The sequence below is a fragment of the Haloarchaeobius baliensis genome (assembly GCF_052060055.1).
Classification (GTDB): domain Archaea; phylum Halobacteriota; class Halobacteria; order Halobacteriales; family Natrialbaceae; genus Haloarchaeobius; species Haloarchaeobius baliensis.
Genome location: NZ_JBPPFR010000001.1, coordinates 1,932,800 through 2,128,764 on the forward strand (window position 1 = coordinate 1,932,800; position 195,965 = coordinate 2,128,764).

A 195,965-nucleotide genomic window follows, 5' to 3' on the forward strand; every position below is an offset into this window, starting at 1 on the left:
CCCGATGATTCCGCCGCGCGAAGCCTCCGACGAGCAGGTCCAGACGTTCGTCGAGCGGTTCGCGGCGCTGATGGCCTCGGACTACCGGCAGACGAAGGGCCGCAGAGAACGGTAGGCCACGCGCTGGTCACCAGTACTGTCCGGAGAGCCAGCGACGCGAGCGACCGCCCGCGACGAGCAGGCCGAGCACGACCAGCACGACGACCGCGAGCGTCGCCGCCGCGGGCGCGACGGACACCGATTCCGGCGGGGCAGCCAGACCGTTCCCGAGGAGCACCACCGAGGTGACCGCCGAGAGGACGATGCCGAACGGAACGAGGAACCCGAGCGCCTTCAGCCAGTTCATACCGACACACGCGACCGGCGCCGACTTAATTCCCACCCATCGGGGCGGAACGGCGGCTTGAAGGCCCCGCGGCCGACAGGTTCGGACATGACACTCGTGGTCGTCCTCGCCGAGCCCCCGCGCGAGGGGCTCGCCATGCCTCGACTCGCCGAGACCTCACCGCTGTCGCCCGCCGAGGCCGCCGACTGCTACGCGGCGATGCTCGCAGACGCCGTGTTCGCCGCCGACCAGTCCGGCGGCGACGTCCTCGTGAACTACCGCGACGACGACGATCTCGCCGACGAGTTCGTCGACCCGGACGAGTCCGCCGCGGAGGCCGTCCGGGCCGTCGTCGAGGACGCCGCCGAGGATCCCGACGACGTCCGGTTCGAGGTGCAGGTCGGCTCGACCCGGGACGGGCGCGTCGGCAACACCGTCACCCATCTCCTGCGCGAGGAGGGCGAGAACTCGGTGCTGGTCCTCGATGGCAATGCCCCCCTCGTCGGCCGGAAGGACGTCGACAGCGCAGCGATGAAGCTCCGGACCTCGGACGTGGTCGTCGGCCCCGCCACGGACGGCCGTGTGTGGACCGCAGCCTTCTGCCAGCCCATCGACTTCGACGGTGCGTTCGCGACCCCCGCCGTCGAGACGCTGGTCGACCGCGCCAAGGACGCCGACCTCGACGTCGACTTCCTGCCGAGCTACCGGACCGTCGAGGCCGGCTCCGACCTCGCCGACGTCGTGTCGCTGATCCGCGCCCGGGCGAAGGCCGGCCGCATCGTCCCGAAGTTCACCACCGAGTTCGTGCGCGACCACGGGCTCCACGTGGTCGAGGGCGAGGACGGCCCCGAGCTCGTCCGGGACTGACGCCGGCAACCGACAACTCTTAGGAGCCGAGCGCAGAATCCCAGCACGAGGTGGGGTGGCAGAGCGGCCCATTGCGCCTGCCTTGAAAGCAGGTGGCGTCATGCCTCTTGGGTTCAAATCCCAACCCCACCGCTTCTGCTCCGAACGAACGTGAGGAGCGAAGCGGTTACGTTGGGATTCGAATCAGGGAGGGCGCGCGCAGCGAAGCGAGCACGTCCGACCGTGGTTCGAATCCCAACCCCACCGGTAAGGCATCTGGTTCATCTGTCCGGCTAGCGTACAGTCAGCCATGAACAGACTCACCAAGACAGCGCTCGCCGGCGGCGCGCTCGCACTCGGGGGCTGGATCGCCTGGGGCGCCTACTCGTCGCGGTCGGCCGAGGAGGTGCCCTACAAACTCGTCCGGGAACTCGACGGCGTCGAGATACGGCGCTACCCGCGGACCGTGCTCGTCGAGACGACGGCAGCGGACCAGATGACCGCTTTCCGGCGGCTGTTCCGGTACATCTCGGGTGACAACGAGCGGCAGGACGAGATCGAGATGACGGCGCCGGTCGAGACGCAGGGCGGCGCGTCGGTGTCGATGACCGCACCGGTTCGGTCCGACACCGACGAGGGCGGGACGCGCATGGCGTTCTACCTGCCCGCGGAGTACGGACCGGAGTCGGCGCCGGTACCGACCGACTCGACGGTCCGGCTGGTCGTCGAGCCACCGAAGACCGTGGCGGTGATCCAGTTCTCGTGGTACGCGCCGGACTGGCGGGTCGAGCGCCTGGAGGAGCAGCTGCTGTCGACGCTCGCAGAGGAGGGCCTCGAACTGACGGGCGAGCCGTACCTGCTCCGGTACAACGACCCGTGGACGCCGCCGTTCATGCGCCGGAACGAGGTGGCCGTCGAGATAGCCGAGACGGAGTGACCGGTGCCACCCAATTTCGGACCAGCCGTGAGAACCCCAGCGAAAGAGTTACGCGGGTAACAAGCAATTGTTCTGATATGTCGATGACAGTCGAGGATACCATCGTCCGCCGCGACCTACTCATGTCTCTCGTGTTCGTCGGCGTCGCGTGGAGCCTCTCCACCGTCGCGTGGAGCCACGACTGGCTACGAGTCGGGATGGGAGTAACAGCCGCCTCGTTCCTTCTCGGTGCCGCTGCGGACCGCAGCGAGGCCGGGAAGTGGACGCTCATCGGCGCTGGAACGCTCGCCATCGTCGCGCTGGTTGTGTCGGCTGTGACGAGCTCGGTTCCGGTCGGCATCATCGCCCCGTCGATACTCGGCATGGCCGTCGGGTTCGGGCTGAACAGGCTGCTCTTCGGGGTCGTGAATCCAGTTCCGGAGCCCCGCAAGCAACGAGAGACGGTGGACTGACAGCAGACCGCACCTGACCCGCGAACTTTTGCTCGCTGACATCGATTAGTAGGGCATGGAACCTGAACCGACACACCCGGCGCTCCGGCGGACGAAGCGGGTCGCGTGGCTGCTCGACGAGGCCATCCGCATCCCCGTCGTCGGCTGGCGGTTCGGGCTGGACCCGATACTGGGCCTCCTGCCGTTCGTCGGTAACCTGATACCCGCCGTCCTGTCGATGTACATCGTCGGCGAGGCACTCCTCGCGGGCGTGAAGAAGCGGACCATCGCCCTGATGCTCGTCAACGTCGGGCTGGACGTCGCGATGGGCAGTATCCCCGTCGTCGGGGACCTCTTCGACGCGACGTGGAAGGCGAACGTCAGGAACCGGAAGCTGCTGGAGCGGTCGCTCTCCTGACTACTCCCAGGTCGTATCGACGGTGAGCGCTCGGTCCAGCAGCTCGTCCTCGTACGCCTCGTCGGTCTGGTCGGGGTGACGTTCGTCGATGGTCCGCACCGTCTCGACGGTGTTGACGAAGTTCTTGAACGTCGCCTCGTCGACCATCTGGCCCTCGACGGTGACCGCGCCCGTGCCCGCGGACTTGGCCTCCTGGAACGCCTCTATCTTGCGGACGTCGCGCGCCAGCTCGTCGGTGGTGGGCATGTGGATGCGGTTCGCCTGGATGGTCTGCTTGGGGTAGAGCGACCACGAGCCGTCGAGGCCGACGCGGGCCTCGCGCTCGACGTGGTCGGCGTAGCCGTCGCCGTTGTAGAAGGTGACGCCGGCGCGCTCGGTGAACAGCCGGTCGTACGGGCCGCCGATGGCGACGAGGTCGTTCGCGCTGGCCTCGTTCGAGAGGTCCTCCAGCAGACCGTCCCACCGGGGGCGCTCGCCGTCGAGCTCGCGCCCGCCGAGTTCGGCGGTGTAGTCGACCGGACCGAACACGAGCGCGTCGAGCCGCGAGTTCGCACCGAACAGCGAGATCTCGCGGAGGTCGGACTTCGCGGCCGCGGTCTCCACGATGACCGCCATGCCGATGGCGTCGTCGACGAACCCGAACTCGCGCTCGGCGTCGGCGATGACGCCCGCAGCGTCCTTCACGTCCTCGAGACGACCGACCTTCGGGACGACGACGCCGTCGATGTGCTCGCCGACCTCGTCGACGAGGCGCCTGATCTCCTCGCGGCCCTGCTCTCGTGCACCCTCGTCGTCGTAGGCCCACTGCACGCGGGGCCATATCTCGCCGGGGAAGTCGTCGGCGTGCTCGGGCAGCCGGTCGACCACGTTCTCCAGCGCCTCGGCCTTCATGTCGGGCGCGGTGCCGTCCTCCAGGTCCGGAACGAGCCAGTCCGGGCAGGCGAACCCCTCGCTGCCGAGGGCGCTGTCGAGGTACTTCGCCGTGTTGTCGCGCGGGACGGCGGCCGGTGCGGTCTGGAAGGTGCGTGCGATGTCTGTCATTGCTGGATGAGCGCGCGACGGGTGCCCGAGTAGACGGGTTCGTCGTGCTGGTTGAACGCGATGTGTTCGAAGGTGACGGTGCCGGCGTGGTCGTGGGTCGCCTCGGCGTCGAGGACCCTGGTGAAGCCGTAGACGGTGTCGCCCGGGGTGACGAACGTGTGGAACTGTTCGTCGTCGCTGCCGAGTTCGCGGTAGGTGGCCTCGTCCGAGCGAGCGTGCCCGAGCGCGACCGAGCGGGTGACGTCGCCGTAGGCCACGATGTCGCCCGAGGGCGAGTCCGCCATCACGTCGACGTTGTGGTGCTGCTTCGCCGTGTTGAGCGTCATCAGCGGGAGCGTCGCGACCATGACGTCGTCCATGGTGCGACCGCGCTCGTGGCGGTACGCGACGGCCGCGTCACGGTCCTCGGCCTCGTCGAGCGCGGCGGCGAAGTCGCCGAAGCGGTCGCCGTCGGGCGTGACGAACTCTGACGGCGGTGCGTCGGCTTCCTCGTCGGCGTCGGCGTCACCGCCGTCGCTGGCGGTCGCGGATTCGCCGCCGTCGGTCGCCACGGGCTCCCGCCGCGGGATCATGTTCGTCCGCTCGTAGCTGACCAGCGGCTCGCCCGTCTCGGCGTCGACGCCCTCCGTCTCCCACGTGACGATGCCGTACTCGGGCCGGGAGGATGAGCTGGCGGTCGATCGGACCGTCGAGCTGACCCGGAGCTCGGTGCCCGGCGTCACCGTCTGGTCGTGGTACCTGACGTTCGTCCGGCCGAGGAAGTAGCCGCCCTTCTCGGAGAGGTCCTCCACGGTCGGCCCCATCACGGCCGCGAGCAGGTAGTCCGGATGCACCGGCGGCTCGTCGAAGCCGACCGCGCGGGCGGCGTTGGTCCGCCAGTAGATCGGGTCGTGGTTGAGCGTCTGGCTCGCCCACAGCTCGTTGGCGTAGTTCGAGAGGGTGAGGCCGGGGGCGTGCTCGATGCGGTCGCCCTCCGTGAAGTCCTCGAAGCAGTTGCCCTTCTCCCGGGTCTCGGTCCTGTCCAGTATCGTCGTGAACGTCTCTGTGTCCGTGTAGTCCATGTGTCGTCGGTCGTCGGCAGTCTGGGTCGATGGGTGTCGTGGTCCTCAGTCGTCGGCCGTGGCCTCGGGCGTCGGTCGCATCCGGGCGAGCGCACGTCGCATCTCGTTCGTCACGACCATGAAGCCCTCGTCGAAGCCCATCCCGGGCTTGGCGAGGGTCTGGGCCGCGTCTGTCGCGAGCGCCACGTGGGCGCAGGTCCGCGCGGAGGTGACCGTCTCGTTGCAGGTCCCCCCGAGATAGGCTCGGGTGTCGGTGCCCTCGCAGTAGCGCACGGCCTCGGCGGAGCGCTGGACACCGCCCAGGTCCGGCGTCTTCACCTGCACGAGGTCGGCGGCGCCCGCGTCGACGAACGCCCGGACGTCCTCGAAGGTGTTGCACCACTCGTCGGCGACGATGTCGACGTCGACACCCGCCGATGCGAGCCCGTCGCGGAGCTCGGCCATGTCGTGGATCTGCTCCTCGCGGCCGCCGGCGTCCATCGGCCCCTCGACCTGCACGTCGAAGGGGCCGGCGGCCGCGGCGAGCGTCGCGAAGTAGTCCGTGACGGCGGCGCGGTCGTACGGCGCACCGAGAACGTCGCCGAGGACGCCGTAGACGTCGACGTGGATGGTCGGCTCGTAGCCGTCGGGCCCGAGTTCGGTGGCTCGGGTGGCGAGCCAGTCGACGTAGTCGCGGAGGCCCTCGCCGTCCTCACCGAGCTTCTCGACGCTGTTGAACAGGCCGTGTGGGAGGACGGGGACGCCCTTGATCATCATCTTCTCGGCGTTGCCGTACCGGTCGTCGCCGGACTGGCCGAAGACCGGGACCGGCTCCGAGGCGGGTATCGTCCCCAGCGCGTCGGCCAGCGTCTCCGTCATCGTCCGGCGCTCGGCGAGCGCGGCGGCGTCCAGCAGCGCCTGCGAGACGCCGTAGCGGACCGCGGTGTGGAGCTGACCGGCGCCGTCGCCGTCGGCGGCTCCGGTCGAACCAGGGTCCTCCCTCGGTCGCTCGGCGGGCAGGTCCTCCACGATGGCTGCGTTCTCGGCGAACTCGGCGGCGTCTCGCCCCCGGAGCGCCCCGGAGACGGCGCCCTCGACGACAGGGCGGTACTCCTCGGCGCGGAACAGTGGGTCGCGCCCACCGGCACCCGAGTACTGCACCGCACAGCAGTCGCCCGTCGCGACGCTTCCATCTTCGAGTTCGATTTCGACGGTGAGCGCCTCGCCGGCCTCGCGGATCGCGTCGAAGCCCGGCGTGACCGGCTCGCCGTCGTAGGCGAAGCCGTCCTGCGTTGCGCCGTCCTTGATGGCCCGCTGGTCGTCGAAGAAGAACCCCGAGACAGTCGGGACCGCGCGAACCTGTTCAATCCGCACTTGACTCACCTCCGTCGCGGCGGCCTCGTGTTCCGGATGGTCGACCGATGAGCTTGCCGTCGCTGATGGCGTCGACGTCGTCGGCGACCATCCGGAACGACTGCTTCCGGCCCTCGGTCTCGGCGCGGTCGGCGAGCCGGGCCTGGTGGATCTCCTTGATGTCGTCGTCGATCGCCAGCTCGCCCCACTCGAAGATCCTGACTCTGCCGTCGTCGTCGCGGGCCGGGAGCACCGCGCCCTCGGCCGCGTCGCTCGGGGCGAACGGGACGTCGAGCGCGCCGGAGTCGAACGCCCGGATGGTGCCCTGCGCGACGTCGCCGTCGCCGTGGGCCTCGATGGCGTCCATCAGGCAGCGCGTCTCGCGCTCGATGAGCGCCTGCTCCTCGTCGACGCCGTCGAGGACGATGTCCTGCTCGACGACCATGTCGATGAGCTGGCGCGTGGTGCGGAGGCCGGCCGCGTTGGCCTCCTTCGTCGGGACGCCCTGGAACTCCTGTGGCGACTTCGTGATGACCTTGTCCGGGCGCGCGATGGCGGCGGTCGTCCCGCCGAGGCCGATGACGCCGTTGGCGCGGGCCTCGTCCGGCGGGAAGCCGCCCATCCACTCGTGGAAGACGGTCGTCACGCAGACCTCGTCGGGGAGGTACTCGTTGCCGAGCTTGCGGAGCGCGCGGAGTGCGGCCACGTCCTGCACGACGTTGCCGACCTGCCCGTAGCCCAGCGTGAGGCTGCGGACGCCCTGCGTGGCGGCGAGCTTGCCCTCGACGAGCATGATGGCGATGGCGATGCTCGGCGGGACCAGCGTCCCGGTCAGCGGGCCGAACGGCTCGCGGTTGATGGTGACCCCGCGCTCGGTGTACGCGCCGGCGAGGCGGTCGACGTACTGCCAGTGCTCGATGGTCTGGGCGAGGCTCCCCTCCTTGGTGTAGGGAATGTTGTAGGAGATGGGGCCGCCCTCGAAGCTCTGGAAGCCGCCGGCGAACGTGACGGCGGCGAGCAGTCGGGCGTCGGGTGTCCCGTGTCGGACCTCGATCGGCGCGTCGACGCGCTCGATCAGCTCGCGACAGCCCTCGACGCCGTGGTTGACGGCGGGGAAGCCGTTCAGCGTCGCGTCGCCGGACTCGCGGGCCTTCTCCAGCCCCTCCTGTGCCTTCTCGTACTCGTTGTCACGCGTGTACGAGTCGATGGTCGTCGGGAGCAGGTCCGCCGCGCCCTCGTCGTGGAGGTGTTCGAGCAGGCTGACCTGGTCGTCGAGACGGGGGACACCCGCGCGCGGCTGCAGCAGCGGTCGGTCCGCCGACTCGAGCACGTCCGCGAACTGCTTCTGGGCCGGCAGCGACTCGTGGTAGGCGATGGCCTCCTCGAAGTCGACCGCCGCACCGGTCGGCCAGTCGTCGCGGATGGTTTCGTCGATTCGTTGCAACTCGTCGGCGGTGAGGCGTTCGTCGCGTATCATCAGGCCTGAACCCGATCCGTCTCCGCCTCCCGGGTGGAGATACCCAGGTCCCGTTCGAGGGACCGGATGACCTCCTCCGGTGTCGTCTCGGAGTCGAAGACCTTGTCGAAGCCGAGCTTTCGGAACGTCGTCCGGGTCTGCTCGAAGTCGTCCTGTCCGACCGCGAGGTTGCCACCGATGTAGGTGGTGGCGTCGATGTCCTCGCGCGACAGGAGCTCGTGGAACCCCTGACAGTCCTGCTCGGCGTGCCCGTACAGCGAGGAGACGAGTACAGCGTCGGCGTCGTGCTCGCTCGCGGCTGCCGCGAACTCCTCCTGAGAGGTCTGGACGCCGAGGTTCTCGACATCGAAGCCCGCTGCGGAGAGGGCCTGGTCGAGGATCGTGATTCCGACGACGTGTGCGTCGGAGCCGATGACACCGAGGATGACTGTCGTGGGCATGCGGTACTCGCCAAGTTGCATGAACAATCCTTAAAGTTAATGATTTTCCATGATAATACTCCTTAAGGTCCCTAAACCCCCTCATTGTGAAACAACCACAATGTAATGATTTATCCGGAAGGTTTTAGCGCGGGGGCCGGTTCGTCCAGCCCATGGGAGCGCTCGAAGACGTCACCGTCGTCGACCTCACACAGGTCCTCGCGGGCCCGTACTGTACGATGCTGCTCGCCGACATGGGCGCGGACGTAGTGAAGGTCGAGCGGCCCGGCGGCGACCTCATCAGGCCGAACCCGCCCTTCGCGGGCGACGGCGACGAGGAACCCTACGGCGGCTACTTCCAGTCCGTCAACCGCGGCAAGCGCTCGATAGAGCTCGACCTCGGCGACGACCGCGACCGCGAGGACTTCCTCAGACTCGTCGAGAAAGCGGACGTCGTCGTCGAGAACTACCGTGCGGGCACGATGGAGCGGTTCGACCTCGGCTACGAGACGCTCAGAGAGCACAACACCGAGCTGGTCTACTCCTCCATCCGCGGCTTCGGCGACCCGCGCACCGGCGAGACCCACCGGCAGGGACAGCCGAGCTTCGACCTCATCGCGCAGGCGCTCGGCGGCGTCATGGAGATAACCGGCGAGGAAGACGGCCCGCCGACGAAGGTCGGCCCCGGCATCGGCGACCTCTTCACCGCGGTGCTCAACGCCGTCGGCATCCTCGGCGCGCTCCACCACCGCGACCGGACCGGCGAGGGCCAGTACGTCGACACCGCGATGTACGACGCGATGGTGTCGATGTGCGAACGCACCGTCTACTACTACTCCTACACCGACGAGGTCCTCACGCGACAGGGCAACTCGCACCCGACGCTGTTCCCGTACAACTCCTTCGAGACGAGCGACGGGCACGTCGTGGTCGCCGCCTTCTCCGACGGCCACTGGCGCGCCCTCTGCGAGGCGATGGACCGGCCCGACCTCGTCGCGGACTACCCCGACGCGGGCTCGCGCCTCCGTAACCGCGACGCGCTCCGCGAGGAGATCGCCGACTGGACCCGCGAGCACACCGAGCAGGCCGTCGTCGACGCACTCGAGGGGGAGGTTCCCGTCGCACCCGTGCAGGACACCGCGGACATCTTCGACGACCCGCACGTCCACGAGCGCGGGATGCTGGCCGACGTCGAACAGCCCGGTGCCGACCGCGAGGTCACCGTCGCCGGCTGTCCCATCAAGTTCTCGGAGACGCCGACCGGGCCGCAGGGGCGCGCCCCACTGCTCGACGAGCACCGCGACGAGCTGCTCGGCGACGGCGGCGAGAACGGCGACGGCACCGCCACAGCCAGCGGCGACGACTGATCAGCCGACCAGCACGAGCACCGCCGGCACGAGCAGGAGCAGCGCGACGAAGCCGACGTAGCCCCGTCGGTCCACCCGAACCCGTTCCTCGAGCCGCCCGACGACCGTGAAGAACCAGTCCCCCGAGACCAGCACCGCCAGCGACAGCACCGTCGTGGCGGTCATCGTGAGCACCACGGTCGCGACGCCGACGTCCGAGTCGAGCACCGCCGCCGCGAGCACCGTGTCGCCGAACGTCCCGACGTTCGCGCCGAGCAGGTACGGGACCAGCTCGTCGCGCTCGAAGAAGTCCCGGTTGTACAGCGGGACGAGCACCCCGACGGAGATGGCGACGCTCGTCGTGACGAGCGTGACGACGGTGCCGGCGAGGAACGAGCGGAACCGCCCGTCGACCACCGGAAGGACCCGCGACCGGAACCGGCCCGTCTCCACCGCCGCCAACGTCCGGTCGAACAGCCGGAAGCTCGCGAGCAGCGCCGCGACGGCGACCACGAACCCGACCTGCGGCCCGCCCGCCGACACCACCAGCTCGGCGACGAGCGCGGTCGGGTCCCAGCTGCCGGTCGCGAACGACGGCACGGAGTCGACGAAGCGCAACGAGCCGTCGGCGAGCCGGTACCACGCGACCCCGACCGCCGCCACCGGCACGAACAGCACCAGCGTGACGATGGCCGAGAGCATCCCCAGCGAGGTCGACTCCCGCAGCGAGTACGACGGCTTCTGGACGTACTCGACCACGCCGAGCACGATGACCACCCCGGAGGCACCGAATCGGCTCCCCACGATGGCGGCGAACAGCTCGGAGGTCTCGAGCAGCCCGCTGTGGGCCAGCGACACCGCCACAGCCGCGACGACGGAGCCGTTCAAAAGGCCGTAGGCGGCGAGCCAGCTCGCGCCCAGCGCGGAGGCGTCGCCGCGGATCGTGCGCTCCATGAGCGGCTCCAGCGTCGGCGCGAGCGCCCCCGTCGCGGTCCCGAGAATCCTGATGCCGAGGAGGAACCCCACGACCGCGACGATGATGCCGGCGACCGTTCGGACGGTGCTGGAATGGTTCGTCATCCACAGTCCGACTTTCGGAGTGAGGTAATAAAGACCGGGACCGGCCGATCACACGGTCCGACGGGATAGCGTTCGCGCGAGCGAGGCGAGCGCGATTCACCGGCGGCGAGTGCAGCGAGCCGCCGGCTTTTTTCACCCATGTTTTTCGAGGAGCGGTTCGCGCGAACGCAGTGAGCGCGAACCAGACGAAGAAAAAGATGGTTTCGCAAACCCTTTTGGGGGTACCGTTCTCAGACAGCGTATGAGCAACGAGTGGCCCCACGACCCGGACGGCGAGGAGGGCAGCGAGGGGATGCGCAAGTACGGGATGGCGATCCTCGCGAAGAAGCTCGACGAGGACGAGGGCTTCCCGCTGAAGGCGGCCGACTTCGTCGCGGAGCACGGCGACGAACCGATCCGGCTGAACTCGAAGCGTGTCGTCAGCGTCGCCGACATCTTCGAGCACGTCACCGAGGGCGAGTTCGAGGACATCGTCTCGTTCCACAAGGCCGTCGGCAACGCGATGCGTGCGGGTGGCTTCTGGGAGTTCCACCCGAAGGCCGGCGAGTCGAACGTCAAGCACGCCTGATTCTCGCGGATCTCGTCTGATCGAGGCGTCCTCCAGCGCCAGCTCAGTCCTCGTCGACTGACTCGAGCGAGAGCGGCTGCTCCTGTGCGAGCGGTTCGGCGCCGTCGTCGGTCCGGAACTCGAAGCGCGCGCCGCCCTGGTCGCTCTCGGCCACCGAGACCGTCCAGCCGTGCGCGGTCGCCACCTGTTCGACGATGACGAGGCCGAAGCCGGTCCCCTCCTCGCTCGTGGTGTAGCCGGAATCGAACACCGCCCCACGCGAATCCTCGGGGATGCCGGGGCCGTCGTCCGCGACGTAGAAGCCCGTGCCGTCGCCGAGCGCGCCGATACGGATCGTCGCGTCCGTGCGGCCGTGCTCGACGGCGTTCCGGAACAGGTTCACGAGCAGGTCCGTGAGGCGGCCGCGGTCCGCCCGGACGCGGACGTCGTCGACGACCTGGAGCCGCGCCTCGGGGAGGTGGACGGACGACCATGCCTGGTCGGCTGTGACCGACAGCGAGAGCTCGTCGGGTTCGTCGACGACCGAGCCGGTTCGGGCCAGCGAGAGCAGGTTCTCGATGAGCTCGCGCATCCGGTCGTGGGCCCACGCCACCTCGGCGAGGTCCTCGTCGTCGCCGATGCGTTCGATCGCCAGCTGGAGGTGGCCCTCTGCGATGTTCAGGGGGTTGCGGAGGTCGTGGCTGACGATGCTCGCGAACTCGTCGAGGCGCTCGTTCTGTCGGGCGAGCTCGCGCTTGCGCTCCTTCGTCGGGGTGATGTCGGCGTAGAAGCCGTACACCTCGTCGGGGTCGCCGCCGTCGGCGAGCGTTCGGTCGACGGGGACGACGTGGACCAGGAAGTCGCGCGACCCGCCCGCTGCTGACAGTCGGAGCTGCGTCGGTGCGGCGTCGGCGGCGGCGTCGACGCCGGGGAACACCGTGTCGTCGGCGCCGGTCGGCGGGGCGGCCAGCACCTCGTCGATGGGGGCCCCGACGACGGCCTCCGCATCGCAGTCGAACGTCGCGGCGAACGCCTCGTTGACCGCGCCGATGGTCGGTGAATCGCCCGTGGAGAGCCTGACGACGGGGTCGGGGAAGTTCTCGAACAGCGAGGCGAAGCGGTCGCGCTCCTCGCGGAGGGTCTGCTCGAATCGGGTCCGCTTCACACTCTCGGCGACGTGCTGCATCAGCGTCTCCGCGAGTTCGAGGTCGGCCTGGTCGAACGCGGCCAACTCCTCGGAGATGGCCTGGAACACCCCGATGTCGGAGATGGGGACCGTCAGCCCGGATCGGTACGTCAACTGGGTCGGGTCCGCGTCGAGCACCTGCCGGAGGTCCTCGTTGTACGTCGCCTCGCCGGTCCGGGCCACCCGGGCCGCGACGCTCTCGCCGTCGAGCGGCACCGACTCGACGCCGTCCTTCGGCATCTCCGCGGACGTCTGGATGGGCTTCAGCATCCCGTCCGCCACGATATCGATGTTGGACATGTCGAACTCGAGCACCATCTCGGCCGCCTCGACGGCGACCTGGTAGATCTCCGTCTCGTCCGTGCAGTTCTCGAGGTCCATCGCCACGTCGTGGAGGGTATCGATCTTGGCGGCGGTATCGTCGGTTCCGACCGCCGAGCGGGTCGCGCGTTCGAGCCCGTCCACGACCGCTCTCGCGACCCGGTCGTAGGCCGCGTCCGTCGCCGCCGCGCCGTCCCGGTCGTCCTCTCCCAGCCGCTTGGGGACGTAGGCGTCGACGCCGGCATCGACGGCGTCGCTCGCCAGCGCTTCGGAACCCGCGTCGGTGAACAGGACCCTGGTGAGGCCGGGATAGCCCTGCCCGAGTCGGCAGAGCAGCTCCATGCCCTCACCGTCGGCGAGTGCGTGCTCGCTCACGACACAGTCGACCGTGTCGGTTGCGACGGCCGCCCTGGCCTCCGAGACGGTGGCCACGGTACGGGCGCTCACCGACGGGCCCCTGTCCGACAGGCGCGCGTCGATGGCGGTGACGACCTCGGGGTCCGGATCGACGACCAGCACGGCGTGCGAGGACATGAGTATCTTCGACCTCCTGTTGGCATCGACACAATTAAATCGCGTGGCCGCGGCAGGACAGCATCTCAAATCTGGATGTAGTTCCACTTATACGGATGCAATCGAAAGCTCCGCGCAACAGTGACGAACACGCAGATAACGCTGATCCAGATCGACAACTACGGGCCGTGGACGGTCACGCCGGAGCCGCGCCGCGAGGTCGACCTCCAGACACTGCAGTCCCGCCTGTACGCCGACCTCTCCCAGCTCATCGGGAACCGCGACGGCTACGTCTTCTTCACGCGGTTCGACAACATGGTGGCCGTCACGAACGGGTTCACCATGGACGACCACGCGCTCATCCAGGAGTCGGTTCGCAACCGCTATCCCGTGACCGTGAGCTTCGGCGTGGCGACGGGCACCTCCCCCGTTCAGGCGCTCTCCGACGCGACGAACCTCATCCAGGACGCCGGGAGTGCACAGGACAAGTCCCGCCGCGAGATCCTCGACGGTCGGGTCATCGAGGACGAGTTCCGGACCGACGACGACGTACAGATCGCCCACTTCGACGTGGTCGACGCGACCGGAAAGTACACCGACGAGCTCGACGCCTTCGGGGCCTTCATCGAGATCGAGCAGGCGTACGCCTCGCTGATGCGCTACATGTACCAGGCACACGACTCGCTCTCCTTCTTCGTCGGGGGGGACAACATCATCGCCGTCTGTCCCGACCTCGACGCGGCGGCGTACGACGACGCCATCGAGCACGTCCAGCAGGAGACCGGTATCCCGGTCCGCGTCGGCGTCGGTGAGGGGTCGACACCTCACGACGCAGGATTCGCGGCCAAGCACGCGCTCGAGGTGGGCCGCGCAGAGGAGTCGCTCGTCGAGTTCCACTGACCGCCCGGTCGCGGTTTCCGCAACCTGATAACTTCGACGGGAAGCCGGATAAAGGTGCTGCAGGTAGATTTTATAGCGGTCGTGTAAAACCGTCACCTATGGAACGCGACGTGTCGATTCGTGACGTGACCGCGCGAGAGTTCGTCGGCGTCAGCGAGTCCGATTCGGTGCGCAGCACCGTCCGGCTCATGTACGAGGAGGACGTCGGGAGCGTCCTCGTCATGCGGGGGAGCACCCCGGTCGGCATCATGACCGAACGGGACATCCTGGAGATGGTCGCGGAGGGCGAGGACCCCGAATCCACCGCCGTGAGCGAGCTGATGTCCCAGCCCGTCATCACGATGGCCGCGAGCAGACCGCTCGCGGACGCGGCCGAGACGATGTCGCGCGAGGAGATACGGAACGTCGTCGTCACCGACGACACCGACGGCGAGGAGATCGTCGGCGTACTCACCGAGCGCGACGTCATCGAGGCGGCGAGCACCCTCCAGGCCTCGCGGACACTCGAGACCCAGATGAACCTCGAGGGCGTCGCGACCGCGGCCACGGCCGTCGAGAGCGAGGCCAGTATCCCGGAGGACGAGTACGGGACCCAGGGCGTCTGTGAGCTCTGTGGGGCGTTAGCGGACTCCTTACACGACTCGAACGGGCAGTTAGTCTGTTCTGACTGTCGACAGGTATAACGGTCATCTCCGTCTCTTCTTCGGGTCGACCGTCCAAATCGGGAGGCAAATTTATAACACAGGGGTAAGTATGACGGTACCATGGCACGGAAACTGCAACGGCGCGAAGTGCTGAAGACGACTGGAATCGCTGGAACCGTCGGACTCACGGGTCTAGCGGGCTGCATCGGTGGTGGTGGTAATGGTGGCGGTAGCGGTCCGGACATGCTCACCGTGGTCGGGTACCCCGAAGACGGTATCCAGCTGTTCCGTGACTTCTACGGAAACTACGGCGACGACACCGACATCCTCATCCCGGACGGTCTCCGCGACCCCGACCTCCCGGGACAGGTCGGTGACGACATGAGCAACGTGACCGGGACCGCACCGGCCGCCGGTGGTCCGGCACAGCAGGCGTACAACGACCTCTACCAGGACGAGTACGGGGAGTCGCCGGGTGTCTTCTCCTCGCAGTCCTACGACTCGGTCGCCATCGGTATCCTCGCGAACGCAGCGGCGGGGGAGAACTCTGGGACCGCGGTCAAGGACCAGATGCGCAACGTCGCGAACCCCGACGGGATGGAGGTCACCCCGGAGAACTTCGTCGAAGGCGTCGAAGCGGCCGCCAACGGCGAGAACGTCAACTACCAGGGTGCCTCGAGTGCAGTCAACTTCGACCAGAACGGTGACCCCGCGTCCGCGGCGTACGCGGTCTGGGAGTTCGACGGCGACAGCACGTCCACCGTACGGACCGAGAACTTCGAAGGTGAGAACCCGGAAGGTGCCGGTCCGTCCGCGGACTCCATCCCCGGCGGGATGGGTCGCGAGATCATGGTCGGTATCCTGCTGCCGGAGACCGGCGCGCTCGCATCGACCGGTGAGTCGATGATCAACGCCGCACAGCTCCCGGCCATCCAGGTCAACAACGCCGACGTCGACCTCACCGTGACGACCCAGCTGGAGGACACGGAGACGAACTCCCAGTCCGGTGTCTCCGCGGCGAACACGCTCGTCAACGCCGGCTTCCCGTTCATCTGCGGGTCCGCGTCCTCCGGTGTGAACGTCCCGGTCTGTCAGGAGGTCCTCATCCCGAACGAGATCGTCGGCTGTTCGCCGTCCAGTACCGCGCTGTCGGTGACGAACCTCGACGACAACGACTACATCTTCCGGACGGCGCCGTCCGACCGGCTGCAGGGCCGCGTCATGGCCCAGATCGCGTCCGAGACGCTCGAGGCGGAGAGCTGCTCGACGCTGTACATCAACAACGACTACGGCCAGCAGCTCTCCGAACGGTTCTCGTCGGTGTTCGAGGACCAGTTCGACGGTGAGGTCTGGCGGCAGGTGGCGTTCAACCAGGGCGAGTCCTCGTACTCCTCTGTCGTGAACGAGGCGATGTCGAGCCAGTAGGACGACGACGACGAACCGACGCGGCAACTTCCACTCACTCTCTTTCGAGACAGCCCGGATACCGACAGGTCTCCGCTCCCATCGGGGGACCAACTGGTCTGGACTCCGACCCGTCGTGCCGGTAGGCTCGGGGACGTCGACGGCCCGACGTCGATACGCCGAGATTAGCACCGCGACCGGGCAGCACCGCGCTCCCGAGCTGCATCCCCGACGGACACGGGTAAGGTCGAACGATGTGCGAGGCCCCCGACCTTACTCGCGGTGAGAGCTCGTCGTCCCTCGACCCAGTCTCCCCTCGTTCGAGCGTTCGAGAACGACATCTAGCGTACTAGTACATTACGTCGAACTGCCCGTTGGTGGTTCTGCGCGACCGTATTCATAACAAAGGGCGCTCGTCCCGGCCTTACCGACGGAGAGTCAGGTATGCCATCGAAGAAACTCCTCGCCGTGGTACTCGCCGTCGCGCTCGTCGGCAGCACCGTGGCGTACGCAGCAGCAGTCGACTCGAATCAGGTCACAGACCAGCACCAGGACAGCCAGAGCACCTCGTACCTGCGCGTCGTGCACGCGTCCCCCGACGCACCCGCGGTCGACGTCCGCGTCGAGAACGAGACGGTGCTCTCGAACGTGAGCTTCGGCGCCGTCAGTGACTACCTCGCCCTGCCGGCGGGGACGTACAACGTCTCCATCCTCGCGAACGGGACCGAGACGGCGGTGTTCGACGGCCCGGTCACGGTCGAACCGCGGACCGTGACGACCGTCGCCGCGAGCGGTGAAGTCACCCAGGACGGGGAGAAGCCGTTCGAACCCGTCTTCTTCGAGGACGACGCGTTCACCCCGGACGAGAACCAGAGCGCGTTGAGCGTCGTCCACCTCTCACCTGACGCACCCGCGGTCGACATCACGGCCGGGAATGGGAGCGTCGTGCTCGCCGACAACGTGAGCTTCCAGAACGCGTCGGACTACGTCACGGTGCCTGCAGGCGACTACACCGTCGAGATCCGGCCGGCGACCGCCGGCAACAATGGCAGCGTCGTCACCACCGTCGACGTGTCACTCGAGGGCGGTGAGGCGTACTCGGCGCTCGCACTCGGGTACCTGAACCCGGACGAAGCGCCCGCGGACACGCCGTTCCGGGTCGTCACGACCGAGGACGCATCGTTCACCCTGCAGCTGCCGTCCGAAGACGGGGGGCTGGACGATGGAGCGGACGACGGTGACGATGACGGCGATGACGATGACGACGATGACGATGACGACGACGATGACGAGGCCGTGGTCGCGTAGGGAACGCAGCCACACCGCTCGCGACACCGATTTCTTCGTGCTCCGACGACAGCCGACAGCGAGAAGCGAACCGGGAGTCGACCCACCGGGGTCGAACCGGGAGACACGCACTGGGGCGTGCCGACGACCGTTATCCGCCGAGGAAGTCCTGGCGGACCTGCGGGTCGTTCAGCAGGGTCGTCCCCTCGTCCTCGTAGCGGTTCTTCCCGTCCACGAGCACGTAGCCACGGTCACAGCGCCGGAGCGCCTCCTTGGCGTTCTGCTCGACCATCAGGACCGCCGTCCCGTGGTCGTTGATGGCGTCGATGCGGTCGAACATGTCCGCGACCAGGTCCGGAGCGAGCCCGGCAGAGGGCTCGTCGAGCAGGAGTAGGTCCGGGTCGAGCATGAGGGCACGGCCCATCGCGAGCATCTGCTGCTGGCCACCTGAGAGCGTCCCGGCCTTCTGGGACTGGCGCTCCTCGAGGATGGGGAAGCGCTCGAACACGTCGTTCAGCGCGTCCTGTGGCACCTCGTCGAGGATGTACGCACCCATCTCCAGGTTCTCGCGGACCGACAGCGTGCTGAACACGTTGTCGTTCTGCGGGACGTAGCCGAGTCCGAGGTGGATGATGTCCTCCGGGCGCTTCGCGGTGATGTCGTCGTCGTCGAACGTCACCGTCCCGCCCATGAGGTTCGTCAGGCCGAAGACGGACTTCATGACGGTCGACTTGCCGGCCCCGTTCGGGCCGACGATGGTGACGTACTCCTCGTCGTTGACGTCGAGGTCGACGTCGGTCAGGATCTGGAGGTCGCCGTAGCCGGCGTCCAGGTTCCGGACCGAGAGGAGGCTCTCCTCGTAGAGGGTGACGTCCTGGGCCGCGCTGGTCGTCTGGGAGTCGCTCATACCTCACCACCCAGATAGGCCTCGATGACGTCCTCGTTGTTCCGTACGTCCTCCGGGGTCCCCTCGGTGAGGATACGGCCCTGGTGCATGACGATGACTTTCTCGCAGTTCTGCATGATGAGGTCCATGTCGTGTTCGACGATCAGGAACGTGTAGCCCTGATTGCGCAGTTCGTGGATGTGCTCGAGGAGCCGCTCCTCGAGAGACGGGTTGACGCCGGCGAAGGGCTCGTCGAGCAGGAGCATCTGCGGGTCCGTCAGCAGTGCACGGGCCATCTCCAGCAGCTTCCGCTGGCCGCCGGAGAGGTTCCCCGCGTACTCGTTCGCGAGGTGGTCGATGTCGAAGAACTCGAGCATCTCCCACGCGCGTTCGAGCATCTCTCGCTCCTGCGCCTTCACGTCGTTCCGCGCGTACGGCAACACCGAGCGCCAGAGCGCCTCGCCACGCTGTGCCTTCGGGGCGACCATCATGTTCTCGAGGACGGTCATCTCGCCGAGCTCGCGGGCGATCTGGAACGTCCGGACGAGCCCACGGTTCGCGACCTTGTGCGGCGCGAGTCCGGTGATGTCCTCGCCGTTGAACTCGACGCGGCCACCGTCCGGCGAGTGCGTGCCGGTGATGCAGTTGAACGTCGTCGACTTGCCGGCCCCGTTCGGGCCGATGAGACCGGTCATGCTCCCCTTCTCGATCTCGAAGCTCGCGCCGTCGACGGCGGTGATGCCGCCGAAGCGCTTCTGCAGGTTCTCGACCTTCAGGGGTACCTGCGTGGTCGTGACCTCGCCGTTGACGAGGTCCGAACTCTCCGCCGTGTCGTAGTCGTCCGAGCTGGATGCTTCACTCACTGGTCCTCACCTCCGTCGGTCGCGACGGCGTCGTCGCCGCCGCCCGAGCGCTTCAGCGGCCGGGTCAGCGGGATGCTCGAGGCGGCCTCCTTGCGGTGGCCGAGCATGCCCTCGGGCCGCCGGTGCATCAGGACGATGAGCACGATGCCCATCAGGAACAGCTGGAGCTGCCGGATGCTGTCGAGCGTGAAGAGGAACGACGCGGTGATCCACTCGATGATACCGCCGTTGAGCAGCGGCTCCATCGCCTGGCCGAAGCTCGACGGCGCCTCTGGGTTGCCGAGCACCGTCTCGACGATGTTCTTGAAGTAGCGCGGCCCCTGGAACAGGAACGCCGCGAACACCGCACCGCCCATGACGCTCCCGGTGTTGGAGCCGGAGCCGCCGATGATGAGTGCGATCCAGACGTAGAACGTGATGCGCGGCCGGAACGTGTTCGGCGTCACCGACCCCTGGGTACCGAACCAGAAGATGCCGATGAGGCCCATCAGCGCACAGCCGACGACGAACGACTTGATCTTGAACACGTTCGTGTTCTTGCCGAGGGCGTTCGTCACGTCCTCGTCCTCGCGGATGGCCTTCAGCACGCGACCGAACGGCGAGTTACCCGTCCGGAGGATGAGCGCGTACATGATGCCGAGGAGGACGAGCAACACGGCGGCGTACGCGAAGTTGTCGACGACCGGCTTGGGGTTGTTCGGGATGAAGTTGCCGACGTAGCTGACGACGATCCCGAGGTACACGTCGTTCCAGAGCCAGCCGCTCTCGCCGAGTACGAGGTCGAACGGGAAGCTGAGCGCGCGTATGAACTGCTCGAGCGGGTCACCGTAGTCGAGGATGACACCGTCACCGCCGCCGAGTCCGATCGTGTAGCCACCGATGGTGTGCTTGCTCAGCGAGTCCGAGAGCAGCGAGAACCGGATGATCTCGGAGAGCGCGATGGTGACGATGGCCAGGTAGTCCGCGCGCAGCCGGAGCGCCGGCAGCGCCGCGATGAATCCGATGGCACCCGCGGCGAACATCCCGCCGAGGATACCGATCCAGAGGGGCAGGCCGAGTCCGCCGACCTCCGCCGCACTGGTCCCCGAGCCGAACACCGGCTTCGAGATGATACCGGTCACGTACACACCGGTCGCCATGAACCCGACGATACCGATGTTGAACAGTCCCGTGTAGCCCCAGTGCAGGTTGAGCGCGAGCGCGGCCATCGCGAACACGCCGATCCAGAACGTGAGCTGGCCGATCTGGTTCATCAGCCCACGGAACGGCAGGCCGATCACCAGGCCGCCCAGGAGATAGAGGCCATAGATGGCCACGAGCAGCGCGAGCAGCATGTAGCCGTCGTTGCGGAAGTCGATTCCCATGACGACGGCACGCTGTGACTCCTCGCTCTGACCGTACCCCTTCTCTTCGTCACTCATGCTGTAGACCTCCCTGCGAAGATGCCCTGCGGACGCGCGACCAGGACGAGGATCATCACGAGGAACGCCGCTGCGCGGGCGAACCCGGACGGGATCCAGATGACGGCCGTCGACGCGGTCAGGCCGATGACGAGGCCGCCGACGATGGCGCCGTACACCGAGCCGATGCCGCCGAGGATGACAGCTGCGAAGATGAGCAGCAGCAGCAGCCAGCCGTCGTTCCAGCTGATGGTGCCCTTCCAGAGCACGAACATGAAGCCGGAGATGCCGGTGAGGCCGCCACCGATGAGCCACGTCGCGCGGATGACGCGCTCGGTCGCGATGCCGGTGATGCGTGCCAGCGACTCGTCGTCGGACATGGCGCGCATCGCCTTCCCCAGCTTCGTGAACTGGAGCAGCACGTGGACGCCGAGCATCAGGCCGCCGGCCACGATGACGAGGATGAGGTCGTGGAACGTGAGCGGGACCTGGCCGTCGATGAAGTACGGCCGGATGCCGGGGAGCGTCCCGGTGTTGGTCACGCCCCGGGTGCCCGACCCGAACACGAAGAGGATGCTGTACCGCAGTGCGAACGCGAGCCCGATACTCGTGATGAGCAGCGGAATCCCGCCCGAGTCACGGATCGGCTTGAAGACGAACCGGTCCATCGCGAGTGCGAGGACGATGGTGAACGCCCCCGCGACCAGCAGCCCGACGAGGATCGCGAGCGGCGTGGCGAACGCGTTGATGCCAAGTGCACCACCGAACACGGAGCCGCCGGCACCCACCAGCACCAGCGAACCGATGTTCGCGGCGGACCCGAACCCGCCTGCGATGGTGTACGTCGTCGCCCAACCGGAGAACGCACCGGCGGTGATGTAGTCACCGTGCGCGAAGTTCGCGAAGTTCAGAATACTGTACGTCATCGACAGCCCGATGCCGGCGAGCCCGATTACAAGCCCCCGCATCAGCCCGTCCTTAACAAGGGTCAGGACCCCCGAAATCGTGACGTCCCCGGTGACGAGTCGCCGCACGAGATCCACCAGCAGCACCACTGCGAGGATCACGAGCAAGGCTCTCATCACCATCTCTACGTCGATGTTCCGGGTACGGTCCGATGTGCTTGATTCACCCATGGATGTCCCTTACACACAAAGCGGAACAAGGAGATAGATAAATCTTGCCCGACCGATAATGGGGGTCGACATCCGTGACTGCGTGCGATTGCTACACAACCGCACACTAGTTTTACCGACTTAGTAATCGGCGGGAATCTCAGGTCACCGGTCCCCTAACCGCTCCGATACCCCGACCCCGACGCCGGTGGGACTGTATCACGGCAGTCGAGTCAGGTGTGAATCGGACAAAGAAAACTCTTTCACCGCCCCCGCCACACTCCGACACATGCCGGTAGGGACCCTTGACGACCTCTCAGTCGCCGGGCGTCGAGTCGGGGTGCGCGTCGACATCAACAGCCCGCTCGACGACGGGGACCTCGCCGACGACGCCAGGCTCCGGGCCCACGAGCAGACCCTCTCCGAGCTGCTCGAGAAGGACGCCCGCGTCGCCATCCTCGCCCACCAGGGCCGTCCCGGCGGTGACGATTTCGAGACGCTCGCGACGCACGCCGAGCGCCTCGACGAGCTGCTCGACGCACCCGTCAGCTACGCCGACGCCAACCTCGGCTCGGCAGCCCGCGAGGCCGTCGAGGGCCTCGAACCCGGGACGGCCGTGGTCCTCGAGAACACCCGCTTCTACGCCGAGGAGTACATGGAGTTCGACCCCGAGGTCGCCGGGGAGACCCACCTCGTCGAAGGACTCGTCCCGGTCCTCGACGCGTTCGTCAACGACGCCTTCGCCGCCGCACATCGCTCGCAACCCTCCCTCGTCGGGTTCCCACAGCACCTCCCGAGCTACGCCGGGCGCGTCATGGAGACCGAGCTCGACGTCCTCGGTGACGTCGAGACCACGGACCGACCGCGGGTGTACGTCCTCGGAGGTGCGAAGGTACCCGACTCGATCGACGTGGCCTGGAACGTCCTCGAGTCCGGGCTCGCGGACCAGGTGCTCACCGCGGGCGTCGTCGGCAACGTGTTCCTCCTCGCCGACGGCGTCGACATCGGTGACGCCAGCGCTGACTTCATCTACGACGAGGGATACTGGGACGAGATCGACCGCGCTGGCGACCTGCTGGACGCCCACGGCGACCGCATCCGCTTCCCACAGGACGTGGCCGTCGAACGCGACGGCGAACGCCACGAGATCGGTCTGAACGCCCTGCCGGGTGCCGAGGACGAGGCCGCGATGGACATCGGCTCCGAGACGCTCCGGATGTACAAATCCGTCCTCGCGGACGCCGAGACGGTCATCCTCAACGGCCCGGCGGGCGTGTTCGAGGACCCCATGTTCGAGCTGGGAACGAAGGAGCTGTACCGGGCAGCCGCGGACGTCCCCTACAGTATCGTCGGCGGTGGCGACACCGCAGCGGCCATCCGTCAGCTCGGGATCGGTGGCTTCAGCCACCTCTCGACCGGCGGGGGAGCCTGTCTCAGACTCCTCACCGGGCGCGAGCTCCCCGCGGTCGAGGCCCTCCGCGACGGCTACGATGGCGATTGAACCGGCCTCGCTGGAGGAGCTCGACACGGTGGTCGACCTGTGGGTGGACCTCGCGACGGAACAGCGCCCGCACGGGACCCACGTCCTCGCGGCCGAGAACCGCACCACGATGCGCGAGCGGCTCGCACGTCACGTGGTCGACGGCTCCGTGCTCGTCGACCGCGTCGACGGCGAGGTGGTCGGTTTCGTCTCGTTCGAACGCACCGACCCCGAGATGAGCGTCGACGCCGTCCGGGGGCTCGTGAGCAACCTCTACGTCGTTCCCGGCTACCGCGGCGCGGGCCGGGGGGCTGCACTCCTCGATGCAGCCGAGACGGAACTGCAGGAGCGCGGTGTCGACGTGGTCCAGCTCGAGGTCATGGCTGCCAACGTCCGTGCCCGTTCGTTCTACTCGGAGCACGGGTACTCCGAGCATCGCTCCGTCCTCGAAAAACGCGTCGGAGTCGAAAGCCATACTAAGCCCAACGACCACGACTGAGTTGCGGACCGTGCCAAGGGAGCATGGGCGGTGCATGCACTCGACTTGTAATCGAGACTTCGTGGGTTCAAATCCCACCCTTGGCTCTTCTTCGAGCGAAGCGAGAAGAGAGCCACTGGTGCGGATTTGAACCAGGGAGCGGAACGCAGTGGAGCGACCGTGGTTCGAATCCCACCCGACAATCCTCTCGGGAGTCACGGTCCAACCTAGCGAGCCGAACGCAGTGGAGCGACCGTGGCTCGAATCCCACCTGACAATCCCCTCGGGAGTCACGGTCCAACCCAGCGAACGGAACGCAGTGGAGCGACCGTGGGCCGGCAGCGCCGAGTGATCGCCACCGGGCGAGAATTCGGGGCACGATTCAAGTTTCGTGTCGCCGTAGCTTCGGCTATGGAATCCGACGACCCGCGGGACGCCATCCGAGAGTTCGAGTACGACGGCTCGTCGTTCAAGATGGCGGACCTCACAGTCCTCGAAGAACAGGGGCTCTGCGAGCTCGAGAGCCTCCCGGTCAGCATCCGTGTCCTCCTCGAGTCGGTCCTGCGGAACGTGGACGGCGACACGATCACCGCGGACGACGTGCGGAACGTGGCGTCGTGGCAACCCGACGTGCCCGACGTGGAGCTCCCGTTCACGCCCTCGCGGGTGGTGCTGCAGGACCTCACCGGGGTCCCGGCCGTGGTCGACCTCGCCGCACTCCGCTCCGCGGTCGACCGACAGGGGCGAGAGCCCAGCATCGTCGAGCCTGAGGTGCCCATCGACCTGGTCATCGACCACAGCGTGCAGGTCGACTTCTTCGGCTCCGAGGACGCGTACGACCGCAACGTCGAGCTGGAGTACGAGCGGAACGCTGAGCGCTACCGCGCGCTGAAGTGGGCCCAGCAGGCGTTCGACGACTTCCGTGTCGTGCCGCCGGGGACCGGCATCGTCCACCAGGTGAACCTCGAGTACCTGGGGCAGGTCGTCCACGCACGAGAGCAGGACGGCGAGGAGTGGCTCCTGCCGGACACGCTCGTCGGCACGGACAGCCACACGCCGATGATCGGCGGCATCGGCGTCGTCGGCTGGGGTGTGGGCGGCATCGAGGCCGAGGCGGCGATGCTCGGCCAGCCCATCACGATGAAGCTCCCGGAGGTGGTCGGGGTCCGACTCACCGGCGAACTACCGGAGGGCGCGACTGCGACCGACCTGGTGCTGCACGTCACCGAGCAGCTCCGCGAGGTCGGTGTCGTCGACCGGTTCGTCGAGTTCTTCGGGCCGGGCGTCTCGAACCTCACGGTTCCCGACCGGGCGACCATCGCGAACATGGCTCCCGAGCAGGGCTCGACCATCAGCATGTTCCCCGTCGACGAGGCGACGCTCGACTACCTCGAGCTGACGGGACGGGACGAGGAGCACATCGAGCTGGTCCGCGAGTACCTCGACGCCCAGGGGCTGTTCGGCGAGCAGGACCCCGAGTACACGGAGACGGTGGAGCTCGACCTGTCCTCGATCACGCCCAGCCTCGCCGGGCCGAAGCGGCCCCAGGACCGCGTCGAGATGCCCGAGATGAAGTCGCACTTCCGGGAGCTCGTCCACGGCGAGTTCGCCGACGAGCTGGACGACGTGGACGAGGACGCGCTCTCGCGGTGGCTCGGGGAGGCGAGCGTCGCGGACGACCGCCCCGACCCCGACCTCCCGACGCCGGATGTCGGGCAGCTGAACAAGCGGGTCGAGGTGAACGTCGGTGGCGAGACGACCGAGATCGGCCACGGGAGCGTCGTCGTCAGCGCCATCACGAGCTGTACGAACACGTCGAACCCGTCGGTGATGCTGGCGGCGGGGCTGCTCGCGAGGAACGCCGTCGAACGAGGGCTCGACGTACCGGCGTACGTGAAGACCAGCCTCGCGCCGGGCAGCCGCGTCGTCACCGAGTACCTCGAGGCGTCGGGCCTGCTCCCGTACCTCGAGGAGCTGGGCTACAACGTCGTGGGCTACGGCTGTACGACCTGCATCGGGAACGCCGGGCCGCTCCCGGAGCCCATCGAGCGGGCCATCGACGCCGAGGACCTCTGGACGACGAGCGTCCTCTCGGGCAACCGGAACTTCGAGGCGCGCATCCACCCGAAGGTGCGGGCGAACTACCTCGCCAGCCCGCCGCTGGTGGTCGCCTACGGGCTCGCCGGGCGGATGGACATCGACCTCGAACGGGACCCGCTCGGAACCGACGCCGACGGTGAGCCGGTGTACCTGGCGGACATCTGGCCGGACGCCGACGAGATACACGCGGCCGTCCACGACAGCGTCGACGCCTCGATGTTCGAGGAGAAGTACGCAGAGGTGTTCGAGGGCGACGAGCGCTGGGAGGGCCTCGACGCGCCGTCGGGGGCGGTGTACGAGTGGGACGACTCGTCGACCTACATCCGCGAGCCGCCGTTCTTCACGGAGTTCCCGCTGGAGGAGCCCGGCGTCTCGGACGTCGAGGACGCCCGGACGCTCATGCTGCTGGGCGACACCGTCACGACCGACCACATCAGCCCGGCCGGGCCGTTCAGCCGCGAACAGCCCGCCGGCGAGTGGCTCGTTGAACACGGCGTCGAGCCCGCGGACTTCAACACGTACGGAGCCCGCCGCGGGAACCACGAGGTGATGATGCGCGGCACGTTCGCGAACGTCCGCATCGAGAACGAGATGCTCGACGACGTCGAGGGCGGGTACACCGTCCACCAGCCGACGGGCGAGCAGACGACCGTCTTCGAGGCGAGCGAACGCTACCGCGACGCGGACACCCCGCTCGTCGTGTTCGCGGGCGAGGAGCTCGGCACCGGCTCCAGCCGCGACTGGGCCGCGAAGGGGACCGACCTGCTGGGCGTGCGTGCGACCATCGCCGAGAGCTACGAGCGCATCTTCCGCGACAACCTGGTCGGGATGGGCGTCCTGCCGCTGCAGTTCGCCGAGGGCGACTCCTGGGAGTCGCTCGGCCTCGACGGCTCGGAGAGGGTCGCCATCCACGGTCTGGCGGACGGGCTGGACGTGAACGACGAACTCACCGTCGTCGCGGAACGGGGCGACGGGTCGACCGTCGAGTTCCCGGTCACCGCACAGGTAAGCACCCCGGCCGCGGTCCGGTACGTGGAGAACGGTGGTATCCTCCACCTCGTCCTCCGCCGGCTGCTCACGCAATCGTAGACGGCGACGCGGAGGGGGCAGCGACCCTACGCGATCGTGTCGTACTCCTCGTCGAACAGATCGTCGCGTGGGTCCTCGTCCTGCACCGGTTCGGCCTCCTCGCGGTTGTCGACGTAGAAGGCGATGAGGTAGGTGCGGGTGAACGCGCCGACGATGCCGGCGGTGAGCAGCGTCGTGGCGACGACGATACCGATCTCGGTGGCCGAGAGCTTCGCGTAGATGTTCTGGAAGGTCTCGGCCTCCAGCGCCTCGACGTTCTGGAGGTCGACGCCGATGCTGGCAACCACGAAGTACGCCGTGAGGAGGGAGGTCAGCACGCCCGGAGTCCAGCGGACGACGGTGAACCCGATGGTGCTGAGGAGGTTCCCGCGGACGAAGCGGTAGCTCTCCTTGAGGCTGTCGAGCACGTCGGCGTCGTCGACGACGATGGCGGCCTCGTAGAACTGGAGGAAGACGACAGTCGCGAGGTAGAGGACGAACAACGCGAGACCGACGAGCCCGGGGACGACGAGCGCGGCGGGGCTGACGCCTCCCTCGAGTCCGGCGGCGCCGACAGAGAGCAGGGTGACGAACACCAGAACCACGACTGCGACGAACACCACGACGAACACGACCAGCGCGAAGAAGATGGCCGCGACGAGCAGCGAGACGTAGTTCTCCCGGCCGGCACGCCAGAAGGTGTCGACCGAGGTCGTGCCGTCGAGGCCCTCCTCGGCCATCCCGTAGATGCCGCCGATGAGGAACGGGACGACGACGACCGTGACGAGGTTGAACAGCGAGGCGACGAAGGGGAGGCCCGTCCACTGGAGGAGTATCTGTGGCAGTTGCACGACGGCGAAGACGGTGGCGACGAGGAACAGGATGGGGTTCCGCGCCAGCGTCGAACCGGCGTGTTTCGCCGATGAGATTGCGCCCATATCCGTCCCGGCGCGTCCAGCGCGTATAAATCATGTCATACTGGCGTGATGAAAACGGACCGAAACCATCGTCCCTCCATCGGGCGTCAGTGGGTCCATGCGAGTGAGCGTCATCGGCGGGAGCAGCGTCTCGGACGAGGAGTACGAGCAGGCCGTGGCGGTCGGACGCCGGCTCGCGGAACACGGCCATACCGTCGTCTGCGGCGGGCTGGGTGGCGTGATGCGAGGGGTGTGCGAGGGAGCGAGCGAGGCCGGTGGGCGGACCGTCGGCATCCTCCCCGGCGATGACACGGCCGCGGCGAACGAGTTCGTCGAGGTCCCCATCGCGACGGGGCTGGGCCACGCCCGGAACGCGCTCGTCGTCATGAACGGCGACGGCGTCATCGCCATCGACGGCGGCCCGGGGACGCTCTCCGAGCTCGGCTACGCGAGCGTCTACGACCGGCCGGTCGCCGGACTGGGCACCCTGGACGTTCCAGCAGTGAGACAGGTGGACACACCCACCGCCGCGGTCGCGTACGTCGAAGACCGTGCGTGATGCTACCCAGTGACGAAAGCGACTGTTGTAGTTATAGGTGCGTTTATTGACAGTCGGGGAGTAGGGAGCAGTGTCGGCACTGGACCCGCCCACTCTGACCGAAACCCGACGGAGGTGTTGCCCGACGCCTCCCGACCCCACTGCCGACAGTTTTCAGACGACTACTCCTCGAAGACGCGAGCGTGCAGTCCGTCGGCCACCACGTCCATGAGCGTCTGCAGGTTCCGCGCGTCGTCGCGATTGTACCGGACCAGGGTGTCGAGCGCCTCGTCGCTCCCGCGCTCGTACTCGTGCCAGAGTCGAACGGCGTCACGCCCGGTGATGTCGGGTTCGTCGCGGCCGATGCCGACATCCTGCTCGATGGTCTTGAGCCCCCCGGACAGCCCCAGTCGCTTGCAGGGGTACATGAGGTCCACGTGTGGCACGTCGATGTCGACGTCGAACGAGGTCTCGAGGAACGGCACGTCGAAGCGGGCCCCGTTGAACGTCGCGACGAGCGCGGCGTCGTCGAACTGCTCGTGGAGCGCCCCCGCTGTCAGGTTGTCGCCCCGGACGAGCGTGGTCGTCTCGCCGGCCTGATGGAAGGAGACCGTCGTCACGTCGTCGCGGTCCTGCGAGAGCCCGGTCGTCTCGATGTCGAAGAAGCAGGTGTCCTCGCGGAAGTTCTCGTAGAACCGCCAGCGCTCGCTGCTCGGGAACTGCTCGTCGAAGAAGCGCGTGTCGCCCGCCTCGAGCCGGTCGGTGGCCGTGTCGATGAACGACTCGATGCGGTCTGCCGTCGTCGGCCCGACGATCGAGCCGTCGAACTCGTCCCAGTGGGTGATACCGGCGCGCCAGAGGTCGCGTTCGGTCTGCTCGCCGACGCCCCGGACCGGAATGAAGCTGTTCTCGATTCGCACGGTCGTACCTCGGTCAGGTCCGTAGAAAAGCTGTCGTTCCGGCGGTTCGACCGTCCCGTCGGCGCCGGGTCAGAGATCCTCGAACGCCTCGATGCGCTCGCGCCACTCGTCGGGCACCGGCCTGGACTCGCTGGTCTCGGAATCGTACGCGACCTGGACGGTCTCCGCGGTCGCCGCGACCTCGCCCGAGGCGCGCACCTCGTAGGCGAACGTGATGGTCGAGGTTCCGATGTCGGTCACCCAGATGGCCACCTCGACGTCGTCCTCGAGCGTGATGGGTCGATGGAAGTCGATCTCGAGGTGTGCGAGGACGCTCTCCAGCGACTCGGGCGTCCCCAGCACCTCGGGAAGGTACTCGACGCGGGCGGCCTCGAGGTAGGAGGAGTAGATGGCGTTGTTCACGTGGCCCAGCAGGTCGACGTCGTTGTACCGGACGTCGATGTCGACTGTGAAGGGGTGTTCGCGCATACCCACCGTCGCCGCCGGACACACCTTCGTCTTGTGGTAGCGGCCATGCGTCGGGTGGGTCTGGAGTAGCGGTCAGACGTCGGGTGTATCTCGGGTAGCGATCAGACGCCGCCCGCCCCGAAGAAGAGCCGTCTCCGATGCTACTCCTCGCTGCGGGCGAGGTAGAGCGTCCGGTCGGTGATCTGGATGAGTGCGTCGGCCCAGTCGTCGAGCGAGACGCCGGTCGCACCGGGGATCTCGACCACCACGACGCCGTCGTCCCCGACGGTCAGCTCCGCGTGACCGCTCTCATCCTGGTCGAGGTAGTTCCGGAACTGGTACCGGAGCAGCTGTTCGCTCGCGCCCGAGAGCTCGGTTCCGCCGTCGGGCACCAGCTCCAGCCGCGCGACCTCGTTCTCCGCGCTGGCGGTGAGACCGTACGCCTCGCCCGACAGGGGGAACGTGTACTCGGTGTCGTCGAGCTCGGCAGCGCCCTGCTGCAGCGGCAGGGAGCTCACGTCCGGCGCGATACTCGTCCCACCGACCTCCTGCGTGAGCGTCGTCAGCTCCTGTTCGACGAGGTCTCCGACGCCCATCGGTTCGTCCGCGTTCGTCCCCGGACCGGTGTCGTCCCCGCCGTCGGTGTCGGCACCATCGTCGGTGTCGGCACCATCGTCGGTGGCGGCACCATCGTCGGTGGCGGCACCATCGTCGGTGTCGACACCCGCTTCGGGTTGCTCGGACTTCGATGGCGCATCCCGCAGGACGGCTGCCGCGGCGCTCTCTGCATCCGCGTGCGGGCCGTGCTCGTCGAAGCGCGCGGAATCGCCGTCCCCGTCGTCCGGGAGCGACTCCACGTCCGCGTTCGAACCGTCCTCCACGTCGTCCGCGTTCGGCCCGTCGTCGACGATGTCCGCCCTCATATCGGTCCACGACCCGGTATCGGACCCCTCGTCGGTACTCACGAGGTCGTCCATCCCGACGGGTTCGTCGTCGAACTCCGACAACGGGGGCGCGGTCCCGGCCGCGGACTCCTCGCCGGTCTGGTCCTCGTCGGCTCCTCCCTCGGTGGTCTCCGCGATGGCGCCGGTCGAGCGCGGGTGAGACTCGAAGCGGGTCGCGTACCACGGCTCGTCCGTCGTGGTCGCGAACCGGCCGTCACCCTCGTCGGCATCCGGGTCGGTGAACAGGTCCGGAGAGGGCCCGAGTCCGCTGTTCGTCCGGGCGTCGTGGCCGAAGGTACGGAGCGCCTCGGTCGCGGAGTCGTCCGGCACGATGGCTCCGTCGTCGGGCTCGTCCTCGTCGAACAGCTGGGCCACCGAGCCGTCCAGTTCCTCGTCGTCCCCGCCGTCCACGGTGCCAGCGCCGTCGCCGGAGACGACCGCCCCGGGCGCCCCGTTCTCGGCGTCGGCCTGTGAGTCCTCGGCGGCGTCCACCGCCGCCTGCTCGTCCTCGGTGGACTGTCCGTCGGCCGTCGGTGCATCGCCCTCGGTGGGGCCGGCGTCGCCGTCCTCGTCGGACGTGCCGGAATCCTCGTCAGTCGCTCCTGCCTGCCCGTCGTCACCCTCGACATGGGCGGCGTCGTCGTCCTCGGCCGGCTCCTCGTCGCTCTCCACCGCGTCCGCCGTCTCCTCGCTCTCGTCCACCACGGTCTCGTCCGCCTCGGCCTCGTCCACGTCCGCCTCGCTCTCTGCGGCTTCGTCCTCGGCACCCGTCGCGTCGACGGCGTCTTCCTCCCCGTCTCCGGCCGCTTCAGCGTCCGTGTCACCATCGTCGGCCGCGTCGGCCGCCGTGTCGCTGTCACCCATCGTCGAATCCGCGTCCGTCTCGTCGCCGGACTGGTCGGCCTCCGGGCCGAACTCGTCGACACCGACGCTGTGTGCGTCGACCCCGTCGGTCGTGCCGGCGGCCCCACCGTCGGCCGACCCGGCGCCGGCAGCGACTCCCGTCGATGCCCCCGCGTCGGAGCCGCGCCGTCCACTGCGCCCGTTCGCCAGCTGCACCTGGCCGACGACGCCCTCCGGGGTGGGCTGGGCCGCCTGGAGGCCGCCGACCGTCGACTGGCCGCTCGATGCTGTCGGCGTTCCCACGCCGGGGGAGGCGACGGCGGAGGTCGCTGCCTGTGCCGGGCCGGGCCGCGGCTGCCGGTCTGCCACGGCCCCGCGGCCGTCCGCTGTCGCGCCGCTCCGGGGGCCGGCCCGTCCCTGCCCGTCACCACGCATGCTGTCGTGTATCCGGGTCAGCGTTCCGTTGATGGTGTCGAGATCCGAATCCACGTCGTCCTCGAGCGAATCGATCTTCTCCGCGACGTCACGCAGCGCCAGCGCGACATCCCACATGACGACCACGCCGAGGAAGACGAGCATCAGGAGAACCGTCACTGCGACGCCGGCGAGCATTTCTATGCCTACTTGGACCATGGGTGACTCTCCTGTTCGCGTACGCACGGTCGGGGTATTAGGGTTCGTTCGATATCGAACGGTGAGTCGTGGCCCGATTCGTCCGACGGCGCGGGCATCGATGGCTGACGGGCGCACCGCCGCGCTTGTGCGAAGGCCTCGACAACCCGACGAACGGTTAAACAGTGGCCGCCCGTAACGGGGGTATGAGTGATTCAGCAGAGGCGAACGACGCCGCCGGGACGAGTACGACCGAACCAGTCCACATCGAGAGCGGGGAGCATCTGCAGACGCTCCTGACAGAGGAGGACGTCGTCCTCGTCGACTTCTACGCCGACTGGTGTGGTCCGTGCAAGATGCTCGAACCGGTGGTCGCGGACATCGCTGCGGAGACGGACGCCACCGTCGCGAAGGTCGATATCGACGAACGACAGGCGCTCGCACAGGAGAACGGCATCCGCGGCGTGCCGACGCTCCTGCTGTACGCGAACGGCGAACTCGCAGAGCGGATGGTCGGCGTCCAGGAGAAGTCCTCGCTCGTCGACCGCATCGAACAGCACGGCTGAGCGAGGGTCTCGAGCGGACGTGTACCGGTTCCCGGGATCAGATCTCGACCCAGTCGCTCTCGGCATCGCGGTCGCGGAGATGCCACCGCTGTTCGAGGCGCTCCTCGTCACCGTCCTCCGTCCGCCTGACCTCGACGACGGCGTCGAACAGTGGTTCGAGCAGTCGGACGTAGTCGCTGTCCCGGTCGAGGGGCAGGTGGAAGTGACCCATCCCGTCGGCCTGTCTGGTCCGCGAGGTGACCATGTGGAGCAGCCGGAACACGTTCTGTGACTTGTGCTCCCGGAGGAGCGGCGTCACCGAGTCGAAGCAGAGCCGGAGCTCGCCCGGCTCGAGCTCGTGTTCGGTCTCCATCTCGTCTATCGCGTCGATGATGGCCGTCCCGAGCGTGCTCAACAGCTGGCGGCCGACGACCGTCTCGTCGAGGTCCTCTGTGACCCCCTTCGGCGTGGCCGAGACACCGGCCTCGTCCTCCTGACTGATGATCCGCGTCTCGCCACGGTGGTCGGTCGACGGCCCCTGTCCACAGGTCTCCGTGCCCGTCGTGTAGACGTAGAGGCGGTGCCTGGGCTCGCCGCTGTCGCCGACGAGCCGGCCACAGGCCGCTCGGTGGGCGGTCGCGCTCGTCCGTCCGACCAGAAGGATGCTGCTGCCCTCGCGCTTGAGAGCCGAGAGCGTCTGTGCGAACGTCGTGCTCCCGGGAACCCCCCCACCGTGGTCGGTGCGCATTCTTTCGTCGACTTGGAAACAGGATACAATAAATATTGTGGCTATTGGTTTACTATAATAACGTATTACACCCGGTGAAAGCGAGTTCCTCGCGGGTCGCTGACAGGGACCCACCGTGGGTCCGGCGGCGCATGGTTTTTGTCTGCTACGCGATAACGATAGGACATGACCGATTCCAGGGACGACGACATCGCCGCCGACGCCGGTGAGCTGGCGACGGAGCTGCGAGCCCTCCGGGAGCAGCTGGACGAGCAGCGCCGTCGGCCGCCGACGGGGCCGATGGGACTCCCGCGACCCCCGACCCCGCGCGAGTTCATGGAGTTCGCCGACGAGGTCGCCATCCCCGCCACCATCGCCATCCTCGAGACGAACATCAGGCTGCTCGAGGCGCTCCAGCGCGCGATCCGACTGGCCGAGGGCGGTCGCAGGGCCGGCGAACGAGGGCGCGACGCTGGTGGTCGCGCGCGTTCGACGGCGGAGACCGTCAGCCGAGAGACCCTCTCGCGTGCGTCCGACGCGCTCGCCGACCTCCAGTCCGTCCTCGAGGGGACCGAGCTGCCGGAGAACGAGTCCGCGCGAAGCATCCTGACCGAGGCTCGGGACCTCCGGCGTGAGATACAGGAGCAGCTGACGGCGAGCCGGTCGCGGGACCACACGCTCGACGATTTCGAGGCGGGCACGGACGGTGCAGACGGAGAGGGAACCGACATCGACGTGACCGGCGGCGAGGCCGACGACGAGCAGGAGCCGGACGACGAACCGGTGACCATCGACGTCGACGCGGAGTTGGAGACGCTGAAACAGCAGTACGAGGACGACGGTGACGACGAAGACGGACCGGAGACCAGCTCTGGAGGAGACGCAGGCGGTTCCGGTGCCGACGGCGGACGTGGCGCGAGCGGCACGGACGAGTAGTCCCGGCGGTCGGCATCGGCATCACGACCGCCCGTGGCATCGCGCCCGCTGACGGTATCTCGTTCGCTGACGGTATCTCGTTCGCTGACTATATCGCGTCCGCCGACGGTATCGCGACCACGAGAGAAGCGTTCTTCGGCGACGATCCGACCCGAGTAGGAACGGCCTAGACCGGCTCGAACCGGTAGCCGTCCCACTCCTGGCTCTCGGGCTCTTTGATGCCGGCCTCTGGGTCGCGGAGCTCCTCGACGTACACCGGGCGGACCGTGTCGCCGGTCTCCACGTCGGCGGTCGTCAGCTGCCCGATAGCCCGCACCGACTCGCCGTCGACGTCGAACTCGACGATGGCGAGCGCGTTCGGCTGACGCACGCCCGGCGGGGTCGCCGTGGAGTTCGTCCAGGTGACGACCTCGGCCTCGAACTCGCTGAGGTCGACCGTCTCGACCGGTTCGCTGCCGTCCGGGCCGATGGGGTGGCCCGGGTAGGTGATGCTGCCGTCGTCGTACCGGTATGCTTCCATCGTCATGCTGCTGCCTCCATGATCGTGGTGATGACGCAGTTCCCGAACCCGCCGACGTTGCAGGCGAGACCGACGTCCGCATCGACCTGTCGGTCGCCCGCCTCGCCGACGACCTGTTTGTATATCTCGTAGCCCTGTGCGACGCCGCTCGCGCCGAGCGGGTGGCCCTTCGACTTGAGGCCGCCCGAGGTGTTGATGGGGAGTTCGCCGTCCATCTCGGTCTCGCCGGCCTCGACGCGCTCCCACGCCGTGCCGGGTTCCGCGAAGCCCAGGCCCTCCATCTGGAGGAACTCGAGGATGGTGAACATGTCGTGGAGCTCGGCGACGTCGACGTCGTCGGGTTCGAGCCCGGCCATCTCGAACGCCTGTTCGCCCGACTCGACGACGCCGCCCATCACGGTCGGGTCCTCGCGCTCGTGGACGACGTGGGTGTCGGTCGCGCCCGCGACGCCGGTCACGACGGCGTAGTCGTCGGTGTACTGCTCGGCGACCGACTCCGGGCAGAACATGAGCGCCGCGCTCCCGTCGGTGATGGGACAGAAGTCGTACAGCCGGAGCGGGTCGGCGACGATGGGTGACTCCATCACCGTCTCCAGGTCGACCTCCTTCTGGAACTGGGCGTGCGGGTTGTTGAGCCCATTCCTGTGGTTCTTCACGGCGACCTTCGCGAGCGACTCCCGCGGCGCGTCGTACCGTTCGAGGTAGTGCCGCGCGGTGAGCCCGGCGAAGCTCGGGAGGGTGACGCCGTGTTTGTACTCGACCGGGTGCGTGATGGAGGCGATGACGTCGGTCGCTTCGCCGGTCGTCCGGTGTGTCATCTTCTCGCCACCGACGAGCAGCGTCATGTCCGACGCACCCGAGGCGATGGACTGCCACGCGGCGTACATGCCAGCGCCGCCGGAGGAGGAGGTCTGGTCGACCCGCTGGCTGTACGCCGGCATCACGTCGATGTCGTGCGCCAGCGCGTTCATGATCCCCGTCTGTCCCTCGAACTCCCCGCTGGCCATGTTCGAGACGTACAGGTGCTCGACCTCGTCGGGTGCGACCCCGGCGTCGTCGAGACAGGCCTCCCCCGCCTCGGCGAGCAGGTCCATCACCCACGAGTCCCGCTGTCCGAACTTGGTCATCGAGGCACCGATGACTGCTACGCGGTCCATGGGCGGGTCCACTCGCGGCATCGGTTTAGTTATTCCCGTCACTACCCCTATTTGCTCACGTCTGGGCCGGTTCCTGGCGGAACGGAGACGGGGAACTCGCTGCACCGGGGCGGCACAGGCTGGTGCGGTATCCCCCCACCGTTGCAAGTGAAGCCCGTTCGTGACCCGAGTCGCCCCCACCACCGTTGCGAGTGAACAGCGCTGGCTGCTCCGGGGCGGTCGTACCGAGGGATGGGGGAGAGAGACACCACTGTTGCAAGTGAAGCCGGGGTTCGGTGGGGAGGGTCCTGACACAGAGACACCACCGTTACGAGTGAAGCAACGACTCGACGGATGAGGTAGGCCACCAGATGGGCGCCGATGTTGCCACCACGGTGCCAGAATTATCCCTTCAGAGCCCCTCAATCCGCCATCTTCACTTGCAACGGTGGTGTGGGTGCGCAGCCACTACAGCAGCGACGGCCTCCTCCCACCAGGAGATGTCAACTCTTCACCAGAAACGATGGTGTGTCGTCGTACTAGTCACCACCTCCTCCCCTAGCTTCACTTGCAACAGTGGTGTCTGTGAGGGTGTGCGATGAGTTAGCATTCAGCCCGAGAGTGTCTCCGACCGTGAACGACCGTGACGGTTCACACGAAACACTTGAATCACTTGCAAAGGAGGTTCTTTTATACCCGGAGTCACACCGGAAGGGTATGCGCCGGTTCGAGCGCAAGCGCGCCATCTTCGCAAACAAGGACGCTCTTCGGGAGAGCTACCAGCCCGACAGTATCGAAGAGCGGGACGAGGAGATAGAGGCGTACATGGACGCGCTCCAACCGGTCGTCGACGGCTGGGAGCCGAACAACGTCTTCCTCTACGGGAACACCGGCGTCGGCAAGACCGCCGTCACAGAGTACCTGCTGTCGCTGCTGCAGGACGACGTCGAGGAGTACGACGACGTGGACCTCTCCGTGGTCTCGCTCAACTGCAAGCCGCTTTCGTCCTCGTATCAGGTCGCGGTCGAGCTCGTCAACGAACTGCGCCCCGACGGCGGGGAGATTTCGACGACTGGCTACCCCCAGCAGACCGTCTTCAACAAGCTCTACGAGGAGCTCGACGAGGTCGGCGGCACCATCCTGCTCGTCCTCGACGAGATCGACGCCATCGGCGACCGCGACGAACTCCTGTACGAGCTCCCCCGGGCCCGGTCGAAGGGCGACCTGGAGGACGCGAAGGTCGGCATCATCGGCATCTCGAACGACTTCAAGTTCCGCGACCAGCTCGACCCGCGCGTGCAGGACACGCTCTGCGAGCGCGAGCTCCAGTTCCCGCCGTACAACGCCCAGGAGCTGACGAACATCCTCTCGTCGCGCGCCGAGATCGCGCTGCGCGAGGACACCTACGACGAGGCGGTCGTGCGGCTCTGTGCCGCCCTCGCCGCGAAGGACCGCGGCTCCGCACGACAGGCGCTCGACCTACTCCTGCTCGCCGCCGAGCAGGCCGAGAACGGCGACGACGACGTCGTCTCGGAACGACACGTCGAGGCCGCCCGGCACGAGCTGGAGCGCGAGCGCGTCGAGGAGGGCATCCGCCAGCTCACCCAGCACGGCCACCTCGCCCTGCTCGCGGTGGTCTCCATCGCCGCCGAGGGTGACACTCCGGGCCGGAGCCGCGCCATCTACGACCGCTACCTCGACATCTGCGACGGCTACGGCGTCGACAGCCTCGCCCAGCGGTCGGTCCACAACCACCTCTCGGACCTGCGGATGCTCGGTATCCTCACCGCTCGGGAGAACCGCTCGGGCTCGCGCGGTAACTTCTACTCCTACGAGCTGGACGTGCCCCTCGAGTCCGCACTCACCGCACTGGAGGACGAACTCGACATGCAACAGCGCTTCTCGGACCTGCGGACCGTCGCGACGATGAACGAGGTTCGGTGAACGAGCCCGGAAGCGAAGACGCGCACCCCTTCCAAACACATTTCTCTCCGGAGACAGACCACCGTTTCATGTCGTCCCCACCGGACCGAGGCGGCCAGAACCCCGCCAGGGCCCCCGCGCCGCCTGACGGTGCGGCCTACGAACCCCCCACACGGGCCGGCTACCGCGCCGGGACACCGTTCCGTTACTCGGCGGTGACGCTCACGCTGCTCTCGGTCGTCGTCAGCCCGGTCGCGCTGGTCGCGTTCGCGTGGCTGGCGACCACGACGGCCGGCTTCGAAGCCGCGTTCCCGTTCGTCGTCTTCGAGGAGACGGCCGAGGGGTTCACGGTCGCCGTCGACGGGATCGAGTTCGGCACGGTGTTCGTCGTCTCGCTCGTCGGCACCGTCGTCCTCCACGAACTCGTCCACGGACTCGCCTTCCGCTCGCTCGGGTTCGACGTCTCCTTCGGTGTCGCCCCCAGACTCGGCGCGTTCTACACGGCAATCTTCGAGCAGTTCCAGACACGACGCCAGCTCGCCATCGCCGTGGTCGCACCGCTGGTCGTCCTCACACCCATCGGTGTGCTCCTGCTCCTCGTCCCGGGGCCACACGTCCCGTTCGTCTGGTTCGCCCTCGTCCTGAACACCGGCGGTGCCGTGGGCGACCTGTTCGTCGTCTGGCGGCTTCGGGGGCTGCCACCCGGGACCCTGTTCTACGACGTGGACGCCTACACGTCCTACGTCTACGAGCCGGAGTGACGGCGTCGGAGCCACGCGACAGGGCTCGTCACGCGAGAAGAGGCCCGGACGGTGTCGCCGACCCCCTACAGGTCCATCCCGCCGTTGGCGTCGATGACCTCGCCGGTGATGTACGAGGACTGCTCGCTCGCGAGGAACCGGACGATGGCGGCGATGTCCTCGATCTCGGCGAACCGGCCGAGCGGGATCTGGGAGACGATGCGCTCCTTGACGTCCTCCGGGACGCTCTCGAGCATATCGGTCCGGGTGAAGCCGGGCGCGACGCAGTTCGCGGTCGACCCGCCGGAGGCGAGCTCGATGGCGATGGTCCGCGTGAAGCCGAACATACCCGCCTTCGCGGCGGCGTAGTTCGCCTGCCCGAAGTTGCCCTGTTTGCCGACGATGGAGGAGATGTTGATGAGCCGGCCCTCGTCGGCCTCCCAGATGTCGTCGTAGAACGTCTTGGTGCAGTTGAACATCCCGCCGAGGTTCACGTCCATCACCTTGTCCCAGTCCTCGCGCGACATCTTCACGAACCGGGTGTCCTTCGTGATGCCGGCGTTGTTGACGAGGACGTCGACCGAGCCGAAGGCGTCGTGTGCCTCCTCGCGCATGGCCTCGACCTCGACCATGTCGGTCACGTCCGCCTGCGACGCGATGGCGTCGCCACCCTCGCGCCTGATCACCTCGCAACACGCCTCCGCCGACTCCGAAGACGACCGGTAGTTGACCACCACGTTCGCTCCCTCTCGACCGAGGTGCTCAGCGATGCCGCGTCCGATACCGCGTCCTGCGCCTGTGATGACGCATGTGCGTCCGTCCATGTGCATGATGAGTGTCCAGGGCGCGGACGACTCGGGTGGCGAGAGTCACCTCACTCCGGTCGCCCGTCCATGCAAGTAGTTCACGAAAAACGGACTTAAATATTCCTCAGCGGGACGGTCAGCGAAACGATAGAAACCCAGTCGGGGTCGGTCCCGGTGTGGGGAGCCAGATGGCCACCCACGACCATGGACCGGACCCCACTGCAGAGCTGGCCAGCGACCGGCGCTACTCTGCGTGGTCGGCCGCGGCGGCGATCCAGTCCTCGACGCGCGAGACCGGCAGGTCGGCCGTCTCGGCGAGCTCGACCGCGTCGGCCGCCGCCAGCGCCGCGATGGAGTCGACGCCGGCGTCGCGCAGACGGTCCGCGTAGGCCGGCCCGATGCCGTCGATGTCCTCGAGGTCGGCCTCGGCGGTGCCCTCGACCTCGATCTCGACGCTCGAATCCCCGGCGGCGTCCGTCCCGGCTTCGACGTCGACGGTGGGCGTCGACACGTCGCCCGTGTCGTCGACCATGCGCTCGCCGAACCAGTCGCAGACGTCGGGCCAGAGCTCGGCGTGGCTGCGCGAGGAGACCGACATGCCGATGTGGCCGGTCGGGAACTCCATGATGGTCTTGTCGTCGGTCGGGAGCACGTCGTTGAACGGCTTCGACGCCTCCGGCGGGATGAGGTGGTCGTACTCGGCGACGATCTGGAGCACCGGCATCGTGATGTTGTCGATGTCGACGTGCTCGCCACCCAGGTAGAGCTCGTTCTCCATGAGCTTGTTCTCCTGGTAGACGTCGCGGATGAACTCGTTGTACGTCTCCCCGGCGACGTCGATGCCGTCGCCGAGCCACTCCTCCATCCGGGCGAAGTTCTCCACGAAGTCCTCGTCCTCCATGTTCTCGTAGAACCGGACGTACTTCGTGACGTAGTTCTGGACGGGGTCCATCAGCGCGAAGCCGACGTCCAGGAACTCCGCGGGGACGTTCCCGAACGTGTCGGTGACCTTCTCGGGGTCGTAGTAGTCCTCTGCCCCCCAGAGCTCGAGGACGCCGGAGTCGCCGGCGAAGCAGAGCCCGGCGGCCATCAGGGCGAGGGTGTGGACCTTCTCCGGGTGGAGCGCGGCGTACATGGTCGACATCGTGCCGCCCATGCAGTAGCCGAGGACGTTGATGGCGTCCTGACCGGAGCGCTGGCGGACCTCGTCGACGCAGTTGTCGATGTAGCGGTTGACGTAGTCGTCGAGCGTCAGCGAACGGTCGAGGGTCGACGGCTCGCCCCAGTCGATCATGTACACGTCGTAGCCTTTGTCCAGCAGCGTCCGGATGACCGACCGGTCGGGCTGCAGGTCGAGGATGTACGGCCGGTTGATGAGCGCGTAGACGATGAGGATGGGGATCGGCTCCTGCTCGTCCGTGCGGGACTCGTAGTGGAGCAGACGGAGCTTGTTCTCCTCGTAGACGACCTCGCTGGGCGTCTCGCCGACGTCCACCTCCTGGATGGTCTCCGCGCGGTCGGGCGCGACGCCGGCCTTCTCGAACGCCTCGGCGGCGTTCTCCCAGGCCTGACGCTGCATGTCGAGTGTGGCTGCGAACGGGTTCTGCATCTTACTCCTCCACGTGTTCGAGGACGCGGTCGAGCTTCTTCTCGACCGCGTGCTGGCGCCGTTCGAGCTCGACGAGGCGGTCACCGATCTCCTCGACGTCGCCCTCGGTGGCGAAGCCGAGCGTGTGGAGCGTGTCCTCTGCGGCCTCGTCGGCCTGCTGCTGCATCTCGAGCATCTGGCCGACGCTGGAGCCGGTCCAGGCGGCGAACGCGCTCGTCGACATGACCTCCTTGAACGCCTGGTTCGCCGTGTTGAGCCAGATGTCGCGGAACTCCTCGTACTCGACCTCCTCGCCCTGCATGCCGTCCTCGGTCCGCTCGATCATCTGCTCGGCGGCGTCCATCCAGGCCTCGTAGGCGCGCCTGTAGCCCTCGACGCTCTCGTCGAGGTCGCCCATCTCCTGGCCGGTCCCCTCGACCGTCTCGGACCACTGCTCCACGAACTCCGCCTGTGCCTCCATGTTCTTCTCCATCGCCTCGAAGAACTGCTCGTTCATGCGCGAGACGAAGTCGTTCCACTCGGTCGGTACCGTCGATTGGGGGTATGAGTCTGTCATTGTCTGAAGATGGGTTTCGCTGGTTATAAAAGGACTCGTCGGGGCGCTCAGGCCGAGAGCTCCTCGGCGGCGTCCTCGAACTGCTCGCTGGCCTCCTCGAAGTTGCCCTCGATGCGTTCGTGGGCCTCGAGGAACGAGTCGAAGGAGCTGTCGACGACCTCGGTGTAGCTGTCCGCGTACTGGTCGAAGGCGTCGGCGTTCTCCTCCATGGCCTCGACGGCTGCCTCCATCATGCGGGCCTGGTTCTCGGTGAGCGCGTCGTACTGCTCGTCGAGCAGCTGCTCGAACTCCGAGAGGTCCATGGAGCCCTCGGGCAGCATGGACTCGACGGCGTCGAAGTACGCGTGGAGCGCCTTCTTCGACAGGTCGGCGTTCTGCTCGCTGAGCGACTGGTACTGCTCGACGGACTCGGTCATCTGTGCGACCGCTTCCTTCTGCGCCTCGACGACGTCGTGGGTCGCCTGCTGGCTGCTCTCGAGCATCGTGCGCTGCATCTGGAAGACGGGCTTCATCGGGTTCTGGGTAGTTTCACTCATCGGAATCACCGTTGTTGCGTTTGACTGGGATGACTATCGTCTGGACGATGTCGCCTTCGCCGATGTCGAGCGCCTCGCGCTCGGCGTCGGGGATACTGATGCGACCACTGCTCTGGACGCGGGTCTTGAACATCGCCGCGCCACGGCTCATCGCGGTCAGGTCGGACATCGTGTCCGACCCGCCGGCCCCGCTCTTGAGGAACTGTTCCCACAGCTCCGACTGGGATCCCATCATCTGCTCGCTCGCCTCCTTCATCTGCTCCTGCATCTGCTGGAACATGAACGGGGACCACGGCATCTGCGGCGAATCGTCCGTCATCACACTGTGATACACCGGCCAGTGGCATAAAGATTCCGCTGAAAACCAGAGAGAACCATCGAATGGTATTGAGTGGGTGCGAGCGTTCCGGTCTCCCGGGGAGATAGCAGTTCGGTACCGTACCACACGAGAGTATCTGTCCGTGGATGTACGGAAACGGCCGGTGCGAACCTTGGCGCAGCCAAAGGAGTGATACGCACGCCTGTCTTAGGAGGGCAGCATGGGTGAACGAGAGACCCACGTAGCGTCGCCCTTTGCAGCGATGGCGACGGCGTGGACCAGTTTCGCGGAGAACGCCGTCAAGGGGGCAACAGCGGCGAATCGAGCGGCGTTCGCGGCCTTCGCGCCCGGAGTGGAGGCGACGTCGGTAGCCACGGAGGATACGACGACGAGCGAGGAGGACGAGGTCGTCGAAGCGTCCGTGCCGTCGGTGGTGTACGAGCACGCCGACTGGACGTTCGAACGCACCGTCGAGGAGGCCGAGGACATCACCGTAGGTGACACCGTGGTGTTCTCGAAGAAGCTCGACGAGGAAGACGTTCGCGCGTTCGCGGCCGCGAGCGGCGACACGAACCGGCTCCATCTCGACGACGAGTTCGCGGCGGAGACACGGTTCGGCGGCCGTATCGCACATGGGACGCTCGTCTCGGGGCTCGTGAGCGCGGCGCTCGCCCGACTCCCAGGCCTGACGATCTACCTCTCGCAGGAGCTGACGTTCGAGGCGCCCGTCGGCATCGGCGACCGGGTGACCGCGACGGTCGAGGTGCTGGAGGACCTCGGGAGCGGCCAGTACCGGCTCTCGACGGTCATCGAGGACGACGAGGACGAGCGGGTCGTCATCGACGGCGAGGCGGTCGTCCTCATCGACGCGCTCCCAGAGTAGGTTCCGACGGTCGCGGAGCGGTGACCTGCGGAGCGGTGTCGTACAGACAGGTGACGTGCAAAGAGGTGACGTGGAGTTCGGCTGCCTGCCTCGACAGATTGTGGTCGGCAACCGACGTCACCTGCTGGTGGCAGTGTCGCACCACGCCGGGCGCCCCGTGCAGTATTTTAATCAGGAACAGAGTTAAATTTTATTTTCCTGGCTTCCATCGGGTTTTAAATCTCCTCCCCTGGATGCGATTGGTAATGTCACACGGGCATGACAGCAGGCAACACGGTGCACAGAACCTCAGTCGACGACGCTTCCTCGGCGCAGGAGCCACGGCCGTGGCGGGAACGGGCCTCGCCGTCGGCGCCGCGGGGACCGCGGCGGCAGCTGACACGTACCCGCGGGTGACCACGAGAGGACACTACGACATCACCTGGTACGGCTCGGTCTACCTCACCGACGGGCACACCGAGTGGGACTACGACACCGCCGGCGACATCCCCGGACTCGACTCGGCGGCCCCTGACGAGCTACTGGTGCACGTCCACGGCTGGATGAACGAACCCGACAGCGCCATCGAGGGCTTCCAGACCGCCGAGACCGCCTACCGCAACAACGGCTACGACGGTGCGGTCATCGGCTTCAGCTGGGACTCGGACTCCAGCGTCTTCGGCTGGTGGGACTCCACCGAGATCGCCGAGGAGAACGGCAAGAAGCTCGCCAACTTCGTCAACCAGTACCGGACGGCGAACCCCGATACGACCATCCGGCTCGTCTGTCACTCCCTCGGCGCGCGGGTCACGCTCCGCTGCATCGAGGTGCTGAACGCGAACGGCATCACCGACGCGGTGCAGTCCGTCTCGCTGCTCGGCGGGGCCGCAGACAACGACGCCGTCTCGACGGGCGGCCGCTACGGCCCCGACCTCGCGGGTGCGGTCGGGCAGGTGGACAACTACTGGAAGTCCGACGACGACGTGCTCAACTGGGCGTACACGACCGCCGAGTGGGACTCCGCCGTCGGCGAGGAGGGCTGTGAGGGCACCCAGCCCGGCAACTACCAGGACCACAACGTCGACTACGTCCCCGACCACTACTCGTACTACGAGCCCGGCGAGGGCTGTATCGGCGAAGTCGTCCCCGAGTGGTAGCGACAAACCGACCGACGGCACGGAGTCAAACCGCCATTTTTCGCGGTGTAGTCCGGCCTCGCGGACAGCCTGGCGTCGAACGGGACGGTTTCTTAGGTCGCCCTAAGATAGATAGACTTTTAGGCCGCCCTAAACAGGTTCGTAGTAAGCGATGACAACAGCGGACATCTGCGTCGTCGTCCCGACCATCCGCGAGTACGAGTGCATCCGTTCGTACGTCGCAAATGCGCGGGACCACGGCTTCGAGACGGACAGACTCCACTTCGTCCTCGTCACCGAGGACTTCTGTGACGCCGACGCCATGCGGGAGATGCTCGACGACCTCGACGTCTCCGGCCGCGTGTTCGACGAGTCCGACCGCGAGACGTGGTACGATGAACACGGGATCAGCGAGTACAGTCACCTCGTCCCGGCGGCGAGCCACGCCCAGACCTCGTTCGGCCTGCTGTACCTCTGGCACGACGAGTTCGAGTACGGCTTCTTCATCGACGACGACACGCTGCCCCACGACGACCACGACTTCTTCGGCAAGCACATGGCCAACCTCGCCTACGAGGGCGAGATCGAGCGCGTGGCCTCGGACGAGCAGTGGGTGAACGTGCTCTACGAGAACGCGGACGAACACGGCCTCTACCCGCGTGGGTACCCCTACGCCGCGATGGACGAGACCGTGGAGACGGACACCACGACCGTCGACCACGTCGTCGCCTCGCAGGGCCTCTGGACGAACGTCCCGGACCTCGACGCCGTCCGCATCCTGATGGACGGCGACCTGGAGGGCCAGGCCCAGACCCGGACGACCGCCGCGGACTTCGGCGAGCAGTTCGTCGCCGCCGAGGACAACTACCTCACCGTCTGCTCGATGAACCTCGCCTTCCGCCGCGAGATCGTCCCGGCGTTCTACCAGTGTCCCATGGACGACAACCCGTGGAACGTCGGACGGTTCGACGACATCTGGTCGGGCGTCTTCCTCAAGCGCGCCGCGGACGTGCTCGGTGGCCAGGTCATCAACGGCGACCCGCTGTGCGAGCACAACAAGGCTCCGCGCTCGACGTTCGACGACCTCGCGAACGAGGTCGCCGGGCTGGAGTGCAACGAGCACTTCTGGGAGGTCGTCCACGGCGAGGGCGCGGACGCCGACACCTACGCAGAGGTCATGGCCGCCATGGCCGACGCGCTCGTCGAGGGCGAGTTCGACGACTACCAGAACGGCGAGTTCCTGAACTACGTCGGCGAGTACTGCCTCGACTGGCTCGACTGCCTCGACGAACTGTCGCCGGTCGCGGGCCACGAGCCCGTCGCGGCGACGGCCGACGACTGAGCTGTATCGGCAGGTATAAAACATTTAGGCAGGCCTAAACCAACTATGAACCACAACGACCACGACTCCACCGACTCACGCGTCGACCGTCGCCGCTTCCTCGCGGCGGCGTCGGCGACCGGCATCGCGGCATCTGCTGGCTGTATCAGCTCACTGACCGGCGACGACGACGACAGCGGCGGCGAACTCGGCCTCATCGGCTCCGGGATGGACGGCCGTCCCGCGCCCGGCGGCACACCGATGGCCGACATGCCCGACCTCTCCGGCACGCTCACGCTCTACTCCGGACGTGGCGAACCGCTCGTCAACACGCTGCTCGGCTACATCGAGGACCAGTACGAGGACTTCACGGTCGACACGCGGTACGAGGCCTCGACCACGCTCGCGAACCAGATCGAGACCGCCGGGAACGCCAGCGAGGCAGACGTGTTCTTCTCGGTCAACGCCGGTGCGCTCGGCCTGCTGGCCGACGCGGGCCTGACCGTCACGCTCCCCGACGACATCCAGGAACACGTCCCCTCGCAGTACCGCGCCGACGGCGGCGCCTGGGTCGGGACCTCCGGCCGTGCCCGGACCATCCCGTACAACACCGACGAGCTCTCGGAGTCCGACGTCCCCGACGACATCATGGCCGTCCCGGACGCCGACTTCGCCGGCGACATGGGCTGGGCACCGAGCTACGGCTCGTTCCAGGGCTTCCTCACCGCGATGCGGGTCATGAGCGGCCGCGAGGAGACCAAGCAGTGGCTCGAGGCCATGCTCGACGCCGGCGTCACCCGCTACAGCGACGAGTTCATCGTCTCGCGTGCGGTCGCGAACGGCGAGCTCAGCGCCGGCTTCGCGAACCACTACTACATCCAGCGCGTCCTCGCCAACGACGAGGATGCCCCCCTCGCGACGGCGTTCACCCAGAACGACGCCGGTGCCATCTTCAACGTTGCCGGCGCCTGCGTCGTCAGCAGCACCGACGACGAGGACCTCGCGACGAACTTCGTCCGGCACCTGCTCTCGGCCGAGGCCCAGGAGTACTTCGCAACACGTACATTCGAGTACCCACTCATCCCCGAGGTAGAACCCGTCGGCGACCTCCCACCCGTCGACGAACTCGCGACGCCCGACTTCGACCTTGCACAGCTCTCCGACATCGGGCCGACCATCGATCTGATGCGCGAGGTGGGGATACAGGTCTAGGTGATGGCAGTCGAGCAGCACGACTCAAGCACGGCAGACGAAGGCGGAGAGAGCGGCGAGAGCGGTGCGTACCCGCTCGGCCTCTCGCTGGCGAGCGCCGCCGTCGCCGCCGCCGTCGCCAGTCCGTTCGTCTGGGTGCTGCTCGCCGCCTCGAACGTCCCGTTCGACGTCGCACTGGACATCATCACGCGCGAGACGACCGTCGCGGTGTTCGTCAACAGCACCGTGATGGTCACCGGCGTCACGTTCTTCTCCATCCTGCTCGGGGTCCCGCTCGCGTTCCTGACCGTCCGGACGAATCTCCCCGGCAGACGCATCTGGACCATCCTCGTCACGCTGCCGCTGGTCATCCCGAGCTACATCGGCGCGTTCGTGTTCACGAGCGCGTTCGGTGAGGGCGGCGACGTGAACGAGTTCCTCGCCCCGCTCGGCGTCCCACGGATACCGGACATCACGGGGCTCGAGGGCGCGGTGCTCGTCATCACCCTGTACACGTACCCGTACGTCTACATCACCGCCCGTGCCGGGCTGAAGACCGTCGACACGACGCTCGTCGACGCCGCCCGGACGCTCAAGCACACGCGACTGCAGGCGATCCGCCGGGTCGTCCTCCCGCAGCTCCAGCCCGCCATCGCGGCCGGTGCGCTGCTGACCGCGCTGTACGCCCTCTCCGACTTCGGGACCCCCGCCATCATGGGGTACAACGTGTTCACGACGGTCATCGAGTCGGCGACGCGCCGCGGCGGTGGCCTCGACCGGGCGGCGCTCCTCTCGCTCCAGCTGCTCGCCGTGACGGTGTTCATCCTCGCCGTCGAGAACCGCACGCGGAACAACGAGAAGTTCGCGGGCGGCCGACAGGGGGGACAGGCGTCGCTCGCCAGACTCGGCGCGTGGCGGTGGCCCGCGCTGGCGTTCTGTTCGCTCGTGGTGCTCGTCGCCATCGTGCTCCCGGTGGTCATCCTCGTCGGCTGGCTGCTCGCCGGGCCGGAGCCAGGGTGGCGGGTGCCGTTCCAGCTGTCGAACCTGACCAACTCGCTCAAGCTCTCGCTCGCGGCCGCGCTCGTCGCGACCCTCGCTGGCCTGCCCATCGCGTACCTCTCGGCCAGACACGATACCCGCGTCGGCCAGCTCACCGAACGGCTCAGCTACTTCGGCTACGCCGCGCCCGGCGTCGTCGTCGCGTTCGCGCTCATCTACCTCTCGACGCGCACGTTCCCGAGCCTGAACCAGGCCCTGCCCCTGCTCATCTTCGCCTACGTCGTCCGCTTCCTGCCCCAGTCGGTCGGCTCGACCCGGGCGTCGTTCCTGCAGGTGAACCCGGCGCTGCCGGAGGCAGCCCGCACGCTCGGGCGCACCTCCGTCGGTGCGTTCAGGTCGGTGACGCTCCCGCTGGCCGCCCCCGGCCTGCTCGGTGGCGCGGCGCTCGTCTTCCTGACGACGATGAAGGAGCTGCCGGTGACGCTGCTGCTCCACCCGACGGGGTACGAGACGCTGGTGATGCAGGTCTGGCAGGCCCACCGGAACCAGGCGTTCTACGACGCCGCCGTGCCGGCGCTCATCCTGCTGGGCGTCTCGGCGGTCTCGATCTTCGTCATCCTCTCACAGGAGGGATACGATGTCAAGTGACGCAACGATAACTGCAGACGTGGAGACGGTGTACGAGCGCCCGTCCGTCGAGGACGGCGAGCCGGTGCTGGAACTCGACGACGTGTCGAAGGCCTACGGCTCGGAACTGGTGATCGACGGGCTCTCCCTGTCGGTCCGCGAGGGCGAGATACTGACGATGCTCGGCCCGTCGGGCTGCGGGAAGACGACGACGCTCCGGCTCATCGCCGGCCTCGAACGGCCCGACCGGGGCGCGATCCGTCTCGGTGGCGACCCCGTCTCGGGCGGAGGGAGCTTCGTCGTGCCGGAACAGCGCGGCGTCGGCGTCGTCTTCCAGGAGTTCGCGCTGTTCCCGCACATGACCGCCGCGGAGAACGTCGCGTTCGGGCTGACCGACATGGACGACGAGGAGACGGCCGAACGCGTGGACGAGATGCTCGACCTCGTCGACCTGCAGTCCCACCGCGACGCCCACCCGGACGAGCTCTCCGGCGGCCAGCAGCAGCGCATCGCCCTCGCCCGCTCGCTCGCGCCGGAGCCCGAGATGCTCCTGCTCGACGAGCCGTTCTCGAACCTGGACGTCGACCTCCGCGTGGAGATGCGCGAGGAGGTGCGACGCATCCTGAAGGAGGCCGGCGTCACCGCCGTCTCCGTCACGCACGACCAGGAGGAGGCGATGAGCATCTCCGACCGGGTCGCCGTGATGTCGGAGGGACAGCTCGAACAGGTCGGTCGGCCGGAGCAGGTGTTCCAGCACCCCGAGTCGCGCTTCGTCGCGGGCTTCCTGGGCCACGCCTCGTTCCTCTCGGGCTACGTCCACGGCGACGAGGTCGAGACCGGCGTCGGTCAGGTGGAACGCCGGATGATACACGGCCTCGCCGGCGAGTACGACGGCACCCGCATCGACGTGCTGGTGCGCCCGGACGACATCCAGGCCCGCCCCCTCGCCGACGGGGAGGAGTCGAACGGACGGGTCGTCTACCGGCGATACCTCGGCCCGACCATCCTCTACCGCGTCGAGCTCGACAACGGCGACGTCGTCGAGTGCATGCACAACCACACCGACCAGGTCGACCTCGACGAGTCCGTCCGCGTCGACCTGACCGCGGACCACGACCTCGCCTGGTTCCCCGCCACCGACGAGGACGGCTCGTTCCGCTGAACAGATGGCCGGCCCCCTGCCCGACCGTCTCACGCGACCCCGCGTGCCGACCCTCATCCTCGCTGCGCTCGCGGCGGCCGTCGTCCTGTTCGTCGCCACCGAGCTGTTCCCGTACCACTCCGCGAACCACGACGAGGGCGTCTACCTCCATCAGGCGTCACTGCTGCTCGACGGCCGGCTCCACGCGTACCCGCCCGACGGGCTGACCGAGGCGTTCAGACCGTGGTTCTTCATCACCGAGGGCGACTCGATGTACCCGAAGTACGCGCCCGTCCCGTCGGCGATGTTCGCACTGGGGATGGCGCTGGGGGAGCCCAGGCTCGCGCTCGCAGCGGTCGCTGCGGGCATCGTCGCCCTCACCGTCGCGCTCGCGACGGAGGCGTTCGACCGGCGCGTCGGTGTCCTCGCCGGTATCCTCGTGCTGCTGACGCCGACGTTCCTCCTCACCACGTCGGTGTTCCTGCCCTACGCGCCGACGACGTTGCTGAACCTCCTGTTCGCGCTGTCGTACGTCCGGGCGCACCGCCGCGGCTCGCGCCGGTACGCCGTGGTCGCCGGCGTCGCCGTCGCGCTTGCGTTCTTCGCGCGGCCGTACACCGCCGTGCTGTTCGCGCTCCCGTTCGTCGGCCACGCCTGCTGGACGCTGGCGACGGCGTACCGACGGTCGGATCGCTCGCGGGACGCCCTCCTGGCGAACGGCTTCGTCGCCCGGAACCTCGTCGTCGCGGCGCTCGGGATCGTCGGCGTCGCCACGACGCTGGGTTACAACTGGCTCCTGACCGGCGACCCGGTGGTGTTCCCCTACGCCGCGTTCGCGCCGCTCGACGGCCTCGGCTTCGGACAGCGGCGCATCCTGAACCACGATCTGGTCTACACACCGACGCTGGCGGTCCGGACGAACGTCGTCCTGCTCTGGGAGTCGGCCACCAGGTGGACCGTCGGCGGCTGGGTCGGCACGGCCGCGTTCCTCGCCGGAGCAGCCGTGTGGCTCGGCCGCCGTGCCGATTTCCTCCCCGGAACCGACACCGGCGCGTCGCCGCGGCTCGACCGACCGCACTGCTCGGACGACTGCCTCGCCCTCCTGCTGCTCGCAATCGTCCCCACGGTCTGTGTCGGCAACCTCGCGTTCTGGGGCACCTACAACGTCAGCTCCGGGCCGGACGAGTTGGGCGACGGGCTGCTCTCGCTGTTCGGGCCGCTCTACCACTTCGACCTCGTCGTCCCGCTCGCTGTGTTCGGCGCGTTCGGCGTCGTCGCCGCGGTCGACCGGCTCCGTGCAGTCGTCGCGGACCGTCGCTCGGAAGCCGCCGCGCGGGTCGTCCTCGCCGCCCTGCTGGTCGTCTCGCTCCCGGCCGTCGGCGTCGCGGAGCGGAACGCACTCGACGACCCGGTCACGGAGCACGCCGGGACGACCGAGAAGTACGGCACCATCTACGAGCCCGTTCTGGGGCAGGAGTTCGACGACGCGGTCGTGTTCGTCCCGACGCCGTACGGCGACTGGCTCGCCCACCCGTTCCAGACACTCCGGAACGACGCCGGCTACGACGGCGACGTGGTGTACGCGCTCGACCGCGACCCCGAGAGCGACTTCGCGGTGCTGGCGGCCACGGGGAACCGGACCCCGTACCGGTTCACCTACCACGGCGAGTGGGTGCCGGACGCGACCGACCGGCCGATCGGGAAGCTCGAACGACTCGAGATCCGCTCGGGGGAGCAGCTCTCTGGGACGACCCGCATCGCCGTCCCGTCGGGTGCCAACAGCGCCATCGTCCGGCTCGAGGGTGACGGCGAGGTCCGCGAGTTCGTCGTCGAGGACGGGCTCGGCGAGCGCCTCGCCGCGAACTGGACCGTCGGCCCCGACGGGCTCCGACTCACCGAGGACGGCGTCCGGGCGCTGGGCGAGAACGGGTCGGTGCCGCTGAACGACACGACCGAGTTCGCCGTGGCGGTCGTCCTGACCTACGACGGTGGCGCGACGCTCACCTACCGCCAGGAGTTCGACGCTCGACGGACGGCCGACGGTGTCGCGGTCGTCTGGCCGCCGGAGTCGTCGGTCTGCCGGCTCGTCGTCGACTGCGGACTGGAGGGCACGTACCTGCCCGACCACCCGGACGAACACCTCGGCGGTGTGTGGATGGACGGGACGCTGACGGCGGCGGCCGGCAGCGAAAACGAGAGTGTCGCGTCGCCTCAGAACCGAAGTCGTTCGCCGAGCCCGACCGTCAGGATGGACTTCCCGATGGCGGCGCCACCACCGATCGGATCGAGCTTCGTCTCCCCGCGGCGCTCGTCGTACTCGATGGGCGTCTCGATCACGTCGTAGCCGCGCATCGCCGGCCGGATCAGGAGTTCGGCCGAGAGGCCGGTGTTCTCTGTCCAGGTGATGTCCTGGACGACCTCGCGACGGTACGCACGCATCCCGGTCGTGGTGTCGTGGACGCGCTCGCCCATGAGCACCGATGCCAGCGCCGCGAACGCGTGGTTGCCGAAGCGGTTGAACGCCGGCATCGCCTCCGCACCGTGGTGGAGTCGGTCGCCCGAGACCACGTCGTAGCCCTCGTTGACGAGTTCGAGGAACCGCGGGAGCGCCTCCATCGGGTACGTGTCGTCGCAGTCGGTGGTGACGACGATGGGGCGGTCGGGCGTGAGGACCGCCTCGCGGACGGCGACGCCGTAGCCCTGTGGCTCCTGCTCGATGACGGTCGCACCGTGCTCGCGGGCGACCTCGGCGGTGGCGTCGTCGGAGCCGTCGACGCAGACGACCTCGGCCCGGCCGTCTGTGACCGCGGCGATGTCGGTCAGCACGTGTTCGATGGCCGCTTCCTCGTTGTAGGTGCCCATCACGACCGCCACGTCGTCGAAGGTGAAGGGCGGGTCGTCTGTCCGGTCTGCGCCGTCCTCGCCCTCGTCGGACGGGTCCACCGTAGAGTGCTCGCTCATCGGCTCTGGCTTACCGATGCGCCTACTTTAGGCTTGCCAAAAAGTTCGGCCGTCGCGGGTCAGACCGGCTCCGTCTCGTGCAGGAACGTCTGGAACTCCATCGTCCGGCCGTCGGGGTCCGTCGCGAAGAAGTTGTAGATGTCGAACGCCTCGGTCACCGACGGCTCGTCGCGGGCCCGGTCGGCGAACCGGTCGTAGAACGCGTCGACCCCCTCGCGGTCCTCGGTGACGAACGTGAGCACGCCCTGCGTCTCGGTCTCGTCCGCGTCACAGAAGCCGAAGAGCAGGTTGTCGTACTGCAGGATGGTGCAGGCCGACTGCTCGAGCCACACCTCCGCCCCGACCTCCTCGACGTAGAACGCCGCGGTCTCCTCGTACGATTCGCTCCCGAAGAACACGAGTCCGGACATGCCCGAGGCTGGGGTCGCCGTCGGTAAAACGGTTCGTGCGTGTTGCCCGAGTTCACACAGGTATTTGTCGCTGGGGCGAAAGCTACGGTGCATGACCGACACGCGTCGCATGCTGACCTACTTCGGACTCGTCGCCCCGGCCGTCGCCCTCTCGATGATGCTGCTCGCCACGTTCATCGACCCGCTGTTCAGCTGGCAGTCGCGCTCGCTGTCGAGCATCGGCGAGGCGACGGGACGGTCGCTGTTCGCGCTCGGGACCGCGGACCAGCTCGCGTTCGTCCTGTTCAACGGCGGCCTGCTGTTCGGCGGCATCGTCGGCCTGCCGTACGTCGCCCGCCTCTGGAGCGAGACGATCAACGGCATCGAGAAGGCCGGCGTCGTCGCCTTCACGCTCGCACTGCTGTTCATGACCGGTATCGGCTACGCCTACCTCGACGGCCCGGCGAACGCGCTCCACTTCCCGTTCGCGGCGGGCTTCTTCCTGCTGCTCACGGTCGCGCTGCTCGTGTTCGGCACCGGCTTCGCCCTGGACCGGAACGCGACGGTGGGCGTCGCGACGATGTGGCTCGGCATCGCCCACCTGTTCACCTGGGTCGTCTGGGTGCTGCTGGAGGCGATGGTCTGGACCGGCGACGGCGACACCTGGACCTACTTCGCCGTGCCCGAGGCCATCGGCGCGGTGCTGTTCGGCGGCTGGGTCATCTGGACCGCCCGCACGCTGCTGCGCGACGGCTCGCTGCCCACGTAACCCCGTCTCCCGACCCGTCTCGACTGCCGCGACGTACAACAGTTATCCCCGTAGAGCGTAACGCCCGGACATGGACAAGTGGCAGCGCCGGACCGCCTACTATCTCCTCATGCTGACCGGCGTCATGCTGGTCTACGCGGTCATCTACGACTACGGGATGAGCGTGTACGAGTCCGAGCCCGAGACGTTCCTCCACTCGTTGCAGGTGGTCGTCGAGACGTTCACGACGACCGGCTTCGGCTCCGACGCGCCGTGGCAGACGCCGGAGATGAACCTGCTCGTCATCATCATGGACACGACGGGCGTGTTCCTCATCTTCATGGCGCTGCCCGTGCTCGTCTTCCCGCTCATGGAGGACATCCTCTCGACGACGGTGCCGACGACCGTCGACGACAGCCTCACCGACCACGTGGTGGTCTGTACGTACACCAGCCGTGCGGACGCCCTCATCGCCGAACTCGACGCGTGGGGCGTGGAATCGGTCATCCTCGAACCCGACCGCGCCACGGCCGTCAAGCTCCACGAGGACGGCTACGACGTCATCAACGCGGACCCGGAGAGCACCGAGGGTCTTGAGGACGCAGGCGTCGAGCGCGCCCGGGCACTCGTCGCGGACGTCTCCGACGAGGTGGACGCGAGTATCGTCCTCGCGGCCGGCGAGGTCGGCGGCGAGGACCTCCAGGTCGTCAGCGTCGTCGAGGACCCGGAGAGCGTCTCCTACCACCGGCTGGCCGGCGCGGACGAGGTGCTCTCCCCGCGCCCGCTTCTCGGTCGGGGACTCGCCTCGAAGGTCACGACCGGTATCTCCACGGAGCTCGGCGACGCCATCGAGATCGGCGACGACTTCGACATCGCCGAGCTCCCCATCCATCGGAAGAGCGAGCTCGTCGGCAAGACGCTCTCCGAGAGCGGCATCCGCGAGCAGGCCGGCGTCAACGTCATCGGCGCGTGGTTCGACGGCGAGTTCCGCAGCCCGCCGGACCCCGACGCCGAGCTCGACAACGGCACCGTCCTGCTCGTGACCGGCCGCGAGGACCAGCTCCAGACGCTGAAGGAGCTCACCCTCTCCCGCGTCAGGGAGTTCCGCCGCGGGGAGACCATCGTCGTCGGCTACGGACAGGTCGGCACGACAGTCGCGGAACGGCTCACCGAGGCAGGCGTCTCCTATCGGGTCATCGACCTCGAGCAGAAGTCCGGCGTCGACGTGGTCGGCGACGCCCTCGAACCGGATGTCCTCCACGCGGCCGGGCTCGAGGAGGCCCGGACGGTGGTGCTCACGCTCCCGGACGACACGACGACCGAGTTCGCCACGCTCGTCATCCGCGACGAGAGCCCCGAGACGGAGGTCGTCGCCCGCGTCACCGAGAACGAGAGCGTCCAGAAGATGTACCGTGCCGGCGCGGACTACGTCCTCTCGCTCGCCTCGGTGAGCGGCCGGATGATCGCCTCGACCATCCTCGAGGGCGAGGACGTGCTCTCCATCGACCAGCAGGTCGACGTCGTCAGGACCGAAGCTGTGGGACTCGTCGGCCAGACCCTCGAGGAGGCACAGGTGCGAAAGCGGACCGGCTGTACGGTCGTCGGCGTCGAACGCGGTGGCGAGGTCATCACCGACCTCGGCCCGTCGTTCCGCGTCGAGGCGGGCGACGAGCTCATCGTCGCCGGTACCGATGCCGGAACCAACCGGTTCACCGAACTCTGCTGTTGAGAACACGGCGTCGATTGCCAGCGAACGCGGCGCTGGCTGCTAGTTCGAGTCCACCACCCGCTTGGGTCCGCGTCCGCGGAGCGTCCCGGCCTCGTTCGAGATCTCTGTCCGTCGGAACCGCCAGACGCGCGCGCCGTCCCCACCTTCGACGACGTCGACCTGCTTCAGCCCGGTCTTGATGCAGTTCCACCAGCCAGAGGTCGAGCCGTACCCCGCCGGGTACTCCTCGTACAGCGCGTCGACGAAGTCCGACCGACGGGCTCGGTCGGCGTCCTTGAGGTAGGCGAGTGCCGCGCCGACGGCCTCCTGCCGGGGCTCGACCTTCTCCGGCGAGCGGCCGGGCACGTCGAGGTCGTCGAGGTCCGCGATGTCCTCGCCGGGCGAGACGTCGTCGCTGCTGACGGCGATGCTCGTGTTCGACTGGTAGCTCAGCCCGGTCGTGGGGTCGCGCCCGAGCCGCTTGCGCGTCTGTGCGACGGCCCGGCGGGCGAACTCGTCGAGACGTTCACCCTCGACGCCCGCCAGCACGTCCGCCTCCTCGTTCAACCGCTCGTCGGTGAACCGCTTGACCTGTTCGGGACGGAAGTTGCCGCCGAGGTCGTCGGGCTCGGTGTCCGGCCCCGACTTCGGCACCATCGTCTCGCCGGTGCCGCCGGTCTCGACCGGCTCGCTCGTCGTCTCGCCCCCGTCGGCCGTCGCTGGCCGGGCGTCGTCGGCATCGTCCCCGGTGTCCGCCGGCGACGGGCTCTCCCCCGCCGCTGCCGACGGGTCCGTTGCCGTCGTCGCCTCGGTGTCGGACGGGCTCGCCTGCGGCTCGCCGGTCGTGCTCTCGGCGACCTGCTCCTCGAGTTCCGCGACGCGGGCGGCGTACTCCGACAGCAGCTGGTCCCGTTCGGTCCCCTGCTCGATGGCCGCACGGTTCCCGATTATCCAGTCGAGGTACTCGGGGATGTCCTCGAACCCGAGCAGGTCCGTCTCCATGTCGAGTTTCTCGACGGTCTCCTCGGGAACGTCGAGGCGGATTGTCGGCATTTGTTCCCCGGTACGTCGGTCGGTTATAAAAATTGTGGCCTACGGCACTCGGCGGCGGCTTGCCCCGCTGAGCGCCACAACAATCCTTAAATCGGCCAATACCTTACACCGATTCATGCACAAGGACGAGCTCCTCGAACTCCACGAACAGATGGTCGAGATCATGGAGCACTTCGAAGCAGCGGGCGATGGCAAGGACGAGCTGTTCCAGCAGTACCACGACCTCGACGTCGACCCGTCGGACGTGCACAAGTCCAAGAGCGAGCACAAGCACGCCGTGTTCGTGCTGGGCAACGCACTCGCGAGCGTGATGAGCGAGGACGAGTTCTCCAGCGCCGGCCGCATCCAGAAACGGATGGAGGAGCTCGCGGACGACGCCGAATCGAAGATCTGAGGCCGTTCTTCGGGCGCTGCCCTCCGTGATGGGGGGTCCTACAGCGGTGAATCCCCGGAAACTATTTGTCCCGCATGCGGTTGTAACCGTATATGGATTCGCGCAGGGTAGAGCGCGTCGAAGACTGGGACTCCCGTCCGTTCTCGGGCGGCTTCGAGGAACTCCGCACGCTCGCGGACACGGAGTTCTCCGGCGCCGTGACGACCGGAACGACCTGGCTGTTCATGCTGAACGGTCGGATCATCGGGGTCTTCGACGGGACTATCGACGACTTCGACGGCTCGTCGGGCACGACCTACGAGGCACCCCATCCGTCCGTGCCGCTCCTCTTCGCGATGCAGGAGACGGGCGGCCAGGAACGGGCGAACTACTACACCAACGACACACCGGTCTCGGAGGCCGACTCGACACTCACATCGGGCAACTTCACGGGCTACATCGAGCTCTCCGAGAACGTTCTCAGCGGCGACTACTACGTCGTCTACTACGGCGGTCGGTCGATGAGCTGTGCGTTCATCGGGAACCAGGAGCGCCTGCACACGGGCGACGAGGCGTTCGAGCGGGCCGACGACGAGGTCGGCATCTACACCGTGATGGACGTCGACATCGAGGTGACGGACATCCCGAGTCCCGAACCCGAACCAGAGCCCGAACCCGCGGACGACGCCGGTGACGCTGCGACCGGTGCCGCGGCGGGTACGACCGCAGGTGCCGCTGTGGACGGGACGTCGGACCAGTCCGGCGGTCAGGTGGAGCCCACCGACGACCCGGTGGTCGCGGACCCGGCACCGGACGAGGGGGCCGAACAGGCGGAGCCGGCGCCAGGCGGACAGGCCACCGACGAGCGGCCACCCGCGACGGGCGGACAGACGGCTGCGGTGGACGACGAGACGGTCAGCACGGACGAACAGCACGCCACCACCGACGAGCCGGTCGTCCGGGACGCGGAGCAGTCTGGACGCGACCAGCGCGACCCCGGGAACGGACGGGGCGCGCACCCGTCGAGTGGGGCGGAGCCCGACGACAGCCGGCCAGCGGAGGAGACATCCGCGAACTCGCGTACGGCGCGATCGCGGGAGACGGGAGCCGACCCGACCCAGCCCGTCGGTGAGGCGGGTGCGGCGAGTCCGGCCGCGACCGACGACACCGACTCCGAACCGGTCACGACGACCGTCGAGGACGACCACGACCCCGTCCAGATACCCGACGAGGTACTGGAGGAGGTCGAACGCGAAGCCGCTGCCGAGGAGGGCGAGGACCCGGTGTTCGAGGAGGAGGCCGAGTGGCGCGAGACGCGCTCGATCCCCTCGATCAACCCGGATCACTCCGAGTCACCGGACCGCTCGAAGTCGGCCAGCCCGGAGCCGACGGCGGGCCGACAGAGCCGACGACAGCGACAGGCGCGCGCCGACACGACGCAGTCGAGCAGTGACCCGTCCAACAGCACCAAGACGCCCACCACGAGCGCGAACCAGCCCACGAAGACCGGTCGCCAGGCGAGACGCACCGAACAGCAGTCGACACCCACCACCGACAGCGGGACCAGCGACGAGCCGCTCGAACGGGAGATGCTCCAGCGCGAGGACAAGATCGACCGGCTCCAGCAGCGGCTCTCGAACGTCGAGGAGGAGCGCACCGAGCTCCGCGAGGAGCGCGACCAGCTCGCCGACGAGAACGCGGACCTGCGCGGTGAGGTCGAGGAGCTAGAGGCGGAGATCGCAGAGCTCGAAGCCGAACTGACCGACCTCGAGGCGGAGGTCGCGGCCCAGCGCGGGCCGGCCGCCGACGCCGGCACGCAGCTGACGCCACAGCAGGCGCTCGAGGGGACGAACCTCTTCGTCCGCTACGGCTCGAAGGGGGAGGCGACGCTGGACACCGCACACGACGGCGAGGCGGACGCCGATGCGGTGAACACGAACCTCCGCATCGAGCATCACACGCAGTTCGAGGCGGACGACGCCGCGGTCGACGGCCAGTCGTACGTCGACTTCCTCCACGACAGCATCGAGTTCCGGTTCGTGGAGTGGTTCGTCCGCGACCTGCTGTACGAGATCCGCGACACGGGCAACGCGAGCGCGATGAGCGATCTCTACGACGCCATCCCGGAGGCCGACCGCGCCGAGCTCGACGGTTCGGTGTCGCTCCGGTACGACGAGGACGGCAACGAGCAGCGCGAGCAGACCACGTTCGACGTCGTCGTCCGCGACCGGATGGGCAACCCGCTGGTCGTCGCGAACCTGAACGACTCGCGCGACCCGACGACCGAGGAGATGATGGTCGACCTGCAAGAGCGTGCCTCGCGGGTCAAACGGACCAGCGAGAGCCTCGCCGGCGCGGTCGTCGTCACCGCCTCGTTCTTCGACCCCGGGGCGCTGGAGACTGCCTCCGAGGCGACGAGCGGGAGCTTCCTGAGTCGGGACTCGAAGAAGAGCTTCGTGAAGCTGTCCCGAAAGTCGGGCTACCACCTCTGTCTGGTGGAGTCCCGCGGTGGGGAGTTCCACATCAACGTGCCGGAGCTGTAGGAAGACGGAAACCGTTCAGTTCTCGATCTCGGCTGCGTCGTCTATCTTCATCCCGTTCATCTTCTCGACGATCTCGTCGATCTTGCCGTCGAGCTCCTCGACGAACTCGAGCGTCCGGTCGGTCGTGATGGCGCCCTGGCTCGAGGGCTCGATGAGGTTCTCCTCCTCGAGGACGCGGAGGGAGTAGCGGACCTTGTGGTGCGGGTAACCGGTCTCGTTGGACATCTTCACGATACCGATAGGCTCGTTCTCGATGACCATCTTCAGCACCTGCAGATGCCGTTCCAGCATATCGACTTCCTTCTCAAGTCGGTCTATCATGGCATTTGTTAACTTGTCGTATGGGGTTTTAAACCTTATTGTGCGAACACGGCGAGAAGCGTAGCAAACCGGAGGTAGCAGTGGTTCGTGTATATGTCTTCTGGTCCGTGGGACCACGACACACCAGCGGGCGGCCGGACCCGCCGTATCGAAATCGGTTTACCGACCGCTGGAGAATCGGCGCGTGTAAATGACCGTAACCATTGTCGGGTCGCAGCTCGGCGACGAGGGCAAGGGCGGTGTCGTCGACCTCTACGGCGACGGGGCCGACATCGTCGTCCGCTATCAGGGCGGCGACAACGCGGGCCACACCGTCGTCTACGGTGGCACCGAGTACAAGCTCTCGCTCGTCCCCAGCGGGGTCGTCCGCGGTAAGGTGGGCGTCCTCGGTAACGGCTGCGTCGTGAACCCGGCGACGCTGTTCGACGAGATCGCTGACCTGCGCGACCGGGGGCTCGACCCCGACGTGCGGGTGGCCGAGCGGGCACACGTCATCCTGCCGTACCACCGTGTGCTCGACGGCATCGAAGAGGAGGTAAAGAGCGAATCCGACCAGGAGGTCGGCACCACCGGGCGCGGCATCGGGCCGACCTACGAGGACAAGGCGGGCCGACGCGGCGTCCGCGTGGGCGACCTGCTCGACCCCGCGGTGCTCCGCGAGCGACTGGAGTACGCCGTCCCGCAGAAACGCGCGCTCGTCGAGGAGGTCTACGGCCTCGACATCGACGACCTCGAGAACCCGGCGGCGTTCGACATCGACGCGCTGTTCGAGGAGTACCGCGAGTACGGCGAGCGACTCGCCGAGCAGGGGATGCCAGTCGCCTGCGGCGACTTCCTCGCCGAGGCCATCGACGAGGGGAAACAGGTCATGTTCGAGGGCGCACAGGGCACCCTCATCGACATCGACCACGGCAGCTATCCCTACGTCACGTCGTCGAACCCGACCGCCGGCGGCGCGACCACCGGCACCGGTCTCAGCCCGGGCATCATCGGTGGCGGCGAGGTCATCGGCATCGTCAAGGGCTACCTCTCGCGCGTCGGGAGCGGCCCGATGCCGACGGAGCTCGCCGGCGTCGAGGGCCAGACCGCCGACTACGACGGCGACGCCGGCGAGGAGGAGGAGGCACTCGCCACCTACATCCGCGACGAGGGCGGCGAGTACGGCACCGTCACCGGCCGTCCCCGACGGGTCGGCTGGCTCGACGTGCCGATGCTCCGCCACGCGACCCGCGTCAGCGGCTTCACCGGCCTCGCCGTCAACCACGTCGACGTGCTCGCCGGCATGGACGAGGTGAAGGTCGGCCACAGCTACACGCTCGACGGCGAGGAGCTGCTGACCATGCCCTCGACGACCGAGCAGTGGGCCCGCTGCGAGGCGAACCTCCGCACGTTCGACGGCTGGCCCGAGGTCGACTGGGACGCCGTCGACGACTGGGCGGACATCCCGGAGAACGCGCGCACCTACCTCAGCTACCTCTCGGACGAGCTCGAGACCGACATCTACGCCGTCGGCACCGGCCCGGACCGCGAGGACACCGTCATCCTGCAGGACCCGTACGACACGTAGACGGGACTGCTGGACGGTGATCTTCCTTCGATGAATCAGCCTCCCGACCAGCTGGCAGGCGAGCGTGCCGAGCGTAAGCGAGGCCGCTCGCTGAACTCGTGCGAGGGACGAGAAGCCCGGTTCGAGAGAGCGGAGCTCTCCCGTCATCACCGGAACTCTCCGAGTTCCGGTTAGCAGCCAGCAATCTACGATTTCTGGGGACGCAATCGCCTGGAGAGGCGTGAGGTGCGGGGTGGGACTGAAAGGGGCGAGCGTCTCGACGAACCCCGACGCAACAAGCACCGGAACGGAGTGAGGAGCACAGCAAGTCGTGGGAATCGAGACGCTCCGGGCGATCCGGCTGTTCGTGGTCAAAGCAACTTCCACGATTCCTGAAACGTCTGAGACAGTCGCAGAAACCACATCCTCACACCCACACACGAATCCGACCACGTTCGAACACGGTTCCCGAAGCCTTTTGCTCTCCCTCTCCGACGCAGTGGGTATGAAAGAATCCATGATGGACATCCTCTGCTGTCCGATGGACAAGGCGGACCTCGAACTCGAGGTCGACCGCGAGGACGAGGACGAGATCGTCTCCGGCACGCTCACCTGCACGGAGTGCGGCGAGACGTACCCCATCGAGGAGGGCGTCCCGAACATGCTGCCGCCGGACATGCGCGACGACGTCCCCGCGTAACACGGTCGCTGACTCGAATCGCACGGACAGACCACACACGGACCGTACACCACACCGACCATGCCACCCGAGACCCTCGTCGTCGACGTCAGCCGCGAGGAGCTGCACAGCGTCGAACCAGCAGTGGAGGCGTTCGAGGCACGGGGGTCGTTCGAGGTGGAGATACGGAACCACGGCCGTGCGGTCCACGTCCACTGCAACGTCGACGACGAGCTCTCGCGGGTCGCCAGGCTCACGGAGACGAACCACTTCGTCGAGACGGAGTCGAGCACCCGGTTCCGGGTCGAGATCCGCGACGGCCCGCGCCCGGTGTCGGGTGCGCTCCGCTTCGTGGCGGCCTACGGCGCACAGGAGGCCGCGGTGCCGGTGACGGTCCGTGACCCGGCGAGCGTGCCGATGGGCGAACGTGCGAGCGTGACGCCCGCCGAGACAGGGACCGACACGGCAGGCGCGAACTCGTCGGCCAGCCCGGACCTCTCCGGGCTCGTGCCGGGGCGGGACGATGCGCCCGTGCTCGCGATGGCTGGCGTCGCGCTGCTGATCGCGCTCCTCGCGATGGCGCTCACGAACGGGACGGTCGTCATGCTCGGTGTCGGCGCGGTCCTGATAGGAATCCTCGTCGCCGTCGTCGTCCTGCTGCGCTGACCGGTCTCCACCGAGGAGCTTCACTTACTCGTCGGTCGGCACGCCACAGAGGTTGCCGTCCTCGTCGAACCGCTTCGCCCGAAGGTAGCGCGCCCGGTAGCGGTTCGCGCCCTCGTACACGTCGGCCTCCCGGATCTCGTCGGTGCGGCCGTCGGCGACGGCGTCGACGATCTCCTCGAGCTGCTCCTTCTCGCTCGGCGTGAGGTCGAACTCGTAGGTGTGTTCGGCCTCCTCCTCGAGCTTCGTCCACTTCCGGGCGGCGGCGACGACGAGCGAACAGGGCTCCCGGCAGGGGAACGGGCCGTCGCCGCCGGGCGTGTCGAGGTGGTCGTCGGCGTCGTACTGCCACTCGCGCCGTTTGAGACACTGGGAGTCGACGCAGGCGGCCTCGGTGACCCACTCGACGGCCTCGCGGGGGAGTTCGTCGACGACGTCGTAGATACCGGTCTGGCGCTCGGCGGTCTCGCGCCAGTGGGTCACGTCGAGTGTCCCCTCGTGTTCGCGGTGCCAGTTCTCCACCGTAGCGGGATAGACGAACCCGAGCGCCTCCTTCAGTTCGCCGCTGGTCAGGTCGGGAAGCACCCACCCGTCGACGAGGGAGGGGGCGGTCTTCAGGGGTCGGTAGCGGCCACGGTCGTCGTACTTGGAGAGGTCCCGGAGGTCGCGTGGCTCGGCGTGGACGGTGAGGTCCTCGGAGTCGGCCGCGGCGTCCTCGACGTGCCGGAGCCCGTACCGGCGGTAGCCGACCTCGCCGAGCTCGACGGTCACGAGCAGTTCGCCCCACTCGTGGTGGATGCCGCCGTCGCCCATCGCGTCGTACCGTGCCTGCACGGAGTGCTCTGCGGCAGCCTCCAGCCAGCGCAGGAACTCGCGGCGGGCGGTCCCCTCGCCGCCGACGACGACGTTCCAGAAGTGCCAGTTGGTGACCCATTCGGCGTTGGCTGCGGCGACCCGCTCCAGTTCCTCGACGGAGAGGTGCTCGCGATGGAGGTCCGGTACCTCGAACACGTAGCCGTCGTCCTCGTACTGCACGACGAGCTCGTCGAACTCGACGGGACCCCCGGTGACGCTCTCGACGAGGTCCTCGAACTGGTCGGGCGCGAGGTCGGCTTCTGTGGTGGCCGCCATCGTCAGTCACCAGACGCGGGCACGCCGCCCGTCGCCTCGCGGACCTTCTCGAGCGCGGCGCGGACGTCCGCCCCGGCCTCGGCGGCGCGTTCGAGGATGACGTCGGCCATGAACTCCTCGGTGCCGACGGCGCCGGCGTACCAGATGCGGTGGCCGTCGACCAGGGCGGGCGTCTCCCAGCCCTCGCGGTAGTCGTCGGTGAGGCCCATGTCCTCGGGGATGTCCTCCTGCGTGTGGTAGCCGTCGGCGACGAACAGCGGGACGACGACGACGTCCTCGCTCTCGAAGTAGTCCGTCACGTCGTCGACCTCGGGCTCCTCGTCCATGTAGAGCGCCTTCACCTCGTCGAACCGACCCATGTCGCGGATGCGGTCGGCGTGGTACTCGATGGCCTTCGCGGAGTTCTCGTTGCGCTCGGTGCCGTGGCCGACGACCGCGAGGCCGAACCCTGCCCCCACGTCCGGGTCGCCCGTGACGGTCTCGGCGCGCTTGACGATGACGTCGGACATCGCGTCGTGCGTACCGACGGGACCGCAGTAGTGGATGGTCTTGTCCACGTCGTCGGCGTACAGCGTCGCCTGGGACGCGCTCGTGCCGTCGGAGTCCCACAGCTCTGGCTCCCAGTCGTCGAGGCGGAGCTCGCGGGGGATGACCTCCTCGGTGAAGTAGCCCTCGCTGATGAACAGCGGGACGACGAACACCTCGTCGGACTCGACGGTCCGGAGGGCGTCGCGGAAGCTCGGTTCCTCCTTCCAGAACGCCTCGCGCACCTCGTCGAACGCACCCGACTCCCGGATCGTCTCCGCGTGGGCGTACGTCGGCGCGCTCGACTCCGGGTTGAGGTGCGACCCGTGTGCCACGATGACCAGCGCTTGCATGGCCGAGGCTCGGGGTGGGACGACCTTAGTGACTTCGTCTGCGGAACCGCACGACGGCCGACTCGCGGGGTTCGCACGGACGGAAACGCATAATTGTCATCGGTCGTAACACTCGCGAAAATGTCCTCCAATCCTCGCTCTCTCGTCGCGCTGACGCTCCTGCTCGTGGTCGGTGCGGGCTGTTTCGGCCTCGTCGACGACGGCGGGCCGGCACGCCCCGCGGTCGACGGCGACGCGGCCGTCGAGTCCTACGAGTCCATCGACGGCGTCCACGCGGTCGTCGAGACGACCATCACCCACGGCAACACCACCGAGCACCGTGCGTCGGAGGTGTGGCTCAGACCGGCCACGGGCGCGGTCCGCGAGGAGATCCGCGAGCCGGCCTCCCGTGAGGGGAACGTCGTCGTCGCGAACGGCTCGCAGCTCTGGGTGTACAACGAGAGCCGGGCGGTCGTCAGGACGCAGTCGTACGAGCGCGGGCAGGGCGACGCGGTCCGGATGGACACGTTCCTCCGGCAGGTGTTCGACGCGGTCGCGGCGAGCGACGACGAGACGGTCGCGTCGCCGCCGACCGTCGGCATGGGGCCGGCCCCGTCTGTTCCGGTCGACGGCGAGACCGGTGCGGAGGTCCGGAACGCGACGACGCGGGTCGAGAACTACACCGCGACGTACGAGGGTCGAGAGACGGTCGCGGGCCGCGAGACCCACGTCGTGGCGCTCGCACCCACCGGCGACGTGCCGACGGTCGCGTCCGACCTGCGCATCCGGTACTACCTCGACGCCGAACGCTACTTCCCGGTGAAGGTGGCCCAGTCGATGACGGTCAACGGGGAGGAGTTCCGCATCGTCACCGAGTACTCCGACGTCGAGTTCGACGCGGACGTTCCCGACTCCCGGTTCCGCTTCGACCCGCCCGAGGAGGCGAGCGTCGTCGACCTCGACGAGAGCCAGGAGACGTTCGAGACGCGCGCGGCCGCTGCGGCGAACGTCTCGATGACGATCCCCGACCCGGACGTGCCGGCGGGCTACGAGCTGTATCGGGTGGGGCTGCTCCGTGGCGAGATCACGACCGTGACCGTGTTCTACCGGAACGACGCCGGGAACGTACTCTACGTGAGCAAGCACTCCGAGCCACGCTCGACGGGCTCGGCCGAGGGCGTCACCGTCGACGTCGACGGCACCGAGGGGCGGTACGTGGCGACGGACTCGCTCGGGAGCGTCGTCTGGGCCTGTGCGGGCGACAGGCAGTACGCGGTGGTGTCGGTCGACGGCTCGCTGTCGCGGTCGACGCTCGTCGCAGTCGCCCGGTCGACGGGCTGCCGGTGACCTACGTCGCGTGTTCGAACGCGGGTGCGAAGTCGACCTCGGTGGCGGGGACGAGCAGCAGCACCTCGCCCCGTGCCGTCTCGACGAGCTGGCGGTCGGTGTCGGTCTCCCAGAGGTGGGCCGTCCAGCGCCCCGACTCGACGTTCTCGACGACCTCGCTCGCGGTGTAGTACTCGCCGTCGGAGGCGACGTAGGTGGACATCACTGCACCCCCGTGGATTCGCCGTCTCGGTCGGCCGGTGCGGCCCGCCGTGGATCGGAGTCGTGCTGAATCGGAGCCACACGAGACGAATCAGCGACGAGTCGCTAAAGCGTTCCTACGATTGTGAAACAGTGGCACAATGAGGCTCACGAGTGCTACTCGCGACCGATCGGAAGCGGGGTGGCGTGGCAGGGAAGCGGTGGGCCAGAGAAGCGGTGGGCCAGAGAAGCGGTGGGCCAGGGAAGCGGTGGGCCAGGGAAGCGGTACGGTACGGGGGCGACGGTGGGACAGGCTGCGGTACAGGGTGGCGGGGCCGTGTGGCCGCCGGTCGCACCGCTGCTGACCTGGTGTGGACGTGATAGAAGAGCAGTCAGTCGTCCCGCGGTTCGTCGGGCGATTCGTCCCCTCGCTCCCAGACGTTGGTGACGGACTCCCCGTTCGGTGGCGTGTGGCTGACATCTTTCATGGTGCGCTTGTCGTTCGTCATCGTGGTACCTCGTAGCACGAGACTCGTATAAAAGGGTTTCTGGCGACTCGTTATAAGACTTAGTAGCATATTAATACCTAATATCGCTCTTCTGCCGACGGTTTGCGACACCACAGTACGAAGTGTCAAGGCCTATGCCGGCCCACGCCCAACGCCGTCGCATGGAGTACGAAACGGTCCAGGGTACCTCCGTCCCGAAGATCGGCCTCGGCACCTGGCAGACCGCCGGCCAGGAGACCTACGGCGCGGTCCGGACCGCGCTCGCCGCCGGCTACCGACACATCGACACCGCCCAGGCGTACGGCAACGAGCGCTACGTCGGCAACGCCATCCACGACGCCGACGTCGACCGCGAGGACGTCTTCCTCACCACGAAGGTCCGTCCCGACCGCTTCCGTCCCGGTCGGCTCAAGCGTTCTGTCGCCAACAGCATCCGCAAGCTCGACACCACCTACGTCGACCTGCTGCTGCTGCACTGGCCCAACCCGCTCGCGGACCTCCGCGAGACCATGGAGGCCATGGCCGACCTCGTCGAGCGCGGCGACGTCCGCCACGTCGGCGTCTCGAACTTCTCCAAGAAACGGCTGATGAAGGCCCAGCGCGTCTCCCCCGAGCCCATCTTCACCAACCAGGTGAAGTTCCACCCGTTCAAGCCCCAGCGCGAGCTCCTGCGCTACTGCCAGGACTCGGACGTCCTGCTCACGGCGTACTCGCCACTGGGCACCGGTGGCGTCCTCGACGACGACCTCCTCCGGCGCATCGGTGCGCGCTACGACAAGACCCCCGCACAGGTCGCGCTCCGCTGGGCGACCCAGCATCAGAACGTCGTGGCGATCCCGAAATCGACGAGTCAGGACCACATCGAGCAGAACATCGACATCTTCGACTTCAAGCTCGACCGCGAGGAGCTCGACCGGATCGCCCGTCCCGACCCCGTCAAGAACGGGCTGGCGTTCGCGAAGGGCACCATCGGTATCTGAGTCCCAGTCGAGACCACCCGCGCCCCCCTCGTTATATCCGCTGCCAGCGTACTCTCCCCGATACCGATGCCATACTTCGACCCGGACCGGGGAGCGTCGCTGCGGACCGCCTTCGACGCGCTCGTCGCGGACCTGTCGGACGTGACCGCGACGACGATGTTCGGCTGCCCGTCGTACCGGGCCGACGGCACCCTGTTCGCCGTACTGGTGACCGACGGCGTCGCGCTCACGCGCCTCCCGGACGACCGGCGTGGCGCACTGGCCGAGCAGTTCGAGACGGGTCCGTTCGACGCGAACGGTCGGACGGTGACGAAGTGGGTGCAGGTGGCGGTGGACGACGTCGACGAGCTGGAGCAGTTGCGTCCGTACGTTGTCGCGAGCTACGAGTCGGCGCTCGTGGGGTGACGCGAGGGGACCGGACGGAACACTCATCCACCTCGCCACCCAATCGACGGCCGAACACGCGATGGCCGACCCGGAGGACCCGACCCGACCCGGTGAACGTCTCCCAGGCGTCGCCCCCGAGCAGGACGCTCCCGATCGCATCGTCCTGCACGTCGACATGGACTGCTTCTACGCGGCCTGCGAGCGCCTGCGCGAGCCCGAGCTCCGGGGCGAGCCGGTCGTCGTCGGGATGGGGTACGAGCCGGGGGACGACACGGGTGCGGTGGCGACCGCGAGCTACGAGGCCCGCGAGTTCGGCGTCGAGAGCGCACAGGCCATCACGACCGCGCTGGAGCGGCTGCCGCGCCGGGCCGACGCCGACGACCCCGAGGGAACCGGGCTCTACCGGCCAGTCGACCTGGACTACTACGACTCGGTCGCGAGCGACGTGAAGGACATCCTCCACGACTGCGCCGACACGGTGCGGGAGGTGAGCATCGACGAGGCCTACCTGGACGTGACCGACCGGACGGACTGGGCGGTCGCAGAGGGGTTCGCGAGGCACGTCAAACAGCGCATCGAGCGCGAGGTCGGCGTCATCGCCAGCGTCGGTGTCGCACCGAACATGAGCGCGGCGAAGGTCGCCAGCGACCACGACAAGCCCGACGGGCTCGTGGTCGTGCCGCCGGACGAGCTTCGCGGGTTCCTCGAACCGCTCCCCGTCGAGGAGATCCACGGGGTCGGTCCGGTGACCGCACGCGAGCTCCGCGACGAGTTCGACGTCGAGACCGCGGGCGACCTCGCCGGGGCCGACCGCCGGGCGCTGGCCGAGCGGTTCGGCGAGCGCGGGCCGGAGCTGCGCGACCGGGCCCGGGGCCACGACGACCGGGCGGTGACGCCGCGGGGGCTCCCGAAGAGCTTCTCCCGGGAGTCCGCGTTCGGCGAGCCCGTGACCGACCCGGAGCCGAAGGTCGAACAGGTCCGCACGCTGGCGGCGGCCGTGGCGGATCGGGCAGACCGCGAGGGGGCCCTCTACCGGACCATCGGCATCAAGGCCGTCGAGCCGCCGTTCGACGTGAACACCCGAGAGCGGTCGCTGCCGGGACCGGTCGCCGACGAGGCGCTGGTCGTCGACACGGCGCTGGAGCTCGTCTCGGAGTTCGCCGACGTGCCGGTGCGGAAGGTCGGCGTTCGTGTCTCCAACCTCTCGTTCACCGAGCGCAACCAGGCGAGTCTGGACTCCTGGGAGACAGCCGGGGACCGGACGGGTCGCGAGGTGGTGTCACCTGACCACGCGGACCGTCGTCGCGACGACCGGGGCGACGGTCAGTCCACGCTGACGGATTTCCAGTAGCCGCCGCCGCGGCCAATGGAACTTATATGGCCCGGCACCCGAGATGGTATAGACGTACTCTCATCAGCATGGCTGACGACGATATGGACTTCTACGAACTTCTGGAGATAGACGAGGACGCCTCCCAGGACGAGGTGAAGGAGGCGTTCCGGTCCAAGGTCCGTGAGTACCATCCGGACCTCAACGACGACCCCGACGCCCCTGCCCAGTTCAACGCCCTGAAGAAGGCCTACGAGACCCTCAACGACTCCTCGGAGCGGAACGCCTACGACCGCCTCGGACACAGGGACTACGTCGCAAAGCGCATCGGCGGGTTCCCCTCCGGCGATATCTGGGGGAGTCGGTCCAGCGACAGCGGCGACGACGGCGGCTCGAAGACCCGGACGAGCGGGTCCGCGACCAGCTCACGGACGACGAGTCGCTCCGCCGGCTCGACACGGTCGAGCAGCAGTCGCTCGACCGGGAGCAGTTCGGGGGGCGGTCGCTCCGGCGGGAGCCGGTCCTCGGCGAGCTCGTCCGCCCAGTCCTCGACCTCGAACAGTTCACAGCGGACGAGCCGGTCAGGAAGCAGTTCGACGGGGAGCACGTCCGCGTCCCGAAGTAGCGGCGGGTCGACCACGGGCACCTCGACCAACGGCGGCAACACGACCACCGGGGCGCGGTCCTCCCCCGCCATGGGGACGAGCACCGGCGGCTGGACCGACAACGCGCTGTTCAACTGGTGGAACGACCTGAGCCTCGGCTGGCCGCTCATGCTCTCGGCGGTCCTCCTCTACCTGGGCGGACTCGTCCAGTACGGGCTGGCACACGAGAGCGGGCTCTCGACGCTCGGGGAGCGCCTGCGTGCGGCCGGCACCGACGTGGCCGCACTCCAGGCCGCCCTCACCGAGTCCCGGTACGGACTCGCCCAGCCAGCGGCGTTCATCGTCGAGGACGGCGCGCTGGTCGGCGAGCCACCGCTGCCGACGCAGCAGTGGTACGGCGCGCTCGCCGGGCTGGTCGGTGTCACCGTGCTCGCGTTCGCGCTCAACCGGGCGTTCCGCGCCCGGCGGCCGTACAAGTGGGTGACGATCAACGAGACCGTCGGTGTCTCGCTCGCCGTCGCCATCGCGGCAGGTGCGTACGGGGGCCCGCTGCTCGCCGGCGCACTCGTCATGCCGCTGGTCTACCTGGTCATCGTCCGCCACACCCGGATGGCGTTCCAGTTCAAGCCGACGTACCTCTACGTCGTCGGCGTCTCCGCACCGGTGGTCGGGCTCGTGCTCGACGCAGCCGAGGCCGCGCCGATGCTCGTGGTGGACCTCGCCGTGATGGTCCTGCCGCTGCTCTCGGTCGTGGTCCTGCTGTTGAGCGCGTTCGTCCGGCCGAAGGTCGCCGCTCGCTTCTGAGCACCGTTCGACTCCGTCCTCCGCCGTCTCACCCGACCAGCGTCGCGACGCCCTTCGTCTGCCGGTAGTCCGAGTCGAGGATGGCCTGCAGGCGCTCTCGGAGCGCCGTCGCCTCCTCGTCGTCCCACCGCTCGGGGTCGGCAACGGGCACGACGAGGAAGCCACGCCCTCTGACCTCGGTCGCGTGGACAGCCCGGTCGTCGATCCGGTTCGGGAACCGCCGTCGGAGCGTCGTGTACTCCCGGAGCACCCGGTCGATGGCCGTCGGGCCGACGGGGAGGATGATGTGGGCGTTGATGGCCCGGAACTCCGCGTCGAAGAAGCGCTCCATCAGCTCGTAGTCCTCCTCGGTCGGTGCGCGCCCGTCGGGCAGCCGCGGCATGAACAGGTAGCTCAGGAAGAGGTTCGTCGGCTCGGGGGCGTCGCTGTACGGTTCGGCGAGGAAGCCCACGTCGTGTAGCACGCCCTGAAGACGACGTGCACCCGCCGTCTCGGTGAACGGGACGCCGGTCGTCTCGCCACCGTGCTCGGCCGGCGACGCACCGACGACGTGGAAGTCGGCGTTGGCGTCGCCGTAACCGGGAACAGCCACGGGGCCGTCGTCGAACGGTGGGTACTCCGGGGGCGGGCGCATGTCGAACGGGTTCGACACCCGGTCGGTTACGTTCTCCACGCTATCCGGTAGTCAAGCGGACGGTATCAAGTTCTCGGCTCGTTGGGGCGCCGCCGGCCGTCGTCCGGATGTCCCCTCGTCGACGGTCACTCGACGGTCACGCTGCCCGTCATCCCCGCACCCCTGTGGGGAGCGCAGTAGTACTGGTAGGTGCCCGCCACCTCGAACGTGAACTCGTGGGTGTAGCCGGAGGACTGCGTCGACGGGACGCCCTCCCAGTTCGCCCCGTCGGGCTGGCTGTCGACGGTGACCGTGTGCCCGCCTGACCCCCACTCGAAGGTGACCGCCGTCCCCGTCTCCACGGTCAGGCTGGCGGGGGAGAACGAGAGCGACCCGCCCGGGCCGACGGCGACAGTCGAACCGGTCGAGTCGCCGTCCGTCGTCTGCTCGGCCGTCGTCGGCGCTTCCGTCGTCGGCTCGGCCGTTGGTGTGGGGGTCGCCGTCTCCGTCGCGGTCGACTCGGCCGGCTCCGTCGTCCCGTCACCTTCGCTGCCGCCACCGAGACAGCCGGCGAGGCCGACGACGAGCGGAACGCTCCCGAGCAGCGCACGTCGCGAGTATCGATCCATACCTTGCACGTGGTCCTCCGTGGCAAAAAATAGCGGGGTCCGTGGACGACGATGGTTTGATTGGCCCGGTCGTCGTCGTCGAGCGTATGAGCGACGAGATACCTGCGATGACGCGGTTCCCCGTCCCGGACGTCGACGAGCTCCCCGACGACCTGCGCGAGCGCATCGACGAGGAGGAAGAACGCGCCGGCTTCATCCCGAACGTCTTCCTCGCCTACGGCTACAAGCCCTCGCACTTCCGGGCCTTCTTCGACTACTACGACGCGCTCGTCGAGGACACCGCGCTCGAACGCGAGGAGGTCGAGATGATAGTCGTCGCGGTCAGCGGCGCGAACGACTGCTACTACTGCAACGTCGCCCACGGCGCGCTCGTCCGCATCTACGCCGACGACCCCCACCTCGCGGACCAGCTCGTCTCCAACCACCGCATCGCGGATATCAACGACGCACACCGGGCGATGCTCGACCTCGCGGTGAAGCTCACCGAGGACCCGGCCGAGGTGGACGAGGCCGACTTCGCGACCCTCCGCGAGCACGGCTTCTCCGAGGAGGCCATCTGGGACATCGGGAGCGTCGCCGCGTTCTTCAACCTCTCGAACAGGATGGCACATCTGGCCGACATGCGTCCCAACGCCGAGTTCCACACGCTGGGGAGATAACCACTCGCACACCGACGGTGCCGACGTGGCTACTCGGACGACTGAACCGGAGAGCCGGTCACACACCGGCTTTCCGGGCCGAACGCGGGGCTCCATCCCATTCGGTTAAATTCACTAAGGTGAAATCCTCAAACTATGTCGAAAAGTGTATGGTGCATAATACACCACAGTCTGACATGCGCCAGCTGGACGACACCGACCTGCACATCCTCCGCCTGCTCCTCGAGGACGCGAGCAGGACGTACAGCGACATCGCGGAGATCGTCGACGTGTCCCCGCCGACGGTCTCCGACAGAATCGACCGCCTGCGCGAGATGGGCGTCATCCGCCGGTTCACCATCGACGTGGACAGCTCGAAGCTCAACGACGGCGTCTCCGTCCTCGTCGAGGCCGAGCTCTCGCCGACCGTCGACGACGGCGTCGTCGACCGGTTCGCCGCGCTCGAGGACGTCGAGCACGCGTTCCTCACCGCCGACTCGCGGGTGTTCCTCAACGCGAACGTCCCCAAGGGAGACGTTCGGGAGCTGCTTGCCGGCGGCATCGACCTCGAACTCGTCGAGCGGTTCGACGTGAGCCTGCTCGTCCAGTCCGAGTGGCGACCGAAGATCAAGGATCGCGACGCGGGCGACGAGGCGGACCTCGAACAGACCGTCCGGCAGTGACCGGGCGGTCGTAGACCACCACGAGACCAGGCCGATCGGGAGGGGGATTCGACCAAAACTGTTCTAAGCCCGGGTTACGCAAGGACAGCCATGGCGACGCGCATCCGCGTCAGCGGGATGACCTACGAGACTCACGCAGAAGTCGTCGAGAAGGCGATCCGGATGGCCGACGGCGTCGACTCCGTCGAGACGAACGTCGACGAGTCCGTCGTGACAGTCGACGGAGACGCCACCACCGACGACGTCGTCGAGAAGATAGAGATGGCAGGCTACGACGCGGAACCGCTCTGAGAGGGGCCGCGTTCACGCTCTTTCTCCGGTGTCGAGCGATTGCTCCGTCTGGCACTCCATGTGGTCCGTCCGCCGCGAGGCAGCGTGCTCCGCCGCGATGGTCTCACGAATCGCCGAAACCCGGGCTCGCGAGACGAGCCGTCGTCGCGCAGCCCTCGGTCATTCGGCCTCGCCATCCCCTCCCCACCGCAATCCATCCGCCCGGTAGCCCCCGGCGTCCCCCCGCTCGATCTCCGTCTCCACGGCATGGGTCGTGTCCTCGTCGATACGGACGAGGTGACAGAGCGGGTGCCCCGGCTGGGCGAGCGGGTTCTCCAGGATGCCGACGATGAGCCCGGTGAAGGGCGCGGTGACGACCCGCTCCTCGGTCCGGAAGTGGTCCGAGATGGTGCAGATGGTGTCGCCCTCGTGCACGAGCGGGTAGGGCCCCCACTCCATGTCGACGAGACCGCCGGTGTCGGCGCGGAGCCACGTCTTCTCCTTCGCGGAGTCGATGACCTTCCGCCAGCCCGGCCAGGTGACCGGCTGGCCGGGGCGCACGCCGTACTCGGCGAGCACGCTCTCGACGCCCTCCAGCGCGCGGTCGATGAGCGGGCGCTGGAAGCGGTGTGCCTTCCCCATCTCGACTGTGATGGTCGGCGTGCCGTCTGCGGTGGCGACCGAACGGAGCATCCCCGACTCGGACTCGCCCGAGAGCACGACGTTTGCCCCGAAGGCGTGGGCGAGGCGGGAGACCGGCTCGTTCGCCATGTCGGCGCGGACGTGGTACATGGTCGTCCGGTTGCGCGTCGAGGTATGGAAGTCGACCCCGATGTCGCACTGCGAGACGAACGTCCGGTAGATGGCGCTGGCCATGCGCTCGGCGGTGTTCGAGTGGCTCTTGCCGGGGAACGACCGGTTGAGGTCCTGGTCGTAGATGGGGATGTAGCGCTGCTGAGCGAGGAAGCCGGGGACGTTGAGCACGTGCAGACAGACGAGCGTGCCGTGGACGTCGGCGGGGTCGTACCGGTCTGCGATCTCCTGGACGACCTTCACGCCGTTGAGCTCGTCGCCGTGGATGGCCGCCGAGAAGAACACCCGGGGGCCGTCCCGGGTGCCGTTGATGATGGTGACGGGGATCTCTACCGGGTCGCCGAGGTACGTCTCGCCGACCTCGTGCTTGAAGTGACGTTTCTCCCCGGGCGAGACCTCGGCATCGAACCGGAACGGTCGCGGACCACCGTCGGACATGGCCCCCGGTTCGGCGGGGGGCGGCATGAACGTTCAGGCTGCGGAACCACCCCGGAGCAGAGCAGGATACCAGCCTTTTTCCTCGTCACGTTACAACCCGGAGACGATATGGACTCCAATCGGCTGTCCCGACGGAAACTGCTCGGTATCGGTGCGTCGACCCTCCCGATCGCACTCGCGGGCTGCATGGGCGGTGGCGGCGACGGTGGCGAGGACCGCCCGGAGAACACGATCTGGGTGGGGCCGGACAACCAGCTCGTCTTCGACCCCGACAGTCTCACCGTCTCGACGGGGACGGAGGTCACGTGGGAGTGGAAGAGCGACACCCACAACATCGTCGTCCAGAGCCAGCCCGACGGTGCTGGCTGGGAGGGCACCGAAGGCGGCGAGACCAACACCTTCAACGAGGGCTACGTCTACAGCTACACGTTCGAGACCCCCGGAACCTACGAGTACGACTGTGCACCCCACCGCCAGCAGGGCATGGTCGGCGAGATAGTCGTCGAGGAGTGATCAGCTTCGACCGGGCGACTCACAGCTCGACCCGGTTCAGCCAGACGAGCACGCCGTAGAACAGGATACCGACGGCGAAGACGGTCGCCGGGATGAGGAACGCGCCGAACGTGTCGTAGAGGACGCCGACGATGCTCGCCATGTCGGAACCGACGGACCGAACCTACTTCTACGCTGTCCCTTCCAGGTTCGCTGTTGCGGTCAGTCGTCCTCCCCCTCGACGGTAGCCAGCCCGTCCGCGTCGGCGATGACGCTCCGGTCTGTCTCGGCGAACGAGAGCGTCACGTCGCGCTTCGGGAACGGCATCTCGATGTCGTCGTCGAGCAGCCGCTGGTAGATGGTCCGGTTGAGCCGGTGGCGGGCCTTCTGCTCGCGGCTCGGGCTCGACACCCAGCAGAGCAGCTCGTACTCCAGCCCGCTGTCGCCGAAGCTCCGGAACCGCATCCGGGGCTTCGGGGAGTCCTTCACGAGCGACTCGTCCGCAGTCACCGAGAGGACGACCGCCTCGAACTCGTCGAGGTCGGTGCCGTAGCCGACGGTGAGGGGGATGCGGATGCGCTTCCGGCGCTGCGGCGCGGACTCGTTGATGATGCGCGCGGAGTTCAGCACGGAGTTCGGCACCGTCACCATCACCTCGTCGCGGGTGAGCAGCGTGGTGGAACGGATGCCGACGCGGACGACGGTGCCGGCGTCGCCGGTGTCGAGCACGACGTAGTCGCCGATCTTGTACGTGTCGTCGAAGTAGAGCGCGAGCCCGCCGAAGAAGTTCGCGACGGTGTCCTTGGCGGCGAAACCGATGGCGATGCCGGCGACCCCGGCTGCCCCGAGCAGCGGGGTTATCTCGATGTTCCAGATGGTGAGCAGGAAGAAGGCAGCCCCGACCAGCACGACGAGCGTCCAGACGTTCGAGAACACCGGCGCGAAGTCGAACCGGCCGGTCTGCTGGACGCTCTCGACGACGCGGTTCACGATGTTGTTCAGTGCACGCGCCCAGACGATGACGATGACCGATGCAGACGGCTGCCCGAAGAAGGTCGTGAGCTGGTCCTGGTAGATGACGTCGGCACCCCCGAAGCCCGGCTGGGTGAGCACGAAGACGCCGACGAGCCCCGCCGTCACCACCAGCGGAAGCCGGAGCTCCTCGACGACGATGTTGTCGATCTCGCTCTCGGTCCCTTTGACGAACCGCCGCGCCAGCCGGAGCACCACCACCTCAAGCAGCACCGCCGAGACGAGCGAGATGCTCAGGACGAGAACCGTCCGCTCGACCGGCGGATATCCGGTCAGAAATTCCGAGATACCTTCGAACATGGCGGCCCTACGCGGGCACGGGGCTTTTATATTCCGCCCGAGCCGGCAGCGAAACCTTGGAATACGACGAGGTGCTACCCGCTGGTAGATGTACCGTACCGGACATTACGGCGTCTCGCTGCTGCTCTACGCACCCGTGGGGTTCGCGCTGTTGCTCGCCGGCTTCCCGGCCGTCGCGCTGCTGGGGGGCGCCACGATGCTCACGCTCGCGCCGCTGCCGGACCTCGACCATCGGGTTCCGTTCGTCGAACACCGCGGACCGACGCACACCGTGGCGTTCGCCCTGCTCGTCGGTGCGGCCCTCGGTGTGGGGTGCTACCTGTCGGCGCCCGTGCTCGGACTCGACCCGCAGGTGGCCGGCGTGGTCGGTACCGCTGTCGGCGCCTACGGCATCGTCGCCCACCTCGTCGGGGACGTGTTGACCCCGGCCGGTGTCGCACCGTTCTGGCCGGTCTCCTCGCGGCACTACTCGCTCGAGGTCGCCGCCGCCGACAGCACGGTCGCGAACACCACCCTCCTCGCCCTCGGGAGCGTCGTCACGCTCGTCGCTGCCGTGGTCGGGGGCCGGCTCGGCTGAGGACCGAACTCCGGAGCTGTTGTCCGCCGTTTATTCAGCCCGGTTTTTTGCCATCTCCCGTGCGAACTAGCCGCATGGACCCCATCGATTACGGCCGGTTCGAGGCCGGACGAGACGTGAACTACTTCGACCTCGACCGGACGTTCCGCCGCGAGGTCGCCCGGGTACTCGACGAGGCCGAACACGCCTGGGCGGAGCCCCGTCTCCGGGAGTTCGGCGCGGTCGTGGGACACACCGTCGCGGACAATGCAGACGTCGTCGACGACCACGGTCCCGAACTGCACACGTACGACGCACGGGGCAACGTGCAGAACGAGGTCGAGTACCACCCGAAGCAGTACGAGAACGAGCGCATCGCCTACGGCGCGGGCATCGTCGCCGACGCGTTCGAGGCACCACCGGGCCGCGACGAGCCGATGCCGCTCACGCACCATCTCGCGATGGAGTACCTGCTCTCGTACGCCGACCCCGGCTTCACCTGCCCGGTGTCGATGACAGGTGGCGTCGCGCTCGTGCTCGACAAGTACGGGGAGGGTGACGTCCTCGACTCCTACTACGAACGTCTCGTCGCGCGCGATGGCGACGACAACGTCGAGGGTGCGATGTTCCTCACCGAGGAGCAGGGCGGTAGCGACGTGGGCGCGAACGAGACGGTCGCCGAGCACGTCGCGGGACGGGAGTACGAGCTCACCGGGGAGAAGTGGTTCTGTTCCAACATCGACGCCGAGGGGACGCTCGCGCTCGCTCGCACCCCGGACGCACCCGACGGTACGAAGGGACTCTCGCTGTTCCTCGTCCCGCACACGAAGGGGGACGCGTCCGAGACCGACGAGCTGAACGACCAGCTCTACCGGCGGCTGAAGGACAAGCTGGGAACCATCTCGGTGCCGACGGGCGAGGTCGAACTGCGGGGTGCGACGGGCTACCTCGTCGGCGAGGAGCAGCGCGGGTTCAGGTACATGACCGACATGCTGAACCTCGAACGCCTCTCGAACGCGACGGCCTCCATCGCCATCATGGGTCGCTGCCTGCTGGAGGCGAAGGTGCAGGCCGCGAACCGCGAGGCGTTCGGCTCGCCCATCCAGGAGTACCCCCTGATGAAGCGCGACCTCGTCGACATGGCCGTCGACCACGAGGCCGCGACGGCGTACACGTTCGACGCCGGCCGCGTCCTCGCCGAGCGCGAGGCCGGCGACGACGAGGCCTACCGGCTGATGCGCGCGCTCGTCCCGGTCGCGAAGTACCGGACCGCCCGGATGGCCGTCGACACCGCCTCCTACGCCATGGAGATCCTCGGCGGGAACGGCTACGTGAACGACTTCGTCACCCATCGACTGCTCCGCGACGCGCAGGTGCTCCCAATCTGGGAGGGCACGTCGAACATCCTCTCGCTCGACCTGCTCCGCGCCCTCGAGAGCGAGGACGCCCACGAGCCGCTGCTCGCCGAGATCCAGACGAACCTCGACGCCGTCGAGCACCCAGGGCTCGCGGAGACGAGGACCGCCGTCGAGGCCGCCACCGCGGACCTCGGCGCCGCGATGGCCGCGCTCGCGAGCGAGGACGGCGAGTACGCCCAGCTGCAGGCCAAGGAGCTGGCCGACCTCGTGTTCGACGTCTACACGGCCGCGCTGCTCTGTCGGGAGGCACAGACCGAGATCGACGACGCCGACGACGCACGCACGGCCCTCGTCGCAGACCGGTTCGTGGACCGTCACCTCCGCGAGTCGGGCGGGGACCGCGGCATCGCCGACGGCGATCGCTTCGCCCTGGAGCAGTTCGACGCCGTGGTCAGGCACGCGACGGTCGACCCGGCGTCGCTCGTCGACAGCGCACCCGCCGACGACTGAGACGACCTGAGCGGGCGACAGCGACCCAGCCCGTACTTCTCACGTCGTCGAGAAATCCATAATACAGCCCGAAATTCGGTTTTTCGGACGTTTCGGCCACGGTACTATGTTGTCACGGGGGAGACAACACGGAACCCTTATACGTCCTCCCGGGATGTGTATAGTTGCAATGGCAAACGGCAAGGTTGATTTCTTCAACGACACTGGCGGCTACGGTTTCATCGAGACTGAGGACGCGGACGAGGACGTTTTCTTCCACATGGAGGACGTTGGCGGACCGGACCTCGAGGAGGGACAGGAGATCGAATTCGACATCGAAGACGCGCCGAAGGGCCCCCGGGCCAAGAACGTCGTCCGCTCGTAATTTCGTAAACTCTCGCAGTTGACACTGCGACACTTCTTTCGACGCCACACCCGACAGTCGCGACGCCGTCTCCGCGGACCGGACGCGACGCCGAGCGACGCCGTTGGCACGTCGGTTTAGTCGGTGCGACACCGAGTAGGGCTATGGACCCCGACGCGGTCAGACGCGCCTACGACGCGGTCGGCGAGGCCTACGGCGAGTTCCGGCGGACCGACGGCCCCGAGACCGAGCTCTTCGACGCGCTGGTCGACGGGCTCTCGATGCCGGGACCCATCCTCGACGTGGGCTGTGGCGACGGACGGCGGACGGCCGCCCACATCGTCGACCGCCGGCCTGTCGTCGGGCTCGACATCTCGGCGGCACAGCTTCGTCTGGCGCGCGAGCGCGTCCCCGCCGTCGAGCGCGTCCAGGGCGACATGACCAGGCTCCCCGTCGCCGACGGCAGCGTTGCGGGCGTCGTCGCCTACTACTCGGTGTTCCACGTCGACCGCCGACGCCACGGCGAGGTGTACCGCGAGTTCGCCAGGGCGACGAAACCGGGCGGACGACTGCTCACGAACGTCTCGCAACGGCCGATGGACGGGACGCGGGCGAACTGGCTCCGCGACGGCGTCGACATGTACTGGAGCGCGCCGGGCCGGGAGCGAACACTGGAACTGCTCGACGACGCCGGGTTCGACCTGCTGTGGGAGCGCACTGTCACCGACGGGCTCGGCGAGTCCGTGACGTTCGTGCTGTGCGAGCGTCGGTGACACAGCAAGCGGACGAGCTGGTCTCACCGTGTGCCGGCCAGACCCACGTGAACGTCTGCCAGGGCTGGGAAACTCCCTTTAGGTGTCCGACCCGTCGGACGAACGTGAACGGAGACGACGCAGCCGCCGGGGGGCGCGCCCAGCGCGACCTCGTCCGTCGCGGCTACGACGAACTCGCCGACGCGTACGCCGCCGAGCGCGAAGGCAACGAGAGCGACGCACTGCTGGGCCGGCTCCGACGCGACGCGCCGGAGGGCCCGGTCCTCGATGCAGGTTGTGGCGACGGCAAGCCGGTTCTGGCGACGCTGGCCGACGATCGACCGGTCGCCGGACTCGACATCTCCGGCGAACAGGCCGCCCGGGCGAACGAGGTCGCGCCGGGCCGGGTCGTGCAGGGCGACATGACCGCGCTTCCCTACGAGACGGGCTCGTTCGCCGCCCTCGCGGCGTTCTTCTCCATCATCCACGTCCCCGCCGCCGAGACCCCCGCCGTCTACCGCGAGTTCGCACGGGTCCTCCAGCCCGGCGGCGTCGCCCTGGTCACGACCGGGACGGAGGACTGGGCGGGCCGGAACGACGACTGGCTCGACGGCGGCGCACCGATGGCGTGGGAGATCCTCGGCCCAGAGAAGAGCAGACGACACCTCGAAGCGGCTGGCTTCGACGTGTACGAGACGGTCGGTGTCGTCGACGGCGTCAGCGACGACGCAGACGGTGACGACGGACGACTCGTCGACCCCGACGCCGACGAGGCCGCGAAGCTGTTCCTGTTCGCGCGTCTCGCGGAGTGACTGGCCGACCCCACCTCAGCGCGGCGTCTCCGTGCTCCCTCAGCGCGGCGTCTCCGCGCCCCACTTGTCGAGCGCGGTCGCGAGCTCCGGGTGGCCGTCGGCGGCGTAGTCAGCGAGCGGGACGCCCTGCATGCTGGCCTCGACGGACTGCCGGAGCGCGCGGGCACCGGCCTCGGTGCCGTCTGGGTGACCGTGGATGCCGCCACCGGCCTGGATGGCGATGTCGGTCCCGAGCGCGTCGATGAGTGCGTCGACGACGCCCGGATGCAGCCCGCCGGAGGCGACCGGCAGCACGTCGGTCATCCCGTAGAGGTCCGACTTCAGCCAGGCGTTGATGCCGGGCGTGTCCTCGTTCTCCAGCTTGCCGAGCCCGGCGGTGCCGGTGTGGATGTGGTCGACGCCGCAGAGCCGGGCGACCTGTGCGAGGGTCCGCATCGAGACGCCGTGGTGGTCCATCCGGTCGAAGGCGGCGTGCATCGCGCGGTGGGCGTGGATTGCGAGGTCGTGCTTCTCGGCGACGTCCCGGACCGTCTGGACGGCGGACCAGCCCGCCGTCACCACGTCGACCATGATGAAGCCGCCGCCCTGGTCGGCGACGAACTCGGCGCGGCGGACCATCTCGTCGGTCTCGGCGGTGATGTTCACGAGGTAGTCCTTCTTCTCGCCGGTCTCCTCGGTGAGCTCGCGGGCGACAGACAGCGAGCGTTCGACGCGCTCCTCGAACGGGTTGAAGTACTGGTCGGTGAGGTTCTCGTCGTCCTTCAGGAGGTCGACGCCGCCGCGCCAGGCCTGCCGGGCGATGTCGACGTGGGCGTCCGTCGAGAGCCCGACCTTGGGCTTCGGGACGGTGGCGAGCACCGGTCGGTCGCCGGCGTCCAGCTTCTCGTGTGCCACGGCGGTCCCGAACTGCGGACCCGGGAAGCCCTCGACGAGCGTCTCAGGCCACTTGCAGTCCTCCAGGCGGATGCTGTCGACGGCCTTCATGCCCATGATGTTGCCCGCGATGCAGGAGAGGATCTGGGCCATCGAGCCATCCTCGAACAGGTCGGCCGGGTAGGCGACGGTGACGTTGCCGCCGGGGCCGGCGTTCTCGCGGATGTCGCAGGCGACCGCCGACAGGTCGGTGAGCTCGGCCTCGTCGACGTGGAGCGCTGCCCACGTCCCGTTGGACGATTCGGAGGCGACCCGCGAGGCGGCCGCCTCCATCGACATGCCCTCGGCGGGGGCGATGGTGAACTCGCAGACGAGGTCGGTGTCGGTCGGGGCGTAGTCGAGGTCGAGGAAGTCGTCGTACTCGATTCCGGTCATGGGAATCCGTACTGTTGCCCTGCCAGCTATTTGGAAGTTGCTATGTGCCAAACACTGGCACACGACTGCGGCGCGGTCGGCCGCTCACACAGCCGCTCAGAGCAACTCGGGCACGGCCGCCAGCGAGTCGACGACGTGGTCCGGCTCCACCTCGCTCCGGGCGAGTGCGGCCCGGTCGGTGACGCCGGAGAGCACGAGCACGGTCGTCATCCCGGCGTCGGCACCGAACCGGATGTCCGTATCCGGTCGGTCGCCGACGACCAGACAGCGCTCCGCCGGGACGCCGAGCTGGTCGAGCGCGGCACCGCGGGTGGCCGGGTGTGGCTTCCCGAGCACCGCCTCGGGCTCGCAGTCGGCGACGTCCGCGACCGCGTTGACGATGGCACCCGACCCCGGCACGTCGCGCTCGGCCGCGGGGACGACCCGGTCCGGGTCCGTGCCGACGAGTGGGACGTCGCCGCCCGAGAGCGCCCAGAACGCGTCCCGCAGGTCGTCGTAGTGGAACTCGCGGTCGATCGAGGCGACGACGACGTCGGCCGCGTCGGGGTCGTCGGTCAGCCGGAGCCCGCGCTCCCGTAGCTGCTCGCGGAGGCCGTCCTCGCCGACGACGAACAGCCTGGCGCCGCCGTGTCGCTCGGCGAGGTAGTCCGCGGTCACCGCGCCCGAGGTGAGCACCTGGTCGGCGGTCGCGTCGACGCCGGCGCGGGTGAGGCGGTCGGCGTAGGCCTCTGGAGTGCGGGTCGGGTTGTTCGTGACGAACAGCGTGGCGAGCCCGGCGTCTCGGAGGGAGCGGACCGCCGCCGGCGCACCCGGGAGGGCGCGTTCGCCGCGGAGTACCGTCCCGTCGACGTCGAGCACGACGCCGTCGAAGCGAGTCATCGCCAGGAACTGGGGCCCGCAGGCTATTGAGTGGCCTGCAGGTCGACGGGCTCGCCGGTGTCGGCACTCTCGTACAGCGCGTCGATGACGGCCATGTTGGCGACCGCCTCGTCGGCGTCGGTCCGGGGGCGACGGTCGTGCGCGACGCAGTCGGCGAAGTGGCGCACCTGCTCGGCGTACTGGTCGACGGGCTCGAACGTCTCGGTGACCTCCCGACCGTCGACCCGGTAGGTGATCGACTGGGGCTCCCCGGCGTCCGCTGGGTTGAACGCGCCGTCGACCTCGAGCCAGCCGTTCTCCGCCTCGACGCGGTAGCGCTGCTCGGCCTGCGTGTCGAAGCTACAGGAGAGCTGAGCGGTCGCACCGTCGTACTCGAAGGTGCCCGCGAGGTGGGTGTCGACGCCGCAGTCGCGCGTATCGAGGGTGCGGGCGCTGACGCGCTCGGGCTCGTCGAGCAGTGTCCGCAGGACGCTGACCGCGTAGCAGCCGACGTCCATCAGCGAGCCGCCGGCGAGGTCGGGGTCGAGCCGGATGTCGTCCGGGCGGCCACGGAGGGGGAACTGGAAGGTCGCGAACGCGCCGCGTACGGGCCCCAGTTCCTCCGCGACGATCTCGGCGGCGCGCTCGGTCTTCGGGTGGTAGCGGTACATGAACGCCTCCATCAGCGTGACGCCGGCGTCGTCGCAGTAGTCGCCGAGCGCGCGGGCCTCCTCGGCGTCGACCGCGAGCGGTTTCTCACAGAGCACGTCGAGTCCGGCGTCGGCCGCCCTCCGGGCCCACTCGTCGTGGTGGGCGTTCGGAAGCGGGACGTACACCGCGTCGATGGCCTCGTCGGCGAGGAGCGCATCGTAGGAGCCGTACGCCCGCTCGATGTCGAGGTCCGCCGCGACCGCCTCCGCACGCTCTCCCGAGCGCGAGGCGATGGCGGTGACCTCGTGGCCCGCCGTCCTGATGCCGGGGATCACCGCCTTCTGTCCGATGTTCGCCGTCGAGAGTATGCCGAAACGCATACGTCGCGCTTCAGTCGCCCCGGGTTTAACACCTGCCGATGCGGAGATAGTTGGAATATCAGGCCTGCAATTTAACTTTGCAAATTGGCCCGGCGATATAGCAAAAATTTAATTGTGTGGAGTCCGAGGTATCTACATCCCCCGATGACCAACAGGACGATGGACTCGGGGTCGTCTCGCATGGGTGGTGACGAGGCGAACCTCGACATCGACGAGCTCTTCGCGTCCTCAGGCGACGGCGGCCGCGAAGACGAAGCGACCGACGAGAGCGCGACACGCGAGGGCACGGGTGATCGCGACGAGATAGAGGATACGACGGCCGGCGAGCTGTTCCAGCAGCTCAGCGAGGAGGTCGCCGCGGAGGAGGAGGAACAGACGGAGGCTGACCCCTTCGACGAGCTCAGCGACGAGTCACCCGAGGAGATCATCGCCAGCGCCGACGAGGAGGTAGAGCACGTCGACGAGGTCGACGACGCCATCGCGGCGGACGACGAACTGTTCGATACGCTACTACTCCCCGAACGCGAGGAGGCGGACGGCTTCCTCTGGGTCCAGACCGAGGGCGACGACGGAGACGAGGAAGACGGTCCCTCCCAGGACTCGGCAGCGGCCGACGAACGCGCTCCCCCGGAGCCCGACGACGCCGCGACGACGGTGAGCGAACCACGGGACCCCGTCGAGACCGGCTCAACGGACGACGACCTCGACGAGGACGGCTTCTCCTTCAGTCTCGGAGACGACGACTCGTCGGAGACGGCTCCCGCGTGGGGCGACTCGGATGCGTCGGCGGCCGACGAGGACGACGAACCCGGAGACAGGGCCGCAGACGACACCGGGACCGAGGCCTCGACGGCCGACGCAGGCACGACGCCTGCCGAACCGACCGAGCCCGAGCAGGACGACGGAGAACCAGCGCTCGACAGCGGATCGACGCTCTCGGCGACGTTCGAGGACCCCGTCGACGAGGACGATGCAGTGGGCGACGAAGCGCGGGCGGAGACCGAGGCGACGGGCGAGTCGACGGACGACGCCGACACGGAGCCTGCAGCCGACGACGCGGGCGAGGGCGACGACGCGGGCGAGGGCGACGACGACAGCGACGAGGACAGCGGCGGCATCGCGAGCAAGATCCGCTCGATACTCTCGAGTTGAGAGTCCGGCGGGACTACCTTTTTCTCCCCGAGGTTCGTGTGGGACAGTATCGCATGAACCGTGACGCATCCAGGTACGTGGCTGTCTGTCGAGGACTCGGTCTGAGCGAGCGCGAGATCCGCCTGGGCGACGGCGACGCGGAGCCCGTCGAGGCGCTGTTCGAGCAGTCGTCACCGCGGGCCAGACACGACCGGTTGGTGTCGACGCTCGCCGCCGCCGACCGCGGTGTCGACCTACCCGGGGACGCCGACGGTCAGGCGGTCGCGACGGCGATACAGACGGTGCTCCGTGAACTGGGCCGCAGCGACGCCGCGACCGCCATCGCGGACGCGGAGGGGAGCCTGTTCGAGCGGATCGCCGCGGTCGAACGGGCGGTCCTCGATGGGAGCTACCGCGTGGTCCGGCTCGCGGACGACGACCGCTGGCGGTTCTTCGTCGTCGAGACACGCCGTCTCGCGGGCGTCAGGGAGCAGTTCGGTCAGGACGTCGAACTCGACGGGCTGGCGACGTTCCACACCGACCAGCCGGCGGACCGTTCACTGGACCCGGCGGACCATCTGCCGCCGGTGTACCGCGGTGACGGTGCCGAGCTCTCACCACCGGGGGGCGGCCCGAAGCGCGTCGTCTCGGACCGGAGCGTCGACGACGTGCTCGACGCAATCGCGGCGGCGGCCACCGACGACGAGGAGCCGGTGCCGCTCGACGGTGCGACTGACCGACACGCACTCGACGCCGCGCCGTCGGAGCCCGCGGGGCCGCCGCTCGACGAACCCCCGGTCGTCGCACCCGGAGAGGTGGAGGAGGAGCCGATCGTGGCCCGCGGCGAGGTCGAGGAGGAGCCCATCGTCGCGCCGGGACACGTCGAGGTCGACATCGGCGCCGAGCAGCCGAGCGCACTCGATGCCCCGACGGAACGGCCCGCGCTGGACGCACCGCCGGCCGAACCGGCGGGGCCGGCGCTGGAGGAGCCACCCGTCGTCGCCCGCGGCGAGGTCGAGGAGGACCCCATCGTCGCCCGTGGTGCTGTGGAGGAGGACCCCATCGTCGCACCGGGCGAGGTGGACGACGAGCCGGACGAGTCCGAGGACCGCTGAGGACGCCCTACCTGTTGGATGATTGTAACTAGTGGCCGGGGCGCTGGCCGGTCGCTTGGCCGACACGCCTAAGAACGGTTGACTGGTGACTTGGGACATGGGCAGTCCCGAGGATCTCGTTTCACACCACGTCACCGTACTCCGGCGATGCGGCCTCTCCGACGATGATATCTGCGAGGTGTACGGTGTCTCCGACCCACCCGACGACGTGTCCGTGGGCCGAGTCGTGATGGAATCGCTCGAGGGAGAACCGACACCCCGGAACCTCTACGACCAGACACATCGCGTCCTCGCGACCGCACCGCGGGGTATCGACGCACCGCGTGACTACCCGAACAGGGTCGTCCCGCAGCAGCTGAACACGGTGATGGGTGCGTTCGGCTTCTCGATGTACTTCCTCGACGGGAACGGCGACCCCCTGGCGTCCGGGGCGGAACCCTCCCAGCCGTTCCGTATCGCCCTCGAGGACCCGAACGGCAACGTCCGGACGACCACCTTCGAGTACCCGGACACCGCGCTCGACGAGCACAACTACCCCGCGCTCGTGGCGGCCATCCAGTCGGACCTGCTCGATGGCGTTCCACTCAGCTTCGCGATGCTGTCCGACTGGGCGGACGACCGCTGGCGGTTCGTCCTGTTCGAGGCCGACCGGCTCGACGCGCTCGAGAAGCACTACGGCGACGGCATCGAGTGTTTCGGCGAACCACTCCTCCACGAGCACACGCCCGTCGAGTTCGCCTCGGGCCAGGCCGTCAGTGAGCCGGCCGCCGAGACGGCTTCCGGGACCGGCACGAGCGACGCAGGCGACGAGAGCGACGGCGACATCGGCGTCGACGAGTCGACCGAGGGCTGGCTCGGCAGCGGCGGTTCGGACCTCAGCGACGTCGACCTCGAGGGGTCGTCCAGCGAGGAACCGGAGGAGACGGCCGAGACCGAGGCGGCGGTCGAGACCGGACTGGAGGACATCTTCTCGACGATCGAGGAGGACGCGACCGCCGGTGGCGACGGCGGGGTCGAGATCGAATCCACGGGCAAGTCCGTCGAGGACCTCATGCGAGGGACCACGGAGCCGACGGAGGAGGAACCGGCGGTCGACGGGGAGCCGGCGGCCGTGGCGGAAGAGGCGAGCGAGCCAGCGGGAGCCGAGACGGCCACGACGGATGCGGCGGCCGAGGCGGAACCGACGACCGAGACCGAGTCCGCAGCGCCCGAGCCCAGCACCACGGAGGCTGCCGCTCCGGAGGCTACGGAGTCTGCCCCTCCGGAGCCCACGGAGTCTGCCGCACCCGATGCCACTGAATCCGCCAGCCCCGAGGCGGTCGAAACGGACACGCCGGAGGCAGCGACCGAGTCCGCGGCCGAGCCCGAACCGCAGACGACCGCGGAGCCGACGGCGGATGCAGCGGAGACCGAAACGTCGGATGCGGTCGACGACGACGGCTTCATCATGGCCGACCCGGAGCCGGCCCGCACGGAGGCCGAGGAGCCCTCGGCCGCGGACGCTGCTGCGGAGTCGGACGACCAGCCGGCGGGCGAACCTGCCACCGGTACGGAGCCGAGTGCGGAGACGGCCGACGCGACCCCGGCTGAGAGAGACGCCGAGGCGACCGAGGAATCGACGAGCGAACCGGCCGACGCGACCAGCGAACCGGCCGACGCGACCAGCGAACCGGCCGACGCGACCAGCGAACCGGCCGACGCGACGAGCGTGACCGCGGAGTCGACGAGCGAACAGGTCACCGAAGCGGCAACGAGCGGATCGACCGGGACCGCCGAGACGACGGCTTCGACGACCGATTCGCCGGCTGCCACAGCGGAGTCGACCCCCTCGGAGCCCCCGGAACCCACGCCGACCGAGGCGACGACGGCAGACGGATCCGCGGCCACGGAGGCCGAGGAGTCCACGGACGACTCGGCGGCGAGCGAGGACTCGCCCGGCTTCGTCGGGCGCCTCGTCGCCGCGGTCAAGGGCATCTTCTGAGCGGCCCGTTTTCGCTTCCTGTCGGACGGTCGTACCGAACGTTAATATTCGTGAGTTGCGAAACCGTAATCTAACCGATGACCGACCGCGACCGACGCGAGCGGCTGGCCGAGTACGTGGCCGTCCTGCGCGGGGTCGGCCGCTCGGACGAGGAGATCCTGGCTGCCCACGGCGAGGACACCCTTCCGGACGGCTTCGCGCTCGAGGAGTTCCTCGACCACCGGTTCGACGACGCCGAGGAATCGACCCTGTACGAGCGACTGCACGACACGCTCGCGACCGGTGTCGCCGGTATCGACGCCGACCGCGAGTACTGGGCACACGCGCCGGCCCGCCAGCTCGACGAGGCGTGTCGCGCCCACGGCTGGCGCGTCGACCTGTCCGGTGAGGAGCCCATCACCATCACCGTCGAGGCACCGGACGGCGAGCGCCGCGAGTCGACGTTCCGCTATCCTGCGTCCGACCTCGGGCGGCACAACTACCCCGCGCTCGCCGCCGCCGTCGCCGAGCTCCTCGACGGGCTGACCTTCGCGCTGCTGACCGACCGCGACGGGCGCTGGCGGTTCGTCTGCGTCGAGACCGACCACCTCGCCGACCTCCGGGGGCGCTACGGCGAGCGCGTCCGCGTGTTCCGCCGACCGCTGCTCCGTGCCGAACAGCCCGCCGACTTCGCCGCTGCCGACGAGGGACGCGAGCAGCACGACCGCGGCTCCGAGCTGGCGAGCGTCGCCGGTGACGCCTTCGCGGAGTCCGTCGGAACGGGACCGCGCGTCCACCGCTCCTCGCGGTCGCTGGAGACCGAGATGGAGGTGGAGTCCGGCCCGGAGACCGTCGTGGGCGAGGGCATCGACGAGGTGTTCGAGACCATCGACGCCGGTGCCGAGGACGGGACGACGGCACCCGCGACTGCCGCGGCGGACGAGAGCGTCGACGACGACGTGGAGTCGCTCCTGTCGGACCTCGACGAGCCGACGCGCTCGGCCGGCGACGACCTCGGCGGGGCGACGGTCACCCGAAGTACCACGGGCGCGTCCGACGACGAGTCCCGTCCGACCGGCTCCGCCGGACTGGTCGGTGGCGGGCCCAAGACGACCGTCGTCGAGGACGGACTGGACGACGTGTTCGCCGACCTCGAGGAGACGAACCCGCCGGTCCGCGAGGAGGACCCCGAACGCATGGCGACCGACGACGTGCTCGACTCCGTCGACACCGAGCCGGAACCCGTCGACGAAGCCGACGAGCCAGGCGTCGAGGAGGTCTCGGAGGAAGCACCTGCAGCCGAGTCGACCGAGCCGCCCACCGAGGACGCCACGGCCCCGATCCTCGACCCGGACGAGCTGACGACGCCGGAGGTGGAGACGACGGCGGCCGAGTCACCCGGTTCGAGCGAGACTTCCGACGAGCTGCCGGTAGAGGACGAGAGCGATACCACCAGCACGGCCGGGGCCGCGGACACGACTGTCGTCGAGGATGCCCCGGTGGCACTCCCCGATTCCGGGAGCGGAGACGGCTCGACTGTCGGCGAATCGGCCCCCGACGAACCCGCCGTCCCGGGCACCGGTCCCGACACGGAGGTCCCCGAGACGGACGCCCTGACGAGCGAGTCGGACGACGACACAGAAGCGCCGGAGGCTGCCGTCGAGACAGGGGCGTCGGACGACGACACCGAAGCGCCGGTGGACGAGGCCGCCCCCGACACTGGGGACGCCGACCCGGCGAGCATCCCCGACGACGACACGGACGGCGACGCCGAGGCGCTGACGACGGTGGAATCGGGCACCGGGATGGACACCGAAGAACCGACGGGGCCGCCGGCCGAACCACCGCGCGAGATGGACGACTCCATCGACGCCGACGAGCCGACGGCGACCCCGAGCATCGACGAGATCGATCTCGACGTCGACGAGGACGACATCCCCGAGGTCGACGTCGACGAGGAGACGAGCACGGCCGGGCCGCTGGCCGGTGGCGTCGGCCCGACGCCGTCCTCGCCGTCGGCCGGCGGTCGGGAGGAGGCTGGTTCAGAGGAACCGGTCGAAGAACCGACGGAGGAGCCGGCCGGGCAGCCCGACATCTCGCCCGACGACCCCATCGACGCCGACCTGCTCGCCGACCCGGACGAGAGCGCGCTCGCGGACGCCGAGGCCGACGCCGACTACGACGACGTCATCGTTGGACGCCTCGGGGAGAACGGCGACTCCGAGAGACGCGGACCGCTCGGCAGGCTGGCGGCGTGGCTGCGGAACCTGTTCTGAGGGACGGGGGACGACCGTGTCGCCCCGAACCGGCGGCTCGCGTCCGTGGTTCGTCTCCAGTGCCGTTCGGCCGTGCTCGTAGAGCTCGTCGGGGTCGGTCTCGTCGTCCGAGCTCTCCGGCCAGCGATCGAGGTCGTTCCGCCCAGGACCACGGCGACCTCCTCGTCCCAGCAGATGGCACGTGCATACCGCCGAGTCTCGGGTGTCCATACGATCCGCACCGGTGACGTGTTAGATAGTACCACGCCGGTGCGGTGTTCACGTCACTCTCGGCAGGGTATCGGCGACGAGAACGTGACCGCGAACGGTCCGGTGAATCGAGACGCGGCGTTCGGAGCCTACAGGAAGCTCTCGATGTGGTCGGCGACCTCCTCGGGAGTGTCGCCGACGGGGACGCCCGCGTCGTTCAGCGCGTCGATCTTCGACTGCGCGGTGCCGGTGCCGGAGCCGGAGACGATGGCACCCGCGTGGCCCATGCGCTTGCCCGGCGGGGCGGTGCGGCCCGCGATGAAGCCGGCGACGGGCGTGTCGACGTAGTCGTCGATGAACGCCGCTGCCTCCTCCTCGTCCTCGCCACCGATCTCACCGCACATGACGATGGCGTCGGTGTCGGGGTCGTCCTCGAACAGCCGGAGCGAGTCGACGAAGTCCGTCCCGATGATGGGGTCGCCGCCGATGCCGATTGCGGTGGTCTGGCCGATACCGCGCTCGGTGAGGTTCGAGACGACCTGGTACGTGAGCGTCCCGGAGCGGGAGACGAGGCCGACGTTGCCGGCCTCGAAGATGTTGCCCGGCAGGATGCCCAGCTTCGCCTCGCCCGGCGTGATGATGCCCGGGCAGTTCGGGCCGATGAGTCGCGTGTCGACCTCGGAGAGGCGCTTGTTCACGCGGGCCATGTCCTGCGTCGGGATGCCCTCCGTGATGGCCACGGCGAGGTCCACGGGGGAGTCGAGCGCCTCGAAGATGGCGTCGGCCGCGAACGCGGGCGGGACGAACACGACGGACGCGTCGGCGTCCTCCTCGCGGGCCGCCTGGTCGACGGTGTCGTAGACCGGGACGCCGTGGACCTCCTGTCCACCCTTGCCCGGGACCGCGCCGGCGACCACGTTGGTCCCGTACTCGATCATCTGGCCGGCGTGGAACTTGCCCTCGCCGCCGGTGATGCCCTGTACAACCACTCGGGTGTCGTCGTCGACTAGTACGCTCATTTGTCCACCTCCTCCGCGTTGGCGACCGCACGCTGGACCGCGTCCTCCAGGGTCTCCTCGACCTGCACGAGGTCCTTGTTCAGGATCTCCATCCCCTCCTCCCAGTTCGTGCCCGCGAGGCGGACGACGACCGGCTTGGGGATCTCGTCGAAGCCCTCGAGGGCCTCGTTGATGCCGCGGGCGACCTCGTCGCCGCGGGTGATGCCGCCGAAGATGTTGAAGACGACCGAGTCGACGTTCTCGTCGGAGAACACCATGTCGAGCGCGTTGCTGACGCGCTCGGCCTTCGCGCCGCCACCGATGTCGAGGAAGTTGGCGGGCTCGCCGCCGTAGTAGTCGACGAGGTCGAGCGTCGTCATGACGAGACCGGCACCGTTGCCGATGATGCCGACGTTGCCGTCGAGACGCACGTAGTCGAAGCCGTACTCGTCGGCCTTGGCCTCGAGGTCGTCGCCGCCCGCGGCGGCCTCTTCCTCCATCTCGGCGAGCTCGGGCTGGCGGAACAACGCGTCCTCGTCGATGTTCATGACCGCGTCGGCCGCGACGACCTCGCGGTCGCTCGTGACCATCAGCGGGTTGATCTCGGCGTCGGCGCCGTCCCGGTCGTCCCAGAGCGTGTACAGCGTCTGGAGGACGCTGGCGACGTCACGTGCGACGTCGCGCTCGACGCCCGCCTCGTAGACGGCGCGACGGGCCTGGTACGGGTGCATCCCGAACGAGGGGTCGACGTGCTCGCGGACGATGGCGTCGGGGTCCTCCTCGGCGACCTCCTCGATGTTGACGCCACCGCGCGTCGAGACCATCGCGACGGGCTTGCCCTCGCCACGGTCCATCGTGACGCCGACGTACAGCTCGTTCACGAAGTCGACGGCCGCCTCGACGAGGACGCGGTCGACGTGGATGCCCTTGAGGTCCATCCCGAGGATAGCGTCAGCGGCCTCACGGGCTTCGTCGGCGTCGTCGACGAGCTTGATACCGCCCGCCTTCCCACGTCCGCCCACCTGTACCTGCGCCTTGATCGCGACCGGGTAGCCGATCTCCTCGGCCGCCGCGACGGCGTCGTCGACAGTGTCCGCGAGTGTCGACGACGGCGTCGGGATACCGGCGTCGGCGAAGACCTGCTTCGCCTGGTACTCGTGCAGTTTCATTGTTGGCTCGGTCGGTAGTTTCGCGGACCCGGAGTTAGTAGTGTCGAAACCGTCGGTCGCTTGCGGGAGACTGGCCCGCGCTGGAAGCCCGCCGAGCTGCCGGTGTCGGACTCAGTCGGGGTCCCACTCGGCGTCGCACTCGGGACAGACGAGCACCGCGCCGTCGTCGGTCGCCTCGACACGCATCGCGTCGTGCCCACAGTCCGGGCAGGCCACGTCACCGAGGTCGGGCGTCCACGAGATACGCGTCTCCCCGGCGTCCCTGGGCGCGCCGAGCGCCAGCACGAGGAGGTCGGCCGCCGCGTCGTTCCGCCCGCACTGGAACTCGCCGGGGCCGAACCGGACCGCCTCGCGTTCACCGACCGACACCTCGCCGTCACGCGTCTCGAAGGTCGCCTCTCCCGAGAGCACGACGAACACCTCCTCCTGGTCCGTGTGGGCGTGCCGGGACAGGCTCAGTCGCTCACCGGCCGGGACACGATAGCGGTTCAGCGAGAGCCCCTCGGTGCCGAGTGGGTCGGAGAGCGAGCGTCGTACCGCGCCACCCTCCGTCGCCTTCGCGGGCCGGTCGTCGACGGAAAGCCGTTCCATGGCCCGGTTTCGGCGGTGCCGGGGTTAACCGTTGGGTGCGCTTCCTCCCACTCCGACCCGACCACTGCTAGCCACCGAACATAAGTTCACCCACACGAACCTTCGGGTGATACTAGTGCCGACCTTCGTCGCCGTCGAGAGCATGACGGCCACCCACGTCGCGTTCGTCGTGCTCCTCGTCGGATCAGCGCTGCTCTCGGGTGGCCTCGGCACCTACGCGCTGTTCGTGGCCCGTGAGCAGCCCGGCAACCGACGGCTGCTCTCGCTGTTCTCGCTGCTGATGTTCGGTGCGGCCATCTGGTCGCTGGGCGACGGCGTCCAGCTGCTTCTCGTCGACGAACAGCGCAAGGTCGCCCTGGAGGCCGCGCTGAACATCGTCACCATCGTCCCCCCGCTGGCGTGGCTGCTGTTCGCGCTCAGCTACGCCGGACGGGACAGGTGGCTGAACCGCCGGACGTACGCGGTGCTGGCCGTGGAACCCATCGTGCTCACCCTGGTTGCCCTGACCACGGGGGGGCACGAACTGCTCTGGTCTGGGAGCGACCTGACCACGACCCTGGGCTCGATACCCGTGCTCGAACGCGAACTCGGCCCGATGTACGTCTTCCACGCGCTCTACTCGTACGTCATCGTGCTCGTGGGGGCCTACGTCCTGCTGTTCCGGTCCCGGACGCAGGACACCACGTTCCGCGGGCAGGCCGCACTCCTGACCGTCGGCGCGCTGGTCCCGCTGGTCACGAACGTCGCACACCTCTCCGGCGTCGGCCCCGACCTGAACCTGACCGGGTCGGCGTTCACCGTCTCCGGCGTCGCCTTCTGGCTCGCGATCACCCGGTATCGCCTGCTGGACGTGGTACCGGTCGCTCGCGAGTCCGTCATCGAGGAGATGCGCGACGGCTACGTGGTCCTCGACGACGTGAACCGCGTCGTCGACGCCAACCCGGCCGCCGAAGCCCTGCTCTCGACGTCGCTGTCGGTCGGCACGCCCGTGGCTGACGTGCTCCCGGCCGACGCCGACGTGCTCGCCGAGGATGGCACCGGGGACGAGCTCGCCGAGTTCGTCGTCGGCGAGGGCACCGACCGCCGGTTCGTCACCGCGACGGTCTCCTCCGTGGGGCGAGACGACGCGAGCCGACTGCTCGTCCTCCGCGACGTGACCGATACCCGGGAGGCCGAACAGCGGTTCCAGACGCTCATCGAGAACGCCTCCGACATCGTCGCCGTCCTCGACGTCGATGGGACGGTCCGGTACCAGAGTCCGTCGACGAAGCAGGTGCTCGGCTACGAGCCCGAGGAGATGGTCGGCGGGAACGCCTTCGACTACATCCACCCCGAGGACCAGGCCGAACTGGCCACGGAGTTCGCGAAGGGCGTCGCGGAGGACCGGACCATCGACCGTGTCGAGTACCGCGTCCAGCACGCCGACGGCTCCTGGCGGGTCCACGAATCAGTCGCCCGGAACCTCCTCGACGACCCCACCGTCGAGGGCATCGTCATCAACACCCGCGACGTGACCGAGCGCATCGAGCGCGAACGCGAGCTGGCGGCGACGAACGAACGCCTCGACCGGTTCGCCAGCGTCGTCAGCCACGACCTCCGCAACCCGCTGAACGTCGCCGAGGGCTACGTCGAACTGCTGGAGGACCGCGTCGGGGACGAGACCGACCGGGAGTACCTGGCGGAGGTCTCGGCGAGCCACGACCGCATGACCCGCATCGTCGACGACGTGCTCGCGCTCGCCCGGGAGGGCGGTGAGATCGGGGAGACGATGCCGGTCGAGCTGGAGTCCATCGCCCGTGCCGCCTGGGCCGGTGTCGACACCGACGGCGCGACGCTCGTCGTCGTCGACTCCACGACCGTCGAGGCAGGCAGGGACCAGCTCGCACGACTGCTCGAGAACCTCTTCCGCAACTCCGTCGAGCACGCCACCGGGGCCCAATCGGAGGAAGAAGCTGACGACGCAGGAACGACGGACAGCGGTGCAGACGACGCCAGCGTCACCGTGACCGTCGGCCTGCTTCAGGACGAGGAGGGGTTCTACGTGGCGGACGACGGCCCCGGCCTCCCGGCCGAGATCGGTGCCCGCGCGTTCGAACCGGGTGTCACCTCGCAGGGCGACGGCACGGGCCTCGGGCTGGCCATCGTCGCCGACATCGCGGCGGCCCACGGCTGGAGCGTCGAGTTCGCCGACACGGACGGTGGCGGCGCTCGCGTCGAGTTCGTCACGAAGAACTGAGCTGTCCCGACGACGTCAGGCTGCTGCCTGGTCGACGGTTCCCGCGCTGCCGTCGGTGCCGTCGGTGCCGTCGGTGCCGTCGACGCCGCTGTCGGTGCCAGTATCGGTGCCGTCGACGCCGCTGTCGGTGCCGTCCGTGCCGTCGGAGCCGGTCTCGCTCCCAGTACCGGTGCTGGAATCAGTACCGGTGTCCGTGCTGTCGTCCGAACCGCTTTCGGTACCGTCGTCGGTGCTGCTATCGGTAGCATCGCCGGCACTGGAACCGTCGTCCACGGTGCCATCGTCGCCGTCGGAGACGTCGTCACCGGAACCGTCGACGGGCTCCTGCGCGGGCTCCTCGGTGGAGGTGTTGTCGCCGGTGTCACTCACGGGCATGTCGACGCTGTCGTCGACGGTCTCGTTCCCGACGTCGCCGGCGGTGCTGTCGTCGACGGTGCTGTTGTCGGTGCTGTCGTCGACGGTGCCGTTGTCGACGCTGTCGTCGACGGTGCTATTGTCACCGCTGTCGTCGACGGTGCCGTTGTCGACGCTGTCGTCGACGGTGCTATTGTCACCGCTGTCGTCGACGGTGCCGTTGTCGACGCTGTCGTCGACGGTCTCGTTCCCGGCGTCGCCGACGGTGGGCGCGAGGGACTCGAACCCGACCGCGTGGGTCGAGAACGAGGCCATGTGGAACGTGGCCCACGAGTAGCCGTCCGCGTCGACGATGCTGTACGGGGACTGCTGGCCGTCCACGAGCAGCTGGAACGCCGTGATGTCCATCCCGACGGCGGCGAGCGCGTCGAGCCGTACCATCACGGTCGCGGGCGAGTCCACGACGCGCGAGACGGTGAACTCGACGACGCCGCCCGTGTCGGTGACGATGGACACGACGGCCACGTCGTCGCCGTCGTGGAGTACCCGGACCGAGTCCGCCCAGGCGGGGTGGTTCGAGCCGGTGACCTGGACGGTGCCGGTGTCGGGGGCGGGTGCCCCGGAGCCGCTGACCGAGACGTCTAGGTTCTCGCGGTCCGCGAACAGCCCCAGCGTGACGCTGCCGCCGGCGACGGCAGCGAGCACGACGAGCATCGCGGCGACTACGACCAGCACCGGGCTGAGTCTACCGCGCATTGTCCTCACCTCCGTCGGCCCGCGTGTCGCGAGTCGGGAACGTGTACTCCCCGTCCTCGGCGTCGAACGCGTCGCCGAAGAGTGCCGTCCACGCGGCCTCCTCGGTGTCCACCGCGTCGTCGACGACGGTCCACTCGCTCTCCCCGTCGCTCTCGCCGAGTGCGGTGTCGTCCGCCTCGCCGAGCAGCGACTCCTCGGCGTCGGTCGCCTCGTCGGTCACGGACTCCTCGTCCGCGGCGGTGGCCGGTTCGTCGACGTCGTCGAGCGGCGCGTCGCAGACGTACAGCATCGTGCCGTCCGAGTAGCTCAGGCGGTCGTCGGTCTCGTCGTGGACCAGCCAGCGCCCGGCCCCGGCGGCCATGGCGCGGAGCTCCGCCACGCTGGCCACGGTGACCGTGGGGAGCGACCGGGTCGTCTCGTCGAGCGAGCCACGCAGGACCCCGCCGTCGGCGGCGACCGCGGGCTCCGTCGTGGGTTCGACGAACAGCCGCATCCCGAGCAGCACCGCGAAGGCGACCGCGAAGGCCGCGAACGCGGAGACGCTCAGCTGGAGCAGCCGCAGGTAGGTGACCGACCCGTCGTAGACGAGATAGGCCACGACACCGGAGTAGACGGCCGCGACGCCGACGACCGCCATCGTGACGGTCAGGTCGCGGACGCTGATGCTCCAGCCGTCGGGTTCGTCGTCGGCCTCGGACGCGGCCACGGTGGCCACAGCGTCGGCGACGGACTCGTCGTCTGCGCTCTCGTCGCCCTCCTCGCGGGCGCGCTTGAGGAACGCCCAGAGCTCGGTGAGGACGAGCAGCGCGATGGGTGCCGCGACGAGCAGCGCGAAGCCGGTCGTCGTCCCGACGAACTCGACCACGTACCCGATGTACGGGATGGTGAGTATCACGCGGCCGACCAGCCGGTCGGGCGTGACGGTGCTCGCGTCGGGGTCCTCGTTGTTGTCACCCTGTGTGACGAAGGCCGGCCCGGTGGCGGTCTGCTGGATCTCGATGACCCGGTGGGTCGTCGGCGCGGAGCGGTCCGCCGTGACGTACGTGATGACGTCGCCGACGCGCACGTCGTCGCCGTTCACGTCCGCGACGACGACCGCGTCGCCGACGGAGATTGCGGGCTCCATGCTGCCGGAAATCACCACGAAGCTCGCGTCACCGCCCGCGACCTGCGGAACGGCGAAGACGACGAACGGGACCACGAGTGCAATGACGAGTAGCAGCGCGACGGCCCGGAGCACACCCCCGCGGGTCAGCTCGGGCGTCATCGGCGGCCACCTCCGTTGCCGGGGGTCCCACTGGTTGGCGGACCACCGGCGTCGTCGTCGTCGACCTCCGGGGCACCGAGCACGCCGTCCGTGCCGTTGCTGTCGAGGTCCTCGGGACCGTAGTAGGCGACGCCGCGGCCGCCCTTGATAGCGACCTGACAGAGCGTCGGGTCGGGCGTGTCGCCGTCACCTTCGATGTGGAACGCGAGCGCGACGACCTCGTCGCGACCCCCGTTCTCGTCGGGCTTCGTGACCGTCTCGGTCACGACGATGTCGTAGCCGGTGTCCTCGCAGTCGTCGTCGACCGGGAGGGTGTAGCGCCCGGGCTCGATGTAGTTGTTCCCGAGCGTGTCGGCCGTGCCGATACCGCAGTTCTCGGGGAGCTTGTCGTCGAGTTCGAGCTTCCCGAGCAGGACGCAGTGACAGCCGGGCGCACCGTCCTCGCAGACGTACACCTCGACGTAGCTGACGCCGTGTCTGTCGGGGCCGCAGTAGCAGTCGACCGCCGTGACGCCCGCGAACGGGCCGTCCTCGGTGGGGTCCGCGTGGCGACAGGCGACCGCGGCGAACTCGAACGCCAGTCCGACCGTCTCCTCCCCGACGTAGTCGTCGGCGAGCTCGTAGTCGAGCCGGAGGTGGAGCGGGCCATCCTCGACGGCGTTCAGGCAGCCGGGGACGGTCGCGGTCGGGTCGAACGCGGGGTCGAGTGGGAGGCCGGTCTGGTACGTCCGGGCGATGTCACAGAGCGTGCCCTCGAAGAGGGGGTCGCTCAGGGACAGCCCGGCCTCGTCGACGTACTGCAGGCTGAGCGTGAGTGCGCCCGCGAGCCGCCCGGTCGTCGACGGGCAGAACGTCCGCAGCCAGGTGAACGCCGGGTTGTTGACGCCGTCGTCGGACTCGGGCAGGTCGACCGTGAAGGTGACGTAGCCCTGTCTGCCGGGCGTGAGGGTGCCGAGGTCGATGGACACCTGACCGTCGCTGGCCCCGGTGTCGTCGCCGTGCTCCCACTCGACCAGCAGGTCGAGCAGGCCGGCCTGCAGCGAGTTCCCGGTGAACCGCTCCAGATCGGCCAGCGCGCCGTAGGTGCTGGCCGTCGAGATGGCACCTGCGCCACCGATGACGGACGCGCCGACGAGGATCTCCCGCCGGGTGAGGCCGCTCATTGCGCACCTCCACAGCTGACCGCCTCGCAGACGAGGTCGAACGTGACGCTGTCGGTCTGGGTGTCGGCGCTGGCCGGGTCGAACCGCCAGGCCATCCCGATGCAGCGGTTCTCGCCGCCCTCGAGACAGCCGACGTCGATGCCCTCGGGGCCGTACTGGTCGCTCACCTGCTGGAGCGAGCCGGTCGTGATGGTGGTGTCACCGAACCCACGGCGGCCATCGCAGCCGCCGAGCAGGCTCGAATCACGCCAGAGCTCGACGAGCAGGGCGTCCTGCAGCTCGCCGGTGTCGGTCGTCGTGTCGCCCGCGACGACCTCCGGTTCGACGATGTCGTTCTCGGCGGTCGCGGTGAGCTGCGGGAGAAGACGGACCTGAGCCGGCGTGTCCACTGCCTCGAACCCGACGACGAGGGTGCCCTCGTCGCCCGGGAGCAGGTTGTCGAGCGTCACGACGGGGCCGGAGACGCCGTCGACGTACGCTGGCGATTCGTCGGGGTCGAGGACGGTGGTTCCGTTGGTCACCGCCGACCCGTTCTGTACCTCGAGGACGTCTCCGTTGTACGTCTCGAACCATGCGACCTTGACCAGCGAGTTCGGCGCCGCGTACGTGTAGTGCGTGTACGCCGGGCTGGAGCCGAGCGCGCCCGACACTCCGGAGAGCGTGGCGAGCCCGACCGCACCGGCGCCGATGCCGGCGAGCAGGTCGCGTCGATTCAGTTGTTTCTGTGTAGATGTCACGTGTTTCCCCCCTGCCGCCCCCCAGGCGGCGTGTCGGACTCGACGACGGACCGATTCCACTCGTCGTCGTATCTCGCCTGTCGAGAGGACAGCGACGGGCTTAGGTATGGGTCGCCCGCCACCGGGATACGGACCGTTACCGGCCGCTCCGTGAGCGGTCGGGCGACCCTGCCGTCCGGTACGGCGACCCTGAAACCGTATGCCCGAAGCGACACCGACGACGCTGTCGGGGGTAGCGTCGTTCGTGGCTCGTCGAGAGGTGTCCCCGTCCGCGGGGAGGACCCGGCGACGGAGTCGAACCGTCGTGTGGTGACCGCTCCGGGTCGGTGTGGGGTGACGACGGCGGCGGGGCCGTCATCTCGCTATGGGATCATGGGATGGATCGTGTGGCTCGGGTGAGCCGCCCGTTCTCGGCTCAGGCCGGCGAGCCGTTGCCGAACGGGTTCGCGTTGTCGCCGTTGTGGCGGCACTGGACGGCGGCGAAGTCCAGGTCGAACTTCACGGAGTCGGTCTGGATCTCGTTGCCGACCTCCACCGGGACACACCACTTCATCGCGACGCAGTGGGTGCCCGGGAGGAAGCAGTACTCGTCGTCCTCGCTGGACTGGCCGAGCAGCGGGAGCGCCTCCAGCTTGAAGCCGCTCGCCGCCGCATCGTTGAGCTCTGCCAGGGTGCCCTCGAAGAACACCACCTCACCCACCACGACGGACTCGATGATGGACTCGTAGATGTTCGGGAGGACGATGGCGAGGTCGTCGGCCGACGTGTTGTAGTAGTCGGTGCCGTCGCCGTCGCCGGGGTTGTTGACCGCGGTGCCGGCCATGTCCCGGAGCAGCTGGGGCTCGCCTGCGCCGGGGTCGTTGATGTCGATGACGATGATGCGGGTGCCGCCGGCCTTCGCGTCGTTGGCGGCCTGCAGCTCGTCGACGTTGCTCTCGAACTGCTCACCGTCGGTGAGCAGGATCATGATCTTCTGGGCGCCCGAGCGGGCGTTGGCGCTGAGGTAGTTGTCGCCCTCCTGCACCGCGAGCCCGAGGGCCGTGCCGGTCACGCCCTCCGGGACTGCCGCGATGCTGGAGATGGCGTTCTGGACGTCGGCCTCGACTCCCGAGGGGCCGAACTCGACGCCGGGTGCCTGTGCGTCACCGATGTAGTCCTCGTTCCCGAACGTGAACACGCCGATCTCGGTGTCGGCGGTCTCGTCGAAGACGATGGTGGCGAAGTCGCCCGCGGCGTCCTTCGCGACGGCGAGCTTGGTGGTCGAGCCACCCTGGCCGTCGGAGATGATGCCGCCGTACTGGCTGTACTCCATCGAGCCGGAGATGTCCTGCACGATGAGGATGTCGCTCGTGCCGGCGCCCTCGGTGATGGTGTTCGAACAGTCCTCGTCGTACCAGAGGGTCACGTCGATGTTCTCGGCGAGCTCGCCCACGTCGGGCGAGTCGTCGACCTCCCCCTCGGGCTCGGTGAGCCCGTTGTCGACGTCGTCGTAGACGCTCCCGCGCATCCAGAGGTAGGCGGGGTTGTCACAGATGTGGAGACTGACGGTGACCTCACCGCAGTCGCCGGGCTTGACGTCGTCCAGCTCGAAGACCGGGATCTCCTCGCCGTCGATGAAGCCCTCGGTGTCACAGGCGAACCCGAGGTCCGCGCGCTCCTCCCAGGTCATCGGTCCGTCGGTCATGCCGATGAGGCCCTGGTCGATGAGCTGCTGCTCGGTCGGCGCCTGACCGATTATCTCCCAGCCGTTCGGCCCGTAGTAGCTGGCCTTGTAGTCGAGCTGGAGGTCGAGGCGACCGGCGGTCAGGCTGTTGCCGACGAAGCCCTCGCGGTCGTTGAACAGTGCGGTCGTGCCCAGGCCCGCGCCCGCGGCTGCCACACCGACCGTTCCGAGTCCGGCGAGGACCGTCCGCCGGGTGATGTCGTATGTCTGTTTTTCGGTCATTGTTGTGTGTACTCCCCCCTTACGGGGAACGACCCACCGACGGAGTCGAACCGTCGTCGCGGTCCCTGTGACCGGTGGGCCACCGTCGCGCCCCCAAGCACGACGGTCGAGGCAGTCAGTTCAGTCGTCGGTCTGTTCAGACGGTGGTGTTGTTGCCGCCGGTGCTGTTGTTGTCGCCCATGTCGCCCATGGGGTTGTGGCGCGACTGTTCGGCGTCGACCACGAGGTCGAACATGACAGAGTCGGTCTGGACCTCGTTGCCCACCTCGGCGGGCAGGCACCATTCGAAGCCGATGCACTGCGTGGTGACGGCTGCGTACGGGTCGCGCTCCTCCGAGGTGCGGTCGCCGTCGAGCGGGATACCCTCCGCGAGTTCGGCGAACACCTCTGCCATCGTGCCACAGATGATCTCCTTCTCGCCCTCGAGGACGAGCACGGCGATCTCCTCGTAGATGGTGTCGAGGTCGGCCGGGTCGGGCGCGATGAACGCGTCCCCGGGGTTGCTGGCGATGTCGTTCTCGAGGAACGCCTCGTCGGCGTCGCCACCGAGTGCGATGGTGAAGATGCGGATACCGTCGTTCTTCGCATCGGTCGCAGCCTGTTCGGCGTTCGTCGGGCTGTTGACGACACCGTCGGTCAGGACGATCATGACCTTCGAGGCGCCTGCGGAGGCATTCGAGCCGGTCATGAGTTCCTGGTTGGCAAGCGAGATGCCGGCGGTCATGTTCGTGCTGCCACCGGCCGTGTACGCCGCGATGGCGTCCTTGACGTCCTGGTAGACGGTCGTCAGCTCCTGGTCCAGCGTCGCACCGCCGCTGAAGGAGATCGCTGCGGCCTCGTCGGTCCCGGCGAGGTTGTCGACGAAGTCCTGTGCGGCGGTCCGGAGCGCGTCGATCTTCGGGCCGCTCATCGAGCCGGAGACGTCGCTGACGAGTGCGACCTCGAGCTCGCCGGACTCGCCCTCTCCGCCGGGCTCGTAGACGTTGTCACAGTCCTCGTCGTACCAGACGCAGACCTCGATGAGGTCGGCGAGCTCGCCCATTCCGGTGGTGTCCTCGCCCTCCGCGGAGAGCTCGGGCTCGGTCTGGCCGTTCTCGTTGTTCGCGTAGACGGACCCGGAGAGGTCGAGCCACGCGGGGTTGTCACAGATGTGGAAGCTGATGGTGACCTCACCGCAGTCACCGGGCTTGATGTCCGAGAGCGTGAAGACGGGGATGTCGTCTCCGTTGACGAGGAACTCGTCGGCCTCCTCGGAACAGAACGCGAACCCCTCGCCGGTGACGAGGTCCTCCCACGTCTGCATGTCGGCCGGGCTGGGTGCCTGGTCGAGCAGGTAGCGGCCCTCACCGAGGTCCTCGGCGTCCGGGTAGCCCATGGCGACGATGTCGTCGAGGCGGCCCGCGCCACCGAGGTAGGTGGCCTTGTAGTCGAGCTTCAGGTCGAGCGAACCCGCGGTGAGCGAGTTGCCGATGAAGCCTTCGCGGTCGTTGAACAGTGCGGTGGTGCCGAGGCCCGCGCCTGCGGCGGCGACACCGACGGTGCCGAGTCCGGCGAGGACTGTCCGTCGGGAGATGTTGTGTTGCTTGTCGGTCATTGGTCTATTACTCCCCCCTGAGGGGACGACCCGGCGACGGAGTCGAACCGTCGCGAGAGACCGCTCCGGGTCAGCGGTGTCCGAGCAGTGCGGCTACTCGAAGACCAGGTCGAGGGCGACACCCTCCTCGGCGGAGGTGTCGTAGTCGCCCTGCAGCGTCACGGTCACGTCGCCGGTCACGCTGAACGGACCGGAGACCTGCGCGCCGCTGGTGTTCACGATGAGGTGCTGGATGTCGCGCGGGCCGACGCCGTCGTCGTTCGACGCCATCACGGTGTCGGGGCCGACCAGGCTGATCGCGTCGCCGTCGACGCTGAGCGCCAGGTTGTCGACCGCGATGGTTGCCTCGTCGACCTTCCCCTGGACGGCGAAGCGGCCGGTCGGGGCCGGGATGCCGTCGGCGATGGTGACGCCGTCGAGCGTGAACGAGGCGGTGCCGGCGCCGTCGTACTCGTAGGCGAACGGGACCGTCGCACCGGAGGTCCACGCGTACTCGCCCTTGGTCGCGCCGACCACGTCGGGGCCGACCGCGAGCTCCCAGGTGTTCGTCCCACCGAAGCGGGCCCGGGCGAACGAGCCGGCGACGAGGGGCGCGAAGCCGCTCCCCTGGCTGGTGGTCACGGCGGGGTTGTGCCGCGACTGTTCGGCGTCGAACACCAGGTCGAAGCTGACGGAGTCGGTCTGGACCTCGTTGCCCACCTCGACGGGCAGCTCCCAGTAGAAGCCGATGCAGTACGTGCTCGCACCGGGGACCGGGTCGAACTCGGGCGTGCTGGCGTCGCCGTCGAGACCGACACCGGCCTCGAGCGCGGCGAACGCGTCGGTCATGCTCCCCTCGAAGATGACCACTTCGCCGTCGTCGAGGACGTTGTTGCAGTTCGGATCGTACCACATCGTGACCTCGATGAGGTCGGCGAGCTCGCCGACGCCGTCGACGTCGTCGCCCTCGTCGGCCAGCTCGGGCTCGGTCTGGCCGTTCTCGAGGTTGTCGTACATCGAGCCGGACATCGTCACCCACGCGGGGTTGTCACAGATGTGGAGGCTGACGGTGACCTCGCCGGAGTCGCCGGGCTTGACGTCGTCCAGCTCGAAGACCGGGATCTCGTCACCGTTGATGAGCAGGGCCTGGCCCTCCTCGGAACAGAAGTCGATCTCGCCGCCGAACTGGTCCTCCCACGCCTGCGCCTCGGCTGGCGTCGGGACCTGTCCGAGCACGACGTTGCCGTCGGGACCGTCGTAGGTCGCCTTGTAGTCGAGCAGGAGGTCGAGCGAACCCGCGGTGAGCGTGTTGCCGAAGAACCCCTCGCGGTCGTTGAACAGTGCGGTGGTGCCGAGACCCGCGCCCGCGGCGGCGACGCCCACGGTGCCGAGGCCTGCGAGTACGGTACGCCGAGTGATGTGTTGTCTGTCGGTTGTCATTGGTGTGTTCCCCCCCTGTGGGGAAGACCTGGTGACGGAGTCGAACCGTCTGTCCCACTCCAGGTCGATTGCAGCCCGTCTTCGTATGCAGCCCACACGGGTCGGGGATAGCGAGGGTGCGTCGCTCCCCGATGCCCTCGGTGTGGCTGCTCCCCCTTCGACGGGCCAACCTACCCTCCGACACCTATCGACTTACTTATGCTCTACTTTCGTCCTCTCAGCGTCCCGTTGCGTTCCGGTCCGCTGTTGCTACCACCGAAATTGCCGCGACCGGTATGGTGGCCGGACACGGGTCGTCGGACACGTTAGGACCGCCTCTGCTATCGGTTTCCACGTCGAATCCTCCCACGGCCGACACGGCGACCGTACTGACTGTAATGCGACCGGATAGAGACGCCTGCCGTTTCTCGACCTCGAACCTCTCCGAGAACAGACCATTACAGTCGGCCCTTGCGACGGCCGAACGACCGGTGTCCGCTCCCCATACCTATCCCCCCTACGCGTGTACTGTACTCCCGACGACGCTACCGGGGCGTCATGGGGGGACAATGTTACTCAACAAGACACGCACAGTATCCGATTCGGACGTGTTCGCCATTCTCAGCAACCCACGCCGCCGCTACACGCTGGAGTACCTGCGCCGCCACGACGAGAGCGTCGCCCTCCGCGACCTCGCAGAGGCCATCGCGACGGTGGAGTCCGGCGAGTCACCGGCCCCGCGGGCCGTGCGCCACGCGGTGTACGTCTCGCTCCACCAGACCCACCTCCCGATGCTCGACGCGGCCGGCGTGCTGGCGTACGACGCCGACCGCAAGCTCGTCGAGCTCCTCGACTCCGCCCGCGACGTGGAGCGCTACATGACCATGACGACCGTCTTCGGCGTGACCTGGGCCGAGTACTACCGCGCGCTCGGCGTCTTCGGGCTGTTCCTCGTCGTCGCCGCCCTCGCGAACGTGCCGGTCGTCTCCGCGATTCCGCCGCTAGCCTGGGCCTCGACCTTCCTCGCGACGTTCGCCGTCTCCTCGGCCTACCAGCTCTGGGGACAGCGTCGGGGTCTGCTGCGCGCGCTGTTCTGAATTACTGTTTCTCGTGGCGATTCAGTTCTATCGGTGAACCCGGAGAGAGGGACAGCGACGACTGGACCGTCTGGACCTCTCTCGGCGACGGTCTGTACCCGTCGAGTCCTGCTGGATCACCGACGCGTCTGCTGCTCGTCGAGTACCGGGAACCGAGGCTCCGGAATCCACGATGGTTCGGAGATTAACACCTATACCTGACACCCCGTTTACTGCCTGTATATGCAATTCTGTGGCGAGTGCGGTTCGTTGATGCATACGGAAGGCGATACGTGGGTGTGTCGCTCCTGTGAGAACGAAGCGCCGCGGGACTCGCAGGCGGAAGCGGCGATGGCGACCCACGATGGACAGCGGGACGACGGGCCACCCGACGTGGCCGACGCGACCGAGGGCAGCACCGAGACGGTACAGGAGCCCTGTCCGGCTCGCGACTGCGACAGCGACCGGGCCTCCTCCGAGATGATGCCGAAGCCGGGCGGCTCCTACGAGGTCCGGCTGTTCACCTGCGTCGAGTGCGGCCGGAAGTGGCGCGAGTCCTGACGTGACAGTTCGTGAAAACAGGCGCAGCGAGCGTCGGGTCGACGTCTCCGACACGAAAAGACGATCGCTGCCTGGAACCGCTGTCTCCAGTTCCTGACGAGGCCACGGAGAGACTCGCTCGTAGCGGGATGTCAGGTCCCTGTCTCTCCCAACCAGTCCACTCAGCCAACAACCCGGATGAAACCACGGGATTCGAGTGCCAGAAGATCGCCTCTCAGGCCGGCGTCGCGGCCATCGACTCGTCGAAGGGCAGCTCGAACAGCCGGGCGTCACAGCCCTCGCAGTTCGCAGCCACGACGTCGTACGACCGGCAGCAGGACTCCACGACGTCCGTCCCGAACGAGACGTCGCCGTCGCAGGTCGGACACCGGTCCAGGAACATCCGGAGGCCGGCCAGCAGCTCGCTCCGGTACGCGACGGGCATCGCCTCCCAGTCGTCGAGTCGGGCCGCGAACACCGGGGCTGCCGCCATGTCAGCGACGAACGCTGCACGGGACTCCCACTGTCCCATCCACTCGCCGTCGTACCACGCGACGAAGCGGCCGGGGCGTGCGTCCAGCCGGATCTGCTCGACGTCGAGGTCCGCGAGCGCGGCCAGCGCCGCACGCTGGCTCGGCTTGTCCGTGAGCAGCTCCATCTCCGCGTACCACGCGGTGGCGAACTCGCGGTCGAGCTCGAGGTCCCTCTCGCCCGGCGCGACCGCACCGGAGTCGACGAGCAGCTCCTCGACCGCGAACGACTCGGCGTCGAACCGGGCCGGTCCCTTGTCGAACCACGCCAGCAGCCAGTCCGGGAAGTACCGCTTCGTCAGTTCGGGTGTGCCCGGTACGAGGTAGCCCCGCAGGTAGATCGCCGTTACCGAGACGAGCGCGACCCCGACGGCGAGCACCGGCGAGAGCAGGAACGCCCCCGCCGAGAGCACGCCCGCGATACCGAGGTTCGTCACGGTACACGGTATGCAGCGGTTCTCGCCCGTGTACTCCGGGCGCCGCAGCTGGTCGAATATCGATCCTCTCCCCCTCCTTGCTGTCGTCCCTTCCATCGTATGTTCTCCCGGAACGGTCGCTCGATGCGCCGATTCCTCGGTAGGATTACACCTCTGAGCGACATAGGTATGACAGCAGTACCGCCGGTACGGACGCGTGACCGGATTGCGGAAATTTGCGCTTCTGGTCGTTCCGAAGGGTACGTTTTCTCGCCCCGGTCGCTCGATTCTCGCACCGTGACAACGACTGTGCGGACCACCGGCACGGTTAATACTGATAAAGTACCTTTAGTATACAGGGGGAACAATGAACAGTATAGCTGAAGGTGAGGGGAGGAGCGACGGCGCACCCGAGTCGCCCGAACTGTCGACGAATGGACAGCCGAGCACCGACGTGGTGTACCAGACGTTGAGCAACCACCGCCGCCGGTCCGTCCTGCGGGCGCTACTGGCGTCTGAGCAACTGACCGTCCGCGAGCTGACGGCCTACGTCGCCGCGCGGGAGTGTAACGTCCCCGTCCCGTCGCTCGAGTACAAGCAACGAAAGCGCGTCTACACCTCGCTCGTCCAGACGCACCTGCCGACCATGGCGAAGAACGGCGTCGTCGACTACGACAAGTCCAGGGGCACCGTCGCGCGGACCGACGCGACCGCGGCGTTCGCACCGTACCTGGACGAGCAGCTCGTCGAGACCACCGTGTCGGCCCCCGTCTGGAGCATGCGGTACATCGCGCTCGCGGCCTCGTTCGCCGTCGTCGTCGCGCTGGGCTGGCTCGGCGTGCCGCCGCTCGGGTCGATGCCCGGATTCGTCTACGGCGGGCTGTTCGCCGGCGTCCTCGCGGTCACCGCGGGTGTGCATCTCCGCAGCGAGCGGCTGGCGGCCGAGGCGGATGGGTCCGACCGGAACGCCGCACGGACGCGCGACTGGCAGTTCTGGCGACGGACCGGGTGAGAGAAACGAGCCGCGAACTTACGCGATGAGCTTCTCCTCGCCACGCTCGACGACGACGCGACACGGCGGGGAGATCTTGTTGTAGGCGCGGCGGAAGGCGTCCTTGACCTCGGGGGCCTGGTCGACGGTGCACCAGCAGGTGAACAGGCGCTCGCCCTTCTGAACTCGTGCTGCTGTACCGACGATCTTGCCGAAGGCCTGGCGCATACCGTCCGAAACACGGTCGGCACCCGCACCGGTGGCCTGCTTGTTCTCGCGGATGACGTGGTGCGGGAACTTGCGCAGGATCATGTAGTAGTTGCCCTCGCCGAGGGTCTTGATGAGGTGGCGGTTCGCCGAGAGGCGCGAGGCCTCCAGCGAGCCGTGACGCAGCTGGCACTCCTCCTCCAGAACCAGCGAGATCTGGACCGGCCAGTCGTCGGGGTCGCTCGCGGTGTCGCCCATCTTGTGCTGTGCGATCTTCGAGCCGGGGATGCCGGTGATGTACTCGCGTCGTGTGTACGCGGGCTTGGAGATCTCCCGGTACATCGACGCCGGTTTATCGGACATGGTCTTGGCGTAGCCTCGCGCCTACGCCGGTAAAGTACTTTCGAGGCCGTCTCGCTACTCCTCCGTGACCCGTGGGTCGAGCCAGGCGTAGGCCACGTCCTGGAGGAAGTTTCCGGCGATGCCGACGTAGGCGACGACCATGGTGGTGCCGAGGATGAGCGGCATGTCGCGGTCGCGGATGGCCTGCAGCCCGAGGTCGCCCAGTCCGGGGATGTTGAACACGAACTCGATGACGTACACCTGCACGACGAGTGTGCTGACGAGGTCCGCGAAGAAGAGCGAGAGCAGCGGGAGCGCGGCGTTCCGGAGGACGTGCCGGACGACACGGACGTTCGACGCACCTTTCGCGCGGACGAGTGTGACGAACTCCTCGCCGAAGTAGTGGGCGGACTCGGCGCGGACGTAGCGCAGCTGGCCGGCCGCGAGCGTCGTCGTCAGCACGGCCGCGGGGAGCAGGTACGGGACGAGGGTGTCGGGCTGGGCGAGCGAGACGGTCGACGGGTAGCCGACCGGCAGCCAGCCGTACCACTCGGCCCCGGCGAGCAGGGCGAGCTCGGCGATGAAGAAGTTCGGCAGCCCGAGTCCGAGGTAGCCGATGGAGGAGACGGCGTTGGCAACCCGCGAGTGCGGGTTCAGGGCGGCGTAGGAGCCGACGGCGAGCGCGATGCCGAAGGAGGCGACGACGGCGGGCAGCACGTACGCGAGCGTGACGGGGACCGCGTCGGCGATGAGCCCGGTCACCGGCGGGGCTGGTCTGTCGCTGAGCGCGCCGCCGAACTGCCCGACCGACCGCCCCCAGTCGAGCATGGTCACGTCGATCACCCAGGAGAGGTACCGCTCGTGGAGCGGGTCGTTCAGGTTCTTCGCCTCGCGCACGGCGTCGACCGCCGCCGCCTGGTCGTCGACGGACTTGCTCTGGCTCAACCAGCCGAGGTTCGGGTCCGGCATCGTCGCGACGACGACGAACGCGACCGTCATGACCGCGTACGTCGAGGCGACGGCGAACGCGAACCGGCGGGCGAGGAATCCCAGCCGGCTCACGGACCGCCACCGGTACGGCACGTACCTCGGAGCATCGTCCGAGGAATCGTGGACTCGACTGTTATACCGGTCGATATCTCAAACGACTGTTTGACTCTTGGTACCATTTTACACCATCCGCGTCCCACTCGGACCATGGCCGCCGCAGACGACAGCGGATACCTCGCCGCGAGGGCCACCCGACGATGAGCGATACCGGCCATCGCTTCGAGGACGTGGACTGGGACGAGGTCGCCGCGAGACGTGGTCGGCCCTCCCCACGGACGCTCACGTACGCGACGGGACTCCTGTTGCTGACGGTCGGCTTCCTCTACGACACGTTCCTCGTCCACGGTCGACCGACGTTCGTGGCCGTCGGCCCCAGGGTCGACCTCGGGTTCTTCCTCGTCACACCGCTCACGTGGGACCTCGGTCGGCTCGACTGGCTGTTCCTCCTGTCCCTGCTGACGTTCGCCTGCTACGTCCTCTGGCCACTGGCCGTCGACGGCCGGCTGCGGCGGCGGCTCTGGCGCGAGTTCCGCGGGCGCCCCGTCGCGCTGGCCTGCCTCTGCTACCTCGTCGTCGTGTTCGTCGTCGGGCTGTTCGGCCCCTTCGTCTGGACGCCGGACGTGAACTTCAGCCACTCGCACCAGCCGCCAGTGTTCGCCCGCGGCCCCGCCCAGTTCGCCACGCCCTGCGTCGGCCCCGAGACGCGGGCGTCCTGCTACGGCTCCTGGCAGTACCCCCTCGGGACCGACCCGTTCGGCTACGACATGTGGGCCGTGCTCGTCTCCGGCGCCCACGTCGCGGTGAAGGTCTCGCTCGTGACGGCGACGCTCATCGTCCCCGTGGCGACGTTCGTCGGCACCGTCGCGGGCTACGTCGGCGGCCGGCTCGACTCGGCGCTGATGGGCTACGTCGACGTCCAGCAGACCATCCCGGCGTTCGTCGCCTACATCGTCCTCTCGTACTGGGGCCGGTCGCTGTTCCTGTTCGTGCTCGTCTTCGGTCTGCTCTCGTGGGGCGGGCTCGCCCGGCTCGTCCGCTCGGAGGCGGTCCAGCGCCGCGAGACCGGCTACGTGCTCGCCGCGAGGAGCGCCGGCGCCGCGGACAGCGCCATCGTCGCCCGGCACATCGTCCCGAACGTCTCGAACGCCGTCCTCACCGGCCTGACACGGCAGATCCCGCTCATCATCCTCGTCGAGGCAGCCATCTCCTACATGGACATGAACGACATCATGGTCATCTCGTGGGGCGAGACCATCTCGGGAGGACTCCACGGCACCTTCGCCTACTTCCCCGAGGTCTGGTGGCCCGTGCTGTTCCCGGTCGCGGCACTGACGCTGACGGTGGTCGCCTGTTCCATCGTGGGCGACGTGCTGCGGGACGCCCTCGACCCGCGGTCGGGGTGACTCAGTGCTCGCCCGACGACGCGCTCTCCTGGGCGGTGTCGGTCCCCGCACCGCCACGGAACGAGTGCCAGAGCCAGAGCGCCGAGACGAGCGCGACGACGGCAGCGAACAGACTGATCATCGCATCGACGGCCTCGGGGTCGGGCGTTCCGAACGTCTGGTAGACGAGCAGCAGCGACAGCAGGAGCGCGATGGTGATGAGCCACCGCCGGATGGAGCGGAGGAGGGCCTCGGTCATGATTGGGTGTGCTGCGTGGAGCGTGAAGTGTCTTGCCTCCCGCTCGGTATCCTCATCGTGACCGGGCGCCTCCGATGCTGTATGCCGACCGTGCAGACCGACGACATCGAGACGTACTACGTCCGGCAGGGTGACGGTCCGCCGGTCGTGTTCGTACACGGGCTGCTCATGAGTACCAGCATGTGGCAGCCCCAGGTGGACGCCCTCGCGGACTCGTTCACGACCATCGCGTACGACGTCCGTGGCCACGGCCGGACCGGCGGCTCGGCGCGCTCGTCGTACGCCATCGAGCTGTTCGCCGCGGACCTCGCCGGGCTGTTCGACGCGCTCGACATCGAGCGGGCCGTGGTCTGTGGACTCTCGATGGGCGGGGCCATCGCGCAGTCGTTCGCCGCGGCCAACCCCGACCGGGTCGCCGGGCTCGTCCTCGCCGACACGTTCCCCGCCGGCCCGCTGCCGCTCACCGGCCGCCTCGCCATGGCGAACATCCGGTTCCTCGCCCGACTGGACCGGCTCGTCGACTACCGCACGCTGAACCGCTGGCAGCTCCGGGTCGGCGACAGGCTGCTCCCCGGCGTCGCCGGGGACGGTGAGACCGTCCAGCGCCTCGTCGAGGAGGCCCCCCAGATCTCACACGACGAGTTCGTGAAGGTCGCGGATGCGACCGCGGGGTTCCAGCACGAGCGCGTCGACCTCTCCACGGTCACCGCGCCGACGCTGGTCTTGCACGGCGAGCACCTCCCCACGGCCAACGAGGAGACGACGGACCGACTGCTCGCCCAGCTCGAACACAGCGAGACGGCCGTCCACGTCGTCCCGGACAGCGGTCACGCCTCGAACATCGACAACCCCGAGTTCTTCACCGCCCGGCTCCGCGAGTTCCTGTCCGAGACGGTGTATCCCGACGTGGTGGCCGGCGGCTCCGGTGTGTAGGCTGGTCGAACCGGATTCGAGAAGTGCCTGGGAGGGGTTTTGAACCACGGTCGGACGTGCTCGCTGCGCTGCGCTCGTCCTCCCTGGTACAAATCCCCGACGCTGCGCTCCTCTCTCACTCACTCCGTTCGTTCGAGAAGTGCTCGGTAGGGGATTTGAACCCCTGTCCTCGGCTCGAAAGGCCAAGATGATTGGCCGGACTACACCAACCGAGCGCATCAGTTCGTTCCCGGTGGGCGATTTTAAACCTTCCGTTCCCGCCGGATTCCGGCACTGTGGCACACGCGGAACTCACCGGGTCCTCAACCCTTAACCGGGACCCGCGCCAGGGTGCGAGCATGAGACGTGTGCGCTTCCGCGACCCGGCCGGTGCGGTCCGGTACGGCGAGTGGGACGACGGCCAGATCGAGTTCGGCGACCGGACGTTCGGGGAGGACGAGGTGGACGTGCTCGCGCCGTGTGAGCCCTCGAAGATCGTCTGCGTCGGGCGGAACTACGCCGAGCACGCCGACGAGATGGGCAACGACGTGCCCGACAGACCGCTGCTGTTCCTGAAGGGGCCGAACACGGTCGCCAGCCACGGCAGCGAGGTGACGTTGCCCGCCGGCAAGGACCGGCTCGACTTCGAGGCCGAGCTCGGCGTCGTCATCGGCGAGCAGGCCAAGGACGTGAGCGAGGCTGACGCGATGGACGTCGTCGCCGGCTTCACGTGCGTGAACGACCTCTCGAACCGCGACGACCAGCGACGGGAGACGAACTGGGTCCGGGGGAAGGCGTTCGACGGGGCAGCGCCCCTCGGCCCAGTGCTGGCGTCGCCCGACGAGGTGCCCGCGGACGCGGCGGTCCGGTCGTACTGCAACGGGGAGCTGCGCCAGGACTCGACCCGCGAGCTGATGCTCTTCTCGGTGCCCGAGCTCATCGCAGAGATCACGAGCTACATGACGCTCGAACCCGGCGACGTGATCGCGACCGGCACGCCGGAGGGCGTCGGCAAGCTCGAGGACGGCGACGAGGTCGTCATCGAGGTCGAGGGCGTCGGGCGGCTGGTGCACACCGTCGAGATTCCCAGCGCTTAAGTTTTAGGTCGGCCTAATCGCGTTCGACATGGAGCTGACGCGGCGGGACGCACTGGCCGCGCTGACGTCGACAGGCATCGTCGTCGGTGCCGGCGCGGCGGCGCTCTCGCAGGAGCGACTCGCCGATAGGCGTGCGGACCAGCGCGTTGATGTCGAGACGCTGGTCGCCGTCGCCGAGGTCCTGTACCCGAGCGAGGTGGGCGGCGTGCGCGAGTTCGTCGAGACCTACGTGGCGGGCAGGACAGCCGACAGGCCCGACTACCGGGACGGGATGGCGGACGCGCTCGCCGTCGTCGACGACCGCGCCGAGCGCTGGTTCGACGGGTCGTTCGCGACGCTCTCGCGGGCGGACCGGGACGCGACGCTCCGACAGCTCGGCGCGGACGCCATCGACCCCGACCCGGAGGGCCGACCGCCCGCACAGGTCCGGTACTACGTCGTCAACGAACTGCTGTACGCCTTCTACACGTCGCCGACGGGCGGGTCGCTGGTCGGCACCGAGAACCCCATCGGCCACCCCGGTGGGACGGCGAGCTACCGGCGGGGGCCGGACGGATGAGCACCAGTGCGCCCGCAGACGACGTGGACCGCAGCCCGTCGCCGCGTGCCGACGTCTGCATCGTCGGAGCGGGGCCGGCTGGCGCACTCGTCGCCCATCGGCTCGCTGGGGCGGGCTACGACGTGGTCGTCCTCGAAGCCGGCCCCCGGTTCGACCCCACAGACCGGCTCGAACGCATGGAGCGGCACATCCGCCCGAGCCACGGCCCCGCGGACGTGTGGGACATGGGCGGGCCACGCGACGCGTACACGAACGCGGGGGCGGAGCACTACCCACTGAACGCGGCGCGGGTCAAGGGCGTCGGGGGGACCACGCTGCACTGGCAGGGGATGGTGTTCCGGCTGCACGAGGCCGACTTCGAGCGCCGGAGCCGTCACGGCGTCGAGCGCGACTGGCCGATCGGCTACGACGACCTCCAGCCGTACTACGCCGCGGCGGAGCAGGAACTCGGCGTCGCCGGGGCCGACGACAACCCGTTCGCGCCCCCACGCGAGACGCCGTTCCCGATGCCGGGGTTCCGGCCGTCGTACTCGGACTCGCTGTTCGCCGAGGCGTGCGAGGCGCTCGGTATCGCGATGCACTCGGCCCCGAACGCGCGGAACTCGGAGGCTCGCGACGGGAGGACAGCCTGCCAGGGCTACGGCACCTGCAAGCCCGTCTGTCCCTCGGGCGCGAAGTACGACGCGACGGTCCACGTCGCGAAGGCCGAGGCGGAGGGTGCGAGGGTCATCGACCGCGCGCCGGTCCAGCGCATCGAGCACGACAACTCGGGCGAGACGGTCGAGGCGGTCGTCTATGCGACACCGGACGGCGAGGAACATCGACAGGAGGCCCGCCGGTTCGTGCTCGCGGCCGGCGGCATCGAGATCCCCCGGCTGCTCCTGCTCTCGCGCTCGGAGCAACACCCGGACGGGCTCGCGAACGCCTCCGGCGCGGTCGGGCGGTACTTCATGGACCACCTGTTCGCCGGGATGGGCGGGGAGCTGGACGAGCCGACCCGTCAGAAGCACGTCGGCTTCATCACCAGCGAGTGCCACCAGTTCTACGACGACGTGGACGGGTCGGTCGGGCCGTACAAGCTGGAGTTCCTGAACTACGCGGGCCCGTCGCCGGTGGACATCGCACTCTCGACCGACAGCGAGGCTGCCTGGGGCGACGCGCTGGCCGACGAGATCCGGGGCGCGTACGGCAACCGCATCGCGATGGGCGGGCTCTGCGGCCAGGAACCGCGTGCGGAGAACCGGGTGACCCTGAACCCGGACGTGACGGACGACCACGGCAACCCCGTCCCCGAGATACACTGGTCGCTCGGCGAGCGCGAGCGGCGCACCATCGAGGCCGCAAACGAGCGACAGGCGGCCATCATGGACGAGCTCGGCGTCGACGTCGACTGGGTGGCCGGGGCCGACGCGACCGGCCCGGCGTTCCACCACATGGGGACGACGCGGATGGGGACAGATCCCGACGAGAGCGTCGTCGACCCCCGGCTCCGGACCCACGACCTCGACAACCTGTGGATCGCCTCCTCCTCGACGTTCGTCACGGGTGGCGCGCTGAACCCGACGCTGACCATCGCGGCGCTGGCTCTCCGGGCGGCCGACGCGGTTTCGGAGACGCTCTGACCGAGCGCGTGCCGTGCGAACCTGCCCCAATATAACGCCATAAAATCCGATTAAATTCTAGGGGAGACCTTTCTCACCGGGCTGGAATCGCCTCCCCTTTATACGTCCATCCTGCTCGCACGGTGAGGTATGAGCGGAAATCAGATAGGCGCTCCCGGTACCGGCATCTCGAGACGGCGGTTCATGGCAGCAACGGGAACCACGGGACTCGCGGCCGCTGCGGGCTGTTTGACGACGACGACCACCCCCTCCACGCGGCAGGTGAACCCGGGTGCTGCGACGCAGAGCCAGCTGACCCAGGACCTCCCGACCACGAGCAAGCCGGAGGTCGTCGACCTGGACGAGCGGGGCCACGAGGTCACGCTGAAACCCGTCCAGGCCCGCCACGACATGCACCCGCTGGAGACGATGGGCGGCCCAGTCGGCCTCCCGACGACGTGGGCCTTCGCGGCCGACGACGGCGAGCCGAGCGTCCCCGGCCCCATCCTCCGCTGCACCGAGGGTGCCGAGCTGGAGATCACGCTCGACAACTCCGACGCCGACATGCCGCACACGCTGCACTTCCACGGCGTCCGGAAGACGTGGGAGAACGACGGCGTGCCGACGACGACCGGCATCACGGTGATGCCCGGCGAGACGCACACGTACACCATCCCGGCGAACGTGGCGGGGACGCACTTCTACCACTGCCACTACCAGACGCCGATGCACATGGAGATGGGGATGTTCGGCATCCTGCGCGTCGACCCCGAGGGCTACGAGGAGGCCGACAAGGAGTACTTCTCGACGGTTCGCGAGTGGGACACCCGACTCGCCCGTCAGCACGCCGGCGAGGACGTCCAGTTCGACCTGACGAACCGACGGCCCGACGCGTTCACGGTCAACGGGAAGTGCGCGCCGCGCACGCTCCACCCCGAGGAGGGCTCGCCGATGATCGTCGACCCGGGCGACACGGTGCGGGTCCACTGGGTCAACGCGGGCTTCATGAGCCACCCGCTGCACATCCACAACCACCGGTTCAAGGTGGTCGAGAAGGACGGCGCGGACTACCCCGAGGGGATGCAGTTCAAGCAGGACGTGCTGAACGTCGCGCCCGCCGAGCGGTACACCATCGAGTTCGAGGCCGACGCCGACCCCGGCATCTACCTCATGCACTGCCACAAGGTCGACCACGTCCGCAACGGCTCGAGCTACCCTGGTGGGATGCTCACCGGCATCGTCTACACGAGCGCGATGGACACGGAGATTTTCGCGAACCTGATGGACTACGCTGGCTACGAGGGGTGAGAGCATGCAGAGACGCCAGTTCATGGCCGCGGCCGGCACCGTCGCCCTCGGGACGGCGGCGTCGGGACTGGCCGCCGGCCAGCAGACCGGGGAGGTATCGCTCGTCGACTGGTTCGACGGTGTGAGCAACGCAGACGGCCTGGTCGACTGGACCGGCGAGTCCGAGGTGACCATCACGGTCGGCTCCGAGGGCAACGGCGGCGCGTTCGCGTTCGACCCGCCCGCCGTCAGAATCGACCCGGGGACGACGGTCGTCTGGGAGTGGTCCGGCAACGGCGGCGTCCACGACGTCGCCGCCGAGGACGGCAGCTTCGCGTCCGAGATGCAGGGCGAGACCGGTGCGACGTTCGAGCAGACGTTCGAGGAGAGCGGCGTCGTCCGGTACGCCTGCAACCCCCACAAGAGCATGGGGATGCGCGCCGCCCTTATGGTCGGCGACGTCTCGGTCACGCTGGCCGAGAACGCCGCGACCGCGACCAGCTCCGCCGACGAGGAGGCGGGACCGACCGGCCCGACGTTCGACGGCTGGCTCGAGGGCGTCGAGAACTACGAGGGCGTCGTCGACAGGCGCGGCCAGGAGAGCGTGACGGTCACCGTCGGCGCGCAGGGCAACGGCGGCCCGTACGCCTTCGACCCGCCAGCGATCCGTGTCGACCCGGGGACGACGGTCGTCTGGGAGTGGGCCGGCACGGAGGGGCCATACAGCGTGGTCGACGACACGCTCGGCTTCGCCAGCGAGCACACGACCGACGTCGGGACCCGCTACGCGATGGAGTTCTCGGGGTCGGGCCTGAGCAAGTACTACTGCACGGACTACCGCGACCGCGGCATGCGCGGGGTCGTCCTCGTCGGTGACGGCCCGCAGGAGGTCATGTCGAAGTCCGCGCTCGCAGCGGGCGGCGGCCTGCTCGCGCTCGTCTCCGCGCCGATGCTGTTCGGCCTGCGCGAGCACCTGCGGGACACGACGCAGGACTGAACCCGGACCCACCGATTTTGTATAGCGCAATATAGTTTATCTGTCGTGCCGCGCCCGGTCACTCGGACGGAAACATGACTGCTCCCCGACTAGTTCTGCGCCGAAACGCGGTTTTTCACGCCGGCTGTCCGGAACCATGTCACAGCGACACAGCCCGGGCGAAGGTTGAAGTGCCAGTGTGCCGACAGCCTTGTACGGTCACGATGGAGACCCTATCCACTTTCTGAGCCGGACTCGGTCGCCGACCCCGTGAGGGTCGGGTCGCGAGCCCGCACGCCCTGGACCGCCAGCGGCGTCTCCGTCGTGCGAACTTCGACGCGCAGCTGTCGCTCGTGACGCGACGCCGCAGAACCACCCAGCCAGATCCACATCACATGTCACGACGGACAGTACTCGCAGCACGAACCACAGACGGACGACCCGACACGGCGGAGATCCGGGCCCTCGCCGAATCCGCCGGCCACGAGGTCGTCGCCGAACACACACAGACACGCGCGGAGGACGCCACGTTCAATCTCGGTCGGGGCAAGGTAGACGCAGTCGCCGAGAGCGTTCGCGACCACGACGCCCCATTCGTCGTCGTGGACAACGAGCTCACGCCGTCGCAGTTCTTCGCGTGGACCGACCGACTCCCCGACGGCGTCGAGGTCAGGGACCGATTCCGGCTCGTCCTCGACATCTTCGAGGCGCGCGCGAGCACCAGGCGGGCGTCGCTCCAGGTCGAGCTCGCACGGCTCCAGCACGAGTTGCACCGTCGTCGCGAGATACAGGGACAGGACACCGAGTACAAGGGTTTTCCCACGCACGACCCCGAGGGAGAGTGGATTCGCGAGGTCAAGCTCAGGATCGACCGCGTGCAGAACCGGCTCGGTGAGCTGCCCGAGGAGGGCGACCGGAACCGCGAGCGAAGACACGACGCCGGCTTCGACTTCGTCGCGCTCGCGGGCTACACGAACGCGGGCAAATCGACCCTGCTGCACCGGCTCGCCGACGAGCTGGCACTCGAGGACCTCGGAGCCGGACCGGACGACCTCGCCGAGACCGCGAACGTCGAGGACCGGCTGTTCGAGACGCTCGACACGACGACGCGCCGGTGTACCGTCGACGGCCGCCGGCTGCTCGTCTCGGACACGGTCGGGTTCATCCGCGACCTGCCCCACGACCTCGTGGAGGCGTTCCGGTCCACGCTCGTCGAGGCGCGCGAGGCCGACGTCGTGGTGCTCGTCGCCGACGCGAGCAAACCCGTCGACGCACTCCGCGAGCGTGTCGGGACGGTGCTCGACGAGGTCGGCGACGGACCGGTGGTCCCGGTGCTGAACAAGGCCGACCGCGTCGACGGCCACGAACTCGAACGCAAACGGTCGGTGCTCCCGGGGGACCTCGGCGAGCCAGTGCCCATCAGCGCGACCGAGGGATGCGGACTCGACGAGTTGCGCGAGCGCGTCGTCGCGGCGTTGCCCGCGTCGACCGAGACGTTCGACCTCCCACAGGGCGACGACACGATGGGGTTCGTCTCGTGGTGCCACGAGCACGGGGCCGTCGACTCGGTCGAGTACGGGGACGGGGTCCGGCTCGAACTCCGGGCGCGGCCGTCGGTCGTCGAGCAGGCCCGGGCACGGGTCGAGGCGTTCGGAGACGACGCGACCGACGACGACGGAACGGGCACCGACGGCCGTGCTTGACTACGCTTAAGGGCTCACGGCCCGGGCTTTCGAGCATGAAACCACGCGACCTCTCGGCTCACGTCGCCTACGAGGCGGGGCGCGGCATCGAGGAGGTCGCCAGGGACCTCGGCGTGGACCCGGCGGCACTCACGAAGCTCGCGTCGAACGAGAACCCCCACGGCACCTCGCCGGCGGCGGTCGAGGCCATCCAGGAGACCGCCCCGGGCGTCTCCTCGTACCCGAAGGCGGCCCACGCCGACCTGCGGGACGCCCTCGCCACCCGCTGGGACTGCGACGCCGCGCAGGTCTGGCTCGCCAACGGCGGCGACGGCGCGCTCGACTACCTCGCGCGGGCGATGCTCGAACCGGGCGATACCGTGCTCGTGCCGGACCCGGGCTTCGCCTACTACGGGATGAGCGCCCGGTACCACCACGGCGAGGTGGAGACGTACGAGCTGGCGCGCCCGGACCTCGCGCTGACGGCCGACGTGGTCCTCGACCAGTACGACGGCGAGCGCATCGTCTACCTCACCAGCCCGCACAACCCGACGGGCGGGACGTTCTCGCTGGCGGCCATCGAGCGCATCGCCGACGAGACCGACGCGGAGACGCTCGTGCTCGTCGACGAGGCCTACGGCGAGTACGCCGACGTCGACAGCGCCCGCGGCCTGCTCGACGAGCGCGACGACGTTGCCATCCTCCGGACGTTCTCGAAGGCGTACGGGCTGGCCGGCGTGCGGCTGGGCTACGCGCTGGTTCCCGACGACTGGGCCGACGCCTACGCACGCGTGAACACCCCATTCGCGGCGAGCGAGCTGGCCTGCCGGGCCGGACTCGCCGCGCTCGGGGACGACGAACACGTCGAGAAGTCGGTCGAGACGGCTCGCTGGGCGCGCGAGTACATGCGCGAGGAGATCGACGCGCCGGTGTGGCCCTCGGAGGGGAACTTCGTGCTCGTCGATGTCTCGGGTGCCCGCGGGCCGGAGAGCGCCGGTGCCGTCGCCGACGAGATGCAGCGCGCGGGCGTCATCGTCCGCGACTGCACGAGCTTCGGGCTGCCCGGCTGCGTGCGCATCACCTGTGGCACCGAGGACCAGACACGCGAGGCCGTCGAGACCCTGAACGAGGTGCTCGGGGCGTGAGGGTCGCGGTGACGGGCACGCCCGGCACGGGCAAGACGACGGCGACGGAGCTGCTCGCCGAGGCCCGCGACGACGTCGACGTCGTCCACCTCAACGAAGTCATCGAGGATGAGGTACTGTACGAGGCGGTCGACGAGGAGCGCGACAGCGTGGTCGCGGACCTCGACGCCCTCGCGGCGTGGGTCGACGAGTACGAGGCAGCCCGCGATGATGGGGGCGATTTCCTGGTGCTCGACTCCCACCTGGCGCACCACCTCGACGCCGACCGCGTGGCCGTCCTGCGCTGTGCGCCCGAAGCCCTGGCGAAGCGGCTCCGGGACCGCGGCGAATCCGACACGAAGGCCGCCGAGAACGCCGAGAGCGAGGCGCTCGACGTCGTGCTCTCGCAGGCGGTCGAGAACCACGGCCTCGATTCCGTGTACGAGATCGAGACCACCCAGTCGACACCGGAGGCCGTCTCGGAGGCGCTCGCGGCGGTCGTCGACGGGACGCGAGAACCGAGCGCGGGCGACGTGGACTACCTCGACTACCTATGACGCTGGACCAGCTCAGACCACGCATCCAGGCGCTGCTCGACCCGTTCGTCAGGCTCGCGGACCGGGTGGGACTGACGCCCAACGCCGTCAGCGTCATCGCGTTCGGACTCGCGGGCGCGGCCGCCGTCGCGTTCGCCCTCGGCGGCCCGGCCGTCGAGGCCCCCGCCGGGAGCCGCGCGGTCTGGTACGCCCTCGGCGCGCTCTGTGTCGGTCTCAACGGCTGGCTCGACGTCATCGACGGCGAGCTCGCCCGGGCGCAGGACGTGGCCAGCGAGGCCGGCGACGTGCTCGACCACGTGCTCGACCGATACGCCGACCTCGTCATCATCGCCGGCTTCGCCGCCGGCATCGGCCGCTACGACCTCGGGCTCGCGGCCGTCACGGGCGTCCTGATGACCTCCTACCTCGGCACGCAGGCCCAGGCCGTCGGCGTCGGCCGGCTCTACGCCGGCGTGCTCGGCCGGGCCGACCGCCTCGCGCTCTCTGGCCTCGTCGGCTTCGTCGCCGCTGGCCTGTCGCGGACCCTGTACGGTCTCGACGTCGTCGGCTGGCTGCTCGTCGTCTTCGCCGTCGTCGGGCACATCACCGCGCTCCAGCGGTTCCGCGAGGTCTGGGGCCAGCTGGACTGAGCCGTCGTATCTTTTATCAACGCACGCGACGAACGGTCGCCTATGGTTCAGTGTGAGATGTGTGGTGCCGAGACGGCGTCGCCGAAGACGGTGAAGGTCGAAGGCGCAGAGCTCGATGTCTGCGACGACTGTGCCGACTTCGGAACGGAAGTGAAGACCCAGCAGTCCTCGAGCACCTCCACGAAGTACTCGACCAGCAGCTCGAGTTCTTCCTCCTCGTCCTCGAGCTCGTCCAGCTCGTCCGGCGGTTCGGGCGGTGGCTCCTCCCGGCGCCGGTCGGACATGTTCGACGATATGGACGAGCTCGCCCAGGACTACGACGAACGCATCCGGCAGGCGCGCGAGGACCGCGGGCTGAGCCAGTCCGACCTCGCGAACGAGCTCAACGAGAAGGCCAGCCTCATCCGCAAGCTGGAGCGCGGCGACACGCTCCCGAGCGACAAGGTGCAGTCCAAGCTCGAGCGGTTCCTCGAGATCAACCTCGACATGGGCACCGGCAGCGACGAGGAGAGCGACTGGGACTCCGGCTCCTCGACGACCACGACGCTCGGCGACGTGGTCAAGCGCAAGGACTGACGGGAGCGGACCTATCACCGCCGTTCTCCCCGGGCGTCAGACGGACGGCATGCGCACGTAAGACCGTCTTTTTTCAGGTTGAATACGCTTAACCAAACAGTCATGAGAGATGACCCTGTATTGGGCGACAATGGCTGACGAGGAATCACCGTCTACGGCGACAGGGGCGGAGGAGTCGCCACCTGACAACCCGTTATACAATCTGTACCGTGAGTACATCGGCGAACCCGAGGAGGAAACCGACGTCTACCTCGGTTTCGGCCTGTTCTTCGGTGGCATCGTCGTTGGAATCGTCGCGCTGCTGTTGACCGTGGTCAGCTTCACGAGTTTCGAGGCGGGGTCCGACCCGTTCTGGAACTGGACGCGCATCGCGTACGCCCTGGGGATGCTCTCGCTTCCCGCGACCATCACCGGCATCGTGGTCCTGTTGCCGGTCGAACGGCGTGCCGTCTACGCGTCCGCCGCGGGTAGCGTCATCGACCTGGCCGCCGTCGTCTGGTTCGTGTCGGTCTACCCCGGCCAGTGGAACGAGTACGGCGTCGGTGCGACCCTCGGGGTAATCAGCCTCTACGCCCTCGGTCTGGTCCTCGTCGTCGGCTCGACCGGTGCAGCACTGGTCGCCGACCAGCTCGAACGCTACCGGAAGCCGGGGCCGGCCGACATCCAGCCGATGGAGGAGGAAGAGGAGGAGCCGGAGGAGTCCTACTCCGACGCCGAGATCCAGGCAGACATCGACCAGGCGATGTCCGGGGTCGACCTCTCCTGGGGCGGCGTCGAGAAGAGCGACAACCGGCGGCTCCAGTTCAGCGTCGACGAGGAGATGGACACCTCGGCGTTCAGCCAGCAGACTGCGAACGTGACCCGCTCGCAGGGCGTCGACTCCCAGATACAGAACCTCAAGGCGATGAAGGGCGGGGAGAAGAAGACCGCCACGTCGAACACGACCGTCGACGACCAGACCCAGAAGCTCAAGGAACTGCGCGAACGTCGCCAGCGGGAGGAACAGCGCAAGTCCGAGGAGTCCACGAGCATCGCCGCGGCGACTGGTGGTAGGGGTGGCTTTATCGCCCGCATCAAGCGGGCCCTCGGTCTCAGCTGACCCACGTCACCCGATTCGGTAGTGGCAGATTTATACCAATGCCGATAGTGATGAAATAATTTCACATAGTTTTATTATTCGGTGGGATAGAATGGGCAAATATGGCTAAAGGCCTGGACGTTGGGACGATGAACATACTGTCGGCCCAACAGGATGGGAACGACACGGTGTTCGTACAGCAGCGGAACTCCTTCGTGGAGATCGAGTACTCCGACATGGCCGAGCAGATGCTCTCGCGCTCGGAAGTCCTCCACATCCGGAAGGACGACAAGGTGTACGTCGTCGGTGACGACGCCCTGAACTTCGCGAACATCTTCAACAAGGAGACACGCCGTCCGATGAAGCACGGCATCCTCTCCTCCTCGGAGAAGTCCGCGATCCCGATGATGAAGCTCATCATCGAGCAGGTCGTCGGCGAGCCGAACCACCCCGACGAGAAGCTGTACTTCTCGGTTCCCGCGGACCCGATCGACTCCGAGCTCTCGACGCTCTACCACCAGAAGACCATCGAGAGCTTCCTCGGCAACATGGGCTACGACGCGGAGCCGATCAACGAGGGCATGTCCGTCATCTACAGCGAACTGGCGGACAACAACTTCACCGGCCTGGGCATCAGCTTCGGCGCGGGCATGACGAACGTCTGCCTCGCGTACTACGCGGTGCCGGTCATGAAGTTCTCCGTCGCCCGCGGTGGCGACTGGATCGACGAGCAGGCCGCACAGGCCACGGGCACGCCCGTCGACAAGGTCACCTCCATCAAGGAGAACGACTTCGAGCTCGACTTCACCACCGACGTCGGTGGCGTCGAGGGTGCACTCAGCATCTACTACGAGAACCTGCTCGACTACGTCATCGAGAACGTCGTCCGCGAGGTCGACGAGGAGGATGTCGAGGAAGGCCTGGACGTGCCCGTCGTCGTCACCGGCGGCACCTCCAGCCCGGACGGCTTCGAGGCGCTGTTCCGTGACCACCTCGAGGACGCGAACATCCCGTTCTCCATCAGTGGCGTCCAGCACGCCAACGAGCCGCTGTACTCCGTCGCACGTGGCTCGCTCGTCGCCGCACGCTCCGACGAGGACGTCGACGACACGCAGCAGGCTGAGGCCGAGGCGCCGGCGGCCGACGAGTAACGACACTCACCCCATTTTTCGACGCTGTCGCGACCGCCGAGCGACGGCTGTCGTAGGCAGCTCCTAGCGAACTCGATCCCGAGAGAACGAACCGTTACTGCCCGGCGCCGTCGGCTGCGACCTCTACCTCTTCCTCGTCGGACTCTGCTGCCTCATCATCGGACTCTGCTACCTTCTCGACGGTGTCTGCCGCGTCTGCTGCATCGTCCTCGGTGTCGTCCGTCTCCGCGTGCGCTGCTTCGTCCCCTTCGTCGTCCGTCTCCGCGTGCGCTGCATCGTCCCCTTCGTCGTCCGCCGTCTCTGTCGGCGGCTCGTCCTCCTCCGTGTCCGTGTCGGACCCCTCGGACGCTCCGTCGGCCTCGTCAGCCGACGGCTCGGGTTCGGCTGGGGTGTCGGTGTCGCCAGCCGTCGCCTCTTCGTCGGCATCCGTCGACTCCGCTTCTTCGGCGTCGGGAGTTGCACCGTCGTCCTCGCCCGCGCTCACGGCGTCACGGCGGGCCTGTTCGACCCGTTCCAGTCGTTCGGCGTGCTCCTCGAGGCCGTCTGCGGCGAACTTCTTCTGGAACCGCTGGATGGCGTCCTGCCAGGACTCCAGCCGCTTCGGTTCGCTCTGGTGGTCGACCGGCACACCGACCCACCCACACGAGTCACAGCCGTACGCTTCCACGTCGCTCAGCGAGTACGCGCTGAGCGAGGATCCACACCGTGGGCACTCTTTCATACAGGAATGTGAACGCACGGAATAATAAGCGTGTTCCATCCTCTCACGGTTCAGGTACGTGTACCTTACCGACGGGTCGCCAGGCCCGATATTACTACAGAACATTTACAAACCTTTTTGTATTCCCATAGTGTATGTGGCGAACATGAGTGCGACCCCGTCCGCGAACGTCGAACGAACCATCGAACACTGTCGACCCGAGGACCTCCAGCCGGTCTCGCTGGACGCCCAGGCACTGGACTCCACCGCACCCGAGTACCTGCGCGAACTCAAGCACGAGCTCACCGAGTCGGGCTACGTCCCGTCCGTGCTGACGGTGCGGGCCTGCTTCGACGAGGACTGCTCGCTCTCGACCCAGCGCGAGGTCGACCGCGTGCGGGGCTACGTCCGCGCGGCGGCGTTCCTCGGCGCGGCCCGCGTCACCGTCGCGTGCGACGACGTGGCCGACGCGGACAAGGTCGAGCCCGCGCTCTCGGCGTGTGCGGAACGCGCACGCCGCGAGGGCGTCGGGTTCGAACTCGACGGGCCTATCAGCCTCGACGACTGATCCTCTCGCGATGAGTACACGGCGCGCGCTGGCGCAACAACTCGGCGTGGTCGCCGGCTTCGACTCGCCGCGGACCGACCTCGAACAGTACCCGACACCGCCCGAGGTAGCAGCCTCCATCGTCCACGTCGCCGACACGCAGGGCGACATCGTCGGCGCGACGGTGCTCGACCTCGGAACCGGGACCGGGATGCTCGCCCTCGGCGCGGCGCTCAGGGGCGCAGAGCGCGTCGTCGGCGTCGACCTCGACCGGGTCGCACTCGCGACCGCCCGAGAGAACGAACACCGCGTCGGGGCGCGCACGACCGTCGAGTGGTGCTGTGGGGACGCGACGACCCCGCCGCTCTGTCCCTCCGGCCCGACGACCGTGCTGATGAACCCACCCTTCGGCGCCCAGGACGGCAACGAACACGCGGACCGGGCGTTCCTCGCCGCGGCGTCGTCGCTCGCGGACGTCTCCTACTCGGTGCACAACGAGGGGAGCCAGGCGTTCGTCGAGTCGTTCGCGGCCGACAAAGCCGGCGCGGTCACCCACGCCTTCGCGGCCGAACTCGACCTCGAGCGCCAGTTCCCCTTCCACGAGTCCGAGACGCACACCGTCGACGCGGAAGTGTTCAGGATCGAGTGGGCCGGCGACGACTGACCACCCGGCCGCTGTTCTCCGGACCCGCGCGCCGGCACGCAGAACTACCGATACGTCTCCTGTGCGAACACGCGGACCCGCGTATCGCCGACGACCGCGTAGATGCGGTCACCGCCGCTGCGTTCCACGCGCACGAACCCGATGCCGCCGATGGTGGCCGAGCTGTTCGCCCGCGGCACCGCGTCGCGCCCGACCACCGAGCCGTTCCGGCTGACGACGATCTGGTACGGGCCGTTCCCCGCCGGCGTGATCGAGAGGTTCATCCCGTCCAGCCGGGGCTCGGCGGTCACCGCGTTGCTCTCGTGGACCAGCGTCCAGTCGCCGTCCGGCGGCCTGAGCGACACCCGGTACGCCGTGCCGCCGCCGACGGCCGACCAACCGTCGCGGTTGACGCCCACGTCCGCGTTCCAGCCGACGCCGCCGACCCTGACCCGTGTGTAGCCCGTGTAGGCGAGTCTTCCGGCCGAGACGCTCTCGTACCAGATGCTCCGGTCCTGGTTGACCACGATGACGCCCGACGAGCTCACGTTCGTCTGCTGGGAGAGCGGCCCCACGTCGACGACCGGGATGAGCTCGTTGCGGACGTTCTCGGCGTAGGTCACCTGATAGCCCTGCACCTCGACCGTATCGCTCCCCGGCACCGACGAGTCCGACACCGTGGTCAGGTTGCTGTACACCGCCGGCCCCGTCATCACCGCCGCGACGACGACCAGCACCGTCACCGCGCCGGTCCGGAGGGTGAACGCGTCGAAGTCCCGCTCGGTCACGTCGAGCGCGAGCGCGACCACCACCGCGAGTCCGACGACGAGGACCAGCCCCACACCCCGGTAGAGCACGTACTCGTCGTTCCCGAGGTACCAGTACACCGCCCAGAGGTTCTTCGCCACCGCGAAGAAGAGCACGCCCAGCCAGAGCCGCAGCGCGCTCGGCCGGTCGCTCCGCCGGTAGAACACGGCCACCCCGAGCAGGAAGCCGACGAAGAGCCCGAACGCGTGGCCCTGGATGGCGATGCCGGCCCACCACGGCGGCGACGGCGGGCTCGGCGATGCCCCCTGGACGAGCACCGGGTCCCGGAGCACGTCGTACAACAGGGCGAAGAAGCGCTGCCCCCCGAGCACCGCCACGACCGTCGTCAACGGGTACCGGACCAGTGCGAAGCCCGCGAACGCGAACACGACGCCCGAGAAGCCGATGACCGCGCCGATGGAGAAGAGGGCCGTCAGCACACCCACCGCGAGCACGGCGGCGGGGTAGACGACGAGCGCCCGGAACCAGGGGTTCGTCCGCCACGAGGAGAACGACTCCGAGCCGCGCCTCTCGGGGAAGTGCCCCCACGCGTACTCCGCCAGCGGGCTCAGCACGATGGTGCCGGTGAGGTTGCCAGTCAGGTGCCCCGGGCTGGCGTGCGAGAACCCCGCGGTCAGCAGCCCCGTCGGGTAGAGGTACGACCAGGCGCGGAACGGCAGCACCACCGGGCTCCGCCAGTGGTCCCAGCCGCCCTGGACGAACAGGTACACGGCGAGCACGAACCCGACGACGACGAGCGTCCCCCACGGCACGCCCATCACCCAGCGCGACCGTAGTCGCGCACCCCACTCACCACCCGGCCGGTCCAGCCAGGCGACGACGCCCAGCGACACGGCGAGCGCGACCAGCACGAAGACGACCATCACAGTCGACAGCAGACCCATATCCGCCGGGAGGGACGGCTGGTACTAATGCGTTCGTGCTGCGAGTGGGGTCGATATCTCGTGGGATTCGCGTGGTTTCCGGACAGCCGGAAGGCTCCGCTCTCGACCAGAACAACTGGGTCCAACAGCACCCAGTACGCCCCGAGGGGCTCGACTCCCGCGGCTCGGTGCGGTCACGGGTCGCAGGCTCCCCGTTCGCAGTCGCGGTTCTCGCTCACCAGCGCCAACTCAGAACCGCGCACCGCTCGCACAGTCTCGTCAGGGTGAGAGCGAGCTCTCACTGGCCGTCGGAATCGCGAGCGATTCCGAGACAGTCGCGCGCCACCCAGCTGTTCGGACGATGTCGCCGGGGAACGTTCACGGGAGCCGAAACAGTCGATTACAGGTCGACGCGGTCGCCGATCTCGACGATTTCGAGCCGTTCGGGATAGTCGAAGCTCTTGGCGTGGTGGTGGAGCACCTTCGGGTCGCTCATCAGGCCCTTCCACATGTCCCAGTGGCTCGGGAGGAGCCGGTCGAACTGGAGGTCGCTGGCGGCCTCGACGACCTGGTTCTCGTCGTTGTACCAGCGCGTGCGCTTCGGTTCGCGGGTCTCCTTGTCGGGAATGTTCCCGACGGTGCCGAACGCGAGGATGCCGAGGTCGATGTCGTAGGTCTCGCCGAGCGCCGCGAACTCGTCGCTGGGCTTGGTGTCGCCGCCGTGGAACACGGTGTGGCCGTCGTGTTCGAACACGTAGCTGACCGGGTGGGTCGCGTCGGGGTCGTGGGCGGGCTCGACGTGGACGGTGAACTCGCCGACCTCGACCGTGTTGCCCTCGCTGACCTCGTGGAACTGGTGGTCGTCGATGGCGTGGTCGTCGGCCCAGGACTCCTCCTCCCGGGCGACGAGGAGGCTGTCGTCGGGCGCGTAGAACGTCGCGCCGGTCTGCTCGAGGATGGGTGCCTGGCTCGGCCCGTGGACGTGATCGGTGTGCTCGTGCGTGGCGAAGACCGCGTCGGCCGCCTCGACGTCTGCGGGGTCGAACGGCACCGGAATCATCCGGACGGTACGTGGTGGGTCGCCCAGTCCGACGTAGGGGTCGACGAACAGCGTCGTCCCGTCGCTGGCCTTGAGTACGAATCCGTTACAGCCCAGGTACCAGACGGCGACCCCATCCGGTGACGCGTCCTCGACGGCCCGGGGGAGCCAGTCGCCCCAGTCGCTCACTGTCATACCCGAAGCGTGCGGGGGCCGTCGTCCTAAGGATTGTCACTCCGGCCGATAGCAGTTCGGCCCGTTTCCTTTATGTTCGTGGTACAGGTACGTGGCTGTATGAGTAGCGAGGTCGACGAGGATACCACAATCGAGGTCGACGCGGACGGGATCTCGGTCGCAAAGTCGTTCGAGGCTGACGAGTTCCCCGTGCCCGCCATCCGGTTCGGCATCACGTCCGACCGGGCGGAGACCGTCACCATCAGAATCCACGAGGAGATCCCCGAGGACTTCCCGATGGACGGTGTCGGCTTTCACCCCGACTACGAGAGCGAGAACTGGACCGCCTTCCAGGACCATCACGTCGAGTACGAGCGCACGCTCGACCCCGGCGAGGAGGTGACCACCGTCTACGGCATCCGCATCGACGACGAGGCGGAGGCGGCAAAGTTCCTCACGGAACCGCGCCTCACCGAGGTCGACGCCGAGGGCCAGGACGCCGACGCGGAACCCGAGGGCGAGGTCGAGGGCGACAACACCATCGACGACATCGTCTCCAACGACTCGAACCAGGTCGTCAAGGACATGCTCGCCGGCGAGGACGAGATGCCCGGCCTCGAGGACGACGAGGCCGCGACCGACGCTGACGCCGAGACCGCCGAGGCGTCCGGCGACGGCGGCTCCATCGACCTCGACCTCGGTGACGCGTCCGAGCCCGATGCGGACGACACCGAGGCCGAGGACTCCCCGGCGATCGAACTCGACCTCGAGGCCGCCGAGGAGGAGGTCGGTGCGACCGAGGTCGAATCGGAGCCCGACGAGGAGCCCGAGATAGACCTCGATATCGACGAACACGCCGAAGAGGACGACGAGGCCGCCGAGTCTGAGGCCGACGTGGAGGCTGACACCGACGCCGACGTGGAGTCGGACACCGACGCCGACATGGAAGCCGACACCGAGGGTGACGTGGAAACGGACACCGAAGCCGACGCTGAAACCGAGGCAGCGGCGGAGAGCGAGCCGGCCGAAGAGGTCGAGCTCGAGGTCGAGACCGAACCGGCCGATGAGACGGAGGCCGACGACGCCGCGACCGACGCGGAGGCCGATACGGAACCCGGTGCCGGGGACGACACCGAGGACGAGACGGGAACGTCGGCCGCACCTGCAGTCGAGGGGAGCGTCGCCGCCGCACTCGTCGACGAGCTCCAGAACGGGACGCTGACCGAGAACGAACGTCGCGACCTCCGGCAGGCCCTCGACGTCGAGGCCGCCGGCACCGACATCGCCAAGGTCGAGCACCTCCAGTCCCGCGTCGAGGAGGTCGCGGCATACACGGACGCCCTGGCCGAGTTCCTCGACGAGGAGGGGACCGCCCAGCAGCTCCTCGAGGAGTACGAGCGCGAGGTCAGCTCCCTGCGCGACGAGGTCTCGACCCTCTCCGAGGACATCGACTCCCACGACGAGGAGATCACCACGCTGTACGGCGACGTGGACGACGTGCGCTCGTCCGTCGAGAGCGTCGAGGCCGACGTGACCGGGATCGAGGACGATCTCGAGACGGTCTCGGGTGACGTCTCCGAGCTCCGTACCGACCTCGACGAGTCGACCGAATCGCTCGAGGGCGACATCGCCGACGCCACCGACAGTATCGACGACGTGCAGTCCGACGTGACCGAGCTCGAGGACGACCTCGGCGCGGTCGAGTCCCGGGTCGACGAGGTCGAGGAGGAGGTCACCGAGATCCAGGAGTGGCGCGACCAGCTCGGCGAGATGTTCACCTGAGAACGAACCTGTTTTCTCCCCCGAAGCCGTTCGTCAGCGAAATGGCCGAGACGACAGCCGTCGCAGTCCCACGGAAGGGGCGCCCGCTGGAAGCCGTCCTCGAGCGGGTCGCAACACGCGCCGACGCGACCGACCTCGCCGACTCGATCATCTCGACGCTCCGGTACGAGAAGGCGATAACGAAGGGGAACGCGGACGACCCCCGTGACGTGTACGACCGGCTCGCGGACTACAGCGACCTCGGCCATCCGCATCGACCGGAGTTCACCCTGCTCCGTGACGACCGTGACGGGCTCCCCCGCCGCGTCGTCTTCGACAGCGTCACCGTCGAGACGGAGTCCGGGCCGATCCAGCTCGTCGGCCGCGAGGAGCCGTTCCGGTCGCTCCGGACCCACTCGTTCGCGTTCGGCTTCGACAGCGCGGACCTCGTTCTCGAGGAGGTCGTCGCCCTCCGCCCGGATCCGCTCGACACCATCGAGGACGTCAACGCCCGCATCGACCCACACGACACTGACGTCAGGGTCGTCACGGGGCTCGGCGACACGGTGTACCACACGTTGATGGCGACACCGGAGCTCCTGGACAGCTATCGCGCCGACGGAGCGACCCGGGAGTTCCTCGACGAGTACGAGGGCGAGCTCTGCATCTCGCCCCGGTACGAGCGACTGGTCGAGGCCGTCCTCGGCACCGACGTGATGCAGGATGTCGAGTTCTGCTACCCCGACGAGGCACAGGAGGAGGAGGCCGGCATCGCCGATACCGGCGTCGGCGTCTATCTGACGATGACCGGCGGCACCGCCCGCGACTACGGGCTCGAACTCGGGACACAGCTGTTCCCTAGCGAGACGGTCCTGATGGAGAACGTCGCGGAATCGACAGACGGCGCGGAGAGTGTGCGATCGCTCTTCGGTGACGTGGAGACCGAACTGGCGGTCAGGTGAGTTCGCTTCGGACCCCCGATTGGATATAGCGAGATTTGATTTATCAGTTGCCGCTCGACCAGCTGCTAACAGCGCATCGTCGTCGAGAATCGCGCTGTAGAGCACCCGACGGACCAATATTCGGCGCCTCGGCCCCGACGGTACTGGGCCGTACGCGAGTTTCCCGCGGCAGCACCGATTCACCCCGCGCCAGCATCGACTCGTTCGTGGCCGCCACGGACGGCTACCGGACCGAACGACGCCCCCATCACGTTCTCATCTCCACGCGCATCGGAGACGAACAATCCCACAACCTGCATCGAACGTTCTCCAACCCCACGCCACACGGGACGGGTGTCGAACAATCTAGGGCCGTCGATCCCCTCATCATGTCCTGCTGGAACCAACAGATATCTGATTCGATATCCCATATTCTGGTGTTATACAGACGGAATTGTGGGTCCAGAATTTTGGATATCTGGCCCTCACCGCCGGAACTGGGGGACTATACAGGAAGATAAGGGCTCTTATACCAGATTATGGGGATAGATTGATTATCGGCCCGTGAGTCGGCTCGAACGGATGAGTGGACCACTCGATACGACGTTGGGTCGCCAGTTCCAGCCAGGTGAGCGGACATCAGAATCGTGTCCCGGGAGCGAACACAGAATGCTGCCTGAACCCCGGTTCGACGAACCTGTCTCTGAGCGCGCAACCCCTGGGGTTCGACCCCCTAGAACGGGGTTGCAGACCACCGTCCGTTCGTGTAGTTCAGTGGGGGTGTTCGGGTTGTGAGCGAGGACGAGACGGCCCGCACCGCCGTTCGGACGTACGTTCCGACCTACCAGAAGCAACGGTGGTCCGAGGAGGCCGAGGAACTCGACATGAGCCGGAGCGAGTTCGTCCGGACGATGGTCCAGGCCGGCCGGCGGTCGTTCGACCTCGACGAGTCACCCGATAGCGACGGTGCCGGGGGTGCGAACGAGTCGATAGCGGACGGGCCAGCGGGCGCCGAGCTGGCCGACCGGGTGCTGGCCATCCTGCACGCCCGCGACGAGCCACAGACGTGGGACGATCTCGTCGCAGCGGTGACGAACGACGTCGAGGACCGGCTGGACGAGGCCCTCGGGACGCTCCAGGAGGAGGGCGAACTCCGGTACAGCGGCCGAGATGGCGGGTACGTCCCGACGGGTGACCGATGACCGACGCGGTCTCGTACTACCTCGAGGACCAGGAGTACCACGGCAAGTCAGAACGGACACGAGAGGCCTACGAGCGGGTCCTCAGGCGGTTCGAGGCCTTCCTGGCCGATGAGGACCGTGGGCCGAGTGGCCGGTCGCTGACACCAGAAGAAGCCGGGCGCAGGGAGTGTATGGCGTGGGTCCACTCCCTCCGAGGCGAGCACGCACCGAGCACCGTCGCCTCCTACGCCTCCTACGTCCACCGGTTCTACGCCTACATGACCCAGGTCGAGGAGTTCGACGCCAATCCGATGGCGCTCGTCGTCGAGGAGATGGACGAGTCCATCGACAAGGACCCGACACGCCGGGAGATCTCGGTGCCGGAGATGCGGACCTTCGTCGCTGACATCACCCACCCGCTGGAGCGGGCGCTGGTCGTCACACTGCTGAAGACCGGGGTACGTGTCGGTGAACTCTGTAACCTCGACCTGCGCGACCTCGCGCTCTCTGACCACGAGCTGACGGGGGAGTTCGACCTCGGTGGGCGGGTACAGCTCGACGGGCGGCCCGAATCGCTGTACGTGGCTGCCGAGCCCGCCCGCGGCAGACCGTACAACGGGGAGGAGCGGTCGGCCTCGAACAAGCGAAAACGCGCGACCGTCGTCCCCGTCGACGACGAGCTCGCGTCGGTGTTGAAGTCGTGGCTGGCCATCCGGCCTGACGCGATATCCCCGGCAGAGCCGCTCTTCCTCTCGACGAGCGGGGACTGGGGCGGCCGGGTCAGCCCGCAGGCGGTCAGGAACGTCGTCGAGCGACACGCCCGGGAACACGGCTGGTACCAGGACGGCGGCGGGGCTGCCGAGAACGTCACCCCTCACTACTTCAGGCACTTCTTCACGACACACCTCCGGGACCGGACGGGCGACCGTGGCATCGTCAAGTACCTCCGCGGTGACGTCGCGAGCGACATCATCGACACGTACACCCACAACTGGGGCGGCCAGGTCCGTGCGGTGTACGAATCGAACGTCTATCGGCTGCTCTGACGGGTTTTCGGGGAGAGTATTGTCGATTATCCGACTATTACCGGTGGTCGGTGTAGAGCACATAAATTATATTCCGCTATATCAAATAGTGTCCTCCGGAGGGGGTCGTCTGGGGGATAAAACCGGTCTCACAGCGGCGATTCCAGGCCGTTGAGGCCACTCGGTCGGTCGTGCCCATCGCGACGATCGGTTCACTGTCCCTGGACAGGTCGCTCGAACCCGGAAAACGGATTTACGCGACGATACCCAATCGGACGGTATGAGCGAGGACGACCCGTTCGAGGGCCTCGACGTGCCCGACGACCCGACGGCCGACCTGGACCGCGCGACCCAGGCCCTGACGGTGCGCACCGAGGAGCGTCGGTTCGGCAAGAAGATGGTGGTCGTGGAGGGGTTCGAGGCCGGCAGCGAGCTGAAGGAACTCGCGAGCGACCTCAAGTCGGCGCTCGGGACCGGCGGTACGGTCAAGGAGAACCACATCGAGGTCCAGGGGGACCACGAGAGCCGGGTCCGCGACCTGCTCCGCGAACGGGGATACGACGTCGACTCCTAGGCAGCGGATCAGTGCACGAACGCCGTCGCGATATTCCAGTCTGATGGTGTGGTGACGTTGGTAGTTCCCACATTGCGGTAGACGAGTCGACGGGAGACGTGTAGTCTGGTGCCGTCCTCACGCACGACGGTGTACTGGATGCTGTACTCGTAGACGAAGCCGTCGCTGGCGACGATTGCCTCGAGCGTCGCGTTCTCGACCCTGGCGTCGTCGCTGGTGAAGGCATCGTTGACCAGGGTATCCGGCTGGGTGATCTCGGTGGCACGGACGTAGAACAGCTGGTCTCTGATTCCCGACGGCACACGGTCCAGCTCGCGCACGTCGGTCACGTTCATCGACGAGAACCCGTTGTAGAGGAACTCGGGGCGGAGGGCTCGGAGCGTCACGCCCTCTCCGGGTGACACCGGCGTGCCGTCTGCTGTCCGGGCGACCGAGAAGTTAGCGGTGGCGGGTGAGAGACCGGCTGGTCCCTGCGCCTCGTACAGCGTGCTCCCGTTCACATAGGCCAGTCTGGTGACGTTCAGGCTACGACCGCGCTGGGTCACGTTCGAGACGTAGACGCTCTGGTTGCGGGCGAACCGGGCGTCGACCACGACGTTGTTCCACGTGGTCCCGTTGCCGTACCGGACGTCGAGCTCGTAGTCCAGGGTGTAGCTCGTCCCTTCCAGCCGTCTGGCCTGTGAGTCGAGGAAGATCGCAGGGTCCCCGAGGGTGTTCGTCTCCGGGTCCGGCGAGAACGGCGCATCGATCTCCCCCAGATCGGTCTCCGGGGGGCCGGTCGCAGGCGTCGTGGTCTCCGGCACGGAGAACGGGTCGCGCGTCTGGACGCCAGCGGTCCCCCCACAGCCAGCGAGCACCATCGACAGCACCAGTGCGAGTGCGAGCCACGGCCCCCGGTCCATCGTTGGGGCTTGGGCCGGTCGATGCTTGAACGTTGGGTCGCCCCGCGTCGCCCGCCGCGTCTTCAGTCAGTCGTCCGCCGCCTCCACGAGTCGTCTCGCACGCGCGACCGCGTCCACGACACCACGGACGTCGGTCGTCTCCCCACGTCGTCGGAGGGTCTGGGCGCGCGCCGCGGCCGGGTCGGGTGCTGTCTGGTGGTCGGTCGACTCCTCGACGACGACCATCGGCGAACGGTCCTGGAGAAGTCCGTAGACGCGGTCGTCCCCGGCGACGAGCGCAGGGTTCGCGACGGCGACCACGGCCGCACGGTCCACGGCCTCACGGGCAGCCGACAGCGTCGCGTCGTCGAGCGGTTCGTGTGGGTAGCGCTCGATGGTATCGACACCGAGCAGGTCGGCGGTTTCACCGAGCGAGTCGCCCGGGGGGACGGGTCCGACGGTGACCTGGGCGTCCGCCCCGACGAGACGTTCCAGTGTGCGAGCGGCCACGGACCCCGAGCCCACGAGGTGGACGGTCCGGTCGACGGTTTCGGGCTGCCGTGCGAGCGCCGTCACACCGAGGCTCTCGGTGACCGGGTCCCGCCGGAGTACCGTTCTCGCGTCGAACGACTCGGCGAGACGGTCCTGTGTCAGCACCGACTCCGGTAAACCAGTAGCCACGATATCTCCGTCCGCGAGTAGCGCGAGCTGGTCGCAGTACCGGGCCGCGAGCGAGAGGTCGTGGATGGCCGCGACGACCGTCTTCCCGCCCGCGACGAGGTCCGCGACGAGTTCGAGCGTCTCGACCTGATGGTTGATGTCGAGGCTCGCGGTCGGCTCGTCGAGCAGCAGGACCGGTGTCTCCTGTGCCAGGGCACGCGCGATGGTGACCGTCTGTCGTTCGCCGCCGCTCAGCTCGTCGATCCGCCGGTCGGCCAGGTGTTCGGCGTCGACGCGGGCGATCGCGTCGTCCACCGCCTGCCGGTCACCCCGGGTCGAGGGTTCGAAGCGCCCCCGGTGCGGTGTGCGTCCCATCGCGACCACGTCGCGGGCGGTGAACCCGAACGAGACGGTGGTGTCCTGCGGGACGACAGCGACCCGACGGCTGGTCGCCTTCGAGCCGAGGTCCGCCAGCCGGTCGCCGTCGAGTTCGACGGTGCCGGAATCGGGCGAGAGCGCGCCGCTGACGGTCCGCAGGAGCGTCGTCTTGCCCGCACCGTTCGGCCCCACCAGGCCGAGGAACGTGCCCGGTTCGACCGTGAGCGATACGTCGTCGAGCACCGTAGCGTCGCCGAAGGAGACGGAGACTGAGTCGAGGTTGATCACAGCGCGTGCACCTCCCGTCGGCTGAGCAGGAACAGGAAGAAGGGAGCGCCGACGGCGGCGGTGACGATGCCGACGGGGAGCACCTCCGCGGTCGAGCGCGCGAGCGTGTCGGCGACGACGAGGAAAATCGCGCCGCCGAGGGCGCTCGTCGGCAGGAGGACGCGGTGGTCCGGGCCCACGACGAGGCGCATCGCGTGGGGGACGACGAGGCCGACGAACCCGATGACGCCAGCGACGGCGACGCCCGCGGCGGTGATGGCGCTCGACACCGCCAGCAGGATGCGCTTGGTGCGCTCGACCTCGATGCCGAGGTGGTGGGCGTCCTCCTCGCCGAGCATCAGGACGTTCAGGTCCCGTGTGAACGGGAGGAGCAGGAGGAAGGAGGCCGAGACGGCGACGAACGCGATGCCGACCGGCTCCCAGGCGGCGTTCATGCCGAGATCACCGAGCAGCCAGTAGTACGCCCGCTGGAGGCTGCCCATCGGGCTGGTGACCATGAGGAACGAGACGACCGCGCCGAGGAACGTCTGGACGGCGACGCCGGCCAGCAGCAGGGTCGCGACGGGCGTCCTGCCGCCCTCGGTCGCGATGGTGTAGACGAGGAACGCGGCGGCGACGGCGCCGACGAACGCCGCGCCCTCGATGCCGAACGGGACTGCAGTGCCCACGAGCGGGATGGCCCCACCGAGGGTGATGAACGCGACCGCGCCGACGGCCGCGCCTGACGAGACGCCGACGATGGAGGGGTCGGCCATCGGGTTCCGGAAGAACCCCTGCATGACGGTGCCGGCGCTGGCGAGGGCGAAGCCGACGACGGCCGCGAGAGCGATGCGCGGGAGACGCAGGGAGACGACGATGACCCGGGTCGTCTCGGCGACGTGGAAGTTGAACGGGTGGGTCGTCCGGAGGCCGACGCCGAACGGGAGGACGGTCACGCCGAAGAGGCGGGTCGAACCGTCGGTGAGGCTCGCACCCGTCGGCAGCCACAGCTCGTTGAGGATGGCCGCGAGCACGGCGGTCGGCGCGATGTCGACCGGACCGACCGCCGTACAGACCGCTATCGTGGCCAGCAGCAGGGCTGCGAGCCCACCGGACCATACGACCGCTCGGACGTCAGTTCGCATCGCTGGTGCTGGTTCACAAATCTACTTGCTTTAGGTAAATACTTATTGCATACGTCTGGAGTTGTGAGTGATGACAGGTACACGGACGACGCTCGTGGTGGCACTGCTACTCGTCGGCTCGCTCGCGGCCGTCGTGGCTCCCGTCGGTGGGACCGCGACGCCCGCGAGTGCGGTCGGTACAGGTGCAGTCACCGCACAGGAGGACTGCTCGTTCCCGTTCTCCGCGACCGACGCGACGGGGACCGAAGTGACGGTCGAGGAGGCACCCGAGTCGGTGGTGACACTCAGTCCGGCCGCGGCCCAGACGATGGTCGAGATCGGTGCCGGCGCGAAGGTGGTCGGCGCGACGCAGTACGCGAACTACCTCGACGCCTCGGACGGCTGGGCGAACGTCTCCGGCAGCGGCCGGGCCTTCGTCAGCGTCGAGCGCGTCGTCGCCCAGCAGCCGGACCTCGTGCTCGCGGGCAACATCGTCGGCGACGACACCGTCCGGCAGCTCCGCAACGCCGGCATCACGGTGTACAAGTTCCGGAGCGCGAACAGCATGGACGAGGTGCTCGAGAAGGTCACCCTGACCGGGCAGCTCGTCGGCGCCTGCGAGGGCGCGAGCGAGACGCGCGCGTGGATGGAGACCGAGCTGGAGGTCGTCCAGCGCGCCGCCGAGGGACAGGAGCCCCCGCAGGCGCTCTACGTCTTCTACGGGACGACGCCCGGGCCGAACACGTACATCAGCGACCTCATGACGACCGCGGGCGCGGAGAACATGGCCGCGACCGCCGAGCTCGAGTACAGTCAGGCGGGCTACGCACGGATGAACCCGGAGGTCGTCGCCAACATGACCGTCGAGTGGCTGCTGCTGAACAGCGCCCAGCCCGAGCCCCGCATCCCGGACTCGCCGGCCTACCAGAACACCGTCGCGGTGCAGGAGAACCAGACGCTCGTGCTGAACAACAACTACCTCAACCAGCCCGCGCCACGGAGCATCTACGTGATGCGGAACCTCTCGCAGAACTGGTTCCCGGAGGCGTACGCCGAGGCGAACGCGAGCGTGCGCGGGGAGGCATCGGTCGGCACGACGGCGACCGCGGCAGGGACGACCGCCACGGACGGCGGGACGACGCAGGCGAGCACCACCACCGCCGAGAATGGGAGCGCCGACGGCGGCTCGCCCGGATTCGGCGTCGTGGCGGCGCTCGTCGCCGCGCTCTCCCTCGCCGGTATCGCCCGCCGGACGTAACGCGACTCCGAAAGGCCGATACGACCCCCGCTCGTCGGTCGGCACATGGTCGAGAACGTCATCTACCCCGCGTACTTCGACGCGGCACTCACTCGCTCCGCGGGACGGCGCGTCCCCGCGGACCTCGCGGTCGAGGACCCGGAGGTCGAGGAGATCGCGAAGGCCGTCCAGCAGGTCGGCTACGACGCGGTCATCGAGCGCGAGAAGAGCTACTCCCGCGAGGGACACCGCCAGCGCGGCCGCGTCCTCGTGAAGAACCCGGACGACGACTCGAAGAACGACATCGTCCAGGCCGTCGCGGCGTACGTCAACGCCCTCCGCGAATGAAGCGCGTCGGCGAGGTCGTCCGCGTCGCGCAGGGACTCGCGGTCGCGCGGAGCGACGGCGACGAGCATCCCGACATCGGCACCGAGGCTGTCGACGAGTCGCTCAACGAGGTCGGGCGCGTCGTCGACGTGTTCGGGCCGGTCTCGCGGCCCTACGTCGCTGTCACCACCGAGGACGACCCCGCGCTGCTGCTGGGGAAGACGCTGTACGCCCGGTAGCGGCGTGGTCGTCCGCCGAACGGAAGGCCGATAAACCGCCGGTCGGAACGGACGGTCATGAACGACCGGACGCGCGTGTTCGGGGCCGTCGGCCTCGTCGTCGTCATCTTCCTCCTCGTCCAGCTCGGTGCGCTCTCGCTGGTCCAGCCCTTCGAGGAACAGGGCCGGCAGGTCGTCGAGAACCCGAACGACCCGACCAACAGCATCGCCTACGTGGGTGCCATCCTCGTCGCGACCGCGCTGATGCTGCTCGCCTTCCGCTACGACCTCCAGTGGCTCATCCGCGGGTTCATCATCCTCACGAGCGGGATGCTCTCGTGGTACGTCTTCGCGGCCTTCCTCTCGCCGCTCGTCGCAGCGGTGCCAGCGGCGCTCATCGCGGTCGGCCTGCTCGTCTACCCGGAGTGGTGGGTCATCGACGCCTCGGGAGTGGTGATGGGCGCGGCCGCCGCCGGCCTGTTCGGCATCTCGTTCGGCCTCTTCCCCGCCATCCTCCTGCTGACCGTGCTCGCGGTGTACGACGCCATCTCCGTGTACGGCACCGAGCACATGCTCACGCTGGCGGAGGGCGTCATGGACATGAAGGTGCCCGTCGTGCTCGTCGCGCCGACGACGCTCTCGTTCTCCTTCCGCGAGATGGGGAGCGCACCGGACGAGGAGCCGGCCGACGGGGATACCGGGACCCCTGCCGGCGACGGCGGACAGCCCGAGGGTGACGCCGCAGATGCGGACGCCCCTGATACCGACTCCCCCGACACGGACGACGAGGCGGGCGTCACCGACCAGTCGCCGATGGAGCGCGACGCGTTCTTCATCGGCCTCGGCGACGCCGTCATGCCGAGCATCATCGTCGTCTCGGCGGTGCACTTCCACACCGCCGTCCCCGGCGGGACCGTCGACGCACTCGTCACCGACCCCATCCTGCTCAACCTGCCCGGACTGACCGCGATGGTCGGCACGATAGCCGGCCTGCTCGTGCTCATGTGGATGGTCCTGAAGGGTCGCGCACACGCCGGGCTGCCGCTGCTCAACGGCGGTGCCATCGGCGGCTACCTCGTCGGCGCACTCGCGAGCGGCGTGCCCCTGATGGCCGCGCTCGGGCTCTGAACCGGCCCGGACTGCCGCGGCCCGAACCGGTTTTGACCCGACCCCCGTCTCTCACCCATGACCGAACGCGTAGCAGTCGTGACTGCGGCCGGCCGCGGTATCGGGGCAGCGTGCGCCCGTCGACTCGCCGAGGACGGATACACGCCCGTCCTGCTGTCGAAGTCCGGCGCGGCGAAGGACGTGGCTGAGGAGCTCGGCGGCGTCGGCTTCGAGGGCTCCGTGACCGACCCCGCCGACCTCGAGGCGCTGGTCGACGCGGCGCTCGACCGGTACGGCCGCATCGATGTCGTGGTGAACAACACCGGCCACCCCGCGACCGGTGACCTGCTCGACATCGAGGACGGCGACTGGCACGACGGCCTCGACCTCGTGCTGCTCAACGTCGTCAGGATGGCCAGGCTCGTCACGCCCGTCTTCGAGGAGCAGGGTGGCGGCAGCGTCGTGAACATCTCGACGTTCTCCGCCTACGAGCCGTCGCTCGACTTCCCCGTCTCCTCGGCGCTGCGGGCGGGCCTCGGCGCGTTCACGAAGCTCTACGCCGACCGGTACGCCGGCGACGGCATCCGGATGAACTGCGTCCTGCCGGGCTTCGCCGACAGCTACGAGGTCGACGACGAGACGCTGGCCGAGATCCCGATGGGCCGGCCCGCCGAGGTCGCAGAGATCGCGGACGCCGTCGCGTACCTCGCCTCCGACGACGCGAGCTACGTGACGGGGCAGAACCTCCGGGTGGACGGCGGGCTGACGGACTCGGTCTGAACGGGGAAGGCCGCCGAAGAGAACCGGTTACTCGCCGGGGTCGTGGCCGGTGACGTTGCGGTAGTCGGCCTCGATCTCCTGCCGGCCGAGGTGGGTGATCTCGTAGAACGTGCGCCGGCCGTCGGCTCCCTCGGGGGCGCCGGTGCGGGCGACGAGCCCGACGTCGACCAGCTGCCCGAGGTGGTGGGTGAGGTCGAACGTGGGGTCGTCGATGGCGGCGGCGAGCTCGCTCCGGGCCACCTCGTCGCGCTCGTACAGCAGGAACACGATGGCGTAGCGCCGGGAGTCGCCCAGCGCGGCCTTGCGGGCGGCGTGGTCCGCGAGCGTCCCCATGCTGTCGTCGAACAGGCGGTCGTCGACGTAGCTCTCGAGGTCGCGCTCGTCGGGGGGCGTCGGTTGGTCTCCAGTTTCGGCGGCCATGGTACATCCGTAGGTACGACGTGACCGAACAAGTATCTACCGATTAGAAAGAAATTTTTCCTCCTTTTCTGCTGACGACTGTACCGACGTTCCCCCTCGTCTTATTTCCCCCTCCTGTGAACGCCGAACCAACAGATGTTCGACGGACAGACGACCTTCCGTTACGGCGGCCGCCCCATCGCCGACATCCTCGCCGAGCAGGCCCCCGAGCCGCCGCGGTTCAGCCGCCAGAACGATTTCACCGTGTACGTGATGGGGCCGTACACCGCCTTCAGTGCGGCCTACGCCTACGACGACGGCGACAGGCTCGCCACGCCGTTCCAGCAGGACCCGCTGTTCGACCCGGACCGACACGTCACCGAGAGCGGCCGAGGGGACATGGAGCGGTCGCTCCGTGACTTCTGTGCCGAGCTCCGCGACCGCCACAGCTGCCGGGCGTTCATCGCGAGCGACATCGGCATCCCCACCTACCGCCAGGCACGCGAGCTGAACGAGCGACGGGACGACGACGAACCCGAGGTGCAGGGGATGGCCCCGCTCGACCAGTCCATCGCGTTCGCCGCCCACAGCGACGCCGTGCTGTTCCTGTTCACGCAGGGGGGCCTGACGACCGGCGTCGGCACCGAGACGGGCGGCATCCTCGGCGAGTTCCACCTCAGGCGGGGGAACCCCGCGACGACCCACAAGCCGGGCCAGCGCGTCGCCATCTACCAGGACGCCGAGTTCGGGAGCGCGACCGTCGACGAGCTGCCCTACGGCTTCGACGTGCGCTACGACGAGTTCCGCCGCAGGGAGGACCTGCACGACAAGGTACGCAACTGGTTCGACGCGCTCACCCGCGAGGCCCGCGACACCGACCTTCCGGTGTTCGTGCCCGGCGAGACGTACGCGCCGGAGGAGTAGGCCGGGGCGGCGTCGACCGGCTCGTTCTCAGCCCTGCAGCGCCTCGCTCGCCGGCGCGAACTCGATCTCGCTCCCGCGGTCCCGCTCCACCGCCTTCTCGTACAGCAGGTACGCACCGGCGGTCGTCTCGATGCCGGTGCCACCGGAGTCGAAGACCGTTATCTCGTCGTCGCTCGTCCGACCATCGGCCTCGCCCGCGACGACCTCGCCGAGCTCGGCGTGGACGTCGTCCTCGTCGACGACGCCGGCCTCCATCGCCGAGATGAACGAGCCGGCGTCCTGGGTGACGCGCTCGCGGAGGTCGGGGACGTAGGTCGCCCGACGGATCGTCGTGTGGTCGAGCTCGCGCTTCGCCGGGTGGTACTGCCCCATCGCGGTGACGTGCGTGCCGGGTTCGAGCAGGTCGCCGTCGAACACCGGCTCGGACGCGGTCGTCGCCGTGATGACCACGTCGGCGTTCTCGACGGCCGCGGCCGAGGACGCGACCGCACCGACTGCGGCGTCGTCGTACCGGCGGTTCATCTCGGCGGCGAACGACTCGCGGTTCTCCTTCGTCGGCGAGTAGACGTTCACCGTCTCGAAGTGCCGCACCGTCATCGCCGTCTTGAGCTGGCCGCGAGCCTGCGGACCGGAGCCGATGACCGCGAGCTTCGTGGCGTCCTCGCGGGCGAGCTCGTCCACGGCGACCGCGCCCGCCGCGCCGGTCTTGAACGGGTTCATGTGGGCCCCGTCGACCAGCGCGAGGGGTGCGCCGCTCTCGGCGTCGAACAGCGGGGTCACGAACCAGGCGTCGACCTCGCCGAAGCCGGCGGAGTACATGTAGCCGCCCATCGCGCCTGTCTCCGGCAGGATGGCGGCGTAGCTGAACAGCATCCCCGGCGGGTCGTCGTTACGGAGGGTCGACCGCGGCTTCGCGGCCGCGCCCTCGCCGCGCTGGCGGTAGCCATCGCGGACGGCGGCGACGTACTCGGCGGGCGAGGCGAGGTCGGCGACATCGCTACTCGTCAGAAAGCGGGCGGTCGTCATGCGTGGAAAATCGGGAGCCGGCACCAAAAAGAGGGGTGCTGGGTACGTTGGTCTCAGTCCGCCTGCGGCGGCGCGGCCGTGCTGGTCGAGGAGGGCGCGGGGTCGGACTCCTCGGCCACCACGTCGACGGGCGCGTTGACGAACATCGCGTGCCCGATGAGCAGCACCGCGAGCACGGCGGCGACTGGGATCGCCGTGCTCGTGGCCATGTCCGCGACGGTGGTCAGTGCGGCGGTTCCTCCGATGAACGAAACGGGAATCAGGCCAAGAACGATGTCATAGTACCCAGTCATAATCTATTAACAACTATGCGTACCGTACATAAAAAACTTTGGGAGATATCTGCCCAGTACTCCATCGGTTGGGAATCCATATTTGCCCCCCATAATTCCCATAACTTATGAGAATCCTATTACCCGGTAATCGTACAGCAGTCTGTCGATTTTGGTCTCGCTAACCTCTCGTTTCGAGCATCACGTAAATAAGTACTCATAGCCACGGTACCACTGCACACTGCCGAGCACACTGACGACTGCCGGAACCGGAGCGTTGAACGGGCGACCTCCCGACAGTGTAGCTGTGAACCGGAACGACCGTGCCATCGTCGCGCTCGTCACGCTCGGTCACGCGATGGTACACACCTACGAGCTGTCGATCCCGATATTCGTGAGCGTCTGGCTGGCCAGCCCGGCGTTCTCGGCAGACGCCGCGACGCTCGGGGTGGTGGCGACCGTGGGCTACGGCCTGTTCGGGCTCGGGGCGCTCCCCGGGGGCGTGCTCGCGGACACCGTCGGGTCGAAGCGGCTCATCGTGGGCTGTCTCCTCGGGATGGCCGGGTCGTTCGCACTGCTGTCGGTCGCCTCCTCGGTCTGGGTCGTCGCCGTCGCGCTCTGCCTGTGGGGGATCGCCGCGAGCGTCTACCACCCCTCCGGACTCTCGCTCATCAGCCGTGGCGTCGAGGCACGCGGCTCGGCGTTCGCCTACCACGGGATGGCCGGCAACGTCGGCATCGCGCTCGGGCCACTCGCCGCGACGCTGCTCCTGCTCGTGCTCGACTGGCGCGGGGTCGCGCTGGTGCTTACCCTCCCCGCCGTCCTCGGCGCCGTACTCGCGCTCCGGTTCGACGTCGACGAACGGGCAGCCGTCGCCGACGGTGGGACGGAGACCGATGGCGGCGAGGAGGCGGGAGACTCGAAGGCTGACGCGGTCAGCTCGTGGCCCGAGTTCGTCGCTGGCTCGAAGCGGCTGTTCGCCGGGGGCTTCGTCGTCATCTTCGCCATCGTCGTCTGCTCCGGACTGTACTACCGTGGCGTGCTCACCTTCCTGCCGGAGATCCTCGGCGACTTCCCGTCGCTGCAGCCCGTCGAGTTCGGCGGCAGGAGCCTCGAACCCGGCCGCTACGTCTACGCCGGGATGCTCATGGTCGGCGTCGTCGGCCAGTACGTCGGGGGGCGACTCACCGACCGCGTTCAGCCCAGTCGCGTCCTCCCGTTCGCGTTCGGACTGCTCGGGCTGCTGGCGCTCGCGTTCGTCCCCCTCTCCTCGGTCGGCCTCCTGCCGGTCCTGGCGCTCTGTGGCGTGCTCGGCGTCGCGCTGTTCGTCGTCCAGCCGCTCTACCAGGCCGCCGTCGCGGAGCACACACCAGCGGGCACGCGAGGCCTCTCCTACGGCTACACCTACCTCGGCGTGTTCGGGGTCGGCGCGCTCGGCGGCACGCTCGCTGGCGGGCTGTTGACCTACGCCGACGTGGGCGTGCTGTTCGTGGTCCTCGCCGGAATCGGCCTCGCCGGGGCACTCGCGAGCTTCGTGCTCGGACGGCGGGCCTGAGCGACGGCACTACCGCGTCGAGGCGAGGAGCGTCACCGCGGCGAGGCGGGCGACGACGAGCGCGAGGGTCCCCAGTCCGGCCATCACCGCGAGGAACGTCCAGGGGATGGCACCGGCGAAGTACGGCGAGCCACGGAGGATCGCCCCGATGCCGACCGCACCGAGCCAGCCGCCGACGGCCGTGCGGACGGACCACAGCCGGTCCGAGAGCGCACGGTCGCCGTACGCGCCGACGAGCGTGGCCACAACCGCCCAGCCCAGGAGGAACGGGACGGCGGTCTCGACGACCGCGAGGGGCTGTTCGATGGGGTCGACCTGGTGCCGGAGCTCGCCCGCGACGATGAGCGCACAGAGCACCACGACGTCGACCGCGACGACCCGGAGACGGTCGCCGGCGGTCGGCCCACCTGCGGTCGAGAGGCGTTCGAGCGCGAGCATGGCCGGGGGTTGGGTCGGGAGGCCCTTCGCTCTCCCGATTCCCGCGCCAACGCTTTTGCCCCCGCCGCGGGAGGCTGTACCATGGAGCGAACGTTCGTGCTCGGGGTCGTGCTGACGGTCGGCGGCCTCGTCGGCTACGGTGTCGGTGTGTCGACGGCGTACCCCGGCCGGGAGCTCTCGCTGGTCGGCGTCATGGTCGGCATCACCATCACCGCAGTCGGGCTCGGGGGTGCTGACGCGTGACCGTCCAGAGCCACGTCTTCCAGCCGGAGGGCGTCGACGAACACGACGACCTCGCCACGGCGAAGGCCGCCCGGGGAACGACGTGGACCCGCGTCTCCGACGGTACGGCCGCGGAGCTGGAGGCGGTCGGCGAGACGTTCGGCATCCACGACCTCGAACTCGAGGACGTGCGGAACGACGTGCGCCCGAAGGTCGAACAGTTCGAGGACCACCTGTTCGTCCTGTTGAAGACGGCGACGCTGCGCGAGGGCGACACCACCTTCGCGGAGGAGGTGAAGACCCGGACCGTCGGGGTATTCGTCGGCCCGGACTGGCTCGTCACGCTGTCGACGCACACCATCCCGGCTGTCGGGCTCGTCTGGGACGCGGTCACCCGCGAGGAGCGGCGGCTGCTCGCCCGGGGCCCGGACTTCGCCGCGTACCGCATCATCGACGCCATCGTCGACGGCTACTTCGACGTGCTCGACGAGATCGAGAGCGACATCGAGGCCGTCGAGGAAGAGATCGTCGGGGCGACCGGTCTCGACCTGCTGGATGACATCAACGAGCTCCGGCGCGACCTGCTCTCCGTGCGGCGGGTGCTCTGGCCGACACGAGACGCGATCGGCGTCCTCGCACGGGGAGACCTCGACTTCGTCGACGAGGCCACCGAGAAGTACTACCGCGACGTGTACGACCACGTCGTCCAGCTCGTGGAGCTGAACGAGACGTACCGCGACCTCGTCACCGGCGCGCGCGACATCTACCTGAACTCGCTGTCGATGTCCACCAACGAGGTGATGAAGACGCTGACCGTCGTCGCGACCATCGTGCTGCCGCTGACGTTCGTCGTCGGCGTCTACGGCATGAACTTCGAGCGGATGCCCGAGCTGGCGTGGCCGTACGCCTACCACGCGGTCATGCTCGGGATGGGCGGCATCGCGGGCGTGATGGTGCTGTACTTCAGGCGCGAGGGCTGGCTGTAACCAGGGGACTGCGGCGCGGGCGCCGCGCGGTCAGTCCTCGGTCTCCTCCCGCTTCAGCGAGAGCACGGTCCGGTCGAACTCACAGACCAGCACCTCCTCCTCGCCGCGGTCGTCGGCGTCGTCGAGGTCCACGACGAACGCCTCCACGTGCATCGTGACGACGCCGCGCTCGCCGTCGCTGGTCTCGCGCTTGTCCGTCACGGTCGACTGCACGCGGAGCGTGTCGCCGTGGAACACCGGGGCCGGGTGGGAGACCTCGTCGTAGGAGAGGTTCGCGACGATGGTCCCGTCGGTCGTCTCGGGGATGGAGACCCCGACCGCGAGCGCAAGCGTGTAGATGCCGTTGACCAGTCGCTGGCCGAACTGCGTGTCGCCCGCGAACGACTCGTCCAGGTGGAGCGGCTGCTGGTTCATCGTCATGTCACAGAAGCGCTGGTTGTCGCTCTCGGAGACGGTGCGGCGGCGCTCGTGCTCGATGGTCTCGCCGACCTCGAACTCCTCGTAGTAGAGCCCGGTCATGTCCGGAGCGACTCGCGGCCCGCCCTTAGTCGGTGCGCTTTCGGGTGTCTCTGAAGATTCGGTTCACTCAGGACCGAATAGTAACTTCTGCCCCGACCGAAACCGTTTTGTTTAAATTCGTCTGCGGGGTACGGCCCGTAGATGCACCGGCAGTCCCACCCCGTGGGAGTTCTCATCGCCGGTCGAACTTCGCCAGATGCCGTGTCACTGACCCGCATAGCCACGCAGTCGTCGACCTCCACGGAGGACCGACGACCGCCGTGGACACGCATCGGTGGGAGGTCACAGTAATGTCAACAGCCACACCAGCCGAAGACGAGACGGAACAGCACGAGGAGAGCGCACTCGAGACCGCCCGACGACAGCTCGCCGGCGCGGCCGAACTGGTCGACGTCGACGAGGGCGTCATCGAGCGCCTGAACCACCCGGACCGGGTCCAGCGGGTGTCCATCCCGCTCCAGCGCGACGATGGCACCACCGAGGTGTACACCGGCTACCGCGCCCAGCACGACAGCGTGCGCGGTCCGTTCAAGGGCGGCCTGCGCTACCACCCCGGCGTCTCCGAGCAGGAGTGCATCGGGCTGTCGATGTGGATGACCTGGAAGTGTGCCGTGATGGACCTCCCGTTCGGCGGCGCGAAGGGCGGCATCGTCGTCGACCCCAAGACCCTCAGCGAGGAGGAGAAGGAGCGCCTGACCCGTCGCTTCGCCGAGGAGCTGCGCGACGTCATCGGACCGAAGCACGACATCCCCGCCCCCGACATGGGCACCGGCCCGCAGGAGATGGCCTGGTTCATGGACGCCTACTCGATGCAGGAGGGCGAGACCACGCCGGGCGTCGTCACCGGCAAGCCGCCGGTCATCGGCGGCTCGTTCGGCCGCGAGGGCGCCCCCGGCCGCTCGGTCGGTATCATCGCCGAGCAGGCCATCGACTACTACGGCTGGGAGATGGACGAGACGACCGTCGCCGTGCAGGGCTTCGGCTCGGTCGGTGCGTACGCCGCCCGCTACCTCGACGACCTCGGCGCGACCGTCGTCGCCGTGAGCGACGTCGACGGCGCCATCTACGACCCCGACGGCCTCGACACGCGCGACGTCGAGGACCACGACGAGCGCCCCGGCATGGTCTCGGGCTACGACGCACCCCACAGCATCACCAACGACGAGCTGCTGGAGCTCGACGTGGACGTGCTCATCCCGGCCGCCATCGGCAACGTGCTCACCGACGACAACGCGGACGACGTCAAGGCCGACATGATCGTCGAGGGCGCGAACGGACCGACGACCTCCGCCGCAGACGCCGTCTTCGACGAACGGGGCATCCCGGTCCTCCCCGACATCCTCGCGAACGCCGGCGGTGTCACCGTCTCCTACTTCGAGTGGCTCCAGGACATCAACCGGCGCCAGTGGTCGCTCGACCGCGTCAACGAGGAGCTGCGCACCGAGATGCTGAAGGCGTGGGACGCCGTCCGCGAGCAGGTCGACCGGCGCGACCTCACCTGGCGCGACGCGACGTACGCGGTCGCCCTGAACCGCGTCGCAGAGGCCCACGAGGCACGCGGGCTCTGGCCCTGATACACCCCCCAACTGATACCCTCTCCCGGCAAACTGTCGCACATGTCTCTCCGGGACGAGTTCACCGAGTTCGCCGAGTGGTGTGACGGCACCTCGCCGCTGTACGCCCGCCTCGCCCGCGGTGTCGCCGACGACCCGGACCTCCTCGCAGTCGCGGACGCGGTTCCCGAAGGTCGGCCCGCCCCGCACACACTGTTCGCCGCAGTCCACTCGCTCCTCCTCGACGGTGCGGACCACGAACTCCGTGAGTGGTACCCGAGCGTCGTCGGCGACGCAGCGCACGACCCGGCCGAGGCGGACCTGATGCCGGCGTTCGTCGAGTTCGTTCTCGCACACGAGACGAGGGTTCGCGAACTGGTCGCGACCCGCCGGACCCAAACCAACGCCGTCGGTCGCTGCAGCGCCCTCTACCCGGCGTTCGCCCGGGTTGCAGCGCGCGTCGACGGCCCGTTGGCGCTCGTCGAGGTCGGCACGAGCGCCGGTCTCAACCTCTGTTTCGACCGGTATCGGTACCGGTACGAGACCGACGCGGGTGTCCGGACCGTCGGCGTCGATGACTCGCCGGTGCGCATCGACTGCGCGCTCCGGGGTACCGATCCCCCACTACCAGCCGACCCGCCGACGGTCGCCTCGCGCGTCGGCATCGACCTGAACCCGCTCGATGTGACTGACGACGCCGACCTGAACTGGCTTCGCGCGCTCGTCTGGCCGGAGCACGTCGACCGGCACGACCAGCTCGCGGCGGCCGCCGAGGTCGTGCGCCCGGACCCACCGCGGCTGGTCGCCGGTGACGCCATCGACCGGCTCCCCGCTGTCGTCGCCGAACTCCCCAACGACCGCCCCGTCTGCGTCTACGACACCCAGGTCCTCTACCAGCTCGGCGAGGCCCAGCGCGACAGGTACCGGGCCGTCCTCGTCGAACTCGCCGCCGACCGAGAGCTGCACTGGGTGTCCGGCAGCCACGTCGTCGGACAACCCGATGAGGGGACCATCCCGCTCCGGCACACCGCGGTCAGCCGTGACGGCCTCGACGGAACTACCGTCGCTCACTACGAGCCTCACGGACGCTGGTTGGAGTGGATCGCACCGGAGGAGTGACCTGGGGGGCGAGACACTGGGTCTGTCGGTCGAACTGCTCGGACGGAGACGGGAGGTTTCAACACCCCGTCCGCCGTCGGTTCGCGTATGCTCAGACGCAGCGTGCTGTTCTCGCCCGGCGACCGACCGGAACTGATGCGCAAGGCACCCGGGACCGGCGCGGACACCATCGTGTTCGACCTCGAGGACGCCGTCGCACCTGCCCGCAAGGACGAGGCCCGCGAGGCCGTCCGCGATGTGCTCACCGACCCCGACTTCGACCCCGACGCCGAGGTGTGCGTGCGGGTCAACCCCGTCGAGGGACCCGGCGCGACGGCCGAGGCCGACGTCGAGGCGCTGTTCGGGGAGGGGGACGCCGCGGCCCGTCCCGACGCCCTCATGCTCCCGAAGTGCACGGACGGCGACGACGTCGACGCCCTCGACGCGCTGGTGCCAGGGGAGACGCCACCGGTCCTCTCGCTGGTCGAGAGCGCGGCCGGCGTGCTCCACGCGGAGTCGGTCGCAGCGGCCGACGCGACCGACGCGCTCGTCTTCGGCGCCGAGGACCTGTCGGCCGACATCGGCGCGACCCGGACCGACGAGGGGACCGAGGTGCTCCACGCGCGCGAACACGTCGTTCTCGCGGCCGCGGCCGCTGAGGTCGACGCAATCGACACCGTCCACACCGACTTCTCCGACACCGAGGGGCTGCGCGAGGAGACCGCGTTCGCCATCCAGCTCGGCTACGACGGCAAGATGGCCATCCACCCCTCGCAGGTCCCGGTCATCAACGGAGCGTTCACCCCCGACGAAGAGACCGTCGAGTGGGCAGAGCGCGTCCTGGCCGCGAAGGCCGAGGCGGACGCCGAGGGCCGCGGCGTCTTCCAGGTCGACGGGCAGATGATCGACGCACCGCTCATCGCACAGGCCGAGCGTGTCGTCGAGCGGGCGAGGGCCGCGGACGACGTATAAGGAGCTTACATCACATTTAATCCCACTCCATTGTTTTAATTCCGCCACGCTTAACCCCCGCCTCTGAGATTTTTCGCCTGATGACAGACGAGGCCAATCCATTCGAGAGTCTCCAGGAGCAGGTCGACGATGCAGCCGCGTACCTCGACGTCAGGGAGGACGTCCTCGACCGGCTGAAACACCCCGAACGAGTCCTCGAGACCAACCTCACCGTCGACATGGACGACGGGAGCATCGGCCGGTTCACGGCGTTCCGGTCGCAGTTCAACGGCGACCGCGGGCCGTACAAGGGCGGCATCCGCTACCACCCGGGCGTCACACGCGACGAGGTCAAGGCGCTCTCGGGCTGGATGGTCTACAAGTGCGCCACAGTCGGTATCCCCTACGGCGGCGGCAAGGGCGGTATCGTCATCGACCCGTCCGAGCACTCGGCGGGCGAGCTGGAACGTGTCACCCGTTCGTTCGCGAAGGAGCTCCGCCCGCTCGTGGGCGAGGACAAGGACATCCCCGCACCCGACGTGAACACCGGCCAGCGCGAGATGAACTGGATCAAGGACACCTACGAGACCCTCGAGGACAAGACCGAACCCGGCGTCGTCACGGGCAAGGCCATCGAGTCCGGCGGTAGCGAGGGGCGCGTCGAGGCGACCGGCCGCTCGACGATGCTCGCCGCCCGCGAGGTGTTCGACTACCTCGACCGCGACATCAGCGAGGCGACCGTCGCCGTGCAGGGCTACGGCAACGCCGGCTGGATCGCGGCGAAGCTCGTCGACGAGCTCGGCGCCGACGTCGTCGCCGTCTCCGACTCCTCCGGTGCCATCCACAGGGCCGATGGCTTCGACCCCGTCGCAGTCAAGGACTTCAAGCGCGAGACCGGCTCCGTCTCGGGCTACGAGGACGCCGACGAGGAGTTCACGAACGAGGACCTCCTGACGATGGACGTCGACCTCCTCATCCCGGCGGCGCTCGAGAACGCCATCGACGAGGAGCTGGCCCGCGACGTGCAGGCGGACATCATCGTCGAGGCCGCGAACGGGCCGCTCACCCCCGACGCAGACGACGTGCTCACCGAGTCCGACGTGTGGATCGTCCCCGACATCCTCGCGAACGCCGGCGGCGTCACCGTCTCGTACTTCGAGTGGGTCCAGAACCGCCAGCGGTTCTACTGGTCCGAGGAGCGCGTCAACGACGAACTGGAGACCATCATCGTCGACGCCTTCGACCGGATGACCGACGCCCACGAGTCCTTCGACACGCCGAACCTCCGGACGGCGTGCTACGTCAACGCCATCCAGCGCGTCGTCGACGCCTACATGGACTCGGGCAACTGGCCCTGAGCTTCGGTCGAATCCCCGCCCAGTCAGTCGAGCCGTTTTCCGTACCAGCGTTCCCCGTCAACCTCGGCCAGCGTCGCGTAGCCGCGTCCCTCGTAGAACCGACACGCCTGGGTCATCGACGTCTGCGTCTGCAGGACGGCGTAGTCGAAGCCGCGTTCGTCGGCCCGCCGTTCGAGCCGCTCGAGCAGTGCGGTGCCGACACCTGCGCCCTGCAGGTCCGGGGCGACCGCGACGCTCCGGATTCTGCAGGTCTCCGCCTCTTCGGCGGGGAGCCACGACGGTGGCTCCGCGGACTCGTCGCGCACGTGCGCGAGCGGCTGGAGCCCGCCGATGGCGACGACGGCCGGCTCGGTGGCGTGGCCGCGGGTTGTCGTCGTCGCGTCGCGGTCGGGCGCCTCGACGACGGTGAACCAGCCGCCGGGTGCGAAGAACTCGCGGTCGACGTGGCGGAGGTAGCGGTTGTACTCGGGGTCGTAGTCCATCGCAGACGCACGGAGCGCCTGGTCGTGGACGCGCCAGACGGGGTCGGTGTCGCTGGCGGCGAAGCGACGGATCACCAGGTCGTCCATGGGGGACGTCCTCGCGTTGGCACGGAGAAACTTGCGGCGGTCGCAGTGGGGTGCTGCAGCGACAGGGGTGCGCCGTCGGTGGGGGTCAGTACTTCGACGAACTGTCGCTCGAACTCGTCAGGTCGGTTATCGTCTCCTCCAGTTCGTCTACCAGTTCGTGGCCCTTCTCGGCGGCCTTGTCCTTCTTGCCGCCGTCGCCACCGAACTCGTCGAGCTTCGAGCGGAGGCTGTCGAGTGCGTCGTCGACCGCTTCGCCTGCCGTATCGCCCTGTGTCTGGTGGTCGGTCATGGCTACAGACCGAATCTGGTGCGCGAGCCAGTTCAAATCTCGGCCAAAGCGAGTTGGCTCCGGTGGATTCTTGCCCGCTGGACCGATAGTGGCACGCGATGGCAGACTCCGACCGGTCGCTCACGGACTCGCTCACGGGCTTCTTCAAGGAGTACAACAACCTCTACGTCATCGTCCTCTTCGGCTACGGGCTGGTGGTGTTCCCGTGGCTGCGCGCGGAGGGGTTCTACGAGCTGGGCGTCGTCATCGGCGTCGTGCTGCTCGGCGGGATGGTGCTCGCGCTCCGGGCGAACGTCGAGCGGGCGAAGGAACGCCTCGGCGGCGGTGACGAGGAGTACGAACGGCGCGGTTTCTGACTACAGCCCGAGTTCGCGGCCGATGACGAGGTGCTGGATCTCGCTGGTTCCCTCGCCGATCTCCATGAGCTTCGCGTCGCGGTAGAACCGCTGCGGGGCGAAGTCCTCGGTGTAGCCGTAGCCGCCGAGCGTCTGGACGGCCTCCTCGGCGACCTCGCGGGCGGCCTCGCTGGCGTCGAGCTTGGCGAGCGACGAGGACTTCGTCACCGACTGGCCCTGGTCGTACTGCCACGCGGACTTGTGGGTGAGCAGGCGGGCGCGCTCGATCTTGCGGTCCATGTCGACGACCTTGTCGCGGATGGCGTCGAACTTCGAGATGGGCTGACCGAACTGCTCGCGCTCCGTCGAGTACTCCTTCGCGGCCTCGTAGGCGCCCTGTGCGAGCCCCGTCGAGATGGCAGCGATGGAGATGCGGCCGCCGTCGAGCGTCTTCTTGGTCTGCTCCCAGCCGTCGCCGCGCTCGCCGAGCATCCGGTCCTCGGGCAGGCGCACGTCGGTGAGCTTGATCTCACAGGTGGGCGAGGCGTTCAGCCCCATCTTGTCCCAGACGGTGGTGACCTCGAAGCCGTCGTCCTCCTCGGGGTCGACGATGAACGTCGAGATGCCGCCGTAGCCCTCTCCGGGGTCCGTGACGGCCTTCACGAGGACGCTCCCGGCGACGCTCGCGTTCGTGATGAACTGCTTCGTGCCGTTGAGCACCCACTCGTCGCCCTCTTTCTCGGCGATCGTGTCCATGTCCGAGGCGTCGGAGCCGCTGCTCGGCTCGGTGAGCGCCCAGCCGCCGAGGTACTCGCCGGATGCCAGCGGCGTGAGCCAGCGCTCCTTCTGTGCCTCGGTGCCGAACAGCTCGAGGGGTTTGGAGGCGAGCGATGTGTGTGCGACGTACGAGAGCGCGACGGAGCCCGAGACACGACCGAGCTCCTCGGCAACGACCGCGTACATCAGCGTGTCGCCGCCGAGGCCGCCGTACTCCTCCGAGATTGGGACGCCCATCACGTCCAGGTCGGCGAGCTGGTCGAAGATCTCCTCGGGGAAGCGGTGCTCGTCCTCGATGTCCTGTGCGATGGGTTCGATCTCCTCGTCGCAGAACCGCCGCACCTCCTCGCGGATCATCCGGTGCTCGTCCGGCAGCGTGAAGTCCATACGCAACACTTGCCGAGGGCCAAAATAAAAATGCCGAAGGTCGAACCCCGGTCCCCGGGCCGGGCGGGGAACTCAAAGCTCAGTGTCTTCAGTTCATTCAAACAACTCTGTTCCTTCTATAATCCTATATATTCTATATCTTTAATCTGCAAGGGGAACCGGTGTATTTATACCGATATCCCCGTGTTGCTTCGGTGTGCAACGACGCGATTTTATGGCCACACTCGCCGCGACATCGCTCGGTAGCGTCGTGTCGGCCACGGGAGCGGGGGCATCGTCCGGTCAGACCGCAGCACTCGACGTCGGCCAGCTCCGGTTCTACTCGACCGGCAGCCTGCTGAACGCCGCCAGCGAACCGCTCACGGACAGCTCGAACGTGCTCGTCTGGGCGGAGCCGACGGCGTACAACGCCGACGAGGACGGCAACGGCGACGCCGTCAGCTACCCCGACGGCACCGACATCCCGCTCGTGGGCATCGACGGGACGGTGGTCGGCATCGGCAACGACTTCGTCAACAACCAGGAGTCGTTCGGCGACGCCGGCAACGAGGAGTTCCTCCTGAACGTCTGGGACAGCCTCACCGGCGGCGACGCGACCGTCCTCGTCGACGAGAGTCACGACAACGCCGTCACCCGCGCGGACATCTCGACGTTCGCGAACTACGCGGAGGACAACGGCTACACCGTCCCGGCGACGACCGATCTCGAAGCCGACCTCGGGAGTGCGGACGGGCTCGTGCTCGCCCGCCCGGCGACGGCGCTCTCCGACGACGAGCTGTCGGCGGTCGCCTCGTTCGTCGACGCTGGCGGCGCGCTGTTCCTGCACGACGCCTCGGACTACCAGGACCAGGACCAGACCGCGAACCTGAACGCGGTCGCGGCGGCCGTCGGCGCGGCGTTCCGCTTCAACGACGACCAGGTGTACGACGACGAGAACAGCGGCTTCGAGAACTTCGTCGTCCTCACCGAGAACGGCAACACCGAGCAGTACCCCGAGCTGTTCGCGGGCCGCGAGGGCATCGGCGGCGGCGAACTCCCGTTCGAGCCCGGCGAGAGCTATCCGGGCACCGTGACGAGCGTCGCCGACGGCGACACGTTCACCGTCGAGTTCGACGACCCCGACGCCGGCTCGCAGTCGATCCGCGTGCTCGGCGTCGACACGGCCGAGAAGCCGGAGAACGCCAGTGCCGAGCGGCCCGAGGAGTGGGAGGGCCTCGCGTACACGACCGAGAGCGACCTCCGACCCGTCGGTTCGCTCTCGCACTACAGCGGCACCTGCTTCCTGGACGACGCGATGGAGCCGCTCACGGACGACGCGGCGGTGCTGTACTGGGCACCGTCGAACGCCACCGTCACCGACCAGAACGGTGGCGACGCGGTGAGCTATCCCGACGGGACCGCCATCCCGCTCGGCGTGAAGGACGACAACCTCGTCGGGCTCGGCGCCAACATGGTCAACGACGAGGGTGGCTGGGACGGCGACAACGGCGACCTCGTGCTGAACGTCTGGGACGACCAGCTCGGCGGCGCGGGCACCGTCGTCTGGCTCGACAACGGGCAGTACGACACCCTGGGCGACGTCTTCGGGAACTTCGAGGGCCGTGCGGAGGACGCGGGCTACACGCTCGAATCAGCCGGCGACCTCGCCGCGGCCGCGGGCGACGCGGACGCGTTCGTCGTCTCCTCGCCGAACGAGCTCTCCGACGCGAACCGCGACGCGCTCGCGACCTTCGCGGCCGACGGCAACCCCGTCACGTTCATCGGCAAGTCCGACTACGACGGGTTCGACCAGACGGACGCGTTGAACGCCGTGCTCGACGAGCTCGGTGCGGCGTTCCGCTACAACGACGCGCAGGTGCAGGCGGACGGGAACTTCGCGTTCTCCACCGAGCAGTTCAACACCGACAGCTACGCGGCGTACTTCGGCGGCGACAGCGAGGACCCCCTCGCGCACCTCCAGGAGTGGGCCGTCGAGGCGACCGAGTTCGCGACCCAGGCGCTCTCCGGGGAGGACGTCGTCGTCAGCTTCGACGAGAACGAGGGTATCACCGACCCCTTCGACCGGCTGCTCGGCTACGTCGAGTACGACGCGACCGGCGACGGCAGCACGGACACGCTGTACAACGCCGCGCTCATCCAGGAGGGCTACGCCCGCGTCTACGGCTCCAGCCTCTCGAAGCACGACGAGTTCTGGGACCACGAGCACGCCGCGCGCACCGACGGCACCGGCCTCTGGGCCGAGAGCGACGTCGAGTCCGCCCCCAGCTACCGGAACCGCCCCGTCGAGGACCTGTTCGTCCCGACGCCCGCGGCCGTCGGCTCCACCAACGGTACGCTCGGTCAGGGTCGCGTCCCCGTCAACGCCGAGTCCAGCGCCAGCGTCTCCGAGGCCCCGCTCGCCGGCGTCGACCGGACCGCGAACGTCGCGATGCTCGGCGGCCTGCTCGTCGACGAGTCCCACGAGGAGGCGGAGGGCTCGGGCTACGACGTCTCCGGCTTCGAGAACTTCACGTTCGTCTCCAACCTCGCCGACTCGCTCTCCGGACGCGAGGGCGACGTGCTGGTCGACGGCGGCCACGGCCAGTTCGGCGCCGACTTCGGCCTCTCGAACGAGGACGCCGCCTACTACCAGCGCTTCCTCGAGGGCGCGGGCCTGAACTTCGAGCAGGTGAACGAGCCGACCGCCGAGAAGCTCTCGCGTGGCCGCGCGCTGCTCGTCACGAGCCACACCGAGGCGTTCTCCGAGGCGGAGGTCGACGCCCTGCGGAGCTTCCGCGACGACGGCGGCGCCATCGTCCTGCTCGGCGACGCGAACGCGTCCGACGCCGCCCGCGAGAACCTGAACGCGCTGGCGAGCGGCCTCGGCACGGACCTCCGGCTCACCGACGACGCCGTCACCGACGGCTCGAACAACGTGAACGGCGACGCCGGCCTCGTCACGACGACGAACTTCCACCAGAGCTTCGACCTGTTCGACGTCTACGAGCCCGGAACCGGCGGCGAGGAGCCCGCACAGCCCACCCTCTCCGTCTCGTTCCCCGAGCGCAACGGCGGCGGCAGCGCGGTGCCGGCCGACCTCTCGCTGTCGAACGCGCCCGACGGACTCGCTGGCTTCGACGTGACAATCACGGTCGCGGACACCGAGGTCGCCGCCGCGATCGACGTGAGCTTCGACGATGCGTTCCCCGACTCGACCACGCAGGCAGACGTCAGCGACGACGGCGGGACGGTCTCGCTCGAGGCCGCCGACATCGAGGACAACGTCGGCACCGGGGCGTCGGACATCACGCTCGCGACGCTCTCCCTCGAGCCGCAGTCCGCGGGCTCCACCGGCGTCGGCCTCGGCATCGACGCGCTCGACGCCGACGACGGCTCCGTCATCGACGCGCAGACGAGCACGGGGGACCTCACCATCGCCCCCGTCGAGCGCATCGGCGACAACGACCTGCCGACGGACCCCGACGACGACGGCGTCTACGAGGACCTGAACGGCAACGGCCAGCTCGACTTCGAGGACGTCGTCGTCTTCTTCGAGCACCGCGAGGAGGACGCCATCCAGGACTACGTCGACTCGTACGACTTCAACGACAACGGCCGCGTCGACTTCGACGACATCACGACCCTGTTCGAGGAGATATAGACCGATGGCCCGCCACGACTCGACGGCCGGCAGGCACGCTAGGATCGCTATCCCGGCGGCCGCCGCCGCGTTCGTGCTGGCGCTCGCACTCGCGCCCGCTCTGGCCGGTGCGGACGTCGGTGCCGCCGGTGCCGCGGATGCGAGCGTGCAGACGGACGACCCGACGCTCGCCGTGGCAGACGCCAGCGTCGACCCCGGCGGGACCACCGAGACGACCCTGACGCTGTCTGCCGTGCCCGACGGACTCTCCGGGTTCAACGTCACGGTCGCCGTCGCCGACACCGAGACGGCGACGATAACCGACGCCGCGCTCGCCGAGCCGTTCCCGGCCATCGGCGACGGGTCGGTCGTCGTCGCCGACGACGGTAGCGCGGCACGACTGAAGTCCGCCGACCTCGACGACGAGGTCGGGACAGGCGACGGTCCGGTCGCCCTCGGCACCGTCACGCTCGCCGGCGGATCGACGGGGACGGTCGACCTCGTGCTGTCGGTGGAACAGGTCGACGACGACGGCTCCCGGGTCGACCCGGCCGCCGACGACGGCCTGCTGACCGTCGGCGACGTCTCGACCGCGACGCCGACCGTCACCGCGACACCCACGTCGGTCCCGACCACCGACCAGCCGGGCACGTCGACCGCCACTGACCAGCCTGGGACTGGACCGGCTCCGACGACGACCGACGACGACGGCTCGGTCGGGCTCGGGTTCGGTGCGGCCGGCGGGCTGCTCACCGCCGTCGCGCTGGCGCTGGCGCTCGTCGCGGGTCGTCGCTACTGAGGACAGCGGTTCCGTTCGGCGTCCGTCAGTCCTGACAGGGGAGCGCGGTGTCGACGCTCACGTCGCCGACGACGACCGCGCCGCACATCGCCTCCCGACCGTGGATCGTACACCGGTAGGCGTACAGCCCGCGCTCCTCGAACACACGGTCGAGCCTGTCGCCGGAGTCGACGGTGTCGGCCTCGAACTCCCAGTCGGCGGCACCGCCGACCTCGGTGTCGGGCGTCACATCGTGTGCCGTCTCGTCGACGTTCTCCCAGCGCACGCGGTCGCCCGGATCGACGGAGACACGCAGCGGCGTGAATCCCCCGGCGTCGATCTCGACGGTCGCGTCGGCCGGCGGCGGGCTGGTGGTCGGCGGTGCGGTCGTCGCGGGGTCGCCGCTGTCGCCGTTGCAGCCGGCCAGCCCCACCGCGAGGAACGTGCCGGCCGCGGCGAGAAGCTCGCGGCGCGAGGTGGTCATACCCAACGTCACGGACGTTCGGTTGATAAAATTACACACTTCGGTGCGCAATCAACACCGGATTTGAACGTGTATCCGACCATGGACGGGGAGCGCAGTCCTGCACATAGCAGCCTTTTTGACGGGTGGCAGCGAAAATTTTACCTGATTCGTTATGAGCCAGCAGGACACCGACACCTACCAGCACTACATCGACGGTGAGTGGACCGAGGGCCACGGCGACGAGACCTTCGAGAGCAAGAACCCGGCGACGGGCGAGACCCTCGGCGAGTTCCACCGTGGAACACCCGAGGACGTACAGGAGGCACTCGAGGCCGCCGACGAGGCGTCCGAGATGTGGCAGGCGATGTCCCACATCGACCGCGCGGAGTACCTCTGGGACATCTACCACGAGCTGCGCGAGCGCACCGACGAGCTCGGCGCGGTCGTGACCAAGGAGTGCGGCAAGGAGATCAGCGAGGGCAAGGCCGACGTCGTCGAGGCCGCGCACATGGTCGAGTGGGCCGCCGGCGACGCCCGCCACCCGAAGGGCGACGTGGTCCCCTCCGAGATTCCGAGCAAGGACGCCTACATGCGGCGCAAACCGCGCGGCGTCGTCGGCTGCATCACGCCGTGGAACTTCCCGGTCGCCATCCCGTTCTGGCACATGGCCGTCGCGCTCGTCGAGGGCAACACCGTCGTGTTCAAGCCCGCCGAGCAGACGCCGTGGTGCGCCCAGATCATCGCCGAGATGTTCGTCGACGCGGGCATCCCGGACGGCGTGTTCAACATCGTGCAGGGCTTCGGCGACGCCGGTGCCGAGCTCGTCGAGAACGACATCACCGACACCGTGCTGTTCACCGGCTCCGCGGAGGTCGGCCACGAGGTCGCGAGCAAGGTCGGCGGCACGCCCGGCAAGCTCGCAGCCTGCGAGATGGGCGGCAAGAACGGTATCGTCATCACCGAGGAGGCGGACCTCGACGTCGCCGTCCACTCCGCCGTGATGTCTAGCTTCAAGACGACCGGCCAGCGCTGTGTCTCCTCCGAGCGCCTCATCGTCCACGAGGACGTCTACGACGAGTTCAAGGAGCGCTACGTCGAGGTCGCACAGAACATCGCCGTCGGCGACCCGCTCGACGAGGACACGTTCATGGGCCCGGCCATCGAGGCCGGCCACGTCGAGAAGATCCGCCGGCACAACGAGATGGCCCGCGAGGAGGGCGCGAACGTGCTGGTCGACCGCTTCGAGCTCGGCGACGACGAGATTCCCGAGGGCCACGAGGACGGCCACTGGGTCGGCCCGTTCGTCTACGAGATCGAGTACGACACCGACCTCCGCTGCATCAAGGAGGAGTGCTTCGGCCCGCACGTCGCCCTGCTGAAGTACTCGGGTGACATCGAGGACGCCGTCGAGATCCACAACGACACGCCGTACGGCCTCGCCGGCGCCATCATCTCCGAGGACTACCGCCAGATCAACTACTACCGCGACAACGCCGAGGTCGGCCTCGCGTACGGCAACCTGCCGTGCATCGGCGCCGAGGTCCAGCTGCCGTTCGGCGGCATCAAGAAGTCCGGCAACGGCTACCCGAGCGCCCGCGAGGTCATCGAGGCCGTCACCGAGCGCACCGCCTGGACGCTCAACAACTCGAAGGACATCGAGATGGCACAGGGCCTGAGCGCGGACATCAAGACCCAGAGCGACGACTGAACGCGAATCGCGGCTCTGTCTTTCTTCTTTCTTCGCCCGGTGTAGCTGTGCGATTTCGCTTCGACGGGCCGAGAGTTTACGAATATTGTAAACTTTCGGCGGGATGGCCTCCGGGCAGCCGGGTGGCGCGCGGCCCGCGAGCGTGCCGAGCGACAGCGAGGTCTCCGCGAGCTTGCGAGCGGAGGGCAGCGAGACGACGGCGGAGTCTCGCCGGGCCGCGAGCAGTCGCTCGTGCGAGGGACGAGAAGCGCAGGGAGCGGTCACGAGACGCGGAGCGTCTCGTGAGCCCACCGGAAATCTCCGATTTCCGGGGACGCTAGCGACCGAGCATCGCAGTCGGTTGGGGAGGTTCGAGGGCGGTTGCGGTCGGGTGGGACTGAAAGGGGCGACCATGTCGGCGAACCCCGACGACGTAAGCACCGCAGGTACGAGGAGCGCAACGAGTCGCGGGAGCCGACATGGGCGGGGCTTTCGAGATGCTTTCAGCCTCGCTGTTTACTACGTCGACCGTACGTATCCAATCGGGACATCCGAATCACACAGCCAACACTCAGAATCTGTTCGAACGACGGCCCGCGAGGGACAGGAGTGCGGGCCGGTTGCGGACGAGAGTGGCGGGTTGAAGCGACGCCGCTGCCGCTTCGGGCAAGGTAGAGGCGAGAGTTCCGTTCCGCGATAGGCTCCTAGGTAGCCCCGCGGAACGGAAGTGGGCGCGGGCGTAGGTGCGACGGGCGTTTGCCGGAATCGACGTGAAAAGCGTCTCTCCGGCAACCCCTGCTTTGGACCGCGAACGTATAAACTCCGCGACTTTGACAGCGCTCAGAGACGAGTGTCCTCCAGCGCCGGGAACTCCTCGCGGACGCGGTCGACCTCGCCCGGGTCGACCGTCGTCTCGACGAGTGCCGGGCGGTCGTCGGTCGTCGCGACCGGGGTGCCCCACGGGTCGTAGACGGTCGAGCGGCCGAGCAGCGTGGCGTCGTCGAACTCGCCGCTGCCGTTGATGGTGGCGACGTAGGAGAGGTTCTCGATGGCGCGGGCACGGGCCAGGGTGCGCCAGTGCTCGACGCGGGGGTACGGCCAGGCGCTCGGAACGAGGGTGAGCGTCGCGCCCTGTTCCTGCAGTTCGCGGTAGAGCTCGGGGAAACGCAGGTCATAGCAGGTCGTGACGGCGACGGTGAAGTCGCCGAACTCCGTGGTCGGGATGCGCTCGCCGGGCACCAGCAGCTCCGCCTCGGCGGAGGAGTACCCGAACAGGTGGTGCTTGCGGTAGACGAGCTGGCGGTCGCCGTCGGCGTCGAACAGGACGGCGGTGTTCGCCAGCCCCTCGTCTGCAGGTGTCGGGGCGGCTCCGGTCGCGACCGTCTCGCCGAGGTCCTCGACGACGGTGCCGGCGAGCAGCGCGACGCCGTTGTCGGCCGCGGCGGCGGCGAGCCGGGAGAGCGTCTCACCGTCGAGGCCCTCGGCTGCACGCTGGTACACGTCGAACGAGAAGTAGCCGACGTTGAACAGCTCCGGCAGGGCGACGAGGTCCGCGCCGCGGTCGGCCGCCTCCACGACGGCCTCGACGGCGCGGTCGACGTTGTGCTCGGTCGCCGCCGGTTCGACCGCCAGCTGGGCGAGGACGAGCTTCATGCCGGGAGCTCCAGGTGTTCACGCAGGGCGGCCTCGAGGTTGTCGAGCTCGCCGTCGAGGTTGCGCTCGAAGAAGCGCTCCACACCCGGGAGCTTGCCGTCCACGATGAAGCGGTTCGTGAGGGTGCAGCCCGCCTCTGTCTCGTTGATCTCGTGTTCCCCCGTCACTCGCATCACCTTCGAACGACCTTCGAACCGGACGAACTCCGGCTCGCGGCGGTCGACGTCACGGGTCCTGACCGCGACCGTGCGGCGGACGAGCGGGATCGGGAGTTTGACGTGCCAGATGGCCTCGGTGCCGTCCTCGTTGCGGAGCTCGAACCGATCGACGACGCTGATGGGACGAGCACGGAGCTCAGGGTCCGCGATGAACGCCCAGACCCGTTCGGGGGCAACCGGGAACTCGAACGTCCGCTCGACCCGGACTGTCATACGATATCTGATTCCCTCGTGGCCAAAAACGCAGCGGAATCGGGTTAACTGACCGTTACCTTCCACGTCGTCGACCGGGACCGTCCCCACTTCTCGATGTCGACGTCCTCTGACTTCTCTGAGAGGTGTGGGAGTCGCGAGCCGACCTGTTTCGAGGAGAGGTCGATGGCGTCGGCGATGTTCTTCGCACGGAAGTACTGTTGCCCCTTCGAGACGCTGTCTCGAAGGTAGGCGAGTATCCGTTGCTCCTCGTCGGAGTAGTCGCTCATCGTCTGTACGTAGATAGGGGCCTCACGCTAATAACGATTTTTGCTCCGACGGTGTCAGCGGTCCCACCACTGGAGTGCGAAGACCGAGAGCATCGCGAAGACCATCGCGCCCGCGAAGGCGTAGCTCCCGGCGGCCTGTGCACTCGACGTGCCGCCGAGGTACTGGATGCCGAAGACGGCCATGGCGACCGCGCTGAGGACGGCCGCGATGCCGAATACGGTGGAGAGGCCGATCGCCTTGTCGCTCGACCCGGACGTGTGTTGGCTCATGGACGTGAGTATCGAGGGGAGGGTCTTAATCCCTGCTGTCGACGGTGGGGCCTGCCGTCCAAAGGACGTTGGCTCAAGGCCTTTTATACCTCGGGACCTTCCGTCCACAGGAATGTCAGACGGAACGGATTCAGGTGGTGGGTCGACAGGTGGCGGTGGCCTCGCGACGGTCAGACGTCTCCTGTTCGGGAGCACGCTTCGGATCGGCGCCGTGGTCGTCGTGGGGCTCGTGGGGATGGTCGTCGCCGCGTACCTGCTGGGGTTCCTCGGCGTTCCCTCGGTGGCCGGCGTCGAGAACCGGTTCGGCGAGGCCAACGAGTCGACGACGGTCATCGAGACCGAGCTCGCGGTGCAGAACCCGAACCCGGTCGGGACGGGCTTCCTCGACGTCTCCGCGGAGTACGAGGTGAACATGAACAACATCACGATGGCGACCGGCGGACGGGACGACATCAACGTGAAGCCGGGGCGGTCGACGGTGACGACGCAGAGCTACCTGCAGAACGAGCGCATCCCCCAGTGGTGGGCCAGCCACATCCGTCGCGGGGAGACGACCGACGTGCGCATCGACGCGACCATCAGGTCCGGACTCGTCGGCCGCTCGTTCGCGGTGCCCCAGGAGCGGACCATCCAGACCGACCTGCTCTCGTCGTTCAACTCGACCGAGACGCGCGAGGTGAACGCGAACCGGGCGCTCGTCTCGGACCCCGTGCTGTACATCAACCGGACCGCCGGCCAGTGGGGCGAGGTGTCCAACGAGTCGACGCCCATCGTGCTCGACTTCTACGTCTACAACCCGAAGTCCTACGCCATCCCCATCTCCCAGATCGAGTACGGGGTGAACATGAACAACATCACCGTGGGGGAGGGGACGAACACCCGCGAGTACGTCCTCGCGCCGGGCGAGGTGACCCAGGTCCGAACCGTGACGACCATCGACAACTCGAACCTCGACGAGTGGTGGGTGAGCCACATCCAGCGCGACCAGGTGACCGACCTGCGGATCAACTTCAGCGTCACCACCCGGATCGGGGGCACGAGCATCCAGATCCCGATGGACCGGTTCACCTACACAGAGACCATCGAGACCGACATCTTCGGCACGAAGAACGCGACCGACGCCGGCGGTGAGAACGGTACCGAGGGCGACTCGTCCGGCGGTGACGGCACCCCGACGGACGACGGAACGACCACCGACGGCGGTACCACGACCGACGACGGCTCCGGTGGCGACGGCACGACGAACGGTGGCGGCACGACCACAGACGGCGGCGGCATCCTCGGCGTCAGCGCGGCGGATGTGGCAAGACCTGCGTGAACGCGGGCGGCGAGTGCTGACGCCGGCAACACGCTTATTATCCCAGCACGCTCACGGTAGGACACATGACACGGAGTACCCAGTCTCCTGGTCGAGTTCTCCGACGGTAACGAGATCACCGTCGAATCCACTCCAGAGTCCATCGTCGTTTCTATCGGTGAATCGAATCGTACGCTCACGCGCCGAGAAGCCATGGCGCTGCAGGACCAGATCGGCGACGCGCTGGTCGAACGTCGCGAGTTCTTCCGGACCACGGGCATCCACCGCGAGGACGGCTCCTACGAGGTCACCCGCCGCGGGGCCGACTCCGCCGGGAACGCGAAGGTGTTCGAGAGCTTCGAGACCGTCCGCCGGCTGTACGACCGCCTGCCCGACGAGTTCGGGGCCGAGGCGGTCGGCCGGACCGGTATCACTGGCTCGCGTCGGCATATGCTGGTGCGACACTTCGCGGAGCATCCGGCCTTCGACTGCGAGATCACGAGCCGGAGCCCGCTGACCGTGGCGAAGGCGGACCCCGAGTCCACCGACGCGAAGGAGGAGGAACGGATGCCTGAGGCGACGGCCGACTAGGCCGTCGCTCGCCGGGTTGTCGTATCGTCGACCAGCGACGGCTCCAACGAGAAGCGGGGGTCGGTCAGTGGATCTCGACGTGCTCGGACTCCTCGTTCAGCGCGAGGTTGACCGCGATCTCGGCGTTCCGCATCGCGTACTGGGCGGTCTGCTGGAGGCTGACGAGCACCTCACGGACCTGCAGGAGGTCCTTGTTCTCCATCTCGGGGAGGTCGTCGAGTATCTCGCGCTCGCGGTCGCTGATCTCGTGGAACAGCCGGCGCACCTCGATGGTCTTGTCGTAGTCGCGCTCGACGGCCGCCTCGACGGCGAGCGCGGTGATCTCGTCGACCTTCTCCGTGAATTCGCGGATGCGCCGCATCACGGGCTGGTCGACGTTCAGCGTGTGGTTCTCGGTCTCCATGACGATCTCGGCGATGTCCTCGGCGTTGTCGGCGGTGAGCTCCAGGTTCTTCGCGATGGAGCGGTAGCCGATGAGCGGGAAGCCCTCGTCGAGGCCGACCGCACGGGCGAGGTTCGGGTTCTGGTAGGCGGTGAAGATGAGCCGCAGCATCAGCACGAAGATCTTGTTCGCCTGGCGCTCGCGGTTGAGCGCGCGCTGGGCCATGTCGGGGTTGCCGTGGGCGAGCGCCTTGATGGCCTCGCCGCGCATCGTCGAGCCCGTGGATTCGAGGCGCTCGAGCAGGTTGTCGAGCGTGAAGTCCTCGGGGTCGACCGAACAGCGGATGGCGATGCTCTCGGGCGTCTCCTCGATGACGCCCAGGCCCATCAGCTGCGTCTCTGCCTGGTAGACCGCGTTGATGTGCTCCGAGGGGAGGGTGCCGCCCTCGTGGACGACGCGGATGACCCGCCGTCCGAGCACGTACTGCGCGACGATGGCGCGCTCGACGGCGTCCGCGTCGAGGTTGTCCGCGTGGATGATGGCCTCCGACTCCTCGGTGCTCGCCGACTCCGGCATCACCGTCAGCGTCCCCTTGCCCCCCATCCGCAGGGACACCTCGTCGCCCTTCTCGACGTCCTGCTCCTTCGCCCACTCGGCCGGCAGCGTCATCGCCAGCGTGGACGGCCCGAGCCGCTGGACCTTGCGCGTTTCCATGCCCTCCCGTAGCCATGGGGAGACCTTATATTTGACTGCATGGCGATTATATTCCGTAGTAGTCGATAATACCACTTTGTACGCAGTGTCGCAACCGGCAACATTTGCCAACCCGTGACAGGACCGCTCAGACGACCTTCAGCAGGCGGCGTTCGTACCGGCCGACGCGGACCTGCTGCCAGCCACGGAGCGACTCGTTGACCGCCTCGTCGTCAGTGTCGACACGGAGGACGCCCACGTCGTCGAGCTTGTCCCGCGAGGCGACGACCTCGACCTCGCATCGGTCGATGACCGCGGGGGAGATCTGGTGGTTGCCCCGGCCGAAGATGAACCCCTGCCCGCCGATGGGCGAGACGACGATGACGTTCCGCTCGCCGAGCACCTCGAGTATCTCGTCCTCGGTCGCGTCGTACGCGAGCACCTCGCCGTCGCGCCAGACGTCGACCCCGAGCGGCGACGGCTCGAAGCCCAGCGCGCGCTTGATGGCGCCGACGGTGCTCCCCGGCGCGAGGATGTACGTCACGTCGGGGTCGACCTCGTCGGCGAACCCCTCCGCGAGCGACTCGACGGTGCCCCCGCCGACCTGCTTCGAGGACTGCACGGCCTCCGCGACCGGCACCGGGACGACCGCGTGCAGCGTCGTCCGCACCTCGCCGCCGCGGTAGGCGTCCTCGTCGATGTCGTTCACCTCCCGGTCCGCGACGCGCTCGAACGTCGCCGCGACACGACCCGCATCCCTCGGTGTGACGCCGAAGACGGAGGAGTAGATCTTCACGCCCGCCGGCACCCCGAGCATCGGCGTGTCTGCGCCGGCTGCCTGCAGTGTCTTCGCCACGTCCACGGCGGTCCCGTCGCCGCCGACGAACAGCACGAGGTCGACGCCCTCGTCGACGAACGCCTCGACCGCCGCACGCGTGTCCTCGGCATCCGTCCCGTCGCCGGGGTCGGTGACGACGGTCGGCTCGAACCCCGCCTCGCGGGCCTCCCGTTCGCCCATCTCGCCACCGGCGACGAACAGCTCCATCTCCTCGCCCGCGGCCTCGCGCAACGTCCGAAGGGCCTCGACCGCGCGCTCGGGTGCGCGCTGCTCCGCGCCACGTTCGCGTGCCTCCGCGACCTTCCCGTCGGTCCCTTTCAGTCCGACGCGGCCACCCATCCCGGCGATGGGGTTGACGACGACCCCGATTCGCATTGGCCGACCCTTGGTCGGTCCCGTGGAAAAAGGACGCGTTTCCGGCACCCGGTCTCGTGCGGTCGGTCGGGCCGTCCAACGACGGCGTGGAACCTGAACAGTGTCACCGGGGCAGCTCTGGCGGGCGCAGTGGCTGTCTCTCGTCCCCCGGCTCAGATGTCCCGCACCCGCCGATGCGCGGGCCCTGCTCCCCGACATGTGAACGTTTAAGCTACCGGGGGCGCAAGCGCGAGATATGATGAACCTCGTCCTCGAAGCCGGCAGCGCGCTGCCGTTCCCGGGCACCGGGTGGGTCGTCCTCGTCGCGAGTCTGGCACTGACCGTCGGCTGGCTGCTCCACATCTACCGGTAATCCACCGGGCCGGGCACCCGTTTTAACCGCTCAAACGTCGTAGCGGTTGGTATGCGAAACCTCACCGTTCTCAGGATCTGGGGTATCCCCATCCGCATCAACATCTCGCTGGTGGTGTTCCTGCCGATACTGGCGTGGCTGCTCGGCAGTGGCGAACAGATCGGCCTCTACGCGGGCTGGATCGAGGCTGCGTTCGGCGTCGCCGTCGACACCGAGGCGCTCGGCACCGGGTCGACGCCGTGGGTCGTCGGGACCCTCGCCGCGGTCGGGTTGTTCGTCAGCGTGACGCTGCACGAGCTCGGCCACGCCTGGGTCGCCCGCCGGTACGGCCTCGGCATCGAGTCCATCACGCTCTGGATCCTGGGCGGGCTGGCCGCGCTGTCCGAGATCCCACGCGAGTGGAACCGCGAGTTCTGGATCGCCATCGCCGGGCCCGTCACGAGCGTCGCCACCGCCGGTGCGGCGGCCGGCGTGTTGCTCGTCACACCCTCATCGGTACCCGTCGCGCAGTTCGTCTTCGGCTGGCTGGCCGTCGCGAACCTCACGCTCGCCGTGTTCAACCTGCTGCCCGCGTTCCCGATGGACGGCGGGCGAATCCTCCGGGCGCTGCTCGCGCGCAACCGGCCCTACGCGAGCGCGACCCGGCTGGCAGCACGGGTCGGCATCGTGTTCGCGCTGCTGTTCGCCCTGCTCGGCGCGCTCAGCTTCAACATCATCATGCTGCTGCTCGCGCTGTTCATCTACGGCGCGGCGACCACGGAGTCCCGCACGGTCCTGCTCGACGAGCTGCTCGAGGGCATCACCGTCGGGGACATCATGTCCCGGGAGCCGACGACGGTGCCGGAGTACGAGACCGTCGCCGAGTTCGCCGACCGGATGTTCCGCGAGCGCCGGACCGTCTATCCCGTGACCGACGAGTACGGCGAGGTCGTCGGCGTCGTCACGCTCGCGGACATGCGCGCGGTCGCGGCCGACGAACGGGGGTCGACCACGGTGGGCCAGCTCGCGAAGGACGTGCCACGGTTCGACATCACCGGCGACGCCTTCGAGACGCTGGCAGCGCTCAACGGCTCGCGTGCGAAGAACGCGCTGGTCACCCGGAACGGCTCCGTCGTCGGCGTCCTCTCGGAGTCCGACTACGCTCACGCGCTCTCGATGCAGCGGGAGTTCGGTTCCGGCCTGCCCTGACTACTCTTCGGGCGCCGTCACTCGGTCGCGCAGCCACGCCGCCGCCTCGCGCACCTCGTCCTCGTCGACCCCCGAGAGCTTCACCGACACCGTCTCGCCGGGGTAGCTCCCGACCTGCACGTCGAACCGGTCGCGCAGTTCGGCGAACCGCTCGACCAGCGCCGACTCCGGTTCGGCTGCGTCGACGACCTCGACGTGGCGGATCGTCCCGCTGAACTCCGGCGCGATCTGCTCGAACATCGCCTCCATCTCGTCGGGCACGCCCGGCAGGACGTAGACGGACTCCACGACACAGCCCGGCGCGACGCCGACCTCGTTGTGTAGCACCCGGGCACCGGCCGGTAGGTGGGTCGTCCCCGGCGCGAGGTCGCTCGCGGCGTAGCCACCCTGCTCGGTGAGCCACGCCTCCGCCTCCGCGCTGGCCTCGACCTCGCGGCCGACCGCCGCCGCGACCCCCTCCATCGTCAGGTCGTCGTGGGTCGGCCCCAGCCCGCCGGTGACGACGACCGCGTCGTACGCCGCCAGCGACTCGTTGACCACCTGCGCGATGTCGCCCACGTCGTCCGGCACCGTGAAGACTCGCTCGACGTCGACGCCGCGCTCGGTGAGCCGCCGACAGAGCCACGTCGCGTTGGTGTTCTCCGTGTCGCCACTCAGGAGTTCGTCGCCGACGGTCACGACGGCTACGCGCATACCTCGGGCAAGGGTCGGCGTGGACAAAAAACGCGCGCTAGCGGGAGTCAGCCCGGGCCGTCGCCGCTGTCGAAGCCCATCTCCTCGCGCAGCTCCGTCAGTTCGCGGATCTGGTACCAGTAGTAGCCCATCCCGATGAGCGCGGCGAGGCCGAGGATGGTCGCGGTGCCGGTGAAGATGTAGTAGTCGCGCTGGAGGTAGTACTTGATCGTCATCCGGCCCGAGACGGGGTCGTCCTCGTCCGTCCACTCCAGGTGGAGCCGGTTGTCGTCGTCGACGAAGCTGTTGTCCGCGGCGGGGACGACCTGTCCGAACAGGAAGAAGGAGGTGCGGAAGCCGGCGGGCAGGACGACCTCGTAGGTGCCCTCCATGTAGTTCCACATGCGGAAGTGCTTGGGTTCGGCGGGGCCGGAGAACGCGAGCGTGCCGTTGACCGCGCCGTCGTCTGTGGGGAGGACGATGTGGGTCCGGTAGTTCGTCTTGTACACCCGGAGCTCGGAGCCGTTGACGGTGGTGCCGTTGGGGTAGCGGAACCGGAGGGCGGAGATGTCGACCGGGTTGTCGTTGCTGATGCCGCGGGTCCACACCTCGAACTCCTCGTCGGTACGGTTGTCGATGTGGTAGACCGCGTGGTAGGCGTTGCCGGTGACGTTGACGAACACGTCGGTCGTCTCCGGCGTCTCGACGGGCTCGGGCGTGCCGTTGCTGGCGTTCCAGCTCGGGACCTCGTTCCAGTCGTAGGTGGCGTTGCGGTCCAGCCGTGCGTCGGAGATACCGTCGCCGAACAGCCCGAGACAGCCGGCGCTCGCGACGAGTAGCAGCGCCAGGCCGATTCCGAGCAGCAGTCGACGGTTCATGCTATGGGACGACGCACTTCAGTTCGGCCGGGAGGTACTCCCCGACGCTGGCCAGCAGGCCCGGCGGGTCGGTCCCCTCGCGGCAGACCACGGACTGTTCGAGCAGGCCGAGGCGCTCGACGGTGACGATGTCCTGTGCGTGGCCGGCGCGGTTGACCGTCGCGCGGACCTCGCCGCGGGTCGCGCTGTTGACGTTCAGCCGGCCGGTGCCGCGGGTCCACTCGTAGAGGCGGTCGCGCTCCTCATCGGCCAGGCGGGACGGCTCGTCGTCGCCGCCGTAGACGAACCGCATCGGGAGGTGCTGGACGATGCCGAAGCGGTCGCGGATCTGCTCGGGGGTGCCGGGACCGAGGCCGAGCTCGTCGGCCGGGATGCGGACGTGCTGGCCCGCGTCCAGGACGAAGCCCTCCTCGTCCCAGCGCTGGAGCGTGCCGACGTAGGTCTCGCCGGCCTCCAGCTGTGGGAGGATCTCGCCGTACTCCTCGGCGAGCACGTTCCGGGCCGCGACGGCGTCGGGTCCCTCAAGCGTCACCGTCGGGAAGTCGTCGTGTCTGATACCCAGCTCGTACTCGACGTCCAGCTCGCCGACCTCGTTGTCGACCAGCGCACGGAGCGCGTCCAGCGAGCGGTCTCTCGCGTCGCCCTCGACGTACAGCTTTGTTGCGAGGACGACCATTATGCGCTCGCGTCCACGTTCAGTTCGTCACGGAGGTCCGCGATGCGTTCCTCCATCGCCGTGACCAGCATCTCGTTGTCCATCGACTCCACCGGCGACCCACACTCGGGGCACTCGAAGCCGAAGTCCATCGCCTCGCCGAACTCGAAGCGGATGGAGCAGACCTCACACAGGTAGAACTCGTGGTTGCGCTCGTACTCGTTGCGGTCCTCGAGCGTGTCGAGCAGACGGTACATCTCCTCCTCCAGATTCTCCGGGATGTTCTGGTACTGGAACGTCCACAGGTACGTGAGCCAGCCAGAGTCCTCGTCGCGGAGCCGTCGGTAGGAGGCGAGATCGTTCTCGTAGAGGATGAACAGGGCCCGGCGCACGTCGTTGAGCTCCAGGTCCAGTTCCTCTGCGAGTTCCTCGTCCGTGACCTCGCCGTCCGGCGGGGCGGCCGCGACCGGCATCCCCTTCGGACCGACCAGCTCGTGGAGGTACTTTTGGATGACAGGGTCTTCCAGGAGCTCCTCAAAAGCCATTACCGTAATTCGGGGGTCTCACGCGTTTAAAAGTACCGCTCCGGCCCCGTGCGGGCGTCGGGATGACAGACAGGTGCCGTCCGTGATGTGGTCGCGGTCAGCGCCGCGACGGTGGGTGCCTCAGTCGTCGACTGTCCCGTTCAGGGGTCCGGGTTGAAGATGTCGGGCTCCGGCGAGCCGTTCACCTGGATGACCCCCATCATGCCCTTCCGGGCGACCCGCGTGAGAGCGTGGTCGACCAGCTTGATGGGTTCGGGGACGGGCGTGTCGATCTCGGCACAGGCGACCGTCCCGGGCGCGACCGGCGCGGTCTCGACATAGTGCTCCGGGTCGTTCGCCAGCGCGCCGTCCCGGTAGAAGTCGGTCCAGACGTTCCCGATCGCGTGCCAGGAGCTGGTGAGGTTGGGGCCGCCGTTGGACATGAATATCCGGACGCGGTCGCCCTTGTCGACCTCCATCGGCCCGTAGCCGCTCTCGGTGAAGGCGTACGCCTCCCCGTTGTAGACGACGTACGTCGGCTCCTCCTTGTTCATCCCCTCGAAGTCGAACGCGTGGTGACCCTCCTCGCCGGCCGACTTGTCCGTGTAGATCTCGTGCTGGCCGAAGTAGAACTCGTGGTCCACCTCGGGCAGCCCGTCCTCCGGCTCGACCAGGATGGCGCCGAACATCCCGGCGCTGATGTGCTGGTCGAGGTTCGGCACCGCACAGTGGTAGATGTGGACGCCGGGGTACATCGCGGTGAACTCGATGCTGGCGCTCCCGCCGGGGGTGACCGTCGTCGCCTCCGCCCCACCACCGGGACCGTACACCGCGTGCAGGTCGATGTTGTGCGGCATCGAGTTCTCCTCCGGACTGGTCACGGTGAGGTGGACGGTGTCGCCCCGTCGGACCCGGATCATCGGTCCGGGGACGCGACCGTCGAAGGTCATGTAGTCGAACGTGACGCCGGGTTCGATCTCCGCCGTCTCCTCCGTGACCTCGAGCTCGACCTCGTGTCGGCGTGGTTCGTCCCAGTCCACCGGGTCCGGAAGTTCGCGCGGGTCGGCCGCGATGCGGTCGACCGTCGTCGCCGCCGGCCCGTCCTGGCTCTGGGTGGACGCGACAGTGGTCTGCTGGCTCTCCTGCGTGGACTGGCCCCCCGTGGTACAGCCGGCGAGAGTCGCTGCGCCACCGAGACCGAGACCCTGTACGACGCGCCGCCGCGTGGTGTCAAACATTGGTGGTCACCTCACGTTCGATGCTTGCGAGGCCACCCACATCAACCGATGAGCCGGTTCTCAGGGGGGTGAAACCGGCACGAAGGTGTTCGGACGGGGTACTTAAGATGGGGGAGCTGTTCAGTCGTCGTCCTCGGCGAGCACGCGGTTCGGGATGGAGTAGGGCCGGTCCTCGTCGCTGATCGAGACGTCGCGCAGCGAGAACCGCTTCACGAGCACGTCGTAGGCGAAGACGGCCGTGCCGAGGATGATGAGCGTGTCACCGGGGAGACGCGCCCAGAACAGCAGCTGGATCGTCTCGCTGTTGTAGAACTCGAGACTGCGCGCGTAGGCGTAGCTCTCGGTGAACGCGGCGTCGAGCTGGAGGAAGCCGACGGGCAGGACGGAGACGAACACCATCACCGCCAGCCCGACGTTCCAGAGCCAGAACGCCCAGCGGAGGCGCTTCTCCACCCACTCGCCGGGGGCGGTCGAGAGCCGGAGCATGTACGTCGCCATGCCGAGCGCGAGGAAGCCGAACGCCCCGAACATCGCGGCGTGGGCGTGCCCCACCGTGAGGTAGGTGCCGTGCTCGTAGTAGTTGATGAGCGGGAGGTTGATGAAGAACCCGAGCACGCCGGCGCCGACGAAGTTCCAGAGGCCGCTCGCGACGATGAACCTGAACGGCAGCGTGTACGGGAAGTCCTCGCCGGCGGTCGCGAGCGCGCGGTACTCGTTGATGGCCTCGAAGAGGATGAGTACCAGCGGGATGAGTTCGAGCGTGGAGAACACCGTCCCGAGCGGGACCCACACGTCCGGCTGGCCGACCCACCAGTAGTGGTGGGAGACGCCGATGACGCCGGTCCCCATCACGAACAGTGCCTCGAAGACGACCGCCTTCTCGGCCGACCGCTTCCGCAGGAGGCCCATCGAGACCAGGGTGAGGGCGACGACGGCGACGATGAAGAACTCGAAGGCGCCCTCGACCCACATGTGCACGACCCACCAGCGCCAGAACTCCGTCATCACGATGTTCGTCTGTGGGGTGTAGAGCATCCCGGAGACGAACAGCAGGCCGATGGAGCCGCCCGCGTAGATGATCATGTGCGCGAGGCCGTAGCGCGGTTCGCGGTCGAGCATCGGTCTGAAGCCCCGGGCCACGAGGACGGTCCAGAGACCGAAGCCGACGAGCAGTCCGAACTGCCAGAGCCGCCCGACCTCGAGGTACTCGAGGCCCTCGTTGCCGATGATCCACCAGAACTCGCCGTCGATGTAGCCCTGTGCGCCGAGCCAGACGCCGGCGAGCCCCCCGACCGTGGCGACGACGAGCGCGCCGAGCAGCACGTGGATGTACGTCTTCTGGCGGTCGGGCTCGTGCCCGGTCAGCAGGGCGGGGAGGAACAGCCCGGCACCGAGCCAGAGCGTGGCGATCCAGAGGATGCCGAGGTCGAGGTGGAACGTCTTCGCCATCGAGAACGGGAACAGCGCGACGATGTCCACCCCGAGCAGCTCGCCGAGCCCGAAGAAGCCGTCGCGCTCGACGTAGTAGTGCGCGAGCAGCCCGCCCAGCAGAGTCTGGACGAGGAACAGCCCGGCCGCGATGGGGATGAACCGCGTCGCCGCCCGCTGGCTCGGATGCAGGTCGACCTCCGAGGGGTCGGGTATCTCGACCGCGCCGACCTTCGGTTCGGGGAGCTCGACGGACTTGTAGAGCCAGACGCCGAAGCCAGCACCGCCGACGAGCAGGACCAGGCTGATGCTGCTCCACATCATCGCGCCGCCGGTCGGCGAGTTGCCGGCGTCGGGGGCGAACGGCCACTCGTTGGTGAAGGAGGCGTCACCGCCGGGACGGTCGGTGTGGGAGATCCACGCCGTCCAGAGCGCGAAGTCGGCGAATCGGCGGGCCTCCGCGGCGGAGTCGATGGTGTCCGCCGGAACGCCACGCTCGCGGGCGCCCTCGTGGTACCGTTCGACGTACACGTCGCGCACCTGCTGGTGTGCGTACAGCTCGGCGGTCGAGTACCGGATGCGGTCGTCGACGGTCCCGTCGGCGAGGTCCGACCGGACGAGACTGTCGACGGCTGCCTGCTCCTCGGCCGGGAGCGCGTCGTAGGCCTCGCCGTAGCGCTCGTCGGCGTAGTACTCGCGCATGAACTGCGTCTTCAACCGGAGCGCGTCGGCGGTGTAGTCGACGCCGTAGTACGCGCCGTTGCCGAGGATCGAGCCGTGGTTCATCAGGCCGTTCTGCTGCATCACCGTCTTCCCCTCGCGCACCTGCGCGTCGGTCACGACGGTCTCGCCGCCGGGTCCGGCGACCTCCTTCGGGATGGGCGGGGTGTGCTCGTAGGAGTAGAGCGCCCCGGCTCCCATCACCAGGAGGTTGAACACGAACACGACCGCGAGCAGTTTCGCGAGGGTTCCTCGTCTCACTTCCATACAGGTGGTGATGACACCGTCCGGAACTTGTAATGGTGATGCCGTTCCATCCAGTCGGGAGGCCGTCCGAACACGTTCGTCGGGGGGACGTGGGGGGATACGAACCGGTTCGCGACCGACAGGGACCAGGGGCGTTCGGGGAGCGAACGTGTTCGGTCACCTTCCCGCCGGCCTGGAATCTGAGCGACGCCTATCCCGACGAGCACGCAACTCTCGCCTGTGATGTCACGCGATACGAGACTGGACCGACGGACGTTCGTGCAGACCGCCGCCGCCGCGACCGCGCTGTCGTCCTTCGCCGGCTGTCTGAGCGGGGACGACGGCGGGGGAAGCGACGACGGTGGCGACGGCGGCGACGGTGGGGACGGCGGCGGTGACGAGACCGCCGATCCCGCCGAGAACGACGGTGGCGGCGGGAGCCCCGAGTTCGATGGCTGGTTCGACAACGTCGGCAACTACGATGGGGTCGCCGACCACACCGGGGAGTCCGAGGTGACGGTGAGCGTCGGCGCCCAGGGCAACGGTGGCGCCTTCGCGTTCGCACCGGCAGCCATCCGCGTCGACGCCGGAACGACGGTCGTCTGGGAGTGGACCGGCGACGGGGGGATGCACAACGTCGTCGCCAACGGAGGGAGCTTCGAGAGCGACCTCGTCGGTGACTCGGGGCACACGTTCGAGCAGACGTTCGACTCGTCCGGGACGGTGAAGTACCTCTGCTCACCGCACGAGCAGATGGGGATGAAAGGCGCTGTCGTCGTCGAGTAGCGGACCCCGACTCCTGCTTCTCGCGAAGCCGACCCGGTCGGCCTCCTCACGCACTACCTGCCGCCGCGGGTCTCCGTCCGGAGCTCCGTCCAGAGGCTCTCGAGGCGCTCGTCGGCCGTCCGTGCGCGCCCCTCCACGACGGCCTCGAGGGCCCCGTCGTCGTCCGTCTCGACGCGGACCGACTCGAACGCCCGACGGTACCGGGTCGTCGGCTGGCCGCGGCGGAGCGCGTCGGTCCGCTCGGTCACCAGCCCGGCATCGACCAGCTGGTCGAGCTTCCGGTAGGTCGTCGAGAGCGGGACCTCGGCACCGTCGGCGACCTCGCCCGCCGTCGCCGGTTCGTCGAGGAACTCGACGATGTCCCGGCAGTCGTCGTCTGCCAGCGCACCGACGACGGCGCGCGGGTCTGGCTGTACGTGGCTGTCGCTATCGACGGCGAGACTGTCGGTGTTCATGGTCTGTCAGTGCTCGATCAGCACGTCCTCGTCGACGTCCTCGACGAACCGCTTCACGACGGCCTCCTCCGCCCGGTGCAGCGTCTCTGAGGCCGTCGACTTCGCCATCCCGAGCTCGTCGGCGAGCTCGGTGAGCGAGCAGTCACGCGGCGTGTCGTAGTAGCCCCGGTCGACGGCGGCGAGCAGCAGCCGGAGCTGGCTGTCGGTGAGCAGTCGCTCGGGTTCGACGCGCTGGCTCACCTGCTCGACGGTGAAGGGGATGCCGAACGTGTCGAGCTGTTCGGCCAGCGCGGAGAGCCGGTGCTGGGGGGCGGTAATCTCCCACTCGGCCTTCCCATCCTCCAGCGTGAACGGCATCTCCAGCGGGACGCCGGAGCCCTGGACAGGGAGCAGGAGGAACGGCGTCGTGGTCTCGAACTGGACCAGCGCCTTCCCGTCGTCGGCCTGGAGCACCTCCAGTTCGGTGACGGTCTCGTCGGCGTCGATGGCGGTGACGACCGGCGGGAGGTCGGGCGCGATGACCTCCGCCAGTCCGACGCCGGCGTCCTCGTCGGTGAGCGCGGCGAGGATCCGGAAGCGTGCCTCGGGGTGGTCCCGAGAGATGTCGCCGATCCAGACCCCTTCGGGCACGGTGAGGGTGAGTTCTGCGCGTGGCATTGTTCCTATCGAGACGTACAGGCGTGGAGCCCCAATCAATGTTCCCGAACATGTTCGGAACAGGCCGAACACATTCGGGAGAATCGCCACCTGTCCGCCCGCCGAACTCGGACCATGGCCACGAACGAACCGACCCAGGTACTGGACGTCAGGGACGTCGACGGCGAGCCCTTCGGTCAGATCGACGCGACGCTCTCCGAACTGGACGACGGCGACCGGCTGCTGCTGGTGAACGGGTTCGAGCCGGTGCCGCTGTACGACGTGCTCGTCGACCGGGGGTTCGAGTACGAGACCGAGCAGATGGGGCCGACGGAGTGGCACGTCAGGATAGAGCGTCGCTGAGCGAGCGGCCAGAGCGAAGGCGGACCGTCCCCGCCGGCGTTCAGACCGCCCAGTCCTCCCGGCTGTACGCCATCTCCCAGAAGGCATGCTCGAGTCGTGCACTCGTGAGGAACGCCTCGCGCATCGCGTCGTGCTCGCCGGGGTAGCGCTCGCCACAGCGGTCGACGAACTCGCGCATCCAGCCGACGGCCTCGGCGAACTCTTCGCTCGTGTACTTCTCGACGAACGGCGTGTAGCGGTGCCGGTCGGCCATCAGGTCGTTCATGTGGCGGGCGACGTCGAGGTAGCCCTGCCCGCAGGGGTAGATGGCCGCGGCGATCTCGGCGATGGAGCCCTCGTGGGCCGTCCTGACGAGGTAGTTCGTGTACGCGACGCAGGTCGGCGCCTTGCGGACCGACTCGAGGTCGCCCGGCGCGAGGTCGTACTGCTCGGCGAACTCGCGGTGCAGGTCCATCTCGTCGTCGAGCACGGTGTGTGCGACACCGAGGAGCTGGGCCATCGTCCCCTCGTCCCGTGCCTTCGTCCCCGCGACGGCGAACGTCCGGGCGTAGTCGAGGAGGTAACGGTAGTCCTGCTCGACCCAGTGCCGGAACGCTGCCTCGTCGAGCGTACCCGCCGCGAGTTCGGTCACGAACGGATGGTCGTACTGTGCCGCCCAGATGTGCTCGCCCGCGTCGAGGAGCTCGTCGCTGAATGCCATGGCTCGGAGCGCGTCCCACAGCGGGTTATAACTTGCGAATACAACGGAGTTGTTATCCTGTCGTCGCTACAACCGGCGTTTCAGCTTGGAGAGGTACTTTGCGGTTCCCCGGACAACCCGCGACCATGCAGCGTCGAGACGCCCTGAAGCTCCTCCCGACGACCGCGCTCGGTGGTCTCCTCGCCGGCTGTACCGACTCGCTCTCCGCGGGCGACCCGACCGAGACCCCGACCGAACCCCAGACCGGTGGACCGGCGACCGAGCGGGCGACCACCGACGGTGGAACCGAGGCTCCGGATTCGGGCCTCACCGTCCAGTCGGTGGACACCGGTCGGTACGTCCTCCGGTTGAACGACCTCGGGACCGGCCCCGGCATCGAACCGACGCCGATCTCCGCGTTCGAGGACCCCGAACGGAACGTCGTCGAGCAGGCCATCGACGGGGAGTACGAGAGCGACGACCGGCCCGCGTGGCTCCGGGAGTTCGTCGCGAACACACGGTACGTCAGTCGGGACGGCAGCTACTACGAGCTCGAACACACGCTGCCGACCGCCGAGATCACCGCGGAACGGGTCGACGAGAGCCAGGTCGACTCGGTAGCCAGCTACGAGGAGTACGAGGCCGCTGTCACCCACGACGGCGTCGTCTTCTCCGGTCTCGTCCGCGTCGCGCTGGACGAGGGGTTCGAGACCACGTACCTCTGGCCGAGCCTCGACTCGTTCCTCGACGAGTACGACGCGGTCGACTACCGCGGTGAGACCGTCCGGCTCACCCGTGCCACTGCCGACGCCGCCCCGCCCTACGCCGTCACCGCGACCGAGATCTCCCCCGCAGAGCTCGCCGACGGACCGGTCTGGGACGCCAGCGAGGCCTCCGCCGAGGTCCGGTCGGTCCTCCGCGAGGCCGGTGCGGCTTCGGGCGTCTACCCGCTCGACGACCCACCGGAGGGACTGCTCGCCGGGCTCGACGACCACGACTACGTCTACATCGACGGGCGCTTCCACACGACCTACGTCGAGAACCGCGAACCCCTCCCCGTCACGCTGGACGCGACCGCCGTCGACGGTGCGGACGGCCCCGCACTCCAGCTCTCGCTCCGGAACGACGCCGAGAGCACCGTCTCCGTCACGAGCGGCGCGCCGGCACCGTTCGGCGTGCTCTCCCTCCGTGCCGCCGACGGGGACCGTCGGTCGCTCCTCTGGACGGACGCCTACGACGAGAGCGACCACGTCCACACGGACGGCAGGGCGGTCACCGCCGTCGAAAGCATCGGCCTCGTCACCGAGGTCGAGGCTGGCGGCACGGTCGAACGGACGTTCCAGGTCGACCCGGAGCTCGCACCCGGCGAGTACGTGCTCGACGCGTCGCTCGGCGTCCAGCGTCCAGGTGACGCCGGCGGTGGAACGCTCGATTACACCGTCCGCGTGCGCGTGGAGTGAGGGCCTGGCAGGCTGGAAAGTACAGGACACAGCGTCGGGCGAACGTGTTCGGGCCAAGGTCCACGCCGAAGCCGCCGCTACGTCCACCCGATGCCCGAGAACCTGATCGACGTCCGCGAGCTGCCACCACAGCAGCGACACCCGAAGATCCACGACGCCTTCGAGCGGCTCGACCCCGGCGAGGCGCTGACGCTCGTCAACGACCACGACCCGAAGCCGCTGTTCTACGAGTTCCAGGCCGAGGTCGACGACTTCGACGCGGACGGCTACACGGTCGACCGCGTCGCCGACGACGAGTTCATCGCGACGTTGCCGAAGGAGTAGCGTCGTCCCCGAGACCGCTCGTCTACCCCCTGCCTGTCACTCCTGCCAGACGGCGGTGACGACCCCGTCGTCCGTCTCCACGGTGTCGTACTCGAATCCACGGTCAGCCAGCCGGGGGTAGAGGTGCTGTGGTGCGCGGTCGTTCACCTGAACGAGCACCGTCCCGTTCGCGTCGGCGGTCCACTCCAGGGTCTGCTGGAGGGGTTCCGGCGGTGGCAACTCGCGAGCGTCGAGCAGTTCGCACGGTCTGTCCGTCGGTGCAGCAGTCACCCCACGGAGTGTCTCGGCGTCCATACCTCCAGGAACGACCGCGAGCCACTGGGTGATGTCCCCGAACACGTTCGCCTCCGAGCGCGGCGAACATGTTCGGGAGTCCTGTTTCGGCAGTTCCGCCCCGAGTGTCGGGTATGACGAGCGTCTCGCACGATGACACGGAATCGGTCGCCGCGGAAGCACACGACGGCTCCTGGTCGGTGAACCTGGAGAAGCCCGAGTACGCCGACAGCCCGGGGCTGGTCGTCGACGACGCACTGACGGCCATCTCCCAGACCCGGGCGGGGTACCACGTGAACCTCGTCACCCACGGCGACTGTGGGCACCCGGAGACCTACCTGTTCGACGCGCTCGGCGAGGCGGTCGGGGACGCCGCCCACTGGGAGTACGTCGAGCAGTGCGGCTGCGGCGGCCACGTCACGCGGGTCCACGTCGAGGACGACTGGACGCTCCCCGACGACGCGTGACCATGCAGGTGGACACGGACGAGCGGCCGTTCGTGCTGGTCTGGGAGCTGACCCAGGCCTGCGAACTGGCCTGCGAGCACTGCCGTGCCGACGCACAGCCACGGCGTCATCCCGACGAGCTGACGACAGCCGAGGGGAAGCACCTGCTGGACGAAGCCCGGAGGTTCGCAGCGGGGCAGATCGTGGTGCTCTCCGGGGGTGACCCGCTCGCCCGCGACGACGCCATCGAACTCGTCGACCACGGCACCGACCGCGGGCTCCGGATGACGATGACACCGAGTGGCACCAGCTCGCTCACCCGCGAGCGGTTCGACGAGCTCGCCGACGCGGGGCTGCGGCGGCTCGCGCTGAGCATCGACGGCGGCTCGCCGAGGACACACGACGCCTTCCGGGGTGAGTCGGGGAGCTTCGAATCGACCGTCCGCGCGGCCCGACAGGCCCGCGAGGCCGGACTCCCCATCCAGATCAACACCACTGTCTGCGCCGACACGGTCGACGAACTCCCGGCCGTGCGCGACCTGGTGGACGAGCTCGGGGCTGTCCTCTGGTCGGTGTTCTTCCTCGTGCCGGTGGGTCGCGGTCGGCTCCTCGACCCGGTGTCGCCCGAGCGTGCCGACCGCGTGATGGGCTGGCTCCACGACGTGCGCGCGGACGCCGACTTCGGGGTCAAGACGACGGAGGCCCCTCAGTACCGCCGGGTCGGAATCCAGCGGCAGCAGGGCGACGGGACCGGCAACGGCGGCGGGAGGCCCACACCGGGGACGGGTGGTGGCGGCCCACCGGCCGGCATCGGCCGCCGGACCGGCATCACCGCCGGCGACGGCTTCGCCTTCGTCAGCCACGTCGGCGAGGTGTACCCGTCGGGATTCCTCCCCGAGTCCGCGGGCAACGTCCGCGACGAGAGCGTGGTCGACATCTACCGGAACGCGTCGCTGTTCGAGCGGCTCCGTGACGACGACTCGCTCCGCGGGAAGTGCGGGTCGTGCGAGTTCCGTCACGTCTGCGGGGGCAGTCGCTCCCGGGCGTATGCCCACACGGGCGACCCGCTGGAGAGCGACCCGCTCTGCCCGTACGTGCCGGACGGGTACGAAGGACCGCTGCCCGAGCCGAGTCGCGGATGAGGGCGGACCAGTCCGAGATGACCGACGACCACCCACGACGGACCCCGACGACTGCCGAACAGCGCGCCCACCGCGTCCAGCGCGAGGCCGTCGAGCAGGCCTGCTCGCAGCTCGCCGCCAGTGGAGAACTGACCGAGGAGCGGCGGCAGGCTGTGGCGACACTGGCTGCCCGGCTCCGACGACGACTCGTCGATGCCCCGTTCACGGTCGCACGTGGGCGGTCGTGCCACGCTGACGAGACGGAGGTCGACCCGACGGTGGTCGCGGCGCTGTTCTCCGAGTGAGTTGCCGTGGCGGGCCGACAGCGGTGGCTCGTCGTGTCACCCGCGAGGCGTCGACGCACGACCCTCCCTGTCCACGGGTCGGAAGTCCTTCCGACGGCCCCCGGGACCCCGGCACGCGGACGAACACGTTCGGGAACAGTGGTTGGGGCCGAGAGACCGAACCTCCACCCATGAACGGGTTCACATCACCGTTCGGCAGCGGTGACGCGACGTTCGACGAGGCTGGGACGTTCGTCGCCGAGCATCTCCCCGAGCCTGGGGCGTTCCTGACCGATCACGACGTCCTGCAGGGAACGGAGCACTGTTCGGTCCACGAGACGGCAGCGGCGCTGTTCGAGGAGCGCGGCGTCTACGACGCCACGTTCGGCTACAACCTCGCACGGCTGAACCGGGACCAGCGCCACCCGGATGCCGGCTACCGCTACGCGGTCGAATCGGCGGAGGACCGGCGTGTGCTGCGGGCCGAGTTCACCCCCACCACGCCGTTCTGTCCGCAGAGCCGGTCGCTCGTCGTCGGCTCGTTCCGGGCCTGGAACGGACTGGCCGGTCGCCACGCGTTCGACCTCGTCCGTGTCCGGGTCGCGCCGATGCACAACGAGAGCGGCGTCATCAACGACGCGGTGGTCGAGCTGGAGAACACGTTCGAGGAGACCGGGACGGTTCCGGAGCCGTCAGGGGTCGGCGAGGGGCTCTCGACCGCAAGCGGCGGGACCGATCGGTCGTCAGACCTCCCGTTCTGAGGCGAGCAGGCGCCACTCGCTCCGCCGACGGCGACGTGGCGCACACCCGCTGCCCGCCGTCGGACCGTTCTCAGGTCACGCCGGCCCTGGCCGCGGGATGGGACAAGAACCCTGGGTCCGCTGCGGTCAGACGAACGTCACGAGGACAGTGCTCTCCTCGCGTGCGTGCGGAGAGATATCGACGTCGCCGTCGAACCGTGCGAGGTCGCCGGGGCCGAGTTCGAGCACCTCCTCGCCGAGTGAGAGGTCGACCTGACCGCCGAGGACGTGGAACAGCACCGTCTCGCCGGGGTGTCGGTGTGCGGGGAGCCGCTGGTCGGCGTCGAGTGCGAGGCGGACGACCTTCGGGTCGGCCTCGAAGACGGTCGCGTGTGGGGCGTCGGTCAGCTCGGGGACGGAGACGATGTCGGACATGTGTCTCGAGCTTCTCGTCCCGGCCCAATCCCGCTTCGGCCGAACATCTTCGGTCCGGTCACTCGCCGGGGGTCGCGTCGACGAGCGTGGTGACGATGCCGCCACCGTGGACGCTGACGACGTGGAGCAGGTTCGCGCTGAACAGCAGGGCACCGAGGAGGAACAGCCCGGCGCCCGCGACCGGGACCCACGTGGGGCTGAGCCCCGCGTCGGCGGCCACGAGACAGCCCGCCCCGGCGACGGTCGCGACGAGATCGGCCATCGCGACCCGTTCGTCGTACAGGTCGTCGATCATCGGCACGGGCTCGTAGCCGAGACGGTCGGCGTAACGGTTGATCCAGACGACGAACGGGACGACGTGGTAGAGCGTCCCGAGCACGACGAAACCGACGACGAACAGCGCGAGCAGTTCGAAGCTCGCACCGAAGCGGACGTCGAACGCGAGCGGGTCACGGAGCCAGACCGGCGTGGTCGCCACGGCCCAACAGCCCATCCCGGCGGCGGCGACCGCGTAACGGGTGAGCATCGGCGTCCTCGGGACGCGTGCGGCGAGGAGTCGGCGTGCGAGGACGATGCCGACGGCCGCCACGCCGGCGACGACGAGCAGTGCGCCAGCGCGGGCGAGGACCCCGTTCGCGACGAGCCGTCCGGCCGCGAGCGCGAGGACGCCGGCTGGGTACGCCGCTGTCTCGACCGTGGCCAGCGCGTCGTCGCCCCGGTCGAGCTCCGTCTGGGTGAACATGGTCGCGAGCTGGTAGAGCGCCCCGAACACCGTCGTGAGCACCGCACCGAAGACGGCGAGGGTCGCGTGGGCTGCGACGACCTGGGTCCGGGGGACCGTCCCGGTTCCGAGCAGCGCCCGGGTGAGATCGAGTGCGAGGACGACCCCGAGGATGGTGACGACGACGAAGAACCCGAGTGCGAGACAGAAGTGCCGCTCGGTCACGTCGAGCGGGCGGGCCGCGAGCAGCGTCCGTCCGAGGTTGTAGGCGAACGTCCAGAACCCCAGCAGGAGCACCCCACCGGCGATGGGCAGCAGCGCGAGGCGACCGGCGAGCAGCGTGCCGACCAGCCCGGTGACACCGAGGGTGAGCAGCCAGAGCTGTGCCGTGGCGAGCCGCCGGGAGTGGAGACGCACGCCCGACCAGACCGGGACGAACTGGGTCATCGCGCCCGCGATGGTGAGACAGACCCAGCCGACGAGCAGCAGGTGGACGTGGGCGAGCGGGGCGAGACCCGGGGTCGGAGCCGAGACGCCGGCGGCATCGACCGCGATGCCGACCCGCAGCCCGGCCGCAGCGACGAGGAGGCCGAAGCCGACGACGAAGTGCCGGAGCGGGACCGCCATCGGTGGCTGGCTGTCCGTGTCGATGTCGGCCGGAATCGCGCTCATGGCCGATGCTTGGCGGCCTCGCTCCGTGGGTCGTTCCACGAACGTGTTCGGGAAAGGGGGAAGAGAGAAGGTCGAGCCAGCGGTGGCTCACCCATGACGGGCAGTTGGACAGTGGTTCCGTCCGGGGGAGTATCCTCCGGCGAACACGTTCGCGCCCGGTCGGCAGGACGTCAGTCGGACGCCTCGTCCGTCGCGTCCGCGTCGCCCTCGACGGTCGGCGAACCGTCTCCGTCTTCGACCGGGACGACCCGCTTGCCCGTCTCCTTCGGCACGACGCGTCGGTCCGCGTCCGCCCACTCCCGGTCGAGCTCGCGGCCCTCGAACAGCCGGTCCAGGAAGACGGCGAGGCCGGCGACCTCCGAGTGGGGCTGGTTCGTCACGGCGACGTTGTAGTCGGCGTGTTCGTACACGTCGAAGGGGACCTTCTCGGAGCCGACGACGACGAGCAGCGGGGCGTCCGCCCGGGCCTCGCGTATCTCGCCCTCGACGTCCTGCACGCGCTCCCCGTACATCGTCAGGTGGACGACGACGCCGTCCCAGTGCCGGACGGTCGCGGCGGGCGAGTCGGTGAGTTCGACCTCGAACGGGCCCCCGAACCGGCCGGTGATGTCCGCGACGGTCTGGCGGGACTGGTCGGCGTTGTCGGGGTAGATGACGCGGTCCGCGCCGAGCGCGCGGGCGGTGAGGCCGACGTGGGTCGTCATCCGGTCGTCCCGGCCCGGCCGGTGGGCCAGGCGGAGGACGGCCACTTCGGGTTCTCCCTGCATACCACCGGCTACGTCGGTCGCTCGTTAGGGGGTTTCGCTTTCGACGGTACGGCGGTATTACCCGGCCATGCAGCGAGCGGGAGCGGATAACCCGTCTGTAACAACGACGCCACGGCCCGTCGTTTCGGTGCCATGACGGCAGTCAAGATAATCAAAGTACTCGGCACGTCGACCGAGTCCTGGGAGGACGCGGCGCACGAGGCGGTCGCACAGGCACAGGAGAGCATCCACGACATCCACGGCATCGAGGTGGAGGACTGGACGGCGAACGTCGAGGACGGACAGATAACCGAGTACAAGACGACGGTCGAGGTCGCGTTCCCGGTGATACACGACGAACCCTGAGTCCTACACGTCGAGGAGTCCACGTGCGAAGAGCCGGAGGGCGGAGACACAACCACGCCCCACACACACCCACGCTTTTCTCGCGCCCGCTCCAACGGTCTGCATGACCAGACCGGAAGCCATCGCCGGCGTCGAGGACGTCGACCTCTCCGGACGGACCGTGCTCGTGACCGGCGCGACCAGCGGTGTCGGGCGGGAGACGGCGCTCGCTCTCGCACGCCTGGGCGCACGCGTGTTCGTGCATGGGCGGAACCGCGAGGCCGGGCGTGCGGTCGCGACGGAGCTCGACGACCTCGGTGCAGGGTCCGTGTTCTTCCGGGCGGACTTCGCGAACACGGAGTCGCCCCGCGGCCTCGCCGACGCCGTCGCCGAGCACACCGACGAACTCGACGTCCTCGTGAACAACGCCGGGACGTACGTCGACGAGCCGACGCTCGCAGACGGTGTGGAGCTGACGTTCCGCGTGAACCACCTCGCACCGTTCGCGCTGACGCGGGCGTTCTCGGACGCCGGAACGTTCGCGGCCGACGCGCGGGTCGTGACGGTGGCGAGCGGGGTCCACCCGCGCGCCGACGCGAGCGACCTCACCCGCGAGGCGGTGACATCGGTCGACGGCTACGACGGGCTGCAGGCGTACGCCCGGTCGAAGTTCGCGAACGTCCTGTTCACCCGCGAGCTTGCCCGACGCCAACCGGACCTGCTCGCGAACGCCTGTCACCCCGGGCTCGTCCCCGGCAGCGGGCTCTGGCGTGACGCCTCGCTCCCGGTCCGGGCCGGCGTCGGGCTGCTCTCGGCGCTCCCCGCCCCGCTCCTCGAACGTGTCGCGGACAGTTCGCGCTCGGCCGCCGCGACCAGCGTGTTCCTCGCCGCCGGCGACTACGACGAGTCGGGCGCGTACTTCAGCGACTGCGCGCCGACCATGCCGTCGCCGACTGCACAGGACGACGAGCTGGCGCGACGGCTGTGGGAGCTGAGCGAGGACCTCCTCGACGGGTAGGCTGGAGGAACGCGAGGCGGCGACGGACATCAGAACGCACTTAGCCGGGTCGGTCGATTCCTCCCGCATGGACCTCACCGACAGGCACGTCGTCATCACGGGCGCGGCCGGGCTGGTCGGCTCGCACCTCGCCGCCGAGCTCTGTGACGACAACCACGTCGTCGCCGTCGACGACCTCTCGAAGGGCTCCCGCGAGCGGGTTCCCGAGGGGGCGGAGTTCCGACAGCGCGACGTGACCGACCCCGACGACGTCGCCGACGTCATCACCGAAGACGTGGATGTGGTGTTCCACTTCGCGGCGTACACGGACACGAACTACGACGACGACCGGCGGCTGTTCGAGGAGAACACCGAGATGACCTACAACGTCCTCGAACGCATGGACGAGGTCGGCGTCGAGAAGCTGGCGTTCACCTCCTCCTCGACCGTGTACGGCGAGGCACCGATGCCGACGCCCGAGGACTACGCGCCGCTCGAACCCATCAGCATCTACGGCTCCTCGAAGCTCGCCGACGAGGGCCTGCTGTCGACGTACGCACACTCCTACGGGATGCAGATCTGGGTGTACCGGTTCGCCAACATCGTCGGCCCGCACCAGCGCGGCAACGTCGTCCCCGACTTCATCGAGAAGCTGCTCGACGACCCGGAGACGCTGACCATCCTCGGCGACGGTCGCCAGGAGAAGTCCTACCTCCACGTCGAGGACTGCGTCGACGCGATGTGCCACGTCGTCGAGCACGCCGACGCCGACTTCAACATCTACAACCTGGGGACCAGGACGACCACCTCGGTCACGACCATCGCGGACATCGTCGCCGACGAGATGGGGCTCGACCCCGACTACGAGTTCACCGGCGGCGACCGCGGCTGGACCGGCGACGTGCCGAAGATGCGCCTCTCCATCGAGAAGCTCTCCGCGCTCGGGTGGGAGCCGCCCCGGTCCAGCGACGACTGCGTGCGCGAGGCGACCCGCCAGCTCGTCGGCGAACTGCGCGAAGAACGCGCGGACTGACCGGCGAACCACCACCGACCGCCGTCTATTTCTGCCACCCGGGAGACTCCCCGCCATGCCCGGCGAGACGTTCCTCCGTGGCGACCGCGTCGAACTCAGAACGCTCGAAGACGAGGACGCCGACCACCTCCAGTGGGCCCGGAACGACCCGGAGATCCGCGTCCGCTCCGGTGGCCCGGCGGAACCGTTCGACGAACACGACACCGAGGAGTTCCTGGAGTGGCTCCGTCGCGACGACACGCACGCGCTGACCGTCTGTCTCGACGGCGAGTACATCGGACTGGTCACGCTGAAGCGGGTCCGGCGCCCCGCCGACGTGGCCGACGCTGGAGTCCACATCGTGCCCGAGGCGCAGGGCAACGGCTACGCGACCGAGGCCTGCACGCTCCTGTTCGACTACGGCTTCGACCAGCTCGGGCTGCACAAGATCGGCGCGAAGGCGTTCTCGTTCAACGAGCCGTCCCAGGGGCTCCTCGAATCGCTCGGGTTCACGCTCGAGGGCACCCACCGCGAGGAGCGGTTCGCGAACGGCGAGTACCACGACGTGCTCCGATACGGCCTGCTCGAACGCGAGTGGCGAGCCGACGGCTGACCGGGCCGTGCGCAGGGGGTGGGCGGCGGGCGACGGGGACGAAGGCGTTCAGTTGTCGGAGGAGTCGAGGCCGAGTGCAGCTGCGGCGTCGAGGAGGCCGGCGCCGGACTCGTTGCTGCCGAGCCCGATGTCCTCCGCGGAGGAGGCGAGCGTGCTCCGGGCTTCGGTGTTGGTCGCACCGTTCGCCATCAGCTGGCCGGCCGCGCCGGCGACGTGCGGGCAGGCCATCGACGTGCCGGAGAAGGTGGCGTAGCCGCCGTTGTCGGCGACCGAGGAGTAGATGTCCGTGCCGGGTGCGGCGATGTCGACCTCGGGGCCCTGGCTGGAGAAGTCGCTGAGCGAGTCGTCCGAGGCGGTCGAGGAGACTGCCATCACGGTGTCGTAGGACGCCGGGTAGCCGACACAGTCCGTACAGGGACCGCTGTTGCCGGCGGCCGCCACGAGGAAGACGCCGTTGTCCACCGCGTACTGGCAGGCGTCGCGGAGCGTCTGGGAGCCGGAGGAGCCGCCGAGGCTCATGCTGCCGACGTCCCAGCCCTGGTCCGCGACGTACTCGACACCGGCCGCGATGTCGGAGAACGAACCGGAGCCGCACTTGTCCAGCACCTTGACGGCGTGCAGGGTGGCCTGCGTCGAGACGCCGACGACGCCCTCGGTGTTGTTGACCGCGTCGGCGATGCCGGCGCAGTGGGTGCCGTGGTCGTTGTCGTCGTCCCAGCTGTTGTAGCAGGTGTTGTTCGCGGGCTTGGCGCCGAAGCGGCAGCCACCCTTCGTCTCACAGCTCACGAACGCCCTGCCCGTGCCGACGTTCGCCTGTAGATCGGGGTGGTCGGAGTCGATACCGGTGTCGATGATGGCGATGTCGGCGCCGCTGCCCGTCTCGCCGTTGGCGTGGGCCACCTCCGCGTCCACGCGGTCGACGCCCCACGGCTGTGTCTGTGCGAGGGCGTACATCGTGCCGTTCTCCTCGACGTACCGGACGTTCGGGTTGTTCTCGAGCGCCCGTGCCGCCTGCGGGGCGGCCCGGATCGTGACCGCGTCGAACGCGAACTCCCGTACCACGTCGTCTGCCGCCGCTAACGCCGCACCGCGACCCGAATCACCGGTGAATCCGACGTTTATCTCGACGACGTCGGTCGATTCGGCGCCGCCGAGCCCGGCGAGACCGCCGACGGCCAGTGCGCCGCCGGTCGCTTTCAACATCGTTCGTCGCTTCGTGTGGTGGGTGTTGTCAGACATCCCAACCATCGGTGATTACCAAACCTACTTAAATTTAATGTTCCAAGATATCCAGACAGAATATCTAATGAAATAAAGCCTGCTTTCGCGTCTGCTAGGATGAATTACCGTTCCGACGAGATGAGGGTGGACGGCGTCTCCCGACGCTCTCCATCCCTGACGGACGATGCGCGTTCAATTATCAGACGAATCGAGGTTCAGTGCAGCTGCAACGTCGAGGAGTCCATTGCCGGACTCGTTCGCCGACAGCCCGATGTCCTCCGCCGTCGAACCCAGCGTGCTCCGGGCGTTCGAGGCGCTCTGTCCGTTCGCGACCAGCTGCCCGCCCGCTCCCGCGACGTGCGGGCAGGCCATCGACGTCCCGGAGAAGGTGTCGGTGCCACCCGGGACGGTCGAGGTGATGTCCGAGCCTGGTGCCGCGATCTCGACCTCGGGGCCCTGGCTGGAGAAGCTCGACAGCTCGTCGTTCTGGTTCGTCGAGGAGACCGCCATCACGGTGTCGTAGGCAGCGGGGTAGCCGACACAGTCCGTACAGGAGCCGGAGTTCCCGGCCGCAGCGACGAGGAGGACACCGTTGTTCACCGCGTACTGGCAGGCGTCCTCGACGACACTCGACGCGGAGCCACCGAGGCTCATGCTGCCGACGTCCCAGCCCTGGTCCGCGACGTACTCGATGCCCGCCGCGATGTCCGAGTACGAACCCGAACCCTGGCAGTCGAGCACCTTGACGGCGTGCAGGGTGGCCTGCGTCGAGACGCCGACGACGTCCTGGCTGTTGTTCGCCGCGTCGGCGATGCCCGCGCAGTGGGTACCGTGGTCGTTGTCGTCGTCCCAGTCCTCGTAGCACTCGTTGCCGTTCCCGGTGAACCAGCAGATGAAGCCGCCGCCCCCGCAGGTCGCGACGGCGTGGCCCGAACCGAGGTTCGCCTGGAGATCCGGATGGTCGGAGTCGATACCGGTATCGATGATGGCGATGTCGGCGCCACTGCCGGTCTCGCCGTTGGCGTGGGCCACCTCCGCGTCCACGCGGTCGATGCCCCACGGTTCGGACTGGGCGAGCGCCTCCATCTCGCCGTTCTCCTCGACGTATCTGACGTTCGGGTCGTTCGCGAGGCCGCTGGCGGCCTGTCGCGTGGCCCTGATGGTCATCGCGTCGAAACCGAACTCCCGGACGACCTCGTCGGCCACGTTCGCGGCTGCCTGCTGGCCACGTCGCTCGCGGAACCCGACGTTCAGCTCCAGCTGTTCGCCCGGTGCTCCCGCGCTGACACCGGCGACCCCGCTCATCGCGAGGACGCCACCGGTCGCTTTCAGCACGCTCCGCCGTGTGCGCTGTTGGCTATTACCAAACATTGCAGTAACTGGTGATTACTTTCAGCTATTAAATCGTGAGGTTCGTTCTCGCGCCGTCCCACCCTCTAGACACCGGCTACGGCTCGGTTCACGGCTCCACGTCGACGAGCGACGCGGTCCTCACGGACACGAGGACGGCCCTTCGCTGGCGCCCACCAACGCAGCCTGAAATATCCCTCGAATCGCCGCCTGCGGGCGATGAGATACCGTGGCAGGCGGCGATCGATTCGTAGGCCTTTTATATTCACCCTCCACTCGTAACTAATGCGAAGGACGCGCCGGGCGCACCCCGGCGGCGTCAGGGTCGTACCGGAGTCGGTGCGACTTCGAGCCATGAGGATTCCACCCCTGCGGTCCGCCGTACACGATGGAATCTGATACGAGCCTTGGTGGTTCGGCGACATCCGGTCGGACGTCGTCGACCACGAGACACCACGACAGCAATTTCCGCCACCCCCGTGCTTCGCACGGGACATTCCGGTTGATCCTGCCGGAGGTCATTGCTATCGGGATTCGATTTAGCCATGCTAGTCGCACGAGTTCATACTCGTGGCAGATAGCTCAGTAACACGTGGCCAAACTACCCTATGGAGGACCATAACCTCGGGAAACTGAGGCTAATAGTCCATACGACTCTCTCCCTGGAACTGGGTTGAGTCAGAAACGCTACGGCGCCATAGGATGTGGCTGCGGCCGATTAGGTAGACGGTGGGGTAACGGCCCACCGTGCCAATAATCGGTATAGGTTGTGAGAGCAAGAGCCTAGAGACGGAATCTGAGACAAGATTCCGGGCCCTACGGGGCGCAGCAGGCGCGAAAACTTTACACTGCACGACAGTGCGATAAGGGAATCCCGAGTGCGAGGGCATAGAGCCCTCGCTTTTCTGAACCGTAGGGTGGTTCAGGAACAAGAACTGGGCAAGACCGGTGCCAGCCGCCGCGGTAACACCGGCAGTTCGAGTGATGACCGATTTTATTGGGCCTAAAGCGTCCGTAGCTGGCCGTGCAAGTCTGTTGGGAAATCTGCTCGCCTAACGAGCAGGCGTCCGGCAGAAACTGTGCGGCTTGGGACCGAGCGGTCCGAGGGGTACGTCTGGGGTAGGAGTGAAATCCCGTAATCCTGGACGGACCACCGATGGCGAAAGCACCTCGGAAGATCGGATCCGACAGTGAGGGACGAAAGCTGGGGTCACGAACCGGATTAGATACCCGGGTAGTCCCAGCTGTAAACGATGCCAGTTAGGTGTGGCGCGGGCTACGAGCTCGTGCCGTGCCGCAGCGAAGGCGATAAACTGGCCGCCTGGGAAGTACGTCCGCAAGGATGAAACTTAAAGGAATTGGCGGGGGAGCACTACAACCGGAGGAGCCTGCGGTTTAATTGGACTCAACGCCGGACATCTCACCAGCTCCGACAGTATGCAGTGACAGTCAGTGTGATGAGCTTACTTGAGCTACTGAGAGGAGGTGCATGGCCGCCGTCAGCTCGTACCGTGAGGCGTCCTGTTAAGTCAGGCAACGAGCGAGACCCGCATCCCTAATTGCCAGCATGGGCCATTGGCCTGATGGGTACATTAGGGAGACTGCCAGTGCTAAACTGGAGGAAGGAACGGGCAACGGTAGGTCAGTATGCCCCGAATGAGCTGGGCTACACGCGGGCTACAATGGCCGAGACAGTGGGATGCAACCCCGAGAGGGGGCGCTAATCTCCGAAACTCGGTCGTAGTTCGGATTGTGGGCTGAAACTCGCCCACATGAAGCTGGATTCGGTAGTAATCGCCTCTCAGAAGGAGGCGGTGAATACGTCCCTGCTCCTTGCACACACCGCCCGTCAAAGCACCCGAGTGAGGTCCGGATGAGGCCCAGAGATGGGTCGAATCTGGGCTTCGCAAGGGGGCTTAAGTCGTAACAAGGTAGCCGTAGGGGAATCTGCGGCTGGATCACCTCCACAGACCGGGACCGGACGATACGTCCGGCCCATCTCGTGTTCGATTCCGCCCGACCGGGCGCTTCAGAACCACCAAGGCTCACAGACCTCATGTCGGATCGTCGAGAGGCGAGACGGGTTCGACTCCCGCGAGGTCAGTGTCGTTCGGATTGGGTTCGAATCGCTCCCCTTAAGTGTGGGAGACCGATACGACTTAATCCGAACAACGAACCGATGCACCACCCCGTGCAAGCGCGGGTGGGAAGGGTCGAACGTAGCCCAGCTTACACTCCTGGGCAACGTCATGACACCGTGTGTACGCGCAATCCAGGCGTCCACTGGACCATTCCGGGTCACAGTGAACGTCCCATATACAACGTGGCTACTCTGCCACCTGATGGATAGCTCGGCTCAAGAGCCGACGAAGGACGTGCCAAGCTGCGAAAAGCTCCAGCAAGCCGCACGGAGGCATCGAACTGGAGATCTCCTAATGGGAATCCCCACCGCAATTGCTTCGCGCAATGGGGAACGCCGGGAATTGAAACATCTCAGTACCGGCAGGAACAAAAAGCAATACGCGACATCGTCAGTAACCGCGAGTGAACGCGATCCAGTCCAAACCGAAGCCCTCACGGGCAATGTGGTGTTCGGACTGACTCTCATCGCTCGAACCCTTCTGTGAACTCTCCTGGAACGGAGGATGACACAGGGTGACAATCCCGTAACAGAAACTAGTACAGCGTGCGTCAGTTCCAGAGTACCGAGGGTTGGATATCCCTCGGGAACAACGCGGGCATCGACCGCGAAGACTCAGTACTCCTTGAGACCGATAGCGAACAAGTAGCGTGAGCGAACGCTGAAAAGCACCCCACAACGGGAGGTGCAATAGGGCTTGAACCCAGGTGGCGATAGAGCGACGGGGCATACAAGGCCCCACAGAAAACGACCGAGACGCGAGTCTCCAGTAGGAA

At 68.2% G+C, this 195,965-nt stretch carries 198 protein-coding genes, 3 tRNA genes, 2 rRNA genes and 2 pseudogenes (1 of these 205 cut by a window edge); 113 read left to right on the plus strand and 92 right to left on the minus strand.

Annotated features, from left to right (window positions below):
- Positions 1-115 carry the 3' end of a uracil-DNA glycosylase gene (locus tag ACSG06_RS09880; protein ID WP_440990093.1) on the plus strand. 506 nt of this gene lie to the left of the window's left edge, so 115 of the gene's 621 nt are visible here — the last part of the coding sequence; the start codon falls outside the window, past its left edge; its stop codon occupies positions 113-115.
- Positions 116-127: 12 nt separating this feature from the next.
- Here ACSG06_RS09880 and ACSG06_RS09885 read toward each other — a convergent pair whose 3' ends face one another.
- Positions 128-346, minus strand: coding sequence for a hypothetical protein (locus ACSG06_RS09885; RefSeq protein WP_440990094.1), 219 nt, complete (start codon positions 344-346; stop codon positions 128-130).
- A gap of 87 nt (positions 347-433) precedes the next feature.
- On the opposite strand from ACSG06_RS09885, the gene ACSG06_RS09890 reads away from it, so the two are divergent.
- The 5 genes from ACSG06_RS09890 (at position 434) to ACSG06_RS09910 (ending at position 2,957) form a co-directional block, all read left to right on the plus strand.
- Positions 434-1,192: a DUF2064 domain-containing protein gene (locus ACSG06_RS09890; protein ID WP_440990095.1), complete on the plus strand. Its 759-nt coding sequence runs from the start codon at positions 434-436 to the stop codon at positions 1,190-1,192.
- Positions 1,193-1,241: 49 nt separating this feature from the next.
- Positions 1,242-1,324, plus strand: a tRNA-Ser gene (locus tag ACSG06_RS09895).
- A gap of 157 nt (positions 1,325-1,481) precedes the next feature.
- Positions 1,482-2,108, plus strand: a complete 627-nt coding sequence (locus ACSG06_RS09900) for an SOUL family heme-binding protein (RefSeq protein ID WP_440990096.1) — start codon at positions 1,482-1,484, stop codon at positions 2,106-2,108.
- 77 nt (positions 2,109-2,185) lie between these two features.
- Positions 2,186-2,560, plus strand: coding sequence for a hypothetical protein (locus ACSG06_RS09905; RefSeq protein WP_440990097.1), 375 nt, complete (start codon positions 2,186-2,188; stop codon positions 2,558-2,560).
- 55 nt (positions 2,561-2,615) lie between these two features.
- Entirely contained in the window at positions 2,616-2,957 is a 342-nt protein-coding gene (locus ACSG06_RS09910) for a DUF4112 domain-containing protein (protein ID WP_440990098.1), read from the plus strand.
- Here ACSG06_RS09910 and citE read toward each other — a convergent pair whose 3' ends face one another.
- Genes citE through glmS form a run of 5 tightly spaced genes read right to left on the minus strand, consistent with a single transcriptional unit; the run spans position 2,958 to position 8,308 of the window.
- Positions 2,958-3,998 (minus strand): L-malyl-CoA/beta-methylmalyl-CoA lyase, encoded by a 1,041-nt coding sequence (gene citE, locus ACSG06_RS09915; RefSeq protein WP_440990099.1) that lies wholly within the window; start codon positions 3,996-3,998, stop codon positions 2,958-2,960.
- On the minus strand, positions 3,995-5,059 hold the full coding sequence (gene mch, locus ACSG06_RS09920; protein ID WP_440990100.1) for a 2-methylfumaryl-CoA hydratase: 1,065 nt from the start codon (positions 5,057-5,059) through the stop codon (positions 3,995-3,997). Before mch ends, citE begins: the two co-directional genes overlap by 4 nt.
- Before the next feature lie 45 nt (positions 5,060-5,104).
- Positions 5,105-6,412, minus strand: a complete 1,308-nt coding sequence (locus tag ACSG06_RS09925; RefSeq protein WP_440990101.1) for a methylaspartate ammonia-lyase — start codon at positions 6,410-6,412, stop codon at positions 5,105-5,107.
- Positions 6,402-7,868, minus strand: coding sequence for a methylaspartate mutase subunit E (locus ACSG06_RS09930; protein WP_440990102.1), 1,467 nt, complete (start codon positions 7,866-7,868; stop codon positions 6,402-6,404). Before ACSG06_RS09930 ends, ACSG06_RS09925 begins: the two co-directional genes overlap by 11 nt.
- Positions 7,868-8,308: a methylaspartate mutase subunit S gene (gene glmS, locus ACSG06_RS09935; RefSeq protein ID WP_440990103.1), complete on the minus strand. Its 441-nt coding sequence runs from the start codon at positions 8,306-8,308 to the stop codon at positions 7,868-7,870. The genes ACSG06_RS09930 and glmS overlap by 1 nt, the downstream gene beginning before the upstream one ends.
- Positions 8,309-8,460: 152 nt before the next feature.
- Between glmS and mct the strand changes: the two genes are divergently transcribed.
- Positions 8,461-9,654 (plus strand): succinyl-CoA:mesaconate CoA-transferase, encoded by a 1,194-nt coding sequence (gene mct / locus ACSG06_RS09940; RefSeq protein WP_440990104.1) that lies wholly within the window; start codon positions 8,461-8,463, stop codon positions 9,652-9,654.
- On the opposite strand, the gene ACSG06_RS09945 is transcribed toward mct, so the two are convergent.
- Positions 9,655-10,713 carry a sodium:phosphate symporter gene (locus ACSG06_RS09945; RefSeq protein ID WP_440990105.1) on the minus strand — a complete coding sequence of 353 codons (1,059 nt, stop codon included), beginning with the start codon at positions 10,711-10,713 and terminating at the stop codon, positions 9,655-9,657.
- Between the two features lie 241 nt (positions 10,714-10,954).
- Between ACSG06_RS09945 and ACSG06_RS09950 the strand changes: the two genes are divergently transcribed.
- Positions 10,955-11,281: a DUF5785 family protein gene (locus ACSG06_RS09950; protein ID WP_440990106.1), complete on the plus strand. Its 327-nt coding sequence runs from the start codon at positions 10,955-10,957 to the stop codon at positions 11,279-11,281.
- A 43-nt stretch (positions 11,282-11,324) separates the two neighbouring features.
- Here ACSG06_RS09950 and ACSG06_RS09955 read toward each other — a convergent pair whose 3' ends face one another.
- A complete protein-coding gene (locus ACSG06_RS09955; protein WP_440990107.1) occupies positions 11,325-13,301 on the minus strand; it encodes a sensor histidine kinase in 1,977 nt (658 codons plus the stop codon).
- Positions 13,302-13,421: 120 nt separating this feature from the next.
- Between ACSG06_RS09955 and ACSG06_RS09960 the strand changes: the two genes are divergently transcribed.
- From ACSG06_RS09960 to ACSG06_RS09975, 4 genes are all read left to right on the plus strand, one after another.
- Positions 13,422-14,180 (plus strand): GTP cyclohydrolase III, encoded by a 759-nt coding sequence (locus ACSG06_RS09960; protein ID WP_440990108.1) that lies wholly within the window; start codon positions 13,422-13,424, stop codon positions 14,178-14,180.
- Positions 14,181-14,278: 98 nt separating this feature from the next.
- Entirely contained in the window at positions 14,279-14,863 is a 585-nt protein-coding gene (locus ACSG06_RS09965) for a CBS domain-containing protein (RefSeq protein ID WP_440990109.1), read from the plus strand.
- A gap of 81 nt (positions 14,864-14,944) precedes the next feature.
- Positions 14,945-16,249, plus strand: a complete 1,305-nt coding sequence (locus tag ACSG06_RS09970) for an ABC transporter substrate-binding protein (protein ID WP_440990110.1) — start codon at positions 14,945-14,947, stop codon at positions 16,247-16,249.
- A 423-nt stretch (positions 16,250-16,672) separates the two neighbouring features.
- The gene (locus ACSG06_RS09975) at positions 16,673-17,536 is read left to right on the plus strand and encodes a DUF4397 domain-containing protein (protein ID WP_440990111.1); all 864 of its coding nucleotides are present in this window, start codon (positions 16,673-16,675) and stop codon (positions 17,534-17,536) included.
- Between the two features lie 130 nt (positions 17,537-17,666).
- On the opposite strand, the gene ACSG06_RS09980 is transcribed toward ACSG06_RS09975, so the two are convergent.
- Genes ACSG06_RS09980 through ACSG06_RS09995 form a run of 4 tightly spaced genes read right to left on the minus strand, consistent with a single transcriptional unit; the run spans position 17,667 to position 21,632 of the window.
- Positions 17,667-18,422: an ABC transporter ATP-binding protein gene (locus ACSG06_RS09980; RefSeq protein ID WP_440990112.1), complete on the minus strand. Its 756-nt coding sequence runs from the start codon at positions 18,420-18,422 to the stop codon at positions 17,667-17,669.
- Entirely contained in the window at positions 18,419-19,264 is an 846-nt protein-coding gene (locus tag ACSG06_RS09985; protein ID WP_440990113.1) for an ABC transporter ATP-binding protein, read from the minus strand. The genes ACSG06_RS09980 and ACSG06_RS09985 overlap by 4 nt, the downstream gene beginning before the upstream one ends.
- A complete protein-coding gene (locus ACSG06_RS09990; RefSeq protein WP_440990306.1) occupies positions 19,261-20,628 on the minus strand; it encodes a branched-chain amino acid ABC transporter permease in 1,368 nt (455 codons plus the stop codon). The genes ACSG06_RS09985 and ACSG06_RS09990 overlap by 4 nt, the downstream gene beginning before the upstream one ends.
- 53 nt (positions 20,629-20,681) lie before the next feature.
- The gene (locus ACSG06_RS09995; RefSeq protein ID WP_440990307.1) at positions 20,682-21,632 is read right to left on the minus strand and encodes a branched-chain amino acid ABC transporter permease; all 951 of its coding nucleotides are present in this window, start codon (positions 21,630-21,632) and stop codon (positions 20,682-20,684) included.
- Positions 21,633-22,068: 436 nt separating this feature from the next.
- Here ACSG06_RS09995 and ACSG06_RS10000 point away from each other — a divergent pair, with 436 nt between their 5' ends.
- The 4 genes from ACSG06_RS10000 (at position 22,069) to acnA (ending at position 26,926) form a co-directional block, all read left to right on the plus strand.
- Complete coding sequence (locus tag ACSG06_RS10000; protein WP_440990114.1) at positions 22,069-23,280, plus strand: phosphoglycerate kinase; 1,212 nt, start codon at positions 22,069-22,071, stop codon at positions 23,278-23,280.
- Positions 23,270-23,758, plus strand: coding sequence for a GNAT family N-acetyltransferase (locus ACSG06_RS10005; protein WP_440990115.1), 489 nt, complete (start codon positions 23,270-23,272; stop codon positions 23,756-23,758). Before ACSG06_RS10000 ends, ACSG06_RS10005 begins: the two co-directional genes overlap by 11 nt.
- 12 nt (positions 23,759-23,770) lie before the next feature.
- Positions 23,771-23,844 (plus strand) — tRNA-Thr (locus tag ACSG06_RS10010).
- A 304-nt stretch (positions 23,845-24,148) separates the two neighbouring features.
- Positions 24,149-26,926 carry an aconitate hydratase AcnA gene (gene acnA, locus ACSG06_RS10015; protein WP_440990116.1) on the plus strand — a complete coding sequence of 926 codons (2,778 nt, stop codon included), beginning with the start codon at positions 24,149-24,151 and terminating at the stop codon, positions 26,924-26,926.
- Between the two features lie 26 nt (positions 26,927-26,952).
- On the opposite strand, the gene ACSG06_RS10020 is transcribed toward acnA, so the two are convergent.
- Complete coding sequence (locus tag ACSG06_RS10020) at positions 26,953-27,843, minus strand: DUF7847 domain-containing protein (RefSeq protein ID WP_440990117.1); 891 nt, start codon at positions 27,841-27,843, stop codon at positions 26,953-26,955.
- A 97-nt stretch (positions 27,844-27,940) separates the two neighbouring features.
- Here ACSG06_RS10020 and ACSG06_RS10025 point away from each other — a divergent pair, with 97 nt between their 5' ends.
- Positions 27,941-28,381 carry a TIGR00725 family protein gene (locus ACSG06_RS10025; RefSeq protein WP_440990118.1) on the plus strand — a complete coding sequence of 147 codons (441 nt, stop codon included), beginning with the start codon at positions 27,941-27,943 and terminating at the stop codon, positions 28,379-28,381.
- Between the two features lie 161 nt (positions 28,382-28,542).
- Here the strand turns inward: ACSG06_RS10025 and ACSG06_RS10030 are convergent, their stop codons facing one another.
- The 3 genes from ACSG06_RS10030 to ACSG06_RS10040 form a co-directional block, all read right to left on the minus strand.
- On the minus strand, positions 28,543-29,280 hold the full coding sequence (locus ACSG06_RS10030) for a ribonuclease H-like domain-containing protein (protein ID WP_440990119.1): 738 nt from the start codon (positions 29,278-29,280) through the stop codon (positions 28,543-28,545).
- Between the two features lie 69 nt (positions 29,281-29,349).
- Positions 29,350-29,748, minus strand: a complete 399-nt coding sequence (locus ACSG06_RS10035; protein ID WP_440990120.1) for an acyl-CoA thioesterase — start codon at positions 29,746-29,748, stop codon at positions 29,350-29,352.
- Positions 29,749-29,888: 140 nt separating this feature from the next.
- Positions 29,889-32,147: a hypothetical protein gene (locus ACSG06_RS10040; RefSeq protein ID WP_440990121.1), complete on the minus strand. Its 2,259-nt coding sequence runs from the start codon at positions 32,145-32,147 to the stop codon at positions 29,889-29,891.
- A gap of 185 nt (positions 32,148-32,332) precedes the next feature.
- On the opposite strand from ACSG06_RS10040, the gene trxA reads away from it, so the two are divergent.
- On the plus strand, positions 32,333-32,692 hold the full coding sequence (gene trxA, locus ACSG06_RS10045) for a thioredoxin (protein WP_440990122.1): 360 nt from the start codon (positions 32,333-32,335) through the stop codon (positions 32,690-32,692).
- A 37-nt stretch (positions 32,693-32,729) separates the two neighbouring features.
- On the opposite strand, the gene ACSG06_RS10050 is transcribed toward trxA, so the two are convergent.
- Complete coding sequence (locus ACSG06_RS10050) at positions 32,730-33,419, minus strand: DUF7504 family protein (protein ID WP_440990123.1); 690 nt, start codon at positions 33,417-33,419, stop codon at positions 32,730-32,732.
- 165 nt (positions 33,420-33,584) lie between these two features.
- Between ACSG06_RS10050 and ACSG06_RS10055 the strand changes: the two genes are divergently transcribed.
- Complete coding sequence (locus ACSG06_RS10055) at positions 33,585-34,334, plus strand: DUF7547 family protein (RefSeq protein ID WP_440990124.1); 750 nt, start codon at positions 33,585-33,587, stop codon at positions 34,332-34,334.
- Between the two features lie 166 nt (positions 34,335-34,500).
- Here the strand turns inward: ACSG06_RS10055 and ACSG06_RS10060 are convergent, their stop codons facing one another.
- Positions 34,501-34,860, minus strand: coding sequence for a PhlB family protein (locus ACSG06_RS10060; RefSeq protein WP_440990125.1), 360 nt, complete (start codon positions 34,858-34,860; stop codon positions 34,501-34,503).
- Positions 34,857-36,011, minus strand: a complete 1,155-nt coding sequence (locus ACSG06_RS10065) for a thiolase family protein (RefSeq protein WP_440990126.1) — start codon at positions 36,009-36,011, stop codon at positions 34,857-34,859. Before ACSG06_RS10065 ends, ACSG06_RS10060 begins: the two co-directional genes overlap by 4 nt.
- Before the next feature lie 696 nt (positions 36,012-36,707).
- On the opposite strand from ACSG06_RS10065, the gene ACSG06_RS10070 reads away from it, so the two are divergent.
- Positions 36,708-37,934, plus strand: coding sequence for an orc1/cdc6 family replication initiation protein (locus ACSG06_RS10070; protein ID WP_440990127.1), 1,227 nt, complete (start codon positions 36,708-36,710; stop codon positions 37,932-37,934).
- 68 nt (positions 37,935-38,002) lie between these two features.
- A complete protein-coding gene (locus tag ACSG06_RS10075; RefSeq protein WP_440990128.1) occupies positions 38,003-38,674 on the plus strand; it encodes a DUF3267 domain-containing protein in 672 nt (223 codons plus the stop codon).
- A 65-nt stretch (positions 38,675-38,739) separates the two neighbouring features.
- On the opposite strand, the gene ACSG06_RS10080 is transcribed toward ACSG06_RS10075, so the two are convergent.
- The 5 genes from ACSG06_RS10080 to ACSG06_RS10100 form a co-directional block, all read right to left on the minus strand.
- The gene (locus ACSG06_RS10080; protein WP_440990129.1) at positions 38,740-39,483 is read right to left on the minus strand and encodes a beta-ketoacyl-ACP reductase; all 744 of its coding nucleotides are present in this window, start codon (positions 39,481-39,483) and stop codon (positions 38,740-38,742) included.
- A gap of 220 nt (positions 39,484-39,703) precedes the next feature.
- Complete coding sequence (phaC, locus tag ACSG06_RS10085; RefSeq protein WP_440990130.1) at positions 39,704-41,068, minus strand: class III poly(R)-hydroxyalkanoic acid synthase subunit PhaC; 1,365 nt, start codon at positions 41,066-41,068, stop codon at positions 39,704-39,706.
- A gap of 1 nt (position 41,069) precedes the next feature.
- Positions 41,070-41,624, minus strand: a complete 555-nt coding sequence (locus ACSG06_RS10090) for a poly(R)-hydroxyalkanoic acid synthase subunit PhaE (protein WP_440990131.1) — start codon at positions 41,622-41,624, stop codon at positions 41,070-41,072.
- A gap of 47 nt (positions 41,625-41,671) precedes the next feature.
- A complete protein-coding gene (locus ACSG06_RS10095) occupies positions 41,672-42,160 on the minus strand; it encodes a hypothetical protein (RefSeq protein ID WP_440990132.1) in 489 nt (162 codons plus the stop codon).
- Positions 42,153-42,479, minus strand: coding sequence for an AbrB/MazE/SpoVT family DNA-binding domain-containing protein (locus tag ACSG06_RS10100; protein WP_440990133.1), 327 nt, complete (start codon positions 42,477-42,479; stop codon positions 42,153-42,155). The genes ACSG06_RS10095 and ACSG06_RS10100 overlap by 8 nt, the downstream gene beginning before the upstream one ends.
- Before the next feature lie 220 nt (positions 42,480-42,699).
- Between ACSG06_RS10100 and ACSG06_RS10105 the strand changes: the two genes are divergently transcribed.
- From ACSG06_RS10105 to ACSG06_RS10135, 7 genes and pseudogenes are all read left to right on the plus strand, one after another.
- The gene (locus tag ACSG06_RS10105) at positions 42,700-43,362 is read left to right on the plus strand and encodes a MaoC family dehydratase (RefSeq protein ID WP_440990134.1); all 663 of its coding nucleotides are present in this window, start codon (positions 42,700-42,702) and stop codon (positions 43,360-43,362) included.
- Positions 43,363-43,607: 245 nt separating this feature from the next.
- The gene (locus ACSG06_RS10110; protein WP_440990135.1) at positions 43,608-44,498 is read left to right on the plus strand and encodes a DUF726 domain-containing protein; all 891 of its coding nucleotides are present in this window, start codon (positions 43,608-43,610) and stop codon (positions 44,496-44,498) included.
- Positions 44,499-44,649: 151 nt separating this feature from the next.
- Complete coding sequence (locus ACSG06_RS10115) at positions 44,650-45,819, plus strand: alpha-1 4-glucan-protein synthase (RefSeq protein ID WP_440990136.1); 1,170 nt, start codon at positions 44,650-44,652, stop codon at positions 45,817-45,819.
- 45 nt (positions 45,820-45,864) lie between these two features.
- The gene (locus ACSG06_RS10120; protein ID WP_440990137.1) at positions 45,865-47,010 is read left to right on the plus strand and encodes an extracellular solute-binding protein; all 1,146 of its coding nucleotides are present in this window, start codon (positions 45,865-45,867) and stop codon (positions 47,008-47,010) included.
- Positions 47,011-47,013: 3 nt separating this feature from the next.
- Entirely contained in the window at positions 47,014-48,636 is a 1,623-nt protein-coding gene (locus ACSG06_RS10125) for an ABC transporter permease (RefSeq protein WP_440990138.1), read from the plus strand.
- On the plus strand, positions 48,626-49,777 hold the full coding sequence (locus tag ACSG06_RS10130; RefSeq protein ID WP_440990139.1) for an ABC transporter ATP-binding protein: 1,152 nt from the start codon (positions 48,626-48,628) through the stop codon (positions 49,775-49,777). The genes ACSG06_RS10125 and ACSG06_RS10130 overlap by 11 nt, the downstream gene beginning before the upstream one ends.
- A gap of 250 nt (positions 49,778-50,027) precedes the next feature.
- A pseudogene (locus tag ACSG06_RS10135) lies at positions 50,028-51,764 on the plus strand (DUF7846 domain-containing protein); the annotation flags it as partial.
- Between the two features lie 203 nt (positions 51,765-51,967).
- Here the strand turns inward: ACSG06_RS10135 and ACSG06_RS10140 are convergent.
- Positions 51,968-52,717, minus strand: coding sequence for a dolichyl-phosphate hexose transferase (locus tag ACSG06_RS10140; RefSeq protein ID WP_440990140.1), 750 nt, complete (start codon positions 52,715-52,717; stop codon positions 51,968-51,970).
- Between the two features lie 59 nt (positions 52,718-52,776).
- Positions 52,777-53,127, minus strand: coding sequence for a VOC family protein (locus tag ACSG06_RS10145; RefSeq protein ID WP_440990141.1), 351 nt, complete (start codon positions 53,125-53,127; stop codon positions 52,777-52,779).
- Between the two features lie 91 nt (positions 53,128-53,218).
- Between ACSG06_RS10145 and ACSG06_RS10150 the strand changes: the two genes are divergently transcribed.
- Both ACSG06_RS10150 and ACSG06_RS10155 read left to right on the plus strand, forming a co-directional pair.
- Positions 53,219-53,875, plus strand: coding sequence for a DUF998 domain-containing protein (locus ACSG06_RS10150; protein ID WP_440990142.1), 657 nt, complete (start codon positions 53,219-53,221; stop codon positions 53,873-53,875).
- Between the two features lie 70 nt (positions 53,876-53,945).
- Positions 53,946-55,583 carry a potassium channel family protein gene (locus ACSG06_RS10155; protein WP_440990143.1) on the plus strand — a complete coding sequence of 546 codons (1,638 nt, stop codon included), beginning with the start codon at positions 53,946-53,948 and terminating at the stop codon, positions 55,581-55,583.
- A gap of 39 nt (positions 55,584-55,622) precedes the next feature.
- Here the strand turns inward: ACSG06_RS10155 and ACSG06_RS10160 are convergent, their stop codons facing one another.
- On the minus strand, positions 55,623-56,615 hold the full coding sequence (locus ACSG06_RS10160; protein WP_440990144.1) for a hypothetical protein: 993 nt from the start codon (positions 56,613-56,615) through the stop codon (positions 55,623-55,625).
- Positions 56,616-56,730: 115 nt separating this feature from the next.
- Between ACSG06_RS10160 and ACSG06_RS10165 the strand changes: the two genes are divergently transcribed.
- Positions 56,731-57,009 (plus strand): UPF0058 family protein, encoded by a 279-nt coding sequence (locus ACSG06_RS10165; RefSeq protein WP_440990145.1) that lies wholly within the window; start codon positions 56,731-56,733, stop codon positions 57,007-57,009.
- Positions 57,010-57,101: 92 nt separating this feature from the next.
- A complete protein-coding gene (locus tag ACSG06_RS10170; RefSeq protein WP_440990146.1) occupies positions 57,102-59,531 on the plus strand; it encodes a DUF7527 domain-containing protein in 2,430 nt (809 codons plus the stop codon).
- A 15-nt stretch (positions 59,532-59,546) separates the two neighbouring features.
- Here the strand turns inward: ACSG06_RS10170 and ACSG06_RS10175 are convergent, their stop codons facing one another.
- Positions 59,547-59,852, minus strand: coding sequence for a hypothetical protein (locus ACSG06_RS10175; RefSeq protein WP_256300334.1), 306 nt, complete (start codon positions 59,850-59,852; stop codon positions 59,547-59,549).
- A gap of 190 nt (positions 59,853-60,042) precedes the next feature.
- Between ACSG06_RS10175 and ACSG06_RS10180 the strand changes: the two genes are divergently transcribed.
- The 3 genes from ACSG06_RS10180 to ACSG06_RS10190 all read left to right on the plus strand — a co-directional run bounded on the left by ACSG06_RS10180 (position 60,043) and on the right by ACSG06_RS10190 (position 62,743).
- Positions 60,043-61,419: an adenylosuccinate synthase gene (locus ACSG06_RS10180; RefSeq protein ID WP_440990147.1), complete on the plus strand. Its 1,377-nt coding sequence runs from the start codon at positions 60,043-60,045 to the stop codon at positions 61,417-61,419.
- A 484-nt stretch (positions 61,420-61,903) separates the two neighbouring features.
- A complete protein-coding gene (locus tag ACSG06_RS10185; RefSeq protein ID WP_256300338.1) occupies positions 61,904-62,098 on the plus strand; it encodes a methytransferase partner Trm112 in 195 nt (64 codons plus the stop codon).
- 60 nt (positions 62,099-62,158) lie between these two features.
- Positions 62,159-62,743 (plus strand): DUF7524 family protein, encoded by a 585-nt coding sequence (locus ACSG06_RS10190; RefSeq protein WP_440990148.1) that lies wholly within the window; start codon positions 62,159-62,161, stop codon positions 62,741-62,743.
- A gap of 24 nt (positions 62,744-62,767) precedes the next feature.
- On the opposite strand, the gene ACSG06_RS10195 is transcribed toward ACSG06_RS10190, so the two are convergent.
- Together ACSG06_RS10195 and ACSG06_RS10200 are read right to left on the minus strand one after the other, a co-directional pair.
- The gene (locus ACSG06_RS10195; protein WP_440990149.1) at positions 62,768-63,871 is read right to left on the minus strand and encodes a DR2241 family protein; all 1,104 of its coding nucleotides are present in this window, start codon (positions 63,869-63,871) and stop codon (positions 62,768-62,770) included.
- Between the two features lie 2 nt (positions 63,872-63,873).
- Complete coding sequence (locus ACSG06_RS10200; RefSeq protein ID WP_440990150.1) at positions 63,874-64,749, minus strand: CbiX/SirB N-terminal domain-containing protein; 876 nt, start codon at positions 64,747-64,749, stop codon at positions 63,874-63,876.
- 120 nt (positions 64,750-64,869) lie between these two features.
- On the opposite strand from ACSG06_RS10200, the gene ACSG06_RS10205 reads away from it, so the two are divergent.
- Positions 64,870-66,075: a LolA family protein gene (locus ACSG06_RS10205; RefSeq protein ID WP_440990151.1), complete on the plus strand. Its 1,206-nt coding sequence runs from the start codon at positions 64,870-64,872 to the stop codon at positions 66,073-66,075.
- Between the two features lies 1 nt (position 66,076).
- Here ACSG06_RS10205 and ACSG06_RS10210 read toward each other — a convergent pair whose 3' ends face one another.
- Positions 66,077-66,277: a hypothetical protein gene (locus tag ACSG06_RS10210; protein ID WP_440990152.1), complete on the minus strand. Its 201-nt coding sequence runs from the start codon at positions 66,275-66,277 to the stop codon at positions 66,077-66,079.
- A 370-nt stretch (positions 66,278-66,647) separates the two neighbouring features.
- The gene (locus ACSG06_RS22040) at positions 66,648-66,764 is read right to left on the minus strand and encodes a DUF7989 family protein (protein ID WP_502306427.1); all 117 of its coding nucleotides are present in this window, start codon (positions 66,762-66,764) and stop codon (positions 66,648-66,650) included.
- A 161-nt stretch (positions 66,765-66,925) separates the two neighbouring features.
- Between ACSG06_RS22040 and ACSG06_RS10215 the strand changes: the two genes are divergently transcribed.
- The 4 genes and pseudogenes from ACSG06_RS10215 to ACSG06_RS10230 all read left to right on the plus strand — a co-directional run.
- Complete coding sequence (locus ACSG06_RS10215) at positions 66,926-67,744, plus strand: aldo/keto reductase (protein ID WP_440990153.1); 819 nt, start codon at positions 66,926-66,928, stop codon at positions 67,742-67,744.
- Between the two features lie 66 nt (positions 67,745-67,810).
- A complete protein-coding gene (locus ACSG06_RS10220) occupies positions 67,811-68,149 on the plus strand; it encodes a TfoX/Sxy family protein (protein WP_440990154.1) in 339 nt (112 codons plus the stop codon).
- Positions 68,150-68,210: 61 nt separating this feature from the next.
- The gene (gene dinB, locus ACSG06_RS10225) at positions 68,211-69,482 is read left to right on the plus strand and encodes a DNA polymerase IV (protein WP_440990155.1); all 1,272 of its coding nucleotides are present in this window, start codon (positions 68,211-68,213) and stop codon (positions 69,480-69,482) included.
- Positions 69,483-69,565: 83 nt separating this feature from the next.
- A pseudogene (locus tag ACSG06_RS10230) lies at positions 69,566-69,694 on the plus strand (DnaJ domain-containing protein); the annotation flags it as partial.
- A 77-nt stretch (positions 69,695-69,771) separates the two neighbouring features.
- Here ACSG06_RS10230 and ACSG06_RS10235 read toward each other — a convergent pair.
- Positions 69,772-70,158: a hypothetical protein gene (locus ACSG06_RS10235; RefSeq protein ID WP_440990313.1), complete on the minus strand. Its 387-nt coding sequence runs from the start codon at positions 70,156-70,158 to the stop codon at positions 69,772-69,774.
- Between ACSG06_RS10235 and ACSG06_RS10240 the strand changes: the two genes are divergently transcribed.
- A complete protein-coding gene (locus tag ACSG06_RS10240; RefSeq protein WP_440990314.1) occupies positions 70,157-70,870 on the plus strand; it encodes a hypothetical protein in 714 nt (237 codons plus the stop codon). The genes ACSG06_RS10235 and ACSG06_RS10240 overlap by 2 nt on opposite strands.
- 28 nt (positions 70,871-70,898) lie before the next feature.
- Here ACSG06_RS10240 and ACSG06_RS10245 read toward each other — a convergent pair whose 3' ends face one another.
- Together ACSG06_RS10245 and ACSG06_RS10250 are read right to left on the minus strand one after the other, a co-directional pair.
- Positions 70,899-71,543, minus strand: coding sequence for a uracil-DNA glycosylase family protein (locus ACSG06_RS10245; protein ID WP_440990156.1), 645 nt, complete (start codon positions 71,541-71,543; stop codon positions 70,899-70,901).
- 86 nt (positions 71,544-71,629) lie between these two features.
- Entirely contained in the window at positions 71,630-72,112 is a 483-nt protein-coding gene (locus ACSG06_RS10250) for a plastocyanin/azurin family copper-binding protein (RefSeq protein ID WP_440990157.1), read from the minus strand.
- Positions 72,113-72,198: 86 nt separating this feature from the next.
- On the opposite strand from ACSG06_RS10250, the gene ACSG06_RS10255 reads away from it, so the two are divergent.
- The 3 genes from ACSG06_RS10255 to ACSG06_RS10265 all read left to right on the plus strand — a co-directional run bounded on the left by ACSG06_RS10255 (position 72,199) and on the right by ACSG06_RS10265 (position 73,724).
- Positions 72,199-72,771: a peroxidase-related enzyme gene (locus tag ACSG06_RS10255; protein WP_440990158.1), complete on the plus strand. Its 573-nt coding sequence runs from the start codon at positions 72,199-72,201 to the stop codon at positions 72,769-72,771.
- A gap of 176 nt (positions 72,772-72,947) precedes the next feature.
- On the plus strand, positions 72,948-73,433 hold the full coding sequence (locus tag ACSG06_RS10260) for an Lrp/AsnC family transcriptional regulator (RefSeq protein ID WP_440990159.1): 486 nt from the start codon (positions 72,948-72,950) through the stop codon (positions 73,431-73,433).
- A gap of 90 nt (positions 73,434-73,523) precedes the next feature.
- On the plus strand, positions 73,524-73,724 hold the full coding sequence (locus ACSG06_RS10265) for a heavy-metal-associated domain-containing protein (RefSeq protein WP_440990160.1): 201 nt from the start codon (positions 73,524-73,526) through the stop codon (positions 73,722-73,724).
- A 159-nt stretch (positions 73,725-73,883) separates the two neighbouring features.
- Here ACSG06_RS10265 and ACSG06_RS10270 read toward each other — a convergent pair whose 3' ends face one another.
- Entirely contained in the window at positions 73,884-74,954 is a 1,071-nt protein-coding gene (locus tag ACSG06_RS10270; protein ID WP_440990161.1) for a succinylglutamate desuccinylase/aspartoacylase family protein, read from the minus strand.
- Positions 74,955-75,062: 108 nt separating this feature from the next.
- Between ACSG06_RS10270 and ACSG06_RS10275 the strand changes: the two genes are divergently transcribed.
- Positions 75,063-75,467: a plastocyanin/azurin family copper-binding protein gene (locus ACSG06_RS10275; RefSeq protein WP_440990162.1), complete on the plus strand. Its 405-nt coding sequence runs from the start codon at positions 75,063-75,065 to the stop codon at positions 75,465-75,467.
- 19 nt (positions 75,468-75,486) lie between these two features.
- Here the strand turns inward: ACSG06_RS10275 and ACSG06_RS10280 are convergent, their stop codons facing one another.
- On the minus strand, positions 75,487-75,609 hold the full coding sequence (locus ACSG06_RS10280; protein ID WP_256300364.1) for a hypothetical protein: 123 nt from the start codon (positions 75,607-75,609) through the stop codon (positions 75,487-75,489).
- 59 nt (positions 75,610-75,668) lie between these two features.
- The gene (locus ACSG06_RS10285) at positions 75,669-76,778 is read right to left on the minus strand and encodes a mechanosensitive ion channel family protein (RefSeq protein WP_440990163.1); all 1,110 of its coding nucleotides are present in this window, start codon (positions 76,776-76,778) and stop codon (positions 75,669-75,671) included.
- Between the two features lie 88 nt (positions 76,779-76,866).
- On the opposite strand from ACSG06_RS10285, the gene ACSG06_RS10290 reads away from it, so the two are divergent.
- The 5 genes from ACSG06_RS10290 to ACSG06_RS10310 all read left to right on the plus strand — a co-directional run bounded on the left by ACSG06_RS10290 (position 76,867) and on the right by ACSG06_RS10310 (position 81,109).
- Positions 76,867-77,355 carry a metal-dependent hydrolase gene (locus ACSG06_RS10290; protein WP_440990164.1) on the plus strand — a complete coding sequence of 163 codons (489 nt, stop codon included), beginning with the start codon at positions 76,867-76,869 and terminating at the stop codon, positions 77,353-77,355.
- Positions 77,356-77,429: 74 nt separating this feature from the next.
- Complete coding sequence (locus ACSG06_RS10295) at positions 77,430-79,202, plus strand: acyl-CoA dehydrogenase family protein (protein WP_440990165.1); 1,773 nt, start codon at positions 77,430-77,432, stop codon at positions 79,200-79,202.
- A gap of 169 nt (positions 79,203-79,371) precedes the next feature.
- Positions 79,372-79,566: a cold-shock protein gene (locus tag ACSG06_RS10300; RefSeq protein ID WP_089731634.1), complete on the plus strand. Its 195-nt coding sequence runs from the start codon at positions 79,372-79,374 to the stop codon at positions 79,564-79,566.
- Between the two features lie 143 nt (positions 79,567-79,709).
- Positions 79,710-80,318 carry a class I SAM-dependent methyltransferase gene (locus ACSG06_RS10305; RefSeq protein ID WP_440990166.1) on the plus strand — a complete coding sequence of 203 codons (609 nt, stop codon included), beginning with the start codon at positions 79,710-79,712 and terminating at the stop codon, positions 80,316-80,318.
- Between the two features lie 104 nt (positions 80,319-80,422).
- Positions 80,423-81,109, plus strand: a complete 687-nt coding sequence (locus tag ACSG06_RS10310; protein WP_440990167.1) for a class I SAM-dependent methyltransferase — start codon at positions 80,423-80,425, stop codon at positions 81,107-81,109.
- 39 nt (positions 81,110-81,148) lie between these two features.
- Here the strand turns inward: ACSG06_RS10310 and rbcL are convergent, their stop codons facing one another.
- From rbcL to ACSG06_RS10325, 3 genes are all read right to left on the minus strand, one after another.
- Positions 81,149-82,417, minus strand: a complete 1,269-nt coding sequence (rbcL, locus tag ACSG06_RS10315; RefSeq protein ID WP_440990168.1) for a type III ribulose-bisphosphate carboxylase — start codon at positions 82,415-82,417, stop codon at positions 81,149-81,151.
- A gap of 96 nt (positions 82,418-82,513) precedes the next feature.
- Positions 82,514-83,296 carry an HAD-IIA family hydrolase gene (locus tag ACSG06_RS10320; RefSeq protein WP_440990169.1) on the minus strand — a complete coding sequence of 261 codons (783 nt, stop codon included), beginning with the start codon at positions 83,294-83,296 and terminating at the stop codon, positions 82,514-82,516.
- Between the two features lie 23 nt (positions 83,297-83,319).
- Positions 83,320-84,306, minus strand: a complete 987-nt coding sequence (locus ACSG06_RS10325) for a Gfo/Idh/MocA family protein (protein WP_440990170.1) — start codon at positions 84,304-84,306, stop codon at positions 83,320-83,322.
- 180 nt (positions 84,307-84,486) lie between these two features.
- Between ACSG06_RS10325 and ACSG06_RS10330 the strand changes: the two genes are divergently transcribed.
- The 4 genes from ACSG06_RS10330 (at position 84,487) to ACSG06_RS10345 (ending at position 90,788) form a co-directional block, all read left to right on the plus strand.
- On the plus strand, positions 84,487-85,458 hold the full coding sequence (locus tag ACSG06_RS10330; protein WP_440990171.1) for a midas domain-containing protein: 972 nt from the start codon (positions 84,487-84,489) through the stop codon (positions 85,456-85,458).
- Between the two features lie 53 nt (positions 85,459-85,511).
- On the plus strand, positions 85,512-86,552 hold the full coding sequence (locus tag ACSG06_RS10335; protein ID WP_440990172.1) for a hypothetical protein: 1,041 nt from the start codon (positions 85,512-85,514) through the stop codon (positions 86,550-86,552).
- Between the two features lie 97 nt (positions 86,553-86,649).
- Positions 86,650-88,533 (plus strand): prolipoprotein diacylglyceryl transferase, encoded by a 1,884-nt coding sequence (locus tag ACSG06_RS10340; RefSeq protein ID WP_440990173.1) that lies wholly within the window; start codon positions 86,650-86,652, stop codon positions 88,531-88,533.
- 77 nt (positions 88,534-88,610) lie between these two features.
- Complete coding sequence (locus ACSG06_RS10345) at positions 88,611-90,788, plus strand: hypothetical protein (protein ID WP_440990174.1); 2,178 nt, start codon at positions 88,611-88,613, stop codon at positions 90,786-90,788.
- A 338-nt stretch (positions 90,789-91,126) separates the two neighbouring features.
- Here ACSG06_RS10345 and sucD read toward each other — a convergent pair whose 3' ends face one another.
- From sucD to ACSG06_RS10360, 3 genes are all read right to left on the minus strand, one after another.
- Positions 91,127-91,996 carry a succinate--CoA ligase subunit alpha gene (gene sucD / locus ACSG06_RS10350; protein WP_256300390.1) on the minus strand — a complete coding sequence of 290 codons (870 nt, stop codon included), beginning with the start codon at positions 91,994-91,996 and terminating at the stop codon, positions 91,127-91,129.
- Positions 91,993-93,144, minus strand: coding sequence for an ADP-forming succinate--CoA ligase subunit beta (gene sucC, locus ACSG06_RS10355; RefSeq protein WP_440990175.1), 1,152 nt, complete (start codon positions 93,142-93,144; stop codon positions 91,993-91,995). The genes sucD and sucC overlap by 4 nt, the downstream gene beginning before the upstream one ends.
- Positions 93,145-93,255: 111 nt before the next feature.
- Complete coding sequence (locus ACSG06_RS10360; protein WP_440990176.1) at positions 93,256-93,735, minus strand: cupin domain-containing protein; 480 nt, start codon at positions 93,733-93,735, stop codon at positions 93,256-93,258.
- A 115-nt stretch (positions 93,736-93,850) separates the two neighbouring features.
- On the opposite strand from ACSG06_RS10360, the gene ACSG06_RS10365 reads away from it, so the two are divergent.
- Entirely contained in the window at positions 93,851-95,971 is a 2,121-nt protein-coding gene (locus ACSG06_RS10365; RefSeq protein ID WP_440990177.1) for a histidine kinase N-terminal 7TM domain-containing protein, read from the plus strand.
- A gap of 15 nt (positions 95,972-95,986) precedes the next feature.
- On the opposite strand, the gene ACSG06_RS10370 is transcribed toward ACSG06_RS10365, so the two are convergent.
- The 7 genes from ACSG06_RS10370 to ACSG06_RS10400 form a co-directional block, all read right to left on the minus strand.
- Entirely contained in the window at positions 95,987-97,081 is a 1,095-nt protein-coding gene (locus ACSG06_RS10370; protein ID WP_440990178.1) for a hypothetical protein, read from the minus strand.
- The gene (locus ACSG06_RS10375) at positions 97,071-98,348 is read right to left on the minus strand and encodes a signal peptidase I (RefSeq protein ID WP_440990179.1); all 1,278 of its coding nucleotides are present in this window, start codon (positions 98,346-98,348) and stop codon (positions 97,071-97,073) included. The genes ACSG06_RS10370 and ACSG06_RS10375 overlap by 11 nt, the downstream gene beginning before the upstream one ends.
- Positions 98,345-99,511, minus strand: a complete 1,167-nt coding sequence (locus tag ACSG06_RS10380) for a hypothetical protein (protein ID WP_440990180.1) — start codon at positions 99,509-99,511, stop codon at positions 98,345-98,347. The genes ACSG06_RS10375 and ACSG06_RS10380 overlap by 4 nt, the downstream gene beginning before the upstream one ends.
- Positions 99,508-100,248: a hypothetical protein gene (locus ACSG06_RS10385; RefSeq protein WP_440990181.1), complete on the minus strand. Its 741-nt coding sequence runs from the start codon at positions 100,246-100,248 to the stop codon at positions 99,508-99,510. Before ACSG06_RS10385 ends, ACSG06_RS10380 begins: the two co-directional genes overlap by 4 nt.
- Before the next feature lie 415 nt (positions 100,249-100,663).
- A complete protein-coding gene (locus tag ACSG06_RS10390) occupies positions 100,664-102,193 on the minus strand; it encodes a vWA domain-containing protein (RefSeq protein WP_440990182.1) in 1,530 nt (509 codons plus the stop codon).
- A 136-nt stretch (positions 102,194-102,329) separates the two neighbouring features.
- A complete protein-coding gene (locus tag ACSG06_RS10395) occupies positions 102,330-103,787 on the minus strand; it encodes a vWA domain-containing protein (protein ID WP_440990183.1) in 1,458 nt (485 codons plus the stop codon).
- Between the two features lie 93 nt (positions 103,788-103,880).
- Entirely contained in the window at positions 103,881-105,206 is a 1,326-nt protein-coding gene (locus ACSG06_RS10400) for a choice-of-anchor W domain-containing protein (RefSeq protein ID WP_440990184.1), read from the minus strand.
- A 548-nt stretch (positions 105,207-105,754) separates the two neighbouring features.
- Here ACSG06_RS10400 and ACSG06_RS10405 point away from each other — a divergent pair.
- Entirely contained in the window at positions 105,755-106,282 is a 528-nt protein-coding gene (locus ACSG06_RS10405; protein ID WP_440990185.1) for a DUF7344 domain-containing protein, read from the plus strand.
- A 222-nt stretch (positions 106,283-106,504) separates the two neighbouring features.
- The gene (locus tag ACSG06_RS10410; protein ID WP_440990186.1) at positions 106,505-106,822 is read left to right on the plus strand and encodes an RPA12/RPB9/RPC11 RNA polymerase family protein; all 318 of its coding nucleotides are present in this window, start codon (positions 106,505-106,507) and stop codon (positions 106,820-106,822) included.
- 214 nt (positions 106,823-107,036) lie between these two features.
- Here the strand turns inward: ACSG06_RS10410 and ACSG06_RS10415 are convergent, their stop codons facing one another.
- Positions 107,037-107,864 (minus strand): DUF8054 domain-containing protein, encoded by an 828-nt coding sequence (locus ACSG06_RS10415; protein WP_440990187.1) that lies wholly within the window; start codon positions 107,862-107,864, stop codon positions 107,037-107,039.
- A 250-nt stretch (positions 107,865-108,114) separates the two neighbouring features.
- Between ACSG06_RS10415 and ACSG06_RS10420 the strand changes: the two genes are divergently transcribed.
- The gene (locus ACSG06_RS10420) at positions 108,115-108,759 is read left to right on the plus strand and encodes a DUF7344 domain-containing protein (RefSeq protein ID WP_440990188.1); all 645 of its coding nucleotides are present in this window, start codon (positions 108,115-108,117) and stop codon (positions 108,757-108,759) included.
- Between the two features lie 18 nt (positions 108,760-108,777).
- Here ACSG06_RS10420 and ACSG06_RS10425 read toward each other — a convergent pair whose 3' ends face one another.
- The gene (locus ACSG06_RS10425; RefSeq protein WP_440990189.1) at positions 108,778-109,308 is read right to left on the minus strand and encodes a 50S ribosomal protein L16; all 531 of its coding nucleotides are present in this window, start codon (positions 109,306-109,308) and stop codon (positions 108,778-108,780) included.
- A 54-nt stretch (positions 109,309-109,362) separates the two neighbouring features.
- Positions 109,363-110,349, minus strand: a complete 987-nt coding sequence (locus ACSG06_RS10430; RefSeq protein ID WP_440990190.1) for an ABC transporter permease — start codon at positions 110,347-110,349, stop codon at positions 109,363-109,365.
- A gap of 185 nt (positions 110,350-110,534) precedes the next feature.
- Here ACSG06_RS10430 and ACSG06_RS10435 point away from each other — a divergent pair, with 185 nt between their 5' ends.
- Positions 110,535-111,740 (plus strand): ABC transporter permease, encoded by a 1,206-nt coding sequence (locus tag ACSG06_RS10435; RefSeq protein WP_440990191.1) that lies wholly within the window; start codon positions 110,535-110,537, stop codon positions 111,738-111,740.
- 1 nt (position 111,741) lies between these two features.
- Here the strand turns inward: ACSG06_RS10435 and ACSG06_RS10440 are convergent, their stop codons facing one another.
- Positions 111,742-111,978 carry a hypothetical protein gene (locus ACSG06_RS10440; RefSeq protein ID WP_440990192.1) on the minus strand — a complete coding sequence of 79 codons (237 nt, stop codon included), beginning with the start codon at positions 111,976-111,978 and terminating at the stop codon, positions 111,742-111,744.
- Positions 111,979-112,059: 81 nt separating this feature from the next.
- Between ACSG06_RS10440 and ACSG06_RS10445 the strand changes: the two genes are divergently transcribed.
- A complete protein-coding gene (locus tag ACSG06_RS10445) occupies positions 112,060-112,911 on the plus strand; it encodes an alpha/beta fold hydrolase (protein ID WP_440990193.1) in 852 nt (283 codons plus the stop codon).
- Positions 112,912-113,051: 140 nt separating this feature from the next.
- Here the strand turns inward: ACSG06_RS10445 and ACSG06_RS10450 are convergent.
- Positions 113,052-113,126: transfer RNA gene (locus ACSG06_RS10450), tRNA-Glu, on the minus strand.
- 123 nt (positions 113,127-113,249) lie between these two features.
- Here ACSG06_RS10450 and ACSG06_RS10455 point away from each other — a divergent pair.
- The 12 genes from ACSG06_RS10455 to ACSG06_RS10510 all read left to right on the plus strand — a co-directional run bounded on the left by ACSG06_RS10455 (position 113,250) and on the right by ACSG06_RS10510 (position 125,207).
- Positions 113,250-113,987 (plus strand): fumarylacetoacetate hydrolase family protein, encoded by a 738-nt coding sequence (locus ACSG06_RS10455; RefSeq protein ID WP_440990194.1) that lies wholly within the window; start codon positions 113,250-113,252, stop codon positions 113,985-113,987.
- Between the two features lie 28 nt (positions 113,988-114,015).
- A complete protein-coding gene (locus tag ACSG06_RS10460) occupies positions 114,016-114,546 on the plus strand; it encodes a gluconate 2-dehydrogenase subunit 3 family protein (protein WP_440990195.1) in 531 nt (176 codons plus the stop codon).
- Positions 114,543-116,168 carry a GMC family oxidoreductase gene (locus ACSG06_RS10465; protein ID WP_440990196.1) on the plus strand — a complete coding sequence of 542 codons (1,626 nt, stop codon included), beginning with the start codon at positions 114,543-114,545 and terminating at the stop codon, positions 116,166-116,168. The genes ACSG06_RS10460 and ACSG06_RS10465 overlap by 4 nt, the downstream gene beginning before the upstream one ends.
- Positions 116,169-116,351: 183 nt before the next feature.
- Complete coding sequence (locus tag ACSG06_RS10470) at positions 116,352-117,455, plus strand: multicopper oxidase domain-containing protein (RefSeq protein ID WP_440990197.1); 1,104 nt, start codon at positions 116,352-116,354, stop codon at positions 117,453-117,455.
- Positions 117,456-117,459: 4 nt separating this feature from the next.
- On the plus strand, positions 117,460-118,431 hold the full coding sequence (locus ACSG06_RS10475) for a halocyanin domain-containing protein (RefSeq protein WP_440990198.1): 972 nt from the start codon (positions 117,460-117,462) through the stop codon (positions 118,429-118,431).
- A gap of 374 nt (positions 118,432-118,805) precedes the next feature.
- Positions 118,806-120,113 carry a GTPase HflX gene (gene hflX / locus ACSG06_RS10480; RefSeq protein WP_440990199.1) on the plus strand — a complete coding sequence of 436 codons (1,308 nt, stop codon included), beginning with the start codon at positions 118,806-118,808 and terminating at the stop codon, positions 120,111-120,113.
- Between the two features lie 35 nt (positions 120,114-120,148).
- Entirely contained in the window at positions 120,149-121,237 is a 1,089-nt protein-coding gene (gene hisC / locus ACSG06_RS10485) for a histidinol-phosphate transaminase (RefSeq protein ID WP_440990200.1), read from the plus strand.
- Positions 121,234-121,773 carry an adenylate kinase family protein gene (locus ACSG06_RS10490; protein WP_440990201.1) on the plus strand — a complete coding sequence of 180 codons (540 nt, stop codon included), beginning with the start codon at positions 121,234-121,236 and terminating at the stop codon, positions 121,771-121,773. Before hisC ends, ACSG06_RS10490 begins: the two co-directional genes overlap by 4 nt.
- The gene (locus ACSG06_RS10495) at positions 121,770-122,402 is read left to right on the plus strand and encodes a CDP-alcohol phosphatidyltransferase family protein (protein ID WP_440990202.1); all 633 of its coding nucleotides are present in this window, start codon (positions 121,770-121,772) and stop codon (positions 122,400-122,402) included. Before ACSG06_RS10490 ends, ACSG06_RS10495 begins: the two co-directional genes overlap by 4 nt.
- A 42-nt stretch (positions 122,403-122,444) precedes the next feature.
- Complete coding sequence (locus tag ACSG06_RS10500) at positions 122,445-122,978, plus strand: multiprotein bridging factor aMBF1 (protein WP_440990203.1); 534 nt, start codon at positions 122,445-122,447, stop codon at positions 122,976-122,978.
- A gap of 130 nt (positions 122,979-123,108) precedes the next feature.
- Entirely contained in the window at positions 123,109-124,077 is a 969-nt protein-coding gene (locus tag ACSG06_RS10505) for a cell division protein CdpA domain-containing protein (protein ID WP_440990204.1), read from the plus strand.
- Positions 124,078-124,178: 101 nt separating this feature from the next.
- On the plus strand, positions 124,179-125,207 hold the full coding sequence (locus ACSG06_RS10510) for a disk-shape morphogenesis protein volactin (protein WP_440990205.1): 1,029 nt from the start codon (positions 124,179-124,181) through the stop codon (positions 125,205-125,207).
- Between the two features lie 94 nt (positions 125,208-125,301).
- Here the strand turns inward: ACSG06_RS10510 and ACSG06_RS10515 are convergent, their stop codons facing one another.
- Positions 125,302-125,928: a TFIIB-type zinc ribbon-containing protein gene (locus ACSG06_RS10515; RefSeq protein ID WP_440990206.1), complete on the minus strand. Its 627-nt coding sequence runs from the start codon at positions 125,926-125,928 to the stop codon at positions 125,302-125,304.
- 145 nt (positions 125,929-126,073) lie between these two features.
- Between ACSG06_RS10515 and ACSG06_RS10520 the strand changes: the two genes are divergently transcribed.
- Both ACSG06_RS10520 and ACSG06_RS10525 read left to right on the plus strand, forming a co-directional pair.
- On the plus strand, positions 126,074-126,475 hold the full coding sequence (locus tag ACSG06_RS10520) for a DUF7961 family protein (RefSeq protein WP_440990207.1): 402 nt from the start codon (positions 126,074-126,076) through the stop codon (positions 126,473-126,475).
- Positions 126,476-126,485: 10 nt separating this feature from the next.
- Positions 126,486-127,118, plus strand: a complete 633-nt coding sequence (locus ACSG06_RS10525) for an METTL5 family protein (RefSeq protein WP_440990208.1) — start codon at positions 126,486-126,488, stop codon at positions 127,116-127,118.
- Between the two features lie 44 nt (positions 127,119-127,162).
- Here ACSG06_RS10525 and ACSG06_RS10530 read toward each other — a convergent pair whose 3' ends face one another.
- On the minus strand, positions 127,163-128,809 hold the full coding sequence (locus ACSG06_RS10530) for a rhomboid family intramembrane serine protease (RefSeq protein ID WP_440990209.1): 1,647 nt from the start codon (positions 128,807-128,809) through the stop codon (positions 127,163-127,165).
- 379 nt (positions 128,810-129,188) lie between these two features.
- A complete protein-coding gene (locus ACSG06_RS10535; RefSeq protein ID WP_440990210.1) occupies positions 129,189-130,022 on the minus strand; it encodes an MBL fold metallo-hydrolase in 834 nt (277 codons plus the stop codon).
- A 99-nt stretch (positions 130,023-130,121) separates the two neighbouring features.
- Between ACSG06_RS10535 and ACSG06_RS10540 the strand changes: the two genes are divergently transcribed.
- From ACSG06_RS10540 to ACSG06_RS10560, 5 genes are all read left to right on the plus strand, one after another.
- Positions 130,122-131,783, plus strand: a complete 1,662-nt coding sequence (locus ACSG06_RS10540; RefSeq protein ID WP_440990211.1) for an AAA family ATPase — start codon at positions 130,122-130,124, stop codon at positions 131,781-131,783.
- A gap of 41 nt (positions 131,784-131,824) precedes the next feature.
- Positions 131,825-132,724 carry a phosphoribosyltransferase HisG-related protein gene (locus tag ACSG06_RS10545; RefSeq protein ID WP_440990212.1) on the plus strand — a complete coding sequence of 300 codons (900 nt, stop codon included), beginning with the start codon at positions 131,825-131,827 and terminating at the stop codon, positions 132,722-132,724.
- A gap of 770 nt (positions 132,725-133,494) precedes the next feature.
- Positions 133,495-133,905: a DUF5805 domain-containing protein gene (locus ACSG06_RS10550; protein ID WP_440990213.1), complete on the plus strand. Its 411-nt coding sequence runs from the start codon at positions 133,495-133,497 to the stop codon at positions 133,903-133,905.
- On the plus strand, positions 133,902-134,930 hold the full coding sequence (locus ACSG06_RS10555; RefSeq protein WP_440990214.1) for a tyrosine-type recombinase/integrase: 1,029 nt from the start codon (positions 133,902-133,904) through the stop codon (positions 134,928-134,930). The genes ACSG06_RS10550 and ACSG06_RS10555 overlap by 4 nt, the downstream gene beginning before the upstream one ends.
- Positions 134,931-135,189: 259 nt before the next feature.
- On the plus strand, positions 135,190-135,483 hold the full coding sequence (locus tag ACSG06_RS10560; RefSeq protein WP_440990215.1) for an SUI1 family translation initiation factor: 294 nt from the start codon (positions 135,190-135,192) through the stop codon (positions 135,481-135,483).
- Between the two features lie 8 nt (positions 135,484-135,491).
- On the opposite strand, the gene ACSG06_RS10565 is transcribed toward ACSG06_RS10560, so the two are convergent.
- The 3 genes from ACSG06_RS10565 to btuC all read right to left on the minus strand — a co-directional run bounded on the left by ACSG06_RS10565 (position 135,492) and on the right by btuC (position 138,814).
- On the minus strand, positions 135,492-136,385 hold the full coding sequence (locus tag ACSG06_RS10565; protein WP_440990216.1) for a hypothetical protein: 894 nt from the start codon (positions 136,383-136,385) through the stop codon (positions 135,492-135,494).
- Between the two features lie 66 nt (positions 136,386-136,451).
- On the minus strand, positions 136,452-137,690 hold the full coding sequence (locus ACSG06_RS10570) for a heme ABC transporter ATP-binding protein (protein WP_440990217.1): 1,239 nt from the start codon (positions 137,688-137,690) through the stop codon (positions 136,452-136,454).
- Complete coding sequence (btuC, locus tag ACSG06_RS10575; RefSeq protein WP_440990218.1) at positions 137,687-138,814, minus strand: vitamin B12 ABC transporter permease BtuC; 1,128 nt, start codon at positions 138,812-138,814, stop codon at positions 137,687-137,689. Before btuC ends, ACSG06_RS10570 begins: the two co-directional genes overlap by 4 nt.
- A gap of 70 nt (positions 138,815-138,884) precedes the next feature.
- On the opposite strand from btuC, the gene ACSG06_RS10580 reads away from it, so the two are divergent.
- From ACSG06_RS10580 to ACSG06_RS10600, 5 genes are read left to right on the plus strand one after another with little or no spacing between them, the layout of a single operon-like run.
- Entirely contained in the window at positions 138,885-140,051 is a 1,167-nt protein-coding gene (locus tag ACSG06_RS10580) for a PGF-CTERM-anchored ABC transporter substrate-binding protein (RefSeq protein ID WP_440990219.1), read from the plus strand.
- Between the two features lie 45 nt (positions 140,052-140,096).
- Complete coding sequence (srp19, locus tag ACSG06_RS10585) at positions 140,097-140,378, plus strand: signal recognition particle subunit SRP19 (protein WP_440990220.1); 282 nt, start codon at positions 140,097-140,099, stop codon at positions 140,376-140,378.
- Complete coding sequence (locus ACSG06_RS10590) at positions 140,375-140,596, plus strand: H/ACA ribonucleoprotein complex subunit GAR1 (RefSeq protein ID WP_440990221.1); 222 nt, start codon at positions 140,375-140,377, stop codon at positions 140,594-140,596. Before srp19 ends, ACSG06_RS10590 begins: the two co-directional genes overlap by 4 nt.
- A 57-nt stretch (positions 140,597-140,653) precedes the next feature.
- The gene (locus ACSG06_RS10595) at positions 140,654-141,703 is read left to right on the plus strand and encodes a presenilin family intramembrane aspartyl protease PSH (RefSeq protein ID WP_440990222.1); all 1,050 of its coding nucleotides are present in this window, start codon (positions 140,654-140,656) and stop codon (positions 141,701-141,703) included.
- A gap of 57 nt (positions 141,704-141,760) precedes the next feature.
- The gene (locus ACSG06_RS10600) at positions 141,761-142,462 is read left to right on the plus strand and encodes an SDR family oxidoreductase (protein WP_440990223.1); all 702 of its coding nucleotides are present in this window, start codon (positions 141,761-141,763) and stop codon (positions 142,460-142,462) included.
- Positions 142,463-142,489: 27 nt separating this feature from the next.
- Here the strand turns inward: ACSG06_RS10600 and ACSG06_RS10605 are convergent, their stop codons facing one another.
- Positions 142,490-142,882 (minus strand): winged helix-turn-helix domain-containing protein, encoded by a 393-nt coding sequence (locus tag ACSG06_RS10605; RefSeq protein WP_440990224.1) that lies wholly within the window; start codon positions 142,880-142,882, stop codon positions 142,490-142,492.
- Positions 142,883-143,017: 135 nt separating this feature from the next.
- Between ACSG06_RS10605 and ACSG06_RS10610 the strand changes: the two genes are divergently transcribed.
- Positions 143,018-143,785: a DUF7509 family protein gene (locus ACSG06_RS10610; protein ID WP_440990225.1), complete on the plus strand. Its 768-nt coding sequence runs from the start codon at positions 143,018-143,020 to the stop codon at positions 143,783-143,785.
- A gap of 27 nt (positions 143,786-143,812) precedes the next feature.
- Here ACSG06_RS10610 and ACSG06_RS10615 read toward each other — a convergent pair whose 3' ends face one another.
- The gene (locus ACSG06_RS10615) at positions 143,813-144,811 is read right to left on the minus strand and encodes an ornithine cyclodeaminase family protein (RefSeq protein ID WP_440990226.1); all 999 of its coding nucleotides are present in this window, start codon (positions 144,809-144,811) and stop codon (positions 143,813-143,815) included.
- Positions 144,812-144,864: 53 nt separating this feature from the next.
- Complete coding sequence (locus ACSG06_RS10620) at positions 144,865-145,104, minus strand: DUF8015 family protein (protein ID WP_440990227.1); 240 nt, start codon at positions 145,102-145,104, stop codon at positions 144,865-144,867.
- Between the two features lie 286 nt (positions 145,105-145,390).
- Between ACSG06_RS10620 and ACSG06_RS10625 the strand changes: the two genes are divergently transcribed.
- Positions 145,391-146,638 carry an MFS transporter gene (locus tag ACSG06_RS10625; protein WP_440990228.1) on the plus strand — a complete coding sequence of 416 codons (1,248 nt, stop codon included), beginning with the start codon at positions 145,391-145,393 and terminating at the stop codon, positions 146,636-146,638.
- A 9-nt stretch (positions 146,639-146,647) separates the two neighbouring features.
- Here ACSG06_RS10625 and ACSG06_RS10630 read toward each other — a convergent pair whose 3' ends face one another.
- Positions 146,648-147,076, minus strand: a complete 429-nt coding sequence (locus ACSG06_RS10630; RefSeq protein WP_440990229.1) for a DUF3054 domain-containing protein — start codon at positions 147,074-147,076, stop codon at positions 146,648-146,650.
- Positions 147,077-147,157: 81 nt separating this feature from the next.
- Here ACSG06_RS10630 and ACSG06_RS10635 point away from each other — a divergent pair, with 81 nt between their 5' ends.
- Both ACSG06_RS10635 and corA read left to right on the plus strand, forming a co-directional pair.
- Complete coding sequence (locus ACSG06_RS10635; RefSeq protein ID WP_440990230.1) at positions 147,158-147,319, plus strand: hypothetical protein; 162 nt, start codon at positions 147,158-147,160, stop codon at positions 147,317-147,319.
- On the plus strand, positions 147,316-148,284 hold the full coding sequence (gene corA / locus ACSG06_RS10640; protein ID WP_440990231.1) for a magnesium/cobalt transporter CorA: 969 nt from the start codon (positions 147,316-147,318) through the stop codon (positions 148,282-148,284). Before ACSG06_RS10635 ends, corA begins: the two co-directional genes overlap by 4 nt.
- Before the next feature lie 30 nt (positions 148,285-148,314).
- Here corA and ACSG06_RS10645 read toward each other — a convergent pair whose 3' ends face one another.
- The gene (locus tag ACSG06_RS10645) at positions 148,315-148,803 is read right to left on the minus strand and encodes a MaoC family dehydratase (protein ID WP_440990232.1); all 489 of its coding nucleotides are present in this window, start codon (positions 148,801-148,803) and stop codon (positions 148,315-148,317) included.
- Positions 148,804-149,093: 290 nt separating this feature from the next.
- Between ACSG06_RS10645 and gdhB the strand changes: the two genes are divergently transcribed.
- The 4 genes from gdhB to ACSG06_RS10665 all read left to right on the plus strand — a co-directional run bounded on the left by gdhB (position 149,094) and on the right by ACSG06_RS10665 (position 153,763).
- On the plus strand, positions 149,094-150,377 hold the full coding sequence (gene gdhB / locus ACSG06_RS10650) for a glutamate dehydrogenase GdhB (RefSeq protein WP_440990233.1): 1,284 nt from the start codon (positions 149,094-149,096) through the stop codon (positions 150,375-150,377).
- A gap of 42 nt (positions 150,378-150,419) precedes the next feature.
- Positions 150,420-151,475: a DUF2332 domain-containing protein gene (locus ACSG06_RS10655; protein WP_440990234.1), complete on the plus strand. Its 1,056-nt coding sequence runs from the start codon at positions 150,420-150,422 to the stop codon at positions 151,473-151,475.
- 87 nt (positions 151,476-151,562) lie between these two features.
- Positions 151,563-152,426 carry an HpcH/HpaI aldolase/citrate lyase family protein gene (locus ACSG06_RS10660; protein ID WP_440990235.1) on the plus strand — a complete coding sequence of 288 codons (864 nt, stop codon included), beginning with the start codon at positions 151,563-151,565 and terminating at the stop codon, positions 152,424-152,426.
- A gap of 80 nt (positions 152,427-152,506) precedes the next feature.
- Entirely contained in the window at positions 152,507-153,763 is a 1,257-nt protein-coding gene (locus ACSG06_RS10665) for a Glu/Leu/Phe/Val family dehydrogenase (RefSeq protein WP_440990236.1), read from the plus strand.
- A 23-nt stretch (positions 153,764-153,786) separates the two neighbouring features.
- Here ACSG06_RS10665 and ACSG06_RS10670 read toward each other — a convergent pair whose 3' ends face one another.
- Positions 153,787-154,332, minus strand: coding sequence for a GNAT family N-acetyltransferase (locus ACSG06_RS10670; protein WP_440990237.1), 546 nt, complete (start codon positions 154,330-154,332; stop codon positions 153,787-153,789).
- An 85-nt stretch (positions 154,333-154,417) separates the two neighbouring features.
- Complete coding sequence (locus tag ACSG06_RS10675; RefSeq protein ID WP_440990238.1) at positions 154,418-154,621, minus strand: hypothetical protein; 204 nt, start codon at positions 154,619-154,621, stop codon at positions 154,418-154,420.
- Positions 154,622-154,719: 98 nt separating this feature from the next.
- On the opposite strand from ACSG06_RS10675, the gene ACSG06_RS10680 reads away from it, so the two are divergent.
- Positions 154,720-154,977, plus strand: coding sequence for a hypothetical protein (locus ACSG06_RS10680; protein ID WP_440990239.1), 258 nt, complete (start codon positions 154,720-154,722; stop codon positions 154,975-154,977).
- Here the strand turns inward: ACSG06_RS10680 and ACSG06_RS10685 are convergent, their stop codons facing one another.
- On the minus strand, positions 154,978-156,120 hold the full coding sequence (locus tag ACSG06_RS10685; protein WP_440990240.1) for an acyl-CoA dehydrogenase family protein: 1,143 nt from the start codon (positions 156,118-156,120) through the stop codon (positions 154,978-154,980).
- A 214-nt stretch (positions 156,121-156,334) separates the two neighbouring features.
- Here ACSG06_RS10685 and ACSG06_RS10690 point away from each other — a divergent pair, with 214 nt between their 5' ends.
- Entirely contained in the window at positions 156,335-159,760 is a 3,426-nt protein-coding gene (locus ACSG06_RS10690; RefSeq protein WP_440990241.1) for a thermonuclease family protein, read from the plus strand.
- 4 nt (positions 159,761-159,764) lie between these two features.
- Entirely contained in the window at positions 159,765-160,538 is a 774-nt protein-coding gene (locus ACSG06_RS10695) for a cell surface protein (RefSeq protein ID WP_440990242.1), read from the plus strand.
- 25 nt (positions 160,539-160,563) lie between these two features.
- Here ACSG06_RS10695 and ACSG06_RS10700 read toward each other — a convergent pair whose 3' ends face one another.
- Complete coding sequence (locus tag ACSG06_RS10700; RefSeq protein WP_440990243.1) at positions 160,564-161,001, minus strand: cupredoxin domain-containing protein; 438 nt, start codon at positions 160,999-161,001, stop codon at positions 160,564-160,566.
- 154 nt (positions 161,002-161,155) lie between these two features.
- Between ACSG06_RS10700 and ACSG06_RS10705 the strand changes: the two genes are divergently transcribed.
- Positions 161,156-162,691 carry an aldehyde dehydrogenase family protein gene (locus tag ACSG06_RS10705; protein WP_440990244.1) on the plus strand — a complete coding sequence of 512 codons (1,536 nt, stop codon included), beginning with the start codon at positions 161,156-161,158 and terminating at the stop codon, positions 162,689-162,691.
- Positions 162,692-163,510: 819 nt separating this feature from the next.
- Here ACSG06_RS10705 and ACSG06_RS10710 read toward each other — a convergent pair.
- The 4 genes from ACSG06_RS10710 to ACSG06_RS10725 are packed head-to-tail and all read right to left on the minus strand — an operon-like array spanning position 163,511 to position 165,293.
- A complete protein-coding gene (locus ACSG06_RS10710) occupies positions 163,511-164,323 on the minus strand; it encodes a nitrilase-related carbon-nitrogen hydrolase (RefSeq protein WP_440990245.1) in 813 nt (270 codons plus the stop codon).
- Complete coding sequence (locus ACSG06_RS10715) at positions 164,320-164,754, minus strand: SRPBCC family protein (protein WP_440990246.1); 435 nt, start codon at positions 164,752-164,754, stop codon at positions 164,320-164,322. Before ACSG06_RS10715 ends, ACSG06_RS10710 begins: the two co-directional genes overlap by 4 nt.
- Before the next feature lie 44 nt (positions 164,755-164,798).
- Positions 164,799-165,023 (minus strand): DUF7123 family protein, encoded by a 225-nt coding sequence (locus ACSG06_RS10720; protein ID WP_256300524.1) that lies wholly within the window; start codon positions 165,021-165,023, stop codon positions 164,799-164,801.
- Positions 165,024-165,077: 54 nt separating this feature from the next.
- Positions 165,078-165,293, minus strand: a complete 216-nt coding sequence (locus ACSG06_RS10725; RefSeq protein WP_440990247.1) for a DUF7525 family protein — start codon at positions 165,291-165,293, stop codon at positions 165,078-165,080.
- Between the two features lie 112 nt (positions 165,294-165,405).
- On the opposite strand from ACSG06_RS10725, the gene ACSG06_RS10730 reads away from it, so the two are divergent.
- Both ACSG06_RS10730 and ACSG06_RS10735 read left to right on the plus strand, forming a co-directional pair.
- Complete coding sequence (locus ACSG06_RS10730) at positions 165,406-166,611, plus strand: LEA/WHy family protein (RefSeq protein ID WP_440990248.1); 1,206 nt, start codon at positions 165,406-165,408, stop codon at positions 166,609-166,611.
- A gap of 114 nt (positions 166,612-166,725) precedes the next feature.
- Positions 166,726-167,181: a DUF7528 family protein gene (locus tag ACSG06_RS10735; RefSeq protein ID WP_440990308.1), complete on the plus strand. Its 456-nt coding sequence runs from the start codon at positions 166,726-166,728 to the stop codon at positions 167,179-167,181.
- 64 nt (positions 167,182-167,245) lie between these two features.
- Here the strand turns inward: ACSG06_RS10735 and ACSG06_RS10740 are convergent, their stop codons facing one another.
- Positions 167,246-168,277 (minus strand): PhoU domain-containing protein, encoded by a 1,032-nt coding sequence (locus ACSG06_RS10740; RefSeq protein WP_440990249.1) that lies wholly within the window; start codon positions 168,275-168,277, stop codon positions 167,246-167,248.
- Between the two features lie 127 nt (positions 168,278-168,404).
- A complete protein-coding gene (locus tag ACSG06_RS10745; protein ID WP_440990250.1) occupies positions 168,405-169,469 on the minus strand; it encodes an ATP-NAD kinase family protein in 1,065 nt (354 codons plus the stop codon).
- Between the two features lie 403 nt (positions 169,470-169,872).
- On the opposite strand from ACSG06_RS10745, the gene ACSG06_RS10750 reads away from it, so the two are divergent.
- On the plus strand, positions 169,873-171,009 hold the full coding sequence (locus ACSG06_RS10750; RefSeq protein ID WP_440990251.1) for a site-2 protease family protein: 1,137 nt from the start codon (positions 169,873-169,875) through the stop codon (positions 171,007-171,009).
- Here the strand turns inward: ACSG06_RS10750 and ACSG06_RS10755 are convergent, their stop codons facing one another.
- From ACSG06_RS10755 to ACSG06_RS10780, 6 genes are all read right to left on the minus strand, one after another.
- Positions 171,010-171,702 (minus strand): competence/damage-inducible protein A, encoded by a 693-nt coding sequence (locus ACSG06_RS10755; RefSeq protein ID WP_440990252.1) that lies wholly within the window; start codon positions 171,700-171,702, stop codon positions 171,010-171,012. It abuts the gene before it with no gap.
- A gap of 47 nt (positions 171,703-171,749) precedes the next feature.
- Positions 171,750-172,559, minus strand: coding sequence for a DUF5803 family protein (locus tag ACSG06_RS10760; protein WP_440990253.1), 810 nt, complete (start codon positions 172,557-172,559; stop codon positions 171,750-171,752).
- Position 172,560: 1 nt separating this feature from the next.
- Entirely contained in the window at positions 172,561-173,235 is a 675-nt protein-coding gene (locus tag ACSG06_RS10765) for a DUF2110 family protein (RefSeq protein WP_440990254.1), read from the minus strand.
- Positions 173,235-173,759: a transcription factor gene (locus ACSG06_RS10770; RefSeq protein WP_440990255.1), complete on the minus strand. Its 525-nt coding sequence runs from the start codon at positions 173,757-173,759 to the stop codon at positions 173,235-173,237. The genes ACSG06_RS10765 and ACSG06_RS10770 overlap by 1 nt, the downstream gene beginning before the upstream one ends.
- A 140-nt stretch (positions 173,760-173,899) precedes the next feature.
- Positions 173,900-174,976 carry a copper-containing nitrite reductase gene (nirK, locus tag ACSG06_RS10775; RefSeq protein WP_440990256.1) on the minus strand — a complete coding sequence of 359 codons (1,077 nt, stop codon included), beginning with the start codon at positions 174,974-174,976 and terminating at the stop codon, positions 173,900-173,902.
- Between the two features lie 120 nt (positions 174,977-175,096).
- Positions 175,097-177,391 carry a nitric-oxide reductase large subunit gene (locus tag ACSG06_RS10780; protein WP_440990257.1) on the minus strand — a complete coding sequence of 765 codons (2,295 nt, stop codon included), beginning with the start codon at positions 177,389-177,391 and terminating at the stop codon, positions 175,097-175,099.
- A gap of 222 nt (positions 177,392-177,613) precedes the next feature.
- Here ACSG06_RS10780 and ACSG06_RS10785 point away from each other — a divergent pair, with 222 nt between their 5' ends.
- Positions 177,614-178,156, plus strand: coding sequence for a halocyanin domain-containing protein (locus ACSG06_RS10785; RefSeq protein WP_440990258.1), 543 nt, complete (start codon positions 177,614-177,616; stop codon positions 178,154-178,156).
- Between the two features lie 53 nt (positions 178,157-178,209).
- On the opposite strand, the gene ACSG06_RS10790 is transcribed toward ACSG06_RS10785, so the two are convergent.
- The gene (locus tag ACSG06_RS10790) at positions 178,210-178,611 is read right to left on the minus strand and encodes a DUF7342 family protein (protein ID WP_440990259.1); all 402 of its coding nucleotides are present in this window, start codon (positions 178,609-178,611) and stop codon (positions 178,210-178,212) included.
- Between the two features lie 6 nt (positions 178,612-178,617).
- The gene (locus ACSG06_RS10795) at positions 178,618-179,268 is read right to left on the minus strand and encodes a helix-turn-helix domain-containing protein (protein WP_440990260.1); all 651 of its coding nucleotides are present in this window, start codon (positions 179,266-179,268) and stop codon (positions 178,618-178,620) included.
- Positions 179,269-179,382: 114 nt separating this feature from the next.
- Between ACSG06_RS10795 and ACSG06_RS10800 the strand changes: the two genes are divergently transcribed.
- Positions 179,383-179,610 (plus strand): DUF2249 domain-containing protein, encoded by a 228-nt coding sequence (locus tag ACSG06_RS10800; protein ID WP_440990261.1) that lies wholly within the window; start codon positions 179,383-179,385, stop codon positions 179,608-179,610.
- A gap of 40 nt (positions 179,611-179,650) precedes the next feature.
- Here ACSG06_RS10800 and tenA read toward each other — a convergent pair whose 3' ends face one another.
- Positions 179,651-180,310, minus strand: a complete 660-nt coding sequence (tenA, locus tag ACSG06_RS10805; protein WP_440990262.1) for a thiaminase II — start codon at positions 180,308-180,310, stop codon at positions 179,651-179,653.
- Between the two features lie 125 nt (positions 180,311-180,435).
- Between tenA and ACSG06_RS10810 the strand changes: the two genes are divergently transcribed.
- Both ACSG06_RS10810 and ACSG06_RS10815 read left to right on the plus strand, forming a co-directional pair.
- The gene (locus ACSG06_RS10810; RefSeq protein WP_440990263.1) at positions 180,436-181,749 is read left to right on the plus strand and encodes a DUF8130 domain-containing protein; all 1,314 of its coding nucleotides are present in this window, start codon (positions 180,436-180,438) and stop codon (positions 181,747-181,749) included.
- Between the two features lie 90 nt (positions 181,750-181,839).
- A complete protein-coding gene (locus ACSG06_RS10815; protein ID WP_440990264.1) occupies positions 181,840-182,073 on the plus strand; it encodes a DUF2249 domain-containing protein in 234 nt (77 codons plus the stop codon).
- A 36-nt stretch (positions 182,074-182,109) separates the two neighbouring features.
- Here ACSG06_RS10815 and ACSG06_RS10820 read toward each other — a convergent pair whose 3' ends face one another.
- Positions 182,110-182,367: a DUF2249 domain-containing protein gene (locus ACSG06_RS10820; RefSeq protein WP_440990265.1), complete on the minus strand. Its 258-nt coding sequence runs from the start codon at positions 182,365-182,367 to the stop codon at positions 182,110-182,112.
- A 113-nt stretch (positions 182,368-182,480) separates the two neighbouring features.
- Between ACSG06_RS10820 and ACSG06_RS10825 the strand changes: the two genes are divergently transcribed.
- The 4 genes from ACSG06_RS10825 (at position 182,481) to ACSG06_RS10840 (ending at position 184,958) form a co-directional block, all read left to right on the plus strand.
- Entirely contained in the window at positions 182,481-182,813 is a 333-nt protein-coding gene (locus tag ACSG06_RS10825) for a CGCGG family putative rSAM-modified RiPP protein (protein WP_440990266.1), read from the plus strand.
- Between the two features lie 2 nt (positions 182,814-182,815).
- Positions 182,816-183,934: a TIGR04053 family radical SAM/SPASM domain-containing protein gene (locus tag ACSG06_RS10830; RefSeq protein ID WP_440990267.1), complete on the plus strand. Its 1,119-nt coding sequence runs from the start codon at positions 182,816-182,818 to the stop codon at positions 183,932-183,934.
- Entirely contained in the window at positions 183,931-184,218 is a 288-nt protein-coding gene (locus ACSG06_RS10835) for a hypothetical protein (protein WP_440990268.1), read from the plus strand. Before ACSG06_RS10830 ends, ACSG06_RS10835 begins: the two co-directional genes overlap by 4 nt.
- 170 nt (positions 184,219-184,388) lie before the next feature.
- Positions 184,389-184,958 carry a DUF7998 family protein gene (locus ACSG06_RS10840; RefSeq protein ID WP_440990269.1) on the plus strand — a complete coding sequence of 190 codons (570 nt, stop codon included), beginning with the start codon at positions 184,389-184,391 and terminating at the stop codon, positions 184,956-184,958.
- A gap of 126 nt (positions 184,959-185,084) precedes the next feature.
- Here ACSG06_RS10840 and ACSG06_RS10845 read toward each other — a convergent pair whose 3' ends face one another.
- From ACSG06_RS10845 to ACSG06_RS10855, 3 genes are all read right to left on the minus strand, one after another.
- A complete protein-coding gene (locus ACSG06_RS10845) occupies positions 185,085-185,372 on the minus strand; it encodes a cupin domain-containing protein (RefSeq protein ID WP_440990270.1) in 288 nt (95 codons plus the stop codon).
- 58 nt (positions 185,373-185,430) lie between these two features.
- The gene (locus tag ACSG06_RS10850) at positions 185,431-186,765 is read right to left on the minus strand and encodes a hypothetical protein (protein WP_440990271.1); all 1,335 of its coding nucleotides are present in this window, start codon (positions 186,763-186,765) and stop codon (positions 185,431-185,433) included.
- A gap of 170 nt (positions 186,766-186,935) precedes the next feature.
- The gene (locus ACSG06_RS10855; protein ID WP_440990272.1) at positions 186,936-187,532 is read right to left on the minus strand and encodes a tRNA (cytidine(56)-2'-O)-methyltransferase; all 597 of its coding nucleotides are present in this window, start codon (positions 187,530-187,532) and stop codon (positions 186,936-186,938) included.
- Positions 187,533-187,664: 132 nt separating this feature from the next.
- On the opposite strand from ACSG06_RS10855, the gene ACSG06_RS10860 reads away from it, so the two are divergent.
- The 4 genes from ACSG06_RS10860 (at position 187,665) to ACSG06_RS10875 (ending at position 190,478) form a co-directional block, all read left to right on the plus strand.
- Positions 187,665-187,877, plus strand: coding sequence for a dodecin family protein (locus tag ACSG06_RS10860; RefSeq protein WP_440990273.1), 213 nt, complete (start codon positions 187,665-187,667; stop codon positions 187,875-187,877).
- Positions 187,878-187,980: 103 nt separating this feature from the next.
- Positions 187,981-188,874 (plus strand): SDR family NAD(P)-dependent oxidoreductase, encoded by an 894-nt coding sequence (locus ACSG06_RS10865; protein WP_440990274.1) that lies wholly within the window; start codon positions 187,981-187,983, stop codon positions 188,872-188,874.
- Positions 188,875-188,941: 67 nt separating this feature from the next.
- Positions 188,942-189,886, plus strand: coding sequence for an NAD-dependent epimerase/dehydratase family protein (locus tag ACSG06_RS10870; protein ID WP_440990275.1), 945 nt, complete (start codon positions 188,942-188,944; stop codon positions 189,884-189,886).
- A gap of 55 nt (positions 189,887-189,941) precedes the next feature.
- On the plus strand, positions 189,942-190,478 hold the full coding sequence (locus ACSG06_RS10875; RefSeq protein WP_440990276.1) for a GNAT family N-acetyltransferase: 537 nt from the start codon (positions 189,942-189,944) through the stop codon (positions 190,476-190,478).
- 48 nt (positions 190,479-190,526) lie between these two features.
- Here ACSG06_RS10875 and ACSG06_RS10880 read toward each other — a convergent pair whose 3' ends face one another.
- Positions 190,527-191,717: a S8 family serine peptidase gene (locus ACSG06_RS10880; RefSeq protein ID WP_440990277.1), complete on the minus strand. Its 1,191-nt coding sequence runs from the start codon at positions 191,715-191,717 to the stop codon at positions 190,527-190,529.
- A gap of 174 nt (positions 191,718-191,891) precedes the next feature.
- Complete coding sequence (locus ACSG06_RS10885) at positions 191,892-193,070, minus strand: S8 family peptidase (RefSeq protein ID WP_440990278.1); 1,179 nt, start codon at positions 193,068-193,070, stop codon at positions 191,892-191,894.
- A gap of 474 nt (positions 193,071-193,544) precedes the next feature.
- Between ACSG06_RS10885 and ACSG06_RS10890 the strand changes: the two genes are divergently transcribed.
- Positions 193,545-195,016: ribosomal RNA gene (locus ACSG06_RS10890) — 16S ribosomal RNA — on the plus strand.
- 351 nt (positions 195,017-195,367) lie between these two features.
- A 23S ribosomal RNA gene (locus ACSG06_RS10895) occupies positions 195,368-195,965 on the plus strand; the annotation flags it as partial.

Excerpts from the sequence above, each read along its gene's own strand:
- ACSG06_RS10280 (WP_256300364.1), bottom strand. The coding sequence starts at position 75,609 with ATGGCGAGCATCGTCGGCGTCCTCTACGACACGTTCGGCGCGTTCCTC.
- ACSG06_RS10170 (WP_440990146.1), top strand. The coding sequence starts at position 57,102 with ATGGATTCGCGCAGGGTAGAGCGCGTCGAAGACTGGGACTCCCGTCCG.
- trxA (WP_440990122.1), top strand. The coding sequence starts at position 32,333 with ATGAGTGATTCAGCAGAGGCGAACGACGCCGCCGGGACGAGTACGACC.
- ACSG06_RS10095 (WP_440990132.1), bottom strand. The coding sequence starts at position 42,160 with ATGAGTGAAACTACCCAGAACCCGATGAAGCCCGTCTTCCAGATGCAG.
- ACSG06_RS10210 (WP_440990152.1), bottom strand. The coding sequence starts at position 66,277 with ATGTCCACCTACGTCGCCTCCGACGGCGAGTACTACACCGCGAGCGAG.
- ACSG06_RS10150 (WP_440990142.1), top strand. The coding sequence starts at position 53,219 with ATGACCGACACGCGTCGCATGCTGACCTACTTCGGACTCGTCGCCCCG.
- ACSG06_RS10545 (WP_440990212.1), top strand. The coding sequence starts at position 131,825 with ATGGCCGAGACGACAGCCGTCGCAGTCCCACGGAAGGGGCGCCCGCTG.
- ACSG06_RS09945 (WP_440990105.1), bottom strand. The coding sequence starts at position 10,713 with ATGACGAACCATTCCAGCACCGTCCGAACGGTCGCCGGCATCATCGTC.
- ACSG06_RS09885 (WP_440990094.1), bottom strand. The coding sequence starts at position 346 with ATGAACTGGCTGAAGGCGCTCGGGTTCCTCGTTCCGTTCGGCATCGTC.
- ACSG06_RS10765 (WP_440990254.1), bottom strand. The coding sequence starts at position 173,235 with ATGGTCGTCCTCGCAACAAAGCTGTACGTCGAGGGCGACGCGAGAGAC.
- ACSG06_RS10370 (WP_440990178.1), bottom strand. The coding sequence starts at position 97,081 with ATGCGCGGTAGACTCAGCCCGGTGCTGGTCGTAGTCGCCGCGATGCTC.
- ACSG06_RS10075 (WP_440990128.1), top strand. The coding sequence starts at position 38,003 with ATGTCGTCCCCACCGGACCGAGGCGGCCAGAACCCCGCCAGGGCCCCC.
- dinB (WP_440990155.1), top strand. The coding sequence starts at position 68,211 with ATGGCCGACCCGGAGGACCCGACCCGACCCGGTGAACGTCTCCCAGGC.
- ACSG06_RS10295 (WP_440990165.1), top strand. The coding sequence starts at position 77,430 with ATGGACCCCATCGATTACGGCCGGTTCGAGGCCGGACGAGACGTGAAC.
- ACSG06_RS10140 (WP_440990140.1), bottom strand. The coding sequence starts at position 52,717 with ATGAGCGAGCACTCTACGGTGGACCCGTCCGACGAGGGCGAGGACGGC.
- ACSG06_RS10470 (WP_440990197.1), top strand. The coding sequence starts at position 116,352 with ATGGCAGCAACGGGAACCACGGGACTCGCGGCCGCTGCGGGCTGTTTG.
- ACSG06_RS10620 (WP_440990227.1), bottom strand. The coding sequence starts at position 145,104 with ATGACTGGGTACTATGACATCGTTCTTGGCCTGATTCCCGTTTCGTTC.
- ACSG06_RS10440 (WP_440990192.1), bottom strand. The coding sequence starts at position 111,978 with ATGACCGAGGCCCTCCTCCGCTCCATCCGGCGGTGGCTCATCACCATC.
- rbcL (WP_440990168.1), bottom strand. The coding sequence starts at position 82,417 with ATGACCGGAATCGAGTACGACGACTTCCTCGACCTCGACTACGCCCCG.
- ACSG06_RS10460 (WP_440990195.1), top strand. The coding sequence starts at position 114,016 with ATGGAGCTGACGCGGCGGGACGCACTGGCCGCGCTGACGTCGACAGGC.
- ACSG06_RS10175 (WP_256300334.1), bottom strand. The coding sequence starts at position 59,852 with ATGATAGACCGACTTGAGAAGGAAGTCGATATGCTGGAACGGCATCTG.
- ACSG06_RS10820 (WP_440990265.1), bottom strand. The coding sequence starts at position 182,367 with ATGGACGCCGAGACACTCCGTGGGGTGACTGCTGCACCGACGGACAGA.
- ACSG06_RS10865 (WP_440990274.1), top strand. The coding sequence starts at position 187,981 with ATGACCAGACCGGAAGCCATCGCCGGCGTCGAGGACGTCGACCTCTCC.
- ACSG06_RS10465 (WP_440990196.1), top strand. The coding sequence starts at position 114,543 with ATGAGCACCAGTGCGCCCGCAGACGACGTGGACCGCAGCCCGTCGCCG.
- ACSG06_RS10830 (WP_440990267.1), top strand. The coding sequence starts at position 182,816 with ATGCAGGTGGACACGGACGAGCGGCCGTTCGTGCTGGTCTGGGAGCTG.
- sucD (WP_256300390.1), bottom strand. The coding sequence starts at position 91,996 with ATGAGCGTACTAGTCGACGACGACACCCGAGTGGTTGTACAGGGCATC.
- ACSG06_RS10635 (WP_440990230.1), top strand. The coding sequence starts at position 147,158 with ATGGAGCGAACGTTCGTGCTCGGGGTCGTGCTGACGGTCGGCGGCCTC.
- ACSG06_RS09970 (WP_440990110.1), top strand. The coding sequence starts at position 14,945 with ATGGCACGGAAACTGCAACGGCGCGAAGTGCTGAAGACGACTGGAATC.
- ACSG06_RS09905 (WP_440990097.1), top strand. The coding sequence starts at position 2,186 with ATGTCGATGACAGTCGAGGATACCATCGTCCGCCGCGACCTACTCATG.
- ACSG06_RS10435 (WP_440990191.1), top strand. The coding sequence starts at position 110,535 with ATGAGCGATACCGGCCATCGCTTCGAGGACGTGGACTGGGACGAGGTC.
- ACSG06_RS09910 (WP_440990098.1), top strand. The coding sequence starts at position 2,616 with ATGGAACCTGAACCGACACACCCGGCGCTCCGGCGGACGAAGCGGGTC.
- ACSG06_RS10790 (WP_440990259.1), bottom strand. The coding sequence starts at position 178,611 with ATGAACACCGACAGTCTCGCCGTCGATAGCGACAGCCACGTACAGCCA.
- ACSG06_RS10250 (WP_440990157.1), bottom strand. The coding sequence starts at position 72,112 with ATGGATCGATACTCGCGACGTGCGCTGCTCGGGAGCGTTCCGCTCGTC.
- ACSG06_RS10710 (WP_440990245.1), bottom strand. The coding sequence starts at position 164,323 with ATGAAGCTCGTCCTCGCCCAGCTGGCGGTCGAACCGGCGGCGACCGAG.
- ACSG06_RS10390 (WP_440990182.1), bottom strand. The coding sequence starts at position 102,193 with ATGACCGAAAAACAGACATACGACATCACCCGGCGGACGGTCCTCGCC.
- ACSG06_RS10655 (WP_440990234.1), top strand. The coding sequence starts at position 150,420 with ATGTCTCTCCGGGACGAGTTCACCGAGTTCGCCGAGTGGTGTGACGGC.
- ACSG06_RS10505 (WP_440990204.1), top strand. The coding sequence starts at position 123,109 with ATGGCTGACGAGGAATCACCGTCTACGGCGACAGGGGCGGAGGAGTCG.
- ACSG06_RS10275 (WP_440990162.1), top strand. The coding sequence starts at position 75,063 with ATGGACTCCAATCGGCTGTCCCGACGGAAACTGCTCGGTATCGGTGCG.
- ACSG06_RS10215 (WP_440990153.1), top strand. The coding sequence starts at position 66,926 with ATGGAGTACGAAACGGTCCAGGGTACCTCCGTCCCGAAGATCGGCCTC.
- ACSG06_RS10155 (WP_440990143.1), top strand. The coding sequence starts at position 53,946 with ATGGACAAGTGGCAGCGCCGGACCGCCTACTATCTCCTCATGCTGACC.
- ACSG06_RS10745 (WP_440990250.1), bottom strand. The coding sequence starts at position 169,469 with ATGCGAATCGGGGTCGTCGTCAACCCCATCGCCGGGATGGGTGGCCGC.
- ACSG06_RS10665 (WP_440990236.1), top strand. The coding sequence starts at position 152,507 with ATGACAGACGAGGCCAATCCATTCGAGAGTCTCCAGGAGCAGGTCGAC.
- ACSG06_RS10690 (WP_440990241.1), top strand. The coding sequence starts at position 156,335 with ATGGCCACACTCGCCGCGACATCGCTCGGTAGCGTCGTGTCGGCCACG.
- ACSG06_RS10080 (WP_440990129.1), bottom strand. The coding sequence starts at position 39,483 with ATGCACATGGACGGACGCACATGCGTCATCACAGGCGCAGGACGCGGT.
- glmS (WP_440990103.1), bottom strand. The coding sequence starts at position 8,308 with ATGCCCACGACAGTCATCCTCGGTGTCATCGGCTCCGACGCACACGTC.
- ACSG06_RS10840 (WP_440990269.1), top strand. The coding sequence starts at position 184,389 with ATGAACGGGTTCACATCACCGTTCGGCAGCGGTGACGCGACGTTCGAC.
- ACSG06_RS22040 (WP_502306427.1), bottom strand. The coding sequence starts at position 66,764 with ATGACGAACGACAAGCGCACCATGAAAGATGTCAGCCACACGCCACCG.
- ACSG06_RS10160 (WP_440990144.1), bottom strand. The coding sequence starts at position 56,615 with ATGCCGACAATCCGCCTCGACGTTCCCGAGGAGACCGTCGAGAAACTC.
- ACSG06_RS10850 (WP_440990271.1), bottom strand. The coding sequence starts at position 186,765 with ATGAGCGCGATTCCGGCCGACATCGACACGGACAGCCAGCCACCGATG.
- ACSG06_RS10110 (WP_440990135.1), top strand. The coding sequence starts at position 43,608 with ATGTCACACGGGCATGACAGCAGGCAACACGGTGCACAGAACCTCAGT.
- mct (WP_440990104.1), top strand. The coding sequence starts at position 8,461 with ATGGGAGCGCTCGAAGACGTCACCGTCGTCGACCTCACACAGGTCCTC.
- ACSG06_RS10515 (WP_440990206.1), bottom strand. The coding sequence starts at position 125,928 with ATGAAAGAGTGCCCACGGTGTGGATCCTCGCTCAGCGCGTACTCGCTG.
- ACSG06_RS10785 (WP_440990258.1), top strand. The coding sequence starts at position 177,614 with ATGTCACGCGATACGAGACTGGACCGACGGACGTTCGTGCAGACCGCC.
- ACSG06_RS10130 (WP_440990139.1), top strand. The coding sequence starts at position 48,626 with ATGTCAAGTGACGCAACGATAACTGCAGACGTGGAGACGGTGTACGAG.
- nirK (WP_440990256.1), bottom strand. The coding sequence starts at position 174,976 with ATGTTTGACACCACGCGGCGGCGCGTCGTACAGGGTCTCGGTCTCGGT.
- ACSG06_RS10750 (WP_440990251.1), top strand. The coding sequence starts at position 169,873 with ATGCGAAACCTCACCGTTCTCAGGATCTGGGGTATCCCCATCCGCATC.
- ACSG06_RS10320 (WP_440990169.1), bottom strand. The coding sequence starts at position 83,296 with ATGACTCGCTTCGACGGCGTCGTGCTCGACGTCGACGGGACGGTACTC.
- ACSG06_RS10680 (WP_440990239.1), top strand. The coding sequence starts at position 154,720 with ATGGCAGACTCCGACCGGTCGCTCACGGACTCGCTCACGGGCTTCTTC.
- ACSG06_RS10180 (WP_440990147.1), top strand. The coding sequence starts at position 60,043 with ATGACCGTAACCATTGTCGGGTCGCAGCTCGGCGACGAGGGCAAGGGC.
- ACSG06_RS10375 (WP_440990179.1), bottom strand. The coding sequence starts at position 98,348 with ATGACGCCCGAGCTGACCCGCGGGGGTGTGCTCCGGGCCGTCGCGCTG.
- ACSG06_RS10695 (WP_440990242.1), top strand. The coding sequence starts at position 159,765 with ATGGCCCGCCACGACTCGACGGCCGGCAGGCACGCTAGGATCGCTATC.
- ACSG06_RS10800 (WP_440990261.1), top strand. The coding sequence starts at position 179,383 with ATGGCCACGAACGAACCGACCCAGGTACTGGACGTCAGGGACGTCGAC.
- ACSG06_RS10055 (WP_440990124.1), top strand. The coding sequence starts at position 33,585 with ATGACCGATTCCAGGGACGACGACATCGCCGCCGACGCCGGTGAGCTG.
- ACSG06_RS10630 (WP_440990229.1), bottom strand. The coding sequence starts at position 147,076 with ATGCTCGCGCTCGAACGCCTCTCGACCGCAGGTGGGCCGACCGCCGGC.
- ACSG06_RS10265 (WP_440990160.1), top strand. The coding sequence starts at position 73,524 with ATGGCGACGCGCATCCGCGTCAGCGGGATGACCTACGAGACTCACGCA.
- ACSG06_RS10270 (WP_440990161.1), bottom strand. The coding sequence starts at position 74,954 with ATGTCCGACGGTGGTCCGCGACCGTTCCGGTTCGATGCCGAGGTCTCG.
- ACSG06_RS10590 (WP_440990221.1), top strand. The coding sequence starts at position 140,375 with ATGAAGCGCGTCGGCGAGGTCGTCCGCGTCGCGCAGGGACTCGCGGTC.
- ACSG06_RS09975 (WP_440990111.1), top strand. The coding sequence starts at position 16,673 with ATGCCATCGAAGAAACTCCTCGCCGTGGTACTCGCCGTCGCGCTCGTC.
- ACSG06_RS10445 (WP_440990193.1), top strand. The coding sequence starts at position 112,060 with ATGCCGACCGTGCAGACCGACGACATCGAGACGTACTACGTCCGGCAG.
- ACSG06_RS10535 (WP_440990210.1), bottom strand. The coding sequence starts at position 130,022 with ATGACAGTGAGCGACTGGGGCGACTGGCTCCCCCGGGCCGTCGAGGAC.
- ACSG06_RS09950 (WP_440990106.1), top strand. The coding sequence starts at position 10,955 with ATGAGCAACGAGTGGCCCCACGACCCGGACGGCGAGGAGGGCAGCGAG.
- ACSG06_RS10325 (WP_440990170.1), bottom strand. The coding sequence starts at position 84,306 with ATGCGTTTCGGCATACTCTCGACGGCGAACATCGGACAGAAGGCGGTG.
- ACSG06_RS10040 (WP_440990121.1), bottom strand. The coding sequence starts at position 32,147 with ATGGTCCAAGTAGGCATAGAAATGCTCGCCGGCGTCGCAGTGACGGTT.
- ACSG06_RS10605 (WP_440990224.1), bottom strand. The coding sequence starts at position 142,882 with ATGGCCGCCGAAACTGGAGACCAACCGACGCCCCCCGACGAGCGCGAC.
- ACSG06_RS10405 (WP_440990185.1), top strand. The coding sequence starts at position 105,755 with ATGTTACTCAACAAGACACGCACAGTATCCGATTCGGACGTGTTCGCC.
- ACSG06_RS10530 (WP_440990209.1), bottom strand. The coding sequence starts at position 128,809 with ATGGGTCTGCTGTCGACTGTGATGGTCGTCTTCGTGCTGGTCGCGCTC.
- ACSG06_RS10220 (WP_440990154.1), top strand. The coding sequence starts at position 67,811 with ATGCCATACTTCGACCCGGACCGGGGAGCGTCGCTGCGGACCGCCTTC.
- ACSG06_RS10165 (WP_440990145.1), top strand. The coding sequence starts at position 56,731 with ATGCACAAGGACGAGCTCCTCGAACTCCACGAACAGATGGTCGAGATC.
- ACSG06_RS10580 (WP_440990219.1), top strand. The coding sequence starts at position 138,885 with ATGACAGGTACACGGACGACGCTCGTGGTGGCACTGCTACTCGTCGGC.
- ACSG06_RS10755 (WP_440990252.1), bottom strand. The coding sequence starts at position 171,702 with ATGCGCGTAGCCGTCGTGACCGTCGGCGACGAACTCCTGAGTGGCGAC.
- ACSG06_RS10600 (WP_440990223.1), top strand. The coding sequence starts at position 141,761 with ATGACCGAACGCGTAGCAGTCGTGACTGCGGCCGGCCGCGGTATCGGG.
- ACSG06_RS09965 (WP_440990109.1), top strand. The coding sequence starts at position 14,279 with ATGGAACGCGACGTGTCGATTCGTGACGTGACCGCGCGAGAGTTCGTC.
- ACSG06_RS10525 (WP_440990208.1), top strand. The coding sequence starts at position 126,486 with ATGAGTACACGGCGCGCGCTGGCGCAACAACTCGGCGTGGTCGCCGGC.
- ACSG06_RS10880 (WP_440990277.1), bottom strand. The coding sequence starts at position 191,717 with ATGTCTGACAACACCCACCACACGAAGCGACGAACGATGTTGAAAGCG.
- ACSG06_RS10835 (WP_440990268.1), top strand. The coding sequence starts at position 183,931 with ATGAGGGCGGACCAGTCCGAGATGACCGACGACCACCCACGACGGACC.
- ACSG06_RS10035 (WP_440990120.1), bottom strand. The coding sequence starts at position 29,748 with ATGCGCGAACACCCCTTCACAGTCGACATCGACGTCCGGTACAACGAC.
- ACSG06_RS10565 (WP_440990216.1), bottom strand. The coding sequence starts at position 136,385 with ATGGACCGGGGGCCGTGGCTCGCACTCGCACTGGTGCTGTCGATGGTG.
- ACSG06_RS09955 (WP_440990107.1), bottom strand. The coding sequence starts at position 13,301 with ATGTCCTCGCACGCCGTGCTGGTCGTCGATCCGGACCCCGAGGTCGTC.
- ACSG06_RS10760 (WP_440990253.1), bottom strand. The coding sequence starts at position 172,559 with ATGAACCGTCGACTGCTGCTCGGAATCGGCCTGGCGCTGCTACTCGTC.
- ACSG06_RS10660 (WP_440990235.1), top strand. The coding sequence starts at position 151,563 with ATGCTCAGACGCAGCGTGCTGTTCTCGCCCGGCGACCGACCGGAACTG.
- ACSG06_RS10070 (WP_440990127.1), top strand. The coding sequence starts at position 36,708 with ATGCGCCGGTTCGAGCGCAAGCGCGCCATCTTCGCAAACAAGGACGCT.
- ACSG06_RS09980 (WP_440990112.1), bottom strand. The coding sequence starts at position 18,422 with ATGAGCGACTCCCAGACGACCAGCGCGGCCCAGGACGTCACCCTCTAC.
- tenA (WP_440990262.1), bottom strand. The coding sequence starts at position 180,310 with ATGGCATTCAGCGACGAGCTCCTCGACGCGGGCGAGCACATCTGGGCG.
- ACSG06_RS10730 (WP_440990248.1), top strand. The coding sequence starts at position 165,406 with ATGTCAGACGGAACGGATTCAGGTGGTGGGTCGACAGGTGGCGGTGGC.
- gdhB (WP_440990233.1), top strand. The coding sequence starts at position 149,094 with ATGTCAACAGCCACACCAGCCGAAGACGAGACGGAACAGCACGAGGAG.
- ACSG06_RS09890 (WP_440990095.1), top strand. The coding sequence starts at position 434 with ATGACACTCGTGGTCGTCCTCGCCGAGCCCCCGCGCGAGGGGCTCGCC.
- ACSG06_RS10715 (WP_440990246.1), bottom strand. The coding sequence starts at position 164,754 with ATGACAGTCCGGGTCGAGCGGACGTTCGAGTTCCCGGTTGCCCCCGAA.
- ACSG06_RS10395 (WP_440990183.1), bottom strand. The coding sequence starts at position 103,787 with ATGACCGACAAGCAACACAACATCTCCCGACGGACAGTCCTCGCCGGA.
- hisC (WP_440990200.1), top strand. The coding sequence starts at position 120,149 with ATGAAACCACGCGACCTCTCGGCTCACGTCGCCTACGAGGCGGGGCGC.
- ACSG06_RS10305 (WP_440990166.1), top strand. The coding sequence starts at position 79,710 with ATGGACCCCGACGCGGTCAGACGCGCCTACGACGCGGTCGGCGAGGCC.
- ACSG06_RS10185 (WP_256300338.1), top strand. The coding sequence starts at position 61,904 with ATGAAAGAATCCATGATGGACATCCTCTGCTGTCCGATGGACAAGGCG.
- ACSG06_RS10455 (WP_440990194.1), top strand. The coding sequence starts at position 113,250 with ATGAGACGTGTGCGCTTCCGCGACCCGGCCGGTGCGGTCCGGTACGGC.
- ACSG06_RS10330 (WP_440990171.1), top strand. The coding sequence starts at position 84,487 with ATGGGTGGTGACGAGGCGAACCTCGACATCGACGAGCTCTTCGCGTCC.
- ACSG06_RS10825 (WP_440990266.1), top strand. The coding sequence starts at position 182,481 with ATGACGAGCGTCTCGCACGATGACACGGAATCGGTCGCCGCGGAAGCA.
- ACSG06_RS10125 (WP_440990138.1), top strand. The coding sequence starts at position 47,014 with ATGGCAGTCGAGCAGCACGACTCAAGCACGGCAGACGAAGGCGGAGAG.
- hflX (WP_440990199.1), top strand. The coding sequence starts at position 118,806 with ATGTCACGACGGACAGTACTCGCAGCACGAACCACAGACGGACGACCC.
- ACSG06_RS10060 (WP_440990125.1), bottom strand. The coding sequence starts at position 34,860 with ATGACGATGGAAGCATACCGGTACGACGACGGCAGCATCACCTACCCG.
- srp19 (WP_440990220.1), top strand. The coding sequence starts at position 140,097 with ATGGTCGAGAACGTCATCTACCCCGCGTACTTCGACGCGGCACTCACT.
- ACSG06_RS10380 (WP_440990180.1), bottom strand. The coding sequence starts at position 99,511 with ATGAGCGGCCTCACCCGGCGGGAGATCCTCGTCGGCGCGTCCGTCATC.
- ACSG06_RS09995 (WP_440990307.1), bottom strand. The coding sequence starts at position 21,632 with ATGCGGGGGCTTGTAATCGGGCTCGCCGGCATCGGGCTGTCGATGACG.
- ACSG06_RS09930 (WP_440990102.1), bottom strand. The coding sequence starts at position 7,868 with ATGATACGCGACGAACGCCTCACCGCCGACGAGTTGCAACGAATCGAC.
- citE (WP_440990099.1), bottom strand. The coding sequence starts at position 3,998 with ATGACAGACATCGCACGCACCTTCCAGACCGCACCGGCCGCCGTCCCG.
- ACSG06_RS10005 (WP_440990115.1), top strand. The coding sequence starts at position 23,270 with ATGGCGATTGAACCGGCCTCGCTGGAGGAGCTCGACACGGTGGTCGAC.
- ACSG06_RS10885 (WP_440990278.1), bottom strand. The coding sequence starts at position 193,070 with ATGTTTGGTAATAGCCAACAGCGCACACGGCGGAGCGTGCTGAAAGCG.
- ACSG06_RS10615 (WP_440990226.1), bottom strand. The coding sequence starts at position 144,811 with ATGACGACCGCCCGCTTTCTGACGAGTAGCGATGTCGCCGACCTCGCC.
- ACSG06_RS10205 (WP_440990151.1), top strand. The coding sequence starts at position 64,870 with ATGTCCTCCAATCCTCGCTCTCTCGTCGCGCTGACGCTCCTGCTCGTG.
- ACSG06_RS10195 (WP_440990149.1), bottom strand. The coding sequence starts at position 63,871 with ATGGCGGCCACCACAGAAGCCGACCTCGCGCCCGACCAGTTCGAGGAC.
- ACSG06_RS10145 (WP_440990141.1), bottom strand. The coding sequence starts at position 53,127 with ATGTCCGGACTCGTGTTCTTCGGGAGCGAATCGTACGAGGAGACCGCG.
- ACSG06_RS10340 (WP_440990173.1), top strand. The coding sequence starts at position 86,650 with ATGGGCAGTCCCGAGGATCTCGTTTCACACCACGTCACCGTACTCCGG.
- ACSG06_RS10020 (WP_440990117.1), bottom strand. The coding sequence starts at position 27,843 with ATGGGCGCAATCTCATCGGCGAAACACGCCGGTTCGACGCTGGCGCGG.
- ACSG06_RS10740 (WP_440990249.1), bottom strand. The coding sequence starts at position 168,277 with ATGGAAACGCGCAAGGTCCAGCGGCTCGGGCCGTCCACGCTGGCGATG.
- ACSG06_RS10870 (WP_440990275.1), top strand. The coding sequence starts at position 188,942 with ATGGACCTCACCGACAGGCACGTCGTCATCACGGGCGCGGCCGGGCTG.
- ACSG06_RS10025 (WP_440990118.1), top strand. The coding sequence starts at position 27,941 with ATGCGAGTGAGCGTCATCGGCGGGAGCAGCGTCTCGGACGAGGAGTAC.
- ACSG06_RS10420 (WP_440990188.1), top strand. The coding sequence starts at position 108,115 with ATGAACAGTATAGCTGAAGGTGAGGGGAGGAGCGACGGCGCACCCGAG.
- ACSG06_RS10675 (WP_440990238.1), bottom strand. The coding sequence starts at position 154,621 with ATGACCGACCACCAGACACAGGGCGATACGGCAGGCGAAGCGGTCGAC.
- ACSG06_RS10200 (WP_440990150.1), bottom strand. The coding sequence starts at position 64,749 with ATGCAAGCGCTGGTCATCGTGGCACACGGGTCGCACCTCAACCCGGAG.
- ACSG06_RS10860 (WP_440990273.1), top strand. The coding sequence starts at position 187,665 with ATGACGGCAGTCAAGATAATCAAAGTACTCGGCACGTCGACCGAGTCC.
- ACSG06_RS10000 (WP_440990114.1), top strand. The coding sequence starts at position 22,069 with ATGCCGGTAGGGACCCTTGACGACCTCTCAGTCGCCGGGCGTCGAGTC.
- ACSG06_RS10090 (WP_440990131.1), bottom strand. The coding sequence starts at position 41,624 with ATGACAGACTCATACCCCCAATCGACGGTACCGACCGAGTGGAACGAC.
- ACSG06_RS10410 (WP_440990186.1), top strand. The coding sequence starts at position 106,505 with ATGCAATTCTGTGGCGAGTGCGGTTCGTTGATGCATACGGAAGGCGAT.
- ACSG06_RS10510 (WP_440990205.1), top strand. The coding sequence starts at position 124,179 with ATGGCTAAAGGCCTGGACGTTGGGACGATGAACATACTGTCGGCCCAA.
- ACSG06_RS10560 (WP_440990215.1), top strand. The coding sequence starts at position 135,190 with ATGAGCGAGGACGACCCGTTCGAGGGCCTCGACGTGCCCGACGACCCG.
- ACSG06_RS10495 (WP_440990202.1), top strand. The coding sequence starts at position 121,770 with ATGACGCTGGACCAGCTCAGACCACGCATCCAGGCGCTGCTCGACCCG.
- ACSG06_RS10400 (WP_440990184.1), bottom strand. The coding sequence starts at position 105,206 with ATGACAACCGACAGACAACACATCACTCGGCGTACCGTACTCGCAGGC.
- phaC (WP_440990130.1), bottom strand. The coding sequence starts at position 41,068 with ATGCAGAACCCGTTCGCAGCCACACTCGACATGCAGCGTCAGGCCTGG.
- ACSG06_RS10520 (WP_440990207.1), top strand. The coding sequence starts at position 126,074 with ATGAGTGCGACCCCGTCCGCGAACGTCGAACGAACCATCGAACACTGT.
- ACSG06_RS10235 (WP_440990313.1), bottom strand. The coding sequence starts at position 70,158 with ATGGCGGGGGAGGACCGCGCCCCGGTGGTCGTGTTGCCGCCGTTGGTC.
- ACSG06_RS10685 (WP_440990240.1), bottom strand. The coding sequence starts at position 156,120 with ATGGACTTCACGCTGCCGGACGAGCACCGGATGATCCGCGAGGAGGTG.
- ACSG06_RS10290 (WP_440990164.1), top strand. The coding sequence starts at position 76,867 with ATGTACCGTACCGGACATTACGGCGTCTCGCTGCTGCTCTACGCACCC.
- ACSG06_RS10260 (WP_440990159.1), top strand. The coding sequence starts at position 72,948 with ATGCGCCAGCTGGACGACACCGACCTGCACATCCTCCGCCTGCTCCTC.
- ACSG06_RS10770 (WP_440990255.1), bottom strand. The coding sequence starts at position 173,759 with ATGGCTTTTGAGGAGCTCCTGGAAGACCCTGTCATCCAAAAGTACCTC.
- ACSG06_RS10500 (WP_440990203.1), top strand. The coding sequence starts at position 122,445 with ATGGTTCAGTGTGAGATGTGTGGTGCCGAGACGGCGTCGCCGAAGACG.
- ACSG06_RS10345 (WP_440990174.1), top strand. The coding sequence starts at position 88,611 with ATGACCGACCGCGACCGACGCGAGCGGCTGGCCGAGTACGTGGCCGTC.
- ACSG06_RS10720 (WP_256300524.1), bottom strand. The coding sequence starts at position 165,023 with ATGAGCGACTACTCCGACGAGGAGCAACGGATACTCGCCTACCTTCGA.
- ACSG06_RS10425 (WP_440990189.1), bottom strand. The coding sequence starts at position 109,308 with ATGTCCGATAAACCGGCGTCGATGTACCGGGAGATCTCCAAGCCCGCG.
- mch (WP_440990100.1), bottom strand. The coding sequence starts at position 5,059 with ATGGACTACACGGACACAGAGACGTTCACGACGATACTGGACAGGACC.
- ACSG06_RS10105 (WP_440990134.1), top strand. The coding sequence starts at position 42,700 with ATGGGTGAACGAGAGACCCACGTAGCGTCGCCCTTTGCAGCGATGGCG.
- ACSG06_RS10595 (WP_440990222.1), top strand. The coding sequence starts at position 140,654 with ATGAACGACCGGACGCGCGTGTTCGGGGCCGTCGGCCTCGTCGTCGTC.
- ACSG06_RS10115 (WP_440990136.1), top strand. The coding sequence starts at position 44,650 with ATGACAACAGCGGACATCTGCGTCGTCGTCCCGACCATCCGCGAGTAC.
- ACSG06_RS10360 (WP_440990176.1), bottom strand. The coding sequence starts at position 93,735 with ATGGAACGGCTTTCCGTCGACGACCGGCCCGCGAAGGCGACGGAGGGT.
- ACSG06_RS10855 (WP_440990272.1), bottom strand. The coding sequence starts at position 187,532 with ATGCAGGGAGAACCCGAAGTGGCCGTCCTCCGCCTGGCCCACCGGCCG.
- ACSG06_RS10190 (WP_440990148.1), top strand. The coding sequence starts at position 62,159 with ATGCCACCCGAGACCCTCGTCGTCGACGTCAGCCGCGAGGAGCTGCAC.
- ACSG06_RS09900 (WP_440990096.1), top strand. The coding sequence starts at position 1,482 with ATGAACAGACTCACCAAGACAGCGCTCGCCGGCGGCGCGCTCGCACTC.
- btuC (WP_440990218.1), bottom strand. The coding sequence starts at position 138,814 with ATGCGAACTGACGTCCGAGCGGTCGTATGGTCCGGTGGGCTCGCAGCC.
- ACSG06_RS10700 (WP_440990243.1), bottom strand. The coding sequence starts at position 161,001 with ATGACCACCTCGCGCCGCGAGCTTCTCGCCGCGGCCGGCACGTTCCTC.
- sucC (WP_440990175.1), bottom strand. The coding sequence starts at position 93,144 with ATGAAACTGCACGAGTACCAGGCGAAGCAGGTCTTCGCCGACGCCGGT.
- ACSG06_RS09990 (WP_440990306.1), bottom strand. The coding sequence starts at position 20,628 with ATGGGAATCGACTTCCGCAACGACGGCTACATGCTGCTCGCGCTGCTC.
- ACSG06_RS10810 (WP_440990263.1), top strand. The coding sequence starts at position 180,436 with ATGCAGCGTCGAGACGCCCTGAAGCTCCTCCCGACGACCGCGCTCGGT.
- ACSG06_RS10645 (WP_440990232.1), bottom strand. The coding sequence starts at position 148,803 with ATGACCGGGCTCTACTACGAGGAGTTCGAGGTCGGCGAGACCATCGAG.
- ACSG06_RS10415 (WP_440990187.1), bottom strand. The coding sequence starts at position 107,864 with ATGGAAGGGACGACAGCAAGGAGGGGGAGAGGATCGATATTCGACCAG.
- ACSG06_RS10240 (WP_440990314.1), top strand. The coding sequence starts at position 70,157 with ATGGGGACGAGCACCGGCGGCTGGACCGACAACGCGCTGTTCAACTGG.
- ACSG06_RS10725 (WP_440990247.1), bottom strand. The coding sequence starts at position 165,293 with ATGAGCCAACACACGTCCGGGTCGAGCGACAAGGCGATCGGCCTCTCC.
- ACSG06_RS10050 (WP_440990123.1), bottom strand. The coding sequence starts at position 33,419 with ATGCGCACCGACCACGGTGGGGGGGTTCCCGGGAGCACGACGTTCGCA.
- ACSG06_RS10555 (WP_440990214.1), top strand. The coding sequence starts at position 133,902 with ATGACCGACGCGGTCTCGTACTACCTCGAGGACCAGGAGTACCACGGC.
- ACSG06_RS10815 (WP_440990264.1), top strand. The coding sequence starts at position 181,840 with ATGCCCGAGAACCTGATCGACGTCCGCGAGCTGCCACCACAGCAGCGA.
- ACSG06_RS10065 (WP_440990126.1), bottom strand. The coding sequence starts at position 36,011 with ATGGACCGCGTAGCAGTCATCGGTGCCTCGATGACCAAGTTCGGACAG.
- ACSG06_RS10670 (WP_440990237.1), bottom strand. The coding sequence starts at position 154,332 with ATGGACGACCTGGTGATCCGTCGCTTCGCCGCCAGCGACACCGACCCC.
- ACSG06_RS10120 (WP_440990137.1), top strand. The coding sequence starts at position 45,865 with ATGAACCACAACGACCACGACTCCACCGACTCACGCGTCGACCGTCGC.
- ACSG06_RS10875 (WP_440990276.1), top strand. The coding sequence starts at position 189,942 with ATGCCCGGCGAGACGTTCCTCCGTGGCGACCGCGTCGAACTCAGAACG.
- ACSG06_RS10780 (WP_440990257.1), bottom strand. The coding sequence starts at position 177,391 with ATGGAAGTGAGACGAGGAACCCTCGCGAAACTGCTCGCGGTCGTGTTC.
- ACSG06_RS10845 (WP_440990270.1), bottom strand. The coding sequence starts at position 185,372 with ATGTCCGACATCGTCTCCGTCCCCGAGCTGACCGACGCCCCACACGCG.
- ACSG06_RS10285 (WP_440990163.1), bottom strand. The coding sequence starts at position 76,778 with ATGTTCGAAGGTATCTCGGAATTTCTGACCGGATATCCGCCGGTCGAG.
- acnA (WP_440990116.1), top strand. The coding sequence starts at position 24,149 with ATGGAATCCGACGACCCGCGGGACGCCATCCGAGAGTTCGAGTACGAC.
- ACSG06_RS10100 (WP_440990133.1), bottom strand. The coding sequence starts at position 42,479 with ATGACGGACGATTCGCCGCAGATGCCGTGGTCCCCGTTCATGTTCCAG.
- ACSG06_RS10540 (WP_440990211.1), top strand. The coding sequence starts at position 130,122 with ATGAGTAGCGAGGTCGACGAGGATACCACAATCGAGGTCGACGCGGAC.
- ACSG06_RS10255 (WP_440990158.1), top strand. The coding sequence starts at position 72,199 with ATGAGCGACGAGATACCTGCGATGACGCGGTTCCCCGTCCCGGACGTC.
- ACSG06_RS10300 (WP_089731634.1), top strand. The coding sequence starts at position 79,372 with ATGGCAAACGGCAAGGTTGATTTCTTCAACGACACTGGCGGCTACGGT.
- ACSG06_RS10475 (WP_440990198.1), top strand. The coding sequence starts at position 117,460 with ATGCAGAGACGCCAGTTCATGGCCGCGGCCGGCACCGTCGCCCTCGGG.
- ACSG06_RS10335 (WP_440990172.1), top strand. The coding sequence starts at position 85,512 with ATGAACCGTGACGCATCCAGGTACGTGGCTGTCTGTCGAGGACTCGGT.
- ACSG06_RS10795 (WP_440990260.1), bottom strand. The coding sequence starts at position 179,268 with ATGCCACGCGCAGAACTCACCCTCACCGTGCCCGAAGGGGTCTGGATC.
- ACSG06_RS10705 (WP_440990244.1), top strand. The coding sequence starts at position 161,156 with ATGAGCCAGCAGGACACCGACACCTACCAGCACTACATCGACGGTGAG.
- ACSG06_RS10610 (WP_440990225.1), top strand. The coding sequence starts at position 143,018 with ATGTTCGACGGACAGACGACCTTCCGTTACGGCGGCCGCCCCATCGCC.